The following is a 223,045-nucleotide window of genomic DNA, read 5'->3' as shown; positions in this document are numbered from 1 at the left end:
GCCATCAGCGACAACATCGCCAACATCAACACCGCCGCTCCGAGCGACGGTGCGGCGTTCCGTGCCCGGTACATCCTCGCCCAGACGAGCGATCAGTCGCCCGGCGTCTACGTGGCCGGCACCGCGCAGGGCAGCGCGCAGGGACGCCTCGTGCACCAGCCCGACCACCCCCTCGCGGACGCGGACGGCTACGTGCGCTACCCCGACATCGATCTGGGTGACCAGATGAGCCAGCTCATCCTCGCCCAGCGCGGCTACCAGGCCAGCGCGGCCATCGTGGACCGCGCACGCAACTCCTACGAATCCGCCCTGCAGATCGGACGCAGCTGATGGCCTCACTCGCCGGCATCGAAGCCATCTCCTCCGGGTTCACGCTCTCAGCGCCCGCCCCCGCATCGGCGAAGGCCACCGACGACACCGCCTTCGCGAGCAGCGTCACCGGTGCCATCGACGAGCTGCGGTCGCTGCAGTCCGAGTCGGACACGCTCAAGGTCGCCGCAGTCACCGGCGACCTCGATGACATCCACTCCGCGATGATCGCGTCCTCCCGCGCGGCCGTCACCCTCGAACTGGTCGCCGCCGTGCGCAACAAGGGCGTCGACGCGTTCAACGAGATCATGCGGATGCAAGCCTGATGCCCCAGGCCGTCACCAACGTGTTCCAGCGGATCGGGCGCGTGATCGCGGGCTTCTCGCTCGCGCAGCGCACGATCGCCATCATCGGCGTCGCCGTGCTCGCGCTCGGGATCGTCGCCCTCTCCAGCTGGCTCAGCCGCCCGACGTACACGCCGCTGTTCTCCGGGATGAGCGCCTCGGATGCGAACGCCGTGGTCGAGCAGCTGCGGTCCTCGTCGGTGCCCTACGAGCTGGCCGACGGCGGTGCGACGGTGCTCGTCCCCGAGAAGGACGTCTACGACCAGCGACTCGCCGCCGCGTCGGCAGGGCTCCCCGGCAGCAGCTCCGGCGGCTACTCGCTGCTGGACAAGATGGGCGTCACCACGAGCGAGTTCCAGCAGTCCGTGACCTTCAAGCGCGCGATCGAGGGGGAACTCGCCGCGACGATCTCATCGATCAAGGGCGTGACGGCGGCATCGGTCCAGCTCGCGATCCCCGAGGAGAGCGTCTTCGTCTCGGAGACCGTCGACCCCACCGCCTCCGTGTTCGTGGAGACCTCCGGCAGCTCGACGCTCTCGCCGAAGCAGGTCGAGGCGATCGTGCACCTGACCTCCGCAGCGGTGAGCGGCATGAAGCCGGAGAACGTCGCCGTCGTGGACCAGAGCGGTCAGACCCTCTCGGCCGCGGGAGTCGGGACCACCGGCGGCATCGACCAGCAGGCGAGCGACTACGAGGCGCGCGTGACGGCGAACGTGCAGCAGATGCTCGACACCGTCGTCGGACCGGGCAACGCCAAGGTGACCGTCGTCGCCGAGATCGACCACTCCGTCAACGAGCGCGTCGAAGAGACCTACACCCCGGCCGAGGGCGCTCCCCCGCTCACCGAGCAGACCAGGACCGACACGCAGAACGGCTCCAGTTCGAATGCCGGAGTGCTCGGCCCCGACAACATCGCGGTTCCGTCGGCCGACGGCGACGGCACCTCCGAATCCACGGAGACGTCGAAGACCAACGCGGTCAACAAGAGCACGCAGAGCACCTCCACGCCGGCCGGATCCCTGCTTCGTCAGTCGGTCTCGGTCGCGGTCGATGCGGGGGCGGGCGGCGATCTGAGCACGGCGCAGCTGAGCGACCTCGTCGAGACCGCGGCCGGGATCGACACCGACCGCGGCGACTCGATCGCCGTCGAGCTCGTGTCGTTCAACCAGACCAGCTCCGAAGCGGCGCAGGCCGCCCTCCAGGCGGCGAAGGACGCCGAGGGCGCCGAACGCCAGGCCGTGCTGCTGAACACCCTCATCATCGCCGCCGCGATCGCCATCCCGCTGCTCGCCGCCCTCGCCGCCCTGATCATGCGTGCCCGCCGACGCAGCAGCGCCGACAGCGAGTTCGAGCAGCTCTTCGGCGCCCGCCCGCCCGCGCTCTCCGCCCTCGACGCCGGGGCGACCGCGGCGATCGATCAGTCGCCGACCACGCCGCTGGCGTTCCTCGAGACGGCACCCGACCCCGAACCGGAGCCGGCGCCCGAGCCCGCGCAGGTGAGTCTCGAGCGCCGCCGCGCGGAGATCGACTCCCTCACCCGGCAGGACCCGAAGCGCACCGCCGACCTGCTGCGCACCCTCATCGACGACAGGCAGCAGGTATGACCGGACTGACCGATCGGCAGACGGCGGCCGTCGTGCTCATGAACCTCGATCGCGCACAGGCCATCGAGGTGATGAAGCACCTCTCCGAGTCCGAGGCGGAGGCCGTCGCCGCCGAGATCATCGACCTGCAGAACCTGGATGCGGCGACCACCGCGCAGGCTCTCGGGCAGTTCCACCGGATCGCCTCCGGACACCTGCCACCGGCCCGTGGCGGCCGCGACATCGCCGCGGGACTGCTGGAGGCGACGTTCGGCGCCGAGCGTGCGGCTGCCGTGCTGGGCAGGGTCGGTTCGTCCTCGATGAACTCCTCCTTCGAGTTCCTCGGCTCCGCCGACCCTGCGCAGCTGGCGACGCTGCTGGACGGCGAGCTCCCGCAGACGGTCGCCCTCGTGCTCGCCCACCTGCCGACCGACCGCGCCGCAGCGGTCCTGGCCGCCCTTCCCGACCCCACGCGCACCGACGTCGCCCACGCGATCGCGACGATGGGGACTGCGTCGCAGGAGGCGATCGCGATCGTGGCCGATGCGCTCAAGGCTCGGACCGGGACCTTCGCCGCACGCGACACCCCCGAGGTGCTGGGCGGGGTGGAGCCTCTGGTCGAGATCATCGCCCGTTCGGGAGCCACGGTCGAGAAGGCGCTGCTGGCGAGCATCGAAGACAGGGACAGCGCGCTCGCGGAGGACATCCGCTCGCGCATGTTCACCTTCGCCGACATCGTCAAGCTCGACGACCGCGACACCCAGCGCGTACTGCGGGGCATGGACATCCGCTCGCTCGCGCTGGCACTGAAGGGCGCGCACCAGCCGATCGCCGACCTCATCCGCCGCAACGTCTCCGAGCGCAACAGGGAGAACCTCGACGAGGAGGCCCGCACGCTCGGCCCCGTGCGCGTGTCGCAGGTCGAAGAGGCCAGAGCCGAGATCGTCCGCACGATCCGCGCGCTCGAAGCGGCCGGGGACATCACGGTGCAACGCGCCGACGAGGACGAGTATGTCTACTGACGCGTTCTCGCCGGTGCTGTTCCCGCGTCTCGACGGACGCGAGGGCGGCGAGGAGCATGCCAGGGCGCGGATGCGCGGCTATGCCGACGGACACGCCGAGGGCTTCCGTGCCGGCCGCGCCGAGGCCGAGGTCGCGCAGCGCACGGCGGAAGAGGCCAGGACCGCCCGCGAGGCGGCTGCGGCTCGGGAGCTCGAGAACGCTGTGGCGGCGCTGCACGCGGCCGCACGTTCGCTGGGCGATCGGGAACGCGAGCTGACCACCGCCGCGCACGACCAGGTGGTGCGCTGTGCGATCGAGCTCGCCGAGCTGATCGTCGTCGGCGAACTCTCCGACGCCGGAGCCTCCGCCGCGGTCGCCGCCCGGCGCGCTCTCTCCGGCGCCGACCCCGCCGAGATCCGCGAGGTGCGACTGCACCCGGACGACCTGCGCACACTCCGCGAATCCGCCGACGACCTCGCCGGGATCGCCCTCGTCGCCGATGACGCCCTCGACCGGGGCGACGCCGTCGCGGTCCTGGCCCACGGTCGCATCGATGCCCGCGTGGCGGGCGCGCTCGAGCGCGCCCGCCACGCCGTGGTCGGCGCATGAGCGTCTGGGCGGCGGTGCGCGAAGCGGTGCGGCCGGAGCGCATCGGCGAGGTGTCGCAGGTGCGCGGACTGAGCGTGCAGGTGCGCGGCCTCGAGGGCGCGGTCGGCGACGTCGTGGCACTCGACGGCGTGGATGCCGAAGTCGTGGCGATCGGCGAAGGCGGACTGCGCTGCATGCCGCTCGCCCCCGTCGCAGGTCTCACGGTCGGCGCCCCCGTGCGGTCACGCGGAGGGGCGCTGCGCGTACCGACCGGTGCTGCTCTGCTCGGACGGGTCCTCGACGGCCTCGGCCGGCCGATCGACGGAAAGGGACCGCTGACGGGCGCCGTCCCGGTGAGCCTCGACCACGCGCCGCCCTCGATCATGGGCCGCGACCGGATCGACTCGCCGCTTCCGCTGGGCGTGCGGGCCCTGGACACGCTCGTCAGCGTGGGCCGCGGCCAACGTGTCGGACTCTTCGCCGGGTCAGGGGTCGGAAAGTCCTCCCTGCTGTCGATGATCGCGCGCGGCACCGAGGCGGAGGTCACCGTGATCGCCCTCGTCGGCGAGCGCGGTCGCGAGGTGCGCGAGTTCATCGAAGACGACCTGGGACCGGAAGGGCTCGCCCGCTCCGTCGTCGTGGTCTCGACATCGGACCAGCCGGCCATGGCGCGCATCCGTGCGGCGTACACCGCCACGAGGATCGCCGAGGCCTTCCGCGACGACGGGGCCCACGCCATCCTCATGATGGACTCGCTGACCCGCGTGGCGATGGCACAGCGCGAGATCGGGCTCTCGGCCGGGGAGCCTCCTGCCACCCGCGGCTATCCTCCTTCCACGTTCTCGCTCCTGGCGGGACTGCTCGAACGGGCGGGCACGGACACGCGCGGCTCGATCACCGGCATCTACACCGTGCTCGTCGACGGCGACGACCACAACGAGCCGATCGCCGACACCGTCAGGTCGATCCTCGACGGACACGTCGTGCTCGATCGCGCACTCGCGCTGTCGGGCCACCATCCGGCGATCGACGTGCTCGGCTCCGTGTCGAGGGTGGCCGGCAAGGTCACCGCCCCCGAGCGCAGAGCGCACGCCGCCACGCTCCGAGCCGTGCTCGCGGCCCGTCGTCGTGCGAACGACCTGATCGACATCGGCGCCTATCAGCCCGGAGCGGACTCCCGCATCGACGCGGCGATCGCCCACGAGAGGGCGATCAGCGCCTTCCTCACCCAGCCCCTCGACGAGACGAGCGAGATCGGCGAATCGTGGCGCCGACTCGACGATCTCGTCGCCTCCTTCGAAGGAGTGTCATGACGCGGTCCTTCTCCCTGGCCGGGCTCCTGCGCGTGCGCGAGATCCAGGAGCGCGCGGCCGCCCAGCGACTCTCCCGCGCGGTGATCGACGCCCAGCACACCGAGGCCCGCGACCGGTCGCTGCGCGCCCACCTGTCGGGCGTCGGGAGCGAGGCCGTCGATGTGCGCTCCCTCGCCGCACTCGCCGCAGCCAGAGTGGCCGGCAGAACCCTCCTGGCCGATCTCACGACCATCTCGGAGCTGCAGGAGCAGACGGTCGATCTGGCCCGAACGGAGCACGCGGAGGCGAGGAGGGCGATGCGCGGACTCGACCGCCTCTCCCAGGCGCACGCTCTGCAGGTGCGGACGGCCGAGCTGCGGGCCGAGCAGGCGGAGCTCGACGAGATCGGTTCGCGCATCCGTGCGGAGGGCCAGGCATGACATCTCTCGGCATCGTGGACCTGCTCGATCCGCGTGTCCAGCGCGCAGCGGCTTCCCCCTCGCCCTCCCGGCAGATCACGCCGGGGGCCGCGGCCTTCGCCGACGTGATCCTGGATGCCTCGCGCGTCGACACCGACGCCGCGGAGGGGACGTTCGCCGGAGCATCGACGGAAGGCGACACCGCGGATGCCGCCCCCGCTGCTCCCTCCACCCCGGCCACGAACATCCCGCCGGCGATCGTTCCCCTGCCCGAGCCGACTCTCGTGCTCCCCGTGAGCGCGGTCGTGATCGGCGACGCCACAGGCGAGGTGCCCGCCGCGGCGATACCGGCCCCACAGAGTGCCGATGCGGCGGATGCCCCCGAGGGAGCGGTCACGGTCGTGGCAGCGGAGTCCGCCGCATCCGCCGGTTCGATCGGAGCACCTGCCGCTGTCGCGGGAACGACCGCACCGGCCAGCCCCGTCGAGACTGCCCCCGCCCAGCCCGCGGTCTCCGAGACGACGAGAAGCCTCCCGCTCGCGACGACGACGACTTCCGCCCTCGATGCCCCGACCCCTGCTGCTTCGCACTCCGCCGGGCCCACGGCGACGGGCGTGCTCGGCACGGCGGAGCCGGCCCTGCCCCGCACCGCCTCGACGGCCTCCCGCATCGGCGTCAGCAGTGGTCCGATCAGCGGGATCCCCGTCGTCGCAGGAGCGCCGAGCGGCCCCGTCCCGAGCGCTCACGCAGGAGCACAAGAGACGGACGCGGTGCCTCCCGCACTCTCCCCGGACGCCCCGACGACCCCGGCGCCCGCGATCTCTGCGTCCGCTCCCGCCCCCGCGGCCTCGGCATCCACCGGTGACGCGCCCGTCCCGCCCGCGGCCGTCGGCAGCACTCCTCCGCCGACGCCCGTCGCCGCCGCAGCCCCGGCCGCTGCCGCCGCCCCACGGCCGGCACTGCTCCCGCAGATCACTGCACCCGTGATCTCGCTCGCGCAGGCTCCGGACGGAGACCACAGCCTCACCCTGACGGTGTCGCCGGAGAACCTCGGTCCTGTGACGGTGCGCGCGCACATCTCGGGTGGGGCCATCCACATCGAGCTGCACGCCCCGAACGACCTCGGTCGCGAGGCGCTGCGTGCGATCCTCGTCGACCTGCGCCGCGACCTCGCAGCCGCGGCACCGCAGGCCTCGCTCCTGCTGTCGACCTCGGACGACAGGCCCGCATCCTCGAACCCGCAGCACTCCGCCCACAACAGCACCGGAGGCGGGACCGGCTCCTCGAACGGTGCCACGCCCGGAACGAACAGCGGTGAGCCGGGAGCCGGCGACGCGAGAGGCCGAGACGCAGCACATCCCTCGTCCGGTGACAGAGCGTCCACCGACCTGACATCGCCGACCGATCCGGCATCCCCCGCCCCCCTCATCTCGCCGCACGGCGGCATCGACGTCTTCGCCTGATCCGAGAGGAACCCATGACCACGGTCGACCCCATCTCCGGCACCATCCCGCCCTCCGGAGTGCAGACGGGCAGCACGACGCCCCCGACCGAGCGCAAGAAGACGCTCGACTCGGAGGTCTTCCTGAAACTCCTGGTGACGCAGCTGACCAATCAGGACCCCAGCTCGCCCATGAACACCAACGAGATGATCTCGCAGACCACCCAGCTGGCCTCGATGGAGCAGCTCACCGCGCTCACGGCGACCTCGACCGAGAGCTTCGCGCTCAGCATGCGCCAGACGGCCGCCGCGCTGATCGGCCACGAAGCGCAGTACGTCGATGAGAAGGGCGTCACGCAGAAGGGCATCGTCACCTCGGTCTCCTACGCCGGCGCTGTCCCGCTCGTCACCATCGGCGACGCATCCATCCCTCTCGACGCCGTTTCCGGTGTCTCCCTCGCCCCCCGTTCGCAGTCCTGACCAGTCCCTTCCAGAAAGGCATCACCATGCTCCGCTCTCTGTTCGCAGGTATCTCGGGTCTGCGTTCGCACCAGACCATGCTCGACGTCACCGGCAACAACATCGCCAACGTCAACACCACCGGCTTCAAGGCCTCGGCCGTGCAGTTCCAGGATTCGCTCTCGCAGCTCGTGCGCAACTCGATGATGCCGCAGCAGGCCGTCGGCGGTCAGAACCCCGCCCAGGTCGGTCTCGGCGTGCAGGTCGCCGGCATCAGCACGAACTTCGCCTCCGGGGCGCCGCAGCCCACCGGTGTGCCGACCAACCTCATGATCGCGGGCGACGGCTTCTTCGTCGTCCGCTCGGGCGGCGAGACCCTGTACACCCGCAACGGCGGGTTCTCGTTCGACGCCAGCGGCAAGCTGGTCTCCGCAGACGGCGCGCTCGTGCAGGGCTGGACGGCCCAGAACGGAGTGATCGTCCCCGGTCAGGGCATCGGCGACATCCGGCTGCCTGTCGGCGCGCTGAGCCCCGCCACCGCGACCACCACCGCCCGCGTCACCGGCAACCTGCCCTCCGGGGCAGCGGTCGGCGAGCAGCTGGTGCGCGACATCAAGACCTACGACGCCGAGGGTACGGCCACGTCGCTGCGCCTCACCTTCACCCGCACCGCCACGGGCTGGAGCGTCACCGAGCCGGGCGGCACGAACACCGCTCTCACGTTCACCGACGGCAAGCAGGCGGCGGCCTCCTCCATCGTCTCCGGCGGTGTCACGGTCGACCTCTCCGCCGTCACCGGGTTCGCGGATGTCAGCGACGTCGCGATCAAGGAGCAGAACGGCAAGCCGGCCGGCACGCTGAGCTCGTACGCGCTGATGAACGACGGCAGCCTCGTCGGCACCTTCAGCAACGGCGACACCGAGGTGCTCGCCCGCGTCGCCCTGGCAGGGTTCGTCAACCCGGGAGGACTCGAGAAGGCCGGCTCCTCTCAGTACCGCCCGAGCGGCAACTCCGGCGAGCCGACGCTCGGGCAGGCGGGCACCGACGGCCTGGGCGGCATCATCAGCGGCGCGCTCGAGATGTCCAACGTCGACCTGTCGCAGGAGTTCACCAACCTGATCGTCGCGCAGCGCGGCTTCCAGGCGAACGCCCGCATCATCACCACCAGCGACGAGGTGCTGCAGGAGCTCACGAACCTGAAGCGCTGAGCCGTGGGACGGCGCGGCGGCGCGTGAGATCACGAGCCGCCGCGCCGTCACCTGTGGTCAGAGCAGTTCGCTCACCAGCTGCTCGATGCGCGCCCGGATGTCGTCGCGGATCGGCCGCACGGCGTCGATCCCCTGGCCGGCCGGGTCGTCGAGCTTCCAGTCCTCGTAGCGCTTGCCGGGGAAGAACGGGCACGCGTCGCCGCAGCCCATCGTGATGACGACGTCAGACGCCTGCACGGCCTCGGTCGTGAGCACCTTGGGCTGCTCGGCGGTGATGTCGATACCGAGCTCCGCCATGGCTTCCACAGCGGTGGGGTTGATCTGGTCGGCGGGCATGGAGCCGGCCGAGCGGACCTCGATGCGGTCGCCCGCGATGTCGCGAAGGAATCCGGCGGCCATCTGGGAGCGTCCGGCGTTGTGCACGCAGACGAAGAGGACGGAGGGCGTGGTGGTCGTGTCGGTCATGGAGACTCCTGGTGAGAGATGTGGTCAGGGAAGAAGGTCGTCGACGAGTGCGCGCACGCGTGCGGCGATGTCGTCGCGGATGGCTTCGACGCCCTCCCGCGAAGCGAGGGCGGGATCACCGACGGCCCAGTCGTCGTAGCGGACGCCGGGGATGATCGGGCAGACGTCGCCGCACCCCATGGTGATGACGACGTCTGCCGCACGGACGGCGTCGTCGGTGAGAGGCTTCGGGAAGCGCTCGGCGGCCAGGTCGCCTTCGATCTCCGCGAGGATCGAGCGGACGTGCGGGTGGATGACGTCGGCGGGGGCCGATCCTGCCGAGCGAGCCACGACCTTGCCGGCCGCCAGCTTGTTGACGAGCGCGGCGGCGAGCTGCGAACGCCCCGCGTTGGCGACGCAGACGAAGAGCACCTGCGGGACCGCGGCATCGCGATCGCGGGTGAGGTCGGCGAGGCGCTGACGCGCGAAGCGCTCCGTGAGCGGCACGAGAGCCGAGGTGACGCGGGCGCTGCGCGCGAGCGCCGTGTACGACTCGCGGACGGTCGTGAGCACGACGTCGGAATCCAGCTCCGGAACCTCCGCGGCAAGCTCCTGGGCGAGACGGGTGACGCGCGCGTCGAAGTCGGGGCGCCGCCCCTCGTCGTCGGCGGAGACGCTCCAGGGCGCGACCGTGGCTGGTGCGAACGAGTCCAGCAATGCCGTGACCGCGCGGCGCCGGCCCGGGGTGATCCGGTACCAGACCCAGGTTCCTCGCCGCTCGGAGGTGAGGACATCGACGTCTTTGAGCACCTTGAGGTGGTGGGACACGGTCGGCTGCGACACCTCGGCGAGCTCGGCGAGGTCGCACACGCACGATTCTCCGCGCGGGTCGGACGCGATGGCCGACAGCATCCGCAGCCGCAGCGGATCCGACAGAGCCTTCAACGTCGCAGCAACCGAGGAGGCAGCCTCCTGCCCGATCGCATGCGTGGCGACGGGACTGCAGGTGTCGTCTGCGGTCGTCGGGGTGACATTCATGACGAGATCCTCTCAGCGGTGTACGGGTCGGTGTGGAACCAGCGCCGGGCGGCCCAGAGCGAGACGTAGACGAGTCCGACGAGAACAGGGACTTCGATCAGCGGGCCCACGACCCCGGCGAGGGCCTGGCCGGATGTCGCACCGAACGTGCCGATCGCGACGGCGATCGCGAGCTCGAAGTTGTTGCCGGCAGCGGTGAACGCCAGAGTCGTCGATCGTGCGTATCCGAGGCCGAGCGCCTTGCCGGTGAACAGGCCGACGAACCACATGATCGCGAAGTACGCCAGCAGCGGGAGTGCGATCCGGGCGACATCCCACGGACGGCTCGTGACCTGCTCACCCTGCAGGGCGAACAGCAGCACGATGGTGAACAGCAGGCCGTAGAGCGCCCACGGACCGATCGTCGGGAGGAAGCTGTCCTCGTACCAGTCGCGTCCCTTCGTGCGCTCCCCGATGAAGCGGGAGGCGAATCCCGCGACGAGGGGGATGCCGAGGAAGATCAGGACATTGAGCGCGATCTGTCCGATCGAGATGTCCAACCCTTGTGAGTCGAGACCCAGCCAGCCGGGCAGAACCGTCAGATAGAACCAGCCGAGCAGCGAAAAGGCGACGACCTGGAAGACCGAGTTGATGGCGACGAGCACGGCCGCGGCCTCGCGGTCGCCGCAGGCGAGGTCGTTCCAGATGACGACCATGGCGATGCAGCGCGCGAGCCCCACGATGATGAGGCCCGTGCGGTATTCGGGCAGGTCGGGCAGGAACGCCCACGCGAGGGCGAACATCAGCGCAGGGCCCACGAGCCAGTTGAGCGCCAGCGACGAGAGCAGCAGCTTCTTGTCGCCGGTGACGGCGGCGACCTTGTCGTAGCGGACCTTCGCGAGCACCGGGTACATCATCACCAGCAGGCCGAGGGCGATCGGGATCGAGATCCCACCGACCTCGAGGCGGGCCAGGACGTCGGAGACGCCGGGGATGAAGCGGCCGATGACGATGCCGCCGATCATGGCCAGGCCGATCCAGAGCGGCAGCCACCGGTCGAGGGTCGACAGGCGGCGCGCGGAAGGAGCGGTGGTGGGTACGGTTGCGGTGCTCATGCGAGGAGCGCCTCCCGCTTCTCGGCGATGACGGGCTCTGCCTCGTCGAGAGCCGCGAGGTAGTGCTGGGCGTCCTGCGCTGCAGCACATCCGGTGCCTGCGGCGGTGATCGCCTGGCGGTAGGTGTGGTCGACCAGATCACCGGCGGCGAAGACTCCCGACACGTTCGTGCGAGTGGAGGGGTGCTCGACGAGCACGTAGCCGTCGGCATCCGTGTCGACGAGTCCGGCGACGATCTCGGAGCGCGGATCGTGCCCGATGGCGACGAAGACTCCCGTGGCCGGCAGCTTCCGCTCGGCACCGGTCACGGTATCGCGCAGTGTCACCGCCTCCACCTTCTCCGCACCGATGAGGCCTGCCACCTCGCTGTTCCACGCGATCTCGATCTTGGGGTGGTCGAGCACGCGCTGCGCCATGATCTTCGAGGCCCTGAACTCACCCCGACGGTGCACGACGGTGACCTTCGAGGCGAAGCGGGTGAGGAACAGCGCCTCCTCCATCGCAGAATCCCCGCCGCCGACGACGACGATCTCCTGCTCGCGGAAGAAGAAGCCGTCGCAGGTGGCGCACCACGAGACGCCGCGGCCGGTGAGTCTCTCCTCATCCGCGATGCTGAGTTTGCGGTAGGCGGAGCCCATCGTCAGGATGACGGCGCGAGCGAGGAAGGTCTCGCCGGAGCCCGTCTCCACGGTCTTGAGGGGGCCGTCGAGGTCGACCAGGACCGCGTCATCGAGACGGATGCGGGCCCCGAAGCGCTCCGCCTGCGCGCGCATCGACTCCATCAGCTCGGGCCCCTGCACGCCATCGACGAACCCGGGGAAGTTCTCGACCTCGGTCGTGGTCATCAGCGCGCCGCCCGCGGTCACGGACCCGGCGAGCACCACAGGGGAAAGACCCGCGCGCGCCGCATACACGGCCGCGGTGTACCCCGCAGGGCCGGACCCGATGATGACCAGCTCAACCTGTTGAATCGACATGTGTCTATATTGACACTCATCGATACCCCCTGCAATCTCCGACGGAGGAGTTCACCTGTTCGTCACCTTGCCGCCTGCTAGTGCCCTGTCCCAAGATTGCCCGTGAGCCGTTGACGGAACGCCGCCGCGGTGTCGTTGAGGCCATGGATCGTGACGGACTTGCCGAGGCGCTCGTACTTGGTGACGACGGCATCGAGAGCAGCAACGGTCGAGGCGTCCCAGATGTGCGACCGGGTCATGTCGACGACGACCCGGTCCGGATCTTCCGCGTACGCGAATTGGGTCGTCAGGTCGTTGCTCGACGCGAAGAACAGCTCCCCGACGACTTCGTAGCGAGCGGCAGCGATCCCCTCCTCGTCCACCACAGTGCGCGTAACGGTGACGAAGTGTGCGACCCGTCGGGCGAACATCACCATCGCGGCGAGCACTCCGAGGATGACGCCGATAGCGAGGTTGTGCGTCCACACCGTCGCGATAACAGTGATGAGCATGACGGCCGTCTCGCTCTTCGGCATCCGACGCAACGTCGAGGGGCGGATGCTGTGCCAGTCGAAGGTCGCGACGGAAACGATGATCATCACAGCCACCAGCGCCGCCATCGGGATGATCGCCACCACGTCGCCGAGCGCGAGAACAAGGACGAGGAGGAAGACACCGGCGAGGAACGTCGAGATGCGCGTGCGCGCGCCCGAGGCCTTCACGTTGATCATCGTCTGGCCGATCATCGCGCATCCGCCCATTCCGCCGAAGGCACCGGAGAGCACGTTTGCCACGCCCTGGCCCCACGCCTCGCGCGTCTTGCGGGAGTGGGTGTCCGTGATGTCATCGACCAGCTTGGCCGTCATGAGCGACTCGAGCAGGCCGACGACCGCCATGGCGAGAGCGAACGGGCCGATGATCCCGAGTGTCTCCAGGGTCAATGGCACCTCCGGGATGAAGAGTTCGGGCAGACTCTGCGGAAGCTCACCCTGGTCACCCACGTTCGGCACGCTCCATCCGAACACCACGACGGCCGCTGTCAGCAGCACGATCGTCACCAGCGGAGCCGGGACCACCTTCGTGATGCGCGGCATCAGGAACAGGATCGCCAGCCCCACGGCGACCAGCGGGTACACCAGCCACGGCACGTCGAACAGCTGGGGCAGCTGAGCGGTGAAGATGAGGATCGCGAGCGCGTTCACGAAGCCCACCATCACCGAGCGAGGAATGAAGCGCATGAGCTTGGCGACGCCGAGGAGGGCCAGCACGATCTGGAGCAGCCCACCCAGCAGCACCGTGGCGATGAAGTAGTCCATCCCGTACTCTCGGGCCACCGGGGCGATCACGAGTGCGATGGCCCCCGTCGCCGCGGTGATCATCGCCGGACGGCCACCGAGGAACGCGATGGCCACGGCCATGACGAAGGAGGAGAACAGGCCCACCCGGGGGTCGACGCCGGCGATGATCGAGAAGGCGATCGCCTCGGGGATCAGCGCCAACGCGACGACGAGGCCAGCGAGGACCTCGCGAGTGAGCAGCCTGGGGCTGCGCAGCGCCTGCAGCACGGTGGGTTCGATCCGATAGCGCGATGCGCTGTCCCTGGCGGGAGTGACAGCAGTCAATGTGCTCTCCTGAGTCGGGCTCGCGAACGAGCGGCGATACGCGCGCGGACACGCAGGCGCCGAACAGCTCGACGCGGAAGAATGGGGATGCCGAAGGGGCACACTCGCAGACTCTAACGTAACGTGAGGTTTGCTGACGAATCGACGAAGGCGGATCAGTGGAGAACGTGCAGACTATGCGCATCGGCGAAGTGGCCGAACAGACTTCCCTGTCGTTCCGCACGCTTCGCCACTATGAGGACGTCGGACTGGTGATTCCCTCCGGTCGCACGGAGGGCGGGTTCCGGCTCTACACGCCGAGGGACGTCGCACGACTCATGATCGTGCGACGGATGAAACCCTTGGGCTACTCGCTGGACGAGATGCGGGCGCTCCTCGACGTCGTCGACGCCCTGGTCGACGCACCCGAGGATGAGCAGCTGCGCGCAAGACTCAGCGCGCTCCGCGACGAGGCCGGCGCTCGTCGCGCGAAGCTCGCGAGCCAGGTGGCGATGGCCGACGAGTTCCTCGCACAGCTCGCCCGGATCTGAGGCGCCCGTCTCATCCGTTCGGCACCGTCGCGATCACGTCGACGAGGCGCACGGCGAAGGGGCCCGGCGGATCATTCCGCCGGGCCCCTTCGCGTCGCACTCAGCCCTGTCGCCCCTTGAAGCGCGGGTTGAGCTTGTTGATGACGAACACTCTGCCCCGGCGGCGCACCACTTGGGCGCCCGGCTGATTCTTCAGGGACTTGAGGGATGCACGAACCTTCATGGGGATCTCCTTATTGATAATCTTTCTCATTAACAAGTTAGGGTGAGACGAGAGTCTCGTCAATGTGAGGAAGAGCAGGTCGTCGTGGAGAGCAGGAACCCCCTCGTCGTGGTCGGAGTGTGCACGCCGGAGAGGCGGTCATATGCCGCAGAGCTGGCGCAGGGCATCGGAGGCCATCTGATCCCGCTCGTGCAGCCGATGCCACGACCGGGACCGCAGCCCATCACCCTGTCACCGGAGCACCCCTCCCTCGCCACGAGCGCCTCTCCCCTCGTGGTCGACGTCGACAACGGGATCGACCTGCCACACCTCGCCGTGGCGAGCGCACCGCGGTCCGCAGTGATCTGCGTCGTCGACGCACTCCACTTCTCCCACGACCTCGGCGACGGCCGCCCCGTCTCCGACGTGGCGGACGAAGGCGACGACCGCGGGGACTTCGGGTCGCGCGCACGCCGCGCGGTGTCGCACGTGGAGGGCGCCACCCTGGTCGCTTTCGTGAACTGGGAAACAGTACCCACGGCCGAGTTGTCGTTGCTCATGGCGATCACCTCGCACCTGAACCCCACCGCTCGCGCACGACTGTCGCGTGGCCCGGTCGAGGATCTCCGAGCCTCGTTAGACGGCGGGTGCGAACCGCTCCCTTGCTCGAGCGGGCCGGATGGGTGCATGCCCTCAACGACGAGCACGATCCCCACATGACGGATCCGCGGGTGACGACACTGCGCTACGAACAACCCCGGCCACTCCATCCGGGACGGCTGGCCGCGGCACTGGATGACATCGACTCCGGCCGCTGGGGCATCGTGCTCCGATCAGCCGGCTTCTGCCGTCTCGCCACCCGCCTCGGCATCCTCGCACGGTGGGACCACGTCGGCTCCGCGATCTGGATCGATCCGCAGTCGACAGGACAGGAGGACGCGACGACCGCACAGGATCTGGCCCTCACCGGACTCGACCTCGACCATGAGGGAATCCGTCTGGCCCTCGACGCCGCCGCCGTCGACGACGACGAGCTCATCGCGGGACCACACGCCTGGCGACGATTCACCGACCCTCTTCCGACCTGGCCGGCAATCGTCGAGGAACACCCGTGACCGACGATTCCATCGCCCGCCGCGGATCGCTCCCCCTCACAGCGCCACCCGACACCCCGCAGCGAGCGACACGGTGACCGATCAGACGTCGGAGCAGACCCGCCCCTCCTGAAGCGAGATCCTCCGCTCGGCGTCGCCGATCACGGACGGGTCGTGCGAGACGCACACGACGGCGACCCCGCGCTCCACCTCCTCGCGCAACACAGCGCGGATGCGAAGCGCACTGGCAACGTCGAGCCCCGTCGTCGGTTCATCGAGCAGGAGCAGATCAGCTCCGCGCGCCAGCCCCTGGGCAAGGAGCGTCCGCTGCTGCTGACCGCCGGAGAGCAACGCGAACGGATGCCTCGCCAGCGCGCTGATGTCGAGACGCTCCATCGATCGCGCGACGACCTCTCGGGCCGCGGCATCCATGCGCCGCCACAGACCGAGTCTTCCCCACGCTCCCACGCTGACGACGTCCTTCACCGAGACCGGAAGCCCGGACGGAACGGCGGCCCGTTGCGGCACGAAAGCGACGGTTCCACTGATGATCCGGCGCCCCGAGGTAGCGACTCTCGTCCCGCCCAGCACTTCGAGCAGCGTCGACTTCCCCGCACCGTTCGGACCGGTGATGACCGTGAGGGACGCCCGCGGAATCGAGACGTCGACGCCAACGAGCGCCGGTCGACCGCCGAAGGACACGTGGACGTCGGTCAGACAAGCGACGATGTCGGGGCGGAATCGGGTCTCGAGCATGTCCCCAGTTTATGAGTTTGATAATCATTCTCATAAACCCCTAGTCTCGACACCGTGCCCCGCCACCCATCTGACCTCTTCGCCCCGTTCGCCCTGGACTTCCTGCAGCGGGGCATGCTCGGCGGCGCGCTGGTCGCGATCCTCTGCGCGATCGTCGGCACGTGGGTGGTCGTCCGGGGGATGGCATTCCTGGGCGAAGCGCTGGCGCACGGCATGCTTCCCGGCGTCGCCCTGGCGACCGTGCTCTCGCTTCCGGTCCTGATCGGCGGCGCGCTCAGCGCCATCGCCATGAGCCTCGGCATCGGAGCGTTGCAACGACGCGCACGCCTCTCCTACGACACGAGCATCGGCCTGCTGTTCGTCTCGATGCTGGCGCTGGGCGTCATCATCATCTCCCACTCGGGCAGCTTCGCCACCGACGCGACCGCCATCCTGTTCGGCGACATCCTCGCCATCAGCGCCGTCGATCTCGTCCTGCTCGCCGCCGCGGCCGCTGTCGGGCTGATCGTCGCCATCCTGTTCCACCGCTCCTTCGTCGCCCTCTCGCTCGACGTGCGCATCGCCTCGGTTCTCGGACTGCGCCCGCAGCTCGCGCAGGCCGCGCTGGTAGGACTCGTCACCCTGGCCGTCGTCGCGTCCTACCAGGCGGTCGGCTCGATGCTCGTCGTCGGCCTCCTGCTCGCGCCGGCGGTTGCCGCCGGGCACTGGACCACCCGCATCCCCACACGCATGGCGCTCGCGGCCGTCTTCGGCGTGACCGCGGTCATCCTCGGCCTCCTCGCCTCCTGGTACGCCGCGACGGCGGCAGGAGCCTCGGTCGCGGCATGCGCGATCCTGCTCGCCTGCCTCTCGTGGGCTGTGCGCGCCCTCAGCTCTCGCGGAGCCCGGACGCCGCACGTCTGAGCCCGCCGTCGCGACGACGCGAACTCTCGAACGACCACGACAAAGGAAGGACACCGTGCGCTCTCGCATCGCCCTCTTCGCCCTCAGTGGCGCTCTCACCGTCTCCTTGACGGCCTGCGTCACGACGCCGTCCACCACGGTCCCGTCCGACGACTCCGCCGACAACGGGCACGGCGCCGTCGCGGGCGCCGCGGAACTGGCCGAGCCGCAGCTCGGTCTCACCTGGATCGGCCCGGAAGGCACGGTCTCCCACCTGGACCTCCTCGACGAAAGCACCACCGAGATCGGTGAGATCCCGGCCGTCACCGGTGTGACGACGGATGGACGCTACCTTTTCGCACAGACCGACGACGGTATCGAGATCGTCGACAGTGGCGTGTGGACCTGGGATCACGTCGATCATTTCCACTACTACCGGGCAGCCCCCGCTCTTCTCGGTTCCGTGACGGGGGCGGGGCCGGCGACGATCGCGACGACGAACCTGTCGACGACAGGCGGGACCGGTATCTCGTTCGCCGATTCCGGAGATGCCGTGCTGCTCGATACCGAAGCACTGTCGAAGGGCGAGATCCGCGAGCTGTTCCGACTCGAGCGCGAGCCCCACTCCGGACTCGTGGTCCCCGTCGGATCGTTCGCTCTGGTGTCCGAGGCTTCGGCCGGGGCGGACTCGACCGTCGCCGGGTACACGTCCGACGGAGAGGCGACCGGTCTCGAGGAGCCGTGCACCGATCTGGCCGGGACCATCACGACCCGCGTCGGCGCCGTCATCGGATGCCGAGACGGCGCCCTGCTCGCGCATGTCGACGGCGAGGAGCTGCAGGTGGAGCGCATCCCCTACCCCGCGGGGACGACAGCGCCCGCCGCGCGATCGTTCGACAACCGCGAGGGCCGTCCCACGGTCGCCGGCCTCGCCGGAGCGGAAGGGATCTGGCTCCTCGATACTCGCGAGCGGTCCTGGACCCTGCTCCCCTCCCCTGTTCCGCTCGTACACGTCACCGCGGTGGACGATGAAGCCGGTCATCTGATGGCCCTCGCTCGGGACGGACGCGTGCTGGTGTTGAGCGACGAGAACGGCACCGTGCTCGCCGAGACCGAACCTCTCGTCGCCGAGTCGCTGGCCGCGGGCACGACCCCGTCTCTGATCGCGGATCAGCACCGCGCCTATGTGAGCGCCCCGACGGAGCACCGTCTCTACGAGATCGACTACGCCGACGGTGCCCGCATCGCCCGCACCTTCGAGACCGCCACCGCACCGGCCTTCGTCGCCGAGACAGGACGATGACATGCCCTCCCTGCGTTCCCTCGCGACCCTTGCTACTCTCGCGCTCTGCGGGCTCACCCTGGCGAGCCTCACCGGCTGTTCGACACCGGTCGACTCACGTCCGACGATCGTCGTCTCGACGAACATCCTCGGCGACGTCGTCGAAGAGCTGATCGGTGACCAGGCGCAGGTCGTGACCCTCATGAAGCCGAACGCCGACCCTCACTCGTTCGAGATCTCGGCGCAGGAGGCTGCGACGCTGCGCAACGCCGACCTGTTGGTCTCGAACGGTCTCGGGCTCGAGGAGGGACTGCAGCAGCATCTCGATGCCGCTGCCTCCGATGACGTGCCGATGTTCGTGGCCGGGGATGCCATCGACGTCCTCGACTACAGCGAGGGGGATGCCGCCGGGATGCCGGACTCCCACTTCTGGACGGATCCCGCTCGCATGCTCGACGTCGTCGACGCCGTCGAGCCGGTCCTCGCCGATGTCGACGGGATCGATCAGGATTCCCTGGCCACGACCGTCCAGGCGTATCGCGCCCAGCTGCAGGCGTTGGACGCCGAGATGAGCGAGGCGTTCGCTTCCCTCCCGGTGGCACACCGCGCCCTGGTGACCAACCATCACGTCTTCGGCTACCTCGCCGATCGGTTCGACTTCGACGTCGTCGGCACGGTGATCCCGGGCGGGACGACTCTGGCGGCCCCCTCGGCATCCGACCTGGCCGACCTGGTCGACGCGATCGAAGAGACCGGAGTGCGGGCGATCTTCGCGGAATCCTCCTCACCTGATCGCCTCGTCCAGGCCCTGGCGAGCGAGGCGAACGTGCAGGTCGAGGTCATCGAGCTCTTCACCGAATCGCTCACCGGACCCGATGAGGCCGCCCCCGACTACCTGACCATGATGCGTGTCAACACCGAGCGCATCACCACCGGTCTCACGCCGTGAGACCTCACCACAGAGAAAGAGGCATGCATATGCGATCCCCCTCCCCCCTGCGTCGCGCGCTGATCAGCGCGGCAGCCATCGGCGCGGTCATCACCCTGACGTCGTGCTCGACCGGCGGTGACGCCGCTGCACCGGCTTCCACCCCCGGCAGCAGCGCGTCCGACGCTGCCGGAACCTCCCGCGTCGCCATCTCCTACGAGGGCGGGATCCTGGTCCTCGACGGCAAGACGCTCGACACGCTCGCCGAATTCGACTCCGAGCCGTTCACGCGCCTCAACGCGGCCGGTGACGGACGGCACGTGATGGTCACCATGAGCGAGGGCTTCCAGGTGCTGGACACGGGAGCCGGCTCCAGCGACGAGCCTGAGCTCACCGACACGATCTTTGCCGCTGACGCCCCAGGCCATGTCGTGCGGCACGCCGACAAGACGGTGCTCTACGCCGACGGCACGAGCGACACCACCATCTTCGACTCCGCCGACCTGGCGGGCACCGACGGGTTGCCCGAGGTCAAGACCATCGCGGGTGTCGAGGCGCACCACGGCGTCTCCGTCGTACTGGAGGACGGCACCTTCCTCACCACGGTCGGCAACGCGGACGGCCGCAACGGGATCGTGGCGAAGGACGCGGAAGGCACCGAGATCGCGTCCTCGGACCAGTGCCCCGGTGTCCACGGCGAAGGCACCGCGAAGGACGAGGCGGTCGTCTTCGGCTGCGAGAACGGAGCCCTGGTCTACCACGACGGCGAGATCACCAAGCTCGATGCCCCCGACCAGCCTTACGGCCGCATGGGCAACGCGTACGTCAGTGAGACGAGCCCGATCGTCGTCGGCGACTACAAGGACGACGTCGACGCGGAAGGCTACCTGCTGAGCGCTGTGACGCTCATCGACACCGCGGCCAAGACCCTCGAGGTCGTCGATCTTCCCGAGGGCGTCGAGTACACGTTCCGCGACATCGTCCGCGGGCCGAAGGACCTCGCCTACATCCTCAGCAGCGACGGTGCCATCCATGTGCTCGATCCGGAGTCCGGTGACATCACCGACAGCTTCCCGGTCGTGAAGGCGTGGGAAGGTCCGGCCGAGTGGCAGGACGCCCACCCCGCCATCGTCGTCGCCGGGAACATCGCGTACGTCACCGAGCCTGCCGCCAACAGCGTTCATGCTGTGGACCTCACCACCGGCAAGGTGCTCGCCAGCACCGAGCTCGACGTGACGCCCAACGAGATCGCCCCCGCCGCGGGCTGACCCCACGACGGTCGAGGGGTGGAGGGCGTCTCGGCGCTTTCCACCCCTCGCATGGTGGTTGGATTTCGCTGAACATTCGTTTAGCATTCTGAATATGCGTTCAGCATCCGCAGACCTCACGACCAGAGCGCGCATTCGCGACGCGGCGATCACACGGTTCGGCCAGCAGGGTTTCGCTGGCACCAGCCTGCGTCAGATCGCACAGGACGCTGCCGTGAGCCCGGCTCTGATCCTGCACCACTTCGGAAGCAAGGATGGGCTGCGGGAGGCGTGTGACGCGCACGTCGTGAGCGAGTTCCTCTCCGAGCGCGACGGCATGACCGGTGCGGACGCTTCACGCCTGATGCGAGAGGCGCTGGATTCGCTGGAGAAGCGCAGCGTCGCCCTGGACTACCTCGCCGGGATGCTGGTCGACGATTCCACCGCGTCCGACCGGCTCTTCGACACGTTCCTCGCCGGTACCAGAGAGATGCTCCGAGAACAGGTCGCGGCTGGAACGATGCGCGAGCAGTCCGATCTCGAAGCGACAGCCGTGTACATCACGCTCTACGGCTTGGGGCCGGTCATCCTGCGTCGCCACCTCGCCCGGGCCTTCGGAGAGAGCTCGCTGACGACCTCGTTGCTGGAGCGCTCGACCATCCCTGTGCTGGAGTTGTACACGCACGGTCTCTACTCGGACGATCGTCTGCTCGTCGCTGCGAAGGAAGCGCTGGGCAGGCACAGCGGCCCGAGCTCGGACGAGGGAGAGAACGACCCGACATCGCCACATGAGCGCGTGCGCTCCGCCACCGCGACGTGAACGGCTGAGTCGATGCGCGCACTCATCTTCACGTTCGGCACCCGAGGTGATGTCGACCCCTACGTCGCCCTTGCATCACGGCTTCAGCGGGAGGGGCATGCGGTCACCCTGTCCGCGCCCGGCGTCTACCGAGAAGACCTCGAGCGACGTGGCATCCGGTTCGAACCCATGGGCGACGCGATGCACGATGAAATGCGAGCACTGATGGCGGACTCACGGGGTCCTGTCGAAGCAGCGACGCTCGCCCGGCGCATGTCACAGGCGATGCGACGCTCCCTCTCCGAGCAGTGGACGGTGGCGCAGAAGGTCGATCCGACCGTCATCGTGTCTCACCCGAAGGCGCTGGCCGGAGTCCACATAGCCGAGCGACTCGGCATTCCCTTCGTCGCCTCGCTCCCACTCCCCTTCCTCACTCCGACGCGCGACTTCGCCATCCCGTTCGTGGCTCGCCGATTTCCCGGACCCGTCAACCATCTGAGCTATCAGTTCAACCGCTTCACGGCCCTCGCCTATGGGGGGATGATCAATCGGTTCCGCACTCAGACGTTGGGGATGCGACGAACCAGCCGGATGAGCGACTATCTGCACCGTGATGGCGAACGCGTACCGGTCCTCTACCCCTTCAGCCCCCATGTGGTTCCGCCGCCTGCCGACTACCCGGATTCCGCTCACATCACCGGCTACTGGTTCCCTGAGAACGACAGCGACGAGTGGACGCCACCGCCGGCGCTGAGGGAATTCCTCGAAGCCGGTCCTGCGATCTACATCGGCTTCGGGAGCATGGGGTTCGGAAAACCCTCAGCGGAACGGAGCAAGACGGTCCTCGAGGCTGTCCGGCACGCCGGGGTCAGAGCCGTCGTCGCGAAGGGGTGGGGCGGCCTCGACGACATCTCCGACCCGCGCATCCACGTCATCGACGAAGCCCCGCACCGCTGGCTCTTCCCCCGCGTCGCTGCCGTCGTGCATCACGGCGGGGCAGGGACGACAGCGGCCGGTCTCAGGGCGGGTCGACCCAGCCTGATCTGCCCGGTGCTGGGAGACCAGCCGTTCTGGGGATCCAGGGTGCACGCGCTCGGGGCCGGGCCGCGCCCTATTCCGCTGCGGAGAGCCACAGCGGCGACTCTCGCAGCGCGCATCGACGAGCTCGTCTCGACAGGACGCTACGCCGACAGTGCAGAAACGCTCGCGCAGAGCATCTCCGGCGACGACGGCACAGGTGAAGCAGTGCGAGTGCTGGAACGGCTCGATGCTGGCGGGGCGCCGCTGACGAGGTGAACTCCGGTGCCGGGTATCTGCCTTCTCCTCGAGCGACGAGGCCCGGGAGAGGCCCCCTCGTCGCCGCTCCCTCCGAGCTCGATCAGCCGACGACGACGGGCCGCGCACCGATCTGAAGCGTGGAGGGGGCGGCGCAGCAGCTGCCCGCGCTGTCATCGAAGTCGCCGGACCCTCCGCACACCCCGGTGTCCGGAAGCCTGAGTTCGCGGCGATCAGCTGCCTCGTGATCGCCGGCGAGGTGAGCGGCGACACTGCGCACCTGCTCGAAGCCCGTCAGCGCGAGGAAGGTCGGCGCCCGACCGTAGGACTTCGCGCCGACGATGAAGAATCCTCGCTCCGGCTGCACGAGCTCACGCGCCCCGGTCGCACCCACGGATCCGCAGGAGTGGATGTTCGGATCGATCTCGGATGCGATACCGGCGACGGCTTCGAGCGTGGGATCCAGGTCGGTCCGGAGCTCGCGCAGCATCTGCAGGTCGGGTCGGAAACCCGTGAGCGCGAACATGCGGCCGACGCCCCTGACGACGCGCCCGTCTTCGGCGATGACCGTCAGCCCTTCGGCCTCCTGCCGGAACTCGACGACGCGGAATCCGGTCACCAGGTCGACGACTCCGTCGTCGATCACCTTTCGTGCGCGAGAGCCGAGAGCCGCGCGCTCCGGCAGTTCGACGCCGGCACCGCCACCGAACACGTTCGCGGCGCTCCCCCGGCGCAGCATCCACGTCACCCGTGTTCCCGGGGCTCGCCGTGCCAGCTCGCTCAGGCGCAGCACGGCATGCGTGGCGGAGTGCCCGGCCCCCACGACGACGACGTGCGAACCCGCGAGTTCCGAGACATCGGCCGGGATCCGATAGGAGATCGCACCGGCCGCCGCGGCCTCTCCGAGAGCCGGGAAGCCATCGGCCCCGGCCGGGTTGGGAAGACCCCAGGTGCCGCTCGCGTCGATCACGGCGCGAGCGAGGAGTCGGGATTCCCGACCATCGGCGTCGACCGTATGCACGACGAACGGCTGGCTCCTGCGCCCTCCCTCGACGACCTTGTCGCGTCCCTGACGTGCGACTCCTGTGACTGTCGTCGCGTACCGGATCCGCTCGCCCAGAACCTTCGCGAGCGGCGCGAGGTATCCGCTCACCCACTCCGCCCCCGTGGGATACCCCGCCGTGGGTGCGGTCCAACCGGTCGGCTCGAGAACGCGGCGCGCGGCCGCGGCTGTGAGCTCCGGCCATGACGAGAAGAGGCGCACGTGACCCCACTCGGATACGGCGGCCGCGGGACCACGGCCGCGCTCGACGACGACCACGTCCTCCTCGCGTTCGACGAGATGCGCCGCGGCGGCGAGGCCTTGGGGGCCGGCTCCGATGACGACGACGGGAAGCTCAGACATCACATCTCCTCGGATTGAGAATCTTCAATATGAAGACTGTCTCCCACCTATCGAAGATTGTCAATACGTGACAGGATGGGCGAGTGACCCTGCCGACGACGATCGAAGCCCGCACCTGCTGCGTCCCTCCTGTCACCGCGACCATGACCGTCGAGGATGCGGAGCGCGTCGCCCGGGTGTTCAAGGCGCTGGGAGACCCCACTCGGGTCAGACTGTTGTCCCTCATCGCCGCCGGGTCCGGCGGTGAGGCCTGCATCTGCGACCTGACCGAGCCCGTCGGCCTCTCGCAGGGAACGGTCTCCCATCACATGAAGCTTCTGACCGAAGCCGGTCTGGTCACGCGAGAGCAGCGCGGCAAGTGGGCGTACTTCGCGCTGAACGCCGACGCGATGGAGGCCGCAGCCGACGCGCTCCGCGCGGTCTGAGCACCACCGCACCACCGCACCGCCGCAGGTCGTGCCCCGCGACCTATCCGAGCTCCCGGAGCTCCGACGTCATCTCTCCCCCGGCATCGCCCGTGTTGACGGTGCCCTTCGGCTCGAACAGGATCGCCTGCACCTCCTCGTCGGCTCGCGGGCAGTGCTCGACACCCTTCGGAACGACGAAGACGTCGTTCGGCCCCAGCACCACATCACGATCGCGCAACTGGATCGTCAGACGCCCGTGCACCACCATGAAGAGCTCGTCGGTGTCGGGATGGGTGTGCCAGACGAACTCTCCGAGCAGCTTCACGACCTTGACGTCGTAGTCGTTGACGCTGGCCAGCCGGTGCGGCTGCCAATGCTCGGTCATAGTTGCCAGCGCCGCCTGCACATTCCGCACATCTTCGTTCACATCGTCAGCTTAGGACGCCCGACTTCGCCGGTACTGTCGTCTCTGGGAGAAAGGAGGCGGTCATGAACGCGGTCGATGCTGTCGGAATGATCGCCGAGATCCTCTCATGGGTCGGACTCGGTGTCGGGCTCCCGCTGCTCACGATCGTGCTGCTGGTGAAGGTGCACGACGGTCCCTGGCTGCCCCACGAGGTCGTCATCCTCGAGGAGGAGGACGGCCGGGCGCGCGCCCGCTGGTTCACCGCCGGCGACTTCTGGGAGCGGCCGCTCCGGGCGGAGGAGTCCGTCCATTGGCGTGGCAGGGAGGACGCCGACGCGTTCATCAGCGCCCGACACCCGCGCCTGATGAGGTTCGAACCCCGACGCCCCCTCCTCCATGCGCTCCAGGTGCTCGGGATCACCCTGGCCGGCGTCGGCGCGGCCGCGGTCGCCGTGTCGATCATCCTGCTGTTCGTCGGCTGAGGCACAGCGCCCGCGAAACGCGATCCCGGGGGAGGATGGAGACATGCCCGACTCTCCCCTCGCCTCCCGGCCCTGGCTCGATTCCTACGCGGAGGGCGTCCCCGCCCAGATCGAGGATCCGTCGCAGACCTTGCCGGAGATGCTGTCGGCGAGCGTGAAGGCCTTCGGTCGACGCCCGGCGCTGGACTTCTTCGGAGCGGTAACCACGTACAGGGAACTCGGAGAGCAGGTCGAGCGCGCCGCTGAGGGCCTGCGCCGGCTCGGGGTCGGTGCCGGCGACCGCGTCGCTCTGGTGCTGCCGAACTGCCCGCAGCACGTCGTCGCGTTCTACGCGATCCTCCGACTGGGTGCGATCGTGGTCGAGCACAACCCGCTCTACACCGCGCGCGAACTGCGACACCAGTTCGAGGATCACGGCGCACGCGTCGCCATCGTGTGGGACAAGGCCGTCGACACGATCGCCGGATTCCCCACCGACGTCAGGGTCGAGCACATCGTGAGCGTCGACATCACCGCGGCGATGCCGCTGTCGAAGCGCCTCGCCCTGCGACTGCCCCTGCCGCGGGCACGCGAGGCCCGCGCGAAGCTCACCGGCACCCCGAAGGCGCGGCACCTCGTCACCTGGAAGAGCCTCGCCGATCACCGGCGGATCTCGCGGCGGGTGGCAGGACCGGGCCTCGACGACACTGCGCTCCTGCAGTACACCAGCGGGACGACGGGCGTCCCGAAGGGAGCGATCCTCACGCACGCGAACCTCCGCGCCAACGCGATGCAGGGACGAGCGTGGGTGCCGGGACTCGTCGACGGCGAGGAGACGTTCTACGGTGTGCTGCCGCTGTTCCACGCGTACGGGATGACGCTGTGCCTCACCTTCGCGATGAGCATCGGGGCCCGGCTCGTGCTCTTTCCCGCGTTCGATCTGGGACTGGTCACAGCGGCGGCGCGCTCGACGCCTCCCACCTTCCTTCCCGCTGTGCCGCCGATCTATGATGCTCTCGCCCGCGCAGCCTCTCGGGGGACCATCGACCTCTCGACCGTGCGCTTCGCGATCTCCGGAGCGATGAGTCTTCCGGTGGCCACCGTGAAGCGCTGGGAGGAGGCGACGGGCGGTCTGCTCGTGGAGGGTTACGGCATGACCGAGAGCTCGCCGGTCGCGCTCGGCAATCCGATGGGTCCCACCCGCCGTCCCGGCACCGTCGGCGTGCCCTTTCCGAGCACGGAGATCCGCGTCGTCGACCCCGCTGACCCGACGGTCGACGTGCCCTCCGGGGAACCCGGCGAACTCCTCATCCGCGGCCCGCAGGTCTTCCAGGGGTACTGGGGGCGGCCCGGCGAGACGGCCGACGCTCTGCTGCCGGACGGCTGGCTCCGATCGGGCGACATCGCCCAGGTCTCCTCGGACGGGTTCGTGAGCATCGTCGACCGCCTGAAGGAGCTCATCATCACCGGCGGCTTCAACGTGTCGCCGAGCGAGGTGGAAGACGCCCTCATCGCGCACCCCGATGTCGTGGCCGCCGCGGTCGTGGGTCTTCCGCGACCTCATGGCGGGGAAGAAGTCGCCGCCGCCGTCGTGCTCCGCGACGGCGCTGCTCTCGACGTGGACGCGCTGCGCGACTTCTGCCGCACCCGGCTCACCCCGTACAAGGTGCCGCGCCGCATCACCGCCGTCGACGACCTCCCCCGCTCCCTCATCGGCAAGGTGCTGCGTCGACAGGTGCGAGACCAGCTCCTCGCCGAGCGCTGATCGTCCTCCCTCATGGGATCCTCCGCCACAGGCACGACTAACGGCTGACGCCCTCCAGCCGACAGTCACCTCCGACAGCCCAGGACGGGCCGTCGGGTCCGCGCTCCCCGGAACGCGGACGGATCTTTCCAGGATGGAGCCCATGATCATCCTCACGCGCCTGAACCGTTCGCGGTTCGCGGTGAACCCCGACCTGATCGAACGTGTCCAGGCAACGCCGGACACGACGCTCATCATGGTCGACGGTGCGACATTCGTGGTCACCGAGACGATGGATGACGTGATCGCGCAGATCACCCGGTTCCGCGCCGGAGTGCTCGCCACGGCCGCCGCTCTGATCAGCACCGCCGGAACGGATTCAGACGCCCCCGCTTCCGAGGTCGGTCTCTGATGGATCCGTCTCTCATCCTCGGACTGGTCCTCGCGTTCGGTGCCCTGATCGCCATGATCAACCTCGAAGGCGCGACCATCGGATCGCTGCTGATCCCCGCCCCGATGGTGCTGGTCTTCGGAGCCACGATCGCCGTCGGCATCGCGAGCGGTACTGTGCGCGATGCGCTGCATGCGGTCAAGTCGCTCCCCCGCGCCTTCCGCGGCGAGCGCCGCACCGCGTCGAGCATGATCGACACGGTGGTCGGCTACGCCGAGAAGGCGCGCGCCGAAGGGCTCCTCGCCCTCGAGCAGGGACTCGAGGACGAGAAGGACCCGTTCCTGCGCCAGGCACTGCAGAGCATCGCCGACGGCACCGACGCCGAAGACCTGCGAACGCTGCTGGAGGATGAGCTCACCTCGACCGCCGCCCGCAACCGCACCGCCTCACGCTTCTACATGACACTCGGCGGCTTCGCGCCCACGGTCGGCATCATCGGCACCGTCGTCTCCCTCACGCACGTGCTGGAGAAGCTCGACAAGCCCGACACGCTCGGTCCCATGATCGCCACAGCATTCGTCGCGACGCTGTGGGGTCTGCTCTCGGCCAACTTCATCTGGCTGCCCATCGGCGGACGCCTCCAGCGTCTCGGCGAGCTCGAGCTCGAACGCATGACCGTGCTCATGGAGGGCATGCTCGCGATCCAGGCCGGCGCCCCGCCGCAGTTCGTCGGAGAGCGCCTGAGAGCCCTCGTGTCCGAGCGCTCCTCCGCCCGCTCTGGCCGTCGCGCCCGCACCCGAGCAGCCGAGGAGACGGAGCAGGCGTCATGAGCGTCCGTGCCCGTCGCCGCGTGCCGCAGGAGGAGCACAGCGGTCCGGATGAGCGGTGGATGGCGTCGTACATGGACATGGTGACCGTGCTGATGTGCATGTTCATCGTGCTGTTCGCGATGTCCACGGTCGACCAGGAGAAGTTCGAGGCTCTCAGCGCCTCCCTCGCCACCGGCTTCGGGCAGGAGCCGTCGGATGAGATCGACGCCACTACGGGTGTGGTCGTGCCACCGGAGCTGGTCGATGAGAAGGGCGAGGACTTCGCCGACGTCGACCTCGCCGCGGCGCAGACCGAGTTCGACGAGCTGTCAGCCCTGCGGGAGCGGCTGCGTCAGGTCCTCGCCGAGAACGGGCTCGAAGCCGACGTCACCTTCACCATCGACGAGCGCGGCCTCACGATCGGCCTCGTGAGCGCCGAGACCTTCTTCACCACGAACAGCACGACGCTCAGCTCGACGGCCGTCCTGGTCCTGGACGCGCTCGGCTCGGTGCTGGTCACCACCACCAACGAGATCTCGGTCGAGGGCCACGCCGACGTACGCGGATCGGTCGCGCCGTACCCCACCAACTGGGAGCTGTCGGCCGGACGCTCCACGCAGGTGCTGCGGCATCTCGTCGAGACCTCGGGGCTTCCGCCGGCGCACCTGAAGTCGGTCGGCTTCGGCGACACTCGCCCGATCGCAGCGGGTGACGCTCCCGAGGCGCTGGCCCAGAACAGACGGGTCGACATCGTCGTGCTCTCCGACGCGAACGAGGAGGTGCGCGCGCTCATCCCCCAGGCACAGGCGGGAAAGCCGTCCTCCTGAACCGCCTCTCGCCTAACGCACGCCGATCACCGCCCGATAGTCGGGTTCGTGGTGATCGAGGACAGCGTGCGCTCCGAAGCGCGCGCAGGGACGGTGGAGAGGACCGCCGAAGTCGAGGTGTACGACTTCGGCCGTTCGGCGACCCTCTCGCGTGAGCACACCCGTGCCCTGGAACTGGCTTTCGAGACGTTCTCCCGGCAGTGGTCTGCGCAGCTATCGGCGAAGATCCACGTGCGTGCCACCATCGCGGTCGAGCATGTCGGGATGATGACCTACGGCGAGTACGCCGAGTCCCTGCCGACCACGACCACCATGATCGTGTGCGCGCTTCCGGATTCGGAAGAGCGTCTCATCGTGCAGCTGCCGACATCGGCCGCGACCGCCTGGATCGTGCAGATGGTGGGCGGACGGGTATCCGCCGCGTCCGAGGAGCGCACCTTCACCCCGATCGAGCAGGCGCTGATCCGCTCGCTCATCGTCGATGCGATCGACCATCTCACCGGAGCGCTCGACGGGCTGCTCCCGACCGGGGTCTCCTTCAGCGGCATCCAGTACAGCTCGCAGTTCGCCCAGGTCGCGGCCTCCGGAGAGCCCGTCATCGTCGCGCGCTTCTCGATGCGCCTCGCCGGTCGCACGGTGCCGACCAGTGTGATGCTGCCGGCCTCCGTGCTCGCCGGTTTCACCGTGCGCCCTTCCGAGGACGAGCGCACAGCCGCCCCTGCCCGGATCCGTCGTCAGGTCGATCTCGCCCCCGTCGAGCTCGCGCTGCGCCTCGCACCCCGCGCCGTGCTGCCCCGTGAGGTGCTGGATCTGTCCGTCGGCGACGTGATCGCGTTCCCGCACTCCGCCGACCGACCGATGACCCTCGTCGTCGGTGATCAGACCGTCGCCACGGCGGCCGTCGGCACCGCAGGCGCACGACTGGCCTGCGTCGTGACCACCATCGTCCCCGATCCCGCTTTCGCCGAGGAGCCCGCGTGACCAGCACCACCACCTACGAGTCCGCCGTCGCCGCCGCGTTCGCCGCGTCGCTGCCGACGGCCTCTCCTCTCGTCGCGCGCGCCTCGCAGGTCTCAGGAGACACCGGCGACGCCCTGATCGTGCCGTTCGTGGGCGAGGCGAGCGCGCACCTGGCGGTGCAGCTGTTCGAGCCCGAGATCCTGGTCGACGGACTCGGCGGCACACCCCTGGCCGACCGCCTGCGCGACGCCCTCGAGACCGCGACCAGCGCACTGGGTTCCGGCGCCCTCGGTGAGGCGACGACCGGCGACGCCTCCGCGCTCTTCGCCGATCCGGCTGTGCAGCTCTTCGATCTGCAGGACGATGCCGGTCACACGGTCGGCCGCCTCGCCGTCGTCGTCACGCGCGCGCCGGCGGGCGCCTCCCACTCCTCGCGCCGACTGCACCGCATCGCGGGCGTGGAGATGGAGCTCACGGTCGAGATCGGACGCACCAGGATGGCGGTGCGCGACGTGCTCGATCTGGAACCAGGGCGCATCGTCGAGCTCGACCGCTCCGCCGGCGCCCCCGCCGACATCAAGCTCAACGGACGCATCATCGCGCACGGTGAGGTCGTCGTCGTCGACCAGGACTATGCGGTGCGCATCACCCGCATCCTCGAGAACGTCGAGGCCTGACCCTGGACGACCTCCTGCTCGGCCTGCGGGTCGTGCTCTCGCTCGCCGCAGTGCTCGGGGTGCTGTGGTTCCTCCAGCGCCGCGTCGCACGCACGCAGGCGCGTCGTCGCGACAGCGAGGCGATCACGGTGCTCGGACGCCAGGGGGTCGGTCCGAAGGCGCAGATCGTCGTGATCCAGACGGCGGATGCCCGGTACGTGCTCGGTGTCACCGAGCACGGCGTGAACGTCGTCGACCGTCTGCCGGTCGTGCCCACGGAGGAGCAGGACGACCCCGCGCTTCCGACGTGGTCGGCGGCGAGCGCCGAAGCAGCGTCAGACGCCGAGGAGTTCGACCGGATCCTCGCGGCCACCGCCCTGAACGCGTCGACGACCGTCTCACCCGCGTCGCCGGCGCCGCAGCGTCGGGTGCGGCACCGCAACGATCCGCTTCGCGGCTCCATCCTCTCCCCTGAAACCTGGCGGCAGACCGCCGAGGCCATCCGGCGCACCCGATGAGCGTCGCCCGCGTGGTCGGCGACGCTCGCGCGCTGCGACGGATCGCCCTGCTCCTCGCCGCGGCGCTCGCGCTGGTCGTCGTCGTCACACTCGTCACGGGCACGGCCGCCCAGGCACAGGTGACCCCGGACGACCAGGGCGAGGGCGTCACGATCGACATCAACGGCGTCGACGGCGGCCCCTCGGGCTCCATCCTGACGCTGCTGGGCATCACGCTGCTCTCGGTCGCCCCGGCGCTCCTGCTGATGATGTCGTCGTTCACGAAGATCTTCGTGGTGCTGGCGATGACCAGGAACGCCCTCTCACTGCCGACCATCCCCCCGAACCAGGTGCTGGCCGGTCTCTCCCTCTTCCTGTCGCTGTTCATCATGTGGCCGGTGCTGACCGAGATCAACACCGTCGCGGTGCAGCCCTACATCGACGGCGGCCTCACCTTCACGCAGGCGATCGACGTCGGCCAGCTCCCGCTGCAGGAGTGGATGCTGCGCTTCACGCGCGAGGAGGACCTCGCCCTGATGACCCGGATGGCGGGTCAGCCCAACCCCGAGGATCCCTCGAGCGTCCCGATGTACACCCTCATCCCCGCGTTCATGATCTCCGAGCTGCGGGCCGCGTTCATCATCGGCTTCGTGATCTTCATCCCGTTCCTGGTCATCGATCTCGTCGTGGCCGCGGCGCTGATGTCGATGGGCATGATGATGCTCCCGCCCGTCATGATCTCGCTCCCGTTCAAGATCCTGCTGTTCATCCTCGTCGACGGTTGGGGGCTCATCATCCGGGCACTCCTGGAGAGTTACGGAGGGATCGGATGAGTCCCGAAGCCGTCATCGACATCGGCACGCAGGGGTTGATCATCGCCGCGAAGCTCGCCGCGCCCGTGCTGGTCACCGCCCTCGTGGTGGGCTTCGCCATCTCGCTGCTGCAGTCCATCACCCAGGTGCAGGAGGTGACGCTGTCGTTCGTGCCGAAGATCGTCGCCGTGGGCATCGCGCTGCTGATCGCCGGCAACTGGATGATCGCGGAGATGATCGCCTTCACGAACGAGATGTTCGCCCGTATCCCCTCGCTGCTGAGCGGATGACCCCGTGTACATCCCGATCGACTTCGCCTGGCTGGAGGCCACGATGCTCGCCGCCGTGCGCATCACGGCGTTCATCATGATCGCTCCGCCGTTCTCCTACGGGGCGATTCCGGCGCGGGTGAAGGCGATGCTCGCGATCGGCCTCTCCCTCGCGGTGGGCACGGCCGTCGCTCCCGGCTACGAGAACCTCGACACCGGGCCGTTCCTCGGCGCCCTGGTGCTGCAGCTGGTCACCGGCGCCCTGCTCGGGTTCCTCGTGCTGCTGTGCTTCTCGGCGCTGCAGGCCGCCGGAAGCCTGATCGACGTGTTCGGCGGGTTCCAGCTCGCTCAGGCGTTCGACCCGCATTCGCTCGTGAACGGCGCCCAGTTCACCAGGCTCTTCCATCTGACCGCGCTGACGCTGCTGTTCGCCTCCGGCGGGTACCAGCTGATCCTGGCCGGGCTCGCCCGCAGCTTCGAGGCCGTGCCGGTCGACGGCATGTTCTCGGCGGCAGGACCGGCCGAGCTCCTCGTCGACGGGGTCTCCCAGATGGTGCTCGCGGCCGTGCAGATCGCGGGGCCGCTGGTGCTCGTGCTGTTCCTCGCCGACGTCGGGCTCGGACTCATCACCCGCGTCGCCCCGGCCCTGAACGCGTTCGCGATGGGCTTCCCGGTGAAGATCCTGCTGACGCTGCTGCTCGCCGGCGCCGTGTACGCCGTGCTCCCCGGCATCGTCGATGCCCTCGCCGCGCAGGCGCTGCGCATGATGCAGGGGGTGCACCAGTGAGCGGCACCGACAGCGGCGAACGCAGTGAGAAGGCGACCGACAAGCACCTCGGCGAGGCCCGCAAGAAGGGACGCCTCTCCCGCAGCCAGGACCTCACCGCCTGGCTGGGAATCGGTGCGGCGGCGGTCACCATGCCTGCGGCCATCGCCCTGGGCGCATCGGCCGGCAGCGAGCAGATGCTCACTCTGACCTCTCTGGTCGATGCCCCGACGCCGCAGGCGGCACTCGCAGCCCTCGGTCGCGGCCTCGCCTCCGTGCTCCCCACGATCACCGTGATGCTGGCCGCCGTCGCGATCGTCACCCTGCTCGGAGCCGTCGTCCAGGGCGGCGTGCACCTGAAACCGCTCACCGGCCGCTTCGAGCAGTTCAACCTCGTCAGCGGCATGCGCCGGGTGTTCGGCATGCAGGCCCTCTGGGAGGGCGCCAAGGCGCTCATGAAGACCGCGGCCATCGGCATCGCGCTGTGGTTCGTGATCGCCAGCCTGATGCCCGTGCTGACGGCGAGTGGCGCGCACTCGATCTCCCGCCTGCTCGGCACCGCGAGTGAGGGCACCGCCGCCCTGCTGCAGACCGCGATCGGCGTCGGGCTCGCCCTCGCCGCGATCGACATGTTCGTGGTGATGCGACGCAACCGCAAGCACACGCGCATGACCAAGCGCGAGATCCGCGACGAGAGCAAGAACTCCGAAGGCGACCCGCTGATCCGCCAGCAGCGACGCTCGCGGCAGCTCGCCGTGAGCCGCAACCGGATGATCGCCGCGGTCGCCGGCTCCGATGTCGTCGTGGTCAATCCGACCCACATCGCGGTCGCACTGCGGTACGAGCCGGGTCGTGCCGCCCCCAAAGTGGTCGCCAAGGGCAGCGGTGTGATCGCGGAACGCATCCGTGACGAGGCCGTGCGCGCCGGCGTGCCGCTCGTGCGCGAGATCACCCTGGCCCGGGCCCTGCACGCCGCCTGCGAGCTCGGCCAGGAGATCCCCGAAGACCTGTACAACGCCGTGGCGCGCGTGCTCGTGTTCGTCGACTCGCTGCGACGACGCGGAGCCGCGCGCGGCATCCACTCCCTTCCCTACCGGAGGACCGCATGAGACAGCTGATGACCAAGCTGATGGTGCCGATCGGAGTCGTGGGCATCATCATGCTCCTGGTCGTGCCGGTGCCGCCGTTCCTGCTCGACATCCTCATCATCCTGAACATCATGTTCGCGCTGGTGATCCTGCTCACGTCGATGTTCGTGAAGAAGCCGCTGGACTTCTCGGTGTTCCCGTCGCTCCTGCTCGTGGCGACCCTGTTCCGGCTCGGACTCAACGTCGCCTCGACCCGTCTCGTGCTCGGGGAGGCGTATGCGGGGCAGGTGATCGAGGCGTTCGGTGCGATCGCCGTCGGCGGCTCTCTCATCATCGGCGCGGTCGTCTTCCTCATCCTCGTCGTCATCCAGTTCGTCGTCGTGACCAAGGGAGCCGAGCGCGTGGCCGAGGTCGGCGCGCGGTTCACGCTCGATGCCATGCCCGGCAAGCAGATGGCGATCGACGCCGACCTCAACGCCGGACTCATCACCGACGCCGAGGCGCGAGAGCGCCGCGCCGAGGTGGCGGCCGAAGCCGACTTCTACGGCGCGATGGACGGTGCGTCGAAGTTCGTGAAGGGCGACGCGATCGCCGGTCTCGTCATCATCATCATCAACGTCGTCGGCGGCATCGCGATCGGCATCGTGCAGCACGGGATGACCATCGACGAAGCGGTGAGCACCTACAGCCTGCTCACGATCGGCGACGGGCTCGTGACGCAGATCCCCGCCCTGCTCATGGCCGTCTCCACCGGCATGATCGTCACCCGCTCCACGGCTGAGGTGGAGATGGGCACGGCGGCATCGGCCCAGCTCGGCCAGTCCCGCAACGCGCTGATCATCGCCGGATGCGCCGCGATCATCATGTCGCTCATCCCGCACATGCCGATGCTGCCGTTCGTCGCGATCGGGGCGCTGCTCCTGCTCATCGCGCAGCGCATCAAGGCGACCCAGAAGCGGGAGGAGGCCGCCGCGGCCGCGCAGAGCCCTTCGAGCGTCCCGACCGACCAGCCGGAGGAGCTCATCGAGAAGATGCGTGTGCATCCACTCGAGATCCTGCTCGCCCCCGACATCGTCGATATGGTCACCGGGGGCCCTGACGACCTGCTCGCGCGTGTGAAGGCCCTCCGGCGCCGGATCGCCCTCGATCTCGGCCTCATCACGCCGCCGGTGCGCACCCGCGACAGCATCGAGCTGCCGCAGGCGACCTACGTCATCCGCATCGCCGGGGTCGAGACCGGCCGTGGCACCGCACCGGCGGGGTCCGTGCTCGCTCTCGGCCAGGGCCTGGACACCCTCCCCGGCACCGCGACGCTCGACCCGGTCTTCGGGCTCGAGGGCAAGTGGATCCCCATGGAGATGCGCCACAGCGCCGAGTTCTCCGGCGCCACGGTGATCGACCGCGCGAGCGTGATCATCACGCATCTGTCCAGCGTGATCCACGCCCACGCCGCACGCCTGCTGAGCCGCGAGGACGTGCGCCAGCTCACCGATGCCCTCAAGCAGGTCTCCCCCGCCGCGGTCGAGGAGCTCACACCGGCGCTGCTGTCGTTGGCCGAGGTCCAACGCGTGCTGCAGGGACTCCTCGCGGAACGCGTGCCGATCAACGACCTCGGTCGCATCTACGAGGCTCTCGCACTGCGCGCCAGGGCCTCCACCGACCCCGAGGGCCTGATCGAGGCCGCCCGAGCCGCGCTCGGTCCCGCGATCGCCGCCCGGTTCGCAGATGCCGGCACGCTGCGTGTGGTGATGATCAATCCGCTGCTGGAGCAGGCGATGCTCGAGAGCCTGCGTCCGGGCGACGAGGGCAGTCAGATCGTGTTCGATCCGCAGCGCATGGAAGCCGTGGTCGAATCGGTGAAGCAGGCCGTGTCCTCGGTGCGCGAGGGCGGCGAGCCGGTGCTGGTGTGCGCGCCGTCTCTGCGGCCGGCCGTGCGACGCCTCGTCTCGGCGCAGACGGACGGCCTTCCCGTGCTCTCCTACACCGAGGCGACCGCCGCCGCCCTCACGATCGAGACGGTCGGGGTCGTGCGGGACATCCCCGCTCCTGCGGTCGGCGTCGTCCCCGCAGCACTAGGCTGAACGAATGCTGGTTTTGACGAGGCGGATCGGTGAGAGCGTGCGCATCGACGGCGACATCGAGATCACGCTGCTCGAGATCAAGGGCGACAGCGTGCGGATCGGTGTGAAGGCGCCCCGCGAGACGCGCATCCAGCGCACCGAGATCATCGAGGCCGTCGTCGCCGAGAACGTGTCCGCCGCTGCCGAGACCGATGCCGGTGCGGAAGAGGCCATCGCCGCTGCCCTCGCTCGGGGCCGGGAAGCCCGACCCTCCTAGTCGAAGGTCGACCTCAGGCGGATGCCAGGTCCGCCACCGTGGCCCGCTTCCATTGGTCGCCGCCGGCAGCTCGCGCCCTGTCCGCCGCACTGCCCGCCGCGGTGACGAGGGCGTCATAGTCGTAGCCGAACACCGATGCGGTCGCCCAGCCGATGCTCGCCGACGACCGGATGCCCCTCACCGCGGTCTCGGTGTCGATCACCGAGATGCGCGTCAGGATCTCGCGCAGATGATGGCGAACCGACTCGTCGCTGCCGCGGATGATGACCATCGCACGGCCGTCGGCGACTCGATCGGCATCGGCCGACGCCGGCAGGGTCTCCTCGATGTCCTGGTGGAAGCGATCGACGATGAGGGCGAACGCCGCCCCCGTCGACGCCTCACGGAGGTCGGCGGGATCGTCCAGCCGGATGTCGAGGATCGACCATGGCTGGTCGCTCTGCGCCTCGGCCTTGCGCAGCCGTCGACGCGCGCGTTCGGCGATGTCACCGGCAGCGTCCTTCTTCTGCTCCGATCGCACCAGCAGCACCAGCGTGAACGCCGCACAGATGCTGACCACGACGGTGCCGACGGCGTTGAGACCCCGCAGTGCGCTCAGCTGGGCCTCGGTGCCGGCACCACCGGAGATCAGTGCGATCGCGGCGCTCACGAGCGCGACCACCACGAAGCCGCATGAGGCGAGAGCCAGCGGCAGCACGATGTCCCTGACGGCTGATCCGTCGCGCAGCAGCTCGTAGGCCACCAGGCCTGCGAAGACGGCGCTGCCGAGGAAGACGAGCTGGAACGCGGGCATGTACCAGCCGGTGCCGGCCGTGGCCACCAGGAGAGTGGGAGAGGCCAGGACGAACAGGACGATCGGCCACCGACGGGCCCGCCGCCCGAAGTGCATCCGCAGACCGATCCAGACCAGAGGTTCGAAGCACAGCAGGAGCGCGGACGCCGCCCCTCGCAGCATCGCGACGTCCGTCTGCTGGCCGGCGAGCCAGAGGTAGGCCCCGAGCATCCCCAGGCCGAAGGCGCCGCCCCAGGCGACCGTCGCCCTGCTCGGACGGGCGAGCGTGCCGAGCCCCACGACCATGACTGTGAGCACCGTGACCACGGCCACCATGCTGGTGGTGATGTCGACGTTGACGGGAACGAGAGGGTTCACGCCTGTACCTCCTCGGGGGAACGCGGCGGGAATCGAAGTATCACGCGGGTGCCGATCCCCCGCTCGCTCGAGACGTCGATGCTGCCTTCGTGCGCAGCCACGATCTCCCGCACGATCCCCATGCCCAACCCTGTGCCGCTGATGCCGGCGCGCACCGCCCGCTCCGCGCGGAAGTACGGCTCGAACACCCGTGACAGCTCCTCCGGCGTCATCCCGAACCCGTCGTCGATGATCGAGACCTCCGCCTGACCGGTGGCGGCCGTGTCGATCGCGACGTCGATGCGCCCGCCGGCCGGGGTGTACTTGGCGGCGTTGCTGAGGAGGTTGTCGAGCACCTGTCGCAGCCGGAAGGGATCGCCGGAGATCACGAGGCTCGTCGCTCCTGCGATGACCAGCTCCTGCCGGTTGCCAGAGAAGACCGGTGCGTACGACGCGGCGGCCTCGTCGACGACCTCGCGCAGGTCCACGGGGGCGAACGGCTCCTGCGCGGTGCGACTCGTCTGCTGGAGGATGCTCGCGACCAGGTCCTGCATGCGCTCGCCCGCGTGCGCGATGATGTCCAGCTGCGCCGGCACGCGCCCGGGGAGGTCTTCGCGCTCACGGAGCAGGTCGACGTGCCCGATGATCGCCGTGAGCGGATTGCGCAGCTCATGGGAGACCACGGCGTTGAAGGCGCGCCGCTCCTCGTCGGCCTCGAGCAGGGCCGTCACGTCGTCGATCACGACGAGCGTGATGTCCTCCCCCTCGCCCGCACTGGCCATCGACTGCGTGCTCACCTCGAGTGCACGCCACTGCCCCCTGCCGTCGAACAGCCATACCCTCTCGGCCTGCAGCTGCTCCCCGCTGGCGGCCCTGGCCAGCGAGGTGCGCGAGGGCGGCAGCGCGGTGCCGCGCCGCGCGTCGTACTCGACGGAGGCCGAGGGCAGCGCCGCGCCGAAGCGGTCGCGCCCGTAGAGCGCACGGTAGGCGTCGTTCATCTGGAGGACGCGCCCACTCGTGCTCACGACCACGAGCGCGACCCTCAGCGCATCGACGATCTGTACGACCCGTCGCTGATTGGCTTCGGCCCGCTCGGCCGCACGATTGACCTGCTCTGAACGACGCTGCAGCAGCCGACGCGCGGCACGGGAGCGCTGTGAGCCGATGCGGATCGTCACCCCGAGGAAGCCCAGTGTGATCACGAGAGTGAGCAGCCGCAGCAGGATGTCGGCCGGCGCGCCGCTGTGATCCGCGAACGCCACGAGGGTGGCGCTGATGAAGGCGATGCCGCCGAGCACCCACGGCAACGTGAAGTAGGTGGCCAGCCAGACGACGGGGAAGACCCAGAGGAAGCCGAGCCTGATGTCGGGGGCGTTGGTGGTGAGCCCCACGGCGAGCGCATCCAGAAGCGGCACGGCCGTCGCCGCGGTGCGCGGGAGTCGATGCCACGGCACAGCCAGGGTCGCCACCGTGGTCAGAATGACGAGACCGAATCCGGCGACCACGAGGGGGTTCGCGAAGGTCTGGGGCTTGAAAGCGGTGATCATGACGACGATCGCCACGATGCTGGCGGTGAAGACGAGCTGCCAGCGCCAGATAGACACCGTGCGGACCATCAGTGCCCACCCTCCCCTTCGAACCTCAGCTTTGCCGCAAGATTACTCAAAGATCGTTCGAGCCCGCTCTTCAGGCGACCTCTCGCCTCTAGCATTCTCAGTGGGGGCCGACACTGCGACTGGGGCACAACGCAGACGCTGGGGCCGCGCGAGTGGGGATTCGCAGGCGATCGGGGCCGTGGTTGGGGAACCACGGCCCCGCCCCCTCGGCTCTCACGAGCCCTCGTCCGACGTGAGCCGGTAGCCGACGCCGCGCACGGTCTCGATGTAGCGCGGCTGCGTCGTGCTGTCGCCGAGCTTTCGTCGCAGGTTCGCGATATGCGTCTCGATCGCCCTCTTGTCCGGCTCGCTCACGTAGTCGTTCGACCCCGGTGGCGCAGCGCGCAGCCCTCGGGCGAGATCGGCTTTGCTGCACACCCGCTTCCCGGCCTCCAGCAGCATCGCGAGCAGGTCGAACTCGGTCGGTGTGAGTTCTATCCGTCGCTGCCCGATCAGCACCAGTCGCGTGTCGAGGTCGAGGCTGAGATCGCGGTGCACCCTGCCACGCCACGTCAGGACCGTCGCTCCGTCCAGCGCCTGCTCTGCGCCGGGATCGGACCTGCCGTTGTCCGGGAGTCGAGGGCCGGGCACGCGCGCGTCGGCGACGCCGGGGGCCGGAAGCCGCGGACGCCGCAGAAGGGCCTCGATACGGGCGCGGAGCTCGCGCGGGCGGAAGGGTTTGACCAGGTACTCGTCCGCTCCCGAGGTGAGCCCGAGGACCACGTCGGACTCTTCGGAGAGTGCGGAGAGCATCATGATGAAGGTGTCGCTGACCCGCCGGATCCGTCGGGCGACCTCGAAGCCGTCGATGCCGGGAAGGTTGATGTCGAGGGTCGTGATCACCGGATGGTGCTGTTCGACGGCAGCGAGCCCCTCGACGCCGGAGCCCGTGAGGATCGTCTCGAAGCCTGCCGCGAGGAACACCTCGTCCAGGAGTGATCGCACGTCGGGATCGTCTTCGATGATCACGGCGACGAGTGCGGGCGTCGACGTCGAGGTCATGCGGCGCTCTCGCGCACGATCGTGACGATCCTCGGCGCATCCGAATCGAGCTCCGAAGGGTCGAGGTCGTCCGAGGACCCCACAGGCCGCTCCACCTCGATGTCCCACCAGGAGTCGGCCAGCTCCTCGGCCATGCCTCTGCCCCACTCGACCACCACGACGGAGCGCTCGAGGTCGAGGTCGAGGTCGTCGAGCTCCGCCGCCGAACCGAGGCGGTAGGCATCGACGTGCACCAGTGGCGCTCCGCCGACCAGCGAGGGGTGCGTGCGGGCGATCACGAAGGTGGGGCTCTGCACGGGACCGCGCACCCCCAGCCCTTCGGCGAGCCCGCGGGTGAAGGTGGTCTTCCCCGCTCCGAGCGGACCCGTCAGGACGAGGAGGTCGCCGGCTTCCAGCTGTTCGCCGATGCGCAGGCCCAGCTGCTCCATCTCCTCGGCGGTCGCGATCTCCCGACGACCGAGGAACGCAGGGTCCACGCTCACGAGGCCCGCCGGGGCACGCGGGGACCGATGCGGGTGACGATCTCGTAGTTGATGGTGTCGGCGGCATCGGCCCAGTCCGCCGCTGACGGCACGCCGAGGGTGGGGTCGCCGAACAAGACGACCTCGTCGCCGATCGAGACCGGGGTGTCTCCGACGTCGACGACGAACTGATCCATCGCGATGCGTCCGACGTTCACGAACCGGCGTCCGCCGATGGAGACCGGGAGCTTCCCCGACGCGTTGCGCGGCACGCCGTCGGCGTATCCGAGAGGCACGAGGACCAGCGTCGTGTCGCGGTCCGTGCGATGGTCGTAGCCGTAGGAGACGCCCGTCCCGGCCGGCACTCTGCGCACGGCGGCGATCGCCCCCCGCAGCGTCATCGCCGGACGCAGGCCGAGCTCGGCGGAGCTGCGGTCGTCGAACGGCGACAGTCCGAAGAGCCCCACGCCGATGCGCACCGCATCCAGGCGCATCTCCGGCAGATCGATGGCAGCGGCGGTCGCGGCGATGTGCCGGATCTCGGGGTGGATGCCGAAGGACGCCGCCGCGGCGACCCCCTCTTCGAACTTCGCGAGCGCTGCTCTGTCGTCTTCCGCCGAGGTGTTGGAGAGGTGACTGAACAGTCCGACGATGCGAAGGCGTCCGATGCGTTCGAGGCGCGCGGCCTCGGCGAGCACACGCCCCCAGTCCGCCGGGGCGATGCCGTTGCGCGACAGACCGGTCTCGAACTTCAGGTGCACCCCCACCGGGCGGTCGACCGCAGCAGCGGTCGCGGCCGCCTCGAGCTGATCGAACGACGAGATCCCGACTTCGATGTCGTGGGCCGCCGCCTGCTCGAACCGCTCCCCCGGAGCATGCAACCACGCCATGATCGGTGCATGCACACCCTGCCGGCGCAGCTCGAGCGCCTCGGGGATCTCGGCGACGCCGATGCGGGTGGCACCGGCCGAGAGCGCCGCGACTGCAGCCATCGCCGCGCCGTGGCCGTAGGCATCGGCCTTCACGACGGCGATCACCTCGACGCCGGTCAGGCGTCGGAAGTGCCGCACGTTGTCGGCGATCGCGTCGAGGTCGATGCTCGCTTCACGGAAGGGGGCGGTCACAGCGGTGCTCCTTCGGCGACGACGAACGCCGCGGCGAGACCGGCGTCGTGGGTGAGGGTGAGATGCAGCGTGAGGATGCCCCGTTCTTCGACGACCGCGGCCGTCGACCCGGACAGCACGAAGTGCGGTCGCCCCGAGGGCTCGGAGGCGATCTCGATCTCGGTCCAGTGCACGCCGTCGGAACCGCCGAGCGCCTTGATCAGCGCCTCCTTGGCGGCGTAGCGCGCGGCGAGGGAGGGAAGACGGAGAGTGCGCTCGGAAGGGGCGAAGAGCCGCTCACGCAGCCGCGGAGTCCGCTCCATCGTGCGCTCGAACCGTGGGATGTCCACGAGGTCGATGCCGGTGCCGATGATCACCCGTTCAGCCTACCGAGCGTGCGTTCGGTTGAAATCGCCCAAATGGCTCCGTTCCCGTGGAAACGAAGCCATTCAGGTGATACGAGAAGAGCCTTACTCGACGGTGACCGACTTGGCGAGGTTGCGCGGCTGGTCGACGTCGAGGCCCTTGGCCGTGGCCAGTGCCATCGCGAAGATCTGCAGCGGCACGACGGCGAGCAACGGCTCGAACATCGCCCCGGCGAGCGGGATGTGGATGACCTCGTCGGCGAACGGCAGCACCGCAGCGTCGCCCTCCTCGGCGATCACGATCACCCGGGCACCGCGCGCGCGGATCTCCTGGATGTTCGAGACGACCTTCGAGTGCACGAGTGCCGAGTGACGCGGGGAGGGGACCAGCACGAACACCGGCTGCCCCGGCTCGATGAGCGCGATCGGACCGTGCTTGAGCTCACCGGCGGCGAAGCCCTCGGCGTGGATGTAGGAGATCTCCTTGAGCTTGAGCGCACCCTCGAGCGCGATCGGGTAGCCGACGTGGCGCCCCAGGAACAGCACCGAACGCGTGTCCGCCATCCATCCGGCGAGCTGGGTGACGTGCTCCTGCTCGCTCTCGAGCACCTTGGCGATCTTCTCCGGAAGCGCCGCGAGCTCTGCGACGTCGACCGAGGCGTCGGCGATCGCGCCGCGCACCCGACCCATGTGCAGGCCCAGCAGAAGGAGCGCGGTGATCTGCGCGGAGAACGCCTTGGTCGAGGCCACAGCGACCTCGGGTCCGGCGTGGGTGTAGACGACGGCATCCGACTCGCGCGGGATCGTGGCGCCCTGCGTGTTGCAGACCGACAGCGTGCGTGCGCCGCGTTCGCGGGCGTACTTCACGGCCATCAGGGTGTCCATGGTCTCGCCCGACTGGCTGATCGACACCACGAGCGTGTCGGCGCCGATCACCGGGTCGCGGTAGCGGAACTCGTGGGCGAGTTCGACGTCGACGGCCACGCGTGCCCACTGCTCGATCGCGTACTTGCCGACCAGCGCCGCGTAGGACGCAGTGCCGCAAGCGGTGATGATGACCCGGTTGATGCCCACGAAGAGCTCGTCCAGTCCGTCGAGCTCGGGGATGACGACCTGGCCGTCGTGGATGCGCCCGCGGATCGTGTTGGCGACGGCCTCGGGCTGCTCGGCGACCTCCTTGGCCATAAAGCTCGACCATCCGCCCTTCTCGGCGGCGGCGGCATCCCAGGACACGTCGAACGGCTCGGGCTCGACGGGCGTGCCGGCGAAGTCCATGACGGTGACGGACTCCGGCGTGATCGAGACGATCTGGTCCTGGCCGATCGCGAGCGCCTTGCGCGTGTACTCGATGAACGCGGCGACGTCGGAGCCGAGGAAGTTCTCCCCTTCGCCGAGGCCGATCACGAGCGGGGAGTTGCGACGGGCGCCGACCACGAGGCCAGGGTGGTCCTGGTGCATCGCCAGCAGGGTGAACGCGCCCTCGAGGCGGTTCACGATGCTGCGGAAGGCCAGCTGCAGGTCGCCGCCGTTGCCGGCGTACTCGCGTCCGAGCAGGGCAGCGGCGACCTCGGTGTCGGTCTCGCTGCGGAACACCACGCCGTCGGCGAGGAGCTCGTCACGCAGTGCGGAGAAGTTCTCGATGATGCCGTTGTGGATGACGGCGAGCTTGTCGTCGTCTGCCAGGTGCGGGTGCGCGTTGCCGTCGGTCGGCCCTCCGTGCGTCGCCCAGCGGGTGTGTCCGATCCCGGTCGACCCATCGGGCAGAGGCGCGTCGGCGAGCGAGTCGCGCAGCACGGCGAGCTTGCCCGCCTTCTTGCGCATGCCGAGCACGCCGTCTCCGTCGATGACGGCGACACCCGCGGAGTCGTATCCGCGGTACTCGAGGCGGGCGAGGCCTGCGAGAAGGATGTCCTGGCTGGGGCGCGGGCCCACGTATCCGACGATTCCACACATGGGATCAAGAGTAAGACGGTTTTTTTGCGAGTCGTCCGTACATTCTTCGGACGGCGACGGTCCGGCTCCGGCCTCAGAGTTTGCGCAGCAGCACCGTCTCGACATCGTGGTCCGCGCCCTTGCGCAGCACGAGCCGTGCACGGTGCCGCGTGGGCATCACGTTCTCGACGAGGTTGGGCATGTTGATCTCGTTCCAGTAGCCGAGGGCCGTGGTGATCGCCTCCTCGTCGGTGAGGTGCGCGAACACGTTGAAGTACGAGGACGGGTTGCTGAAAGCGGCCTGACGGAGCGCGAGGAAGCGGTCGACGTACCACTTCTCGATGTGCGAGGTGTCGGCGTCGACGAAGATCGAGAAGTCGAACAGGTCGCTCACGGCGACATCGTTCGGAGCGGGCGGCGGCTGCAGCACGTTCAGTCCCTCGACGATCACGACGTCGGGCCGGCGCACGACGACGTTCGCATCCGGCACGATGTCGTAGCGCATGTGGGAGTAGAACGGGGCCCGCACCTCGGTGGCGCCGCTCTTGACCTCGGTGAGGAACTCGATCAGCGCTCGACGGTCGTACGACTCGGGGAACCCTTTGCGATCCATGATGCCGCGGCGCTCGAGCTCGGCGTTCGGGTACAGGAATCCGTCGGTGGTGACCAGCTCCACCCGAGGCGTTCCCGGCCAGCGGCTCATGAGCTCGCGCAGCAGACGGGCGATGGTGGACTTGCCCACAGCCACGGAACCGGCGACGCCCACGACGAACGGCGTCGTGGTGTCGTCTTCCTGGAGGAACGACGAGGTGGCAGCGCCCAGTCGCTTCGTCGCGGTGGCGTACAGGCTGAGCAGACGGCTCAGCGGCAGGTACACCTCGCGCACCTCGGTGAGGGAGAGACGGTCCCCGATGCCGCGGAGCTCGACGACCTCGGTCTCGGTGAGCGGCTGGTCGAGCCCGGCCGCCAGGCGCGCCCACTCCGCGCGTCCGATCTCCCGATAGGGCGACAGTGGCAGCGTGGGGTCGGCGGTGGTCACGGAGTACATCGTATCGGGGGGCGAGTAGTCTCTTTCCGTGCGCCTGGGAGTCCTCGACATCGGATCCAACACCGTCCACATGCTGGCGGCCGACGTCCGCCCCGGCGGACGGCCGCTCGCGACGACGAGCGACAGGACGGTGCTGCGCCTCATGCGCTACCTCACGCCCGACGGCTCCATCTCGGAAGAAGGCGTCGTCGCCCTCGTCGCCGCGGTCGCGCAGGCGCGGCGCGTGGCGGAGAGCGAGCGCGTCGACGCGCTGCTGGCCACGGCGACGAGCGCCGTCCGCGATGCGCGCAACGGAACCGAGGTCATCGCTCGCATCGAAGCGGCTCTCGGCCAGCCCTTGCAGGTGCTCGATGGGGAGACCGAGGCCGAGCTGACGTTCCTCGCGGTGCGACGCTGGTTCGGCTGGTCGGCCGGACAGATCCTGCTCCTCGACATCGGGGGCGGTTCACTCGAGATCGCCGCAGGAGCGGAGGAGATGCCCGACGCTGCGGCATCCGTTCCCCTCGGCGCCGGACGCATGACGGTGCAGTTCCTGCCGAACGATCCTCCGGGCGAGAGCGATGTGGAGCGGCTGCGCGCCCACGCGGCGACGACCCTGGCCGATGTCCTCCCGCGGTTCGTCGCGCTCCCCCGGCCCGATCACGTCGTGGGGTCGTCGAAGGCCATCCGTTCTCTGGCCCGACTGGTCGGCTACCCGGCGCCGGGGTGGTCCGGAAGCGAGCGGATGCTGCTCCCCCGGGCGTCGCTCGGATCGTGGATCCCACGCCTCGCACGCCTTCCCGCTTCCGCGCGTCAGGAGCTGCCGGGCATCACACCGGATCGCACGTTCCAGATCGTGGCGGCCGCCGTGTCGTTGCACGCCGCGATGACCGCCTTGGACGTCGACGAGCTCGAAGTATCGCCGTGGGCGCTGCGTGAAGGCGTGCTGCTGCGGTACATCGAGCAGCTGGGTTGGAACGACTCCCGACGCTGAGCGACCGGTCGCACGGAGGGACAGGCTCTGTTGCCGCCTCCGTCGCCGCCGGTATCCTCTGACCAAGCGAGCACCGGCCCAGGGTCGGGGCCGCCCCATGGTCATCGGCGTCGGGGAGGCTGTGTGAGTCCGGGAGATGTGAGAGAGATCGGCTCAGGAGAGCTGCTCTCACACGGCGTGCATGTCGTCGACGAACGCACGACGATCACGTCGACGCAGCGAACGACCGGCCCCGTGCTCCTGCTGTCGATGCAGGGCGCAGCCCACGAACTGTCCATCGACACCGTCACCGTACGCCCCGACCACGCCGTGTTCGCCTTCGTCGATGCACCCGGACTCGTGGCGAAAGAGCACAACGGCCCGTGGATGCCGGTCGGGAGCGGGCTCGTGATCGCGCCGTCCGGGATCGCCCAGCACGTGCGCTGCGCAGGCTCCTGGAGCATCACCGCCGCGTGTGTTCCCCGGGCCGCGCTCGGAGCATTCGTCGCGGCGCTGCCCGCCACCGCTCAGGTCCTCGAGGAGCGGCGCCCGCTGGACCGCGCGATGCATGCCTTCGTCGAGCAGGTCTTGGCCGTCGACGACACGGCGACCGCGATCGAACGCTACGCGATCGAGCGCCTGATCGTGGAGATGAGCGGAGCCATCCTGCTCGACCGCATCGACGGGGCATCCGGGCACCGTTCCCCCCACGCCGCTCTGCGCGACAAGGCGGTCGCTGTCATCGCGCAGCAGTGCAGCGACCCTGCGCTGAACCCCGCACGGGTCGCCCGCGAAGTGCGATCATCGCTGCGTCAGCTGCAGCTGGTCTTCGCGGAGGCGGAGAACAGCGTGGCCTGCGAGATCAGGCGTCAGCGGGCGCGTCTGGCCAAGTCGCTCCTGCTCGACAGCCGGTTCGACTCGCTGAGCATCGAGCAGATCTCGCAGCGTGCCGGCTTCCCCTCACCCATCAGCCTGCGTCGCGCACTCGAGGAAGAGTACGGCGCCACCCCCGTGCGCTTCGCGCGCACCGCGAGGCCGCGCAACGCCCCCAGAACGAGACGGCCGACCGCTGAACACAGCGGTCGGCCGTCACTGAATCTGTGCGGACGTCAGAGCGACAGGCGCTCCTGCACCACCGCCGCGAGGCGTCCGGCATAGGCATGCACCGACTCTGCGTCGGCCGCCTCCACCATCACACGCACCAGCGGCTCGGTGCCGGACTTGCGCAGCAGCACGCGTCCGGAATCACCCAGCTCGATCTCGATGTCGCGCACGGCCTGCTGCACGACCTCGTCGTCTGCGACGCGGTCCTTGTCGACATCGCGCACGTTGATGAGAACCTGCGGATAGATGGTCATCACCGATGCGAGCTCGGCGATCGACTTCTTCTGCCGCGCCATCTCGGCCACCAGGTGCAGGCCTGTGAGGATTCCGTCACCCGTGGTGGCGTACTCGCTCATGATGACGTGACCGGACTGCTCGCCGCCGAGCGCGTAGCCGCCCTCGTTCATGTCCTCGAGCACGTAGCGGTCTCCGACAGCGGTCTGTCGGACGGTGATCCCGTGCTCGCGCATCGCGACATGCAGACCGAGGTTGCTCATCACCGTCGCGACGAGGGTGTCGTCGGTGAGGTGACCGCGCTCCTTCATGGACACCGCGAGGATGGCCATGATCTGGTCACCGTCGATGTGGTTTCCCTCGGCATCCACCGCGAGGCACCGGTCGGCGTCGCCGTCGTGGGCGATGCCGATGTCGGCGCCCAGACGCACGACGGCCTCGGCGAGGTTGTCGAGGTGGGTCGAGCCGACACCGTCGTTGATGTTCCAGCCGTCGGGGTCTGCCCCGATGACGGTCACCTCGGCGCCGGCGTCGCGGAACGTCTCCGGTGAGACGCCGGATGCCGCGCCGTGGGCGCAGTCGAGCACCACGTGGATGCCGTCCAGGCGGTTCGGGAGCGATCCGAGCAGGTGCACCACGTAGCGGTCCTCGGCGTCGGAGAACCGATCGATGCGACCGACTCCGGCGCCCGTGGGGCGCAGCTTGTCGCCAGCCATGGCCTCTTCGATGCGCTGCTCGACCACGTCGGGAAGCTTGCGGCCTCCGCGGGCGAAGATCTTGATCCCGTTGTCGGGCGCAGCATTGTGCGACGCCGAGATCATCACGCCGAAGTCGGCGTCACGGTCGGCGACGAGGAATGCGAGCGCGGGCGTCGGAATGACTCCCGCCTCGAGCACGTCGACTCCGGAAGAGGCGAGACCCGCGGCGACGGCCGCGGCGATGAAGTGTCCGGAGACCCGGGGGTCTCGGGCGACCACTGCGGTGAGTCGCTTGCCTTCGGCCTTGCGAGCCTCCGCAGTACGGCCCTGGCCCAGGACGACAGCAGTCGCCTGGGCCAGGGTGAGCGCCAGGTCGGCGGTGAGGATGCCATTGGCGAGTCCTCGCACACCGTCCGTGCCAAAGATCGGCATCGGAGCAGTTGACCTTAACGCTTCGAGTACTGAGGCGCCTTACGGGCCTTCTTGAGTCCAGCCTTCTTGCGCTCCTTGACGCGGGCGTCGCGCGAGAGGAAGCCGGCCTTCTTCAGGGTCGGGCGGTTGTTCTCCTCGTCGATGCCGTTCAGCGAACGGGCGATGCCGAGGCGAAGCGCACCGGCCTGGCCCGAGGGGCCGCCGCCGGAGATGCGCGCGATGACGTCGTATGCACCGGCGAGGTTCAGCACGGTGAACGGGTCGTTGATCAGCTGCTGGTGCAGCTTGTTCGGGAAGTAGTCCTCGATCGTGCGGCCGTTGACCGTGATCGTTCCCGAGCCGGGGACGATGCGCACGCGGGCGATGGCCTGCTTGCGACGGCCGACAGCGGCACCCGGGACGCTGAGGACGGGGCGGGGAGCCGCCTCGACCACGTCGGTCTCGGGAGTCGACGTCGAGAAGTTCTGGGGGGTTTCGGTGGTGTCCTGGATGTCAGCCACGAGTATGTCCTTTAAGTCTTACGGCGCTTACTGGGCGACCTGGTCGAGGGTGTACGGCGTCGGCTGCTGCGCGGCGTGCGGGTGCTCGGCACCGACGTACACCTTGAGCTTGGACAGCTGCTGGCGGCCGATGCTGTTCTTGGGGAGCATGCCACGGATGGCCTTCTCGACAGCGCGGACCGGGTTCTTCTCGAGGAGCTCGGCGTAGGTGACCGACTTCAGGCCGCCCGGGTAACCGGAGTGGCGGTAGGCCATCTTCTTCTGGAGCTTCTGACCGGTGAGCGCAACCTTCTCCGCGTTCACGATGATGACGAAGTCACCCGAGTCGATGTGGTTGGCGAAGGTCGGCTTGTGCTTGCCACGCAGGAGCGTAGCGGCGTGCGAGGCCAGACGGCCGAGAACGACGTCGGTGGCGTCGATGACGACCCAATCGCGCTGGACTTCGCCAGCCTTGGGGGTGTAAGTGCGCGTCACGATAGTGCTGCTTTCTTGTGTCGAACGGAGAAGTTCGTGAATCCCACTCCGGGGTGGTTCTTCCCGACAGGGAGGAACACGCCAGTGGAGGGCTCACGTTCGGACGATGCCCCTTCTCCGCGAGCGGGGAAAGGCACCAAAGAGAAATCATACGCCACGCCGTGCCGTATGCCCAAACCACGGGCTCAGTCGGGCTTGACCGTCACGAGGATCGGCCGGTGATCGCTCGCCCCCTGCGGCAGGGTCGTGATGCGCTCGATCTCGAACCCCGTGGAGGTGGCGAAGTCGTAGTGCCCGCGGAAGACGCGGTAGCGCGTGTAGGTGTGGTCGTCGCTGAGAGAGAGCGCGTATCCGTGGTCGCGCACGGCCTGCCCGAGGTTCTCCTTGAAGATCGGGTAGTTGTAGTCCCCCACCATCAGCTGGGGCAGACCTTCGCCGAGTGCCGCGAGCTCGGTGAGCGCGGCACGGATCTGGTGGCGTCGCAGGGAGTTCAACGCGGTCAGCGGTGCTGCGTGGAACGAGGCGACGATGAAATCCTGGCGGTCGTCGATGTCGCTCAGCCGCGCACCGAGCACGCGCTCGTGCGCCGGTTTCGCGATGCGGTCGTGCAGCGACTTCTTGAGGCCGAGCATGCGGATCGCCTGCAGGCGGAACGTGCTCGCGCGATAGAAGAGCGCGAGTCCGAGGCGGTTGCCCTGGGTGGCGTCCGCGAGCACGAGATCGCCGATCTGCGCCGGCAGCTCGGGCACGTCGCACTCCTGCAGGCAGAGGATGTCGGGATCGTGCTCGCGCACCAGCGCCGCGAGTTCGCCGGCGGCCCGGTGCTTCTGGAGGTTGTACGAGATGACCTTCATGACCGTTCCACGCTACTCGCCCCTGCTGTGCCCCGGCTCCGGATCGTCACCGTATCCTCAGCGGATTCCGATAACGCCCTCACCGAGAGCACGCGCACATCACGATGTCTGCGACGCTGCCGGGCGGCGCCGTCATCTCAGCCGCTCGCTCCATCGCGACGGGCGCGGGTCTGAGTGGCGCGGGACGAGAGCAGCTCGTCTGCGGGGTAGCCGACCTCGGTGAGGATCAAGCCGCGAGCGGCGAGCACCTTGAACTCGCTGGTCCGGGTGAGCGCATCGCGCAGCACCACGAGGTCGTCGACGTCGAGGCGCCCCTCGCCCACGGCCACGCAGGCGCCCACGAGCGCGCGCACCATGCTGTGGCAGAACGCATCGGCCTTGACCTCGGCGACGAGCACGCCGTCGGCATCGCGCTCCCAGCGGTAGTCGAGCAGGGTGCGGATGGTCGTCGCCTCCTCACGCGGCTTGCAGTACGCCGCGAAGTCGTGCAGTCCGATCAGGGTCCTCGCCGCGGCATCCATCGCACGTTCGTCGAGGCGACCGCGGACGACGGTCGTGTCGTGGCGGCGTAGCGGATCGTAGCCCGCCTGACCATCGGCGAGACGGTAACGGTAGCGTCGCCAGACGGCGGAGAACCGGGCGTCGAACCCCTCAGGAGCGATCGACGTGCGGGTCACGGTGACATCGGAGTAGGCGCCGAGCACTCCCCGCATGCGCCCGGCGATGGTCTCGGCTGGTTCCAGCGGTGCACGCCCCTGCCTCGCTTCGATGCGCGACCACTGCTTCTCGTCGAGGTCGACGTGCGCGACCTGCCCGCTCGCATGCACTCCGGCGTCGGTGCGGCCGGCCACCACGAACTGCACGTCGGAGCCGACGATGCGCGCGAGCGCGGCTTCCAGCGTCCCCTGGACCGTGCGGAGAGTCGGCTGCTTCGCCCACCCGCGGAAGTGGGTGCCGTCGTAGGCGATGTCGAGACGGATGCGCACGCAGCAAGCCTAGGACAAGCGCCCCGGTACCACCGGGCGACCCTCAGCGCTCGACCAGGATGCCGTCCTCATCGCTGTAGAGATGCGCCCCGGGTCGGAACACCACTCCAGCGATCACGAGCGTGACGTCGAGCTCGCCCGCACCGAGCTTGGCGCTCTTGCGCGGATTGGTGCCCAGCGCCTTGACGCCGAGGTCGAGTGCATCGATCGCGACGCGGTCGCGGATCGCCCCGTTGATCACGACACCCGCCCAGCCGTTCGCCACCGCTGACGCCGCGATCAGGTCACCCATTAGCGCCGTCTCGAGCGAGCCTGCACCGTCGACGACGAGCACGGCGCCCGCACCGGGTGTCGCCAGCACGGACTTCACGAGCGCGTTGTCCTCGAAACAGCGGACGGTGCGGATCGGACCGTCGAATGCCGACCGGCCGCCGAACGATCGCAGCTGCAGCGAGAGCGACTGGATCCCCTCTTCGAGCTCGTCGTAGAGATCCGCCGTCGCGACCGGCATCCTCAGATGCCTCCGTCGATGGAACGGATCGTCACGGCGGGCTCGTCCGGCACCATCACCTGGGTCTCCCGGTTCAGGCTCTCACCGCGGAAGAACCGCTTCGATCGAGGGAACAGGTACCAGAGGAACATCAGCACCAGGCCGAAGGCCAGCGAGCCGACGCCGATCACGAACGTACCGCCGATGCCGAACAGGACCGTGTAGCCGTAGTCGACGTCCCACATGTCGATCGCCGACTGGATGAACGCCCAGGCCAGCATGAGCCCGCCCAGCAGCGGGAACAGGCCCTTGAAGAAGAACTCGCGGGCGGAGGAGGTCAGATCCTTGCGGAAGTACCAGACGCAGGCGAACCCGGTGATGGCGTAGTAGAACGCGATCGCGAGCCCCAGCGAGAGGATCGAGTCCTGAAGGATGTTGTCGCTGATCAGCGTCATCCCGACGTAGTAGAGCGACGCGACCACGCCCATCACGATGGTCGAGAACGACGGGGTCTTGTAGGTCGGGTGCACCTCCTTGAACCGGGCGGGCAGAGCGCGGTACACACCCATCGCGAGCGTGCCGCGAGCGGTGGGGAGGATCGTGGTCTGGGTCGACGAGATCGCCGAGATGATCACCGAGACCACCAGCACCCAGCCGAACGGTCCGAGCAGCCCGTCCTTGATCGCCAGGAAGAAGTCGTCGGCGTTCGCCTCGTTGCCCAGGCCCGTGCCGTCTTCTCCGAGACCGGCGTACATCATGGCCGCGATGGTCACGGCGACGTAGGTGAACAGCAGGATCACGGTCGTCAGGAGCGCTGCGCGGCCCGGAATGCGCTTCGGGTCCTTCGTCTCCTCGTTCAGGGCGAGGCAGGTGTCCCATCCCCAGTAGATGAAGAGTGCGAGCAGGATGGCCTCGGTGAACCCCGACCAGTCGGTGAACGCGAACGGGTTCATCCACTCCCAGTCGAACGGGGTCGGATTGGGTGCGGTGCCGGCGAAGAACTGCCAGAGCGCGGTGACGACGAAGATCGCGAGGGCGAGGTACTGGATGCCGAGCAGGATGTTCTGGATGCGCTCGCCGATCTCGACCCCGCGCCAGCTGACCCAGGTCATGGCCGCGATGAAGAGCACGGCCACCACGACGACCCGCCAGTCGTTGTTCTCCAGGTCCTGCCCGATCAGCGACCAGAAGTAGACCGAGGCGATCTGGGCCAGGTTGGCGAGCACGACCATGCCGGCCACCGCCACACCCCAGCCGCCCATCCAGCCGACCCACGGACCGAAGGCCTTGGTCCCCCAGGTGAAGGTCGTCCCGCAGTCGGGGACCGCGTTGTTGAGCTCGCGATAGGCGAAGGCGATCAGGAGCATCGGGACGAAGGCGATGATGAAGGCGATCGGCGCCTGGGCGCCCACAGCGAGCACCACGAAGCCGAGCGTCGCGACGAGCGAGTAGACCGGCGCCGTCGAGGCGAGACCGATGACGGTCGAGCCCCAGAGCCCCAGTGTTCCCGCAGCCAGACCCTTGCCGTCGGGTCGTTCCAGATGAATCGGCGTCGTTGCTGCCATGTCAGAACAGTAGAGCCACCGCGGTTATCGCGTCAACGGGTTTCTTCGACCGTCTGAATCCGAAGCGCGGAATGGACCTTCACGACGGAATCCGTGGAATCAGGGCCTTTCGAGCATGCCGTCAGCGTGCTCGGCCACCCACTCCATCAACGGCAGCATCCTCTCCATCAGGTCACGCCCGAGCGGGGTCAGGCTGTACTCCACGTGGGGCGGCACGGTCGGGAGGGATTCCCGGTGCACCAATCCGTCGTCGGCGAGCGTACGCAGGGTGGAGGCGAGCATCTTCTCGCTGATGCCGTCGACTTCCCGTCGCAGCGCGCCCCAGCGGTGGGTGCCGTCGGACAGGCAGGAGAGCACGAGAACGCCCCACTTGCTCATGATGTGATCGAGGATGACGCGCGTGCCGCAGTTCTGATCGAAGACGAACGGAGTGGATTCCTTTATCTGCGCGAAACTAACCGTCATGTGGGTACCTTACTTCAAAGTGGGTACCCGCTGGATGGAATGCGGGATGCCCGCTCTCGGGTTGTCGAGGATGTCACTTACGAAAGGACCCTCATGACCATCCTCGTCACCGGTGCGACCGGCAACCTCGGCCGTCTCATCATCGCCGGCCTCCTCGAGCGCGGCGCCGACCCGCAGTCGATCGTCGCCGGAGCTCGCAACACGGCCAAGGCCGCCGATCTGGGCGTGCGTGTCGTGCACCTCGACTACACCGACGCCGCCTCGGTCGCGACCGCCATCGAGGGTATCGACACCGTCGTGCTGGTCTCCGGCTCCGAGGTCGGTCAGCGCGTCGCCCAGCACCGCGCGGTCATCGATGCGGCGAAGGCCGCCGGCGTCTCGAAGCTCGTCTACACGAGTGTGCCGAAGGCCACCACGAGCGACCTGGTCCTGGCGCCGGAGCACAAGGCGACGGAAGAGCTCATCGCCGCCGCAGGTGTGCCCGCGGTGATCCTCCGCAACAACTGGTACACCGAGAACTACGTCGCCGACCTCACCCGCTCCGCCGAGACGGGCGTGCTCGCCGCCGGTGCCGGGGACGGACGCGTCGCCTCGGCGAGCCGCAGGGACTTCGCCGAGGCTGCGGCCGCAGTGGCGCTCGAAGACGGGCACATCGGCGAGGTGTACGAGCTGGCGGGCGACGTCGCCTGGACGTACTCCGACCTCGCTGCGACCTTCTCCGAGCTGACCGGACGCGAGGTCTCGTATGTGCGTCTCGGCTTCGACGACCAGGTCGCGGCGCTGCGTGAGGCCGGCCTCGACGAGGGCACGGCCGGATTCGTCGCCGCGCTCGACGCCGGCATCAAGGACGGGGCACTCGCCGACACCGACGGCACGCTCGCGCGTCTGATCGGTCGCCCGACGACCCCGCTCCTCGAAGGACTGCGCGCCGCCTCCGCCTGATCGCTTCCGCAAGACCGAGTGCCGCCGTCCCCCCGGACGGCGGCACTCGGTGGTCGTAGGCACGGGGTCAGGATCCCACGTGCGCCTGCCCGTGCGCGCCGGCCTGCACGTGCGCGACCGTGAGCGTGATGCTCTCCCGCTGCATGCCGCGCGCCCCGAGCAATGCGTCGATGGCCGCGTGCACAGTGCGGAGGATCTCCGCGGACTTCGCGCCGGAGTCCACACCGAGCGTCGCCTCCACCGCCACCCCGTCGCCCGCGGCGACCACCGACACGATCGGCTCGTCGTCCTTGCGCACGCCGATCGCCTCGGCTCCCGCGCGCAGCAGGTTGGAGATCAGGGAACCCGATCGGTAGACGCTGCGAACGCCCGGCGTCGACCGCAGCGTCGCCTCGATCGCCGCGGCGAGCTCGTCGCGCTCCTCCGCCCTCATCGGCTCTCTCCCGCCCACGACGACACCTCCCGGACGTCCTTGATCGCGATGTCGATCGCGATCACGTTCAACTCGGTATGCGCGCGAAGGCCTCGATCGACCTCGGCCCGCAGCTCAGCGGCGACCTTCGGGATCGACTGACCATGCAGAGCGCTCGCGTCGATCTCGATCCGGATCGGCGCACCCGCCTGCGTCACGTCCCCGTCGAGTCGACAGCGCCCGACGAGGAGTCCCGGCACGGCATTCTCCGCAGAGCGGATGAGGCCGCGCACCGCTCCCTCGGTGATCGCGAGATCCACGTGCGGATCCGGTGACTCGAAGGGGATGCGGCGTCCGGCGCGCGCATCCATCGCGATGCCGCTGAGGATGCGATCGACCCAGTTCTCGTCGACCGGGGGTTCGGCTGCGGCTTCTGCGGCGATGAGCTCAGCACCGAGCCCCTGCAGCCGTTCCAGTGCGTCCAGCGCCAGCTGACAGCCGGGCGACTCGTCGATCGAGCGATCGGCGGGCTGTCGCCCCGCGTCGAGATAGTCGGTGAGCTCGTCGAGCGTGTGCCCGTCGAGATCGGTCGGTTCCAGGCCGAGCCGGCGGACTTCGCGAGTCTCTCTCTCGTCGGTCATCGCCACTCCTCCATCCGTACGATCATGTATTTCCGGGCCCGCGCGAGCAGGCCGCGCGCGGTCGAGACGGGGATGTCGAGCTCCTCGGAGATCTCCTCGTAGGAGTACCCGCCGATCTCCCGCAGCACCCAGCATTCGCGCTGCGCATCCGGCAGCTCTCGAAGCGCTGCCCCGAGGGCGGCGACGCCCGCACGCGCCTCGACGACCGCGGTCGGTGAGGCATGCAATGGAGCCGGACGGTCGATCGAATCGATGTCGACGGCCGGGCGGATCGCGCGGATGCGATCCACGGCCTTCCGGCTCACGATCCTCATCAGCCAGCTCTTGACCTTGGCCGGATCCTCGAGTTCGCCGAACCGCTGCCAGGCGGTGACGAAGGACTCCTGCACGATGTCGTCCACATCCGCGGATGCATTCAGCATCCGCTGTGTGTACGCGCGCATCATGGGCGTGTACCTGCGCACGAGCACCGCGAAGGCCTCGACGTCGCCGTCCATCGCGCGTCCGGCGACGATGCCGTCGTCCGCGTGTTCGAGCGCTGTGCGAAAGCGTTCGTCTTCCATCTACCCCACCCCTCGATCCGATCCCCTGAGGGATTCGGAACAGATGCCCCAACGGATCGGATCATTGTTCACCCGCCTGTGAGGGATCGGGGAGAGGCCGTACGGGCCTCTCCCCCGCCTCGTCACTTCTTGAACGCATCCTTCACGTTCTCGGCGGCATCGCGGACGTTGCCCTTGGCCTGCTCCGCCTTGCCCTCGGCGACGAGCTTGTCGTCATCGATGACCTTGCCGACGGTCTCCTTCGCCTTGCCCGCGATCTTCTCGGCTGCGGCCTTGATCTTGTCTTCAGCGCTCATGGCTTCTCCTTCTCCTTCTCCACCGACCCCGCATCTCGGGGCCGAGTCCTCGACGAGGCGGCTTATGCCGTCGGTGCCTCGTCCGTGTCTGCGGTGTCGCCTTCGTCATCCGAGGGGACGTGCACGTCGTCGATGGTGACGTTGACCTCGACCACGCCCACCCCGACCAGATCGACCATGTCCCGGTGGATCGCCGCGCGGACGTCATCCGCGACCTTCTGCAGCGAGACGGGGTACTCGGCGACGATCGTCACGTCGACGGTGATCTGTGCTTCGCCGACCGCGACGCTGATCCCCTGCGAGAGGTCGGTCGTGTTGAGCGCGTCCCGAATCGCGCCCACCATGCGTGCGGCGCCCCCGCCGAGCGCATGGACTCCGCTGACGTCACGCGCAGCGATGCCGGCGATCTTCGCGACCACCGCATCCTCGATCGTGGTCGTCCCCACCGCAGCCCCCTGCGGCGGGGTGACGACCTGAATCTCGGGCTGGGTGCCACCTGTCGTGTTCGTCATCGTGAGCTCCTTCTTCCTCATGCCGCTCGCAGTGCGAAGCGCAGGTCGCGGTCGGCGACGCCACCACTAGGACGTATACCGAACGGCAGATGTCACAGATCCGTCGAAAGAAATCTCTGAAGACCCCTGACGAACCGCTCACGGTGCACTCAAAGGTTGAGAGTGCAATATTGCACTCCATGACCGACAGTGCAGATTCCTTGCGAGAACAGCGCAAGCGAGAGACCTCCCGCGCCCTCACCGACGCCGCACGACGTCTGACGACGGAGAAGGGGTTCGCCGGGTTCACGATCGAGGAGGTGTGCGCCGAGGTCGGAGTCTCCCGCCGCACGTTCTTCAACTACTTCGAGAGCAAGGAGAATGCGGTCTTCGGGTTCGCGACGATCGACTCGTCCCAGGAGGCGCTCGAGGAGGAGTTCGCCGCCCGACGCGGAGACCTGCTCGACGACTTCCTCCGGTTGACGATCCGCCGCTTCGAGCTGTTCAACCCGGTCGAGGACGCCCCCGCGATGTTCGCCGTGATCGAGCAGGAGCCGCGTCTGCTCAAGGCAGCCTTCGAGCATCTCGCGAAGAACGAGAGGCGCGATGTGGGGCTGATCCTCCGCCGAACCGCCGAGACCGATCGCACCGCCGACGACGCCGCCGAGCTGCAGGCCGAGGTGGTCGTGCACACCGTCGGCGCGCTCGTGCGCATGAGCATGGACGAGCTGCTGCATCGCCAGTCGACCGAGCCGTTCGCCGATCTCCTCACCCGACGCCTCGACGTCGCCCGCTCGCTCTACGCACCGTCACAGAAAGCGCACTGAATGTCCGCCACCTCCACGAAGGACGCCCCCTTCCTGCTCACGAAGCGCCGCATCTGGATCATCTTCAGCGCCCTCATCGCAGGCATGCTGCTCTCCAGCCTCGACCAGACCATCGTGTCCACCGCCATGCCGACGATCGTCGGACAGCTCGGCGGCGTCGACCACCAGGTGTGGATCACCACCGCCTATCTCCTGGCCACCACGATCGTGATGCCCATCTACGGCAAGTTCGGCGACGTACTGGGTCGACGCACCCTGTTCCTCGTCGCGATCGCCCTGTTCACCCTGGCCTCGATCGGCTGCGCATTCGCCACCGATTTCTGGATGTTCGTCGTCTTCCGCGCCCTGCAGGGCCTCGGCGGTGGCGGCCTGATGATCCTGTCCCAGGCGATCATCGCCGACATCGTCCCTGCCAACGAGCGCGGCAAGTACATGGGGCCGCTCGGTGCGGTCTTCGGGCTGTCCGCCGTCGCCGGCCCGCTCCTCGGCGGCTACTTCGTCGACCACCTGACCTGGCAGTGGGCGTTCTACATCAACATCCCCGTCGGGATCGCGGCATTCATCATCGCGCTGGTCGCACTCAAGCTGCCGAGCAAGAAGGCCGAGAAGCCGATCGACATCTTCGGCGTCATCTTCCTCTCGATCGCGACCACGTGCCTGATCTTCTTCACGGACTTCGGCGGAGACAAGGAGTTCGGTTGGGACTCGCTCGCGACCTGGGCCTGGGGCGCCGGGCTGGTCGTCGCCGCGACCGCCTTCGTGATCACCGAATCGCGGGTTCAGGACCCGATCATCCCGCTGAGCCTGTTCCGCAATCCGATCTTCGTCAACGCCACCGCGATCGGGCTGGTGCTCGGAATCGGGATGTTCGCGGCGATCGGCTTCGTGCCGACGTTCCTGCAGATGTCCTCCGGCACGTCTGCGGCGGAATCCGGACTGCTGATGATCCCGATGATGGTGGGGCTCATGGGCACGTCGATCTTCTCCGGAATCGCGATCTCGAAGACCGGCAAGTACCGGATCTATCCGATCCTCGGCACCATCATCACCGGCATCGCCATGGTCTCGATGACCACCCTGTCGGCGTCGACGCCGATCTGGCTGATCTGCGTGTTCCTGTTCGTGTTCGGCGCCGGGCTCGGCCTCATCATGCAGGTCGTCGTCCTGGTCGTGCAGAACGCGGTCCCGGCCGGCGAGATTGGCACCGCGACGAGCACGAACAATTACTTCCGCGAGGTGGGGGCGTCTCTGGGAACCGCGGTGTTCGGGACGATCTTCACCACACGTCTGACTGAGAACCTGCTCGGCGTCTTCACCGGCGCCGGCGCCTCCCCCGAAGGCGCCTCCGAGGCCGCATCGACGATCGATCCTTCGACCCTCAACTCGCTGCCGGACGAGGTGCGGGAGGGCATCGTCACCGCCTACGCGGACGCTCTCGCGCCGGTCTTCTGGTACCTCATGCCGTTCATCGTGCTCGCGCTGCTGCTCTCTTTGTTCCTCAAGCAGATCCCGCTGTCGGATCAGGCAGGACTCGTCGCACGCGGCGAGGCCGTCAGTGGCGAGGAGGCCGAGAGGTTGGAGGCCGCACAGCGCGGGGTCGGGCGCGCAGACGGCGTCTCGGCGACCGCCGTCGCGGCCGATGCCGACCCGACGGACACCGACACGACACCGCTCACGCGCTGAGACGAGCGGCCCCTGCCCCGACGTGGGCAGGGGCCGCCGTCTGTCAAGGGGCTCCCCTTCCGGGCGTGGATCCCGCATTCTTCACCGTGGGGACAGCGAGGAGAATGATGGAGCACGATCCTGATCGCAGGTTCACGCTGGTCGAGGTCAGCGCGACCGACTGGACCATCCACGATCTGCAGTACCCGGAGAACGACCACCGTCGCGTCGTCTGCACGATCTTCGAAGATGCCCCGACCGAGGTCGAGGTACTGTGGCGACGCGACCTGCCGCTCGCTTTGCGCTATTCCTCGGCTGCCGACGTTCTCGAGGCCGTGCGCAGGTTCCAGGACACCTCACGCGCCACACGTCCGATCCCGATCCCACATATGCCCCCGGCGCGTGGCCCGAGGGGGTTCCGCGGGTGAGCCGTCCGACACTCCCCGGATTCTCCGGATGGACGCTGACCGCCGTCGTGCGACAAACTGACGGATAGTCGGCCGCCCCCACCCGCCGACGGTCTGGAGCATCCCATGTCGACCCCCACGGACGCGTCCCCCTGGAAGAGGTTCTGGGAGAAGGGCGGCTGGTGGCGTGCGCTCGTCCTGGCTGCCGTGTACTTCGTGCTCTACGACCTGCTCTCGCTCGCGTTCACGCCCCTCGCCCTTCAGCTCGACGATCCGACCGGTGCCGCTGCGGTCATCGTGTACTACGTCCTGCCGCTCGTCGTCGGCGGCCTGCTGCTCGTCGGCTTCATCGCCTCGGTCGGGTGGTGGCGCGACGTCTTCGGTCCGCAGCCGGTCCGAGGACGGGGATGGATGTGGATCGCGATCGTCGTCGTGCTCCTGTTCAACATCCTGCGCTTCGCCACGATCGACTACGGCGACGTCGGATTCGACGTCGTGGCCAGCTGGCTGTTGGCCGGACTCTTCATCGGGTTCGCCGAAGAGGTGCTCACCCGGGGGCTGGTCGTCAACCTCGCCCGCAAGGCCGGATACCGCGAGATCGTGGTCGCGGTGCTCTCCGCCGCCGTGTTCGCCGGCCTGCACGCCGGGAACCTCCTGAGCGGACAGTCGGTGTTCGCGACCGCGTTCCAGCTCGTGTACACCTTCGCGTTCGGCATCCTGATGTACCTCGCGCTCCGGGTCACCGGGACGATCCTCGCGCCGATCCTGCTGCACGCCAGCACCGATCCGAGCATCTTCCTCCAGACCGCGCACCCTGCCGAAGGCGCTCTCACCGCGTTCGCCGGTTTCGGCAACATCGTCGTCATCGCCGCTGCGGCCGTGCTGATCTTCTTCATCCGCGGCCGCGTGGGCGACGCCGCCCCCTCCTTCGCCGAGGACCGCGCCGCCTGACGGATGCCGAGCGGCCGCGGTCCCCTCGATCCTCAGGCTGATCGATCCCCCTCCGGCCAGTCGGTGACGACGACCTTGCCGATCGTGCGCGACGCCTCGACGATCTCGTGCGCCTGACGCATGGTCGCCGCATCCAGCGGCGTGAGGTGGGTCGTCACGGTCGTGCGCAGCGTGCCGTCGTCCACAAGCGCGGCGACGGCCTCCAGCAGATCGTGCTGGTAGTGGTCTGCGGGGTCGGTGACGGGCCTGGTGAACATGAGCTCCCAGTGCCAGGTCACGCTCTTCGCCTTGAGCGCGTCGATGCTGCCACCGGTCTCGTCGATGGAGACGACCTGCCCGCGTGGACGGATGACGTCGGCGATCGCCCGGACGTTGCCAGGAGTGAACGACGTGAACACGTAGTCGACGCCGGCGGGAGCGATCGCCGAGACCTCGGAGGCGAAGTCGCGACCCACGACGTGGTCGGCCCCCATCTGCCGCACCCACTCCGCTGTCTCCGGTCGGGAGGCCACCGCGATGACCTCGAGACGCGTGAGCGCCTTCGCGAGCTGGATGATGAGCGAGCCGACGCCGCCTGCGGCCCCGATCACGAGGAGCACGCCCTCGCTCTCCTGGGTGAGCGCGAGCCGGTCGAAGAGACTCTCCCAGGCGGTGATGACGGTGAGGGGCAGAGCGGCCGTCTCGGCGACCGAGAGTGTGCGTGGGGCATGCCCGACGATGTTCTCGTTCACGAGGTGGAACCGGGCGTTGGTGCCGGGGCGGTCGATCTGACCCGCGTAGTACACACGGTCCCCCACCGCGAAGCGCGTGGCCTCGTCGCCGACGGCCACCACGACTCCCGCCGCGTCGTACCCGAGGACCCGAGGCTCCCCGGTGGTGGCGGCTCCCGCACGCACCTTCACGTCGACGGGGTTCACCGAGACGCCCTGCACCTCGACGAGCACATCCCGGCCGGCAGGTCTCGGCACGGGAAGGAAGATGTCGCTGAGAGCGTCGGGGGCCGACACGGGACGCCTGCCGCGGGCGCCGATCGCGGGCATCCGCTCAGGGAGGGACAGCGGGGTGGAAGAGGATTCCGGAAGGTTCGTGGTTGCCATGCGCGCCACGCTATCCGAAGCCCTCTAGTTACCCGCAAGCGCTCCTAGTATCCAAAAGATACCGATGGGTGGCGCAGATCTCAGCCTTCGGAACTCCGCTGCGTCGACAGCGCCCACACCTGCTCGATCGGAGTGAACCCGTCCTCCCCGTCGGGCCCGTGGAACCCCTCGACGAAACGGCCGATGTCGGCCTGCCACGCATCGTTCGCCGGCGAGGCGTTGACCACCCGCATCGCCGCGTCGAAGTCCTCGCACTCGACGATGTGGAACAGGTTGCGACCGGAGCGCCAGATGGTCCAATCCTCGATCCCGGCGACCCCGAACAGGTCCCGCAGCCCATCGGGGACGCGGGCGTGGTGGGTCCGGTAGTCGTCGATCGCACCTTCTGCGATCACCGAGTGCAGTGCGATGCGCATGCCGCTCCTTGTTCGTTCTCAATCGATTCCCCTGCCACGATAGGCCCCGGGCCGGTCTGCCGCGGGCGGGCGCGCGACACCACCGACACGCCCCGGCACTTGCGGGGGGTGTCGGAACACCGACGTAGCCTCGAGGGCATGACTGTCGAGTACCTCGGGACCGTCATGTCGTCCATGTGGCTGACCGTCGCCATCCTCGCCGGAGGATTCGCCCGGACGCGCAACAGGTCCGCGTGGGCGTGGTTCCTTCTGACGCTCCTGTTCGGCCCGATCGCAGCTTTCCTGCTCGTCGTGTGGCCTCCCGTTGCGAGAGCGCCCAGGGTGCAGCCCTCGCACTCGCCCGCGGAATAGGTCGCAGGCCGCCGGGAAAGTACCGCCGGAAAGCAGAAAAACCCCGGCGAACCGGGGTTTTCATCTGTAGCAGGAGCGGGGCTTGAACCCGCGACCTCACGATTATGAGTCGTGCGCTCTAACCAGCTGAGCTACCCTGCCGCGAGGCATCCGTCCGCGTGAGAAGAATGCTTGCGAGCCCCGAGTCAGGATTGAACTGACGACCCCTTCCTTACCATGGAAGTGCTCTGCCACTGAGCTATCGGGGCGTGCTGCCCCTCGCGGGGCAACCGTACGAGAATACCATCACTGTGGCGTCCTCATGAAATCGAGCCGGTCAGTACGACGTTCGACCGGCATTCTCCTTGAGCCACGGCATCGGGTCGATGGTCGATCCGTTGACGATGAGCTCGAAGTGCAGGTGCGCGCCGTAGGAACGGCCCGTGTTGCCGGTCTTGCCGACGATGGTGCCGACCTTCACCGTGTCGCCGGCCTTGACGTTGAGGGAGCCGTACTGCATGTGCGAGTAGTGGCTCGTGATGACCTGGCCGTCGATGACGTGGTCGATGTAGACGGTGACACCGAAGGCGCCGCCCTGCTCGGTCGCGATGCGCACCGTGCCGTCGGCGATGGCCTGGATGGGGGCCCCGTCGCCGGGCACGAAGTCGATGCCTTCGTGGAGACGGCCACTGCGCATGCCGTACCCGTAGCTCATGCCCACACCGACGAGGAACGGCCACTGGATGGCGGCGTCCGGATCGTTCGTGAAGATCTCACCCGAGTAGTTGATGCCCTGTTCCGCCGCGACCTCGGCGAGCGAGACCGTGCTGAAGTCATCGGCGCGAGTGAGCGATTCGCTCTCCACACCGGACGGGGCGACGAAAGCCTGGATCTCGTCGTCGGCGGCGTCCTTCGCGGCGGCCGCGGAGGAGGAGACCAACGACATCGATGCCGCCGAGGCTCCCTGAACGCCGGCAACGGCCTCAGCGGGGAGCGTCATGGACACCGCGAGGAGACCGGCGAGGCTCATCACACCGACGGTCGCGCCGAAGGTGACGGCCTTGCGGATGCTGCGAGGACGACGAGGCACCACGTGCGCGGAAGCGACAGGCTCGTCACTCGACCCCTGCTCCGGCTGTGACGGGTCGGCGGCGGCGGAAACCGTCGGCACCGAACCGGTGACACGGAAGGCGCGGGATGCGCGCTCGAAAGCATCGACCTCGTCGTCATTCCCGGAAACGGGATACGGGGCTTCTTCGGGAGAGGCTGAGGGTTCGATCGGCTCGGGAGCCTCTTCGACTTCGGCGTCGACGAGCTCGATGCCCTCGTCGAGGTTCTCTGCCGCGACGGGCACGGCGGGAACATCGGCGATGATCGGCTCGGGGCTCGCCGCCGTGAAGGGCTCGATCAGCGCTTCGGCTGCGACGTCGTCGGGCGCCTGGCGCTGGCGGGCGGCGCGTCGGGAAAGAGGAGCGACGGCAGCGAGGGCGATAGCGGTGGACTCCGCGGCAGAAATGGGTGCCGTCGGTCCCGCCGCGGGGGCCTCAGAGGCCGCAGTGCGGAGTCGGCTGGACCGGCGCGTGGGCGCAGAGGCAGCCTGGGAATTCTCGAAGGGCAAAGCGTTTCTCTCGGTCGTGCGTCAAGCTCGGGGGGCGCAAACTTTGACTTTCACCTTCGGGTGGCGAAAGTAACGATCCCGTAAACCCTACCCTGACCAGGCTGGGAATGCCATGAATCGTTCACGGTTTCTCGTCGAGGATCGCGAGCAGTCGGGCGTGCACATCGGGTCCACCCGCGATCAACATCGGACGCAGGGAGTCGACGTCGATTCGCGAAACGACGCCACCCGCCTCCTCGACCAGGAGGGCGCCGGCGGCGAAGTCCCAGGGGCGGAGTCCTCGTTCGAAGTACCCGTCGAGTCGTCCGGCCGCGACGAAGGCGAGGTCGAGCGCCGCAGCGCCCATGCGACGGAGGTCACGGGCCATCGGCATGACTCGGGCCACGGTCGCGATGTCCCCCTCGTGGGTGGTGGGGTCATAGCCGAACCCCGTCGCGAGCAGAGCGCCTGCCGAGGTCGCGGCGGTCACCGCGAGCCGGCTCCCGTTCACCCACGCGCCGTGGCCGCGGGCAGCCGTGAACGTCTCGCCCAGTGCCGGCGCGTTGACGGCCCCGGCGAGCGCTTCCCACGTCGCCGGGTCGGGTTCACCCCGGACGGCGGCGATGCTCACGTTGTACGCCGGGATGCCGTAGGCGTAGTTGACGGTGCCGTCGATCGGATCGACGACCCAGGTGATCCCACTGCTGCCGACCTCGGCGCCCGACTCCTCGCCGAGGAAACCATCGTCGGCTCGTGCTGCGCGAAGACGTGCGCGGATCAGCGCCTCGACCTCTCGGTCGGCTTCGGTGACGATGTCGGCCAGGGACGATTTGGTGGCCGCCAGGCGCACACCCTCCTGTCGACGTGTGCGCGCGAGTTCTCCTGCCTCCTCAGCGATCTCGGTGGCGAGTTCGCGGAGTTCGAGTTCGAGCGTCACTGCGCAGGCTGCTGCGGGGCGGGCGGAGGCGGCGGGAAGGCCGGCGACGGCTCCTGAGGAGAAGCCGTCGACTGCGCGGCGGTCGGTGCCGGCGGTACCGGGTGCTCTCCCGAAGCGACGGGTGCGGGCACGACAGGCTGCGCGAACTGCGGGGCGGCCGGGAGCGGCGGGGCAGGCTGCGGGGGCAGGGGCTGGGGCGCGACCGGGAAGGCCGAGCCGGGCACCTGACCGAGAGCCTGCTGCGGCGCGACGGTCGGATACCCGGTGTAGTAGGCGTTCCAATCCGGAGTCGCGTCGGGGAGGGCAGGGAGCGGCGTGATGCCGTCTGCGTAGGTGGGCCACGCCGGCGCCGCCGCCACCGCACGATCGGCAGGCGTCTTCTTCTTCGGCGCGAAGAGCGCGTTCAGCAGCGGGATCAGCGTCGTGCCGACGGCCACGAGGATCGTGAGCGCGACCACGATGCGCCAGTACAGCTCGCCGTACTCGAAGGTGTTCGGGAAGGCGAGGAAGAACACGAGCATGCCGACCAGGCCGACGAGGAACGTGACGGTGACGATGTAGATGATGCGCGTGAACGTCGTGACGTGTCTCTGCGCGGCCGGAGTGAACAGGCGGACATGCAGCAGGGCGAGCTGGAGGATTCCGATGACGAGGAGCAACTGGAAGAACCGCTCCGCGCCGAAGTAGAAGCCATCCTCCGGCAGCCAGATCTTCACGGCGCCGACGAGGAGAGCGACGATCCAGCTCACCATGCTCGCCAGCTGCAGCCAGTCGGGGCGATTCGGCGCCAGCCCTGCTTCGAGGATCGCGATCCCCGCGAAAGCCGCCAGCAGGAGGATCGTGAGGAAGGCCCGACCGATCAGACCGTCCTGATCACCGATGAGCACCCAGACCACGCACACGAGAGCCGCAGCGATCAGAGCCCCGATGGCGATCCACAGAGAGCCCCTGATGAGCAGCGACATGTTCTTCTTCTCACCCTGCGTCTGATGCGTGGTGATGTCCGGATGGGACATGGCGATCCTCTCGTCGAGCGGCGATGCCTTCATCCTGCCACGCGCGTCGACGGTTGCCACGGCTCCCGCCCCATCCGGGGGAAGCTCACTCCTCCCCCGCGCCTGGGCAGGAGAGGTCGTCAGCCCGCCTTCTTCGCCGACGCCGCGGCGAAGGCTGCGACCCTGGCCTGCGCGTCGGGCGTCTCCAGAGCCGCACCGATCGAACGCGCCTCTTCACTCAGCTGCTCGACGAAGGAACGCTCGGGCTGGGAGCGCACCAACCGCTTCGCCTGACCGTAGGCCTCGGCCGCTCCTGCCAGCCAGAACCGCGCGATCTCCTCACCGCGTGCTCGCACGCTCTCCGCCTCGGAGACGGCATCCGCGCCCTCGACGGCTTCGGCGACGAGCCCCCATTCCACGGCCTCCGCCGACGAGAGCAGTCGGTCCTGCAGCACGAGCTGCAGGGCGCGGCGCTGGCCCACGGCGCGGGCGAGTTGAGCGGAGACGGACAGATCCGGAGTCAGACCGATGTTCGCGTAGAGGCTGCCGAGCTTCGACCGTGAGCCGACGACGGCGTAGTCGCTGCACAGCAGGATGCCGAGACCGCCGCCCGCGGTCGTGCCGTGGGCCGCCGCGACGACGGGCACCGCAGACTCCGTGAGCGAACGGATACCGGCGTTGATCACCTCGGCGAGCGCGGTGATCTCCCCACCGGACGCCCCCATCGTCGTCGCCATGTCGATCACGTCGCCGCCGGCGCAGAACGCGGGGCCGACGGCATCGATGAGAATCGCCTTCACGTCGGCCCTAGAGGTCGCCTCGGCCGTCGCATCCTTCCAGGCGTGCGCCAGGTCGGCATTGAAGGCGTTGAGGCGAGCGGGGCGGTTCAGCGTCAGCCGGGCCATTCCCTCTTCGACGGCGAACAGGATGGCATCACTCATGGCTTCTCCTTCGAGCGCAGGACGTGTGGGACCAGCGTAACCGCGATCAGACCCGCTCCCAGACCTGCGAGACGAAGCTCTCCATACGCCGACGGGTGCCGTCGAGGCGGAAGTCGACCTGCCCCGGAGTGCGCACCTCGTTGGGCGCGAGCGGGTGGGCGAGGCGCACATTCGCGTGGCAGGAGAGGTCGGCGCACATGTAGGTGCCGAACGAGTCCCCGCGCGTGCCCGCTTCACCGGCCCGACGTGCGGAGAGGAGCGCGACCTGGTTGCCGGGCTGCATCGTGTGGCAGATGTTGCACATGCCCGAACGGGCGCGGCCGGGCTCCGTCGCGCGCAGCACGATGCCGACCACCTCGTCGTCGTGAGGGATCACCACGTAGCCTCGACGGCTCGCACCCGGATCCTGCCAGGCGAAGAAGTCGAGGTAGTCCCAGTCGACGAGCAGGAAGTCGTGCGGCATCTCCATGAGGCGCAGTTCGTCAGCATCCGCATTGACGAACGATGCGCGGACGTCGGCTTCGGTGAGCGGTCGCATCGCTCCAGTCTATGAATCGTTCGCGGTCCCGGGGCCACGTCACATCTGCCGCGTCGTGACCATCCAGAACACGGTCTCGAACGTCTGGGCGACGAACACGGATGCCCAGACGGATGTCGCACCCTTGTCGTCGACATACCAACCCGCGGGCGCGGTCACGAACGATCTCGGAGGTCGGTGCGAGCACACGTCGTCGTGACCACGCTATTCATGGTGAGGGCCACGGTGACGAGAGAACGCCCCCGCCCAATCTTCTCGGTGGGAGTCACCCATCGCGCGACCACGAAAGTGAGACCTGACACCACGAGCACGTCGCGCGAAGACAGCTGTGAACTTAGCTGGGCTCAGTCATCGAACAGGTGTGTCAGGAATCGCCCTCAGCCGCAAAGAAGGAGCGGATGGGACCGCTATCCCGCGCGGATACTGAAATCGGAGGGCACCCGTACTGAGATCGGAGGCCATTCGCGCCCCTCGGCGGGGTGCTCGGTTGGCCCCCGGTTCCCTCGCATCCTGAGCCTGGGGGCAACATGAAACGCACCATCACCACCATCGCGGCGCTCGTCCTCGCACTGGTTCTCACACCTGCCACAGCCAACGCAGACTCCGACGAACTCCACCCGGATGTCGAGTACGCCTTGGAGGCGTTGCCCGGCGGCTTCGCCGTGAACGACACCACCGCCGTCTGGCCGGCACTCGGGATGATCCTCGAAGCGGGGTCGGAGTCCGCGTCGCTGCGCACTGTCGGCAGTTGCGCCACCGGGACATACTGCGCATACGCCTCGCCCAATCTTCAAGGCTCGAAGTTGACGTTCACCATCTGCACCACCGTCAGCACAGCCGCATTGCAGTCCGTCGGATCCATCGCCAACGGCCGCTCCTTCGGCAGCGTTCGCGCGCGCAACTCCTCAGGCACAACGCTCGCGACGGCCGGGGCGAACGGTTCCGCGAACGTCGGCGCTGGCACCACCAACTTGCTCTGCACGCTCTGAGCACCCGATAACCTGAGGAGACGAGCGAGATGAGCGGGGCGTCTTCGATGGTGAGGCTGGGGCTATTCGATACCGTCCGCGTCGTTCTTGCCGGAGCTGAGAGCTTTCCCCTTCCGGCTGAGGCGCATTCCAGCACCTCGACGAGCGCCCCGGCTCTCAACAAGGCCGTCGTCTTCCGCCGATTGTTCGATGAGTATTGGCCTCTCGTGCACCACCACCTGTCGTGTTTCCTCGACAACCAGGAAGAAGTCGACGAGATCACTGCGGAGGTGTTCGTCGTCGCATGGAGGAAACTGCGTCCGGAGACGCCGATGGGCTTGCGCTGGTTCATCCGCACCGCAGACAACAAGGTCCGCGATGTCGACCGAAGTGCCCGTTCGCGAGGGAGGGCGCTTGACGCGATGAGCCGGGGCTTGGAGAACGCCGCGGAGCGGCTTCATCCGCTGGAGGCGCTCGCGCTGCGTCAGGCTATGAAGAAGTTGAACGCCCGTGAGCGTCAAGTGGTGGTACTCACATACTGGGACGAACTCACCGCCGGTGAGGTCGCGGCTGTGCTGCGTTGCAGTTCTGCGGCGGTATGGACCACACTCACCCGCGCGAGGACGAAGCTGCGTATCCAGCTTGAGGTGAAGGAGGACGGGCGATGAACGTCTCCGACGAGGAGCTGGACCAGCTGTTCCGAGCAGTGAGCCCTGCGCCGGGCGCACGCTTCGCTCCGCTCACCGCGCGCGACATCGCTATCCGCGAGGGCATCATCCGCGGGACGTTCGAACTATCACCGGAGCCTCGCCGTCGCGCAGGGCGGGTCTGGGGCGGCGTGACCGCCGTGGTGGCATCCATCGCTGCGGTCACCATCATCGCGGTCAACGTACTGGGTCCGACGCAATCCGCTGTCGCGCTCACGCCCCCGCCACTGCAATACGCAAACGCGCAGCCGCTGTCTGCCGTCGTCACAGCCGCTGAGCTGAAACTCGATCTGCCAGACGACGTCGTCCAGGAGTCGCGGGTGCAGACGCTGAGCTGGGGGTGGAACATCGACATGGCGAAGGGGCGGGTGGAGGTCGTGCCGCAAAAAACAACCTTCGACTGGTCGCCGGAGACTGGCTCCATCAGCACGGTCGTCGCCGCCGAATCGTATTGGTCTGGCGATGCGCGGCCTGAGGGCATCGCTGAGAGTCCGTATCGACCTGGTGACATCATCAGCGAACTCACGACCAGCGCCGCAGACCTCGACATCCCGCCCGGGGTTGTGAGCCTGAAGGGGTCGAGTCGCGAGGAACTGTTTGCAGCGCTGGGAGAGCTTGGCGCGTCAGCCGACTCTTCATCCGGAGACCTCCTCGTGGCCATCAGCCAACTGCTGAGCTACTGGACCTTGACCGACGAACAGCACGCGACCTTAATCCACATGCTCGTCGATGCAGGCGATGTCACGGTTCTCGGCGAATCGACCGACCGACTGGGACGAGCGGTCGTCGGGCTCCGCACAACCATCGACGACCGCGGTTATCAGAACACACTCCTCATCTCTCGGGATACGGGGCGGATAGTCGGTACCGAGAACGAACTGACCAAGGCGATGGAGTTCATTCCTGCTGGTGTCGTCGGGTACACGCTGTGGGACGTCAAGTGAGACAGAACGAAATCGAATAGACGTTCAGCGACGGAACGCCTCTACCGGTTCGATCCTCGTGGCTCGAATCGCCGGATAGAGCCCCGCGATCGATCCGATGGCCACACCCATGACCGGCCCCATGATGAGCGACCATGGTTCGATGACGGCCGTCCACTGCTGACTCACTGCGATGGCGGTCACGGCTGCCATCGCCAACGCCGTACCCACAAGCCCACCCAGGAGCCCGCGCACGACTGACTCTCCGAGGAACTGCATCGCTATATGTCTGGGCAAGGCGCCGAGCGAACGCCGAAGTGCGATCTCTCGCGTGCGGGCGATGACGCCGAGCAATGACACGTTGGCGATTCCGACACCACTGACGAGAACGCAGATGCCTGCGAGTGCGAAGAAGAGCGCCTGCGTCGACGTGTTGACCCGGTCTTTCACGACCGTCGGCTTCGGAGGTGGGACGATCTGAAACGCGGTGAGTTCCGCGGGGTTCAAGGCGACCGCGAGCTGGTCGGCGACAACCTCCGATGCCCCCACCTCGGTGGCTACGACCATCGTCTCCCGCTGTCCTGGTGCAGTGAAGTGTGTCCGAGCGAACCCGTCGGGGATGATGACGCTTGTCAGCGCAGCGCTCGAGCCGGTCGTGTCATCGATGACGCCGATGACAGTGACCCGAAGGTCGTTGAGCACGATGACGGGTTGATCAGCGATGTCGCTGATACGGAGGTCGCCGGCCAGCTTGTCTCCGATGACCGCAACCGGCTGATCCTCATGGAACTCATCGAATGTGCGGCCGCTGGACACCTCAGCGCCGACGAGATCGAAGTACCCCGGTGTCGCTGCCAGCAACGAAGGTTGGGAGGAGCCGGGGTCGATCGACGGAGGATTTACGCTGATGGTGACGCCGGGGACGTTCCACCATCGTCCGGTCGCGGTGACCCCGTCGATCTGACCGACACGGCGGTCGGCGTCCGTAGCGAAGAGAGGTTCGGTCCCGGTTCCCCCAGTGCGGGGAGTCACCGTGATCTGGGTGGCTTCGACTCTCAGGAACTCGTCACTGATCTGTCCGTTGGCGCTGGCGGTCACGCCGAGCACCGCCACGAAGGACGCGACGCCGATCGCGATTCCGACAATCGTCATCCCCGAGCGAGACGAGCGTTGCACGACACCGGCCATCGCCTCGTTGAGCAACCGCCTGCGCACCGGGTGACGGGTCATGACTCCTCGCTCAACGCGCCATCAAGCATGTGCAGTGTTCGATTGCCGTGGCGGGCGACGTCGGCGTCGTGGGTGATGAGCACGACCGTGCGGCCGACGGCGTTGAGGTCGTCGAAGAGGGTGAGGATGGCCGATGCGGTTACGCTATCCAGGTTTCCGGTCGGTTCATCGCACAACAGCACCGCGGGGTCGGATGCCAACGCTCGGGCGATGGCTACTCGTTGTTGCTGTCCGCCCGAGAGTTCGGTCGGCAGCCGGCGGTCGAAAGCCCCGAGTCCGACTGCCTCCAACGCCTCGTATGCGCGAGCGCGAGACTCTCGCTCCGTCGTTCCGTTGTACAGGTCGCTGAGCATCACGTTCTCTAAGCAGGTGCGTTGTTCGAGCAGGTGGAAGGACTGGAAGACGAACCCGATGTCGGTGCCCCGCACACGCGCCCGCTCGTTTTCCGAAAGCGGCGTGACGTCCTGGCCTCTCAACGCGTAGGTTCCCGCCGTCGGCTTGTCGAGAAGGCCGAGAAGGTTCAGAAGAGTCGATTTCCCAGAGCCGGACGGGCCGACGATGGTGACGAAATCGCCTTCATCGATGGTGACGGAGGACGTTACCAGCGCGTGCACCTCGGGTGGCCCAGGGTAGACACGCGAGACGTCTCGCAGTTCGACGACAGCTGTCATTGCACGCCCAGCACGACCAGGTCACCAACAGCGAGATCTCCGTCGCTGGCGGTCACTCGCGCCTGTCCGCCTCCCGTCTCTTCGACAGTCACCATGACGCGATGAGGGTTCTCCCCGTGCACGTGCAGTACATATGTTCCGCCGGTCGCGTTCGAGCGGATAGCGGAGAGCGGAACGATGAGACCGACCTCAGCGTCCGCGCCGGTCAAGACGGTGATCTCCACCTTTCGGTCAATCGCCGCGGCTGGCAACGCAACATCCGGCTGGACTGTGACGGTGGCCCGGCTGACTCCATCGTCTCCCGTGACCAAGCCGCCCACCGCGGTGATCGTGCCGGCCTGCGCACCGCCGATGGCACTGCCTGTCACGGATACGCGGTCACCGATGTGAACAAGCTGCGACGTCGCATCGGCGACTTCTGCTGTCACTGTCGGATCGGATGTGGTCGCCCGAATCAGCGGACTCTCGACCGCTCCTCCGAGCGGGGACGCGACACTGAGAACCGTAGCCGTGGCCGCGGCGCCGAATACGAGCTCCGCCTGGAGAGCGGCGCTGTCCACAGGAGCCACATACCCTGCAGCTTTGTAGAGGGCCTGCAGAGCACGGGTCGTCGCCGTCCCCCACGTGCCATCGGGCTCGCCGCTCAGCCACGGACGCAGCCCTTCCTGCAGGCGCCGAACATCCTCACCCTTGTCCCCGGGGCGCAGGTCCCGCAGCAGCGGTATAGAGCCTTGCAGGTAGATCACGGGCCTGTCGTTCACCTCGGCGATGACGGTACCGGCGGTGAACTGCGCTCCGAGGGCTACCGGCAGACCTGTGACAACACCTCCCCCGTTTGGCGTGAGGTCGGTCACGCTGCCGAGAGCAACGACTCCGGACAGGAGAAGCGGGTCGGTGATAGTGCCCTCTTCGACGGCAACGGTCAGCTCACTGTGCGCGGGCGGGGCAGCATCCGCCGCAACTTGTGCGGGCGAGCGCACGAAGAAGCCGGCCGCACCCCCGATGGCCGCAGATACGAGAGCTGTGACGAGGATCAGGGTGCCTACTCGACGTGTCGGCGTCATCCGGGGCTTGTCGTCCATCGTCTCTATTTGCCCAGGAGTGTGTTCACGGCCTCGAGTCGCTTCCGCTCTCCGTCCAGCGCTGATTGGAACGTGTCCGGCTGCTTGTCTATCGCTTGCTGCTCGTAGTCGGCGAGGACGTAGTAGAAAGTGTCCGGCCAGCGGCTTTCCTTCGTGCACTCGACATCTGCCAAGGCCACGGCGATAGTGTCCGCGCTGATCGCGCCCGCATTCGCAGTCGGAGCTTCCTCGAAGCGTGCGTAATCGAAGCCGGCATCCTTCATGCATGCCGACCAGGCGCTGGCTTTCTCTTTCACTGCATCGTGACTGAACGTGAGGCCGTAGACGTCGGACGTCAGGTCGCGGAGGTCGACGAACGGAACTCCGATCTCGTCTTCGACGACTCCGTAGCACCCCTTCGCGGATGGCGCATTGCCTTCGACGTCTGTCGGGATGAGCTCTGAGGGAAGTACCTGGTCATCGCCCCCCTCGCCGGGGATCATTCCTTGCTCGGGGCCGTACATCACCGCCGCCAGCTGCGCGGCCTCCGTCGGATCGCTCGGCATAACCGGGTTCAAGTTCTCCGCGCTGGACAGGTAGATGCCGGCCCCATTCGACCACTCGCCTCCGGGAGGTGCTGCGTAGCCGTACTCTTCGGCCTGGTCACGCGGGAGAGTACCGAGCCTGCCTCCCCATTGGTAGATGAGAGGCACGTCCGGATCTTCACTCAGCTGCTGGATGTAGTCGCCGCTGAACGTCGCAGAGAGACCGAAGTCGGCGATGCACCGGTTCAGTAGAGCGGCCGTGCCCTGTTGCAGCTGCTCACGTTCGGAGTTGCTCATCGCGAACGAATCGAACGGCAACGCTGCGAGCGCCTGCGTCGCGGAGAGTTCTGCAGGAAGGTCCGGGGTGGTCCATCCCTCTTCCGACGACGCGTTGGAGCATCCCGAGATGACGAGTGCGGCAATGGCGAGCAGGGGCAGTGTGGGCGCGAGGCGTTTCATGGGTTCGGGGCGTTCCTAATCTCGAGACGGTGGGGACGTGAGACCGGGCACGCAGTAGGCCCGGTCTCACGCGTGGGTCAGACTCCCGAGAAGCCCGACCAGGACCCGCAGCCGAGCTGCGTGCCGTTGTTGATGGAGCACGCCTGGACGCGGAACTCCCAGCCAGGAAGCACCCACAGGGTGCGCGACTCGGTCGTGCCGGCGCCCTTGATGTTGTCAACGTACTGGTTGCTGGTATTGCCACGGAGGTTGTACGCGGTGCGGGAGCCCCACCCGTCGTTGTAACGGTCGGTGCTGGACATCGTGTCCGAGGATGCATTCCAGTACGCGGTGGCGCGCGCCTGGCCGCCTGTCGTGTACGTCGCCGTGGCGTCGGCCATCGCCGCAACCGACGGCGTGACGATCAGGGCGGCGGACACTGCCGTCGCGGCGGCGAACTTCGCCAAGCGCTTCTTCGTGCTCAACTTCATTTTCTCTCCTCATGGATGCGAGGCCTGGATCAGTATTGACCAGTTTCACCTCGGTTCCCCCTGAGTGTGAAAGACAGCGTTTCGGAGTGTCTGTCCCCCTTTCGGAGGACACGGTGGTGGCCTTTTGCAGGCACAAGGAACACCTGACACACATCTTTCCTGCCCTCACTTCGGCGTATTCCTGCGGCCAAATGCGGACGATGAGCGGGCGCCGTGCTGCCGTCGCCGCAGCCGCCGTCACCGCTTCTCTCTGCGCCTGTCGCGTCGATCAGAAAAATGTCTGTCAGGATTTTCCGTCTCGCGCAAACACCACTCCATCGACGTATGTCGCTCAGCGGGGCTCGAGAGTCTGACATCCGAGCAGTGAGTTCTTCTCCACCGACACCACCCAGTCGCGCAGCGGGAGCTTGCCGCGCGTCTGTCCGGCTCGCCGTGCGGCCGACGGATCTCGCAATTGCGCGACTGGATCCGTGAAGCCAGCGACACCCGGCCACACCCACACCGTGGTCGTGCTCGTCCCCTCCGGGACCGATGGGAACTCCGTCGATGGCGCTGCGACCGGAGAGTCCTCACCCCACCGGGAACCGTCCCACCACCGGGTCGCGCCCTTGTCGTCGACATACCAACCCGCGGGCGTGGTCACGAACGATCTCGGAGGTCGGGGCGAGCACAAGTCGTCATTGGCATGTGACCACCCTATTCATAGTGAGGGCCACGGTGACGAGAGAAGGCCCCCGCGGTAATCGCGTGGGCCTTCGAGTTCCGCGGCGTTCCGCGGATGTGGTGGTGGCGAGTGAGGGATTCGAACCCCCGAATGCTGAGCAGTCTGATTTACAGTCAGATCCCTTTGGCCGCTTGGGTAACTCGCCAGAGCGCACCCGTCCGACTTGGACAGCCAACCGGGGGCACGAGAGACAAGCATACCTGCCGGAGGCGGGTGCAAGAAATCGAACGGTCAGCTGCCGTTCACGCCGCGCCTGGAGTCCTCCAAGGACTCGGGTGTTCGCAGCAGACCGCCCTCGGCGCGACAGGTCGCGGCGGCGACGTCCATCGCGCGCAGCAGCAGTGCGCGCCACTCCCCCAGGTCGGACGGAGACGCTGTGACCAGGCCCTCCGAAACCGCCGCGAGAGTCGCGTCCCCCGCGCCGACGGTGTCGATCACGACACCGGGAAGCTGCGCGATGGGAGTGGAGACGATGCCGGCATCCGCATCGATGGTGGCGCCGTCGGCACCCGCGGTCGCGAGGACGGCAGCAGCGCCGAGGGCCCGCAGACGGGCGCGCAGGGCGTCGAGGTCGCCGTCGTAGAGGATCGCCGCGTCATCCGCGCCGACCTTGACGATGGCGGCCGAAGCCGCGAGCCGCTCGAAGCCGCGGACGAACTCCTCACGGTCGCTGAGCATTCCGGTGCGCGGGTTGGGGTCGACGGCAATGCGCGCACCCGCCAGGGCATCGGTCAGGGCGTCGACCTCGACCGGCTCGTCGAAGGGGAAGCAGCTGATCGCGACGAGCCCGGCGTCGGCGATCGCCTTTCGAGCCTCGTCGGAGTACCGGATGCTGCGCTTCTGTGCGGCGTCGTTGAAGACGTACTGCGGCTCACCGTTCGCCGCCCGTTGCACGATCGCCCGCGAGGACCCGAGCGGGGCCTCACTCCCGATCAGCCGCACGCCGTGGTCGGAAAGGTACTCGCGGATGTGCGCGCCGGCCTCGTCATCTCCCACCATCGCGATCAGCGTCGTCACGACTCCCAGGCGCCGCAGTCCGACGGCGACGTTGAGTGCGGCACCGCCGACGAGCTCGCGCACCCCCGAATCGTCGCGGATCTCATCGATCAAGGCATCGCCGATCACGACCACGGAACCGGCGGAAGAAGTCTGGTTGCTCACCCGCCGACACTATCGCGGCACGGGGAGCCGACGGCAACACCGCGATCCTCTGTCATCCCGACACCGATGCGCAGTACGGTGTGGCCATGAAGCCCCGACTCACCGGCGCTGCCGCGGCACTCCTCCTCCTCGTCGCACTGACCGCGTGCACCCCGCAGACGGGCGGCGCGAGCGCTTCGCCGAGCCCGACAGGGAGCGAGACTGCCGCCCCCGAGCAGACCGGCTCCCCGTCGCCCAGCCCCACGCCGACCAGCGCACCCGTCGCGCTCCCGACCGACTGCCGTGCGATCCTGTCGGACGCCGTCCTGGCCGAACTCGGGGAGACACCGCTCAACGACGCCGCCTTCGGCCCTTCCGGCGTGGGCTCCGACGGCACTCTGACCTGCATCTGGGCCGACCCCGGCGCCGACACGACCGGTCTCACGACCACGATCTCCCGGATGAACCGCGGACCCGCGCTCGACATGTTGAACGCTCTTGCGAACGACGAGGGCTTCTCCTGCTTCACCCCGGACGGCGGCACGCGCTGCGAGAAGACCTGGCCCAATGCGCAGTACCCGGTGACCGACGGCCGCACCCTCTTCTGGCGGGAGGATGTGCTCATCGATACGCGCTACTCGAACCTGGCGCCGAGCGGGTACACCTCGAGCATTGTGGAGCACCTCTTCGGCTGACCGCGTCCACCGCGCGGCTACCAGGCGCCACGCGACTGCACCAGGGCACGAAGAAGGCCCCAGGCGAATCGCCTGGGGCCTTCTCAGTCACTCAGCACTCAATCAGTTGTAAGTGCCGGGGGTGATGTCGTCCGTCGAGAACGCGTCGAAGTCGACGTAGCCGAAGTCACCGTCAGCGTACGCGCCGTCGGATGCGAAGATCCGGTTCGGGTAGCGCTCGCTCTTGGCTTCCTCGGTGGCCTCGACCGTGACGTCGCGGTACTTCGAGAGACCGGTTCCGGCGGGGATGAGCTTACCGATGATGACGTTCTCCTTGAGACCGACCAGCGGGTCACGCTTGCCCTGCATCGCAGCCTCGGTGAGCACGCGGGTCGTCTCCTGGAAGGAGGCGGCCGACAGCCACGACTCGGTCGCGAGCGACGCCTTCGTGATACCCATCAGCTCCGGACGGCCCGACGCGGGGCGCTTGCCCTCTGCCACTGTCTCGCGGTTGATCGACTGGTAGCGCTTGAGGTCGACCATCTCACCCGGCAGCAGGTTCGTGTCGGCGTGATCGACGACGGTGACCTTGCGGAGCATCTGACGGACGATGACCTCGATGTGCTTGTCGTGGATCGGCACACCCTGCGAGCGGTACACGCCCTGGACGCCGCCGACGAGGTAACGCTGCACCTCGCGAGCACCCATGACGCGCATGATCTCCTTGGGGTCGAGCGTGCCCACCAGGATCGGCTGACCGACCGTGACGTGCTGCCCGTCCTCGACGAGAAGCGTCGCACGCTTCAGCACCGGGTAGATGACCGGCTCGTCACCGCTGTCGGGCGTGAGGATGACCTTCTTGCCCTTGTCGGTCTCGTCGATCGTGATGCGGCCATCGGCCTCGGCGATCGGCGACGCGCCCTTGGGGGTACGCGCTTCGAAGAGCTCCTGCACACGGGGAAGACCCTGCGTGATGTCATCCGCCGATGCCGAACCACCCGTGTGGAAGGTACGCATCGTCAGCTGGGTACCGGGCTCACCGATCGACTGGGCCGCGATGATGCCGACGGCCTCTCCGATGTCGACCGTCTTGCCGGTCGCGAGCGAACGGCCGTAGCACTGCGCGCAGACACCGACAGCCGAGTCGCAGGTCAGGACCGAGCGCACCTTGATGCTCTCGACACCGAGTCCGACGAGCTTGTCGATCAGCACGTCACCCACGTCGTCACCGGCCGAGGCGAGAACCTCGCCCGACTCGTTCACGACGTCGGAGGCCAGCGTACGAGCGAACACCGAGTTCTCGACGTTCGCGTCGCGCACGAGCTCACCCTGCGAGTTCGGAGCGGCGATCGGGAGCTCGAGGCCCTTCGACGTGCCACAGTCCTCTTCGCGGATGATGACGTCCTGCGAGACGTCCACCAGACGACGGGTCAGGTAACCCGAGTCGGCGGTACGCAGAGCGGTGTCGGCCAGACCCTTACGGGTACCGTGCGTCGCGATGAAGTACTCCGCAACCGACAGACCCTCGCGGTACGAGGAGATGATCGGACGCGGGATGATCTCACCCTTGGGGTTGTTCACCAGACCACGCATACCGGCGATGTTCCGGATCTGCAGCCAGTTACCACGAGCACCCGACGACACCATGCGGTTGATGGTGTTGTCCTCGGGGAAGTTCGCCTTCATGGCGGCCTGAACCTCGTCGGTGGCCTCGGTCCAGATCTTGATGAGCTCCTGGCGACGCTCGGAGTCGGTCGTCAGACCCTTCTCGTACTGCGACTGGACCTTCGCGGCCTGCTTCTCGTAGCCGGCGACGATCTCCGCCTTGTTCGGCGGGGTGAGGATGTCGCTCAGGGCGACGGTCACACCGGAGCGCGTGGCCCAGTAGAAACCGGCGTCCTTGATGCGGTCCAGCGACGCAGCCGTCTCGACCTTGGGGTACTCCTCGGCCAGCTTGTTGACGATCTGCGACAGCTTGTTCTTGTCAGCCTGCTCGCGGACGAACGGGTAGCCCTTGGGCAGCGTGTCGTTGAAGATCGCCTGACCCAGCGAGGCGTCGACGAGACCGTGACGCTCGTAGCCCTCGGGAGCTTCGCCCTCGAGGAAGGTCAGACCGGGGATGCGGATGCGGATCTTCGCCTGCAGGTCGAGGGAACCCTCGTCCTTGGCCAGGATCGCCTCGCCCACAGAACCGAACGCACGTCCCTCGCCGGCTGCACCCTCCTTGACCGTGGTCAGGTGGTGGAGGCCGATGATCATGTCCTGCGAAGGCAGGGTGACCGGACGACCGTCAGACGGCTTCAGGATGTTGTTCGACGCGAGCATCAGCACACGTGCCTCGGCCTGAGCCTCGACCGACAGCGGCAGGTGGACAGCCATCTGGTCACCGTCGAAGTCGGCGTTGAACGCCGCGCAGACGAGCGGGTGCAGCTGGATGGCCTTGCCCTCGACGAGCTGAGGCTCGAACGCCTGGATGCCGAGGCGGTGCAGCGTGGGTGCACGGTTCAGCAGAACCGGACGCTCACGGATGATCTCCTCGAGCACGTCCCAGACCTCGGGACGGGTGCGCTCGACGGCGCGCTTGGCCGCCTTGATGTTCTGCGAGTGACCGAGGTCGATCAGGCGCTTGATGACGAACGGCTTGAAGAGCTCCAGAGCCATCTGCTTGGGCAGACCGCACTGGTGCAGCTTCAGCTGCGGCCCGACGATGATGACCGAACGGCCAGAGTAGTCGACACGCTTTCCGAGCAGGTTCTGGCGGAAACGACCCTGCTTACCCTTCAGCATGTCGCTGAGGGACTTCAGGGCACGGTTGCCGGTACCGGTGACGGGGCGACCACGGCGACCGTTGTCGAACAGTGCGTCGACGGCCTCCTGCAGCATGCGCTTCTCGTTGTTGACGATGATCTCGGGGGCACCGAGGTCGATCAGACGACGAAGACGGTTGTTGCGGTTGATCACGCGACGGTACAGGTCGTTCAGGTCACTGGTCGCGAAGCGGCCACCGTCGAGCTGGACCATCGGGCGCAGCTCCGGCGGGATCACCGGGACGACGTCGAGGACCATCGCGGCCGGGCTCATGCCGGTCTCGAGGAACGAGCTGACGACCTTGAGGCGCTTGATCGCACGGATCTTGCGCTGGCCCTTGCCCTCGGAGATCTGCAGACGCAGGTTCTCCGCCTCGGCGACGAGGTCGAAGGCCGCAAGGCGGCGCTGGATCGACTCGGCACCCATGTAGGCCTCGAAGTACTGTCCGAACCGGTCCTGCAGCTCGTGGAAGACGTCGTCCTCCGGGCGCAGGGCGCCGACCTCGAGGGTGCGGAAGTCCTCCCACACGCGCTCCAGCTTCAGGATCGCCTCGTCGGCACCCTTGCGGATGAGCGACATCTCCTTCTCGGCGGCGTCCTTGACCTTCTTCTTGGCGTCGGCCTTGGCACCCTCCGCCTCGAGAGCGGCGAGCTCCTCCTCCAGCTTGGCCAGGCGCTCCGCGATCTTGGAATCGCGGCGGTCGCCGAGCGTCTTCAGCTCGAGACGGATGTTGTTCTCCTGCGTGCCCAGGTCGCGGTGACGAGCTTCCTCGTCGACCGAGATGACCATGTAGGCGGCGAAGTAGATGACCTTCTCGAGGTCCTTCGGCGCCATGTCGAGCAGGTAGCCCAGACGCGAGGGCACGCCCTTGAAGTACCAGATGTGGGTGACGGGAGCGGCGAGCTCGATGTGACCCATGCGCTCACGACGGACGGAGCTCTTGGTGACCTCCACGCCGCAGCGCTCGCAGACGATGCCCTTGAAGCGGACACGCTTGTACTTGCCGCAGGCGCACTCCCAGTCGCGGGACGGGCCGAAGATCTGCTCTCCGAAGAGACCATCCTTCTCCGGCTTCAGGGTGCGGTAGTTGATGGTTTCGGGCTTCTTGACCTCGCCGTAGGACCACGCGCGGATGTGGTCTGCGGTCGCCAGGCCGATGCGAAGCTCATCGAAAGTTGTGGACTCGAGCACTAGTTCTCCTGTGTCGGAAATTCTTTTTGAGAAGTCTGCTGGGGTGTGCCCGGGAGTTGGATCCCGGGCACACCTGCGGATTAGATCTCGTCGATCGAGGCGGCCTCGAAGCGGCTGGAGATGTTGATACCGAGCTCTTCTGCGGCGCGGAACGCCTCATCGTCGGTGTCGCGGAGGTTCACCAGTGTGCCGTCGGCCGAGAGGACCTCGACGTTCAGGCAGAGCGACTGCATCTCCTTCATGAGCACCTTGAAGGACTCGGGGATGCCGGGCTCCTGGATGTTCTCACCCTTGACGATCGCCTCGTACACCTTGACGCGGCCGAGGATGTCGTCGGACTTGATCGTGAGGAGCTCCTGGAGCGCGTATGCGGCGCCGTAGGCCTCGAGGGCCCACACCTCCATCTCACCGAAGCGCTGTCCACCGAACTGCGCCTTACCACCGAGCGGCTGCTGGGTGATCATCGAGTACGGACCCGTGGAACGCGCGTGGATCTTGTCGTCGACCAGGTGGTGCAGCTTCAGGATGTACATGTAGCCCACCGAGATCGGCGCCGGGAACGGCTCGCCGGAGCGGCCGTCGAACATCTGGGCCTTTCCGGTGGAGTCGATCAGACGCACACCGTCGCGGGTCGGGATGGTCGCGTCGAGAAGACCTGCGATCTCCTCCTCGCTCGCACCGTCGAACACCGGGGTGGCGACCTTCGTGCCGGGAGCTGCCTCGAAGGCCTGCTCCGGCAGACGGGATGCCCACTCCGGGGTGCCCTCGACCTTCCAGCCCTGCTTCGCGATCCACCCGAGGTGGGTCTCGAGGACCTGACCGAAGTTCATTCGACCGGGGATACCGAGCGGGTTGAGCACAATGTCGACCGGGGTGCCGTCCGCCATGAACGGCATGTCCTCGATCGGGAGGATCTTCGCGATGACACCCTTGTTGCCGTGACGGCCGGCGAGCTTGTCACCCTCGGTGATCTTGCGCTTCTGGGCGATGTAGACCACGACGCGGCGGTTGACGCCAGAGCCGAGCTCGTCGTCGCCGTCCTCGGCGTTGAACTCCTTGACCGCGATGATCGTGCCCTGCTCGCCGTGAGGCACCTTCAGGGACGTGTCGCGGACCTCGCGGCTCTTCTCGTTGAAGATCGCGCGGAGCAGACGCTCCTCGGCCGACAGCTCGGTCTCACCCTTCGGCGTGACCTTGCCGACGAGGATGTCGCCGGGGCGGACCTCGGCACCGATGCGGATGATGCCGCGCTCGTCGAGGTCCTTCAGCAGCTCCGGGCTGACGTTGGGGAGGTCACGGGTGATCTCCTCCTTGCCGAGCTTGGTGTCGCGAGCATCGACCTCGTACTCCTCGATGTGGATCGAGGAGAGGGTGTCATCCTTCACCAGGTCCTGGCTCAGGATGATCGCGTCCTCGAAGTTGTAGCCCTCCCACGTCATGAAGGCGACGAGGAGGTTCTTTCCGAGGGCCAGCTCACCGTTCTCGGTGGCGGGGCCATCGGCGATGACCTCTCCGACCTCGACGCGCTCACCGGCGTTGACGACGACCTTCTGGTTGTACGACGTGCCCTGGTTCGAGCGGTCGAACTTGCGGAGGTGGTACTCCTGCGTTCCGCCCTCGTCGAGCATGACGACGACGCGGTCTGCGGAGACCTCGGAGACGACACCGGCCTTCTCGGCGGTGATGACGTCACCGGCGTCGATGGCCGTGTAGCCCTCCATACCGGTTCCGACGAGCGGCGAGTCGCTGCGCAGCAGCGGCACAGCCTGACGCTGCATGTTGGCACCCATGAGGGCGCGCTGTGCGTCGTCGTGCTCGAGGAAGGGCACGAGCGAGGTCGCGACCGACACCATCTGGCGCGGCGAGACGTCGATGTAGCCGATGTCCTCCGGGAGGAACATGTCGACCTCACCGCTACCGCCCTTGGGACGGGCCAGGACGTGGCTCTCGATGAAGCGACCCTTGGCATCGAGCGGGGCGTTGGCCTGCGCGATGTTGAAGTCGACCTCTTCGGAAGCGGTCAGGTAGTCGATCTGGTCGGTGACGACGCCACCCTCGACCTTGCGGTACGGGGTCTCGATGAAACCGAACGAGTTGATGCGCGCGAAGGTCGCGAGAGCACCGATCAGACCGATGTTCGGGCCTTCAGGAGTCTCGATCGGGCACATGCGGCCGTAGTGCGAGGGGTGGACGTCACGGACCTCGACGCCGGCGCGGTCACGCGAGAGACCACCGGGGCCGAGCGCGGACAGACGACGCTTGTTCGTCAGACCCGCGAGCGGGTTGTTCTGGTCCATGAACTGCGACAGCTGCGACGTTCCGAAGAACTCCTTGATCGCGGCGACGACGGGGCGCACGTTGATCAGGGTCTGCGGGGTGATCGCCTCGATGTCCTGCGTGGTCATGCGCTCGCGGACGACGCGCTCCATGCGGGACAGACCGGTGCGGACCTGGTTCTGGATCAGCTCGCCGACCGCGCGGATGCGACGGTTGCCGAAGTTGTCGATGTCGTCGGTCGCGAGACGGATCTCGGCCTTCTTGCCACCGCGGATGCCCGTGAAGGTCTCCTCGGTACCGGCGTGCAGACGCACGAGGTACTTGATCGTGGCCACGATGTCCTCGACGGTCAGCACCGAAGAGTTCAGCGGCTGGTCCAGGCCCAGCTTGTGGTTGATCTTGTAGCGACCGACCTTGGCCAGGTCGTAGCGCTTCGGGTTGAAGTAGAAGTTGTCCAGCAGCGCGCGCGCGGCCTCGGCAGCGACCTGCTCGCCCGGACGGAGCTTGCGGTAGATGTCGCGGAGCGCATCTTCCTTGGTGACGATCGTGTCCTTCGCGAGCGTCTCCTCGATCGAGGTGTAGCCGGCGAACTCGGCGAGGATCTCCTCGCTGGTCATGCCCAGCGCCTTGAGGAAGACCGTGACCGACTGCTTGCGCTTGCGGTCGACGCGCACGCCCACCTGGTCGCGCTTGTCGATCTCGAACTCGAGCCATGCTCCACGGCTCGGGATGACGCGAGCCGACACGATGTCCTTGTCACTCGTCTTGTCGGGGGTCTTGTCGAAGTAGACACCCGGCGAGCGCACGAGCTGCGACACGACGACTCGCTCAGAGCCGTTGATGATGAACGTGCCCTTGTCGGTCTGCAGCGGGAAGTCGCCCATGAAGACCGTCTGGGTCTTGATCTCACCCGTGAGGTGGTTCATGAACTCGGCCTCGACGTACAGCGGAGCGGCGTAGGTCTTGCCACGCTCCTTGCACTCCTCGATCGAGTACTTCTCCGGCTCGAGGTAGGGGTTCGTGAACGACAGCTGCATCGTCTCGCCGAGGTCCTCGATAGGAGAGATCTCCTCGAAGATCTCGCCCAGACCGCTGTTCTCGTTGACGTCGGTGCGACCCTGCTTCTTGGCCTCGGCCACGCGCGCCTTCCAGGCGTCGTTGCCGACCAGCCAACCGAAGGATTCGGTCTGCAGGGCGAGAAGGTCAGGGACCGTCAGCGTGTCGGAGATCTTGGCGAACGAAAGACGGGATGCTCCGCGTCCGTTCTTGGTGGTGGTGGATGTGGATGCGTTGCGAGCAGCAGCCAAGGGAATAACCTCCGTGAGCCCCGCAGGGCTTCTCGATTCCTTTGTCGTCAGGTGGAGTGTGCGCCCGGGAACTCAACAGATGCCGACCACCATATGAGGGCAGGGAGAAGCGAGCGCAACTACCTACTATACGCACGATTATGCGACATGGCAAGCGCAGTCCTTGACCAATCTCGGAAGCTGCGGTATGAGTGCCCCTGCGGGGACGCCGAGACCCACCTTCTGTGTCGAGACCCACCCCCGCAGACGACTGCGGAGATGGGTCTCGACGAGCGGGGTGGGTCTCGGCGGACGACCGTCGTCAGGAGGCGATGCCCAGCTCGTTGCCGGGAATCGACGCCAGCAGACGCCGGGTGTACGGGTCGCGGGGGTTCGTGAAGATCTCCTCCGAGGTGGCGGCCTCGACGAGCTTGCCGTCCTTCATCACGCACACGTAGTCGCTGATCAGTCGCACCACCGCGAGGTCGTGCGAGATGAACAGATAGCTCAACCCGTACTCGCTCTGCAGGTCGCCGAGCAGCTTCAGGATCTGGTCCTGCACGAGCACATCGAGCGCCGACACCGGTTCGTCGCAGACGATCAGATCGGGCGAGAGGGCGAGGGCACGGGCGATCGCGACGCGCTGCCGCTGCCCACCGGACAGCTCGGACGGGTACCGACGCAGCATCGACTGCGGCAGAGCCACGTCATCCAGCAGCTGACGCACGCGCCTGCGTCGGTCGGCGCCGCTTCCCCTCTTGTAGAACTCCAACGGTTCGGCGATCAGGCGCTCGATCGTGAACATCGGGTTCAGGCTCGAGTACGGATCCTGGAAGATCGGCTGCACCTGCTGCCGGAACTCCTTCGTCTCCGCCCGAGTCAGCGACGCGATGTCCTTGCCCTCGTAGCGGATCAGCCCGCTGGTCGGCTCGATCACCTTGAGCAGCATCCGTGCCGTCGTGGTCTTGCCCGAGCCGGACTCGCCCACGATCGCCACGGTCTCGCCGCGCGGGATCACCAGCGACACGTCGTCGACGGCCACGAAGTCCTCCCCGCGTCCGCGCACCGGATACACCTTGGTGAGGTTCTCGATCTCGACGATGTTGTCGGCGGGAGCCGTCTCGGCAACGGTGCTCGCCTCCGCTCCCCTCTCCTGCACGCGGAACGCCTCCGGCTGCAGGCGGGCCGCGGCGACCGAGGGGGCCGCCTTCACGAGCGACTGCGTGTACGGATGCTGCGGGTCCTCCAGGATCTGCCGGGCATCGCCCTGCTCGACCACCTTGCCGCGATGCATAACGATCACCCGCTCCGCACGCTCTGCCGCGAGCCCCAGGTCGTGTGTGATGAGCAGCACGGCCGTTCCCAGCTCGCGAGTCATGTGCCCGATCTGGTCGAGGATCGTCTGCTGCACCGTGACGTCGAGGGCGCTCGTGGGCTCGTCGGCGATCAGCAGTCGGGGCTTGCACGCCAGCCCGATCGCGATGAGCGCGCGCTGACGCATGCCGCCGGAGAACTCGTGCGGATACTGCTTCGCACGTCGTGCCGGGTCGGGAAGGCCCGCAGCGGTCAGAGCCTCGACCACCTTGGTCTGCACGTTCTGCCGTGTGGCGAGGCCGTGCGCGAGCAGCGTCTCCGCCACCTGGGTGCCGATCTTCGCGACCGGGTTCAGGTTGGACATCGGGTCCTGCGGCACGAGACCGATGTCACGACCGCGGATCGCGCGCATCTCATGCTCCGACGCACGCGAGATCTCCTTCCCGTCGAGGCGGATGCTGCCGGAGGCGATCTTGCCGCCCCCGGCGAGCAGCCCGATGATCGCCATCGCGGTGGTGGACTTGCCCGACCCGGACTCCCCCACGATCGCGACGGTCTCGCCGGGGCGGATCTCGAGGTCCACGCCCTCCACGGCGTGCACGACACCGTCCATGGTGGCGAAGTCCACGGCCAGCCCCTGGACCGACAACAGCGGTTCGGTCGACATCTGCTTCTCCTTCGCGGCGCTCACGGCGCCGTCTTCCCGCGCGTTCATCGTGCCCTCGTCCGGGGATCCATCGCCTCGCGCAGCGCCTCACCCAGCAGGGTGAAGCCGAGCGCGGTGACCGCGATGCAGATACCGGGAAGGAAGGCGAGCCACGGCGCGATGGCCAGCTCGGACTGCGCGTAGGTGAGCATGCGGCCCCACTCCGCCGTCTCCGGGCGTCCGCCGCCGAGACCGAGGAACGACAGGGCCGCCGCATCGATGACGGCGGTGGCCAGCGTCAGGGTCCCCTGCACGATCACCGGACCGATGGCGTTGGGCAGCACGTGCGACATGGTGATCTTGCCGCGACCGAGACCGAGGGTCTGCGCGGAGAGCACGTAGTCGCTCGAACGCTGCTGCAGCATCGACGCGCGCAGCAGGCGAGCGAAGATCGGCACCTGCGAGGCCCCGATCGCGATCATGATCGCGAACGGGGTCTGACCGAGGATCGCGGCGATCGACACCGCGAGCAGAAGGTTCGGCACCGACAGGATGATGTCGACGATGCGCATGATGAGGGTGTCCACCCATCCGCCGAACGTGCCGGCGAGCAGGCCGAGGATCATGCCCCCGACCAGACCCATCGCGGTGGAGATGACGCCGATCATGAGCGACGCCTGCGCGCCCCAGATGAGCTTGGACAGCACGTCGCCGCCGAAGCGGTCCAGGCCCAGAGGGAACTGCGGCAGCTCTCCCGGACCCGGGATGTAGGTGGGCGTGATGTACTTCGCACCCGGCAGCGCCGTCTCCGGATAGGGAGCGAGCAGGGGCGCGAGGGCTGCGATGAGCAGGAACGCCACGACGATGGCCGCGCCGATCCACGCTGTCGGATTGCGACGGAGGCGACGGAACACGTCCCTCCAGAATCCGCCGGAACCGTTCTTCAGATCGGCCTGGGCGATCGCGACGGTGTCGATGCTGCCGCCGCTCTCTGCCGAAGGGCCCTGGGCGGGTGGGAGCGCGATGCTCATGCGACCGCATCCTTTCGCACGGTGGGGAGTGACATCACTGCACCCTCACTCTCGGATCGATGAAGCTGTAGGAGACGTCCACCGCCAGGTTGATCAACGCGTATGCGATCGCGATGAAGATGATGAACCCTTGGAGGACGGGGAAGTCCCTGGTGAAGATGGCTCTCGCCAGGAACGAGCCGATGCCAGGGAAGGCGAACACCGTCTCGGTGAGCACCGCCCCCGAGATCAGCAGCCCCGTCTGCAGGCCGATCGTGGTGATCACCGGGAGCATGGCGTTTCGCAGGATGAAGCGGTTGCGCAGCGTCGGCGACCCGACGCCCTTCGCCCGACCCGTGCGCACGTAGTCCGCGTTCTGCACCTCCAGGACACTCGCCCTGGTGATGCGGACGATGATCGCGAGTGGGATGGTGCCCAGCGCGAGCGCCGGCAGGATCAGATGCAGGATCGCATCCCATGCGGCATCGAACTCTCCGGTGATGATGCCGTCCCACACATAGAACCCGGTGGGATGGGTGGCATCTATTCGTGGATTCTGGCGTCCGTCCGAAGGCAGCCATCCCAGCTGCACCGCGAAGACGTACTTCAGGATGAACGCGAGGAAGAACACCGGGATGGTGATGCCGATCAGGCTCAGCACGACCGAGGCATGGTCGGTGAACTTGCCGTGACGGCGAGCCGCCCAGTACCCGAGCGGGATGCCGATGCCGACGGCGAAGATGAGCGCCATGACGCTCAGCTCCAGCGTCGCGGGGAACCGGCGGAGGAACTCCTCCGTCACCGGCCTGTTGGTCTGGATCGAGGTGCCGAAGTCTCCCTGGAGAAGGCGTCCGATCCAGATGAAGTACTGCTCGATGAGGGGCTTGTCGAAGCCGTAGAGCTCGTTGACTCTCGCGACAGCCTCTGGCGTGGCCTTCTCGCCGAGCAGGGCGACCGCGGGGCCGCCGGGGAGGGCCCTGACCCAGGCGAACAGCAGGATGCTGAGCCCGAACAGGGTGGGGATGAGGAACAGCAGTCGCCTGCCGATGGTGCGCAGCACGAAGATCTCCGTCGATCAGAAGGTACGCCGTTCCCCCGGTCCCGCCGAATACGCGGGACCGGGGGTCGACATATCAAGTGGTCAGGCCTACTTGGTGAGGACGATGTCCGTGAAGACCTCGTCGTTCACCGGGCTGGCGGGGTAGCTCTTCACGCGCGGGTCGAACGCCAGGGTCGGCGCCGGGTGCGCGAGCGGGACTCCAGGGATGAACTGGGCGACCATCTCGTTGATCTCCTCGTACAGCGCCGTCTGCTCCTCGAGGTTGGAGACGCCGCGCGCCTCGTTCAGCTTCTGGAACAGCTCGGGGTTGTCGAAGCCCCACTCGGAGCTCTGCTGGCCGAAGAAGACGCCGACGAAGTTGTCGGTGTCGTTGTAGTCGCCGGTCCAGCCGAGCAGGTGGATGCCGTGATCCGCGGTGCCGGTGGTGCGGTCGAGGTATTCGACCCACTCCTCCGAGACCGGGGTGGTCTCGACGCCGACCTCGGACAGCTGGGACGAGAGCACCGTGAAGATCTGCTCGGGGTCCGGCATGTAGGGACGCGAGACGTTGACCGGGTAGTTGAAGGTGAGCTTCAACGGGTTCGCCTCGGTGTACCCGGCCTCGGCCAGCAGCGCCTTGGCCTTCTCCGGGTCGTAGTCGTAGGTCGTGACATCGGGGTTGTAGCCGTTGACGACCTCGGGCACGAACTCGATCGCCTTCTGGGTGCCCTCAGGGAGCACCTGGCTGATCAGCGCGTCCTTATCGACCGCGTAGGACAGAGCCTCACGGACCTTCGGGTCCTGCAGCTCCGGGACCGCCTGGTTGAAGGCGAGGTAGAGGATCGTGAACGGCGGGCGCGAGACCATCGTGAAGCCGTCGTCTTCGAGGGCCTTGGTGTCGGCCGGTCCGACGAGGTCGTACCCGTCGATCGAGCCGGACTCGAGCGCCTGACGGCGAGCGGTCGGGTCGTCGATCGTGCGGAAGATGATCTCGTCGATCTGTCCGGCGTCGCCCCAGTAGCCGTCGTAGGCCTTGAGCGTGACCTGCTCGCCCGGTGCCCACTCGTCGAACGCGTAGGGACCGGTACCGACCGGGTGACCCATCGCGTACTCGGACAGCTGCGGGGACTCCGCCGAGCCGCTGACCTCGTCCGCACCGAACTCCTGCATCGCCGAAGGGCTCTGCATCGAGAAGGACGGGAGCGAGAGGGAGGCGACGAAGCCGGCGAACGGCTTGTTGAGGTCGATCGTGACCGAGTAGTCGCCGTCAGGGGTGCAGGACTTGTACACGGCGTCGGCCGGGTTGGAGGCGTACCCCTTGAAGAGCTTGTTGTAGTAGTAGCCGAACGCCTCGGACGCGGCGAGGCCGGTCCAGTTGAACCAGCGGTCGAAGTTCACGCAGACGGCTTCGGCGTTGAACGGCGTTCCGTCCTGGAACGTGACGTCCTCCTTCAGCGCGAAGGTGTGGGACATGCCGTCCTCCGACGACTCCCACGACTCGGCGAGCAGCGGCGCAGGGTCCGCGGTGCCGGGTTCGGTGCCGACGAGGCCTTCGAAGATCTGACGCGAGACGCGGAAGCTCTCGCCGTCCTGAGCGAAGGCGGGGTCGAGGCTCGCCGGGTCGGAGGAGGCGGCGAAGACGAATGTCCCGTCGACGTCGCCCGAGCCTTCGGACCCTTCATCGCCACGCTCGCTGGCGACGCAGCCCGCGAGGGCGAGCGCCGCGATCGTGGCTCCGGTTACGGCGATGAGTCCTCGCCGACGCTTGACTGATTGGTGCATTGTGTGACCTTCCCTGTCGGGCGCTTCATTGCGCGTCCCGAGGCTTCTTCGCCTCGGGGACGGTGATGACTCGACGGTACCCAGCAGATCCTCAGATGCCAAACGCATCCAGGTTGCAATCCGATATCGGCGCGACAGACATCGATCCGGTAGTGTCCAGATCGTGCCCGACACCACCCCGCTCGCCGTCTGCTTCGGCGAGGGCATGGTCGCCCTCGTCGCCGCCACCGCCGGTCCTCTCGAGGGATGCCGGACCTTCCACCGCTCCCTGGCAGGGGCCGAGTGGAACACCGCGATCGCCCTGGCATCGGCGGGCATCCGCACCTCGGTCCTCTCCCGGGTGGGAGACGACGGCTTCGGACGCTTCCTCACCGCCGAGCTGCGCGACCACGGCGTCGACGACTCCGCGGTCGAGGTCGACGGAGATGCGCCCACCGGCCTGTATGTGAAGGAGCTCTCGGCTCGAGACGACGGCGCGGTCGACGGAACCATGCACTACTACCGCGCCGGCTCGGCCGCTGCGGCGATCTCGCCGCAGACCTTGACCACGCCCGTGGCATCCGCTCTTCTCGCCGAAGCGGCGCTCGTGCACACCTCGGGGATCACCCCCGCGCTGTCTGCCTCGGCGCTCGCTGCGCAGGAGGCCCTGTTCACGCAACGGCACCCCGACCGGCTGCTCAGCTTCGACCTGAACTGGCGACCCGCGCTCTGGCGAGGCCGCGAAGAGGAGGGTCGGACGATCGTCTCCGATTTCGCTGGTCGCGCGGACATCGTGTTCTGCACCCGCACCGATGCGGAGGTCGTGTTCGGAACGAGCGACCCGCGCCGGCTGCGCTCGCTGTTCCCCCGGCCGCGGTACCTGCTCGTGACCGACCCGAATGGTGCGGTCGCCTTCGACGGCACGGAGACCGCCGACAGCGACGCCCTCGACGCCCCCGTGGTGGAGACGATCGGAGCAGGAGACGCCTTCGCGGCCGGCTTCCTCGCCGGCATCCTCACCGGCCTGTCGCTCACGGGAAGCCTCGCGCGCGGGCACCGCATCGCGACGCGCGCGCTGGTCAGCACCCGCGACCACGTCGACTGACGCCCCGGACGGACGGAGAATCCGGAAGGTCAGGTGCGGCGGCGCGCGGGGACCGCGTCGTGGGTCCGTTGCAGCGAGACCGCGACCGGCTCGCCGCGGTGCTGCACGACGCGCACGAACAGCACGTCGACGAGGGCGAGCTGAGCGATGCGGCTCGACATCGCGGCCATCCGGAACGGGGATTCGTGCGCGTGTGTGAGCAGCACGACATCCGCCGCCAGCGCCAACGGCGAATCGGGGGCGCTGGTGACCGCCACTGCGAGGGCGCCGGCATCGCGGGCGACCTCGAGCGCGCGCAGAGTCTCGGCCGTCTCGCCGCCGTGGGAGAACGCGATCGCCACATCGTCCGCAGTGCGCAGCGAGGCCGTGGTGACCGCGAGGTGCGGGTCCGACGAGTGCGAGACCGAGCAGCCGATGCGCGACAGCTTCAGCAGCAGATCCTGAGCCGTCAGTGATGACGCCGCCTGTCCGAAGAGATCGATGTGACGGGCGTCGACCACCGCACGCGCGACCCTGTCGAGGGCGACCGCATCGAGGGCGAGCGCCGTCTTCTCGATCGCGTCGATCTCCTGCGCGGCGAGCTTGGCGGCGATCGCCGTCGGACCGTCGTCGGGGTCGATCGCCGTGGTGTCGAGACCGAACCGGGCCTGCTGCGCCTGTTCCAGCGTGACCGCACGTGCCACAGCCACCCGCAGCTCGCGGTATCCGCTGTACCCGAGTGACTGGGCATAGCGGGCGACCGTCGAGAGCGAGGTGTGGCAGAGCTGGGCGAGATCGTTGATGGCCAGATCGACGACGAGTGTCGGGTCTCCCAGGATCGTCTCCGCGACGCGCGCCTCGGCAGCGCTCACCTTGGGGAGCGAGCGTCGCACCCGAGCGAGAACGTCATCGTCCATGAGGGATCCCTGTCTCAGCCGGCGCTGGTCATCCTCTGCTGCACAGTGAAGCACCCCAGGAGTGCTTCACGCGCCGTCTGCGCACCGAGCCTACTGGCTGCGGCGACCTCCACGGTCGGCAGCGGCAACGGACTCACAGTGGGAAGACCCACGTTGACGACGACGGCGCGGGGATCACGCACAGCAGCGCGTTCGACGAGCGCACGCTGCGCGGCATCCGTGTCGGGCCGATCGATCAGGAGCACGGTGGTCCCTGACGCTGCCGTGACCTCGTCGAGCACACGATCCTGTTCGGACTCCGGTGCGGATGCCACGTCGAGGCGCACGCGCAGCCCCTCCTCCGCGAGCGCGCTCGCGACGTAGGAACCGGCGCTGTCGACGGCGAGCGTCGATCGACGACGCGCATCGATCACGGCGAGCTCGGATGCCGTCTCGAGGGCGCCGCCGGAGATCGTCACCACACGGCGCACGATCTCGGCCGCGTCGAAGTCGTCCGTCGGCTCCTCCTCGTCGGCGGCAGCGGCTGCCGCACGGAGCTTGGTCGCGAGAGCCGCGACCCGGCCGGCGGCCTCCTCGACGCGCGCCCGGGAGAGCGAACCGTCACGCAGCGCGGCGATGATGCCGTCTCTGGCCGCACGGAAGTCCTGCTCATCTTGATCGGGAAGAGCGGCATCACCGGGGTTGGTGGGGTTCCCGATGCAGAGGAGGTCTGCTCCGGCGGCGAGTGCCAGGGCTGCTCCCCCACCGAGTCCCACCGTCTCTCGGATCGCGGCCATGTCGAGCGCGTCGGTGATGATGACGCCGTCGTAGCCCCAGTCGCGCAGCATGCCGAGCACCCGCGGGTTGAGCGTCGCGGGCTGCTCCCCCCACGCCGGGACCACTATGTGCGCGGTCATGACGGCGTCAACTCCGGCGTCGATCGCCGCACGGAAGGGCTCCAGGTGCACCCGCTCGAACTCCTCGAGATCGAGCGTGATCTCGGGGAGCGAGTGATGCGAATCCATGTGGGTGTCGCCGTGGCCGGGGAAGTGCTTGACGCAGGCGGCGACCGCCCCGTCCTGGATGCCGTCGATCGTCGCGACCACGTGCCGGGAGACCAGCGCCTCGTCATCGCCGAACGCCCGCACGCCGATCACCGGGTTGCGGGGGTCGGTGTTGACGTCTGCGACCGGACCGAGCACCACATTGGCGCCGACCGCCCGCACACGTCTGGCCAGCTCCGCACCGGTCTTCTCGGAGGCGACGAGGTCGTCGAGCAGACCGAGCTGGGCGGCTCCGGGGACGGTCGATCCGGTGGCCGACTCGAGCCGGGTGACGCTGCCGCCCTCTTCGTCGATGCCGATCAGGGCGTCGGGGTTCGCGTCGAGGATCGCGGCGCTGAGAGCCGGAAGCCCCTCGCCGACGTTCTGCCCGAAGTACACGACTCCGGCCAGGCCCTCACGCAGTTCGTCACGCAGCCACTGGGGCGCTTCCGTGCCGAAGAAGCCCGGCCACAGCACGCCGTTGGCGAGACGTTCGAGGTCGTCGGTCATCCCTTCACCGCTCCTGCCACCATGCCGGAGGCGAGCTTGCGCTGCACCAGCACGAAGAAGATCATGACGGGGACGGTGATGATGGTCGACGCGGCCATGATGCTGCCCCAGTCGTTGGAGTGCAGTCCGAAGAACGACTTCAGACCGATCGAGACCGTGTACTGGTCGGTCTGAGCGCCGAGGATCGTCATCGCGAAGATGAACTCGTTCCACGCCGTGATGAAGCTGAAGATGCTGGTCGCCACGAGGCCGGGCATGACGAGCGGCAGCAGCACCGAGCGGAACATGCGCCACCAGCTCGCACCGTCGATGTACGCGGCCTCTTCGAGCTCGACCGGGACGGCGGCCACGAAGCCGCGCAGCATCCAGATCCCGAAGGCGAGCGACAGTGCGACATAGACGACCATCAGGCCGAGGATGCTGTTGAGCAGCCCCAGGCTCTTGACCTGCAGGAACAGCGGGATGACGAGCGCCTCGAGCGGCACCATCTGCACGATCAGGATCATCATCAGGATCGTGGTGCGGAACTTGAACTTGAACCGTGCGACGGCGACGGCGGCGAGCAGACACACGAGCGCACTCACGAGCACGGTGACCAGCGCCACGATCGCCGAGTTGCGCAGGTAGGTGCCGAATCCGCCGTCGGTGAGCACGAACGCGAAGTTGTCCCACGTGAACTCCTGCGGGAGCAGCGACTGCCCACCACTGGAGGCCTTGCCGTCGAAGGCACTGGAGACCATCCAGTAGACGGGGAACAGCGTGAAGATCAGGACCGCGGCGACCGCGATTCCGATTCCGATGCGGGAGCGGAGCCTCGGGCGCGGGTTCACAGCTCGTCCTCCTTCATGAGGGAGCGGATGTAGACGATCGTGATGCCGATCAGGACGAGCGTGAGCAGCACGGCGAGCGCCGCACCGAAGCCGTAGCGGTTCTGACCGAAGGACTCCACGTACGACCAGACGCCGAGGTTCAGCACCTGACGGTTGCCACCGCCACCGCCGGGCATCAGGTACACCTGGGCGAAGACCTTGAAGTCCCAGATCGTCGACAGGATGATCACGACCGAGAAGACGGGCTTGAGCGTGGGGAAGATGATCTTCCAGAATCGGCGCCAGGCGCCGGCGCCGTCGAGGGCTGCAGCCTCGAGCATCTCCTTCGAGACGCCGAGCAGTCCGGCGAGCACCGTGATGGCGACGAACGGGAATCCGTGGTGCACCACGTTCAGGAGCACGATGGCGTAGAACGACCACTGGTTCGTGAACCAGTTGACCGGGTCGTCCATGAGACCGAGGTCACGCAGCACGGCGTTGAAGATGCCGCGGTCGGCATCGAAGATGAAGGTCCAGACATAGGTGCCGGTCACGGCGGGCATCGCCCAGGCGACCATGATGCAGCTGGAGACGATGACGCGCCAGGTGGTGCCCAGACGCGCGAGCAGCAGAGCCACGAGCGTGCCCACGGCGACGGTGACGAACACCGCCACAGCGGCGAAGCCGACCGTGTTGGGCAGCACCACCGTCCAGAGAGTCGGGTTGGTGAGCGCCTCGACGTAGTTGTCGAGACCGATCCAGTTGTTCTCCCCGGTGTTGATCTCGCGCAGGCCGTAGTCCTGCAACGAGTAGATGAACACCTGGATGAGCGGCCAGAGCATGAGCACCGCGAGGATGGCCAGCCCGGGCGCGAGAAGGAGCCAGGGGCGGGCCGCGACGATCGAGAGACCGCGTCGCTTCCGGCCGCTGGCCACGGAGGCGGAGGTGGACTCCGCCTTCGTGGCCGGCAGTGGCGCTTGCACCATCGACATGGAAGGAGTGCTTCCTTACTTCTGGTTGAGCAGTTCGGTCATCTCGGCTGCGGCGTCCTTCGTCGCGGTCGCGACGTCCTTCTGCCCGCTGAGGATGGCCTGAATCATGGAGTTGGTCGTCTTCTTCGCCTGCACGGCGCCGAAGTTCGGGGTGACCGGGACGGATGCGCCGCCATCGACCATCTGCTCGGCGAACGGTGCGACCAGCGGGTCGGTCGAGGCCAGTGCCTCTTCCATCGCGGACTGGACGCCCGGGAAGTACCCGGTCTCGTTCGACCACTGCTCGGCGAGGTCGCCCGTGGTCACCAGCTTGACGAACTCCCACGCCAGGTCGGCGTTCTTGGTCGTGTTGAAGATCGAGAGGTGCGATCCGCCGAGCACGGAGGGAGCGATGCCGCCGTCTTCACCCGGGATGGCTGCTGCACCGATCTTGCCCTCGAGGTCGGGGTTGGTCTCGATGAGCTTGTTCGGCGTCCAGGAGCCGGAGAGCATCATGGCGACATTGCCCTGGGTGAACGCGTCGCTGAGGTCGGTCTCCTTCCAGGTGGTGGCACCTGCGGAGGAGAAGCCGTGCTCGGTGGCCAGGCCCGTGTAGAACTCGATGCCCGCCTGCGATTCCTTGCTGTCGAGCTCGCTCGTCCAGGTCTTGCCGTCCTTCGTGGCGATCTCGCCGCCCGCGCCCCAGACCCAGGGGTAGACCTGGAACTCGGCGTCACCGGGGACGGGGAAGGGGAGCATGTCGGGCTTGGCGGCCTTGATGGCCTCACCCGCTGCGACGATGTCGTCCCACGTCTTCGGAGCCTCGAGTCCGAGCTCCTCGAACACGTCGGCGCGGTACACGAGCGAGCGGACGCCGGCGTACCACGGCATGCCGTACAGCTCTCCGTCGTAGGTGCCGGCGACTTCGAGACCCTCGACGAGGTCGCCGCGGAGGCCCTTCTCGGCGTCGACGTACTCGTCGATCGGCAGCAGCGCGCCGGCATCGGCGAACTCGGCGGTCCAGGTGGTTCCGGTCTCGGCGATGTCGGGAGTCGTGCCACCGGCGATGGAGGTCACGAAGCGGTCGTGGGCGTCTGCCCACTGGATCTCCTCGATCTTGACCGTGGCGCCGGTCTCCTCCTCGAAGGCGTCGGACACCTTGTCGTAGAAGGCGGAGGCGTCGGGGTTGGTGCCCTTCATGATCCAGACGGTGAGCTCCTGGCCCTTGCCGTCGGTGGAGGCGGCGTCGGTGCCGCCGGCGCAGCCGGCGAGGGCGAGCGTGGCCACGGCGCCGAGCGCCACGGCCGAGAGAATGCGCTTGTGCATTGCGGGGATCTCCTCTTTGAAAAGTCCTGGCAAGCATCGGGTACTCACCGGGGGTTAGGAAAAAGTATCCACGACTAACTAATTACCTGCAAGTTCCTCTCACAATCGTCATGCGGCCGTAACATCAGGTTCCCCCGGTAGGCTCCCCGGATGGTTCGCCGCACCCCTGACAAGGACCGTTCGACGGTCGCCCGCCACGCGACGCTCCCCTCCCCCGGGCCTGCCAGAGGATTCCTCAAGATCGCCGGGATCACGCTGGGTGTCGTGCTGGTCTCCGCGATCGCTGTCGCCGCGTTCGTCGTGACCGACTACTTCAACCGCTTCAACGAGGGCGCCGTCACGCTGGAAGACGCTCCCGAGGTCGAACCCCCCTCCATCAGCGCCTTCCCCGGCGAGTTCAGCGTGCTGCTGATCGGCACCGACGAGTGCGGCGAAGTGTCGACGGGCCTGCTGGGCGAGCGCTGCTCGGAAGCGGACGGCGGGATCCTCAACGACGTGAACCTGCTCGTGCATGTGTCGGCGGAACCGCGCAAGGTCACCGTGATCTCGTTCCCCCGCGACCTGATGCTCGAGACCCCCGAGTGCACCCTGCCCGACGGCTCCGTCGCCTCGGCGACGCGCAAGACCCAGATCAACTCGGTCTTCCAGCGGGCAGGCATCTCATGCGTGGCGAAGACCATCACCGACCTCACCGGCGTGGAGATCCCCTTCGCCGCCAAGATCGACTTCGACGGGGTGATCGACGTCACCGACGCCATCGGCGGGGTCGAGGTGTGCATCGGTGGCGAGGGCATCCGCGACGACCAGACGGCCATCGACTGGGAGCCGGGACCGCGCACGGTCTCGGGCTACGAAGCCCTGCAGTTCATCCGCACGCGGCACGGCGTCGGCGACGAGAGCGACATGGCACGGGTGTCGAACCAGCAGCAGTACATGTCTCGTCTGGTGAAGAAGATCATGAGCGACGAGGTGCTGTCCGACCCGGGCAAGGTGCTGGGGCTCGCGAACACCGTCGTCGACAACATCGATCCGAGCGACAAGCTGGCCAACCCGGTCCGGCTCGCCCAGCTCGCACTATCGGTCAAGGATGTGCCGTTCTCGGAGTTCGTCTTCCTGCAGTACCCGGTGTTCGCCGATCCCGACGATTCCGACCGCGTGATCCCGAACCGCGACGCCGCGGCCACCATCTGGGACGCCCTGAAGGCGGGCCAGCCCGTGCAGCTCACCGGCGATGTCAGCAACAACGGAGGCGTCGAGCTCGTCGAACCGGCACCGGGCGCCGAGGCGGAGGTTCCGACGACGGATCCCGCGACCGACGCCCCCGCGACGGAGGCTCCGGTGCCGCGCGCGACGCTCGACTCCGCCATCTCCGGGCAGACGGCCGAGCAGGAGACCTGCGCGAACGGCAGGCAGCGCTGACGCTGTGCCCCCAGCGCGTAGGCTCGTGCCCATGGGCCGGACGAGATCGCGAGACACCGAGCACCCCCAGACCCGACTCGATCACGGCGGCATCGCCAGCATCATTCCGTCGGAGTTCACGAGCGGTTTCGAGCTGATCGTCGACGGCACCCCGCAGTCGCACGTCGACCTGGACGACCCGACGCACCTGCACTTCGAGTACATCGTGCGCATGGGAGCGGTGATCGACCAGCTCGCACCGGGTGCGCTGACGGCCGTGCACCTCGGTGCCGGTGCGCTGACGATCCCCCGCTATATCGAGGCCACGCGCCCGGGCTCACGTCAGCAGGTCATCGAACTCGAAGCCCCGCTCGCGCAGCTGGTGCGGGAGCACCTCCCGCTGCCCAAGGGCGCACCGATCCGGGTCAGGATCGGTGATGCCCGCGAGGGAGTCGCGAAGCTGCCGAGCGCGCTGCGGGCGCAGTGCGACCTCGTCGTCTCCGACGTGTATTCGGGGGCGCAGACGCCCGCCCACCTCACCAGCGTCGAGTTCTACCGCGAGCTGGCGGAGCTGCTGTCGACCGACGGTGTGCTCCTCGTCAACGTCGCCGACGGTCCCGGGCTCGCGTTCGCCCGCCGTCAGGCCGCGACGATCGCGCACGTACTCCCCGAGATCGGCATCCTCGCCGACACCCAGGTGCTCAAGGGGCGACGCTTCGGGAACCTCGTCATCGCCGCTTCGGCCACTCCCCTGCCGACGGAGTGGCTGCCGCGCATCCTGGCCGCGGGTCCCCACCCCGCGAAGATCGCGCAGGGCGCAGAGGTCGACGCGTTCATTCAGGGCGCACGGATCGTCACCGACGTCGACGCCGTCGCCTCCCCTCGGCCGGACGCTTCGCTCTTCCTGCGCTGAGCCACGACGCGGTCATCCGGCACCCCGGGAAGAACCGACGCAGCGGGGCGACGGCGTGTCGAGGACAGGATGCCGCGACCAGGGCGCGCCGCCCCCACGAGCCCACGACCGGAAGGCAGACTGGTAGGGGACGCTGCGGAAGGAGAGCAATGAGTTTCATCCGGGGATACGACCAGGAGACCCTCCGCGAAAAGGTCGATCTCGATGAGTGCGAGACACGTCTCGCGGAGATCGATTCGCAGCGCAGCCTGCCCGCTCTGCTGGAGCGCGTGTGGCTGCTGAAGGTGCTCGACCGCCTCGACGAGGCGCTCGATCTGGCAGATGAGACGGTGCGCCAGGCACGCATGGCCGGCACTCGCAAGGACGTTCTGCGCGCCCGCGTGCTGCACGCGACGATCCTGCAGTACCGTGGCGCGCATGCCGCGGCCGAACAGGAGCTCTCGACCTGCGCGACCGAGGCGGAAGGGCAGCGTTGGCTGTCGATCGCCGCCTTCGCCTATCAGCACCACGGCAAGAACGCCTACGACGCGGGCGACTACGAGACCGCCAGGGAGAGCTTCAAGCAGTCGCTGTTCCTTCGCCGTGAGTCCGGCGCGCAGGACAGCGAGCTCGAGACCGCGCTCCTGGCCATCGAGGCCGTCGAGCGGCGTCGCCCGCCGCAGCTCATCGCGGGCTGACCCCGTGCCGCGACGATGTCGGCGGCATGGCTTAGCCTGATCGCATGGCGGAACTTGACCGTGTGCGCGTCTGGGGCGAAGCACTGATCATGCTGCATCTCGACGACAGCTGGTCCTTCGGCTTCGACAATGCCAAGCGTCGGGCCGGCCAATGCGACTACACGAAGAAGCGCATCACCGTGTCGCGCTACCTCGCCGCACGCTTCGAAGACGACGACATCCACCAGGTGCTGCTGCACGAGGTCGCGCACGCCCTCGCCGGCCACGCGGCAGCGCATGGACCGGTATGGAAGCGCGTCGCCCGCGACCTCGGCTACGTCGGCGGCACGACCCATCACGGTGAGACGGCCGTGGAGCTCGCGCCCTGGGTGGGCAGCTGCCCCGCGGGGCACGTGACCTACCGGCACCGTCGCCCCACGAGACCCACATCTTGCGCGCGCTGCTCGCGGACGTTCGATTCCCGGCATCTGTTCGCCTGGACCCGACGCGAGATCTCGACCGACGTGCGCCTCGCTGCGCAGATGCCGCGCTGACGGCGACTCAGTCGTTCGGCTCGTCGAGGCTTTCGGACCGCGTGGCCTCCGCCGCATCGGGGGAATTGCGCCGGCGACGCAGCAGCGCGGTGATCGCGCGCCAGCCGACCAGGAAGGCCCCGAGCACGAGGGTCGCCACGATGATGAACGGCACCTCGGCGGTGTCGCCGCTGAGCACGCGGATGAGCATTCCTCCCGCGACCGTCACGATCCAGACCACGGCACCCCACAGCACGGACCAGGGGCGGCGTGGCCGACCGGGCAGCAGCGCCGCGAGGAGATGCCCGATGAGCAGGGCGATCAGGAAGGGCCACGCCGTGAGCAGGAAACCGGCAGGGTTCTCGTCATGGGAGGCGCGGCCGATCGCGGCGAAGATCAGCACGAGCACGACATCGACGACGACAGCGGGAAGGTACCTCATGCCACGACCCTACGTGCCTCGAACCGAAGCAGCGCCCGCCCCGCGGCATCCGGCGGAATAACCGCACCCGAAGCGGGCGTCACTCGAAACGGGTGAACGATCCGTCGCGCAGCACCGGTACGAGATCGACCGCGTCGAGCACGGCGGCGTCCGCCACCGATGTCGGCACCAGTCCCGACGCTTCGATGCGGGCGGTAGCGATGACTCCGTCGGCGAGCTCGCGGCCGGAACCGCTCGCACCGACCATGTGCCGCACGGCGCCGCGGAGAGCATGGAAGCCCTCCGCGGCCACCGCAGCATCCGGAGCCGTGTGATCGATGCCCCGAGCAGAGAGCGCCGACACGATCGCTCCGGCTCCGAGCTGGTCCTCGACCGCAAACCGCAACGTCCCCGCGGAGTCGAGCTCACCCGCCGCGATGACGGCGACCGAAGTGCGTGCCTGCCGTCGTTCCTGGATGGTCTGCACCGCCCGCGCGACAGCCGCCGCGTTGCGGATGCCTCCCACGAGCACCGTCGAGTCCGTGGAGGCCGCGGCGCACACGGCTGCACCGTTGCGGGACCAGCGCTGCGCCTCTTCCAGTGCGACGGTGACGCCCGAGGCCGTGGCATCGATGACCGTAGAGGAGAACCGCAGCACATCGACGACCACGACGACATCGGCGGTGGCGAGACGGGCGAGACCCGCAGTGCCCCAGTCGAGGCGGACCTGGTACGTGGACTGATCGAACGGCGACGGCATCCGACCAGCCTAGAGGCGTCAATCCGCTGCGAGCGCCTCGACCGGAGCCACCCTGGTGGCCAACCTCGTGGGCGTCGCCGCCGCCACCAGCGTGAGCACCGCCGTCGCGACGACGATGATGGCGACCGGGATCCACGGGATCTGCGGAGCCACGAGCCCCGCCGGGGTGAACTCCGGCAGCGTCGGCACCGAGCCCAGCAGCGACTGCGCGGCGATCCAGCCGTACGCGACGCCCAGCACGAGCCCCGTCAGAGTCGCCGCGACCGTGATGTGCGTGGCTTCGAGCAGCACCATCCGTCGCACCTGGCGGTTGGACAGACCGATCGAGCGCAGCAGTCCCAGCTCCCGGCGCCGCTGCACCACCCCGATCGTGAGCAGGTTCACCAGACCGACCGCGGCGATCACGGCCGAGACGGCGACCAGCACCATCATCACCGCAGCGAACGCATCCATCGGGGCGAAGAACTCCTCCGGGACCTCGCCCGTGACCTGGCTCATCATCAGACGCTTGGCCGATTCGAGGGCCACGGCGAACATCGTCACCAGGGTCACCCCCATCACCACGCCGATCGCCATCCGCGACGAGCGCTCCGGGTAGCGCAGTGCGTTCTCGGCGGCGAGGCGCGCGGTCGCACTCGACCCGAACATGCGTCCCACCAGGCGCAGGACCGGCGGCATGAACAGGACGGATCCGAGAGCGAGGCCCGTGAACGAGAGCACGCCTCCGAAGAAGGCGACCACGACACCGAGCGGCGTGAGGAGTCCGACCAGCACGCCGCCCACCAGGAGCGCGGCGCCGGCGATCAGCAGCACCCAGGCGCCGATGTGCCGCCCCGCCTTGCCGGAGACCTCGTCGTGCGTGCGCTCGACCGAACCGCCGAGTGCCTGCAGCGGGGTCACCGACAGCACGCGCCGGGAGCCTGCCCACGCCGCCGCCCAGGTGGTGAGGGCGACACCGATCGCCGGCAGCGCCACGAACGGCTGGGCGAGCGAGAAGTCGGAGGGGGCGTTGTCGATCAGCTGCCCGCCGATCTGCACCCCGATCACCGCGAGCAGGAGGCCGGCGAGCAGACCGATCGCCGCGCCGAGAAGCCCGACGACGAGTCCCTGCTTTCCGACCTCTGACCGCTGCGAACGCGCAGTCGCCCCGATCAGACGCATGAGCGCGATCTGACGGGTGCGTCCGGCGATGATCGTCGAGAAGGTGTTCGCGGTGACGATGGCGGCGACATACATCGCGACCACGGTCAGCAGCACCGACAGCAGGGCCACCACGAAGGCGAGCGTCCCGCTGTCACCGATGAAGGGGTCGGCCTGCAGCACGGCGCCGATGTAGGCGGTGATCTCGACGAGGAGCACACCGAACGCGGCAGACAACGCAGCGACCAGGATGCTCGCGCCCATCCCCCGATCGCGCAGCCACGCCAGCCGGGGGCCGGTCGCCCGCGATTCGGGGACGACCGTGGCGACGGCGGTCATGCCGCCACCTCGGCGGCGAGCATGTAGGCCGAGATCTCCTCGGCGCTCTGGCGCGGGTGGTCGGCGACGATGCGGCCGTCGCCGAGGTAGAGCACGCGGTCGGCGTGGCTCGCGGCGATCGCGTCGTGCGTGACCATCGCGATGGACTGGCCGTGCTCGCGGCTCGCGGTGGCGAGCAGTCGCAGCACCTCGCGCCCGGTCTTCGAGTCGAGGTTTCCGGTGGGCTCGTCGGCGAAGACCAGATCCGGTGCGGTGGCGAGGGCACGGGCGATGGCCACGCGCTGCTGCTGACCGCCGGACAGCTGGTGCGGACGATGAGCGAGACGCGAACCGAGCCCGAGCGTCTCGACAAGTCCGTCGATGCGCGCCCGCTCGATCGCACTCGGCCGACGACCGTCGAGCTCGAACGGAAGCATGATGTTGCCGAGCGCATCGAGCGTCGGGACCAAGTTGAACGCCTGGAAGATGAAGCCGACGCGTCGACGCCGCAGGATCGTGAGGTCGATGTCACCGAGGCCGGTGATCTCGGTGTCTCCGATCCAGGCACGCCCTTCGGTGGGATTGTCGAGTCCCGCCATGATGTGCATCAGGGTGGACTTGCCGGAACCGGACGGCCCCATGATCGCGGTGAACTGCCCACGGCGGATGCCGACGCTCACATCGTCCAGCGCACGGACGGTGCCCTCGCCGGAGCCGTAGGTCTTCTTCAGGTGCTGGACGCGGGCGGCGAGCCCGAGGTCGGTGGTCGTGATCTCCATGACTCCGACGTTATTTCCGCGGCCCCGCGCGGGTCATCGCTCCCGGGGACCCTTCCGCATACATCGCAAGGATGATCTGCGGGGTCGGCCGGAGCGCGCGGGGGATCAGGCGAGGCCGTGCTCGAAGGCGAAGACCACCAGCTGCACGCGGTCGCGCAGCGCGAGTTTGCTGAGGATGCGACTGATGTGCGTCTTCACGGTCGCCTCGCTCAGATACTCGCGAGCGGCGATCTCGGAGTTCGAGAGCCCGCGGGCGGCGAGCGCGAAGATCTCCCGCTCACGGTCCGTGAGGTCGGTGTACTGCGCGGGCACGGGCTTGGGTGCCTCGGCGAAGTGCTCGAACAGGTCGCGCGTCGCCGAGGCGGCGATCACACTCGACCCCGAGTGCACCGTGCGGATCGCGGCGAGCAGGAACTCGGGGTCGGCGTCCTTGAGGAGGAAGCCGCTCGCCCCCTGACGGATGGCCCGCGCCGCCGCCTCGTCGAGGTCGAACGTGGTGAGCATGACGATGCGCGGCGGCTCCGGGCGTGCCAGGATCTCGGCGGTCGCGGTGAGCCCGTCCATGACGGGCATCCGGATGTCCATCAGCACCACGTCCGGGCGGGTCATGCGGACGACGTCGAGCGCCTCCTTCCCGTCGCCGGCTTCCCCCACCACTTCGAGGTCGGGCTGGGAGGCGACGAGCATCCGGATGCCGGCACGGAAGAGCGCCTGGTCGTCGACGAGCACGACTCTGATCATTCGGAGACTCCGATCGGGAGCGTGGCGTGGACGACGAACTGTGTCCCTCGGCGCTCGGCTTGCAGACTACCGCCGACGAGCTGTGCGCGTTCACGCATGCCGATGACTCCGTGTCCGCCCGGCGCGACGGTCGCCTCGCCCGTGACCGTGTTGCGCACGTCGACGTCGACACGATCCGGCAGCCAGGCGAGGTTCACGTCGACCGCGCCGTCGCCGTGTCGGATCGCGTTCGTGAGTGCTTCCTGCAGGATGCGGTAGACCGCGAGCTGGATGGCGGCGGGCGGCTCCCCCGGCGGCGTCGGATCGACCGTGACCCGCGGTTCGATGCCCGCCTGTCTCACCTGCGCGAACAGCGCTTCGAGATCGGCGAGCGTGGGCTGCGGACCGTCGCCCTGCCGGTGCCGCAGCTGCGTGAGGAGCATCCGCACGTCGCTCAGAGCGCCGCGTGCCGTCTGGGCGATGGTCCCGAGTGCCTCGGTCGCGACTTCGGGTTTCACGGCGGCGGCGTATCGGGCGCCATCGGCCTGCGCGATCACGACCGCGAGCGAGTGCGCGACCACGTCGTGCATGTCGCGCGCGATGCGCACGCGCTCCTGCTCCTCCGCGGCGAGCGCCTCCGCCTGCAGCTGAGCCGACCTGGTGCCGCGAGCGCGCAGCACCACACGCCACAGCAGTCCGCACACCCAGGCGAACCCGAGCGCCATGACCGAGACGACGAGGAGGAGCGTGCCCGCGGTGACCTTCTCCCAGCCGGACCCGGTTCCGAAGGCGACGCCGTTCACGATGATCATGAAGACGGCCGCGACGAACCCTCCGAACAACGCGGATCCGAAGCCCCACCAGAGCACACGGCGCGTGCCCCACGCCGAGGTGGCGTAGAGCACGAGCAGGATCGCGAAGTTCACCGGGAGCGGCCCGAAGCCGGACAGCATCTGCAGCACGGCACCGGCCCACGCAGCGGCGAGGGCCCACCCCGGGGCGAGCCGGCCGATCGCGACGCCACCGCACATCAGCACGCTCGCGATGAAGACACCCACGACCGCGAACCCCCCGATCGCGTCGTTGCCCGTCCCCGGCCCGTAGAACACGAGCGAGGTCGGTACGAGTACGAGGAACAGCAGCGCCGCCCCGACGATGTCGAGGATCAGCGCGGTGCGGGAGAGCGGGCGGATCACTCCCCCACGCTACGCGAGGGCCTGGCCGCGGGCATCCGTCGCGGGATGTATCTGGGCCGCGTCAGGCCCGGGCGATGATCTCGCCGTGCGGCACCAGGTACCACCCGTCGCCGTCGTCGGCCCAGCGCTTCCAGGCGTCGCTGATCTCCTGCAGATCGGCCCGCGTCGCCATGTCGCTGTCGACGAGCTGCCGCGCGAGCGCCGACTCGAGGATGCGGTCGGCCCACATGCCGCCCCACCAGGCCCGCTCGGCGGGAGACGCGTAGCACCAGGTGGATGCCGTCGCGGTGATGTCCGTGAATCCCGCGGCGCGCGCCCAGGACAGCAGCCGGCGTCCCGCATCCGGCTCCCCGCCGTTGGCCCGTGCCGCCGTGCGGTACAGGGTGAGCCAGCGATCGAGCTCCGGCAGTTCCGGGAAGCAGAGGAAGCCCGCGTAGTCCGCGTCTCGCGCGGCGACGATCCCCCCGGGAACGGCGACGCGGCGCATCTCGCGCAGGGCCGTCACCGGGTCGCCGACGTGCTGGAGCACCTGGTGCGCGTGCACGACATCGAACGAGTCGTCGGGAAAGCTCAGCGCGTGCACGTCCTCGATCGAGAACGAGAGGTTGGTGAGCCCGCGCTCGGCCACGAGTCCCTGCGAGAGCGACAGGGCGCTCTCATCGATCTCGGTGGCCGTGACGTGGGCGACGATGCCGGCGAAATCGGCCGTGATGCTGCCCGGCCCCGCACCCACGTCGAGAAGACGGGTCGTGGCGGTGAGGTGCGGGCGAAGGTACTCGGCGGAGTTCGCGATGTCGCGCACGTTGTGCGAGCGGAGGACGGATTCGTGATGTCCATGCGTGTACGAGGCCATGCGGCCCAGTCTGGCAGAGCGTGCGCTCAGTGCAGGTCGGCGACCATGCGACGGATGGCCTCGCGGTCGGGCTTACCCGAGGAGAGCACCTCGATCTCGTCCACCATGATCAGCCGGACGGGACGGGCGTGCTTGCCGAGTTCGTCCTCGACGGCGTCGCGAGCGTGCGCGAGCTGCTCCGACTCGCTGCGGCGGAGCACCTCGCCCCGAGCCGCGACGATCACGGACGCCTCGCCCCAGCGCTCATCCTCCACGCCGACGACCACGGCCTCATGAAGGCCCGCGATCCGGCGGACGATCCGCTCCACACGGTCGAGGGAGATGTTGATCCCCCCGGACACGATCACGTTGTCGGCGCGGCCGTGCACACGGACGACACCGTCTTCGACGAGGCCGAGATCGCCCGTGCGGTACCAGCGGATGCCGTGCTCATCGCGCACGAACGTGCGGGCGGTCAGCGACCCGTCGCCGAGATACCCCTCGGCGAGCATGGGACCGGCGATGCGCAGCTCACCGTCGACCGTCCGCACGCCGACCGTGTCGAGGGGCACACCGTCGTAGACGCATCCCCCACTGGTCTCGGTCGAACCGTAGGTGCGCACCAGTCGCACACCGAGGTCGGCCGCCCGTTCCCGCAGCGGCTCCGGGAGGGCCTGGCCGCCCACCAGGATCGCCCGATAGGCCTGCAGTGCCGCCCGCACGGCGGTGTCATCCGCCGCGTCGAGCAGGGTCGCGACCTGAGCGGGGACGAGGGAGGTGTACGGGTCGGGGATCCCCGCCTTCGACGCCGGCCGCAGCATCTCGAGAGTCGCCTCGGCGAACGACACCGGCGAGAACCGGCCCTCTATCCGTGCCGGTCGCGTGTCGGCGAGGATCGACCGCACCAGCACCTGAAGCCCCGCGACATAGCCGGCCGGCAGCGCGAGCAGCCAGCGTCCGCTGCCGATGCGCGCCGCCGTGGCCTCGGCACTCGCCCGCAGGGCCTCCCCGCTCAGGGCGACCCGCTTCGGGATGCCGCTCGATCCCGACGTCGCGATCACGGCGGCGAGGCCGTCCGCCACGTTCTCCGGGGCGCCGTCCACCATCCCGAGTCCCAGAGCAGGGCCCCCGTCGAGCGCACGCCGCAGGGCTTCCCGCAGCAGAACCGGATCTTCGGCATCCGTGGGGATCAGGGCGGTCATGCGGGTCTCCGACTCAGTAGTGCCAGGGGAAGGAGGACCAGTCGGGGTCGCGCTTCTCGAGGAACGAGTCGCGACCCTCGACGGCCTCGTCGGTGCCGTAGGCGAGGCGGGTGGCCTCTCCCGCGAAGACCTGCTGACCGACCAGCCCGTCGTCGACGGCGTTGAAGGCGAACTTCAGCATGCGGATCGCCGTCGGCGACTTGGTCAGCACCGTGCGCGCCATCTTCAGCGCCTCGCGCTCGAGCTCGGCATGCGGCACCACGCGGTTCACCGCACCCATCTCGTACGCACGCTGGGCGGAGTACTCCTCGGCGAGGAAGAACACCTCGCGGGCGAACTTCTGCCCCGTCTGGCGGGCCATGTAGGCGGAGCCGTAGCCGGCGTCGAAGCTGCCCACGTCGGCGTCCGTCTGCTTGAAACGCGCCTCTTCCGCGGAGGCGATCGTGAGGTCGCAGACCACGTGCAGGGAGTGTCCGCCGCCGGCCGCCCATCCGGGCACGACCGCGATGACGACCTTCGGCATGAAGCGGATGAGCCGCTGCACCTCGAGGATGTGCAGACGGCCGACGGCGGCACGGCCCGCGCCGTCGACGATCGCGGTCTCCGTGTCGGAGTACTTGTAGCCGTCGCGACCGCGGATGCGCTGGTCACCGCCCGAGCAGAACGCCCAGCCGCCATCCTTCGGGCTCGGGCCGTTGCCCGTGAGCAGCACCGCACCGATGTGCGCATCCTGCCGGGCGATGTCGAGCGCGCGGTAGAGCTCATCCACGGTGTGCGGACGGAACGCGTTGCGCACCTCCGGCCGGTTGAACGCGATGCGTGCGACTCCGCCGTCACGTGAGACGTGCGCGGTGATGTCGGTGTAGTCCTCAGCACCGGGCGCGAGCACCCATTCGGCCGGGTCGAAGAGGTCGGAGACGAATGCGGTGGTCACGGCATCCAGCCTATTCCTCGCGCCCGCGGCGAGCGCGCCAGGCCTTCATCCAGCCGTCGATGATGGTCCAGGTCTGGACGGCGATGATGCCGACTCCGGTGATCACCGCGAGGATGCGCAACGTGTCGGCGTCCACCCCGTTGTCGGCGAACACGAACTCCACGAACTCCGGGTTCAGCAGCTCGTCCCGCACGAGAAGTGTCACCGCCCAGGTGGCGAACGCGATCGAGAGCGCCGTGTTGACGACGGCGAGACCGACCGTCCACCGGCGTCGGCGGTACACGGCGACAGCCAGGACGGCGTCGGCGAGCATGATGGCGAGGAGCACGGTCATCCCCCACGGCCAGAGCCCGGAGTTCAGGATCGGGATCGGATCGCCGCCGGTCGGGAAGAACCCGCGGGTCGCATCCCACACCACGGCGGCGACGCCGATGCCGAGGAAGACGAGAGTGGCGATCATGTCGCTGCGCGCGGCGCCGTTCTCGGTCGGCACGGGCAGCTGGTCGACGTCCCACTTCTCCCCCGTGTCGGCACCGGTGCGCTCGAGCACGACGAACACCAGCGTCACCCAGAAGCACACGTGAACGACGACCGAGAGGGTGACGGCGACGATCGCGCCGATCACGTCTCCGACCGTCGCCCCCTCGATCAACTTCGCGATCGCGACACCCACGGCGGCGCAGGCCGGAACGATGATCAGCAGCAGCTTGAGCAGCCGCCACCAGGTCAGGTAGTAACGGGGGCCGATGAGGTGCAGAGGGCGATCCGCATACCCGGCGGCCAAGACCCCGGGGTCGCCGAGATCGGTGAGGACCGCGCGTTCGGCGGCCTCTGGCGCCTCACCCTGCTCGACTCGCGCCTCGACCGCATCGGTGATGGAGGCTTCGAGCTCGGCGCGGACATCGTCCTGCGCATCCGGCCGAAGACTACGGATCGTGGCACTGATGTACCGCTCGGTGAGCGTGGCTGTGGTGGTCATGTCAGTTCTCCTCTGCAGTGAGGGACGCGATCGCCATGGTGAGCGATCGCCATTCGTCGGTGAGGGTGTCGGCGAGGCGGATGCCGGCGTCCGAGGTGCGGTAGAACTTGCGCGGCCTCGCCTCCTCGGTGTTCCACTCGCTCGTGAGGTACTCCTGCTTCTCCAGGCGGCGCAGCAGCGGATACAGGGTGTTCGCATCCGTCGCGAAGCCGCGCTTCTCGAGCTGGTCGAGCAGCGAATAGCCGTAGCCCGGCGTGCGCAGCAGCTGCAGGCAGGCCAGCACCACGGTGCCGCGCCGCAGCTCCTGCAGGTGCGTGTCGAGCGTCTCGTTCATGCAGCCCACATTACTGTGCGTCACACACTATTGTCCAGCGTACGTTTCGGACAGTCCCGGGGCGGACGGGAAGGGGGAAGTAGCGTGGAGTCATGACGCTCGAGATCACGCGCATCGACCCGTTCGACACCGCGGAGGTGGACGCCTGGTGGGATGCCTATGCAGCCGCCGAACGTGCCGACCGCGGATCCGACATCCCGGTCTGGTCCCGCGAGGAGACGCGCAACGCGATGCAGCAGCAGTCCCAGACTCTCGAGCGACGCCCCCTCCTGCTGCGCGACGACGGCACTGTCGTCGGCGCAGCGGGCCTCGCACTCCCCCTCAAGGACAACACGCACGTCGCGCACCTCGCCGTCCACGTGCCGCCGGCGCATCGACGGCGCGGAGTCGGCAGCACCGCCCTGGCCTTCCTCGAGGCAGAAGCCGCCGAGGCCGGACGCACCACCGCGCAGGGCGACACCTCGTGGCCGTACGAGCTCGGATCCGACGGCAAGGGCGCACCCGGTCGCGAGTTCGCCCGCCGCCACGGCTACGCGCTCGCGCTCGGCGACGTGCAGAACCGGCTCGCACTCCCGCTCGACCTCGAGGTGCTCGACCGGATCGACGCCGACATGGCTGCGGCGACCCGGGGCTACTCGGTCCGGAGCTGGATCGGACCGGTGCCGGACGACGTCGTCGAAGGCTGGGCGATCCTCGACGCCTCGATCGATACCGAAGCCCCCAGCGGCGATCTCGACATCGCACCCGCGAAGCCCGACGTGGAGAGCATCCGCGAGCAGGAGGAGCTCCTCGTCAGGCAGAACCGTCTTCCGATCGGCACCGTCGCGCTGACGCCGGAGGGTCAGGTCGCCGCCTACACCCAGCTCGTCGTGTCGGGCGACGACGGCAATGCGTACCAATGGGGCACGCTCGTGCGCCGGGCCGACCGCGGCCACCGCCTCGGCACGGCGGTGAAGATCGCGAACCTCCGCCTGTTGCAGCACCGAGCTCCTCATGCACCTGCCGTCTACACGTACAACGCGGAATCGAACGCACACATGCTCGCCGTGAACACGCTTCTCGGGTTCATTCCCACCGAGCGGATGGGCGAGCTGCAGAAACACCTGGCCTGACGTGCAGCGGTCGCAGGCCTCCCGGGGACAGAATGGGCACATGATCCCGCCGCTCTCAGACCTGCTCGACTCGGCCAGGGTCGTCGCCCTCCCGATGCACAGTCGCTTCCGCGGCGTCGACGTGCGGGAGGCACTGCTCTTCGAGGGGCCGGAGGGGTGGGCGGAGTTCTCACCGTTCGTGGAGTACGAAGACGCGGAGGCGGCCACATGGCTCGCGGCCGCGATCGACTTCGCATGGCGCGAGCAGCCGGAGCCGCTACGGGATCGGATCGGCGTGAACGCCACGGTGCCCGCGATCGAGGCGTCGCGCGTGCCCGAGCTGCTGGCGCGATTCCCCGGATGCCGCACAGCGAAGGTCAAGGTCGCCGAGCCGGGGCAGACCCTCTCCGACGACGTGGCGCGCGTTCGCGCCGTGCGCGAGACGATGGGCCCCGAGGGCCGCATCAGGGTCGACGCGAACGGAGCCTGGAACGTCGACGAGGCCGAGCACGCCGTGCATGCGCTGGGCGAGTATGACCTGGAGTACGTGGAGCAGCCCTGCGCGACGGTGCCGGAGCTGGCGGATCTCCGCAGGCGCGTGAAGTACATGGGCATCCCGGTCGCCGCCGACGAGAGCGTGCGCAAGTCGTCCGATCCGCTCGCGGTCGCCCGTGCCGGCGCGGCCGACCTGCTCGTGATCAAGGCGCAGCCCCTCGGCGGCATCACTCACGCGCTGCAGATCGTCACCGCCGCGGGGCTCCCCGTCGTGGTCTCGAGCGCCCTGGACACCGCGATCGGCCTGTCTCAGGGAGCCGCCCTCGCTGCGGCCCTCCCGACACTCGACTACGACTGCGGGCTCGGCACGGCGTCGCTGTTCCTCGACGACGTGGCCGACCTGCGCCCGGTCGACGGCTCGATCCCGGTCGGCCGAGTGACACCCGATGCGGAGGCACTCAGTCGTCTCGCCGCATCGGACGAACGACGCGAATGGTGGCTCGCGCGCCTCGCCCGCTGCCACTATGAGCTCTCGACCGCCGCACACTGAGGCCGACTGCCGCGGCGAGGACCCCGTCGCACGTCACCGCGGAGGCCCGCCGAGCACCTCGGCGAGGTGGCGCGTCGCGAGGTCGGCAGTGTGCGGACCGTGGCCGCCTTCCGCGCCGAAGATCGTGAGGATCTCGGCGTCGTGCTCCCCATCGGCGCCGAACCAGTGCGGCGTGCGTGTATCGAACTCCGCGACCTCTCCGGCCTCGAGCATGATGTCGCGGTCACCCACGATGAGCCGGATGCGTCCGGTGAGCACATACATCCATGACGACCCCTCATGCGAGGTGAGCTTCGGCTCCGAGGCCTCGGAAGGCACGATGATCTTCCACGCATGCCTCTCGCCCGGCTGGCGTGTGAGCGCCACCACAGTGCGCCCGTTGACCCGCCGCGGGCGCAGCCGCACCCGCGGGTCGCCGGTCTCGGGAGCGCCCACGAGGTCGTCCAGCGACACCCGGTACATGCGCGCGAGCGGCAGGAGCAGCTCCAGGCTCGCGCGCCGCTGACCCGTCTCCAGGCGCGAGAGAGTGCTCTTCGAGATACCCGTGGCCGACGCGACCTCGGCGAGTGTCGTTCCTCGTCGAAGGCGCAGCGCCTGGAGCCTCGGACCGATCTGCTCCAGCGTCGCGTCGATGACCGCCTCGTGTTCGTCCATGGCCTCATCCCATCACCGCCATCCCGCTTTCGGCAACTCGTGTTGCTGTTCAGTGAAGACGCGATCGATGCTGAGGACATGACCGTGACCACGACTTCCCCCCTTCGCTCAGGCACGGCCGGGCTCGCTCTCAGCGTGCTGGTCGCGTCCCTCGGCACCAGCGCCGCCAACGTGGCGCTCCCCACGATCGCCCGAGACCTGGATGGCACCTTCTCCCAGACACAGTGGGTGGCGCTCGCGTACCTGCTGGCGATGACAGCGACCAGCCTCACGGTGGGATACCTGGGCGACCTCCTCGGGCGAAGACGCATCCTGGGGATCGGCATCGTCATCTTCACCCTCGCTGCCGTGCTCTGCGCGCTCGCTCCGACGCTGGGGGTGCTGATCGGCGCCCGCGCTCTGCAGGGTGTCGGCGCTGCCGTGATGATGGCGCTCCCTCTCGCCCGTGCCCGCGACATGGTCGCGCCGGAGCGCCTCGGACGTGTCATGGGTCTGCTGGGGACGACGGCCGCAGTGGGCACCGCCTCAGGCCCCGCGCTCGGCGGCCTCCTGATCACGGTGGCGGGGTGGCCGGCGATCTTCGCAGCAATGGCGCCGCTCGGCGTGCTGGTCGCGGTTCTGACCGGCATGACCGATCGCGGTACTTCCGCGGCGAGCGGGCCCCGACGCGGATTCGACATCGGCGGCGTGCTGCTGCTGACGGCGGCCGTCACCTTCTACACGCTCGGCGTGACCTCGCCCGGTGCCGACGGATCCTGGCCGACGATGCCGCTCCTCGGCGGCGCGATCGTCACTGCCGCTCTGTTCGCCCTCCGGGAGGCCCGCGCTTCCCATGCGCTCCTGCCGCCGGCTCTGCTCCGCAATCGCGACGTCTCGATCGGGGCCGTGCTCAACCTGATCGTGGGCACGGTCATGATGAGCACTCTCGTGGTCGGCCCATTCTTCCTCGCGGGAGGGCTGCACCTCGCTCCGGCCGCGATCGGGGCGACCATGGCCGCGGGACCGCTCGCCTCCATCTGCACCGGCGTGATCGCCGGCCGCGCGGTCGACCGGTTCGGCACGCGGCTCATGACCACGGCGGGGCTCTCGGCCATGGTCGTCGGAGCCCTCGCGCTCGCGTTGCTGCCCTCCTGGTGGGGGCTCATCGGATACATCACGGGCACTGTGCTGCTCGCCCCCGGGTACCAGCTGTTCCTGGCGGCGAACAACACCGGAGTCCTGAGTGCGACGCCGACAGAGCACCGCGGTGTGACGTCAGGATTGCTCGGCCTGTCCCGCAATCTCGGGCTCGTCACTGGCGCCTCCGTGCTCGCGGCACTCTTCGCCGCAGCCTCCGGCGCAGCAGAGATCGCGACCGCAACGCCGGAGGCGCTCACCGCAGCGCTGAAGGTGACGTTCCTCGTGACGGCTGCGCTCCTGGCCGGTGCCGCACTGCTCTCCCTCGCAGCGAGCCGTCAGACCTCGAGGGCCCGGGGAACGGCGACGCCGACTACGGCTCGATGAGCAGCTGCACCAGGCGGCCGAGCTCCTCGCCACCGGAGTGCCGAAGCTGCGCGTCGTCCTGGCCGGCCATCGCTCCTCGCACGGTCATGCCCTCCCAGATGATCATGAGCATGCGCGCGGCGATCTCGGCCGGGAGCCGCAGCCGCAGCAGGCCTGCCGAGATGATGTCGTCGACGATCTGCGCGATGCTCGAGACCATCTCGCGCTCTTGGGCGAGATACGCCTCGCCGAACCTCGCGTCGCGCAGGGCGCGGATGCGGATCTCGCTGAGCAGCATGACGCCGAGGCGGTCGTCTCCGCCGAGCTCCATGATCTGCTGCACGAGATCGATCGGATCGCACCCCTCGACGAGGGCACCGGCGGCGGTCAGCTCCTCGACACGGGTGCGCACCGCGTTCACGCGCACTTCGGAGACGCTGGCGGCGAGCATGAGGAACAGCTCGTCCTTGGACTCGAAGTTCGAGTAGAACGCGCCGCGGGTGAAGCCGGCTCGCTCGCAGACCGCTTCGACCGATGCTCCGTCGAGCCCGACCTCGGCGAAGACCTGCGCCGCCGCTTCGAGCAGACGGGCACGCGTGTTCTCACGGCTGCGGGTTGCGGGTGTCGACATCGAAACCTCCTGACCCTTCACTCTCGCATGATTCACACCCCGCACACAGGCTTGGCCGGGCGGGTCACCTTACGATACATCTATGTATCGGATACACCTGTGTATCCACCCCGCACCCCTCGGAGGATCGCGTGTCCACACTCCTGTCCTCGCTCGGACGCTGGTCCTTCCGGCACCCGTGGCGAGTCCTCGTGTCCTGGCTGCTCGCGCTCGGCATCGCCGGCGCCGGGGCTCTCGTGCTGGGAGCGGGAACAGACAACACGTTCTCCATCCCCGGAACCGAATCGCAGGCCGGTCTCGAGCAGCTCTCCCGTTCGTTCCCGCAGGTGAGCGGCACGAATGCGCAGTTCATCGTGGTCGCCGCCGACGGCGACAAGATCACGGATGACGACTACCGCGAACACATCGAGGACGCCGTCGACGAGCTGGGCGACCTCGACGGCGTGCTCGCCGCCACCTCGCCCTACGACGAGATGGTCAAGGGCATGATCAACGAGGACGACACGGCGGCCATCGTGCGCGTGCAGTTCGACGGCGAGGCCACCGACGTCTCGGACACGACGAAGGATGCGCTGCGCTCGGCCGTGAGCGACCTCGACGGCGTGCTTCCTTCCGGCTCGCAGACCTCGCTCGGCGGCGACCTCTTCGCGATCTCGATCCCCGGCGTCACCCTCACCGAGGCGGTCGGGCTCCTCATCGCGCTCCTCGTGCTCATCGTCACGTTCCGTTCATTCGTGGTGGCCGGGCTCCCCCTGCTCACCGCGATCCTCGGCGTGGGCATCTCGATGGCCGGCATCTTCACCGCGACCGCCTTCGCCACCGTCTCCTCGACCACCCCGCTGCTGGCGCTCATGCTGGGACTCGCGGTCGGCATCGACTACGCGCTGTTCATCATGGCGCGACATCAGGATCAGGTGCGAGAGGGCGTGGATCCGGAGGAATCGGCATCCCGTGCCGTCGGTACCGCCGGATCGGCCGTCGTCTTCGCCGGCGTCACCGTGCTCATCGCGCTGATCGGCCTCGGCTTCGCCGGCATCCCGTTCCTCACCACCATGGGTATCGCGGCCTCCGCCGCCGTCGCCGTCGCCGTCGCGATCGCCGTCACCCTGACCCCCGCTCTGCTCGGATTCATGAAGGGCAAGGTCGTCGGTCGCCCGAAGAAGGTCAAGGCGCCGAAGACGAAGAAGAGCGCGGCATCCGATGCGTCGGAGGAGCCGAAGCCCGTCACGGCCCCGGCGAAGGGCAGCGCCCGCTGGGTCGGCGGCGTCATGAAGCATCCGGTGCTGGTGTCGCTCGCCGTCGTCCTCGGACTCGGGATCGTGGCCGTGCCCGCGCTGAGCCTCGACCTCGCCCTCCCCAACGCCGGCGTGCTGCCGAAGGACTCCGAGGCCCGGCAGAACTACGACCTCGTCGGCGAGCAGTTCGGACCCGGGTTCAACGGTCCGCTGATCCTCACCGGCACGATCGTCACCTCCACCGACCCGCTCACCCTGATGGAAGACCTCGGCGACGCGGTCGCGAAGGTCCCCGGCGTGAAGGAGGTCGCCCTCGCGACGCCGAACGAGACCGCCGACACCGGCATCGTGCAGATCATCCCCGAGACCGCACCCGACGATCCGGCGACGGCCGACCTCGTGCGTGAGCTGCGCAGCCACCACGACGAGTGGCTTGACGAGTTCGGCATCGACCTCAAGGTCACCGGCTTCACCGCCGTCGGGATCGACATCTCCGACCAGCTCGGCAACGCGCTGCTGCCGTTCGGCATCTTCGTGATCGGCCTCTCGCTGATCCTGCTGACCATCGTGTTCCGCTCGCTGTGGGTGCCGATCACGGCTGCGGCCGGATACCTGCTCTCGATCGTCGCCGCCTTCGGCGTGGTCGGGGCGGTGTTCGAATGGGGATGGTTCGCCGACCTGCTGCACGTCGCCAAGGTCGGGCCCATCATCAGCTTCATGCCGATCATCCTGATGGGCGTGCTGTTCGGTCTGGCGATGGACTACCAGGTCTTCCTCGTCTCCCGCATGCGCGAGGACTTCGTGCACGACAAGGATGCGACGAGCCCGAACCGTGCCACCCGGCGGGCCGCCGCGCTCCGGGCCGTGCGCAGCGGTTTCACCGGCTCGGCGAAGGTCGTGACCGCAGCCGGGCTCATCATGTTCGCGGTGTTCGTCGCGTTCGTCCCCGAGGGCGACTCGTCGCTCAAGCCGATCGCGCTCGGCCTCGCCGCCGGCATCGCCTTCGACGCCTTCCTGGTGCGGATGACGCTGATCCCCGCGCTCATGGCGATCCTGGGCGAACGCGCCTGGGAGCTCCCGCGCTGGCTGGAGAAGGTCCTCCCCCGCGTCGATGTCGAGGGCGAGGCCGTCGAACGCGAACGACACCTGGCCGCATGGCCGGGCGACGGGTCGATCGTCGCCGCCGACGACCTCGAAATCAGCGCCGATGCGCCGCTCATCGAGGGTCTCTCGATGCGGATCCCCGAGGGCGGTGCCGTGATCGCGACCGGTGGCGACCTGCGCACCCGCCGGGCTCTGGCCCTGACGATCGCGGGACGCCTGACCCCCGCGGACGGCAAGCTCAGAGTCGCGGGGCACCTGCTCCCCGGACGCGCCGCCTGGGTACGCTCTCACGTCGGCTGCGTGCTGGTCGACGATGCGGATGCCGCGCTCGGCGACCTCACCGAAGCCCTGCGCGGAAAGTCGCAGATCGTCGTGATCGACGGGATCGACCGCCTGAGCGGCGGACAGCGCGACCAGGCGACGGCGATGCTGCGCGATGCCGCAGCCTCCCGCACGCTCGCGGTGTTCGCCACCGCCTCCGACGCCGATTCGGCACGGACCACCCTCGCCGAGGCCGGATGGCCCGACGCACAGACTCTCGACACGCGTGCTCCTCGCCGGAGCGCCGCAGAATCCACCGAGGTGACCGCATGACCCTCCCCATCGAGCGCGCCCGCTCCCGCAAGCCCATCACGTGGCTGACCATCCTCGGCGTGCTACTGCTGCCGGCGGCGGTCGGCGGCATCCTGGTCGCGGCCCTGCAGAACCCGACGGAGCGCCTCGACTCCATGACCGCGGCCATCGTCAATCTCGACGAGCCCGTCACCATCGACGGGCAGATGACTCCGCTCGGGCGCCAGCTCGCCGCGGGTCTCGTGGAGGGCTCGGACGATCTGGATTCGAACCTCACCTGGGTGATCTCGAACAAGGACGACGCAGCCGACGGACTCGCCGACGGCTCCTACCAGGCCGTCATCACGGTCCCCGAGGACTTCTCGACCGCGGCCACCTCGGCCGGCACCGCGATCTCCGACGGCGGAGGCAAGGCCGAGCAGGCCACCATCACGGTGACCACGCCGAAGGACGGACTCGTCGCCGACGACCTCATCACGGGTCAGCTCGCCGATGTCGCCGCGTCGACCATGGGCACGATGCTCTCCGAGGCGACGACCGAGAACATCCTGGTCGGTTTCACCACCATCGGCGACCAGATCGGCGACGCGGCAGACGGCGCGCTGAAGCTCGCGAGCGGGGCGCGGGATGCCGCCACCGGAGCCGCCGCGATCCCTGACGGCGCCACGAAGCTGGCCTCCGGGGCGGGCGAGCTCGGGACGGGTGCGTCGTCGCTCGCCTCGGGCCTCGACACGATCGCGGGCAAGACGCGTGAGGCCGCGGCAGGTGCGGCGCAGATCGGATCCGGGCTGACGGCCGGCGGTGCCGCGCTGCAGCAGAACATCGGCGGCACGCAAGAGCTGGTCGGTGCGATCCAAGGCGCCTCGGCATCGGCGAAGTCGGCGGCCGACGGCTCGCTGGCCCTGGCGGGACGGCTGGGGACGCTGCAGCAGACGGCATGCGCAACCCCGGTGAGGGACCAGGCGCAGTGCGATCTGTTCACCTCCCTCGCATCCGATGCGGGTGCGGTGGCCCAGAGTGCAGGAACCGCGTCCGGCACCCTCAACAACGAGAAGGTCGCCGGTGGCGTCGCTGCCCTCCCCGGCACCTTCAGCACTCTTGCGTCCAGCATGACGCAGGCCGGTGCGGGCGCCACTCAGCTGTCCTCCGGCCTCACTCAGCTCGCAGACCAGGGCATCGGCGCATCCGCCGCCGGAGCCCGTGGCCTCGCGTCCGGTGCGACCCAGCTCTCCAGCGGAGCGACCGCTCTCGCCGATGGCGCCACCGAGCTCACGACCGGGCTCGACACCCTGGCGACCGGTACGGGTGACCTCGCCGGCGGGCTGCGCACGGCATCCGATTCGCTCCCCTCGTTCAGCGACACCGAGTCGAAGTCTCTCGCCTCGGTGATCGCAGACCCGGTGTCGTCGAACTCGTCGATGAACACGATCTTCGGTCCGACCGCGATCCCGTTGCTCGCTGCGGTGGTGCTCTGGTTCGGCGGACTCGCGACCTTCGTGGTGATGCGCGCCCACACCGCTCGCACGCTCACCTCTCGCCGGTCGTCGGCGACGCTCACGCTGCGGGCGTTCGCTCCCGCGGCACTGATCGGCGCGGGTCAGGGACTGCTGGTGTCGCTGATCGTGCAGGTCGTGGCGAGCTACGACGCCGGCACCTGGTGGGCCTTCGCAGGTACCGCCGTGCTCGCCGGTGTCGTGTTCGCCGCCGTGAACCAGGCGCTCGTCGCCCTGTTCGGCGGGATCGGACGCTGGATCTCGGCCCTGGTCGGAGTGCTCGCGGTCGCGACGGGTCTGGTCTCGACGGTGCCCGGCTGGCTCGCCGGTATCGGGGCCGCCCTCCCGACGGCTCCGGCCTTCGCGGGGTTGATCACCGCCAGCGGCTCGGCGGTCGCCGCTCTGGTCGTCTGGGGCGTGCTGTCTCTCGTGGCCACGACCCTCGCCGTGACGCTGCGGCGCACGACCTCGGCCAAGGCGGTCCTCGCCACGGCCTGACTCCTCGCCCCGCAGCGAAGACCATCCACGCCGGCCCGGCGCGTCGAAGTATGACGCACCGGGCCGTTCGTGTGTCAGCCTCCGGTTTCGCGCCCTCACGACGCGTCCTAGGCTCCTGACATGCGCCGGCCGTTCATGGACACCCCCGACCAACTCGCGAGCCTGGAGGGACAGCAGTACCTCGTGCTCCGGCCCACCGCGGCGGTCGGCACGGTCTATCGCGATGTCCAGGATGCCGCCGTCTCCCGCCTCGGCGTCCCGGCACGGCGCCCGCACACCGGGCACGTCACACTGCGAGGGTTCTACGAGCCCGAGCGACGCGAGGCACTCACCGGGCTGATCCGCTCGTGGGCAGCGCGGCAGGCCCCGATCGAGGTCATCGCCGAAGCCGTCGACGAGTTCCCCGTGCCCTGGCAGATCCTGATCGTGCGCCTCGCCCGCAGCCCCTCGCTCGTGTCGGCGTATTCGTCACTGACCACCGCACTGGATGCCACGGACCTCCGTCGTATCGGCGAGCTGCCTCTGGAGGACTGGACGTTCCACCTGTCGGTGCTCTACGGCAAGACCCTCGACGGAGCCGAGTGGTCGCGCTTCGCACGAGCCGAGTCACGACCCTTCGAGTCCGCGCCTGTCGAGAGCATCACCGAAGCCGAACTGGTCTGGTACCAGGGCGGCATCGAGCACGCCGAGGTCATCCCGCTGCGCGGCTGACCCCGGTAAGCCGTCTCCGCGACGCTGGTGGCACCGCGGGTCAGCTCAGCTCAGCTCAGCTCAGGCCGGAGTAGGCGTGCAGGCCCTTGAAGAAGACGTTCACGATCGTGAAGTTGAAGATCACGGCCGAGAAGCCGACGATCGCCAGCCACGCCGAGGGGTTGCCGCGCCAGCCGCGGGTCGCGCGGGCGTGGATGTATCCGGCGTAGATCACCCAGATCACGAAGGTCCAGGTCTCCTTCACGTCGAAGCCCCAGAAGCGGCTCCAGGCGTAGTAGGCCCAGATGGACCCGGCGATGAGCGTGAAGGTCCAGAGGATGAAGCCGATGATCGTGAACATGTACGCCAGGCTCTCCAGGCGCACCGCGTTCGGGAAGGTGCGGAGGAAGCCGGGACCGGTCTTCGTGGCGTTCTCGCCGAGGAGTCGCTCGCGGCGCGACTGCATGAGCTGGATCACCGAGAGCGCGAACGCGAGAGCGAAGAACGCGGTCGCGAGCGAGGCCACGAACACGTGGATGACGAGCCACACGCTCTTCAGCGGGTCCATCAGCGGTGAGACGTCGACGTAGAAGTTGGTCGCCCCGAGGCCGAGCAGCACCACGACGAGGCCCGTGATGAACGTGCCGAGGAACCGCAGGTCGATGCGGGTGAGCACGACGAGGTACACCGCGATGATGAGCAGCGTGCCCATCATGGCGAACTCGTACAGGTTGGCCCACGGGACTCGTCCGGCCGCGATGCCACGGGTGACCGCAGCGGCGAGGTGGAAGAGGAACCCGAGAACCGTGAGCGAGGTGCCGATCCGGGCCATCACGAATCGCTGCGGGGCGGTACCGGAACCGGACGTGCCTGCGGATGCGGTGGTGCTCCCGCCACCCGCTCCGACGAGCACCGACTCGCGGACGTTCTGCGCGTCGGCTGTCGCCTGCGAGCGCCGTGCGAGATCGAAGGCGTAGGCAACGAAGGCCGCCGCGTAGATCGCGATCGCCGTCCAGAGCAGGACAGGCGAGATCACGTTGAGCTCGAGCATGGTGTCAGTCTACTTTCCGGGTGTCGGTTGCCGGGGCTTCCGGCTCGGCGGACTCGTCCGCGGTGTCATCGATCGTGGGGCGCGCCGTGGTGCCTCCGGCCGCGTCGAGCAGTCGGGCGTGCCCTGCGACGAGGTCTTCCACGGCTGCGGCGAGGGTCGGGTCCTCGCCTCGGGCGAGCGCGGCGTACTCGAGGGCGATCTCGCCGTCGTGCGCTGTGGCCTTGACCCACACACGGCGACGCGGCACGAACAGCGCGATCATGAGACCGCCGAGTGCGAGCAGCGCGAAACCGAGCACCCACACGCCGGACTCGTCGCGGTGGATCTGCAGCGAGGCGAAGCGCTTCACCGACTGGGAGGCGTCCGCTGCGCCGGCCGGAGACTCGTCCTCGAAGGTCACCGAGCCGAGGCCGTTCGGCAGCTGTGCGGTCTGCCCCGGTGCCAGCTCGATCGACTCGACGTCGGTGGTGCGGCCCGTGAGCTTGGTCATCCCCGTGGTGTCGAGCACGTAGACGGAACGCGGCACCCCCTCGTTGATCCCGAGGTCTCCGGTGTACACGTCGAGAGTGAGCGTCGGGTTCGTGAGGTCGCCGTAGGCGGAGAAGAACGCACCGCTCTCGAGCACGCCCGTGGTCGGGTAGAAGAACCCGACGAGTCCGACCTGCTCCGCAAGCCCGTCCGGCACCTTGAGCACACCGAGCGAGGTCATGTTGTTGTCCTGAGGAAGGAACGGCGTGCTGTTGGTGAACACCACGTTGCCCTCGGGGTCACGCACGGTCACGGTCGGCGCGTAGCCGTTGCCGAGGAGGAACACGTCATCGTCGGCGACACCGAGGGGCTCGTTGACCTTGACGGAGCCGGTGCGCTCCTCGCCGTTCTCCTGCACCGTGACGTTGGCAGAGAAGTCTCCGGCCTGCCCGGAGCCGGGCTCACCGAACGGCTGGTACGTCACGTCGAAGGAGTCGAGGCGCATCGAGTACGGAGAGAACGCGTCGTCGCTTACGAAGCGTCCGCGGTTCATCGAGTCGTAGTCCAGGAGCGTGTTGGCGAAGGTCTCCCCCTCCACCAGCACGCGCTGACCGGTGTACGAGAACCCGCCGCCGATACCGACCGTGACCAGCACCCCCACGAGCGCGAGGTGGAAGAGCAGATTGCCGGTCTCGCGCCAGTAGCCGCGCTCCGCGGAGACCGAGAACGTGCGGCCGCGGTCGTAGCGCTCCACACGGTAGCCGAGAGCCTTGAGCTGTTTCGTGGCGACGTCGATCGATGCGGCGGCCTCGGCTTCGGCATCGCCGGTCTTCGTGCCGGAGTCTGCCGCAGGGTCCCGAGTGAGCGCGCGGTAGTCCTCGAGCCGCTGCAGTCGCGCGGGGGTGCGCGGCGGGCGCGCACGCAGCGCCTTGGCGTGGTGCTTGATGCGCGGGATCACGCAACCGACGAGCGAGGCGAACAGCAGCAGGTAGATCGCCGAGAACCACGGCGACAGGTACACGTCGAACAGCTTCAGCGCGTCGAGCACCGGGAAGAGGTCGGGATTGTCGCGCTCCCACTGCGTGACGCCGTTCGGGTCGGCCATCCGCTGCGGGAAGATCGAGCCGGGGATCGCGGCGATCGCGAGCACGAGCAGCAGGATGAGCGCGGTGCGCATCGAGGTCAGCTGACGCCACCCCCAGCGCAGCCAGCCGACGAACCCGAGCCGCGGCTGGGTGATCGAGTCGTCGCCGTCGACGTGGTCCGACGGACGGAGCGGATCGCTGGAGTCGCTGTTCGCGGCACCCTTGTTCTTGGTCATGGCCTTCTCAGTGCGGGGGTTCTTCTCGGGACGGGTGTTCTGGTCAGGGCGATCGGTGGTCTCTGGATCGTCAGAGCGGGAGGAGGACACTGCCCATCACCGCCGTCAACCGCGACATGATGTCGGTCCAGAGCCCTGTGACCATCAGGATGCCGAGCATGATGAGCAGGATTCCGCCGATGACGTTGACGACGCGGATATGCCGACGAAGGAATCCGATCGTCTTCGTCGCCCAACCGAAACCGAGGGCGACGAGAAGGAACGGGATGCCGAGGCCGAGCGAGTACGCGAGCCCGAGGAAGCCTGCGCGCACAGGATCACCGGCGTTGAACGACAGCGCGAAGATCGCCGTGAGTGTGGGCCCCAGGCACGGAGCCCAGCCGATGCCGAGCGCGATGCCCAGCAGCGGCGCCCCGATGATGCCGGCCTTCGAATCCACGTGGAAGCGGAGCTCCCGCTGCGCGAACCCGAACAGGCCGAGGAAGACCAGACCCATCACGATGATGACGACGCCCAGAATGCGCGTGATGAGCTCGCCCCACTGCAGGAGGAAGACGCTCGCCATCCCCCCCAGAGCCGTGATGGAGACGAAGACGAGGCTGAAACCGAGGATGAACAGCAGCACACCCAGGACGAGCCGGCCACGTGTCGTCGTCTGGGTCGTGGCCTGGCCCTCTGCACCGGCAGCAGCGGTCGACCGAGGTGCGACGGCGCCGCCGAGGAAACCGAGGTAGCCGGGAACGAGGGGGAGCACGCACGGGGAGAGGAAAGAGACGAGTCCCGCGAGCATCGCGACCGGGATCGCGATCCAGAGGGCCCCGGAGCCGATGATCGCTTCGGGGTTCACAAGGCTCCCCTGATGGTCACGAGTCCTCCGCCAACGCGTCCTTGACGAGCGTGGAGAGGATCGACTTGCCGTCGATGGGTCCGATGATGCGGGCAGCGACCCGGCCCTGCTTGTCGAGCACGAGTGTGGTCGGTGTCGCAGCGATCGGGGTCTCCTTCGCGAAGGCGAGCTTGGCCTGCGCGGTGTCGACATCGATCAGGCTGGGGTAGGTGACGCCGTACTCGTTCGCGAAGGCCACAGCGGTGTCTGCCTGGTCGCGGGTGTTGATGCCGACGAACGCGACGTCCTCATCGCTGAAGTCCTGCCACACCGCTTCCAGATCGGCGGCCTCGAGGCGGCACGGCGCACAGCCGGCGTACCAGAAGTTCACGACCGCGACCTGTCCGGCGATGTCGGCGCTGTCGAACTTCTCGCCCTCCTCGGTCACCCCGCTGAACACGACGGGTTCGCCGCGCTCGGAGACCGGGATCTCGACGATCGCCCCGTCGGCGGCGACATAACCGGTGTTCTCGCCGTTCAGGAACGATTCACTCACCGGATCGGGAGCACAGGCGCTCAGACCGATGGCGAGCACCGCAGCGAGCGCGGCACCGACCGCACGACGCGAACGCCGGGTGCGGGAGGAGCGGCCGCTGCGGATCTGACGGACCGTCGAATCGCTTGGCACGACTCCGAGTTTACGCAGAGGATCCTATGCGCGAGCCGGAAACGGGCGCCTCGCCGAGGGCCTCAGAAGCGCGCCAGAACGTCGTCCACGCCCGCCCGGAACCGCGGGCAGGTGGCGATGTCGTGCGCCCGGCAGCCCATCGCGTGCTCGGTCATCTCGCGGGATCGGCGCATCTCCTCCATGCGCCGATCGATGTCGTCCAGATGCTGCTGCAGCACCTGGTGCCGCCCGGCGCTGCCGTCGTCGAGCAGTACCCCGATCTGTTCGAGCGTCATCCCCGCGGCCTTGCTGCGCTGGATCACGGCGATGCGCACGACCTCGTCTTCGCCGTAGCGCCGTCGCCCCGCGGAGTCTCGAGGCGGCCGGAGCAGACCCACCGATTCCCAGTGCCGCAGCACGTTCGTGGGCAGTTCGACGCGGGCGGCCACATCGCCGACGGACCAGGGGTGCGCATCGCTTGACTTCATGTTGACATGAAGTCACAGACTGACGAGGAACGCAACAACGTCATCGGAAGGACCACCATGTACGACGCCATCGTGATCGGCGCAGGACCGGCAGGACTGCAGGCCGCTCTGACCCTCGGGCGGATGCACCGCTCCACGTTGCTCCTCGACTCGGGCGAGTACCGCAACGGCACCGTCCTGCACATGCACAACATGATCGGCGCGGACGGCACTGCCCCCGCCCAGCTCCGCGCGACCGCACGGGCAGAGCTCTCCGCCTACGACGACGTGGAGATCCGCGACGCCGCAGCGATGAGCGTCTCGGGCGCCGAGGATGCCTTCGTCGTTGGCATCTCCGACGGCTCCGTGGTCGAGGGGCGCCAGGTCATCCTCGCCACGGGCGTCGCCGACGACCTTCCCGACGTCCCCGGCCTGCAGGACCTGTGGGGCACACTCGCGTTCAGCTGCCCGTTCTGCGACGGACACGAGCACGCGGGAAGACCGATCGCCATCCTCGGCGCCGCACCTCGGGCCGCGCACCTCATCGGGCTGCTGGGCCGGATCGTCGGGGACATCACCGTGTTCCCCGTCGGGGAGATGTTCGCCGACGAAGACATCCAGATGCTCGAGGCGAAGGGCGTGCGGGTGAGCCCTGCCCCTGTCTCCTCCCTCGAGAAGGTCGACGGAGGCGTGCGCATCCGCACCCACCACGATGAGCGCGTGGTCGACGGCATCTTCGTCGCGGCGGGATCGATGCGCCAGCGGTCACCGTTGGTCGCGCAGCTCGACCTGCAGATGCTCGAGTCCGGCTGCATCGAGATCGATGAGTTCGGACGCACCTCGCTCCCCGGGGTCTTCGCCGCGGGCGATCTCGCCCACCGTGCGACCCTTCCCGGCCCGATGGCATCCGTGCTGCTGGCGGCCGCCGCCGGTCAGCTGGCCGCGGTCGGCATCATCCAGTCACTCCTGGCCGCCGAGCACTGAGCGGGGCGCGTCGCGAGGACCGGCTCAGACCGCGCCGACGTCCACGGCGCCGCCGGTCGCGGCGGGCTCGGCGTAGGCGACCTCTCGCCAGACGTCGCCGACGCGCTCGAACGAGGTGACACTCGACAGGGCGCAGCGACGCGTGCGCGGGTCGTGCTGCAGGGGCAGGCCCGCCACTCGGAGGTGGGTGATCCAGATCGGCGCCTGGTGCGAGACCATCACGACGTCGCCGTCCGGTGCCGCATCCCACGCTTCGTCCATAATGCCGAGCATCCGCTCCGCGATGGAGGAATACGGCTCACCCCAGCTGGGAACGGACGGCTGGCGCAGGTGCCACCAGTTCAGCGGGTTCATCAGGGAACGGCGCATCTGCGTCCCCTCGAACACGTTGGTCGGCTCGATCAGGCGGATGTCGACCTCGGGCACGAGGTCAAAGCGCTCCGCGAACGGCTCGGCCGACTCCTGCGCACGCTCCAGCGGCGAGGAGTACAGCGCGCGCACGGGACGCTCGAGCGAGGCCACGTGGTCGGCCGCCGCTGCGGCCATCCCCCGGCCCGCCGTGCTCAGGTGGTAGTCGGGAAGACGACCGTAGAGCACGCGGGCCGGATTGTGCACCTCGCCGTGTCGGACGAGGTGCAACCGGGACGCCGTCATGTCACGCCTTGCTGTAGCGCGAATCCCCGAAGCCGAGGATCAGGTACCCGATGTACGGGAAGAGGAAAAGCAGGAAGAACGAGAAGAGCCCGCCCTTGTTGAAGCGCTCACCGAGCTTGAACGCGACGATGATCGCGAGGATCAGGTTCGCGACCGGGATGAGGTACAGCAGTGCGAACCAGCCGGACATTCCGGCGATCTTCACCAGGAAGACGAGGTTCACGATCGGGATGATCGCGAGGATGCCGGGGTATCCGGCCTTCGTGAACACCTTCCACAGCCCGATGGCGACGAGGATGTAGAAGACGAGCGCGATCAGGCCCGTAGTACCGGAGAAGATCGATGCGTAGAGATCGGCGATGCCGTTGTTGTCCACGGTGCATCCTTTCTGTGTAAGAGCTGTGTCGTGGCGATCCTACTGATATGCCGCCCCGGACGCCGCCGACGGGGCCGATGACCTCCCGACCGCCCCCGTAGAATGGGCGGGTTCCCCATTTCCCAGATCAGAAGGAATACTCCGTGCTTCGCACCCACTCGGCAGGCTCTCTGCGAGCCGAGCACATCGGTCAGACCGTCACCCTCTCGGGTTGGGTCGATCGCCGTCGTGACCACGGAGGAGTCGCTTTCATCGATCTGCGGGACGCCTCCGGCATCGCTCAGGTCGTCATCCGCGACGAGGAGATCGCGCACCCGCTGCGCAACGAATTCGTGCTGAAGGTGACCGGCGAGGTGTCGCTGCGCCCCGATGGCAACGCGAACCCGAACCTCCCCACCGGCGAGATCGAGCTCATCGCGACCGACGTCGAGGTGCTGAACGAGTCCGCTCCCCTCCCCTTCCAGGTCTCCACGGCGCTCGCCGACACCGAGACCGTGGGCGAGGAAGCCCGTCTCAAGTACCGCTACCTCGACCTGCGTCGTCCGGCCCCCGCATCCGCTCTGCGCCTGCGCTCGAACGTCTACAAGGCGATCCGCGACGTGCTGCACGCCGACGACTTCACCGAAGTCGAGACGCCCACCCTCACGCGCTCCACGCCCGAAGGCGCGCGCGACTTCCTGGTGCCGGCTCGCCTGAGCCCCGGCAGCTGGTACGCCCTGCCGCAGTCGCCGCAGCTGTTCAAGCAGCTGCTGATGGTCGGTGGCGTCGAGAAGTACTTCCAGATCGCCCGCTGCTACCGCGACGAGGACTTCCGCGCCGACCGTCAGCCGGAGTTCACGCAGCTCGACATCGAGATGAGCTTCGTCGACCAGGAAGACGTGATCACGCTCATGGAGTCGCTCATCGTGGCGATGTGGGCGACGATCGGTGTCGAGGTGGCCACGCCCCTGCCGCGCATGACCTACGCCGACGCCATGGCCAAGTACGGCTCCGACAAGCCCGACCTGCGCTTCGGACTCGAGCTCGTCGAGGCGACCGAGTACTTCAAGGACACCCCGTTCCGCGTCTTCCAGGCGGAGTACGTCGGCGCGGTGCGCATGCCCGGTGGCGCCTCGCAGCCCCGCAAGCAGCTCGACGCCTGGCAGGACTGGGCCAAGCAGCGCGGCGCCCGCGGCCTCGCCTACGTGCTGTTCAACGAGGACGGCACGCTCGGCGGCCCTGCCGCGAAGAACCTGTCCGAGGCCGAGCAGGCCGGACTCGCCGCGCTCGTCGGTGCCGAGACCGGCGACTGCGTCTTCTTCGCCGCCGGTTCCACCAAGGAGAGCCGTGCGCTGCTCGGTGCCGCGCGCGTCGAGATCGGCCGCCGCCTCGGCTACCTGAACCCCGATGAATTCGCCTTCACCTGGGTCGTCGACGCTCCGATGTTCGAGCCGGCAGCCGACGCCGTGGCCTCCGGTGACGTCGCCGTCGGCGCGGGCGCCTGGACGGCCGTGCACCACGCCTTCACCGGCCCCAAGCCCGAGTTCCAGGACACGTTCGACACCGACCCCGGATCGGCCCTCGCCTACGCGTACGACATCGTGTGCAACGGCTCGGAGCTCGGTGGCGGCTCGATCCGCATCCACCGCGAAGACGTGCAGAAGCGCGTGTTCGAGGTCATGGGCATCAGCGACGAGCAGGCCGACGAGCAGTTCGGCTTCCTGCTCGACGCGTTCAAGTTCGGTGCCCCGCCCCACGGCGGGATCGCGCTCGGCATGGACCGCGTGCTGCAGCACCTGACCAAGACCGAGTCGATCCGCGAGGTCATCGCCTTCCCGAAGTCGGGCAACGGCTTCGACCCGCTCACCTCCGCTCCGGCGCCCATCACCGACGCGCAGCGCGCCGAGGCCGGCGTCGACTACGAGCCCGAGGACGACGAGGCCTGACGCCCACCGCCACGCGGACTCACGCCCGGGTCGCACGCAGTCCTCGGATTCGTGCGACCCGGGCGTTTTCGGTCGGTCAGCCGAGTGATGCGAAGGCGGGGAGGATGTTCTCGTTCCAGACGTCGACGCCGAGCTTGCCGATCAGGACGATCACGACCACGAGGAAGACGACCCGGATGAACGTGGTCCCGCGGGAGATGGCCATCCGCGACCCCAGATAGCTGCCCGCGACGTTCGCGACGGCGAGGATGCCGCCGAGCAGCCACAGCACGGCACCGTGCGGGATGAACAGCATCAGTGCGCCCGCGTTCGTGGCGAGGTTGACGATCTTTGCCTTGGCGCTGGCCTGCAGGAAGTCGTAGCCGAGCAGTGCGACGAGCGTGATGACGAGGAAGGTGCCCGTGCCCGGACCGATCATCCCGTCGTAGAAGCCGATGCCGAGTCCTGCCGCGCCCGCCATGATGTGGTGTTTGTGCCCGTGGAACCGCAGCTGGGTCGCCGCCCCCATCTGCGGCCGGAACGCGGTGAACAACGCCACCACGAGCAGGGCGATCACGATGATCGGCTTGAAGGCGGCCGGCGGCAGCACCGTCGCGACGGCCGCTCCCCCGAACGAGCCGATCAGTGCGACGATCGCCATCGGCACGGCGGTGCGGATGTCGGGTTTCGCGCGCCGATAGTAGGTGGCGCTGCTGGTCGCGGTGCCGAAGACCGAAGCGAGCTTGTTCGTCGCAAGGGCCTGCACCGGCGAGATACCGGGGATCAGCAGCAGCGCGGGCAGCTGTAGCAGTCCTCCCCCGCCGACGACGGCGTCGATCCAGCCGGCGCAGAACGCAGCGACGACGACGAGCAGGAGCATCCCCCACGTGAGCTGCTCCAGACCGAGCACGGCGCCGATATCCACCTCGCCATGATTCCAGAGAGTGGACGCCGCTCCGGCATCCGCTCCGTGCGCTGGCAGACTGGAGCCATGCTCGACGCCCTCCCGCTGCCCCACTCTTTCGAATCGCGCATCGGGACGGCGCTCCTGCGGCGTGCCACGGTCGATGACACGGATGCCGTGATCGCCCTGCTCGCCGACGACCCGATCAGCGCGGCCCGCGGCGATGTGGCCTCCGAGGAGGACCGGCCGGCCTATCGACAGGGTCTCATCGAGATCCTGGCCGAACCGTCGAACGACCTGCTCGTCGTCGAGCTCGACGGTGCGATCGTCGGCACGCTGCAGCTCACCTCGATCCCCGGGATGGCACGTCGCGGCGCTCGACGGCTGCTGGTCGAGGCGGTCCGCGTACAGAGCAGCCTGCGCTCGTCGGGCATCGGCTCCGCCGTGATGCGCTGGGTGTCGGAGGCAGCGGCCCCTGCGGTCGGCGCGAGCGTGGTGCAGCTCACCTCGGACGCCTCCCGCACCGACGCGCACCGTTTCTACGAGCGGCTGGGGTATGTCGGCTCGCACCGCGGCTTCAAGTACAGCGTCCCGCAGGGCTGAGACGCCGTGGCCCTGTTCGGCCACCGCCTCGCCACCATCCGTTCACCAGACCCGCGACGGGCGGCAACCTCCGCCTCATAGTGTCCTCTCGCAACCCGAAACCGGCTCACAGCGCCGGACACCGAGAGGACACTTATGGCTCGCTTCACCCGCCGCGCGCGCATCGGCGCCGGCATCGCCCTTGCCACCACGGCCGTACTGGCGCTGACCTCCTGCGCAGGCGCGACAGACGCGCCCGCCGCCGGCGGCTCCGATGTGGACGCCTCCGCCGCGACCTCGGTCGCCGACTTCGGCACGTTCGCCGACCTCGAAGCCGCGGCCAAGGCCGAGGGCTCGCTCAACGTCATCGCGCTGCCCCGCGACTGGGCGAACTACGGCGAGATCCTCGATCTGTTCGCCGAGAAGTACCCCGAGATCACCATCAACGAAGCCTCCCCCGACGTCTCGAGCGCCGAGGAGATCCAGGCCGCGAAGACGAACGAGGGCCTGGACACCGCGCCCGACGTGTTCGACATCGGCCTCACCGTCGCCCTGCAGAACACGGATGTCTTCGCTCCCTACAAGGTGCAGACCTGGGACGACATCCCCGAGGAGCTGAAGGAGCCCACCGGTCTCTTCGTCGGCGACTACGGCGGGTACATGTCGATCGGCTACGACTCGTCGAAGTTCGACGCTCCCGCCGAGCTCTCCGACCTGCTCTCGGCCGACTACAAGGGCGCGGTCGCGATCAACGGCGACCCGACCCAGGCCGGAGCCGCGTTCGCAGCTGTGGGACTCGCCACCGTGCAGTCCGACGGCACCCTCGACGACTTCCAGCCGGGCATCGACTTCTTCTCCGAGCTGCAGAAGGCCGGCAACCTGCTCAAGGTCGACGTGACGACCGCGACCATCGCGAGCGGCGAGACCCCCGTCGTGTTCGACTGGGACTACCTGAACGCCTCGCACACGGCGGACAACAAGGACTGGAAGGTCGTCGTGTTCGACGGCACCGGTTACGCCGGGTACTACAACCAGGCCATCAACGCCGACGCCCCGCACCCTGCTGCCGCACGTCTGTGGCAGGAGTTCCTCTACAGCGACGAGGTGCAGAACCTCTGGCTGAAGGGCGGCGCCCGTCCGGTGCGCATGGAGGCCATGACCGACGCCGGCACGATCGACGCCGACCTCGCCGCCGCACTCCCCGAGGCTCCTGAGGAGACCGTGGTCCCGACCGAGGAGCAGTCGACGAACGCCGGCACGCTGCTCGGCGAGAAGTGGGCTTCGGCGGTCCAGTGACCACCCTTTCCGCAACGGTGGCGGATGCTGCGGCATCCGCCCCCGCCACCTCCGCCGGGTCCTCGCCGCACGCGAGGACCCGGCGGTCCGCTCCGTCCTTCGCGTGGCTCGGGCTCGTCCCCTTCGCCGCCTACGTCGTGCTCTTCCTGGCGGTGCCGACGATCCTGTCGATCGGTTCCGGCTTCTTCACGAAGGACGGCTCCTTCACCTGGACGAACCTGTCGGCCCTCGCCGACCCCGTCGTGTTGAACACGTTCGCGAACTCGGCGGGACTCTCGCTGCTCACCGCCGTCGTCGGCGCGATCGTCGGCGCCCTCGTCTGCTACGCCCTGCTCGGCATGGACCCCGAGAGCCGAACGCGCTCGGCAGTGGACGCCGCAGCGGGTGTGCTCGCGCAGTTCGGCGGCGTCATGCTCGCATTCGCCTTCATCGCGACCATCGGCATCCAAGGCGTCGTCACCGTGTTCCTGAAGGAGTCCTTCGGCGTCAACATCTTCGAGAACGGCACGTGGCTCTACGAGCTGCCCGGCCTCGTCCTCCCCTACTTCTACTTCCAGATACCACTGATGGTCATCACCTTCATGCCCGCCCTCGCCGCGCTCAAGCCGCAGTGGGCCGAGGCGAACCTCACCCTCGGCGGCACCCGTGCGAGCTTCTGGCTGCGCATCGGCATCCCTGTGCTCGCGCCCTCGTTCCTCGCCAGCCTGCTGCTCCTGTTCGCGAACGCGTTCTCCTCGTACGCCACTGCCGCCGCCCTCGCCAGCCAGGGTGCGCAGATCGTGCCGCTGCAGATCCGCACGGCCCTCACGAGTGAGACCGTGCTCGGACGGGAGAACCTCGCCGGTGCTCTCGCGCTCGGCATGATCGTGATCGTCGGGATCGTGATGGCGCTTTACTCCTTCGTGCAGCGACGAGCAGCGAGGTGGCAGTCGTGAACCGACTCGGCCCCTCTCTCGCGACCCGCTGGGCCATCGGCATCCTGGTCGGTGCGTTCTTCGCCGTTCCCCTCGTGTCGACTTTCCTCTTCACCCTCCGCGACCCCGAAGGCGGGCTGTCGTTCGCACGCTGGACCGCGTTGTTCGACCCCGCGGCCGCGGCGACGCTCAAGCCGATCTGGACGGGGTTGGGCAACTCCCTGGTGCTCGCCGTCGTCACCGTCGCGATCGTGCTGTTGCTGCTCGCGCCGACGATGATCCTGGTGAACCTGCGCTTCCCGAACCTCAAGCCCGCTTTCGAATTCGCGGTGCTGCTGCCCATCTCGATCCCGGCGATCGTGCTCGTGGTCGGGCTGGCCCCGATCTACGTGCAGATCGGCCGTGCGTTCGGCACCGGCACCTGGACGCTCGCGTTCGCCTACGGGATCACCGTGTTGCCGTTCGCGTTCCGGTCGATCCAGGCATCGATCGACGCCGCCGACCTGCGCACCCTCTCCGAGGCCGCACGTTCGCTCGGCGCGAGCTGGCCGACGGTCGTGCTGAAAGTGCTCGCCCCGAACCTCCGCCAGGGGCTGCTCGCCGCATCTCTCATCTCCATCGCCGTGGTGCTCGGAGAGTTCACGATCGCCTCCCTCCTGAACCGCCAGGTGTTCCAGACCGCCATGGTCGTGGTGAACAAACAGGATCCGTACGCGCCGGCCATCTTCACCCTGCTCGCGATGGTGTTCGTGTTCCTCCTGCTCCTCCTGATCGGCCGCGTCGCGCGCGGCACCGGAAAGGCCCGCTCATGACCGTCGACCACGCGCTGCCGCGCACCAAGGACAACCTGCTGCTCGCCCAGGCGGGTGAAGGCACTCGCGTCGAGCTGCAGGGCATCGTCAAGAGCTACGCCGGCAACCGGGTGCTGCACGGGGTCGATCTCGACATCGCTCCCGGTGAGTTCGTCTCCCTTCTCGGTCCCTCCGGCTGCGGCAAGACGACTCTGCTGCGGGTGCTCGCAGGCCTCGAGGGCGCCGACGAGGGTGCGGTGCTCCTGGGCGGTGGCGACGTCTCGCGGGTGCCCACGAACAAGCGCGACATCGGGATGGTCTTCCAGTCCTACTCGCTGTTCCCGCACCTGCGGGTTGCTGAGAACACTGCTTTCGGCCTGCGCCGGCGCGGGATCGGCAAAGCCGAGGCAGCGCGCCGCGCCGTCGATGCTCTCGCTCTGGTCGGCCTCGCCGACTTCGCCGACCGGTTCCCGCACCAGCTCTCGGGCGGACAGCAACAGCGGGTCGCGCTGGCACGCGCGCTGGTGACCGAGCCCAAGGTGCTGCTGCTCGACGAGCCGCTCTCCGCGCTCGACGCGAAGGTGCGGGTCCAGCTGCGCGACGAGATCCGCCGCATCCAGCTGCGACTCGGCATCACGACCGTCTTCGTCACCCACGACCAGGAGGAGGCGCTGGCCGTCTCCGACCGGATCGCCGTGATGAACGCCGGCCGCATCGAGCAGATCGGATCGCCGGAGGAGCTCTACACGATGCCCTCCACAGCCGGCGTCGCCGCCTTCGTCGGGCTGTCCAGCGTCGTGTCGGGGGTCGCCGAGGGCGATCACGTCATGGTGTGGGGGCAGCGACTTCCCCTGCAGTCGCCGGCCGACGGCCCGGTCGATGTGTACCTGCGACCCGAGAACGTCTACTTCGCTTCCGAGAAGGATGCCGCAGCCGACGCCCTGGTTGAGGAGAGCACCTTCCTCGGGAGCATGCGTCGCACGCTCGTGCGCACCGAGTCCGGTGAGCTGGTGCGCGTGCAGCATGCCCCGGGAACCCACCCGGCGTTCGGTGATCGGGTGCGCATCGCGATCGCTCCCGAGCCGGTCGCGGTTCATCCCCGCGGCTGACCCCCGCTCTTCCCCGGACCCTCGCCGAGCGCTAGCGTGAGGCCCGAGGGGCGGGGTTCCCTCCATCCGAGAGAGAAAGGACGCCTCATGGCAGGCAAGTTCGAGCTGTACACCGACAAGTCCGGCGAGTACCGGTTCCGTCTGAAGGCCGGCAACGGCGAGGTCATCGCGATCAGCGAGGGCTACTCGTCGAAGTCCGCCGCGCTGAACGGGATCGACTCCGTCCGCCGGAACGCCGCAGACGCCGAGGTCGTCGAAGCCGACTGACCTCCTTCCACGCTTCACGACGAGACCCCCTGTCGCAGATATCTGCGGCAGGGGGTCTCGTCGATCTCGGATCAGAGCACGCGCGAAAGGAAGTCCTTCGTGCGCGGGTGCTGCGGGTTGCCGAGAACCTCGCGCGGGTCGCCTTCCTCGACGATGTGTCCACCGTCCATGAAGATCAGGCGAGACCCGACCTCGCGCGCGAAGCCCATCTCGTGCGTGACGACGAGCATCGTCATCCCCTCATCGGCGAGCGAGCGCATGACCTGCAGCACCTCGCCGACCAGTTCGGGGTCGAGCGCCGATGTCGGCTCGTCGAACAGCATCATGTCGGGGTTCATGCACAGCGCACGCGCGATCGCCACACGCTGCTGCTGTCCTCCCGACAGATGCCCGGGGTAGGCATCGGCCTTCTCCGCCAGCCCGACGCGGGCGAGCATCTCCTTCGCGACCCTCGCCGCCTCAGCCTTCGAGCGCTTCTTCACGCGCTGCTGCGCGATCGTGAGGTTCCCCATCACATCGAGGTGCGGGAAGAGGTTGAAGCTCTGGAACACCATGCCGATGCGGGTGCGCACCCGGTCGATGTCGACGTCGGGGTCGGTGATGTCGATCCCCTCGATCAGCACCTTGCCGCCGGTCGGCTCCTCGAGCAGGTTCACCGACCGCAGCAGCGTCGACTTTCCCGAGCCCGAGGGTCCGATCACGCACACGACCTCGCCCTTGGTGACGGTGAGGTCGATGCCCTTGAGCACCTCGTTGTCGCCGAACGACTTCACGAGCCCCTGCACATCGATCGCGGGGGCGTGGACATCAATCAGATCGGTGATCATCGCTGCTTCGCCATCCGTCGTTCGAGCCACGCGCTGAAGCGCGTGAGCGGGATCGTCACGATCAGGTACAGGATCGCCGCCATGATCAGCGGCGTCGCGTTGGTGTTCTGCGTCGATGCATCACGGGCGAAGTTCGTCAGCTCCTTCGACCAGATGAAGGAACCCGCCACGAACAGCAGCGATGTGTCCTTCAGCAGCAGCACGAACTCGTTGGTCAGGGGCGGGATGATGATCCGGAACCCCTGCGGCACGATGATCCAGAACGTCGTCTTCATGGGCGACATGCCGAGCGAGCGCGCGGCCTCGGTCTGCCCCTTGGGAACGGCCTGGATACCGGCACGGATCGTCTCGGCCATGTACGCCGAAGCGACGAGGATGAGACCGATGAGTCCGAGCACCACCGGCCCACCGAGCTTCGTGCCGGGGACGCCCAGTGCGATCGGCAGGATGAAGGCGATGCCGAAGATCGTGAGGATCGCGGGAAGCCCGCGGAACAACTCGATCCACACCGTCGCGATCCACCGGAACGGCGCGATGGTCGACAGCTTCATCAGCGCCAGCACGACGCCGAGCAGCAGGCCGCCGGCGAAGGCCACGGCCGTGAACCACAGCGTGTTGACCAGGGCGGTCGTGATGATCCCGGGGAACATCTTCGCCGCGACCTCAGGATTGAAGAACAGCGGCCCGATCTTCGCCCAGTCGGTGCTCACGATCGCCCAGACGGCGATCGCGAGCAGCACGACGTAGACCGAGTACCGATACAGCTTGCTCTTGGTGGTACGCCTCAACGCCATCGTCGAGGTCCTCCCGTTCTACCGACGCCGCCGGTCACTTGGCCGCGAGGTACTTGTCGTAGATCTTCTGGTAGCCGCCGTCGTCCTGGAGCTCCTTGAGCGCCTTGTTGACGGCATCGCGCAGCTCGTCCTTCTCTCCCTTGGCGAAGGCGAAGCCGTACGACTCGTCGGTCGGGTACGTCTCGACGATCTTGTAGTCGGGGTCATCCTGCTCGTGCACGTAGTTGACGGGCTGGTCCTGCAGGATCGCGTCGATCTGACCCGCCTGCATGGCCGGCCACAGCTCACCGTCCGAGGGATACTGCACGAGCTGCGCGCCCGGAGCGTTCTCGCCCGCGTAGGTCTCGCCGGTCGTGCCCTGCTGCACACCGACGTTCTTGCCGTCGAGGTCGTCGATCGACTTGATGTCCGAGTCGGTACGCACGAGAAGCGACTGCAGCGAGTCGACGTACGGGTCGGAGAAGTCGAGGTTGGCCTTGCGCTCGTCGGTGATCGTCATCGCGGAGGCACCGATGTCGCACGTGCCGGCAGCAAGCGTGGTGCCCGACTGCAGGGCGTCGAAACCCACGTCCTGCACGGAGAGCTTCAGGTCGATCTTCTCGGCGATCGCGCTGAGCAGATCGATGTCGAATCCGGAATAGCCGGTCTCGCTGGACGGGTCCTCGACCTCGAACGGCGGGTAGGGGACATCTGAGCACACGGTGAGCGTTCCGGCCTCGACGAGACCGTACTTGTCGTCGGCGGCGGGAGCGTCACTGCTGCCCGCGTCGGATGATCCGGTGGCGCAGCCGGCGAGCGCGAGGGTGGCCGTCGCCACGAGGGCGAGACCGGCGATGAGGTTGCGACGAGGCATGTCGGCTCCTGTGAGTCGAGGGCACGAAGGCCCGCTGACGGATAGGAGTTCATCTAAACATGCGGCTCGTCGCGTGACCAATGACATCGGCATAGACGCGCATTACGTTTGTGTTGCAAGTACGCCCCGGTCACGCGAAGAAACCGAATTCCGGGGCCGGCGCGACGCGGTCTCAGACCTCGAAGTCGACGGCGACGCGAGACGCGACCACGGTGCGGATGTACGCGGCCACCTCGGCGTGGGCGGGGTGCACCTGGTACTCCTCGATCGCCGCGATCGACGCGAAGTCCGCGACGAGCGTGACGTCCCAGTTCGCTTCCGGGTAGGCGACGTTCGCTCCCGCGGAGATGGAGAGGAGCTGCGGAACGACGCCGTCGAGGGCGTTCAGACGGCGAGCGACCTCAGCCGCCTGCGCACCGCGCTCTGCGACGTCTTCGGCGGCGAGCTTCCAGGTCACGACATGGCGGATGGTCACAGAGATTCCTTCGTTCCGGTCAGCGCGTCTGCGCGAAGAGAGTCCTCGAGCGCTTCGCGCAGCCGATCGGGCGCCACCCGCCAATGCGCGTGCAGCTCGCCGTCGATGAGCACGACCGGGATCTTCTCCCACCACAGCTCGTACAGCGCGGGGTCGTCCTGGATGGAGGCCTCGACGATCTCGATCTGCTCGGCCGCGGCATCGGGCAGCTCGGCGACGACGGCATCGATGACGTCGGAGGCGACGTCGCAGAGGTGACAGTCGGGCTTGCCGATCAGGGTCAGCGTGGTCACGCCGACGGCACCTCGACCTGGCGCCCCTGGGCGATCCACTCGCCGGTCCCGCCTTCGACGTTCGTGGCGTCGTAGCCGCGCGACTCCAGCGCCTCGACCACACGCGCCGACCGCCCACCCGCCTGGCAGATGACGTCGAACGCCTCCGCGGGGAGCTCTTCCAGCCGGTTGCCGATCTCGGACATCGGGATGTTGACGGCCCCGGGCACGTGGCCTGCGGCGAACTCGTCCACCTCCCGCACATCGATGAGCGGGATACCGGTGCGCTCGGCGAGCTCGGTGACGGTGATCGACTTCATGACATCCTCTCGGCGGGACGGAGATGCGGCCGGAGACACAAAGCGCCCGTCCGAAGACAGGCGCTCGTGTCTGGTCGCTTACTTCTTGTTGCGACGCTGGTGGCGAGTCTTACGAAGCAGCTTGCGGTGCTTCTTCTTCGCCATGCGCTTGCGGCGCTTCTTGATGACAGAACCCACGGAAACCTCACTAAGTCAGTGGCTGGGTGTCGCCGAAATCGGACACCCGGGTACGGGCACGGAAAATGCCTCGGGTCAGTCTAGCAAACCCGAAGGCATGGGCTGTCACGCATCCTTCGCCCGGGGCGACGGAGTTCGAGACAGCCGGCGACGTCAGCCGACGTCGGCGATCGGGCGCTGCAGCGCGTCGGCTACGGCAGACTCGGGCACGCGATAGCTGCGCCCGAAACGGACGGCCGGCAGCTCGCCCGCGTGAACGAGCCGATACACGGTCATCTTGGACACGCGCATCAGCTCCGCGACCTCAGCAACCGTGAGGAATCGGACGTCAGGAACTTCGGGCATCCCACGTACCCCTTTCTCGATGAGCACACTCTATGGGGTAGCTGGGACGCGTGTAAACCTCTGTGGCTCGTGTGATCAGTGGGACGACACCGCCGACGAGCGCGCTCCGCCGGGCAGCCGTCCCAGCACAGACATAGACGTTCTGCGGCATTCGCTCATCCCGCACTGCGATCGTGATCTCAGGGCTCGCGCCGGCACCGCCGAGTCCGCCCCGGGTGTGGGGACCCGCACCTCGCCCCTGACGACAAGCCCCCCTGTCGTCAGGGGCGAGTCGTTGCGGGTCTGCGCCAGCTGACGGGGAGGTCGCGCATCACGAGGGCACTGTCGATCTGCGCAGCCCCTCGCGGAAGCCCGTCGAAGAACGACGACCCGACCTCGTTCACGCGCCCCGCCTCCGCGACCCACCGCGTCGTCGACAGCTCCACCGCCTCCGCTCCTCTGCCGTCCCGCCGCGGCGACCAGCCGATCGAGCCCGCACGGTAGAACTGCGAGGCGTCGTCGACCGTCGGGAAGAGCGTGCTCTCCCATCCGTCGGTCACCTCGACGTCAGCGAACACGCTCGCGTCGGACGCCTCCATCCCGACCCGGAATCTGGCACCGGTCTCCTCGATCACGAACCGTGCGCGCCGCTGGATTCCCGGGAAGAACCTGCCGCCCCCGACGACCGGCACGATGTCGGAGGAGTGCCGTTCGATGACGTACACGCCCGTGTGCGTCGCCCCGCCCTCGTCCCACTCGACCGCGAATCGGTGCGCGGCGTTCTCCGTGGAGATGCCCCAGCGCGGACGCACCCAGCCGGGACGCAACTCCGTCAGCGCGATCAGGCACACTCCCCCGACGGCGCTCCCGTCGACGAGTTGGGGTCGAAAGGGGGCAGGGATGATCCCGCCCGCGACCGCGGGATCGACCCGATAGGTCAGCAGCAGACGGCGCCGCATCCGGCCACGGAGAGTGCGCAGGAGAAGGTTCATGCCTTCAATTTAACAGCTTCGCTAAATAGCTACAAGCCTTCGGCGAGAGAGGGGCCGGCCACTCGGCCGTCAGGCTCCGAGCCGCTTGAGGGCGTTGGCGACGACGTGCTTCGCGGATGCCGCCGCACGTCCGACGACCTCGGCCGCATGGGTGGCGCTTTCGTTGAGCGGGATGCCCGGGTAGACGATGTCGGGAGCACCGTCGCCGAAAGCGTCGACCAGGAACGGCACCAGCCAGTCGTCCACGGCCTCGAGCGGCTCGACCGCGAGACTGTAGAAGCGGCGCTGGCCGTCTTCGCGCACGGTGACGAGCTCGGCGTCGCGCAGCACCTTCAGGTGCTTGGACACGGTGGGCTGGCTGATACCCAGATCGGCGACGATCTGGCTGACGCTCGTGCCCGCCTCTCCTTCGGTCGTGCGCCGCAGCAGGAGCTGGAGGATGTCTCGCCTCGTACCGTCTGCGATCACGTCGAAGATGTCCGTCATGAGTTCAGGGTAGTCGTCCCCGGCACGGAGTACCATGACGAAGGCTCGGCGACAGGCGCCGTGCGGCCGCTGTGCGCGGCCGAAGGAGAAACCACAGGGGGCAGCGATGTCGGGCATCGTTTCGGCGTCGTCCCCGCGGCAGAGCCTCAAGAGCGCGGCCGGTTGGGTCAAGCACCTCGTCACCTCTTCGCCGTCACGCTTCGCGATCGTCATCTTCGCGCTGCTGATCCTGGTCTTCACCGTGCTGCTCTCCCTGCCGATCGCCTCCGCGAGCGGAACCGTGACGCCGCTGAGCGATGCCCTCTTCACCGCCGTCTCCACCATCTGCGTCACCGGACTCGCAACCGTCGACATGGCCAACTACTGGTCGCCGTTCGGTCATGTCGTGGTGTTCCTCGGCGTGAACATCGGCGCACTGGGTGTCCTCACCCTCGCCTCGCTCATGGGCATGCTGATCTCGAAGCGCCTCGGCCTGCGCGCCAAGCTGATGGCCGCCGGCGACACCAATCCGATGCGGGCGCACGGCGGCGTGGTCAACGAGAGCCAGACCGTGCGGCTCGGCGAGGTCGGCCAGCTGCTGACCACGGTCGCCGTGTCAGCGCTGATCATCGAGGCCTCGCTCGCGATACTCCTCTACCCCGCGCTCGTGATGGCCGAGGTCGACCCGATCGCGGCACTCTGGGAGGCCCCCTACTTCGCGGCGATGGCGTTCACGAACACCGGGTTCGCGCCGAACGACGGCGGCGTCGCCGTGTTCGCCGACGACTACCTCGTGCTCTCGCTCCTCATGGTGGGCGTCTTCCTCGGCAGCATCGGCTTCCCCGTCATCTACACCCTCGCCAAGCACGTCTGGCATGTGAAGCGCTGGTCGCTGCACACCAAGCTCACGCTCGTCACCACCATCCTGCTGTTCATCCTGGGTGCCGCCGTGTTCGTGGTCCTCGAGTTCAACAACCCCAAGACGTTCGGGTCGATGGATGCCACCGACACCACGTTTCAGGCCTTCTTCCTCTCGGCGATGACCCGCTCCGGCGGCTTCAACGTGATCGAGATGGACGATCTGAACGGCTCATCCCTGCTCGCCGCGAGCATGCTGATGTTCGTCGGCGGCGGCTCCGCCTCGACCGCCGGCGGCATCAAGGTGACCACTCTCGCGGTGCTGGCGATCGCCGTGTGGTCCGAGGCCAAGGGGCGCCAGTCGGTCGAGGCCTTCGGTCGTCGCATCCCGAGCGATGTGCAGCGCGTCGCCCTCAGCGTCGTCGCATGGGGCGCGACCATCGTCGCCCTGTCGACGATCGTGATCGCCCAGATCACCAAGGCGGACATCAGCCATGTCCTGTTCGATGTCATCTCGGCGTTCGGCACTGTGGGGCTGTCGACAGGGCTCACCGCTGAGCTCCCCGATTCGGCGTCGTACGTCATGGCCGCGACCATCTTCATGGGCCGCGTTGGTACAGTGACTCTCGCCGCGGCAGTCGCCGCGACATCACGAACGCAGTACTACTCACTGCCCGTGGAAAGGCCGATCGTTGGTTGAAGTCCTCCGGGGCGACGCTCCCGTCCTCGTCATCGGCCTCGGCCGGTTCGGCGCCGCCTGCGCCGGAGAGCTCGACCGCCTCGACCGCGAGGTGCTCGCGATCGACGACAACCTCGAGCTCGTGCAGAAGTGGTCCGAGCGCGTCACGCACACCGTGCAGGCCGATGCGAAGAACATCGATGCCCTCCGGCAGATCGGCGCACAGGACTTCCAGGTCGCCGTCGTCGCGGTGGGTTCCTCGATCGAGGCATCGGTGCTGATCACGGCCAACCTCGTCGATCTGAAGGTGCCGCAGATCTGGGCCAAGGCCGTCTCGCAGTCGCACGGCAAGATTCTCGCCCGCGTCGGCGCCAACCACGTCATCTATCCCGAGCGCGAGGCCGGCGAGCGCGTGGCGCACCTCGTGAGCGGACGGATGCTCGACTTCATCCGCTTCGACGACGACTTCGTCCTCGCCAAGATGTACCCGCCGAAGTTCATCCGCGGTGTCGGTCTGAACGAGTCGGGCGTGCGCTCGAAGTACAAGGTCACCGTCGTGGGCGTGAAGAGCCCCGGCAAGCCGTTCCGCTATGCCGAGGCGAACACGATCGTCACGAACCACGACCTCATCATCGTCTCGGGCACCAACAGCGACATCGAGCGCTTCGCCGGCCTCGATCGCTGACGCCGTCCCGGCTTCGTTTCCCGGCTCCCCCTCGCGGCGGATGTGCGGGGCCTCACAGCCGTGGTGGGATGGGAGTCATGACCGACCCCACAGCGGCCCCTCCCGTCCTCGCCCTTCGCGGGCTTCGCAAGCAGTTCGGGCAGAAGGTCGCCGTCGACGGTCTCTCCCTCGATGTGCCCGCCGGATCCATGCTCGGCCTGCTCGGCCCGAACGGCGCCGGCAAGACCACGACGCTCGCGATGGCCACGGGCCTGCTGCGTCCGGATGCGGGAACCGCCTGGGTGCTCGGTGCGGACGTGTGGCAGAACCCCGCAGAGGCGAAAGCGCGCATGGGTGTGCTCCCCGACGGCATCCGCATGCTCGACCGGCTGACCGGCGCGGAGCTGCTGCGTTACACCGGGCTGCTGCGCGGAATGGCCGAGACGGAGGTCGTCTCGCGGACCGGTGATCTCCTCGATGCGCTGGGGCTCGCCGATGCGCGGGACACGCTCGTCGTCGACTACTCCGCCGGCATGCGCAAGAAGATCGGGCTCGCCTGCGCGCTGATCCACGCACCTCGACTGCTCATCCTCGACGAGCCGCTGGAGGCGGTCGACCCGGTATCGGGCGAGACGATCCGTCAGATCCTGCGCTCCTTCGTCGACGGCGGCGGCACGGTCGTGCTGTCCAGCCACGTGATGGAGCTCGTCGAGTCGATGTGCGACAGGGTCGCCATCGTCGCCGAAGGACGCCTGCTCGCGCACGGCCCGCTCGACGAGGTGCGCGCCGGCCTCTCGCTGCAGCAGCGATTCCTCACGCTCGTGGGGGCGCACGACCTCGGGACGGAGACGCTCGCATGGTTGCGCTCCTCGTAAGCCTGCGCTGGCGGCAGCTGCGTCATCAGCTGTCCCGCAACCCCTGGATGATCGTCACCCTCATCATCACCGGGATGATCGCCCTCGGCCTCCTGGCCGTTCTCACCGCCGGGCTCGTCGCTCTGCGATTCGCGGCGCCGGAGGGTGCCGTCACCGCCCTCGTGCTCACCGGGTCCGCGATCGTCATCGGATGGTGGATCGGCTCGATCCTGGTCAGCGCCGACGACTCACTCGCTCCCGAGCGCTTCGCGTTGCTGCCCGTGACCGCGCCCGCACTGCTGCCGGGATTCGTGATCGCAGGGGCCACGACCATCGGTGGCATCGGCACCACGGTCGCACTGCTGCTGATGCTGGTGGGCTGGTCGGTGAGCCTGCCGGCACTGTTCATCGCCCTCCTCATGATCCCCGTGGCCGTCGTCACCTGTGTGCTCGGTGCGCGCGTGGTGAGCGGCCTGCTCGCCGGCTGGCTCGCGCGTCGCAGCACGCGTGATCTGGTGCTGACTCTCGGTGTACTGCTCGCCGCCTCGTCCGGGCTGATCCTCAACCTCGGGATCGGTGCGCTCACCACGGTGACCGACGTCGGCGGAGCCTTCTCCATGGTCGCGGACATCGTCGGATGGACACCGGTCGGTGCCGTGTTCGGGGTTTCCGCATCGGCCGCGCAGGGCGACGTCGTCACCGCGGCGCTTCGCCTGGCGATCGCCCTCGCGACTGTGTTCGTCCTGTGGTTCGCGTCGCAGCGACTTCTGGCCGCGCGTCTCGTCTCGCCGATCCAGAGCAGCGGTGGCGGACGGGTGCGCTCCGGTGGCCTGCTCGATCGGATGCTGCCGGCGAACTCGACGGGTGCGGTCGCTGCACGATCTCTGCGCTACTTCCGCCGCGATCCGCGACAGCTCGTCAACATCGTGATGCTCCTGCTGCTGCCGGCGATCTTCATCGGTATCGCCCTCATGAACGGTCTGCAGGAGGAGGCGATCGGCTTCGCGCCCGCGATCACCCTGATCCCCGCGATCAACGCCCTGCTCACCGGAACGATCGTGCAGATGGCGATCGCCTACGACAACGACGCCGTCGCCATGCACATCCTCACCGGAGTCACCGGGGCCGCCGACCGCGCGGGGCGCCTGCTCGGCTTCGGACTGATCGCGGTACCGGTCACGGTCGCGCTGTGCGTGGCGACCTGCCTGCTCGCAGGACGGCCGGACCTGCTGCCCGGCAGCCTCGGTGCGTCGCTCGGCCTCACGGCGATCGCCGCCGGCGCCGGAGCGTGGGTGGGCAGTTTCCTCCCCGGGCGGGCACCGGCCCCGGAGGCGAACCCCTTCGGCCGCGGATCCTCCGGCGGGGTGCAGTCGCTGCTCGCGATGATCATCATCGGCCCGATCACGCTCGTGCTCGGTGCACCGGCGCTCGGATTCGCCATCGCAGCGATCTGGAATCCCGGGCTGGGGTGGATCAGCCTCGCCTGCGGCATCGTCTTCGGCGGTCTGGCGCTCTGGGGCGGAACCGTGCTCGGCGGGAAGATCCTGGATCGTCGCTGGCCCGAGGTGCTCGCCGACGTGTCCAGCGAGAGCTGACCGCGGCGGACCGGGTCAGGCGTCGATGTCGAGCACGATCTCGATCACGTCGTCCACTCCGAGACCCTCGCGGTCCTGGAGCGCCTTCTTGATCGGCACGATGTACCCGCCGTCCTTCGGCCAGAGCGCCGTGGTCACCGTGCTGGCCCCGACCGTCACAGATGCCGGGATCATGCCCCATCCGTAGGTCACGACGGAGGCGACCTCGTGGATCATCTCGCTCTCGACGGGCGGCACGGTGACGAAGTGGAACGGCGCGGGACCGCGCCAGTACCAGATCGCACCCTCGATCCGCAGTCGCATGGCTCAGGCTCCGGCGGCGAGCTCCCTGGCCCGTGCGAGTGCGGCGTCCGCAGCCTGGGCGAAAGTGCGATCGAGGTGCGCGTCCTGCAGCACGGCGATCGCCCGTTCGGTCGTTCCCTTCGGGCTCGTGACGCGACGGCGCAACTCTGCCGGTTCCTCCCCCGAGGCATCGAGCAGGGCTGTCGCCCCGATGAACGTCTGCTCGACCATGAGCCGCGCATCCGCATCGGCGAATCCCATGCCGACGGCGGCCTTCGTGAACTCCTCGATCAGCAGGTAGACGTAGGCGGGCCCTGAGCCCGAGATCGTCGACAACGCATCGATCTGAGACTCCGGCACCTCGACGACAGCCCCGACGGTCTCGAAGAGGCGGCGGACGAGAGCGAGATCCTCGGCCGGGACCGCAGCGCCGGCGGCGAGACCGGTGACGCCCTTGCGCACGGTCGACGGAGTGTTGGGCATCGAGCGGATGACTCGGGCTTCAGGACCGAGCACATCGGCGAAGGTCTGCAACGTGACGCCGGCGGCGACACTGACCACGATCGCGTCGGCGGCGAGGTGCGGGGCGATCTCGCGCAACAGATCGGGCACCATCGCCGGCTTCACGCCGACCAGCACGATCCGCGCTCCTGCGGCTGCCTCGACGTTGCCCTCGGGACGCTCGGCGAGGGCGACGCTCGTGACGCCGTCGAGGTCGGCGAACGCCTCCGCCTTCTCCGCAGTGCGGTTCGTCGCGGTGATCCCGCCGTCGATCCGGATGCCCGAGGCGACCACTCCGCGCAGGATCGCACCGCCCATCGAGCCGGCACCGAGGAAAGCGAGGGAAGGAAGCGAGTCAGCCATGTCGTCATCCTACGGCGGGCACTCCGACATCCTCAGGCGGGCGGTTCTAGACTCATCCCATGAGTGCATCCGGAGGCAACAAGGCCATCGTCGCGGCGTTCCTGGCGAACATGGGCATCGCCCTCGCGAAGTTCATCGCCTGGGCTCTCTCCGGATCCGCCTCGATGCTCGCCGAGGCCATCCACTCCGTCGCCGACTCGGGCAACCAGCTGCTGCTGATGCTGGGCGGACGCAAGGCCCGGCGCGAGGCCGACCGTGCGCACCCGTTCGGCTACGGCCGGGAGCGCTACGTGTACGCCTTCGTCGTCTCGATCATCCTCTTCTCGGTGGGTGGCCTCTTCGCGATCTACGAGGGCGTCGAGAAGCTCACGAACCCGCACGAGCTCGACAAGACATGGTGGTGGCTGCCGCTCGTGGTGCTCGTCGTCGCCATCGGACTCGAGTCGTTCTCGCTGCGCACCGCCATGCGCGAGAGCAACCTCGTGCGCGAGAAGGGCCAGTCGTGGGTGTCGTTCGTGCGCCGCTCCAAGGCACCGGAGCTTCCCGTCGTGCTGCTGGAAGACGTGGGCGCACTCACCGGCCTCACGTTCGCGCTGCTCGGCGTCGGCCTCACCCTCATCACCGGCAACCCGATGTTCGACGCGCTCGGCACCGTCATGATCGGTGTGCTGCTGGTGCTGATCGCGATCGTGCTGGGCGTGGAGACGAAGAGCCTCCTGGTCGGAGAAGGCGCCACCCAGGCCGACCACGACCGCATCGTGGACGCGATCAACGCGGGCGATGAGATCGAGAAGATCATCCACATGAAGACCCTCTACCTCGGCCCCGACGAGCTGATGGTCGCGGCGAAGATCGCCCTCAACGCCGACAAGCCGCTGCGCGAGGCCGCCGACGACATCGATGCGATCGAGGCGCGGATCCGCGAGGCCGTGCCGGTGGCACGGATCGTCTACATCGAGCCGGACGTCTACCGCCCCGCGATCGACCCCGAGCCCTCGACCGACGTCTTCGTGCTCAAGTCCTCGGACTGAGCGCGGGAGCGCTCAGCGCCGCTGCTCGAAGAACGAGCGCAGGAGCGCGGTCGCCGCATCGGCCGCGACACCGCCGATGACCTCGGCACGGTAGGGCAGCCGCCGGTCGCGCAACACGTCGTACATCGAGCCCGCCGCGCCCGCCTTGTCGTCCCAGGCACCGAAAACCACGCGACCGATACGGGCCTGCAGGACCGCCCCGGCACACATGACGCACGGTTCGAGAGTCACCACGAGCGTGTGCCCCTCGAGATTCCAGGAGCCGACCACTGCCGCGGCACGTCGGAGCGCTTCGATCTCGGCGTGACCCGTCGGATCGTGGGTCTCCTCGCGGGTGTTGCGACCCTCGGCGATGATCCGCCCGTCGGGGTCGAGGACCACCGCGCCGACGGGGATCTCCGAGGCCGCCGCAGCCTCGGCCGCGAGCACGAGGGCGCGCGCCATCGCGAGGTCGTCGGCAGCGGTCATGCGTCGAGCCTACGACAGCCGCCGAGCGCGGCCGGAGCACCCGATGTCGTGCCTGGCCCCGCAGCGCATTACCCTGTATCCATGCGTGTTCACGTGGCCGACCACCCTCTCATCACCCACAAGCTCTCGGTGCTGCGCGACGCGCGCACGCCGTCGCCGGTCTTCCGGCAGCTCACAGAGGAGCTCGTCACGCTGCTCGCGTACGAGGCGACTCGCAACGTGAAGGTCAGCCCGATCGAGATCACCACACCGGTGACGACCACGATGGGTGTGAAGATCTCGGAGCCCCGCCCGATCGTGGTGCCGATCCTGCGCGCCGGTCTCGGCATGCTCGAAGGCCTCGTGAAGCTGCTCCCGACGGCCGAAGTCGGCTTCCTCGGCATGGTGCGCGACGAGACGACGTTCGAGCCGACGACCTATGCCGAGCGCCTGCCCGACGATCTGAGCGATCGCCAGTGCTTCGCGATCGACCCGATGCTGGCTACCGGTGGCTCGCTCGCCGCGGCGATCCAGTTCCTGTTCGACCGCGGCGCGAAGGACGTGACCGCGATCTGCCTGCTCGGAACCCCCGAGGGCGTCGCCGCGATCGAGGCCATGGCGGGCGACCGCGACGTGACTCTCGTGCTCGGCGCACTCGACGAGCGCCTCGACGAGAAGGGCTACATCGTTCCCGGGCTCGGCGACGCCGGCGACAGGCTCTACGGCACCGTCTGATTCGGCTCTACGCCGCCGGATTCAGGCGGTACGCCCGTTCGTCGCCGTAGTGAGTGAATCCGGCGCGCGCCAGGATGGGCGCCGATGTCGAGATGCGACCCTTCACGAGGGCCGTCTTCGCTCCCCAGGTGGCACTCCGGCGCAGTCGCTCCGCGAGCACCGCACGGTACGCCCCCCGACCGCGGTCCGTCGCAAGCGTGGATGCACCCCAGAGTCGGACGAATCCGTCGTCGATGGTGCACCCTCCGGTGCTGACAGCGCGGTCGCCGATCCGCGCGAGGACCCGGAACCCCTCGCGCGCCTCGAGTGCTGCGGTCACTTCGGCGAACTCGGCCTGCAGACCTTCCGCATCGAGCGGTCGCTGCTGCCACACCGGCACGTTGACGGTGTCCACAGCGCGCACCTGCTCCAGCGTGCGCACGACCTCGACGGTCACATCCGCCGGCACGTCAACGGTTGCACCGTCGAGAGGGCGAGCGAACACCGCCACCGTGTCGATGTGTTCTGCGCCGCGCCGACGCAGTTCCTCCTCGAGGTCAGGGCGGTCGGCGGAGCTCGTCCAGAATGTGAATCGCTGCGCGCCCCACGCTCTCGTCCGCTCCAGCGCATGATCGACCACCTCCGCGGGGCTGAGACTCGATTCCACCTGGGAACCGCGCACCCCGCCGCCGAACCTCTCCGGATCACGCACGAGCAGCAGGTGCTCGCGCACATGCTCGCTGTCGCGGGGGAACCAGACCCATGCGGCCGAGGCGGCCAGGATCTCGTCGACCGTGTGGGCGCTCATCCCGCTGCCCCGACGAGACGGGCGAAGGCGCTGAGGCGAGCCACACCCTCCGGCGTGTACGGCAGATCGTCCAGCAACGCGGGCGAGTGGATCAGGTAGGCGACAACCTGGGCGCGGGAGATCGCCACGTTGAGTCGATTCTGCAACAGCAGGAATTCGGGCCCGCGTGGCGCATCCCGACCGCTCGATGCTGCCAGGGAGGTGATGGAGACGACGGCCTCCTTGCCCTGGAAGTTGTCGACGGTGCCCACCGGGACGTCGGGGAACCCGGCATCGGCGAGCGCATCGAGGACCAGCTGACGCTGCGCGTTGTAAGGGGTGACGACGATGATGTCGGACTGCGTGAGAGGCCGCTTCGAGGCGCCGGGGTCGTTGTCCGTGAAGGTGCGCCCGACCAGGTCGGCGACGAGCCGCACGACCTCCGCGGCCTCTTCGGGAGACTGGGTCGCATTGCCGCGATGACGAAGAGGCATGACGTGAAGGCCCGGGTCGATGCCGTCGAGCGATCGGCGCTCCGTGCCAGGGGCCGAGGCGAGCTGTCCGGCATAGGCGAGCTTCGATACGGGCGCGGCGACGAAGGGATGCATCCGCCACGATCGCGCGAGGAAGTAGCCGTACTCGGGACGCACGACCGGATCGCCGTCCATCACCCAGCCGAGGGCGGATGTGTCCACCGGCTCGGGGTGGGCTCCCTGACTCACCTGCGGCAGCTGCTGCGGATCGCCGAGGAGGAGCAGCCGCTTCGCCCCGGCCGCGACCGCGATCGTCGAGGCGAGCGAGAACTGCCCCGCTTCATCGATCACGAGGAGGTCGAGTCCTGCCCGACCGACGCGCTGGGTGTTGCTGAAATCCCACGCCGTACCGCCGACGACGGCCCCCTCGCCGGCGTGCTCCCCGAGGAACGACGCCATACCGCTCTTGGGGATCACGGTGTAGGGCGGATCCGCATCCGGGTCCTTCGGCGCCTTCGCCACCTGTGCCGGCGAGACGCCGTCGGCGACGACCCTTGCCAGGAGAGTCTCGATGATGGCATGCGACTGCGCGACGACACCCACCTTGAAGCCGTGCTCATTCACCAGGCGTGCGATCACCCGCGATCCTGTATAGGTCTTGCCTGTGCCGGGAGGACCCTGCACGGCGAGATAGCTGCGGTCGAGATCGAGCACACCGCGCACGATGGCATCGACGGTGTCATCACCGGCCTCCGGCAGTGCGCGTCCCGACACCGTGCGTGGCGGGATACGGCGCAGGATGTCGGTCGCGGCGTCTTCTGGGAAACCGGGAGCGGCCAGGTGCACGGCGTCGGCCCACTCGTCGATGGCTCCCTGGAGTGAGACCACACGTGGGGGCGCCGCCGGCGTGAGCGCGAGCGGCAGCTCGTCCCAGGTCTGGCCCTGCACGGCCGTCTCGGTGACGAGGTAGCCGTCGTCGAGCACCTCGGAGACCGTGACCGTGTGCGGTACATGGACCGCACGAGACGGCACCTCGGTGTCGAACGGAGCCGGGACCTCGTAGAGCGCGAACGGCTGAGCCCCCGGGCCGAGCGTCGTGCCGGGTGACACCTCGCCGCGGATCTCGATGTCGCGCGACATCACCCGTCGCCCCTCGCCGATGCTCCACTCCCGACGCACGACCGATGACGGACGGTCGATCCGCACCACGTCTCGCGTGCCGTCCCACATCGTCACCGGTTCGCGCAGCCGCTGGAAGTGCGACACCCAGAAGCTCTTCGCCTCGCGGGGGAAGTAGTCGATGGCCGCAGCGGCGATCCGGTGCACCAACCCGTCGTCGCCGGCCTCGACAGCACGTTCCGCGTCGGCGAGGAGCGCGACCGAGCGGGGCGACGGCTCGTAGATGACCTCGTCGGCGTCGTCGGGCGGTGCGGGCGTCACGCCCTGCTGTCTGGCGATGTCGATGAGCCAGTTGCGCAACCGCCGCGTCGACACGCAGTCGTAGCGGTTGTAGTCGGCGAGGTCGGCCAGAACGGCGTCTGCCTCGGACCTCTCCCCCGCCGCCGCGAGCTCGCGGGCCGCGACGTACTGCACGATGGAGTCGTCGCCCTTCTGCACGTCGCTGGTGCGCACGTCTTCGCCCATGTAGAGCGGTTCGAGCTTCTTGATCGAGTACGAGCGGGACCCGACCCGCACCGTCCGCAGCACCAGCGGGTAGAGGTCGACGAACACCCCCTCGCGCAGCAGCCGGTCGACCTCGCCCTCGCGCACGCCGTGCCGCGCGGCCATGGCTACCAGGTGCGAGGTCTCGTAAGGGGCGTAGTGATAGATGTGCATGCCGGGGTGTGCGAGCCTGCGTGCGTTCACGAAGTCGAGGAAGTCCTCGAGCGCGCGCTTCTCGTCGGCGAACGTGTGCGCCCACAGGGCCGAGTACTGGTCGGCGTTGTCCACCCAGCCGAACAGGTAGTCGATCCCCCAGTGGGCCTCGCCGTCGGGAGCAGGCTCGGTGTACAACGGATCGCCCTCGAAGTCGAAGAAGATGTCGCCGTGACTGGGCAGCGGAAGAGTGTGGATCGCCTGCGCGTAGTGAACGTCGAACGTCGGCACCCCCTCGGCGTCCGCCTGCAACTGCAGACGGGCCTGTGCGCGAAGGGTCTCGAAGGTGTCGGCGTTCATGCCCGCCGGCGCCTCGACGGCCGCAGCCAGTGCGTCGATCGTCTCGATGCCGGAGGTCCGCAACCGGGCCCGCTGCACCGGTCGCATCCGCGCGACCATGAGAAGGTCGCGGTGCGCGAGCACCTGCTCCTCGCAGGTGGCGCAGCGCCCGCAGGCCACGACCTGGAGGTCGCCGCGATCGTCGCCCCACGCCAGCGGAGCGCCCGTCGCACCGTCGGCGATACGCCGATCGGCGATGAGTGCGCGCAGCCGCGCGCGTCGCACCTGGAACAGCGGGAGGAGATCGTCGACGGCGTGCGTGCTGAGCGTGCCGTCGCCGAGGATGAGGTCGACCTCATCGGCACGCGCGATGCCGAGGCGATCGAGCTGGTCGACATATGCCGCGAGCTGCATGAGGGCGGTGACACGCGCCTTGCGCGCCAACTTCGAGTCCTGCACCCGCCAGCGCCCGTCGTCGTCTTTACGGAGGAAATCGGCGAAGCCGACGAACTCCTCGGTTGCGAAAGCGGCCTGGAAGACGACCTGTACGTCTGAGCGCAGCGCGGTCACCGTCTCATCGATCGCCGCGGCCAGTGCTTCGGCGTCGACCGACGAGACCTTCTCGACACGGTGGACGTTCTCGTCACCGAGATCGTCGATGTAGCGGGCGAGCACGTTCTGCTCGTGCACATCGCCGAGCTGCGCCGCGCGCTTCAGCGTGGCGTCTTCCGGTTCTTCGACGGCCGGCACCCGCCCCAGCTTCGCGTCGATCGCCCGACACCATGCGAACTCGCATTCGGCGGCCGCCTTGAGGTCGCTCGCGCTCCAGATGACGCGCTGCGCCTGAGTGTCGATCCGCACGATGCTCCCGTTCTGTCGGATCCTTCGACACTATCCGCGGCATCCGACACGGGCGAACGCGTGCGCCTGTCGAGACGACCGGCGTCAGCGCCACCAGGTGTCGTCGGGAGTCACCGGAAGATGCCGCTTGTGCTGCGTCGCGAGGTACCTCGCCTCGATGCGGCCGGCGACCTCGGGGTCGACGTCGCGCCCTTCGAGGAAGTCGTCGATCTGCTCGTAGGTGAGTCCGAGCTCATCCTCATCGGCGCGCCCCGGTTGACCGTCGAGCAGGTCGGCGGTCGGCACCTTGAACGCCAGCCGATCCGGAGCGTCGAGGAACTGCAGCATCGAGCGCCCCTGCCGCTTGCTGAGCCCGGAGAGCGGGAGGATGTCGGCCGCGCCGTCGCCGAACTTCGTGTAGAAGCCGGTCACAGCCTCGGCGGCGTGGTCCGTGCCGATCACCAGCATCCCGTCATGGCCGGCGAGCGCGTACTGCGTGACCATGCGGACACGCGCCTTGATGTTGCCCCGGTTGAAGTCGCTGATGTCGCTCGTGACCGCGAACTCGATGTCTTCCTCGACACCGTCGACGCCGTTCTGGATGTTGACCTCGACCGAGGAGTCGGGCGCGATGAAGTCGAGGGCGGCCTCGGCGTCTGCGGCATCGTGCTGCACACGGTAAGGCAGGCGCACGGCGAGGAACTTCGCCTCCCCTCCCTCCGCCCGCACCCGCTCGACGGCGAGCTGCGCGAGGCGTCCGGCCAGCGTGGAGTCCTGCCCACCGGAGATCCCGAGCACGTAGCCCTTCGCCCCGGTCGTTCGGAGGTAGTCGACGAGGAATCCGACCCGACGCTCGACCTCGGACTCGGGGTCGATCTCGGGCCTGACGCCGAGGTCTTCAGAGATCTGCTTCTGCAACGACATGTCATCCTCCGTCTTGTCCTCGAATCAGTATCGCCCTTCCGTGTTACACCCGGGTGACGCCGCGGCGTGCGCATGCTCCTGCCAGCGAAGACCTGAGAGAATAGGCCAGTGAAACTGCTGCTCGCTGCCCTCGAATCCGAACTGTCCGCATTCCCTGAGGAGCTCGACGGCTTCGACCGTCTCGTGAGCGGCCCCGGCAAGCTCCAGGCGACCTACGCCCTGACTCGCGCGCTCGACGCCAAGGTCTACGACGAGATCGTGGTCGTGGGCACGGCCGGCGCGATCGATCCCGACCTCGCGGCGACCGTCCACGAAGTCGGCACCGCGTTTCAGCATGACGTGACCGATCTCGACGGCATCTCGGGCCAGCACGTGTCGCTGCCGGCACGTGTCTCGACCGGGCGCGACGGCGTGCTGATCGCCACCGGTGACCACTTCGTCGAGGACGCCGAGGTCACCGCCGTGATCCGTCCCTCGGGCGCGGCCCTGGTCGACATGGAGACCTACGCCTACATCTGGGTCGCCGGACAGTTCGATGTCCCGATCCGCGTGTTCCGCGCGGTGTCCGATCAGGCCGAAGACGGGGCGTTGACGGATTGGCGTGAGGCCGTCGCGCGCTGCAGCGTGCAGTTGCGCGAATTCATCCGCAGCGAGTACGGCGTCTGAGAGCGCGGGGACGCCTGTCCCCGCGTTTCGACTCAGCCGGCCTGCGCTCAGCCGTACACGACTCAGCGGGCCACGATTGACTCAGCGCGCCTGCCTCAGCGGGCCTCGATGATGCTGGGCCCGTTCGGCAGCGCTCGCACCGTGAGCTGAGCGGGAATCTGCTCCTGCATGGCCTCGACGTGGCTGATGATCCCGACCGTCCGGCCTCCCTGTCGCAGCTCGTCGAGCGTGCGCATCGCGACGTCGAGCGTATCTCCATCGAGGGAGCCGAATCCCTCGTCGATGAAGAGGGTGTCCAGGCGGATCCCGCCCGCGCGTGCGGTGACGACCTCGGCCAGTCCCAGAGCGAGGGCGAGGGATGTGAGGAACGTCTCGCCCCCCGACAGCGACTGCGGCGGTCTGGTCTGACCGGTGAAGGCATCGGAGACCACGATGCCGAGACCGGACGCAGCACCTCGAGCCGCCAGGGCATCGGAGTGCTGCAGTTGGTAGCGGCCCGTCGACATGTCGTGCAACCGGCGGTTGGCCGCCTCGACGATCTCTTCGAGCTCGGCGGCGAGGACGAAGGTCTCGAGCGTCATCTTGCGGGTGTTCGCGCCTCTGCCCGCGATCGTGTCGGCCAGGTTCTGCAGCACCTCGAACTCCGCGGCGTCGTCGGCGGTGCGGGCATGCTCGGTCGAGGCCGACTCGATCAGGCCTCCGAGCCGTTCCGCCGTGCCAGCCGCCCTCGCCGCTTCGTCGACGGCCGCCGTCCAGGCGCCGCGGGCGGCGGCCGATGCCTGCTCAGCCGGCGCCAGGTCGATCGGCTCCTCGGGCAGCGTACGCAGTTCGAGATCGAACAGGACGGCCCGTTCCTTCTCCCGCTGCACGGCATGCTGGGCGATCCTCGCGTCGAGGGCCTCCTGCTCCGCCATCGAACGCAGCGCCCCCTCGGCGGCGGCCACGTCGTCGAACACGGATTCTGCGAGCGCCGCGTCCCGCTCCGTCTCCGCCTCGACGAGCGCCTCGGCCCTGCGCGTGCGCTCCGTGATGGCCTGGATGAGCGCGTGCGCTGCGGCAATCCTCGACTCCGTGTCGGCGAGCCGGGCGGCGACGGTGTCGAATCCACCCCGCGCCTCGACGATCAGTTCGTGCGCCTCGGCGCTCCGCTGCCGCAGTAGAGCGTGCTGTTCTCGTGCTTCCGCAAGGGCTCGCGCATCCTCTTCCCGTTCGGCATCGAGCCGCTCGGCACGGGCGACGAGCTCGCCCAGCTGGATGTCGAGCGCCGTGAGGTCTTCCAGGGCCGCACGGGAGATCGAGAGCGCCGCAGCGGCGTCGGCGTACTCACTCTCGGCCTGTTCGATGTCCCGCCCGTCGGCGCGGGCGGTGGCGGCGGCCGACTCGGCGCGCAGCGTCGAGGAGGTCGACGCCAGCTGCCGCTCCTTCTGCGCCGCGGCATCTCGTGCTTCTTCCGCGAGGGCGATGTCCTCGAGCGAGACGGGGTCGGAATGCGTGGCCGGTGCCGGGTGATCGAGCGAGCCGCAGACAGGGCAGGGATGTTCCTGTCGGAGTGTCGATGCGAGCTCTCCGGCCATGCCGTCGGTTCGCCGTTGACGCAGCTGAGACAGGGCCGACTGCGCAGCCGCATGCAGCGCTGTGGCCTGCGTGAGCTCGAGGTCGAGTGCGCTCTCGGCGGCACGCAGCCGTTCCGCCTCCCGCGCGGCCTCTCGACGCACGTCTGCCGCCGCCAAGGCCGCCTGTCGGTCGTCCACACGGTCGGCGAGGCGCCGGGTCTCGTCTCGTCTCGTTGTCAGCGCGGCGATCTCGTCGGGAAGTGCGGTGCGCTTCGCGTCCGCGGCTTCGATGCGTAGAGTCGCTGCTTCGACCGCGGCCTCTGCCGATCGCACCTCGGCGTCGAGTGCCGGCGCCGCCTCTTCGAGTTCTCGCGCCCGCTGCCAGGCTCCGCTCTCCCGGGTGCGCTCCGCCGTCCACGCGTCCAGGTCGCCATCCACAGCGAGCCCGAGGGCCTCTCCTGCCGCACGGGCGCTCTGTTCGTCTCGGGATGCGCTCGCGAACGCCGTACGTGCACGTGCCGCGGCGGCGATCGTCGAGCGGAGCGCTTCGGCGGCGCGCGCCGCGGTGAGCTCCGCACGGGCCTCCTCGATGACGGGCACCTCGGAGTCGAGGCGTTCGAGCGCAGCCCTGGCGCGGTCGCGCTCACGCTGCGCGCGCTGCTCCTCGCGCGTCGCAGCGAGCGCCTCATCGGCTGCCGCCGACTGCTTCTCCGCGTCGATGCGCTCCGATGCTCGGCGCTCTGCACGATAGTCGGCGCGGGCCCTCGCCCGTCGAAGGGCGCCGAGACGCTCATCGATCGACGACGGCACGTGTGGAGCCTCGGGCTCTGTGTCATCGCCGTCTCCCGACAACCCGTCGGCGGCCACCAAGCGCTCGGCCTCGTCGACACGGGCCTCGACGGTCGCGAGCCGAGCGCCGAGCGCCTGCTCCGCCTCCCGACGACGCTCATCGAACCGCGCCTGCACGTCTTCGAAACGCTGCGTGCCGAACAGCCTGCGCAGCAGCGCCTGGCGGTCGCGGCTCCCCGCGAGCAGGAACTCCGAGAACCTGTTCTGCGCGAGCAGGATCACCTGCAGGAACTGCTCGCGGCTGAGCTGGAGGATCTCGTCGAGCTCGCCTGCGACATCGACCGCGCGTGCGGCGCGTCCGACCCACCCTGCATCCGTCCACTCGTCGAGGGCCACGGCCGACGCCTGCTTGGTCATGCCGCCGCCGCGCTTGGCCGGGCGCAGATACTCGGGCGAACGGGTCACCCGGAACCGGCCGGTGGGAGTGCTGAACTCGACGACCACCTCTGAGGGATCGTCGGGCTCGCAGTGGTCGCTCCGAAGGCGCTTCTCGCCGCCGTCGTATCGTGGCACTCCGCCGTAGAGACCGAAGCAGACGGCGTCGAGGATGCTGGACTTGCCCGCCCCGGTCCGTCCGGCGATCAGGAAGATGCCATCGTCGGCGAACGCGTCGAAGTCGACCGTCTGACGCGAGCGAAAGGGGCCGAAGCCCTCGACCTCCAGGCGATGAAGACGCATCTAGACGAGCGCCTCAGCGCGCACACGCTCGTCGAGGATCGCCCGGATCAGGTCGCGCTCGGCCACCGTCGGCCCCTGACCCGCCCGCACATGTTCGAGGAAGGCATCGATGCGGTCGGCATCGGTCACCGCGTTGCGCAGACGCTGCACGTAGGAGCGCTCGTCTGCTTCGGCCCTGACCTCGGGCTGATGTTGCACCATGGCGCAGTAGGGGTAGCTCTCGCGGAGGCGGCGCATCGGCTCGGTCTGCGGCACGGCGTCGGTGTACACGGCGCAGACCCAGTCGTCTGCGTGCGTGGCGACGCTCTCGGCGGAAAGGAGCTCGTCGAGCGGGCCGGTGAGCGTGACCAGGCGGCGCGGCACCGGCAGCTCGAGCCACTCGACCTCGGCGAGTCCATCGGCATCGACGTCGACGAGCCACGACCCGCGAGGCTTGTCCTGCTCTCCGAAGCTGTAGTGCAGAGGCGCCCCCGCGTAGCGGACCCGATCACTGAGCTTCTGACGCCCGTGGATGTGGCCGAGCGCCACGTAGTCAGGACCGTCGAACACACTCAGCGGTACGACATCGAGGCCGCCCTGACGCACCTCGCGCTCGAGCCCGACCGTCGCGTCGACACCGGCGGCGAAGCAATGGGCGATCGCCACCGAGCGCCCCTCGTGTCGCGCCATGCCGGCGCGCACGAGGTCCATCGCATGCGCCATGGTCTGCGCCTGCGTGCGCAGCTGACGCCCTGAGCCATCGCCCTCGGGCCAGTGCTGGCGCACGATCGCCGGCTCGAGATAGGGAATTCCGAAGAAGTGCACCGGCCCATGCGCATCGGCGACGGTGACGGGGACGCCGACCGCCAGCGGGTCAGTCAACACGTGGATGCCTTCGCGGAGCAGACGGGCCTGGAAGCCGAGCCGTGCGGCCGAGTCGTGGTTGCCGCTGGTGACGATGACACGGGCACCCGTCTCGTGCAGGGCCACCAGCGCATCGCCCAGCAGGGTGTAGGCGGCGCCGGACGGAGTGGCGGAATCGAACACGTCTCCCGCGATGACGACGACATCGACCGCGTTGTCGCGAACCTGTGCGGTGAGCGCTCCGAGAACCTCGGCGAGAGCGTCCATGGTCGAGTTGCCATGGAACGTCCGGCCGATGTGCCAGTCAGAGGTGTGCAGGATGCGCATACTCACACGGTACGAAGCCCCTCCGACATTCCGTCCGAGGCGTGCCGTGGCATCCGTTCCCGATGCGGGATCCTCGCCCCGGAACGGATGCCGCGCCACCACGTCAGTGCGCCGTGAGAACGGGCGTGTCCTGCGCCGGAAGCAGCTGCTCCTTCGTGCCGCGCACCATGGTCGCGGCGATGACGGACGCCACGACCATGAGGATCGACGCGGTGATGAAGGTCCACCCGTAGGCGTCGGTCAACTGCTGCGGTGCGAGATCGGCTTGAGAGCGACCGCCGACGGAGGCGGCGTACACCGCGGTGAACACCGACAGGCCGATCGAGCCGCCGATCTGCATCGATGAATTCGCCACCGCCGACGCCACTCCCGCGTCATGCGGGGCGACTCCCGAGAGCGCTAGGTTCTGCAGCGGGATGAAGACGAACCCCATGCCGATGCCCAGGAGCACCAGTCCCGGAGCGATCTGCACGAAGTAGGCGCCGTCCGGGGTGATCCCGGAGAGCAGGAACAGCCCGACCGCGGCGAACAGCGGTCCGACGACCAGCTGCGGACGTGGGCCGATCACCGACAGCAGCTTGGTCGCGATCGGGGCCAGAACCATGGTCGCGATCGGCAGCGGCAGGCTCGCGAGGCCCGCCTGCAGCGCGCCCATGCCCAGCACGAACTGCAGGTGGAAGGTCAGGTAGATCGTTGCCCCGATCATGATCGCACCGGCGATTCCCTGGATCAGGAACGCCCCGCCTCGCACTCGGTCCGCGACGACGCGCAGGGGTAGCAGCGGCTGCGCCACCCGGCTCTCCACCCAGACGAACACGGCCAGGAGCACGACCCCGATGGCGAGGAATGCGATCGTCAGCGGATCGGCCCACCCGTTCTCGGCACGGCTGAATCCGTAGACGAGCGCACCGAGGCCGAGGGTCACGCAGATCGCACCCCAGACGTCGTAGCGGTTCTCGCCCTCTGCCTTGCTCTCGGTCAGGAAGAGTGCGCCGCCGATCACGCCGATCGCGACGAAGAAGAGGTTGACCAGGAGACACCAGCGCCAGTCGGCGAACTCGGTGAGCACGCCGCCGAGGAGCAACCCGACGGCTGCGCCGGTGCCGGCCACGGTTCCGAAGACGGCGAATGCGGTGTTCCGCTCCCGCCCCGAGGGGAACGTGACGGTGAGAAGGGCGAGCGCGGCGGGCGCGAGGAGGGCGGCGAAGGCCCCCTGCAGCCCGCGAGCGAGGATCAGTTCCCACCCCTGCTGTGCGAACCCGCCGTACAGAGATGCCGCTCCGAATCCGACCATGCCGATCATGAAGACGCGCTTGCGCCCGACGTAGTCGGCGATCCGGCCGCCGAGCAGCAGCAGGGCCCCGAAAGCCAGGGCGTAGGCCGTGACGACCCACTGTCGCTGCCCGTCCGAGAGCCCGAGGGCAGCTTGGGCGCGGGGCAGGGCGATGTTCACGATCGTGCCGTCGAGGACGACGACCAGTTGCGTGAGCGAGATGACGATGAGTGCCCACCACCGGGAACGAGGATGGGCGCGCAGGGAAGAAGACATGGAAAAACCTCCGGTGTCTGTTGAGGATGCCGGAGGTTTCGAGCCTCGGATCAGCGTGCCTCTCGGCACCTGACCGCCTCAGCCAACGGGGCTGAGCAGAACTCGATCCTATCGCAGGCACTCTCGCCCCAGGGGTACGAAGAAGAAGCGGAAGGTCCCCTGACCCACCCTCGTCACGATGATCGGCACGCGGTGATGCGAGATGCGCTGTGCACCTTCACCTGTGCGGCGTGCGGGGCTGCGCGATGCGATATCGGGGCTGCCCTCCGCCCGACAGGTGCCGGCTTGCCCCGCCGGCTGGGGGTTGTGCCCGCTTCTTCGTGACTACCGACTTCCGCTCTCCTCCTCCAGATCGTTCGACCAGTTCGCCTGCTGGATCCGGTTGTCGAGCTCGCGCAGCTCCTGGGCCACGGTGTCGGCCTGCGAGCGCAGCTGCGCCACCGGGAGCGCCGCGACCTGACGCAGCTCCGATCGCATCTGGCGCAGGAACTGGTCGTTGGACCCGGATGCCGCGGCCGCGGCATCGGTCAGCACGGAGTGCCGCAGACGCAGCACGTCGCGCGCGGCGAGCGCGTCGGTCATGGTGCCGTCGGCCCCCAGATCGAGACGCGCGTTGGTGGCGTTGATGCGCCGGATGAGGTCGCGAAGCTGCGTGAGCGCGGCATCCGCCTCCACGATCAGGGCGGCGGCATCCTCCGCCGGCTCCTCACCTTCCTGGTAGCGGGCGTTCGCGACGATGCGCGCCCTCAGCTGCTCGATGCGGCGCTGCAGGTCGGCGCGTGCGGTGAGGGCTTCGGCGAGTTTCATGACGTCATCCTCGCAGGGAGCGACCGTAACAGTTCGTCATACGACCGGAGAGTCAGCGGGTGCGCAGGAGACCGGCACGCTCCGGGTGGGCGGAGAACCAGTCGGCGACGTACCAGCAGACGGCGTCGACCTTGCGATCACCTCGCTCCTCGATGTCGGCCACAGCTCCCTCGACGACCTTCCCCGCATAGCCGTTGCCGCGGAAAGTCGGGACGGTGAACGCCCTGGTGAGCGCGATCGTCCGGCCATCGTCACGGTAGTCGAGCACGCTCACGAGCTTGCCGTCGCGCATGAGCGTGTACCGCGAGGCGTCCTTCTCGTCGGTCAGGATGAAGCCGTCGACAGTGTGCGAGATCGTCATTCGAACCACGTTACGCCCGCTCCGAGCGCCCGGGCGTTTTGACATGGGGCGTCACGATCAGACATAATCCCCCCATGACCACCAACGCAAGCCCTTTGTCCGCCCAGGAGGCGAACAGGACTGCCGGGATGATGATGCCCGGTCGCGTCGGTATGTGTTGCCGAATGTGTCGCTGAACGAACAGCCACCCCGCCTGACCTGAACTCCTCGCCATCTGCGAGGTCAGTGTCTCCGAGCATCCACCCTCGCTCGCTTCCCGGCTCCGCCGGTCATTCATGCAACGCATCAGAGCCCCGTTCGATCCGGGCTCACGTCCTGAGGACTTCATCATCATGTCGAACACCGCACTTCTCGAGCGTCCCGCCACCACCGCCGCGACCCGCACCCAGCCGGAGCCCGCCGCACCGCTCCCCGCAGCGGGAGCCGACCTTCCCGCCGTGCGCTCGCCCCGTGGCTTCGCCCTCTACGTCGGGCTGGACGAGATCAAGGCTGCAGAGGCCGGTGTCAGTCTCCCCCTCCTCGTCGACGCACTGCGCCGCACCCTCGCCGAGCTCGCGCCCGGAGCGGAGACCCACGCCACCGTCGCGCTCGCACCGCACGGCTCGGGCGGCCGTGACCTCGATGTGGTCCGGCTCGCGCTGCAGGAGCCGGGCGCCATCGCCCGCACCAAGGCCGCCGCCGAGGAGCACACCACCGACGAGGAGAGCGGCGTGACCGTCGACATCTCCCGCAAGCGCGTGCTGATCGACGGCGAGTCCGCCGCGTTCACGTACAAGGAGTTCGAGCTGCTGCAGTACCTCGTGCTCCGCGAGGGCCGCACCATCGAGCGCAGCGAGCTGGTCTCCGCCCTCTGGCAGGCACAGGACGACGAGACTCCCGGCGAGCGCACCATCGACGTGCACGTGCGTCGCCTCCGCGCGAAGCTCGGTCGCTACGAGGACATCGTCCGCACCGTGCGCGGAATCGGCTACCGCTTCGACCGGCACGCCGACGTCGTCATCCGCTACGGCCACGGCACCCCCTCGCCCGACCGCTTCTGAGCCGCCGGGAGTCGGTGTCAGAACCGGCGCGTAGGGTGGGCGCATGACCCTCATCGCGCATCCCGCCGCGGCCGACGCCGCCTCCGCGGATGCTCCCCGAGAGACCGTCTACCGACCACCGCACCCCCTGGACCTGCGTCGCACGGTCGGCATGCTCCGCCGCGGCGGCAACGATCCGACGACCATCATCGACGGAACGGTGATCTGGCGTGCCATGCGCACCCCGCACGGCCCCACGACACTCGCCGTCCGCATGTCAGGCGACGAGGTTCGAGCCTCGGCCTGGGGTCCCGGTGCCGAGCACGCTCTCGATAGCGTGCCCGCGCTCTGCGGTGCCCACGACGATTCCGGAGACTTCGATGCCACACTGCACCCGCTCATCGCGGAGTCCGCACGACGACACCCGGGCCTGCGTCTGACCCGCAACGACGAGGTGTTCGACGCGCTCGCGTGCGCGATCCTCGAGCAGAAGGTGACCGGCATGCAGGCCTTCGGCGCGTGGCGCTGGCTGGTGTCCCGCTTCGGCGCACGGGCGCCGGGCCCGACGCCGCGCCCGATGTTCGCCGCTCCCTCCCCCGAGCAGTGGTTCCGCATCCCCTCCTGGGCATGGCACCGCGCCGGGGTCGAACCGCCCCAGTCGCGCACCATCGTGCGCGCGGCCGAGCGCGGCGACCGCATCGCCCGCGCTGTGGGAGCCGCCGTCACAGGAGCCGACCGCGACCGCGTGCTCACGAGCCTTCCCGGTGTGGGGGTGTGGACCTCGGCGGAGACCCGCATCCGCGCACTCGGAGACCCGGATGCGGTCAGTATCGGCGACTATCACCTCGCTCACCAGGTCGGCTACGCGCTGACGGGAAAGCGCACCGACGACGACGGCATGGTCGAGCTCCTCGCCCCCTGGGCCGGACAGCGGCAACGGGTCGTGCGCCTCATCCACGCCAGCGGTGTGCAGGAGCCACGAAGGGGTCCCCGCCTCGCACCCGAAGATCATCGTGGGCGCTGAGCACGCCGCCTAAGCTGAGGCCATGTCACGTTCTCTGCTGCGCATCCTCGTCACCGTCGGCCTGCTGATCGTCGGCGTCGTGATCGGGCTGATCTTCCAGAACGTCTGGCTCGGTGTGCTGCTCGCGGCGATCGTGTGGCTCGGTTGGTTCCTCGGCTACGAGTCGCGCCGGGGCAACAACGCCGGCGTCAACGACGAAGACCACGGCATCGAGCTCTGAGGGGCCCGCTCAGTAGTAGACGGCAAGCGGCCCGGACGGACCGTCGACGACGCGCACAGGAGTGTCGAACACGCGGGTGAGCACCTCATCCGTCATGATCGCGGCGGGGGACCCGAACTCCACCACCGCACCGTCCTTCATGGCGCAGATGTGGTCGGCGTAGTGCCCGGCGAAGTTGATGTCGTGCAGGACGATGACGATCGTGCGCCCCAGCTCCTCCGCCGCCCGCCGAAGATGCTTCATCATCTGCACGGCGTGCCGCATGTCGAGGTTGTTCAGCGGCTCGTCCAGAAGGACGAACTCGGTGTCCTGCGCCAGGACCATCGCGACGTACGCGCGCTGGCGCTGCCCGCCGGAGAGCTCATCCAGATAGCGGCCCTCCAAGGCGCCGAGATCGAGGAAGTCGATTGCCCGACTGATGATCTCCTCGTCGCCGCGATTCAGCCTCCCCTTCGAGTGCGGGAAGCGCCCGAAGCCGACGAGCTGGCGCACGGTGAGCCGGGTCACGAAGTGGTTCTCCTGACGCAGGATCGACACGACCTTCGCCAGGTCCTTCGACTTGGTGGAGGCAACGTCGAGTCCCGCGATCTCGATCGCACCGGCGTCCATTCCACTGAGACGACCGATCATCGTGAGCAGGGTCGACTTGCCCGCCCCGTTCGGACCGATGAGGGCGGTGATGCCGCCGGCGGGTATCTCGAGGTCGACGGGGCCGATCGCGACCTCGCTGCTGTAGTCCCGGCGAACGCCGTCGAGAGCGATCACAGTCTGCCCTTTCTGAGGATGACGATGAGGAAGACGGTGCCGCCGACGAGCTCGATGAGGATCGACACCATCCCCTGCGCGTAGAAGACGTTCTTCATCACGAAGTACGCCCCGGCCAGGATCGTGAAGGCCGTGAGCACCGCGACGGGGAAGATCAGCCGGTGGTCATGCGTGTCGGCGAACTGGTAGGCGAGCGTGGCCACCAGGAAGCCGAGGAACGTCATCGGTCCCACCAGAGCCGTCGATGTCGCCATCAGCACGGCGACGAGGAACAGCACGATGAACAGCTCACGGCGATGATCGACACCGAGGGAGCGCGCGGCATCGGGCCCGAGCGCCATCAGGTTGAGCCGACGCGAGCGGAGCCAGAGCAGCGCAGACGCCGCGACGACCAGCGGGATCGCCAACGGCAGGTACGAGGAGTCGGCGTTGGAGACATTGCCGAACAGGCGCGCGGCCAGCACGTCGAACTCGCTGGGTGTGAGCAGGCGCTGCATGAAGGTGGAGATCGCCCCGAGGCCTCCCCCGATCACGATGCCCACCAGGAGCATGATCTGCAGATTGCCGTAGCGGCCGGACAGCAGCCAACCGTAGAGGGCGACGGCGAGAGCGACCATGATCGCGACCTGGATCGCGAACTGCCCGATGCCCTGGATCGCCACGATCCCTGCCACGCCGAACAGGTACACGGTCGAGGTCTGCACCACGCGGTACAGCGACTCGAAACCCATGATCGACGGGGTGATGATGCGGTTGTTGGTGACGGTCTGGAAGCTCACCGTGGCGATGGCCTGCGCGACCGCGACGAGCGCCATGACCGTGACGTCGGTCGCCCGGTGCTGGGCGATCCGCCAGAACCCGGTGGAGCCGACCGGCATCGGATTCGCCCACGCCAGCAGGCCGAAGCCCGAGACGGCGGCGAGGACGAGAAGGGTCCCGAGCACGACGAAGTAGCGACGGCGCGCACGCGGGGTCGTGAACGAGCCCGCCGACCGCAGCGGGCCGGTGGTCGCCACCTCGCTCATCACGCCGCTAGCCACGTCGACGCTGCCTCAGCAGGAGGAGCACGAACACCACGGCACCGACCACCCCGAGGATCAGCGACACCGGCACCTCGAACGGCATGATGATGGTGCGTCCGATGATGTCGCACACCGTGACGATCGCGATGCCGAGCAGGCACACCCACGGCAGGTTGCTGCGCAGGTCGTCGCCGCGCACCATCGAGACGATGTTCGGCACGATGAGACCGAGGAAGGGAAGGTTGCCGACGACCACGGTGACCACACCGGTGGTGACCGCGATCAGCACCGTTCCGAGCAGGATGATCCTGTTGTAGTTCACGCCGACGTTGGTGGCGACCTCTTCGCCGAGGCCGGCGATGGTGAGTCGATCGGCGACGATGAACACGATCACGCCGACGATCGCCACGATCCAGAGCATCTCGTACTGGCCGCGCATCACCGAGGTGAAGCTGCCTGCGAACCAGACGCCGATGATCTGCAGCGAGTTCGTCGCCAGCGCGAGGTACGTCGACAGCGCGCCGACGACCGCACCGAGCATGATCCCGACGATCGGCACGATGAGGGAGGACTTGAGGGCGACCCGCCGCAGGAACGCGAAGAACACCATCGTGCCGACGAAGGCCGCGAGCACCGCACCGGCCATCCGCAGCGAGAGCGACGGCTGCGGCACGAGGATCATGACCAACAGGAGTCCGAGCCCCGCCCACTCGGTCGTTCCGGTCGTCGTCGGCTCGACGAAGCGGTTCTGAGTGAGCAGCTGCATCACCAGACCCGCCATGGCCATCGAGGCTCCGGCCAGGACCAGGGCGATCGTGCGGGGAACGCGCGTGATCTGGAACATCTGCGCGCCGTCTTCCGCGCCGGTGACGTCGTACACCCCGGTGAAGAGCGAGATCACGAGGAGCACGGCGACGACGAGCACGCCGATGAGCAGTTTCACGTCGAAGAGCCGCCCGGCGTTGCGGGGCGGCGAAGCGATGTCGGTGGAGACCATGATGACGATGCGGCGGCATCCGGGTCACCCGGATGCCGCCGCAGTACCTCAGTTCTTCGCGCTCTTCTCGAGGGCGTCTGCGAGGTCGTTGAGGAATGCCGTGTACGTCTGGATGCCCTCGTTCAGGTAGGTGTCGGTGGGCATGTAGACGAGCTGCTTCTCCTTGACGGCGGTGACGCCGGCAAGCGCCTCCGAGCTCTCGAGGATCTCGGCCGCCTGCACGTAGTCGGGGGTCTCGGCGGCGAACACGGCGTCGCGGTCGAGCACGAGGATCCAATCGGGGTTCGAGGTGGCGATCGCCTCGACCGAGATCTCGTCGCCCTGGTGGTCGTCGGTCGCGTCGTCGACCTCGAGTGCGGGGGTCAGCCCGAGGATGTCGTAGATCGGTCCGAGCGAGCGTCCGACGGTCGGGGCGAGGTAGCCGATCTCGCCGCCGGAGGTGTTCACGGCCATGACGGTGTCGGCGTCGTCGTAGGCGGCCTTGGCGCGCTCGACGGCAGCATCGAAGTCGTCGACGAGCTTGTCGGCCTCGTCCTGCTTGCCGAAGATCTCACCGAGCACGGTGACCTGACGCTTGAGCTCCTCGTCGAAGGGCTCACCCTCGCGCGGCTCGAGGTCGATGATCGTGGCGTCGGGCACGAGGTCCGCGATCGCCGTGTTGTGCTGCGTGAACCGCTGGCCGCTGATGATCAGGTCGGGCTCGACGGCGACGACCGCTTCGAGGTCGGGCTCGCTGTGGAGTCCGATGTCGACGATCGCGTCGTCCTTCACGTACGACACGGTCTCCGGCATGAGCGCGACGGCGGCGGCGGAGAGTTCGACGCCCCAGTCGGAGAGCGTCTGGAATGTGCGGTTGTCGAGGGCCACGACAGACGCGGGAGGCGTCGGGATCTCGTGCGTGCCGGTGTTGTCCTCGATCGTGACGGATGCTGCCGCGGGTTCGGTCTTCTCCGGTTCCGCCGAGCCGCCGGAAGCGCACCCGGCGAGGGCGAGGAGGCCGACGAGAGCGACGCTCGTGGCGGTGAGGGTTCTGGGCACGGACATGGAGAGACTCCTGTTCTGCGGGATCGGTGCGCACACGATGGGCGCCGGGGTGACGAGCAGGGATCACCTTCGCCCGTCACATTTAGGTTAGCCTTACTTTATGAGCGATACGAAATCCGGTTTCTCGATCGAGCGTCGCGGCCTGGAGCTGCGCTTCCGCAACGTCACGCTGAGTGCCCGCGAATGGCTGGCACCGGACTTCGTGCGCGTGCGGCTGACCGGTGCAGACCTCGCGGGCTTCGACTCCCCCGGCTCCGACGACCACATGCGCCTGTTCTTCCCCGCAGGCCCGACCGGGTCCGTCGAAGAGCTGCGAGCATCCCCGAGTCGCGAGTACACCCCTCTCGCATGGGGCGAGGACTGGCTCGACGTCGAGTTCGCCGTGCACGGCGACCAGGGCGTCGCGGCCCCCTGGGCTGCGACGGCACCGATCGGATCCACGATCGGCGTCGGCGGTCCGCGCGGATCGGCCGTCCTGGCCGGCGACCCCGGCTCCTGGCTGCTGGTCGGCGACGAGACCGCCATCCCCGCCATCCGCCGCTTCGCCGCGCTCATTCCGTCAGGCACCCCGGCACGCATCGTGGTGGAGACCGTGAACCAGGGGCGCGAGATCGACATCGAGGCACCGGTCGACGTCGAGTGGCTGCACCGCGGGGAAGCTCCCTCCGGTTCCACACTCATCGCCCTCATCGAGACGCTGACCGCCGAAGACGTGGTCGGACCCGACCCCTTCGTCTTCATCGCCGCCGAGCAGTCGATCGTCAAACCCGGCAGGGCGCTCCTCGAGCGCTGGGGTGTCGACACCGCGAACGCCGTCGTGAAGGGCTACTGGAAGCGCGACGAAGCCGAGTACCACGCGCCGCACTAGTGCGACGTCGGCGGCACCTGGAAGACTCGGCGCATGGCTCTTCTGGATCACCTGGGCATCACCGTCGGCGACCTCGAGCGTGGCCGGGCGCAGTTCCACCCCGTCCTCGCCGCTCTCGGATATCAGAGCGGGGGTGCGGACGACCACTCCATCTCGTGGCACAACGGCGACGAGACCGAGATCATCCTCTACACCTGGGATGACGACTCCACCCCGCACCGTCATGGTCGTATCGGCTGGCAGCACATCGCCTTCGCGGTGCCGACGCGCGAGCAGGTCGAGCACCTTCATGCCGTCGCGCTCGAGGCCGGGTGGACAGCGATCCGCGAGCCGAAGGAGTACCCGCGCTATTCGGAGCGCTACTACGCCTCGTTCGTCGAAGACGTCGACGGCATCCGGGTCGAGTTCATGTACAACCCTCCCCGCGAGAAGGCTTGACGCCCGGGCGACCTATCCTCCACAAGAGAACACAAAAGCACGTTGTGCGCGTCTTTCAGACGACCGATATCTTCGCCTCCCGCGCTCTGGCAGGCGTGCCGAATCGATGCGACGATGAGGGAGTGGGATTCATGAATGACGCGCAGATCTGGACCATGATCGGGTCGTTCACCGTGCTGATGTTCAGCACGCTCACCGTGGTGTCGACCTTGTTCGTCCGGATCCTCCGCAGCGAGATCGGCGGCCTGCGCACCGAGATGAACGGCCAGATCGACGGGCTGCGCACCGAGATGAACGCCCGCTTCGATTCCGTGAACACCCGCTTCGATTCCGTGAACACCCGCATCGACGGTCTCGACCGCGACGTGCAGGCGCTGGTCAAACGCACGTTCGGCCTCGACCGCGAGTGATGACGACGCCTCGCCGTCACGCCTCGGTACCGCATGCCGACCGGCACGATGCCTTTCCGGAAGCTCCCTGCGGCACAGCCGTGCTGCTCCTCGCCGGGTCCAGCGGTCGGGTCGAGTCCCAGCGGGCCGACCTGCTGGCACGGCACGGTGCACGTGTCCGTGCCATCCGCTGGTTCGGCGGCGTGGGCCAGCGCCCCGCACCGCACGAGGTGCCGATCGAGCTGTTCATCGATCAGCTCGATCTCCTGCGCCGCGACGCCGATCGCATCGCGATCTTCGGAACGTCGTTCGGAGCGGAGGCGGCCCTGGTGACCGCCTCCCTTCACCCGGTCGACGCGACGGTGGCCGTCGCTCCGTCATCCGTCGTCTGGGCCGGGCTCACCGACGGGGACTGGTCGTCGCACTGGACCAGCCGGGGCACACCGCTGCCCGCCGTGTCGTTCGATCCGTCCTGGGTGCCGTCGACGGTGCCGCCCGAGTACCGATCCCTGTACGAGGCGAGCATCGATCGCGCTCCTGACGCGGCCGCGGCCGCAGCGATCCGCACGGAGTACATCACCGGTGTCGTCGTGCTGATCGCGGGAGGGGACGACCGCGTCTGGCCGAGTGACCGATTCGCCGCCGAGATCTCCGCGCGCCGGAGTGCGCACGGACGGGAGACGACGGTGGTCGCTCACCCTGCTGCGGGGCACCGGATGGTCTTGCCCGGCGAGACGGTCGCGGTCGGCGGAGTGACGATGGAGCGCGGCGGGTCTCCTTCCGCTGACGCGGAACTCGGTGCGCTCGCGTGGCCGCAGATCGTGCACGCCCTCGACCTGCGGGCCTGAGGATCAGAACGCCGGAGCGACCTCTGCCTCCGCCGTCCGATCGGTGAACGCGGTCTTCGGGACGAAGACGAGGATCACGGCGGCGACGAGCGCAGTCACTCCGCAGACGATCCACACCGTGAAGTAGCCGGCGAGCGAACCGGCGGTCCCCTCGTTCGCCCCCGCGGTGCTCGCGACTCCGTGCAACAGCGCGATGCCGAACACGCACGAGGCGATCGCACCACCCACGGTCTTGACCGAGTTGGTCAGCCCCGTCGCCACCCCCGTCTGCGTGGCCGGAGCCGCGGATGCCGCAGCGGCAGGGAGCGCCGCGACCAGCGCGCCGGAGCCCAGTCCCACGACGACCATGTTCGTGATCACCTGTGCGTAGGTGTCGTGGAACGGCAGGAACAACAGGAACCCGATGCCCACCAGCACCGAGGCCCCCATCAGGGTCAGACGAGGCGTCGCCCACCGTGCGACCGTCGAGAACAGGAGAGCGCCCGTGATCATGGCGATCAGGTAGACGCCGATGATCAGCGAGGTCGCGAACCCGCTCGTGCCCAGACCGTATCCGTAGACCGTCGGATCGGTGCGGGCGAACGTCGACAGCGGAGCCTGCGCGCCCAGCACACTGACCCCGAAGAGGCCGGCTGTGAGGAAGACGGGGCCGAGCGCAGGCGAGCGGAACATGCGCACGTCGATGAGCGGGTCGGCGCAGCGCAGCTCCCACAGCACGAACGGGATCACGAGCAGGACACCGAGGATCACGACTGCCCAGGACCAGGGGTTGGTCAGGCCGCCCTCGAGGCGGAGCAGGCTGAGACCGCCGGTGAAGCACAGGAGGGCGAGCGAGATGAGCACGAGACCGATCGTGTCGAAGATGCCGCCCGTGGGCTCGGGGGACTCCTTGACCCCGAACAGGATCACGAAGAAGCACACCACGATCAGCACGGCCGGGATCAACAGCACGATGGTGAGGGGCAGCACGTCGATGAGCGCGCCACCGACGAGCGCACCGATGATCGCACCGCCTTCGAGCGCGGCGACGAGAAGGCCCGCCGCCTTGGCAGTGATCGAGGAGCGCCCCTCCATCCGGCGCGACCTCGACCAGATCAGGGCGATCTCGAGAGGAAGCCAGACGACGTAGAAGCCCATCAACGCCCACGCCGCGAGGAAGACCGGGAACGAATCGGTGAAGGGCAGGACCAGGGCCGCCGCCGCGGTGACCGCGGTCGAGATCAGCAGCATCCGTTTGTGCCCGACCATGTCGCCGAGCTTCGCGAAAGCCGGCACGACGAGCGCCGACAGCATGAGCTGCGCACCCTCGAGCCAGTTCACGTCGGCATCGTGGATGCCCAGATGACGGGCGATGTCGGTGAGCATCGGGGTGTAGTAGCCCTGCAGCACGCCACTGGTGAACTCGACGAAGGCGAGGAAGCCGACCACGACGGCGAGAGTGCCCAAGGTGCGGGTGCGCGTCATCGCGTCTCCTGCTTCTGCATCGGGTCCCCCGGCACGATCCGAGAGAAGGGTGAGATCACCTTAGCCGTTCGAGCAGCGCCCGATGGAATCGCTCTCCGCGCTCGAGAGAGGCGATCTCCACGCTCTCGTCGACGCCATGGATCGACGCACGTTGCGCGTTAGACATGTCCAGCGGCGCGAAGCGGTAGACGGCAGGTGAGAAGCGATGGAAATGCCGCGAATCGGTGGCCGCCATCATCACGTACGGCACGGCGGGGACGCCGGGGAACGCCGTGTCGAGGGCCTCGGCCAGCAGAGCGAACGGGGCGTTGTCGGTCGGCGACTCCGGCGAGGGCTCGCTCGCCTCGATCACCTCGACCTCGACCAGCGGATCGCGGATGCGCCTGCGCACCCGGAACACGGTCTGCTGCGTCGTCTCTCCAAGCGCGATGCGCAGATTGACGGTGGCAGAGGCTTGCGACGGCAGCACGTTCGCCGCCGTGCCACCGGACTGCATGGTCGGGGCGACGGTGGTGCGCACGAGGGCCGCCGGCTCGCCACCGAGCGCGGCGAAGACCTGCGCCGTCAGCAGTGGCACCGAGCCGAGCAGTCGCAGCAGGTGACGGGCCGGGCCCGGAGTCTGCGCGGCCAGCTGCGACAGCATCCGCAGGATGGCCTTCGAGGCACGAGGGCGGAAGGTGGTGGGTCCGAGCCGGTCCACGGCCCTGGCGACGCGCCGGACCGCGGTGAGCGGCGGCGGCGCGGAGGCGTGTCCGCCGTCGCCCCGCGCGGTCAGCCGGAGCGTCATCACGCCCTTCTCGCCGACACCGATCATCGCTGCGCGACCGGGGACGAAGGGCAGGGGCGCGTCGACGACGGCACCCCCCTCGTCGAGCACGAGCCAGGGGACGATGCCACGCCCGCGCAGCACGCGGGCGATCTCCTCGGCCGCGCGCCCATAGGTCTCCTCGTTGCCGCCGAAGGAGAGGTACACGTCCTGAGGAGGCACGAACCCGTCGGCGAGCAGATTCTCGACCGCCTCGAGCACCACGATCAGCGGGCCCTTGTCATCGAGGGCACCGCGTCCGTACACCGAGCCGTCGGCGATCACCCCCGCGAAGGGCGGGTGCGTCCACGCGTCGCTCTCATCCACCGGGACGACGTCGTAGTGCGCCATCAGCACGACCGGTCGATCCGGGGCCGCGCCGGTCCCCTGCCAGTGGAACAGCAGCCCGAAGTCGGTGTGCCGTTCGAGCGTCAGTTTCTCGTGCGTCAGCGGGTAGAGCTCCGCGATAAGCGTGACGAACTCCTCGAACGGAGCCGAGCCGCGCTCGTCGAGCTCGGCCGAGACCGTCGGGATCCGGATCATCTGCGAAAGCCGCTCGGCGATGCCCGGGCGCACGGTCGGTGTGGTCACACCCGCCATCGTACTCAGCGGTTCTCAGGACCACTGCGTGAGCTTGTCGGGATTGCGCACGGCGAGCACCTCGGTGATCCGCTCGCCCTCGACGACGAAGGAGAACACCGCATCGGGGCAGCCGTCGAGCGTGGCAAGCGCGGCCAGCCCGTCCGCGGTGGGGACGAGGACGACCTCCGCGCCGGGGTGGAGCCGAGCGATGCCCTGCAGGAAACGTGCCACGCGATCGGCCCCGACGACCGGTCGCAGCGCCGCCGACTTCCTCCCGCCCGCGTCGGAGATGAGCACGACATCGGGATCGAGCACAGTGATGAGGCGATCGAGCCGTCCGGTCGCTGCGGCTTCGAGGAATGCGCGGGCGACGGCATCGTGCTGCTCCCGTGTCGCCAGGCGCGCACGCCGCTCTCGCACCCGTCGACGTCCCTGCGACGCGAGCTGTCTCACGGCGTCCGTGCTCCTTCCGACTGTCTCGGCGATCTCCGCGAACGGGACGCCGAACACGTCGTGCAGCACGAAGGCCACACGCTCGGGGGGAGTGAGCGATTCCAGGAGCACGAGCAGCGCCATCCCGACCGACTCGTCGAGGGACACTCTGTCGAGCGGGTCCGGAAATGGGGTGACGAACAGCGAGTCCTGCGGCACGGGCTCCGGAAGCCACTGACCGACATAGCTCTCCCTCCGCGCTCGCGCCGAACCCAGGGCATCCAGGCAGATGCGTCCGGCGACGCGCGTCAGCCACGCACCCGGATTGACGATCCCTGCGCGCTCCGCGTCGGTCAGCCGAACCCAGCGCACGTAGGTCTCCTGCACCGCGTCCTCGGCATCAGCGACCGTGCCGAGCAGGCGATACGCGAGAGCGAGCAGGGTACGGCGTTCGGCTTCGACCACAACGAGATCATCCATCGCCTCCATCTTGGTCTGTCTCGGCCTCCTGCCGACGCCATGTCGATGCCGCTCTCGACAGGCGCCTCACGTTTCGTTCGCCTGCGTCGTCGAACAAGGAGAAGGATGTACCGAGACGAAGGAGAACACATATGAGGATCGTCGTCGCAGGAGGAACCGGAACCGTCGGGCGGCACACCGTCGAGGCGGTGCGGGCCGCGGGGCACGACGCCGTCGTCCTGAGCCGGTCACGGGGAGTCGACCTGGTGACCGGAGAGGGCCTGGGCCACGCCCTGGCCGGCGCGGACGCGGTGATCGACGTCACGAGCATCGAGACGCGCAAAGCCAGCGAAGCGATCGAGTTCTTCACCGCGGCGACAGGGAACCTGGCCGCGGCAGCCGCCGACGCGGGGGTCGGACATTTCGTGCTGTTGTCGATCGTCGGGATCGACCGCATGCCCTACGACTATTACGCCGGCAAGATCGCCCAGGAGAAGGTCGTCGAGGCGTCGCGCGTTCCGTGGACGACCCTGCGAGCGACGCAGTTCCACGAGTTCGCGGCGCAGATGTTCAGACGGGCGAAGTTGGGCCCGCTCCACATCGCTCTCAAGGCCCGGACACAGCCCGTGGCCGCCCGCGAGGTGGGTTCACGCCTCGCCGCCCTCGCAGCAGCGCCACCCCAAGGCCGTGCACGGGACCTCGCCGGGCCTCGCGAGGAGCAGCTGGCGGACATGGTCCGCGCGTACGCCCGGCGCGAGGGATACCGTGGTTGGGTGCCGACGCTGAACGTGCCGGGGCCGCAGATGGCCGGCATGAGGGCAGGGCTCGGCCTCCCCGGTCCCGACGCCGAGCTCGGACGTCAGAGCTTCGCGGAGTGGCTCGCTGCAGACTAGCGATCCCCCGCTCGGCTCTGCCCCTGGGGAACAGGGCGAGCAGGATGATGGTTGCATCTCTGCGTGGTGCGAGCCGCGTCCGAGGAGGTGTGCATGGAACTGACCCTGGTGTCGTCGTCGTTCTGCGGCGCCTGCGCACGCACGCGGACCGTGCTCGCCGAGGCCGCGCGGTTCCTCCCCGAAGCGACCGTCATCGAGATCGACGTGGCACAGAGCCCGGATGCGGCAGAGGAGCTCGACATCGCGTTCACGCCCACCGTGATCATCCGCGACGCTGCCGGTGCGGAGGTGTTCCGCGCGACCGGTGTGCCGACGGTCCCGCAGGTGCTCACCGCCGCGGTCAAAGCCCTCCCGGCCTGACGTCCCGCCACCTCGGGCGAGGTCCGCCCGGCTCAGCGAGGCTGCACCGCGCGACACGCAAGATGCAAGGCGAGGCGCGCCTCCGGATCGGTCATGTCGATCCCGAGAAGCTCCTGAACGCGCCGGATCCGCACCATCACGGTGTTGCGGTGCAGGCCCAACGCGGTCGCGGTCGCGGCGATGCCCGACTCATGGTCGAGATACGCGGAGAGCGTGGTGAGCAGCTCGCCCCCTCCTTCCCGCAGCGGCGCGAGCAAGGACTCCGCAGCGGGGACGAACGTGTCGTTCCCCGTCCACGCAAGCAGGAGCTGTTCCAGCCCGAGGCTGTCGACGCGCACGAACCATCCTGTCGCGGAGCGTGAGGCCGCGATGCGCGCGGCATCCCCCGCTTCGTCCAAGGTCGTGGCGAGGCCTTCCGATCCGCCGTGGAGAGAACCGACGCCGGTCGCGACCGCGAAGTCGCGCAGCGCCCCCAGGTGGAGTTCGCGCAGAGCAGCGACAGCCCTCTCCACACGGTCCGGGTCCGGTGACTCGGGAAAGGTCAGCCACCCGCTCAGTCCTCGACCGGCCGTCGTCGCGTGCGCCTCACCGTCGATGGCGCTGAGTCCCGCGCTGACCGTGCGCAGCAGCGAGAAGGAATCGAGCCGTCCCCTCGCGACCATCCGGAAGCCGAGGTGATGACCCGCGGTGCGCCAGCCGCGCTCGATCATGCGCCGTTCGACATCGGCGTCGGCCGTGCCATGCAGATCGACGAAGTCGCGCAGGAGTCCGGAAGACACCGCGACGTCGTTCACCGCCGCCACCTCGTCGATCAGGATGCGCGCCGCGACTGCAGGCATCGCGACTTCGGCGGCGACCGAGAGCGACTGCACCTGCGCCTCGCTGAGGCCCCGGCCGAAGAGCACGAGCCGCAGACCGCTGCGACCCGGGCTGTCCACGCGCACCGATGCGGCCGCGGCGTCGCCGATGCTCGTCCGGTCGAGCCACGAGTCGAACCCGATCGCGGCATGAAGCCGTTCATCGAGAGGGGCGCCCGCTTCCTGCAGCACCCCCGACGAGTCGATCAGTGCGGCGCCGACGCCGAGGTTCGCCGCGATGTGGCCGAGCAGGTCGGCCAGGTCATCGGCGGCGTACTCGAACGACTGGGCGACCTTGCGTACCTGGCTCAGCGTGAGCGCGTCACGAGCCTCGATCAGCATCCAGCAGGCCTTCGCGAGTTGAATCGGCCGCTCGACGTCGAGCAGGCAGAGGCCGATCCGGTCCGCCAGGCGGAACGCCCCCGCATCGAAGGAGCCGGCACCGGCGAGGGCCAGTCCGGTGTATCCACGGTCACGCAACCGGCGCAGCAACGCGTCCTGCTGCCAGGTCGAGGTCGGACGCCCCGCCGTGAGGATCGCGAGCCGGTCGGCGCCGCTCTCGGTGAGCTCGGCCTCACCCGATCCCACCGCCACCGCTTCCCACGCCGCATCCGCCGGCCCGGCCACCCGTCGAAGGCCGCCGTTCTCGGCGTGGGCGAGCAGCGCCCCCAGCTGCAGCCACTCGTTCACGCGGCGTCCAGATCGTCGAGCCCGTAGGCGGACGGCAGGACTTTCGCACGCCGCTCAGGCCGGTCGTTCCACCATTGCGGCGCGGGGACGGCGAGGACCGCGACGTTACGAGCGAGGCGGAGTTCGGTGACCTCGAGGATCTCCCGTGAGACCGCATCGATGACCACGATGATCGTCGGGGCGGACGCCACCAGCTGCCCGTCGGTGAGCACGGCGAGCGTCTCCGAGCGTGTCACGATCCGGTGCACGGCACCCGCGAGCCCGCTGATCTCGACCGCGTTCACATGCGGGTCCTGCGTCGACGACGAGATCGAGACGATGCGCCCCTCGGCGAGCAGCTGCGCCCCCAGCGCATCGGCGAGCAGGGGAAGCGGGGCGATCATGGCGCCGAGATACGCCCTGCCGAGCTCGAGGGCATGGGCGAGATGGCCGCCGATCGCGTGCTCCCTCAGATCGCCGACCGTGAACCCGCCGAGCACGGCGCAGCCGACCCCACCTGCCTGGATGATCGCCGAGCGCACGACGCGCTCGGCGTCGATGGCACGATGCGCCTCGACGAGCGCGACACCATCGGCACCCGTGTCGCACGCGAACACGAGCCCGGGCACCCGGTCGACGAAGAGCGACATCTGGTCGAGTCCAGGCACCGCTCGTCCGGTGCAGTCCGCGTCGACGACCACGTGCGATCCAGCCAGGGTCAGCGGTGCGAGGCCGTTCATCCCTCCGCCCTCGAGCGAGCACACGGCGGAGACCGGATGTCCGATCCATCGTTGCACCGCGCTGAGGAGCCTGGCGAAGGGGTCCACCCCCGGAAGCCGCTCGCCCAGCAGCATCGTGGAACCGACGAACGCGACACCGAGACAGGGTGTGGCCGGATCCAGGGCCGAGATCGGCGAGACCTCGATCGGCCATTCCCCGTCCCCGGCGAGCATCAGCTCGAGCATGGTGGTCGAGCCGCCGCCACCGGACCCGAGCAGCGCGTAGCCGCGGGCGAGCGCGGTGAGGTCGTCGCGCTGCAGCTTCATGCGTCCAGCCTAGGGAGATTCGTCCTCGCCCACGGTCAGCGTCTCGATCGGGACGAACTCCGCCGCGAGACCGAAGGCAGAGGGGCCGAACGCGGCGAGCGCGGCCGGCGTGCGCATCATCGCGGGGGTGGAGATGCCGAGCACCCGCACGCGCTGTCCGTAGCGGAGCCCCTCTGTCGTGATCGGCTCGGCCGTCTCGTGGTCGACGACGCAGATCAGGTCCGGAACGATCGCCACGAGGGTGTCCCCCCGGCGAGCAGTGAGGTTCTCGTTCTGGAAGGAGATCTCGAACGTATCTCCGTCGTCGGCCCCGAGCGGCGCGATCACAGCGCGCCCCTTCGCGAACCCCTCGGTCGTACGCCGCTCGACATCGATGACCTTGCCGACGCAGAGCTCGCGCAGGTGCGGGTAGAGGGTGATGGACAGCGTCGAGGCGATCGCCTCGAACGGCGAGCGGTGCTCCTCGCGGGCGACACGGATGGCGCGGCCGAGCGCGAGTGCCATCGAGATCGTGCGGGGCACGGCCGTGCGCCGCACGTCTACTCCGGTCATCGCGTACTCGGCGATGTGTCCGACGCCGCCGAGGCGGATGGTGACAGCCCGGGCGAGCCACTCCATCTGGCGGTCGTCGTCGCCGGTGTCGATGACGACCTTCTCGCCCCGTTCTCCGGCGAGCGCGAGAGGCGAGCCATGAACGCCGTAGACGGCGAAGGTCTCCATCGACAGTTCGGGGAAGGCGCGCCCCATGCCGTCGGCATCCACCACCGGCAGCCCGGTCTCGGCCGCGACGATGAGCGGGATCATCGAGTTGATCCCGCCGCACTCGATCGGCATCGTCGCATCCGCCGTCCGCCCGAGGTGCTCCTCGAGTGTGCGCAGAGCCAGGGTGGGCTCCGTTCCGGCGGGGATCTTCTCGACCATCACGGTGGGGGCGCCCATCTGAGCCGTCGGGATCACGAACAGGTCGTCGGGGAGCTCGTCCGGGTCGAGGATCGTGATGCTCCCCTCCCCCAGCACACGCTCGACCAGCATCTTGCCGATATAGGGATCGCCTCCGCCGCCCGTGCCGAGCAGCGTCGCACCGCGAGCGAGGTCGGGGAGGTCGGCGGCCCTGAGCTGCCAGCTCATACCGCGACTCCCGTCCGGACGGTCCCCGCGGAGACGCTGCCGTCGAAGCGATGGGCCGCCATGTCGTATCCGAAGTAGCCGGGGCCGACCATCGCCAGCGCCGCCTCCGAGTGCCAGCGCTCGTCGGCGGGGGCTGCGATCACCCGCACCCGCTGCCCGTAGCGCAGGGCCTCGGTCGTGATCGGCTCGCCGGATTCGCCGTCGAGCACCATGATCAGGTCGGGAGTGGTCGCGAGGACCTCCCCGTCGGCTTCCGCCACCAGGTGCTCGTTCTGGAACTGCAGAGTCAGCCTCGCACCGTCGTCGCCGTCGATACGCGCACGTCCGCGAGCGAAGCCGGTCGTGGTGGCACGGTGCACGTCGACGACCTTTCCGTCGAACAGCTCGCGCCCGCCGAGGAGGTCGACCACCCCCGCGACCGGGTCCGTCTTCGCATCCCGGGCCGCAGCGATGCGCTGACCGATCTCGATACAGCGCGAGAGCGACCCCGAGACCATCGACTCGCGCGCCGCGGCGCCCGACATCGAGAATCCGGAGATCATGACCGAGCAGCCCATCTCGACGCAGGCGACACGGGCGATGCGCTCGGTCCATGAGTTGTCGACCGTCTGCAGCACTCCGGTGTTCCCCTTCTCGTCGCTGAACGCGAGGGGCGATGCGGTCACGCCGTACAGGGTCGGGAGCACCATCTGCAGCTCGGGGAACGCGCGCCCCATGCCGTCGGCATCGATCAGGGGCAGCCCCAGCGCTGCGGCAGCGGCGATCGGTATGGTCGAATTCACACCGCCCACCTCTGCGCACGCGATGTGGGTGACGGGGCGCCCGAGGTGGATGCCGAGGGCCTTGACCGGTTCGACCACCTCCGCGAGGCTCGGCAGCTTCTCGACCATGACGGTCGGTGCGCCCATCATCGCGACGAACAGCACGAGTGCGTCATCGGGCACCTCATCGAGGCCGACGACCGTGACGTCGCCGGAGACGAGTGCCTGACGGGCCAGGAGCGCACCGATGTACGGGTCTCCTCCCCCACCGGTGCCGAGGACGGCCGCGCCGCGCGCGAGTCCGTCGATGTGGGCGGGAGTGATGGTCCAGCTCATGTCACGCTCCCATGTCGAGGTCGCCGACGGCCTTCACGCGGATGCGCGTCGCGTTGCCGGGAAGGTAGGGGATCGGCACCTCGTCGAAGTCGATGATCGACACGGTCGAGGGCTTGGCGCCGGCCGCGATCGCCTTGTCGACGGCTTCTGCCCGCACCTCGGCGATCGTCTCCTCGCGACGGCCGGGTTCGATCGCGTAGACCTTGTCGATCTCTCCGCCGACCTGCGCGATCGATGCGCCGATGGCATTCGCGACCGCATAGTTCTCAGGGCGGTGTACGGTCCCGAACAACGGCAGCTCATCCGGGAGCAGGATGGAGCCGCCGCCGACCGCGACCACCGCGATGGGCTCGGGCGAGGTCCGCATGCGGTCGACGGCTTCGGACACGCGCTCAGCGATGCGGGCGAGCACGCGCTCGACGAACACCGGGTCGAGGTGTGCGACCCTGCTCGCATCTCCCACCTGTGCGCGTCCGGCCGCGACCGCGATGTCGGTGGCGGTCAGGGTCGATCCGCCGAAGACCAGAGCCTCCGTGTTCAGCTTGTAGCCGACGGATGCCGGCCCGACCTCGGCCGTCTCCTCATCGACGATGCTGCCGCCGCCGATGCCGAGCGAGAGCACATCAGGCATCCGGAAGTTCGTGCGGATGCCCGCGACCTTCACCTCGTTCGCCGTCTCACGCGGGAAGCCGTTGATCAGCAGGCCGATGTCGGCCGTGGTGCCACCCACGTCGATCACGGCGCAATCGTCGAGGCCGCTCGTGGCGGCGGCACCGCGCATCGAGTTCGTCGGCCCCGAGGCGAAGGTCGCAACCGGGTAACGGCGTACGTACTCCTCGTCCATGAGCGTGCCGTCGTTCTGGCTGAGGAAGATCGGCGCCTCGATGCCCTGGGCGCGCACGGCCGAGGTGAGCCCGTCGACGATCTCGGACGCGAGTTCACGCAGCGCGGCGTTGATGATCGTCGCGTTCTCGCGCTCGAGGAGCCCGATGCGTCCGATCTCGTGGGACAGCGAGATGGCGGCATCCGCCCCCAGCACCTCGGCGACGATCTCCGCCGCCCGCACCTCGAGGTCGTGGTTGACCGGGCTGAAGACCGAGGAGATGGCGACCGAGCGGATGCCATGCACCTTCATGTCCTCGGCGTGCGCCCGGATCTCCTCGGGGTCGAGGGGCGAGATCGGCCGGCCGTCGAACTCATAGCCGCCGTGCGCGAGGTAGCTGCGAGCCTGTGTGGCCTCGACGAGCACCTCGGGCCAGTCGATCAGAGGAGGCAGAGCCCGCGTTGCGGGCAAGCCGAGCCGCAGTGCGGCGACGGGTGCGAGCCGGCGCGCCTGCACGAGCGCGTTGATGAAGTGCGTCGTGCCGATCATGACGGCATCGATGTCTGCGCCCTCGAAGGAGTGTCCGGTGCGCAGATCCTCGATCGCCTGGATGATGCCGCTGGTGACGTCGGGGGTGGTCGAGTGCTTCACCCCCGCCAGAGTGCGGGTGCCGTCCATGAGGACTGCGTCGGTGTTGGTGCCGCCGACGTCGATACCGATGTGCATGATTCTCGCTTTCCTGGGAGGGATGTCTGTCTCGGGCGGCTCAGGCCGTCGCTGCTTGTTCGACCGGGGTCGCCTGCCGCGTCGTCGCCACTCCGACGCCGCGGACCCAGCCGAGCTTTCCTGCCACGATGTACAGCACCATCGACAGGAAGAGGCTGAGCAGCGATGGGATGCCCCAGGTGACGAAGTAGCCGACCAGCGCGGAGACCAGCCAGACGACGATCGTCGCGGGGACGATGCGCGGCGCGGTCGCCGGGAGAGTGCCGGCCTCGCGGGTGGCGTCCAGATCAGGACGCCAGCGGCGTACCACGTAGTACTCGGCGACCATGATGCCGGCGATCGGCGGGAACGCGACACTCAGCACGATCAGGAACTCGGTGAACTGTCCGAGGATGCCGACCGCGGCGAGGATGGATCCGACGACGCCCAGCACGATCGTCGTGGTGACGCGGTGCAGGTTCTTGCCGAATGCGGTGGAGATGAAGTTCACCAGGCCCAAGGTCGAGGAGTACAGGTTCCAGTCGTTGATCTTCAGCGTGCCGGTGAGCACGATGAACAAGCCGATGAAGCCGACCGACGACGTGACGATCGCGACGATGTCTCCGGTGGCGGCAGCGTGGGCCAACAGTACGCCGGCGAGTCCGATCACGAATTCGCCGAGCGAGACACCGAGCACGGTCTGCTTGACGACGTCGGCGCGCGAGCGGTTGAAGCGGGTCATGTCACCCGTGATGATCGCACCGACGATGAGGCCGCCGGCGACGATGCCGGTTCCAGCCCACACGCTCATGGTCGGACCGGGCGCGGGCCCCGTGAGCAGCTCACCGATGTCGTGCCGGCTCAGCTCGGTGATGACCGACCAACCGACCAGGATCAGGAACAGCGGCACGGTGATGTTCGCGAGCCACTGCATCCCGACGAATCCGAAGGCCACGATCGCCGTGACCGCGAGGCCGAAGATGAGGCTCCAGGCCCACACGGGCAGCGCACCGGGCATGAGGGCGTCCAGCGACTGCGCGGAGATCGCCGACTGGATTCCGAACCAGCCGATCAGGCTGATGCCGATCGCGAGCCCGACCAGCGAGGCTCCGATCTCACCGAAGCCGGTCCAGCGCGCCAAGAGCGCGGTGTTGAGCCCCTCCCGCTGCCCGATGAACCCGACCACGCACATGATCACCTCGAGGATGAGCGAACCGAAGAGGAAGGCGAGGACGGCCTCGCCGAAAGTCATGCTGTAGCCGAGGGTCGCGCCGAGGAGGAACTGCGAGAGGGCCGAGACCTGTCCGAATCGCTGCACGGCGATTCCGAACCAGGGCTTTCGGGCCTCGGGAGTCACTCGGGAGAGCGCGAAGTCGTCTGCGTGCGCCGTGCGTGCCATGAGGATCCTTCGGGAGGAGGGAACGGGTTGTGCGCCACAGTAGCGACGCTTCCCACACAGCCGACATGTGCATATCGCACGAGGATCGCCATCGGATGTGCTGATCGCACATCCGCATCGCTTCCGCGACCGGGCGAGACCTCGCGTCAACGACGAGACCCACTCGCGCCGACGCCGGCGGGAGTGGGTCTCGATTCGAAGCGTGGGTCTGGCGACCGCGGAATCAGTGCAGCGCGTTCGCCTGGATGAAGGCGCGGAGCGCGTGTTCGTCGTCGGCCATCTCGGTCACATGCTGCGGGGCATCGAGCATCTCCTGCAGCTCCGGCGCATAGCCGAGCTCGACGCCGATGGCCTCGTGGATGGTCTCGGCGAACTTCTCCGGCTTGGCGGTCTCGAGCACCAGCATCGGCACGCCGGGCTCGACGTACTCGCGCGCGACCTTGACGCCGTCGGCCGTGTGCGGGTCGATGACCTCACCGGTCGTCTCATACACCGAGCGGATGGTCGCCAGTCTGTCCTCGTGCGTCGACGTGCCGCTGACGATGCCGAACTCCTCGAGGAAGCGCTCCTGCTCGGAGGAGAAGTCGAAGTGGCCCTGTGCCTCGAGGTCGTCCCAGGCGCCGACCACGCGGGCAGGATCGCGGTCGACCAGCTCGAAGATGAAGCGCTCGAGGTTCGATGCCTTGGAGATGTCCATCGACGGGCTGGAGGTCGCGAGCGTCTGGGCGGCGCTGCGCGGGCGGTAGACGCCGGTGCGGAAGAACTCGTCCAGCACGTTGTTCTCGTTCGCGGCGAGCACGAGGCGACGGATCGGCAGCCCCATCTGCTTGGCGAAGAACCCGGAGAGGATGTTGCCGAAGTTCCCGGAGGGCACGGTGAACGACAGTTCGGTCCAGCCGCCGGCATCCGTGGCGCGCAGCCAGGCCCAGAAGTAGTAGACGGTCTGCGCCGTGATGCGCGCCAGGTTGATGGAGTTCACCGCGCCGAGGTGCTGCGCCCGCTTGAAGTCGAGATCTCCCGCGAGCTTCTTGACCAGGTTCTGGCAGTCGTCGAAGACCCCCTCGACCGCGATGTTGTGCACGTTCGCGTCGTCGAGCGAGAACATCTGCGCACGCTGGAATGCGCTCATGCGCCCCTGCGGCGACAGCATGAACACGGCGACGCGCTCCTTGCCGCGCAGGGCGTGCTCGGCCGCCGAGCCGGTGTCTCCCGAGGTGGCACCGAGGATGTTGAGCACGGAGTCGTTGCGCTCCAGCGTGTATTCGAGCACCTGGCCGAGGAACTGCATGGCCATGTCCTTGAACGCCAGGGTGGGGCCTTCGGAGAGCCCGACCAGAGTCAGGTCGTCATCGATCGCCCGCAGCGGCACCACGCCGTCGGGGAAGTCGGCGTAGGCCGCATCCGTCATCCGCGCCAGGTCCGCGCGCGGGATGTCGGTCGCGAACAGACCGAGCACCTCGGTCGCGAGCTGCGGGTAGGTCAGCGCACGCCAGCGCTCGAGCGTCTCGCCGTCGACGGTCGGCATGACCTCGGGCACAGCCAGGCCGCCGTCGGGCGCAAGGCCCTCCAGCAGCGTCTCGCTGAACGACTGCGGCTGCATGCCGCCGCGGGTGGAGATGAACTGCACGTTGGCTCCTCGGCTCGGGACTCGGCCTGTCCATTCTCGCAGGGTGTTCGCTTCCGAGATGACGCGATGACGGATGCCCGGCATCGGCTCAGAACAGAGAAGTCGGCAGAGCCCCCTCATGCTCCAGCAGCCAGCGCTTGGTCTCGAGGCCCCGCCCCTCGTCACCGCCGGAGTAGCCGCCGAGTCCATCGCCCGCGACGACCCGATGGCAGGGCACGATCAGCGGAACGGGATTAGCGCCCATGATCGATCCGATGCCCCTGGCCGGCACCGCCGTGCCGCTGCGCGCCGCGAGTCCGCCGTACGTGATGGTCTCCCCCTGCCCGACCGTCTCGTGGAGGGCCGTGAGCACCGCCCTCGTCGCCGCGGTCTGCTCGCCGAGGTCGATGGGAACGTCGAAGCGTCGCAGTGTGCCGTCGAAGTAGGCGGCGAGCTGAGCCAGCGCTTCGACGAGCAGGGGATCGGCGGCGGGGTCCGGCGGGACGACTCCACCCTCGGGCGGGGTCGACCGCCACATGACGCGGGTGATCGCCGCACCGTCGCTGACCACGCCGATGACACCGACGGGAGTCGAGAGCGTTCCGAAGGCCGACATGCGTCGAGGCTACCTCCGACTCCCGACTCCCGCCCCCGGCCAGCTGTGTCACCCTCGAGCGACCTGATGCCAGAGCGCTGCCCAGTCCTGCGGACGCAGATCGCGAGGAAGGCGACGCTCCCCCGCGCCGGAGGCCGCCACCGCACGTCGCGCCCGCGGCATCGAGATGCGAGCGGCTGTCGCCACGATCGCGGGGAGACCGCCTCCGCGCCCCGTGAACATGGCCCGGACGAACGCGTCGTACGCCCGTCGGTCGGCGTCCGGCACGAGGGGTGAACCACGACGGGTGATCGCGAGCAGACCGCCGTCCACGCTCGGCTGCGGCGAGAACCCCCACGCCGGCACCCGGCCCTCGAGGGAGAACTCGAACCACGGCGCCGATTGCGCGGTCATCATCGTGCCTCCGCCGACGCCTGCCCGCTTGCGCGCCACCTCCCATTGCGTCAGGAGTACCGCGTCATTCCAACGCCCGCTCGACAGCAGCCGCCGGAGGATCGGCGTCGTCAGGTGGAAGGGGATGTTGCCGACGACGACCTCGGCATCGAACGGGTGTCGCGTGGCATCGGCGACCTCGACGCGCACTCCGGGCAGCGCCCTGCGCAGTCGGTGCACGCGGTGCTCGTCGATGTCGATCGCGGTGAGCGGCCTGCCCAGTTGCGCGAGTGCGCGGGTCAGCGCGCCGTCACCGCAGCCCAGTTCCAGGATCGAGCCGGAGGTGCGACCGACGAGGGTGGAGAGGCGGGCGAGGGTCGGACGGTGGGTGAGGAAGTTCTGGCCGAGTTCGTGACGGCCGCCATGTATTGAACGAGGCATGAGTGCGCTCCAGAAGAAGAATCGGAGCACCCCGAAGGAGGGAGGACGCGGAGAGCGTCAGTGAGGACTGCCCGTCCCGAGGTGCGATGACATCTCGGTGGACGGCGCGCAGATGCGTGCGAAGAGCGAGCGCGCCGTCAGGCGCGGCGGTCGCGTGCGACGAAGGTGCGCCCCATCATGGGCGCAGCGCATATTGTTCCCATGCCCGTCAGCCTATCGGCAGTCAGATCCAGCCGCGTTCCTCGGCGATGAGCACGGCCTGCTGACGTGTGCCGACCGAGAGCTTCCCGAGGATGACGGAGATGTGGTTGCGCACGGTCCCGGGAGCGAGCGAGAGTGCCCGCGCGATCTGCCCGGTCGTCTCTCCACGACGGCCCGCCCGCAGCACGTCGAGCTCGCGATCCGTCAGCGGCGAGCGCTCATCGCTCAGAGCGTCCGCAGCGATCTCCGGATCGACGTAGCGGGCTCCGGCCGCGACGCGGCGGATGACCGCTGCGACCTCGTCCGCTCCGCGAGACTTCGGCAGGAAGCCTGCCACCCCGGAGGCCAGGGCACGGCGCAGCACCCCCGGACGCGCATGACGGGTGACGACCACGCAACGCGTCGCGATCGCCCTGTTCACCTTCTCGGCCACCTGCACGCCGTCGAGGCCCGGCATCTCCAGGTCGAGCAGACACACGTCGGGCCGCAGCCGCAGCGCCTCGGCGACCGCCTGCTCGCCGTCGGCGCACTCTGCGACGACGTCGATGTCGGGCTCCAGCCGCAGCAGGGCCGCGAGGGCCGAGCGGATCATCCCTTCGTCATCGGCGAGCAGCACCCGGATCATCGCGCCTCCTCCGAGGTCGAGGGCACGGTCACGGCCACGACGAACTCATCGGCATCGCGCCGCACGTCGAGGGAGCCGTGCGCCTCCTCGATCCGCCGCCGCACGCCCTCGAGACCCGAGCCGTCATGTTCGATCTCGGCGCCGACCGCCACGTCGTTCGCGATCTCGTAGCGCCACGCATCGGCGGTCCGGGTCAGCACGAGGCGCGCATGCACCCCGCCGCCGTGCCGCAGGACGTTCGTGGTCGTCTCTCGGATGACGGGTCCGAGAGCCGACGCCGGCGCCGCATCGGCATCCGCATCGATCGCGGCATCCACCTGCAGTCCGGCCGCGGTCAGCAGATCACGGGCGTTGGCCAGTTCGTCTCCGAGCGGGACAGAGCGGAACCGCATCGCGAGGTCTCTGGTGCCCTGGCGCGCCTCGTCGACGCTGATCCGCGCCGCGTGCAGCTGCTGCATCCCCGCCTCCGGGTCGTCCGGCAGCAGACGCTCGGCGAGTTCCAGCTGCAACGCGACGACCTGGAGATGGTGCCCTTGCAGGTCGTGCACATCGGTCGCCACGCGCAGGCGCTCCTGGGTCGCGGCGAGCCGGGCCTCGGACGTCCTGGCGCGGTCGAGGGTCACCAGCACATCCCACCACCACAGCGAGCTCACGCTCATTCCGGGGAGCATCGCCCCGTAGATGACCGGCATCCACCAGGGAAGCCCGATGCCCACCCCGCTCGTCGCCGAATCGACCAGGGCGAGCGCGATCAGGAGGAAGGTCGCCGCGGCGACGACCCGCACCCGCACGCCGCGAGGCCAGCTCAGCAAGACGAAGAACTGCACCACCGGCATGGCGGCGAGTTGCCAGCTGCCGACGAGGAGACCAGCCGTCACTCCGTAGCCCACCGCGACGACGAACGGCACGGCCAGCCGCCCCCAGGCGACGCCGGGTTCCGCATCGAGGCGGTGGCGATAGTCCAGGAGCAGCATCAGCGTCGACGCGCACCAGAGCAGACCACCGAGACCGATGAACAGCAGGATGCCTCCGCTCAGATCGACCGCGGCGGCGATGCCCGTCCAGGCTCCGACGAGCATCAGCTCGATGAACAGCACGGCCGTCACCGTGTACCACCAGGTCGCGGTGATGCCTCGCGCGAGCTGACGGGAGCCTGGCGCGGGTGCGGCGGCGAGGGCGGAGGGAACGCGGGTCACGCTCCCACGATAGGACCGTGACAGTTGTCACGGTCTCGTCGTGCGATCCGCCCGGGAAGCGGTGACGGGCCGACACTGCCGCGGAAGGGCGTGCTCGGCTGGACTGGAGTCATCGCGGCGGAGACTCCGTTCGCACCGACAACCGGGAGCATCCCATGAACCTCATCGAGAACTTCCAGAACCTGGTGGCGCAGGTCCCTGAGCTCGTGCAGCCGCTCATCGTCGCCCTCGCCGGCGCGGTCCCCTTCATCGAGGGCGAGGGCGCGGTGAGCATCGGCATCCTCGGCGGCATCTCCCCGGTGATCGCCGCGATCGCCGCGATCGTGGGCAACTTCCTCTGCGTCCTGGTGGTGGTGCTGGTGAGCTCGGGAGCGCGCCAGGCCGTCGTGAACCGTTCGCGCGCCAAGACCGCAGCGCTCGCGGGTGCCGGCGGGGGCACGGTCGAGGAGCCGGCCGCGGAGGTCTCGGACACGGGCCGTGGAAGCGCCCGACGCGAGAAGTTCCAGCGGGCTTTCGAACGCTACGGCGTGCCGGGGGTCAGCCTGCTCGGCCCCCTCCTGCTGCCGACGCAGTTCACCGCGACGATGCTCGCCGCGTCCGGCATCGGCAGGGCGCGCATCCTGTTCTGGCAGGCGGTGGCGATCACCGGATGGACCACCGTCGTCGCCGTCATCGTCGGAAGCGCGGTGTACGCCATCCGCTGATCCGTCACGGAAGAGCTGAATTCAAGATCTCTTGAATTCAGCCTTTTCTGTACAGTGGGGTGCGTGACCACCGCTCTCGCCTCGCTCACCCACACTGCCGCCGTCGCCCGACTCGGGCACGCGCTCTCGGATCCCACCCGCGCCGGAGTTCTGCTCGCACTGCGCGAAGCGCCCCGCTATCCCGCCGACCTCGCCGACGCCCTCGGCGTCTCACGCCAGGCGATGTCGAACCACCTCGCGTGCCTGCGCGGATGTGGACTCGTCGAGAGCGTCCCCGACGGTCGACGCAGCAGCTATCGGCTCGCGGACCGCCACCTCGCACCGGCCCTCGACATGCTCATGCGCGTCATGCTCATCGTCGAGCCGGACTGCTGCGCGGGCGACGGCTGCACCTGCTGATGACCACGTCCACCGCATCGCGACGCGACATCCTGCACCGCCGCATCCGTCTGATCATCGGCGTCACCATCGGCTACAACCTGATCGAGGCGGTCATCGCGATCGGTGCGGGATCCGTCGCGTCATCGGCAGCCCTCATCGGCTTCGGCCTCGACTCGACGATCGAGGTCCTCTCCGCGGCCGCCGTCGCCTGGCAGTTCACCCGCCGCGACCCCGAGCGCTGGGAGAAGCCGACGCTGCGTGTGATCGCCGTGGCATTCTTCGCCCTCGCGATCTACGTGACGACGACGTCCGTGACGGCTCTCGTCACCACCGAACGCCCGGAGCACAGCACGATCGGCATCCTCCTGACTGCCGCGAGCGTCGTCGTCATGCCCTTCCTGTCGTTCGCCGAGCGCCGCGCGGGTCGCGAGCTCGGCTCGGCCACGGCGGTCGCCGACTCGAAGCAGACGCTCCTCTGCGCGTATCTCTCCGCCGCGGTGCTGGTCGGCCTGGTCGCCAACTCCCTGCTCGGATGGTGGTGGGCCGATGCGGTCGCCGGGCTCGTGATCGCCGCGTTCGCGGTGCGCGAGGGCATCGAGGCGTGGAAGGGTGACGCCTGCGCGACCTCGGTCGGCATGCTCCTCGAAGACGACGACCAGCACGAGAGCGACCGCTGAGGCGAGCAGCACGACCTGCGCCTAGGTTGGGGAGATGGATGCCACTCCCCCACCACCCGGAGACCTGCTCGGACGCACGGTGCTGGTCACCGGCGCGAACGCGGGCATCGGCTACTGGTGCGCGGAGCAGCTCGCCACCCGAGGGGCGCGCGTGCTGCTGGGGTGCCGCTCCCCCGAGCGCGCCCGGACCGCGGTCACCGCGATCCGGGGTCAGGTGCCCGGCGCCGACCTGCGCGTGCTGTCACTCGACCTCGGCTCCCTCGACAGCGTGGCCAGGGCGGCCGCAGAGGTGGACGAGAAGCTCGACGCGGTCATCGGCAACGCCGGGGTGAAGGCTGCCGATCGGTCGGCGCGCACGAGCGACGGATTCGACCTCATGGTGGGCACCAACTTCCTCGGCCACTTCGCCCTCGTCGCACAGCTCGAGCCGCTCCTCTCACCGGATGCGCGCGTGGTCGCCGTCGGCTCGATCGCCCATCGCTTCGCGCACCTCGATCCCGACACCCTCGACGACCCGTGGAGCGGCCCCTCACTCCGCCAGTACGGACGATCGAAGGCGTCCTTGATGGCCTTCGCGTTCGAGCTGGCGCGACGCTGGTCCGGTTCCTCGCGCTCTGCGGTGTGCGCGCACCCCGGTTACGCGGTCGATCCGCTCACCCCGCCGCGTGCGGGTCTCGCCCCGGTGTCCGGCGTCGTCCGCGCCCTGGCCGCACCGACGCGCGTGCTCGTGCAGGGCAAGGACGGCGGCGCGCTGCCGATCGTGCACGCGGCCACGGCGGCCGATGTGGCCGGCGGGGACTACTGGGGTCCTGGCGGACTGCTCGAGTTCCGCGGGGCGCCGGCACGGGTGGCAGCCTCCGACGAGGTGCGCTCCGCGGACATCGGGTCGGCTCTGTGGTCGGCGGCGGAGAGCATCACCGGGGTGCGCTTCCCGACCTGATCCCGGTCGGGACCGAGAGCGTCGCCGCCGCCGACTTTCGGGCTCAGGCCTCCGGTTCGACGACCGGTTCGGTCACGACTCGTACCCGGGCGATGCGTCGTCGATCGAGCTCCGCGACCTGGATCGTGGCGCCCGGCACCTCCACGACGTCGCCGACGACGGCGAGACGCCCCAGCTGCTCCGTCACGAATCCGGCGATCGTGTCGGACGAACCGCGCGGCATCGACAACCCGGTGAGCTCCTCGAAGTCCTGCAGGTTGAGTCGTCCGTCGATGCCGTCGTCAGCCGAGATGAAGACCTCGGCGTCGTACTCGTCGAAGATCTCACCGACGACCTCCTCCACGAGGTCTTCCAGAGTGACCAGTCCGTCGGTCCCGCCGTACTCGTCGACGACCACCGCGATGTGGTGCCCCTCTGCGCGCATGCGGGTCAGAGTCGGCAGCACACGTGCGGTCGAGGGGATGTAGGGGATGTCGCGCATGAGCGCGCTCAGCGGACGCGTCGGATCGTCGGACGCGGCCTCGAAGAGATCGCGCACGTGCACGAACCCGGTGATGTCGTCGATCGAGGTCTCCGAGACGGGGTAGCGCGAGAACGGAAGGTCGCGCACCTGCGCCATCACCTCGCCGACGCTCGCAGCCTCGTCGAGGGCGACGACCTCGGGCCGCGGTCGCATGACCTCGCTGACCTGGCGACCGCGGAGGGACAGCACGTCGTCGAGGATGCGCCGTTCGTCATCGGGCAGCCCCTGATGGCTGGCCACGATGTCGCGCACCTCCTCATCCGTCATCTCGTCGCTGGTCTTGTGCGGATCGCCGCCGAGCAGCCGGACGAGGGCGTTCGTGGACACCGACAGCAACCAGATCACCGGGCGCATGACCGTCGCGAACCCGTTGAGTGCGGGAGCGACCGCGTAGGCGAACTGCGCATTGCGCTGGATCGCGAGGCGCTTGGGCACGAGCTCGCCGAGCACCAGCGACAGATAGGCGATCACGAGGGTGAGCACGAGCGTGGCGACCGTGAGCGCGAGAGCAGGGGCGAGGCCCCAAGACTCCAGCACCGGTGCCAGCGACGGCGCGATCGATGTCGCACCGTACGCCGCCGAGGCGAACCCGGCGACGGTCACACCGATCTGCACCGCCGACAGGAAGGTGTTGGGATTGCGGGCGAGGGCGGCGACCTTCGCCCCGCGGCGCCCGCGCTGACCGATGGCGTTGATCTGACTCTCGCGCAGCGTGACCAGCGCCATCTCCGTCGCAGCGAAGACACCGCCGATCAGCACGAACGCGAAGACGAGGGCGATGTTCCAGAGCAGGTCGCCCATCAGAGGGCCGCCTCGTCTGTGGTGGGGTGAGCGCCCGGGATGAACCGGGCGCTCGTACTGTCAGAGTCCGAAGAGTCAGAACAGCGCTGCGCGCTCAAGAGTGCTCCTTGTCAGTGGTGGTGGTGTCGGCGCCGGCCGGAACGGAATCCGGTGCCCGACGCGTCTTGAGAAGGCTGGCCACGGTCGCGACCGTGATGGTGGCGGCGATGAACAGCAGCGAGAACCAGATCGGGATCTCGGGAGCCCACAGCATCGGCTCGCCGCCGTTGATGAACGGAAGCTCGTTGACGTGCATCGCGTGCAGCACGAGCTTGACGCCGATGAAGGCGAGGATGACAGCGAGCCCCTGAGCCAGGTAGACGAGGCGCTCGAGCAGTCCGCCGATGAGGAAGTACAGCTGGCGCAGACCCATCAGCGCGAAGGCGTTCGCCGTGAAGACGATGTAGGCCTGGTCGGTGAGACCGTAGATCGCAGGGATCGAGTCGACGGCGAACACCAGGTCGATGAACCCGATCGCGATGATCGTGAGGAGCATCGGCGTGACGAAGCGCTTGCCGTTCTTCACCACGGTGAGGCGGTCGCCGTTGTACTCGTCGCTGACGGGGAGGTGACGGCGCACGAACGTCATGAATCGTCCGTTGGCCGGGTTGCTCTCGTGGTTGCTGAATGCCTGACGGTAGGCGAGCACGAGCAGCAGTGCACCGAACAGGTAGAAGATCCACGAGAAGTTCTCGATGAGCGTCGCGCCGACGGCGATGAAGATTCCGCGGAGGATCAGCGCGATGACGATGCCGATCATCAGCACCTTCTGCTGGTACTTCTTCGGCACGGCGAAGCCGGTCATGACGATGAGGAACACGAAGAGGTTGTCGATCGACAGCGCCTTCTCGGTCAGATACCCGGCGAAGTACTCCCCACCGAACGTCCATCCGGAGAAGACGCCGATGCCGACGCCGAACAACAGCGCGAGGCTGATGTAGAAGATCGACCAGCGCGCCGACTCCGCGATCGTCGGCTCGTGCGGGGTGCGCACGTGGGCGAAGAACTCGTAGACGAAGAAGGCGATCGTGATCGCGATCGTGATGACCCAGATCAGCGGCGTGATATCCAAATGAGGGCTCCAGACTCGGGGTACGACAGTACCGCCAAAGTCTTCTCCATTCCATGAGACATGGAACCGGTGGCCCGGGATGCGACATGCATCCGTAATGACGACCCCACCGTGTCGGAGTACTCCCCTTGGGATCTCCCAGATTAGGAGAAGTCCCTCTGCGATTCCTGTGGATCTGCCGAAAGTGCCATGCAGGCGGTCCGCTACTCCGGGGCGTCGGAGGGGGTGAGGTCCTGCTCCTCGGCGCGATCGATGATGGCGGGGAGCGCGTCATCGAAGAAGGCGACCAGGACGGCGCGGGTCTTGCTCGCATCGCGCTCGAGGATCGCCTCTCGGAGGGAGACGACGAAGGCACCGACGACATCCCAGTCGAACGCGTCCTTCGCATGCTGGCTGAACCGACGGATCTGCGGCCCGAGGCGGTCGATGACGACGGCGCGCGAGGCGTTGCCCTCGATGCGCGCGAAACCCGTCGCGGTCGCACGAAGTGCGATCCCGAAGCCGACGACGTCGCGGTCCTTCACCGCTGTCGACATCTCCCCGGCGAGCTCGGCGAGGTACGCGGTGTCGTCGTCCTGGATCCGAGGCATCACATGACGCACCGCGCCGATCCAGATGTCGCCGAAGAGGTCGACGGCATTGCGGACCTGATCCAGATCGATCGGCGCGACCCGGGTGTAGCGGTTGCGCTGCATCTCGACGAGGCCGTGGTCGGCCAGGCGGTCGAGGGCATGGCGGATCGGGGTCTTCGAGGTGCCGAGGCGTTCCGCGAGCTCGTAGTCGCGCAGCCGCTCTCCCGGACGCAGCTCGCCGCTGATGATCGCTTCCTGCAACCGGTTGTACGCTTCATCGCTCATCGACCTGCGTTCGAGGGGTCCACCTGAGAGTGCCACCGCTTAGTCCTCCACTCGAGCACGTCGACGCAGTAAAGCCTGAAATCTTACCTGCACTGCAATGTATCGCATCCGGCATGACGCCCGAGGGGTGCGGACTTCGTGAGCGAACGGGGCGGAGGCGCATGCGTTCCGTCAGGCTCCTTCATCGGCACGATCACGGAAGCGTAGGACGGAGACATGACCCTCACCGAGATCCTTCCCACGCTGCGACGGAGCATCCCCACTCCCCTCGACCGCTGGAGGTGGCCGACCCATTCGGAGCCCACGACCACCGATGTCGTGGTGGGCGGCATCTCGCTGATGCGTCTGTTCGAGATCAGCGGCTCACCCGCCGTGCTCACCGGAGACCTGCCGATACCCGGCACGGGCACCGACGTGACCGTGCTGCTGTTCCGTATCACCCTGCGTGTCGACACTCAGGAGGACAAGCGCATCGCCCTCACGGACTGCTCGTTCGACGGCGTCGATGCGGCGTGGGAGGAATGCCGCCTCATCGGCAGGGCTTCTTCGGCGAAGACGACGAGTATCGAGCTGATCCCCGGAGAGGAGGGCGGCGTGGCATGGCCGCACCCGGTCGCCGTCCTTCCGTCCGACCTTCGAGAGGGCGATCTCCTGGTCGTCCCCTGCATCGGTGCCGTCACGCTGCGAAACGTGCGGCCGCGCGCTGTGGGCGCGGCGGCGCTCCGGGTGGAGGCGTCGCGATGACCGTGCTGCACACCGTCCTGCACTCGACGGCCTTCGTGTGGAACGACCCGCGACGCGACGTGCGGAAGCTGTGGCCGACCGATACGGAAGTCCGTGCACACGACATCGTGGTCGCCGGACGTTCACTGACCGATCTCGCACGAGAGCGGCGCACCCCCTGCGTGCTGATCGCACCGACGGGCCCGTCCGCCGTTCACCCCGAGGCCGATGCGCACGTGACGCTGGTGGTGGCACGGATCATCGCTCGCGAAGAGCCCCACGGCTGGCACCGCGAGGTCGTGGTGACGGTCGACTGCGCCCTGCATGCGCTCGCGCCTCTGGTCACCCACATCGACCTTCTGCACTCCCCACGTGCCCGAGATCTCGCGCCGACGACTCTGCAGACGGCGAGTGACGGCACCCGGCTGAAGGCACGACTTCCGCAGGCCTGTGCGCCCGGCGACCTCGTCGTCTTCACCTGCACGGGCACTCTCTCGCTCAGCCAGGTCGTCCCCCGCGAGAACCCTGGCGCAGAGAGAGACGACGCCGAGGAGACCGAGGCGACGGGCAGGGCGTGCCGCAAGTATCAGAGCGACGCGGGCGTCGACTGATCGGCCGCCGGCGGGCTCGTCCTCTGCCCGGTGAGCGTCACCGCGCGGAGGTGGCGGCGATGGCCTCGGCCTGCGCATATGCCGCCGCCCAGATGCGGTCGAAGCGGTCGCGGTCGATCACGCCCTGGCGGCACGCGAGTGCGGCATCGCCCAGCGCCTCGGCAAGGCTGTCGAGGCGAAGCTGCTGGGCGCGCTCTCCCTCGGTGTCTTCGCCGAGGCCCGCCCTGCACGCAGAGACGGTGACCGTGCGGAGGCGGATGTCGCGCGATCGCCGGGAGAGCACGATGCCGATCGGAAGCAGCGCGGCCAGCAGGAGCGCGGCCGCGAACAACGGAGAGATCCCCACCGGGCACAGCACCACCCACGCCACGACCCCGCCGCCGAGCGACAACGGCGTGTACCAGCGGTGGGCCTCCGCGAGGCGGAGCTCTTCGTCCGTGGAATCCGGCGGATAGACCGCCAGCACGCACGCGACGGTGCCGTAATGGCTCACAGATCTCGACAGGTATCCCCACCGCGGAGGGCGCGCTGCCCTCGATGCCGTTGAGCCTGAGGGGAAGGGAGGACGGGAGATGACGGACATGCCTCCCACGTTGCTCCGGCCGCGCGCGGGAAGCACCGGTGCAGACGGAACCCATACGGCCGCCGTCGCCATCCATGCGGGATGACGACGGGTGCGGGACCATGCCGGTCGGCATGCCGGATCGACGCAGCCTGCGTGACGGGACGTGTGCTCGGGTAGTGGTGGGCCACTACCCGAGCACACGACTCACGCCTGGGTGGTTGTCTCCGCGTACTCACGTCGCCGACGGGCGACGAGCCAGAGGCCGAGGGTGAGCAGCACAGCGGCTCCGACGGTACCACCGACCCAAAGGGCGCCGCCGGTGATGGCGAGGGGCGGCACTACAGTGGTGAGCGTCTGACAGGCGGGGTCTTCCGACGCCGTCGGGCAGTTCGCACCGGAACCATCCGGGGTGACCACGACGTTCCGGATCTGTCCGACCTCCCGCACGGTGACCGAATACGTCACCGTGACGCTCGCGCCGACATCCACCGCTCCCTGCCAAGAGAGGACGGGAGCGTCATAGACCGCCCCGCTGCTCGCATCACCGTTGTAGGTGGCGATGCGCAAAGCCGACGTGAGGTCGTCGGTGAAGGACGCAGGCGCATCTTCGGTGTACGGCACCTGGCCCGTGTTCGTCACAGTGATCGTGTAGGTCAGTCGATCGCCGACCGTCGCGGTGGAGCTCGAGACGGTCTTCGCAACCTTGTACGTCGCGACCGGTGTCACCGTTTCGCAGCCGTTCTCGGTCTCACAACCGCCGCCGGGTCCGTCTGCGACGACCGCGTTGCGCAGCAACTTGTCACCGGTTGCCGGCTGGTTCACGGTCACGGAGTAGGTGACTGTCGATGTGGCGCCGATCTCGAGAGGGCCCGCCCACGTCAACTCGGTTCCGGAGAGCGTCGCGCCCGCCGTCGCATCGTCGTTGTAAGTGGCGTCGTCGAGTACGCCGGACATGTCGTCCGCGAAGGTCGCGGGGAGCGCGTCGGTGTATGCGACATTGCCCACGTTCGTGACGGTCACCGAGTACGTGACGACCCCACCGAGGACAATGCTCTCGGCATCGGAGGTCTTCCGGACCGTGTACCCAGCCACCGGGGTGACCGTGACGCACCCGTCTTCGACGCACTCCCCGCCGGGAGAGGTCGGGGTGACGACGTTCCGAAGCGAGAAGTCGCCCGTCACAGGGTCATCGACGGTGACCGAGTAGGTGACCTCCACGACCTCGCCGACCGCCAGCGAACCCGACCATGTCAGAGTCGTCCCCGCGACAGCACCGCCAGGAGACACGTCATCGTTGTACGACGAGTCGTCGAGCACGCGCGACAGGTCATCCGAGAACGAAGCAGGCTCGTCATCTGTGAACGCGATCTGCCCCGTGTTGGTCACCGTCACCGTGTAGGTGACGACATCACCCGGAAGCGCCGTTGCCGGGCTCACCGACTTCTCGAGGCTGAAGGTCCCCGCAGGAACGTTCTCGACGCAGGCCGGGTCCGTGGACCCGGGTGCGCAGTTGCCGCCAGTGCCAGGTGGGGTGACGACGGCGTTGTCGAGCTGCCTGTCTCCCGTGGCGGGGTCGTTCACCGTCACCGAGTAGGTGACCGTGACCGTCTCACCGACGCCCAGTGCACCCGACCAAGCGAGGGTCGGGGCCGTGTACGTGACACCGCTTCCCGTGCTGCTCGCACCGTCCCCGTTGTATGTCGCGTCGTCGAGCACGGCCGAAAGGTCGTCCGTGAAGGAAGCCGGCGACACGTCGGTGTACGCGACCTGCCCTGTGTTGGTCACCGTGATCGAGTATTCGATCACGTCACCGGGGACGACGTCGGTCGTATCCGTCGACTTCACGACCCGGAACGACCCGATCGGCGTCTCCACCACGCAGGCCTCGATGCAGGTCCCGCCCGGGCCCGTCGGGGTGACGGCGTTCCGGAGAACGAAGTCTCCAGTCACGGGGTCATCCACGGTGACGGAGTAAGTGACCTCGATGCTCTGCCCTGCCGTGAGGGCTCCGGACCAGGTCAAGACGTTGCCTGTGACCGTTGCCCCGGACGAGGCGTCGTCGTTGTAGACGGCGTCATCGAGCACCCCCGCCAGGTTGTCCGTGAACGTTGCCGGTGCGGTGGCGGTGTAATCCACGTCGCTGTTGTTCGTGACCGTCACCGTGTAGGTGACGACGCCGCCGGGCAGTGCCCTCGCCTGGTCGGAGGTCTTGTTCACCGTGTACGACGCCACCGGGGTCGTCGTGGTGCACTCCTCGTCGGGGTCGCACTCGCCGCCAGGAGCGGTGGGCGTGACCACGTTCAGGAGGCTCCGATCACCGGTGATCGGGTCGTTGACCGTCACCGAGTACGTCACCTCGACGCTGGCACCCACTGCAAGTGCTCCAGCCCAGGTCAGAGTGGAGCCGGTGATCGCACCGCCAGCGGAGACGTCGCCGTTGTACGTGGCGTCATCCAACACCCCCGACAGGTCGTCCGAGAACGATGCCGGCGTGGCGTCCGTGTAGTCGACTTCGCCGGTGTTCGTGACGGTGACGGTGTAGGAGACGACATCTCCAGGGATCGCCGTCGCGACGTCCGCGGTCTTGGAGACCATGAACGACGAGATCGGCGTCTCTGTGACGCAGGCGCCCGCGGGGTCGCAGTCCCCGCCGGGAGCGGTGGGCACGACGGCGTTCGTCATCGTGCCGTCACCGGTTCGCGGATCATTCACAGTGACCGAGTACGTCACGGTCACCGTCGCCCCTACCGCGAGCGGACCAGCCCAGGAGAGATCGGATCCTGCGACGGTCCCGCCAGGAGACACATCGCTGTTGTAGGTGGCGTCATCGAGGACTTCGGAGAGGTCATCCGTGAACGTCGCCGGAGATCCGTCGGTGAACGCCACGGCACCTGTGTTCACCAGCGTGACCGTGTACGTCACGACAGCTCCCGGAATGGCGGAGGTGACGTCGGCCGTCTTGGTGACCGTGTAGCCCTGGATCGGCGTGCTGGTGCACTGCTCGGTCGCGGGGTCGCAGGCCTCCGGCGGAGTGGTCCCCGGGGGAACGAGGAAGTTGTTCGCCAGGCTGTTGCCTCGAGCATCCGACGCATTGACCGTCACCGTATAGGTCACGACAGCCGTGGCACCGGCCGCAAGAGTCCCCCGCAGCTCCAGCACGTCACCGATCGGACCCGCAACCGTCACCGACCCGGTGTCCGATTCCGGGGCGCCGGTGAGCGTGGCGTCGTCGAGAACGTCGCTGAGGTTGTCGTCACGGAGAATATCGACCGAAGTCGCACCGGTGTTCGTGATCGTGACGGAGTAGGTGAGCTCGGTGCCCTCACGAACCGGGGTCTCCGAGGCCACGACGGACTTCGCGTACGTGACGCCGGTGATCGGCGTCGACGTGCAGTCGGGGGCGTTCGGATCGGTCGGAACACATTCCCCATCCGTCGGCGGAATGTCGCCCGGAGCGAGGAGGAAGTTGGTGGCGACGCTGTCCCCGCGCTCGTCGTCAGGAAGGACGGTCACCGTGTAGGTCACTGTGTACACCTGGCCGACGGGCACCGAACCGGTGATCGAGATCTGCGCACCGTTGCGTGCGACGGTGAGGCCGTTCGCAGAGGTCGGCTCGGTCGTCACCGTGGCGTCGTCGAGCACGAAGGTCAGGTCGTCGACGGCGTCGACCGTCGCAGCGGTCTGTCCGTCGTTGTCGAAGTACAGCGTGTAGGTGATCGTCGATCCGGCGACGACCGGGTTAGACGACGGCGTCGCGGCCTTCCACTGCTGCAGCGCAGCACCGGGAATGGTGACCGAATCGCACGCGAGAGCCCCGGGAGCAACCTGGTCCGAGGGGACGCAGGCGTTGTTCGTGAGTCGGTTGTCGCCCCCACCCGTGTAGGTGACTGTGTAGGTGATGGTCGCCGTCTGCCCCGCGGCCAGCGCGCCAGACCACGACAGCGTGTTCCCGTTGCGGGTCGCCGTTCCCACGTCGGCGCTCAGCGACGCGTCATCGAAGGTCGCCGCATCCAGAACCCCGGAGAGGTCATCGGTGGCGGTTGCAGGAGCTGCGGCAGTGTAGTCGCCGGGACCGGGGTTGGTCACGGTGACCGTGTAGGTCACGTCCCCTCCGACCGCAGGGAGATCCGTCTGATCCGCAGACTTGGAGATCGTCAGACGCGGAAGCTCGTACTCGACCACTGCGCACGGCTCACCCGTCACTGGATCCTGCCCGTTCACAGGAGGATCGCATGCGGGCGTCACGGGGTTGCCCGGGTCATTCGGCTGCCACGCGACGTTGCGCACGACCCCGTTACCGGAGTTGTTCAGTGTCACCGTGTAGGTGATCTCGACCGTTGCTCCCACGGCGAGGGGCCCGGTCCAACTCAGCAACGGCGAGGAGTACGAGGGGACGGACCCGAGAGAGGATGCGGCATCGTCGTTGTAGGTGGCGTCGTCGAGGATGCCGGACAGGTCGTCGAACACGACGGCAGGGAGTTCGTTCGTGTAGTCACTCTGGCCCGTGTTGGTCGCCGACACCGTGTAGGTGACCGTGTCTCCCGCACGCGTATCCGCGGTCGCGTCCGAGGTCTTCGTCACTTCCAGCGCGGGCGGTGCTGCCTCGTTGCTGAATGTGCACAGGACATCGGATCCCGCGAACCCGTTGTCCGGCATCGTGAACGATCCCGACGACGTCATCCCAGACGCCAGGGTGGTCTGGCTCACGGAATCGAAACATGTCCAGACGGTGTCATAGGTGCTCAGCACCGTTCCGTTCGCCCCGACCTCGGAGATGTTGTAGGTCACGCCCGCCGTTCCGATGACCGGACCGGCGATCTCTGCAGGAGTGTCTTGCAGGCCGGTGTCGGTCCCCGCCGTCGTGCCCACGTTTCCCTGAGAGATCTCGCCTCCGGTCACCGACACGGTGAACTGGTCTCCCGGCTGAACCCGCCCTGAAGGAAGGTCCTTGATCACGCGGATCACGTTCGGGGAGGCGCACGAAGCGAAGTCACCGACGGTGTTCGTGGTCGGTGTCATGGTGACGGTCGAGACCACCTGGCCCGATGACGGGTTCACCGCGTAGCGAACCCGTTCGGTGCCGCCGGCGGGGACCCCTGCCAGGTAGAGCAGGCCGTCGCTGCCGAAGGCCACCGAACCGAGCGATCCGCCGGGAGGACTTGCGATCGACGTCGTGGGGAGAAGCGGACCCGTCGCCGTCCCGGTAGTGGGAATCGGAGTGTCCACCGACAGCAGAAGACCGGCGCTCACGATGTAGAGGCGCCCGCTGGTGTCGAAGGCGAAGTCGCCGTTGTTACCTGCGCCGAGCGAGACTCGCGCGATGATCCCCGGGATCGCCGCGTTGGTGATGGTGTTCCACCCGTAGATGTAGAGCACGGACGACGAGACGACGCCGTAGTAGTAGATGTCTGCGGTGGGGCTGTAGGCACCCATCACGATGCCGCCGTTGGTTGCGGGAAGCCCGGTCAGAGTGAAGACGGAAGATGTGGTCGTCGCTCCCGTGCTCGCGTTCACCCGAGTGATCGAGGTCGTCGTCTGGTTGGTGGCCTGCTGGGCCATCCAGAAGAACCCCTTCTCCCCGTCGGCAGCCAAAGCGTTGAGGAGATTCGTGGTCGTGACCACGTTGTTCACCGTCAGGGCACCGCTGGCCGTGTTCAGCGAGTAGATGTTGTGCTGGTTGGCACCAGCACCGGCGGGACTCTGGTCCAGCCCGTACACCGCTCCGCAGGTAAGCGGGTCGAGCAGTGCGGCCTGGGCCGGCGCCGGATTGAGGGCTCCCGCGCCGATAGAGAGCACCCCTCCGACCAGAGCAGCAGTGAGAGCCACCGCGATCGATCGCGCCGGTGCGAGCAAACGCCGCTCCTGGCGCGCGTCAGCATCGCGTGTTCGTCGATCCCGACGCTTCGAAATCCCTCGAAACAACCCTGCACCAAACATCGGTGATCCCTCTCCCCTTGTTTCCCACGCACTCCCCGTGGTCGACCCAGTAAAGACTGCGTCTCAACGCATCGTGTCGTGAAACCTGGGAAATCTCAATGAACTGTTTTGTCACGACGCTGGATCGTGACCTGACGGGGACAAGCCCGGTGCTCTCCCTCAGACTGACTCTTGCCGAGGACATCAAGCGCTGCGCCGCCCAGGTGGAGCAAGAACCTCTTGGTTCAGATCTGATGACTAAAATGCGCGGATGACCCGCACACATGGCTCAGATGACGCCGATCCGACGGTCATCGGCAACGCCCGCGATGCCGCCGTTGCGCCGTCGGATCCCAGGGCATCAGCCCGTGCCCTTCTGATCGTGGCAGTCAGCGGGGGGCTATACGGGTGGTCTCTGGGATGGGATCACCTTGTCCACACGGTCGGGATGCAGCAGCGCCAGCCCCCAGACGACGCTTGCGCCCCAGTCGTGACCGACGAAGACCGCCCTGTCGTATCCGAAGTGATCGAGAAGTGCGACGAGGTCGCCCGAGAGGTGTCCGATGTCGTAGGCCGTCACGTCAGCCGGCCGCGAGGAGTTGCCGTAGCCGCGCTGGTTCGGGACGATGACGTGGTACCCCGCAGCGACGAGCGCTGGCACCTGATGCCGCCAGACGGAGGCATGCCCGGGCCATCCGTGGCACAGCACGACAGGGTTCCCGGCATTCTCTCGCCCGGCCTCGAAGACTTCGAGCTCAACGCCGTTGACCGGGATAAGGGTGGGGTCGGGGAAGTCGGACAGCTTCATGGATGCTCCTCTGAGTTCGGCACCGATCACGGGTCTGGATCGGCGGCTACTCGGACCGTACGGAGCATTCTGGACACCTGATGTCCTACATCCTCTGCAGGCTGAGATCATGAGAACCAATCCCACGGGCAGAGCCCTGCAGTTGTTGTCGCTTCTGCAGACCAACCGCTTCTGGCCCTGTGCGGAACTGGCGGCTCGGCTCGGGGTGACCGAACGAACGGTGCGGCGAGACCTCGACCGCCTTCGCGAGCTCGGCTACCCGGTCGATTCCACCTCGGGGAGGTACGGCGGCTACCGGCTCGCGACGGGAGCGCATGTGCCGCCGCTGATCCTCGACGACGAGGAGGCCGTCGCGGTGGCGATCGGCTTGCGCTATGCCGCGGAAGCCGCCATCAATGGGATCGAGGAGACATCACTGCGCGCTCTGGCGAAGATCGAAGCGCTTCTGCCTCACCGGCTTCGTCGACGGGTGTCGGCGCTGCACTCGAGCGTCGCCTCCCTGAGGCGGGCGGCAGACGACGACGTCATCCATCCGGAGTCGCTGAGCGTATTCGCCGCAGCATGTCGCGACCACGAGCATGTGCGGTTCGACTATCGGCGAACCCGGGAAGAGCGCAGCAGACGGCACGTCGAGCCGCATCAGCTCGTCACAGCCGGGCGTCGCTGGTATCTCGTCGCGTGGGACCGAGATCGTGGCGACTGGAGAACGTTCCGACTCGACCGCATCCAGGCGCCGCGACCCGTCGGCACTCGTTTCCCGCTCCGAACGGTTCCCGGAGGAGACGCCGCCGAGTTCGTCGCGAGATCGATCGGCCGCACCGCCCGCGATCACGCTGCGACCCTCGTCATCCACATGCCGTACGCCGAGATCGAGGGCGTCCTCCGGTGGGCCGACCACACTCTGCGGGAGGATCACGCAGAGCACTGCGTCATCGGAATCCGCAGCGAAGATCTCGGAAGGCTCGCGATGACGATCGCCGAGATAGCGCTCACCGCTCCGGTATCTGTCATCGAGCCGGCCGAGCTCGCGAGCGCCATCGAGCGGCTCGCCACCCACCTCGTCGACCGCGAGCGACTCACGTGACGGCTTCGTAAGCCGCCGCGTCGTCTCGGAGCGCCTGCGAAGCGGAACTCCGGGATGGTGCCGTGCTGTCCGATCTCACGAAGGTTGTCGGTTAGTGAGACAGATCACCCCGGAAAGACGGGTAGGTAGTGCGCTGCCGGAACTGCCGGTTGTCTCACGAAACTTGTCGGTAATCGCGTTTCGCTCCCACCCTGCCTAAAACGTCGGGCGGACCTTTTTCGGCGCAACTGGTTCCGGCAGGGGGTTTTGGCAGGTGTGCGACCGTCGTGTCGTGTAGTCGGCCGACGACTCGGTGCACCCGCCATAAACGATCGTTTGCGGCGAGTTCATCGGACATGCTGCAGTTCGCGCACGCCCCACGTTGAGTGCCACCGAGGATGTCTGCCTGATGTGAGCTAGTTGAGAACTCTCGTCTTAGCGTCGGCAAAGGCTCCCCCGGTGACGGCGTCGGCGATGCGTCGGCAATCCGCTTCGTTTCTATAGCCTCGCCCCCCGTCGGTGGCGATGACGTGGCCCTGGGATATGAGCTTCCATGCCCACTTACCGTCGGGCCGCTTGTAGATCAGGCGCACAGCCGCCATGTCTCCTCCTCACGTCGTGCCCATAAGCGTAGATGTCACGGAATGCGCGTTTCACCTCGAGCAATAGCGCCGATGTAGAGGGCAAGTTGATGGGTTGTCCCCCGCTTCTCAAGGGGTTTACTTTGTGGTCTCATCGCCGGCGCGGATCATGAGGAGCGCTCCGGTGATCGCTGCGGCGAAGATCACGATGTCGGCGACGTTCCCGATGAACCAGTTTCCGTAGGCGAGAAAGTCCACGACGTGTCCGCGGGCGAATCCCGGATCGCGGAAAAGGCGGTCGCCTGCGTGTGAGGCGGCAGCTCCTCCGAGCGCGCCGATGACAATTGCCCACCCCAGGCGTTGTACTCGGAACGCGAACACGATTGCTGTGACGGTGGCGGCGACGGCTAGCAGTGCGAACACCCAGGTGAAGCTTTCCCCGAAGGAGAATGCCGCTCCGGGGTTGTAGGCGAGCTGCAAACCCAACAGGTCACCGATCAGCGGGATGCGCTCACGCTCAGTGAGGGTCGCTTCAGCCCACACCTTCGTTCCCTGATCAATCAACACGACAATCACGGCGATCAGGAGCGCTCCACCAGTGAGCTGCCACCGCCGCGCCGACGACCGCTCGCGCACAGCGGGCGGGTGAGCTTCTGTTTCGGAAGGGATCATGCGAGGACCTCGATCAGACGGACGATGACCCCGGATTCGATCAGGATGAACAGGCCCAGACCGATGAAAACTGCCGGTACAAGCCAGTGCTCGACGCGCTCCAACCCCTCGGTGACTGCCTTGTTAGTGCCGATGAGCCGGCCGGCCGCGCACCAGACGGCAACGAGGATGAGGAACACGACGATCATGATCGCGACGTCGCCGGGCGTGCTGGTGCGGAAGATCGGCGTGTAGAGGGAGATGTTGTCCGCCCCGTTGGCGATCGTGATACCAGCGACGCCCCACAGTCCGACCGCGGTGATCTTGGAGTCGTCGTCATCGTCATCGCCGTTGCGGCGCAGGCCGCGAATGAGCGTCCAGATGCCGATGCCGAGCGGGATCAGGCCAAGGAAGCCGACCCATTCGTCCGGGACGATGGTGAGGCCGAGCGCGGCGATCACGCTGATGACGACGAGGGTGATGAACCCGAGGTACTGGCCTGCGACGATCTGCCACGGCCGGGGTTTCCCTCGGCTGGAGGCGAGGAAAAGCACGGTGAGCACGACGATGTCGTCGATGTTGGTTGCCGCGAACAGGCCGATCGCTGATCCAATGGTGGCGAGCATCAGCGTCCCAGTCGTGGCGTGCGGGTGCGGGCGGCCCGCAGGCCGTTGAGGATCACGATGACCTCGGCGACCTCGTGGACCAGGACGACAGCCGCGAGCCCCAGGACGCCGAAGAGCGCGAGCGGGAGCAGGGCGGTGATGATCAGCAGCGACAGGATGATGTTCTGGTTGATGATCCGTCGACCGCGCCGGGCGTGATCGAACGCCCGCGGGATGAGGCGTAGATCATGGCCGGTGAAGGCCACGTCCGCGGATTCGATCGCTGCGTCGGAGCCGGTCGCGCCCATCGCGATGCCGACGTCTGCGCCCGCGAGGGCGGGGGCATCGTTGATGCCATCGCCGATCATCGCGACCGGTCCCGCCTTCGACAGTTCCCCGATCGCGGTCGCCTTGTCCTCCGGGCGCAGCTCCGCGCGCACATCGCTGATCCCGGCCTGCGCAGCCAGGGCACGAGCGGTCCGGGCGTTGTCGCCGGTGAGCATCGTCACCCCGACGCCCTGGCCGGTGAGTGTCCGGACTACCTGGGGGACTTCAGGGCGCAGCTCGTCGCGGACGCCGATCGCGGCGACCGGTGACCCGTCTCGGTGCACGATGACGACGGTCATGCCCTGCTCTTCCAGCGTTGCGACCCGCTCAACGAGGTCGCCGGCGTCCAGCCAGCGGGGACTGCCGACGGTGATTCTCGATCCGTCGACGGTGCCGTCAATACCATGGCCGGCCTGCTCGGTCACATCTGCAGCTGCCGGTGTCCCCGGAGCTGCGGCGGTGATCGCTGAGGCAAGAGGATGTGTGCTGTGCTGCTCCAGCGCAGCCGCCCACGCCAACGCCTGGACCTCGGTTACACCGTTCGCGGTGAGTACGGCGGTGACCACGGGTTCGTTGCGGGTAAGGGTTCCGGTCTTGTCGACGGCGACGTGCCGGACCGTACCGAAGCGCTCGAAAACGGCGCCGGACTTGATGATCACACCGAACTTGCTCGCGGCGCCGATCGCAGCGACGACCGTCAGCGGGACCGAGATCGCCAGCGCACACGGAGACGCCGCGACCAGCACGACGAGCGCGCGGGTGATCCACACCTCCGGGTCACCCAGCAGCGAACCGATGATCGCGACGAGCGCCGCGAGGATCAGAACGCCGGGCACCAGTGGGCGGGCGATCCTGTCCGCCAGACGGGCACGCTCGCCCTTGTCGGTCTGCGCTTTCTCGACCAGCTCCACGATCGTCGTGAGCGAGTTATCGGTGCCCGCAGCCGTCGCCTCAACCTCCAGCGCGCCGGCACTGTTGATCGCACCGGCCGACACAACATCGCCAGGCTCGACCTCGACCGGGATCGACTCCCCGGTGATCGCCGATGTGTCCAGGCTGGAGCGCCCGGATCGGACGATCCCATCGGTCGCGATCCGCTCACCCGGGCGGACCACCATGACCTGGCCAACCGTCAACTCTCTCGCCGGTACCTGCGCGGAGACACCGCCCTGCAGCACCGTCGCTGTCTCCGGCACGAGCTTCAGCAGTGCCCTTAGCCCGCCGCGGGCGCGGTCCATCGCCTTGTCCTCGAGCGCCTCAGCGATCGAGTACAAGAACGCCAGAGCTGCAGCCTCCTCCACGTACCCGAGGATGACTGCGCCGATCGCGCTGATCGTCATCAGCAACCCGATGCCGAGCTTGCCCTTGAATAGTTTCCGGATCGCGCCCGGCGTGAACGTCGACGCGCCCAGCAGTAGTCCGACCCAGAACAGCACCAACGCCGGGATCTCTAAGCCGGACCACTCGAGGATCAGACCCCCCAGGAACGCGACACCCGAGAAGATCGGCACCATGATCCCGCGGTCTTTCCACCAGGGCCGCTCAGCCTCTTCGTGTTCCTCTCCCGCCGTGGCGGCAGGCTCATGCTCGCAACCACACGCCTCGCTCACGCGCCAGCCCCCGCTCCGCAGCAGCCCGCCACCGTGCACGCCGAGTCCACGCACGGGGCGTGCACGTCGACAGCCAGCGTCACGTCCACCAGTGCGACGAGGGCAGCAGCTAGGTGCGGGTCGGCGATTTCGTATCGGGTCTGACGGCCCTCCGGCTCGGCAACGACGATGCCGCAATCGCGCAGGCAGGTGAGGTGGTTCGACACGTTCGAGCGCGTCAGCTCCAGTTCGCGCGAGAGCACAGCGGGATAGCTCGGTCCGTCGAGCAACGTCATTAAGATCCGGGAACGGGTCGGATCAGCCATGGCCCGGCCGAGTCGGTTCATCACATCAAGACGGGAAGCAATGGTCAGCATGCACTGAACTATACAGTGACCGCTGACTGGTTATCAATTCGATCGAATGTTATGGCGTTCTGTTCGTCGCCGCGTCAACCAGTCGTGAGGTGCGCGATCCTGCTGTGGTGGACGACGCCGCATGCCGCCGGGCGCTCGATAGCGATCGTCCCGCGAAACTGCAGCCGGAGGCTGTCGTTCGGGAATAGGCCGGTGCCTGTTGAGTTACATACCCCCAGGGGGTATGTTGTGGGTATGAACGGTTACACCGACAACAAGGCGGATCTGCGCAAGCGATTGAGTCGGGTTGAGGGTCAGGTGCGAGGTATCTCGCGGATGGTCGATGAGGACAAGTACTGCATCGACATCCTGACGCAGGTCGCTGCGGCCACGAAGGCGCTCGAAACGGTGGCCTTGTCGCTCCTGGGTGACCATCTGAGCCATTGCGTCGCTCAGGCAAGCGCTGAGGGTGGCGAGGTTGCGGCGGAGAAGGTCCGCGAAGCTAACGACGCCATCGCTCGCCTGGTCCGTTCATAACCACACGTCTAACGATCTGGAGAAACTCACTATGACTGACCGCATCGAACTCGGACTGAAGGACGCAAACGCTGGTTGCGCATGCTGCGCAGCCCCATCGAACATCGAGGCATCCGCTCCTGTGGCGGCCCCGGTCTCGGAAGAGGTACTGGTCACGGGAATGACGTGCTCGCACTGTGTGTCGAGCGTCAGTGAGGAACTGAGCGCGCTTGACGGTGTCGCGTTCGTCGCTGTCGACCTGAACGCCGGCGGCTCGTCCCGCGTGACGATCCACAGCGCAGCCCCTGTCGATCCCGCTGCCGTGAGGGCTGCGGTCGAAGAGGCCGGTTACAGCCTCGCGACCAGCCAGGCCTGATTCACTTATCCGTCCGCACCCGGCTCGACCCCGGGCGCATCGAACAAGGAGTTCTGATGAGCCAGCACGACGAGCACACCCATCACATCGCACACGAGAATCCCGGCACCGCGCCGACGGCGCAGCATGACCACGCGGCGATGAGCCACGACCACGGCGCTCCTCAAGGTCACGCGGGCCACGGCGGTCACGCGGGCCACGGCGATCACGTGGGCCAGTTCCGGCGGTTGTTCTGGATCATGCTGGTCCTTGCGGTCCCGGTTGTCGGGTTCTCGGGGATGTTCTCGATGCTGCTCGGGTACCCGTTGCCGGAAGCCGCCTGGGTTGGGTGGGTGTCCCCGGTTCTCGGGACGGTCATGTACATCTGGGGTGGGGCCCCGTTCCTCACCGGCGCGGTGAGTGAACTTCGTGCCCGCAAGCCCGGAATGATGCTCCTGATCGCCCTCGCGATCACGGTCGCGTTCCTCGCATCCTGGGGCGCGAGCCTCGGCCTCCTCCATCATGAGCTGGACTTCTGGTGGGAGCTGGCGCTGCTGATCGTGATCATGCTGCTCGGCCACTGGATCGAGATGCGCTCCCTCGCACAGACCACCTCAGCACTGGATTCCCTCGCTGCACTGCTGCCCGACGAGGCGGAAAAGATCGAAGGCGACACGACCGTGACGGTCGCCCCGTCCGATCTGCTGGTGGGTGACGTGGTGGTGGTGCGCCCAGGCGGGCGGGTGCCCGCTGACGGGCGGATCGTGCAGGGCTCGGCCAGCATGGACGAGTCGATGATCACCGGCGAGTCCCGGCCCGTGCGCCGCAGCGACGGCGACCAGGTCATCGCCGGCACCGTCGCCACCGATTCCGGGGTGCGGGTCGAGATCACCGCGATCGGCGACGACACCGCTCTCGCGGGGATCCAAAAGCTGGTGACCGAAGCGCAGAATTCATCCTCGCGCGCGCAGCGGCTCGCAGACAAGGCCGCCGGGTGGCTGTTCTGGTTCGCGCTCGGCGCCGCCGCGATCACCGCCATCGTCTGGACGATCGTCGGCATGCCCGACGCCGCCGTGATCCGCACGATCACCGTGCTGGTGATCGCCTGCCCGCACGCGCTCGGTCTGGCGATCCCGCTCGTCGTGTCGATCGCCACCGAGCGTGCCGCTCGCGGAGGCGTGCTGATCAAGGACCGTCTCGCGCTGGAGAGCATGCGCACCGTCGACACCGTCCTGTTCGACAAGACCGGCACGCTCACCAAGGGCACCCCCGCCGTGACCGCGATCGACCCCGTCTCCGGGACCGACCCTGACCAGCTGCTGGCCTGGGCCGCGGCCGCGGAAGCAGACTCCGAACACCCCCTCGCCCGCGCGATCGTCAACGCGGCGAAAGAGAAGACCCTCACGGTCCCCTCGTCAGCCGATTTCGAATCGTCCCCGGCGGTCGGGGTCCGTGCACGTGTCGATGGGCGCGGGGTGCAGGTCGGTGGCCCGTACATGCTCGAGCAGGAACACGCCTCCGAGCTACCGGTCGCCGACGAGTGGCGCCGTGAGGGTGCGATCATCCTCCACGTGCTCGTCGACGGACAGGTCGCGGGTGCCCTGCGCTTGGCGGATGAGATCCGCTCGGAGTCGCGTCACGCCGTCGAGGCCCTCCACGAGCGTGGCGTGCAGGTGGTCATGATCACCGGTGACGCCGACGCGGTCGCAGCCTCCGTCGCGGGCGAGCTCGGCATCGACCGGTACTTCGCCGGGGTCCGACCCGAAGACAAGGCCTCGAAGGTGAAAGAGCTGCAAGGCGAAGGGCGCAAGGTCGCGATGGTCGGAGACGGTGTCAACGACGCCCCCGCGCTCGCGCAGGCCGACGTCGGCATCGCCATCGGCGCCGGGACGGATGTTGCGATCGCGTCCGCGGGCGTCATCCTCGCCAGCGACGACCCCCGGTCGGTGCTCTCGGTGATCGAACTGTCGCGGGCCAGCTACCGGAAGATGAAGCAGAACCTCTGGTGGGCCGCCGGCTACAACCTGCTCTCCGTCCCCCTCGCCGCCGGAGTGCTCGCCCCGATCGGGTTCGTGCTCCCGATGTCCGTGGGCGCGCTGCTGATGTCCCTGTCAACCATCGTCGTCGCGCTCAACGCGCAGCTGCTGCGCCGACTGGATCTGCGCCCGGACGCCGTGGCCGGTAAGTAGCGAGAAACAGTTAGGTCGACGGACGTAGGCTGGGGCGAACGGGAGGTGAGTATGTCGCTGATCAAGGTCTCACAACAGGTGCGCGGACCGCGCACGCTCACCCACACCGCCCTGGCCGTCCTCGCGATCGCCGTGGGCATTATCGCCGGCCTACTGGCGATGCACTCCTTCAACTCGCATGCGACGGCCGCCGGTCACCATGACACCGTCACCGTCAGCACTCAGGCCGAAGTATCCGCCCATCACCCCGACGCCTCCGCGACCGCCCTCGTGCCAGCCGCGCCGACACAGGAGGCGGGATGCGCGACGTGTGGGGCCGGAGATTCGATGACGTGGATGGCGTGCGTCCTCGCGCTCCTGGTGGCCACCATCCTTCTCAGGCGGATCGGGCTCGGCTGGCGGCACACCCTCTTGGTTGCGACCCGCGCGCCCGCGACAACACGCGGGCCCGCCCGCGCTCACGCCCTTCCCCCGCCTCCATCTCTCACGGTTCTCTGCATCAGTCGCACGTGATCACGCGCTAGCCCGCTCTGGCGGGCAACGCACCCTCGGGCACCGGCAGCCGCCGGGCCCCATCACTGACCCTTGGAGAACCCTCATGAAGATTCGACCCGCGGCGATCGCCGCACTCACCCTCACCGCACTGCTCGCCCTCGCCGGCTGCGCGGGAACCACCGGATCCGACAACGGCATGGAAGGCATGGACCACGGCGGCAGCTCGTCCGCGCCCGCAGAGACAGCAGATGCGAATGACGCCGACATCATGTTCGCCAGCATGATGAAGGAACACCACGCACAGGCCATCGAGATGTCCGACGTCCTCCTCAGCAAGGACGGCGTTGACGAGCGCGTCGTCTCTCTCGCCGAAGAAATCAAAGCCGCTCAGGAGCCCGAGATCCAGCAGATGGACCAGTGGCTCGAAGACTGGGGCGCGGAGATGGACAGCATGGAGGGCATGGATCACGGCAGCGGCATGATGTCCGAAGAGGACATGCAGGCCCTCGAAGATGCCGCCGGTCCCGATGCGGGGCGTCTGTTCCTCGAGCAGATGATCCAGCACCACGAGGGTGCCGTCGACATGGCGCAAGACGAAGTCGACAACGGTCAGAACAGCGACGCCGTCGCACTGGCCGAGACCATCATCGACACGCAAACGGAAGAGATCGCCACCATGAAGGAGATCCTCGCAACTCCGTGATCCACGGGTGGGGTGCGGGACTCCCGCACCCCACCCATAGATCTGTTTGCGGACACCATCATGCGAACCCTCAAGAACTTCACCCTGCCTACTTCCCGCCTGCGACGTCGCGGAGCACTCACGATCGCTACGACAATCGCGGCCAGCATCGTGCTCGCCGGGTGCACAGCACCTGCCGAGCCGACCACCGGACACGACCACGCCACCACCATCGAACACGTCCACGCGATCGTGCCTGACCCCTCAGGAGACGGCTACCTACTGGGCGCCCACGACGGGATCTACACGGCCACGCTTGACGGCGAAATTGGCGACCGCGTCCAGAACACCGACTTTGACGCGATGGGCCTCACCGCCATCGGGGATACCCTCATCGCGTCTGGACACCCCGGGCGAACGACTGCCCCCGAACTCGGTTCCCCCAACCTCGGAATCATCCGAAGCGACGACAGCGCCCGATCCTGGTCACCGGTCTCGCTCACCGGAGAGAAGGACTTCCACGCTCTCGCCGCCGGCCCGGACGAGAGCCTGTACGGGCTTGCGTCAGACTCCATCGAACTGCTCCGCAGCGACGACACCGGACAGACATGGTCGCCCGCCGGGGAAGTCGTCGCGGTCAACCTCGCCATCGACGCCGCAGGGCAACTGTTCGCCGCCACACCCGACGGGCTGCAAGTCAGCGCGGATGAGGGCGCCACGTTCACCACCGTGAACGATGCACCGCTGCTCTACCTCCTCGCCGCTTCACCCGATAGCAAGCGCCTCGTCGGTGTCGGCAACGGCGGACAGATCTGGGTCAGACCCGCATCAGGCGCGGAGTGGGTTCCCGCCGGCACAACCCACGGCTCCGCACAAGCGATCACCATCACGAACGGCGGCGACATCTTGGTCTTCGATCAGAGCGGACTCACTGCGCTGCCCCGCTAGGCCGCCCCGAACGGTCACAATCTTTCCCGGGTTCGGATCGCAGCAACGACTTGGGCTGAGGTAGCCGATCCCAGGGGTTACTTACACCAAAGTGCTCGTCCGAGTTTGGCGCTCCCATGCCTGCGTTGCGAGCTGCACGGCGTCCCATGGGGAGCCGAGCGGGGGCGTGCAGGAGAGGTCGAGGTCACTCATCGTTGCGACGGTCATGCCGTGGTGCAGAGCCGTGGCGTAGGTGTCGACGCGCTTGGAGATCTCCGCACCGCGGGTGCCGACGAGCTGCGCGCCGAGCAGCAGACCCCTTTTGTTCCCCTGTGCGCGTGCGGTCGGGTGGCGTTGTCCCTGTACTTGCTGCATGGCGGCCTCATCGCGCTCTGGAGTAACGCGTATGGCCGCTCTGCAGAGAACTTCTACTTGGGCTGGCTGGTGATCGTTCCGGGCATGATCGTGGTGGGTTGGCTGTGGTGGCGCTTCGCCGGAACTGGCCCAGTTGAATGGGCGATGGGCTGGCTCAGCGGACGTCCCAAGACATCCTCGTTTCGCCGGTAGAACCAGCGCGTGGCTCACGAGTTCGCAAGGAATCTTGATTGGTGGGGCTGGTAGCATCCTGAGGTCATGGTCGTCTACGGTCGCACTCGCAACTGCGCCAGCCGCGCCGACGATTTCCTGATAACGAAGATCATTACAGCCCTCGGGCTGGCGCTTCTTCTCGTTGTCGGAGCATGGCCGGGCGGCCACCGTGACGCGACGGACGCGACTCCGTATCTGAGCACGACATCCTCGTCGTCACTAGGAACGCCTTCCGCCGGCCATGTCTCGGCGGGTTCGGGTGAAAGCGTTGCCGGCGCGACCGCCGAACAATTCGTGACCGGGGACACAGCAAACGACATCATGATCGGTGTTGCCGGGTGCCTCTTGGGTATCATCTGCTGCTTCTTGGTGCTCATCGTCACGCGGACCTTCCTCCGTCACGTCCCCTCTTCTCGCATTCGCGAACGTTTGCCGCGCGCACCATCACTGGCGGCCATGACGGGGCGCCTGTTCGCATTGCCTCCTTCTCTCACACAGCTTTCTCTGTCGCGGACCTGACCCTGGCGGCGCCATCTTTTCGATGGCGCTCCACTGGTCGTCCTCGTTCGTTGTGTGTGTTTGGAGTGTCTATGAAATCTTCCGTGAAAGCGGTACTTGTCACCGTGGCTTTTGCCGTGGTGTTGCTGGTCGTCGCGCTGGTCTTCGTCCTCATCAATCAGAATCAAGCTGCCGCACCCGAGACGGGGCCCGCTGATGGTCCACAGGTCGTCCGTGAGAACTCGCATGTCCTCGATGACGGAGGGGAAGGGGCGGTGACGGTTGTCGAGTTCCTCGATTTCGAGTGCGAGGCCTGCGGTGCTTTCTATCCCCTCGTCGAGGATCTCCGCGGCAAGTTCGATGGCGAGATCACTTACGTGATCCGCTACTTCCCGCTGCCGGGTCACCTCAACTCGAAGAACGCCGCGATCGCTGCCGAAGCCGCAGCGCAGCAGGGCCGCCTCGAAGACATGTATCACCGCCTGTTCGAGACGCAGCCTCAATGGGGTGAGGCTCAAGAGTCGCGGGCGGACCTGTTCCGGGGGTTTGCGGAGGAACTCGGATTGGACATGGCCGCGTTCGATGAGGCTGTCGCTGATCCTGCGACAGCAGAACGGGTTCAATTCGATCTAGACGAGGGTGAGCAGCTCGGTGTCAGCAGTACCCCCTCGTTCTTCATCGATGGGGAGCCTGTCGTACTGGAGACGTGGACCGATCTGGAGGACAGCATTGAAGCCGCGGTGAACGGTGCTGAATGATGGCGCATTCGCTATCGCACCGTCGCGTCATCATCGTTGGCGCCGGGCACTCCGGATTGGCGACAGCCGCCGCGCTCAGGTCCTCCGGGCTTGAGCCACAGAAAGACTTCGTGATCATCGATTCTGCACCCCCCGGTCAACGAAGCTGGGTCACACGGCGGCAGTCGATGAAACTACGCAGTGCGGCACGCCACAGTGTCGTCCGCGGGTTCCCTTTCCCGGGCGATGAAGACCGTCATCCGAGTGCGGATGAGATGTCCGACTACCTGTCTTCGGTGGAGAAAGCCATCGGTGTGAAAACCGTGTGGAGCACACGAGCTCTTGGAGTCAACCGGTTGGGCGACGGATCCACGCTGCATCTGTCGACCTCCGCCGGGGAAGTGCAAACCCGAAATGTGGTCTGCGCAACGGGAGCTGCCGCCGTGCCGCGCATACCGGGGTGGCGCCAGGAACTAGCAGTACCCGGTTTTGTGCTGCATTCCAGCCAGTACCTCTACCCCGCGCAGGTACCCCCCGGCCCCGTGTTGGTTGTTGGCGGCGGATACAGCGGAGTGGAGATTGCTGAGGAACTCGCGTCCTCCCACGACGTCACCCTCTCCACTCGAGCGGAACCCTCACGAGTATCAGAGCGGTCCGTCTGGTCAAGGCTGCGGCGTAAGGGTCCGATGTCCGAGGCACACCACCGCGTAGCTTCGACAGACGTCACTCATGCCGCCGCCGTGACGGAGATTCACGGAGACACCGTGATGTTCGCCGATGGGGCGTCCATGAAGCCGCATTCCGTGATCCTCGCGACCGGATACAGGGCGGCAGACGGGTGGCTGCCCGATTCGGAGCCGCCCGGGCAGCCATTGCACGTCAGTGCACGCATCCCCGGACTGTTCACTGTTGGCATGCCGCGATACTCCCGCGCGGACGCTGACACCCTCGCTGGGACGAGTCGCGATGCGGCGACCGTCGCCCGGCTCATCGTTGGACGGCCGTAAAGGAGCACCATGACAGAAACAGGGCACAGTCACGGTATTGGTGACCCCACTCCCCGCAATCGCCTGGTCATCGCGTTCGCGATCACCTCCTCGGTCTTCATCGTCGAAGTGATCGGCGCGATCATCACAGGCAGCCTCGCACTGCTCGTTGATGCGGCGCACATGCTCACCGATGTCATCGGGTTGGCGATGGCCGTCACCGCTGCGCATCTGATGAACCGTCCCCCGACTCCCAAATACACCTTCGGTCTTCAACGCACGGAGGTGCTCGGTGCGCTCGCTCAAGCAGCTCTGCTGCTCGGAGTGGGCATCTTCGCGCTCGTGGAAGGCGTACGGCGGCTGTTCGAGCCCCCTGAGATCGCTTCGGGGAGTCTGCTGTTCTTCGGCATCGTCGGTCTCGTCGCCAACATCGCCTCCATGCTCGTATTGTTCAGCGGCCGCGGACGCAATCTCAACATGCGCGCCGCGTTCCTCGAGGTCGTCAACGATGCCCTCGGTTCCGTCGGCGTCATCGCCAGCGCCATCCTCATCGCCGTTTTCGGTTGGTATCAGGCGGACGCCGTCGCGGGGGTCTTGATCGCGCTGCTCATCATTCCCCGCACCCTCATCCTGTTGCGAGCATCCGGCCGGGTGTTGATGGAGTCCACACCTGCCGGCCTCGACCTCGAGGACGTCCGCCGCCACATCCTTGCCCTTCCGCACGTGGTCGCTGTGCACGACCTCCACGCGACCCAGGTCTCGACCGACCTCCCCACGCTCACCGCCCACGTCGTGGTCGATGACACCGTCACGATGGAAGCTTCCGCCGCACTGCTGACATCACTTCAGCAATGCGTCAGCGAACATTTCGCCGTGAGCATCGAACACTCCACCTTTCAGATCGAACCCGAATCCCACCCCGGAGAGCACGACACCCATGCATAAACGCCTCTCGGCACGCACCACTGCCGTCCTCACCACCCTGTTGTTGTCGGCATCCGTCGTACTTGGGACTGCATCTCCGGCCGCCGCTCATGATGACTTCGTTTCGTCGTACCCCACCGCCGACTCGACCATCAACGGCTCCCCCGATGAGATCTCTCTGATGTTCACCGGGACCCTCACCGGTGATGACGACGCAACGGTCGTCGAGGTTATCGATGAAAGCGGAGCAAACGTCGCCGTCGACCCGCCAACGGTGAGCGGTGACTCGATCACCCAACACCTCTCCCCCGACGCCGCAACCGGCATCTTCACCGTCCGCTGGAAGACCGTCTCCGCCGACGGACACCCGATCAACGGGGAGTATGTGTACACGGTCACGTCCGCGATGGACACGGAACCCAGCACTGCGACCACAAGCCCCACCCCTGAAACCTCCCCAACCGAGGAGCCGGAACCGGCCCGACCCGCGCAAACATACGGTGGCACGGCATCCGGCGGCGGTGCTTTCGAACTGCTGCCCCTGTTCTTCCTCTCGGGTCTGGCACTGATTCTGGGGATCGGCGTCGTGGGAGTGGTTATGGCCGGGCGCCAGCGTCACCAGCGCGACCGCGCACAGGCCGCCAAGGATGCCGCAGCTACGGAGAAAGACGCCGATGCGTGATCGAGTCCGCCGGTCGGCCGTGATGCTCATCGTCACCGCCATCGTCATCCTGATCGATCAAGGCACCAAGACTCTTGCTCTGAACACGTTGCGGCAAGATGCGCGTATACCGCTGATCGGTGACTGGCTCGGTCTTCAACTGGCCTTCAACCCCGGGGCGATCTTCTCGCTCGGGGAAGGCTCCACATGGGTCATCACCGTCATCGGGGTCGCTGTCACTGCGCTCCTCATCGGTGCCGCCACCCGAGCCCGGAACGTGTGGTCGGCGGTTGGTTTCGGTTTCATCGTGGGCGGTGCGATCGGAAACCTCATCGACCGCTTGTTCTCGCCGCCCGCGTTCGGGATCGGGCACGTCACCGACTTCCTCGCCTACGGAAACCTGTTCATCGGCAACCTCGCCGACGTCGCTCTCGGCATCGGTGCCGTATTCCTCATCGTCGCGGGTCTGCGCACAAGCCGTCGACGGCCAGACCCCGATCCCGTCGGCCCTGCACCCACCGAAGAAACGGTTCACCCATGAGTCCAAAAGAACGCGTCCCCTCCACTTACCAGCGGAACGCCCTGGCCCCCAGCCTCGTCGCCGCCGCGATCCTGTTCCTGGCTCCGGTGCTCTTCCAGGCGAACTGGGCACCCCTCGTCCTCTTCATCGCCTCAATTTTCGGGCTGATCGTCGCGTGGTTTGCGCTGCAGGCACGCCACTGGTGGTGGATCCCGGTCTTCCTCGCGATCGCCGTGCTCTGGAATCCGGTAATGCCATTCCCCTTCTCCGGTGTCGTGTGGACTACAGCACAGCCCATCGCGGCCGTGGTGTTCCTGGCAGCGGGTGCGACGATCAAGGTGATCCGGAAGTGAGCGGCATGAGCTTCGTGTCACGACCATGCGTGTGAGCGGCGAGATCCCCAGCAGTCCCCCGTCTCTGCAGACGTTCCTCGCACCAGCCGACATCCCGCTTCCGGTGCTACCCATCGTCGCGGGGATTCTCGCTGCGCTGTATCTCGTCGGAGCGATCCGATTGTGGACGCACGGGCGTCGTTGGCCTGTGTGGCGGACGGTCAGCTTTCTGCTCGGGTGCATTCTCCTCGCGGCGGTCACCGGTCTGGGCGTTGAAACGTATGGCCAGGCGCTGGTGTCCGTTTTCATGTTCCAGCAGCTCACTCTGATGATGATGGTGCCGCCGCTGCTGGTCCTCGGCTCACCCGGAACCCTTCTTCTGCGAGCAACACCGCATCACGGAGCGGGACGGGTAGTCCTGAAAACAGCGCACGGCGCTCTTCGAAACCCCGCCGCGAAGTGGGTGCTCAGTCCGTGGGCCACTGTCCCGCTCTACCTGTTCGCGTTCTACGGCATCTACCTTGCGGGTGCTGCCGATGTCATCCTCACCGCGCCCGGAGGTCACGTCGCGCTCGAGGTCGGATTCCTTCTCGCCGGCATGCTGTTCACCATCCCCATCCTGTCCTCCGATCCTCTGCCGGTCAGGTTGGGTCATGGTGCGCGTGCACTGGACGTGTTTGCTGAAGCCGCGCTGCACGCGTTCTTCGGGGTGTTCCTCATGATGGCCAGTACGATCCTGGTCGGCTCATTCGTCGCCCCCACAGAGGCGCTGGGCATCGATCCCCTCGCCGACCAGCAGCTAGCCGGCGCTCTGGCATGGTCCTACGGTGAAGCCCCGACCGTGCTGATGCTGATCTACGTGATGCATCGTTGGTTCCGCAGCGACACCGCTCGTGCTGCCGCGGACGACCGGTACGCCGACGTGCACGGGAACACCGACCTCGACACGTACAACGCCTACCTCAAAAAACTGAGCTCTCATGACCGTGACCGCTGACCCGTTAGTGAGAAACGCCCTCTCCGGCCGAACAAGGCGCGGTAACCCCAGAGAGCACGATGCGCGCCTGTCAGCTGCGGTGCCCTTCCCCGTAGCGATTGTCGCGTCCGCCATCGCAGGAGGAATGCTGGATCTCGGCTACCCCGCATACGGGTGGTGGCCTGCAACGTTCGTGAGCGTAACCATCGGGCTGTGGACGCTCCGCGGACGTTCTCTCCCCAGGGCGTTCCTGATCTCCCTCGTCTACGGCGCGGCCTTCTACTTCACCCACTTGGTATGGGTGTCACGGTTTCTGGGCCCCATCCCGTGGGTCGCGCTGGCTGGCTTGGAATCCCTGCTGTTCGGTGCCGGCGGCGCGCTGATCGCACTCGCCTATCGTGTCGCCACCACCCGGGCGCGACACGGGTATCGCGCGATCACTCCCGTGCTCGTCGCCGGGGTGTGGGTGCTGCGAGAAACGCTGATGGGGAGTACGCCGTACACCGGTTTCCCGTGGGCGCGCGTCGGTTTCAGCCTCGCCGAGAGCCCGCTCGCGGAGGCCGCTTCATGGGTGGGGACCACCGGGCTGTCCTTCCTGACGGTTCTCGTCTGCGCGAGCGTCGTGGAGGCCCTCATCCTCCGCCGATGGGAGCCAGCAGCAGCAGCGGCGGTCATCGTCGTTGCCGCGACAGTCGTCCCTCTGTTCCCCACCGAGCAAGCGGGAATGATGCGCGTCGGATGGGTGCAGGGCAACGGCCCTAGCGGCTACTTCGACACCAGGACAACAGGTGACATCATGCGCGCGCAGGAAGAAGCGACCGCTCCTCTTCTGGACCGTGAGATGGACCTTCTCGTCTGGCCAGAAGGGGCCGTTGACGCAGATCCCCTGCGCGATGTCGCCGTCGCAGGCCGCCTTGATCGACTCGTGCAGGGTGCTGGTGCTCCGGCACTGGTGAATGCGGCGACCACTCGTGGAGCCGATACGTTCAACACCTCGATGCTGTGGACCAGCGCCGGGCCGCAGCAGCTCCACGACAAGGCCAACCCCGTCCCTTTCGGCGAATACGTTCCGGACCGTTGGTTTTACGAAGCGATCGCCCCCGACCTCATCGGATTGATACAACGCGAGTACACGCCCGGCTCCAACACACCCCTCGTGAACGTTGGCGATGTGCCCATCGGTCTGGCGATCTGTTTCGACGTCATCTACGACGACGTCATCCACCAAAGCGCGGCCTCTGGCGCGCAGATGTTCGTGTTTCAAACCAACAACGCGGACTTCAGAGGCACCGACGAGAACCTCCAACAGCTGGCCATCGCCCGCATGCGCGCGATCGAAACAGGGAGAACTGCCGTGAACGTCTCCACCACCGGGACCAGTCAAGTCATCGGCCGCGATGGACAGGTGTTGGCTCAGGTTGCGGTGGACACGACCGCGGCGAAGATCACCGAGGTCCCTCTCCGCACCGGCACGACCCTCGCCGTCGTGCTGATGCCGTGGCTCGACTGGACACTCAGTATCGGAACCGTACTAGCGCTGCTCATCATGTCGATCCGACAGCGGCGGTCGCATGCTGACGCCCAAGAAGACGGATGGATGAAGTTGTGAAGCTCAAGATTCTGACCTCTGTCGCGGCACTGTGCGCACTGCTTCTACTCAGCAGCTGCGCACCCACCGTCCACCTCGAGCCCGCAGCAAACGCGAATGACCCGCTGTGCGCAGAGGTCACCGTGCGACTACCGGACTCGATTGGCGACCAGGCTCGCGTGTGGACGGACGCTCAGGCCACCGCAGCATGGGGCACCCCCAGTAGCGTGCTCCTCACCTGCGGGTTGGAACCCCCGGCCCCCACCACGCTGCAATGTGTCAGCTTGGGGGGCGTCGACTGGATCGTCGACGAGGAGGAGACCCCGAATCTGCGGCTCACAACCTACGGCCGGGAGCCGGCTGCCCAGGTGTACGTAGACACGACCACCCTGTCGGCGGACGCGGTTCTTGAATCTCTCGCCGGGGCGATCCAGCAGCTCCCCAAGACCGGTGAATGCACGGCACCTGTGACGGAAGACCCGGACGCTCCTGGCACTGGGACGGGAGATACCACTCCATGAATCCCGTCGTTCTCCGGATCGTTGGACCAACGATTCTCGTTGTCGCCGCACTCATCGCTGTGGTGGTCGGGCTCGCAATCGGTGGAGGAGCTGCACCGAGACTCACCAGTGACCCTGGAGCGCTCGTGCGATGGGGACTCCCAGCCGCGAAGCTGTTCGTCAATCTTTCCGGTGCGGCGATGCTCGGGCCCCTGGTGCTGGCGGTGTTCGCTCTCCCCTCAGGGGGGAAACCCTTCATCGTCGCGCTAAATATTGCCTCTGCCGGCGCCGCGACCCTCACCATCACCAGCGGGGTGGTGGCTTTTCTCACCTTCCTGTCGTCATTCAATCCGCAAGTGAGCTTGGGCGCCGAGTTCGGTGCGCAGCTCGGCCGCTTTCTCCTCGACACGGAGCTGGGACGATCATGGCTTATCACCGCGATCCTCGCCTCAGTCGTGACAGTCCTCGCATTCGCTGTGCGCAGCTATGGGGCGGTGCTGTTCACGACCGTGCTTGCGGTCATCAGCCTGATACCCATGGCCACCCAGGGCCATTCGGGTGAGCTCGCCAACCACGATCCCGCGGTCATGTCCCTCGTCCTGCATGTCATTTCAGCGGCAATATGGCTCGGGGGTCTCATCCTGCTCGTCGTCGTGCGACCGATTAGCTCTCCGCACGAACTCGAAAGTGTGCTCCGCCGGTACTCTACGGTGGCGCTCATCGCGTTCCTCGGCGTCGCCATCTCGGGATACGCGCGGACGCTCACTGCCCTCGGACGGTGGGAGGACCTGGCCTCACCGTACGGCCTCATCCTCTGCACAAAGATCGGCGCGCTTCTGATCATGGGCATCCTGGGTGCCGCCTACCGCCGTCGACTCATCGCGAAAGCCAGCGAGGGCCGTGGCGCCTTCTGGATGATCGTGTGTGTCGAACTTGGTTTCATGGGTATCGCGAGCGGGGCCGCCGCAGCTCTCGCCCGCACCGCCGCCCCCGCCGATACGGTCACACTCCCGCAGACCACCGCCGCGGAGATCCTCACCGACGCACCCGTCCCGATCGAACTCACCCTGCAGAGATGGTTCACGGCGTGGAGCCCCGACCTCCTCTGGGTGCTCGTCGCGGGTTTCGGAATCGTCTTCTACCTCCTCGGCGTCCGACGCGCTCAGCGCCGCGGGTATCCGTGGCCAGCCAGGCGGACGATCAGCTGGATTGCGGGGA

Annotated in this window: 231 protein-coding genes and 3 tRNA genes (2 of these 234 running past the window's edge); 105 read left to right on the top strand and 129 right to left on the bottom strand. The window is 68.0% G+C overall.

Going from position 1 to position 223,045, the window contains the following annotated elements; genetic code table 11:
• The 10 genes in view from ACP699_RS15955 to ACP699_RS15910 are tightly spaced (at most 26 nt apart) and all read left to right on the top strand, a layout consistent with a single transcriptional unit that may run on beyond the window.
• Positions 1 to 330, top strand: partial view of a flagellar basal body rod protein FlgC gene (locus ACP699_RS15955; RefSeq protein ID WP_017828250.1) — the 3' portion only. Its footprint begins 63 nt before the window's first position; only the last 330 of its 393 coding nucleotides appear in the window; its start codon lies beyond the left edge, outside the window; its stop codon occupies positions 328 to 330.
• Entirely contained in the window at positions 330 to 635 is a 306-nt protein-coding gene (fliE, locus tag ACP699_RS15950) for a flagellar hook-basal body complex protein FliE (RefSeq protein WP_151487061.1), read from the top strand. The genes ACP699_RS15955 and fliE overlap by 1 nt, the downstream gene beginning before the upstream one ends.
• Entirely contained in the window at positions 635 to 2,257 is a 1,623-nt protein-coding gene (fliF, locus tag ACP699_RS15945) for a flagellar basal-body MS-ring/collar protein FliF (RefSeq protein ID WP_055877340.1), read from the top strand. The genes fliE and fliF overlap by 1 nt, the downstream gene beginning before the upstream one ends.
• Positions 2,254 to 3,258: a flagellar motor switch protein FliG gene (gene fliG / locus ACP699_RS15940; protein ID WP_017828247.1), complete on the top strand. Its 1,005-nt coding sequence runs from the start codon at positions 2,254 to 2,256 to the stop codon at positions 3,256 to 3,258. Before fliF ends, fliG begins: the two co-directional genes overlap by 4 nt.
• The gene (locus tag ACP699_RS15935; protein ID WP_082531516.1) at positions 3,248 to 3,847 is read left to right on the top strand and encodes a FliH/SctL family protein; all 600 of its coding nucleotides are present in this window, start codon (positions 3,248 to 3,250) and stop codon (positions 3,845 to 3,847) included. The genes fliG and ACP699_RS15935 overlap by 11 nt, the downstream gene beginning before the upstream one ends.
• Positions 3,844 to 5,139 (top strand): FliI/YscN family ATPase, encoded by a 1,296-nt coding sequence (locus ACP699_RS15930; protein ID WP_302791192.1) that lies wholly within the window; start codon positions 3,844 to 3,846, stop codon positions 5,137 to 5,139. Before ACP699_RS15935 ends, ACP699_RS15930 begins: the two co-directional genes overlap by 4 nt.
• Entirely contained in the window at positions 5,136 to 5,558 is a 423-nt protein-coding gene (locus ACP699_RS15925) for a flagellar FliJ family protein (protein WP_055877333.1), read from the top strand. Before ACP699_RS15930 ends, ACP699_RS15925 begins: the two co-directional genes overlap by 4 nt.
• On the top strand, positions 5,555 to 7,000 hold the full coding sequence (locus ACP699_RS15920) for a flagellar hook-length control protein FliK (RefSeq protein ID WP_426172239.1): 1,446 nt from the start codon (positions 5,555 to 5,557) through the stop codon (positions 6,998 to 7,000). Before ACP699_RS15925 ends, ACP699_RS15920 begins: the two co-directional genes overlap by 4 nt.
• 14 nt (positions 7,001 to 7,014) lie before the next feature.
• Positions 7,015 to 7,458 (top strand): flagellar hook assembly protein FlgD, encoded by a 444-nt coding sequence (locus tag ACP699_RS15915; RefSeq protein ID WP_055870313.1) that lies wholly within the window; start codon positions 7,015 to 7,017, stop codon positions 7,456 to 7,458.
• A 26-nt stretch (positions 7,459 to 7,484) separates the two neighbouring features.
• On the top strand, positions 7,485 to 8,645 hold the full coding sequence (locus tag ACP699_RS15910; protein ID WP_055870310.1) for a flagellar hook protein FlgE: 1,161 nt from the start codon (positions 7,485 to 7,487) through the stop codon (positions 8,643 to 8,645).
• 57 nt (positions 8,646 to 8,702) lie between these two features.
• Here ACP699_RS15910 and ACP699_RS15905 read toward each other — a convergent pair whose 3' ends face one another.
• The 5 genes from ACP699_RS15905 to ACP699_RS15885 form a co-directional block, all read right to left on the bottom strand.
• Positions 8,703 to 9,110 carry an arsenate reductase ArsC gene (locus tag ACP699_RS15905; RefSeq protein ID WP_017828242.1) on the bottom strand — a complete coding sequence of 136 codons (408 nt, stop codon included), beginning with the start codon at positions 9,108 to 9,110 and terminating at the stop codon, positions 8,703 to 8,705.
• Positions 9,111 to 9,134: 24 nt separating this feature from the next.
• Positions 9,135 to 10,127 (bottom strand): metalloregulator ArsR/SmtB family transcription factor, encoded by a 993-nt coding sequence (locus ACP699_RS15900; RefSeq protein WP_055877324.1) that lies wholly within the window; start codon positions 10,125 to 10,127, stop codon positions 9,135 to 9,137.
• On the bottom strand, positions 10,124 to 11,221 hold the full coding sequence (gene arsB / locus ACP699_RS15895) for an ACR3 family arsenite efflux transporter (RefSeq protein ID WP_426172236.1): 1,098 nt from the start codon (positions 11,219 to 11,221) through the stop codon (positions 10,124 to 10,126). Before arsB ends, ACP699_RS15900 begins: the two co-directional genes overlap by 4 nt.
• Positions 11,218 to 12,198 carry a thioredoxin-disulfide reductase gene (gene trxB, locus ACP699_RS15890; RefSeq protein WP_426172234.1) on the bottom strand — a complete coding sequence of 327 codons (981 nt, stop codon included), beginning with the start codon at positions 12,196 to 12,198 and terminating at the stop codon, positions 11,218 to 11,220. Before trxB ends, arsB begins: the two co-directional genes overlap by 4 nt.
• A gap of 77 nt (positions 12,199 to 12,275) precedes the next feature.
• Positions 12,276 to 13,799, bottom strand: coding sequence for a SulP family inorganic anion transporter (locus tag ACP699_RS15885; RefSeq protein ID WP_426172232.1), 1,524 nt, complete (start codon positions 13,797 to 13,799; stop codon positions 12,276 to 12,278).
• Positions 13,800 to 13,975: 176 nt separating this feature from the next.
• Between ACP699_RS15885 and ACP699_RS15880 the strand changes: the two genes are divergently transcribed.
• A complete protein-coding gene (locus ACP699_RS15880) occupies positions 13,976 to 14,329 on the top strand; it encodes a MerR family transcriptional regulator (RefSeq protein ID WP_127483356.1) in 354 nt (117 codons plus the stop codon).
• 100 nt (positions 14,330 to 14,429) lie between these two features.
• On the opposite strand, the gene ykgO is transcribed toward ACP699_RS15880, so the two are convergent.
• Positions 14,430 to 14,552 (bottom strand): type B 50S ribosomal protein L36, encoded by a 123-nt coding sequence (ykgO, locus tag ACP699_RS15875; protein ID WP_036311902.1) that lies wholly within the window; start codon positions 14,550 to 14,552, stop codon positions 14,430 to 14,432.
• An 84-nt stretch (positions 14,553 to 14,636) separates the two neighbouring features.
• Here ykgO and ACP699_RS15870 point away from each other — a divergent pair, with 84 nt between their 5' ends.
• Both ACP699_RS15870 and ACP699_RS15865 read left to right on the top strand, forming a co-directional pair.
• Positions 14,637 to 15,251: a hypothetical protein gene (locus tag ACP699_RS15870; protein WP_426172229.1), complete on the top strand. Its 615-nt coding sequence runs from the start codon at positions 14,637 to 14,639 to the stop codon at positions 15,249 to 15,251.
• Positions 15,248 to 15,646 (top strand): GTP-binding protein, encoded by a 399-nt coding sequence (locus ACP699_RS15865; protein WP_426172227.1) that lies wholly within the window; start codon positions 15,248 to 15,250, stop codon positions 15,644 to 15,646. Before ACP699_RS15870 ends, ACP699_RS15865 begins: the two co-directional genes overlap by 4 nt.
• A gap of 81 nt (positions 15,647 to 15,727) precedes the next feature.
• On the opposite strand, the gene aztA is transcribed toward ACP699_RS15865, so the two are convergent.
• A complete protein-coding gene (aztA, locus tag ACP699_RS15860) occupies positions 15,728 to 16,381 on the bottom strand; it encodes a zinc ABC transporter ATP-binding protein AztA (protein WP_055870292.1) in 654 nt (217 codons plus the stop codon).
• Positions 16,382 to 16,435: 54 nt separating this feature from the next.
• Here aztA and aztB point away from each other — a divergent pair, with 54 nt between their 5' ends.
• From aztB to ACP699_RS15830, 6 genes are all read left to right on the top strand, one after another.
• Complete coding sequence (aztB, locus tag ACP699_RS15855) at positions 16,436 to 17,284, top strand: zinc ABC transporter permease AztB (RefSeq protein WP_426172225.1); 849 nt, start codon at positions 16,436 to 16,438, stop codon at positions 17,282 to 17,284.
• 55 nt (positions 17,285 to 17,339) lie between these two features.
• Positions 17,340 to 18,566: an ABC transporter gene (locus ACP699_RS15850; protein ID WP_426172223.1), complete on the top strand. Its 1,227-nt coding sequence runs from the start codon at positions 17,340 to 17,342 to the stop codon at positions 18,564 to 18,566.
• Position 18,567: 1 nt separating this feature from the next.
• Complete coding sequence (aztC, locus tag ACP699_RS15845) at positions 18,568 to 19,494, top strand: zinc ABC transporter substrate-binding protein AztC (RefSeq protein WP_426172221.1); 927 nt, start codon at positions 18,568 to 18,570, stop codon at positions 19,492 to 19,494.
• 29 nt (positions 19,495 to 19,523) lie between these two features.
• A complete protein-coding gene (gene aztD / locus ACP699_RS15840) occupies positions 19,524 to 20,741 on the top strand; it encodes a zinc metallochaperone AztD (RefSeq protein ID WP_200935189.1) in 1,218 nt (405 codons plus the stop codon).
• 94 nt (positions 20,742 to 20,835) lie between these two features.
• Positions 20,836 to 21,540: a TetR family transcriptional regulator gene (locus ACP699_RS15835; RefSeq protein WP_426172218.1), complete on the top strand. Its 705-nt coding sequence runs from the start codon at positions 20,836 to 20,838 to the stop codon at positions 21,538 to 21,540.
• A gap of 12 nt (positions 21,541 to 21,552) precedes the next feature.
• A complete protein-coding gene (locus tag ACP699_RS15830) occupies positions 21,553 to 22,815 on the top strand; it encodes a glycosyltransferase (protein WP_426172216.1) in 1,263 nt (420 codons plus the stop codon).
• Positions 22,816 to 22,897: 82 nt separating this feature from the next.
• On the opposite strand, the gene ACP699_RS15825 is transcribed toward ACP699_RS15830, so the two are convergent.
• A complete protein-coding gene (locus ACP699_RS15825; protein WP_426172214.1) occupies positions 22,898 to 24,199 on the bottom strand; it encodes an NAD(P)-binding domain-containing protein in 1,302 nt (433 codons plus the stop codon).
• Between the two features lie 143 nt (positions 24,200 to 24,342).
• On the opposite strand from ACP699_RS15825, the gene ACP699_RS15820 reads away from it, so the two are divergent.
• On the top strand, positions 24,343 to 24,624 hold the full coding sequence (locus ACP699_RS15820; RefSeq protein ID WP_055871175.1) for an ArsR/SmtB family transcription factor: 282 nt from the start codon (positions 24,343 to 24,345) through the stop codon (positions 24,622 to 24,624).
• 43 nt (positions 24,625 to 24,667) lie between these two features.
• On the opposite strand, the gene ACP699_RS15815 is transcribed toward ACP699_RS15820, so the two are convergent.
• Positions 24,668 to 25,033, bottom strand: coding sequence for a cupin domain-containing protein (locus ACP699_RS15815; RefSeq protein ID WP_200935188.1), 366 nt, complete (start codon positions 25,031 to 25,033; stop codon positions 24,668 to 24,670).
• 62 nt (positions 25,034 to 25,095) lie between these two features.
• Here ACP699_RS15815 and ACP699_RS15810 point away from each other — a divergent pair, with 62 nt between their 5' ends.
• From ACP699_RS15810 to csrA, 14 genes are all read left to right on the top strand, one after another.
• On the top strand, positions 25,096 to 25,494 hold the full coding sequence (locus ACP699_RS15810; RefSeq protein ID WP_055870274.1) for a hypothetical protein: 399 nt from the start codon (positions 25,096 to 25,098) through the stop codon (positions 25,492 to 25,494).
• A gap of 43 nt (positions 25,495 to 25,537) precedes the next feature.
• Positions 25,538 to 27,238 carry a long-chain-fatty-acid--CoA ligase gene (locus ACP699_RS15805; RefSeq protein WP_127481942.1) on the top strand — a complete coding sequence of 567 codons (1,701 nt, stop codon included), beginning with the start codon at positions 25,538 to 25,540 and terminating at the stop codon, positions 27,236 to 27,238.
• 142 nt (positions 27,239 to 27,380) lie between these two features.
• The gene (locus ACP699_RS15800; RefSeq protein ID WP_055870268.1) at positions 27,381 to 27,629 is read left to right on the top strand and encodes a flagellar FlbD family protein; all 249 of its coding nucleotides are present in this window, start codon (positions 27,381 to 27,383) and stop codon (positions 27,627 to 27,629) included.
• Positions 27,629 to 28,438, top strand: a complete 810-nt coding sequence (locus ACP699_RS15795) for a motility protein A (protein ID WP_017828232.1) — start codon at positions 27,629 to 27,631, stop codon at positions 28,436 to 28,438. Before ACP699_RS15800 ends, ACP699_RS15795 begins: the two co-directional genes overlap by 1 nt.
• Positions 28,435 to 29,244, top strand: a complete 810-nt coding sequence (locus ACP699_RS15790) for an OmpA/MotB family protein (protein WP_151487049.1) — start codon at positions 28,435 to 28,437, stop codon at positions 29,242 to 29,244. The genes ACP699_RS15795 and ACP699_RS15790 overlap by 4 nt, the downstream gene beginning before the upstream one ends.
• 48 nt (positions 29,245 to 29,292) lie before the next feature.
• Positions 29,293 to 30,225, top strand: a complete 933-nt coding sequence (locus ACP699_RS15785; RefSeq protein ID WP_055870264.1) for a flagellar motor switch protein FliM — start codon at positions 29,293 to 29,295, stop codon at positions 30,223 to 30,225.
• Positions 30,222 to 30,881, top strand: coding sequence for a flagellar motor switch protein FliN (gene fliN / locus ACP699_RS15780; RefSeq protein WP_426172210.1), 660 nt, complete (start codon positions 30,222 to 30,224; stop codon positions 30,879 to 30,881). The genes ACP699_RS15785 and fliN overlap by 4 nt, the downstream gene beginning before the upstream one ends.
• Positions 30,882 to 30,913: 32 nt before the next feature.
• The gene (locus ACP699_RS15775; protein ID WP_426172208.1) at positions 30,914 to 31,378 is read left to right on the top strand and encodes a FliO/MopB family protein; all 465 of its coding nucleotides are present in this window, start codon (positions 30,914 to 30,916) and stop codon (positions 31,376 to 31,378) included.
• On the top strand, positions 31,375 to 32,190 hold the full coding sequence (fliP, locus tag ACP699_RS15770; RefSeq protein ID WP_426172206.1) for a flagellar type III secretion system pore protein FliP: 816 nt from the start codon (positions 31,375 to 31,377) through the stop codon (positions 32,188 to 32,190). The genes ACP699_RS15775 and fliP overlap by 4 nt, the downstream gene beginning before the upstream one ends.
• Positions 32,187 to 32,459 carry a flagellar biosynthesis protein FliQ gene (gene fliQ, locus ACP699_RS15765; protein WP_017828226.1) on the top strand — a complete coding sequence of 91 codons (273 nt, stop codon included), beginning with the start codon at positions 32,187 to 32,189 and terminating at the stop codon, positions 32,457 to 32,459. Before fliP ends, fliQ begins: the two co-directional genes overlap by 4 nt.
• Before the next feature lie 4 nt (positions 32,460 to 32,463).
• Positions 32,464 to 33,225, top strand: a complete 762-nt coding sequence (locus ACP699_RS15760) for a flagellar biosynthetic protein FliR (protein WP_055877265.1) — start codon at positions 32,464 to 32,466, stop codon at positions 33,223 to 33,225.
• A complete protein-coding gene (locus ACP699_RS15755; protein WP_055877264.1) occupies positions 33,222 to 34,313 on the top strand; it encodes an EscU/YscU/HrcU family type III secretion system export apparatus switch protein in 1,092 nt (363 codons plus the stop codon). Before ACP699_RS15760 ends, ACP699_RS15755 begins: the two co-directional genes overlap by 4 nt.
• Positions 34,310 to 36,373 carry a flagellar biosynthesis protein FlhA gene (locus ACP699_RS15750; RefSeq protein WP_031205350.1) on the top strand — a complete coding sequence of 688 codons (2,064 nt, stop codon included), beginning with the start codon at positions 34,310 to 34,312 and terminating at the stop codon, positions 36,371 to 36,373. The genes ACP699_RS15755 and ACP699_RS15750 overlap by 4 nt, the downstream gene beginning before the upstream one ends.
• Before the next feature lie 4 nt (positions 36,374 to 36,377).
• A complete protein-coding gene (csrA, locus tag ACP699_RS15745) occupies positions 36,378 to 36,629 on the top strand; it encodes a carbon storage regulator CsrA (RefSeq protein WP_055870247.1) in 252 nt (83 codons plus the stop codon).
• A gap of 13 nt (positions 36,630 to 36,642) precedes the next feature.
• Here the strand turns inward: csrA and ACP699_RS15740 are convergent, their stop codons facing one another.
• The 8 genes from ACP699_RS15740 to coaA form a co-directional block, all read right to left on the bottom strand.
• Positions 36,643 to 37,779, bottom strand: a complete 1,137-nt coding sequence (locus ACP699_RS15740) for a hypothetical protein (RefSeq protein ID WP_426172202.1) — start codon at positions 37,777 to 37,779, stop codon at positions 36,643 to 36,645.
• Positions 37,776 to 39,374, bottom strand: a complete 1,599-nt coding sequence (locus ACP699_RS15735; RefSeq protein WP_426172200.1) for a sensor histidine kinase — start codon at positions 39,372 to 39,374, stop codon at positions 37,776 to 37,778. The genes ACP699_RS15740 and ACP699_RS15735 overlap by 4 nt, the downstream gene beginning before the upstream one ends.
• Before the next feature lie 213 nt (positions 39,375 to 39,587).
• Positions 39,588 to 40,415 (bottom strand): response regulator transcription factor, encoded by an 828-nt coding sequence (locus ACP699_RS15730; RefSeq protein WP_426172198.1) that lies wholly within the window; start codon positions 40,413 to 40,415, stop codon positions 39,588 to 39,590.
• Positions 40,412 to 40,897, bottom strand: a complete 486-nt coding sequence (gene tsaE, locus ACP699_RS15725) for a tRNA (adenosine(37)-N6)-threonylcarbamoyltransferase complex ATPase subunit type 1 TsaE (protein WP_371861308.1) — start codon at positions 40,895 to 40,897, stop codon at positions 40,412 to 40,414. Before tsaE ends, ACP699_RS15730 begins: the two co-directional genes overlap by 4 nt.
• Positions 40,894 to 42,000, bottom strand: a complete 1,107-nt coding sequence (gene alr / locus ACP699_RS15720) for an alanine racemase (protein ID WP_426172195.1) — start codon at positions 41,998 to 42,000, stop codon at positions 40,894 to 40,896. The genes tsaE and alr overlap by 4 nt, the downstream gene beginning before the upstream one ends.
• Positions 41,997 to 42,356 (bottom strand): holo-ACP synthase, encoded by a 360-nt coding sequence (locus tag ACP699_RS15715; protein WP_017828216.1) that lies wholly within the window; start codon positions 42,354 to 42,356, stop codon positions 41,997 to 41,999. Before ACP699_RS15715 ends, alr begins: the two co-directional genes overlap by 4 nt.
• Before the next feature lie 93 nt (positions 42,357 to 42,449).
• Entirely contained in the window at positions 42,450 to 44,297 is a 1,848-nt protein-coding gene (gene glmS / locus ACP699_RS15710; RefSeq protein ID WP_127481935.1) for a glutamine--fructose-6-phosphate transaminase (isomerizing), read from the bottom strand.
• Positions 44,298 to 44,370: 73 nt separating this feature from the next.
• Positions 44,371 to 45,324 (bottom strand): type I pantothenate kinase, encoded by a 954-nt coding sequence (gene coaA / locus ACP699_RS15705; protein WP_017828214.1) that lies wholly within the window; start codon positions 45,322 to 45,324, stop codon positions 44,371 to 44,373.
• A 28-nt stretch (positions 45,325 to 45,352) separates the two neighbouring features.
• Here coaA and ACP699_RS15700 point away from each other — a divergent pair, with 28 nt between their 5' ends.
• Positions 45,353 to 46,297 (top strand): Ppx/GppA phosphatase family protein, encoded by a 945-nt coding sequence (locus tag ACP699_RS15700; protein ID WP_055870230.1) that lies wholly within the window; start codon positions 45,353 to 45,355, stop codon positions 46,295 to 46,297.
• A 123-nt stretch (positions 46,298 to 46,420) separates the two neighbouring features.
• Positions 46,421 to 47,434: a helix-turn-helix domain-containing protein gene (locus tag ACP699_RS15695; protein WP_426172192.1), complete on the top strand. Its 1,014-nt coding sequence runs from the start codon at positions 46,421 to 46,423 to the stop codon at positions 47,432 to 47,434.
• Here the strand turns inward: ACP699_RS15695 and glmM are convergent.
• The 8 genes from glmM to ACP699_RS15655 form a co-directional block, all read right to left on the bottom strand.
• The gene (glmM, locus tag ACP699_RS15690; RefSeq protein WP_055877246.1) at positions 47,386 to 48,744 is read right to left on the bottom strand and encodes a phosphoglucosamine mutase; all 1,359 of its coding nucleotides are present in this window, start codon (positions 48,742 to 48,744) and stop codon (positions 47,386 to 47,388) included. The two genes, ACP699_RS15695 and glmM, sit on opposite strands and share 49 nt — an antisense overlap.
• Positions 48,745 to 48,758: 14 nt before the next feature.
• Positions 48,759 to 49,244 (bottom strand): 30S ribosomal protein S9, encoded by a 486-nt coding sequence (gene rpsI, locus ACP699_RS15685; protein ID WP_017828210.1) that lies wholly within the window; start codon positions 49,242 to 49,244, stop codon positions 48,759 to 48,761.
• Between the two features lie 27 nt (positions 49,245 to 49,271).
• On the bottom strand, positions 49,272 to 49,718 hold the full coding sequence (rplM, locus tag ACP699_RS15680; protein ID WP_017828209.1) for a 50S ribosomal protein L13: 447 nt from the start codon (positions 49,716 to 49,718) through the stop codon (positions 49,272 to 49,274).
• Positions 49,719 to 49,903: 185 nt separating this feature from the next.
• Positions 49,904 to 50,572: an endonuclease/exonuclease/phosphatase family protein gene (locus ACP699_RS15675; RefSeq protein ID WP_055870221.1), complete on the bottom strand. Its 669-nt coding sequence runs from the start codon at positions 50,570 to 50,572 to the stop codon at positions 49,904 to 49,906.
• Between the two features lie 137 nt (positions 50,573 to 50,709).
• A complete protein-coding gene (truA, locus tag ACP699_RS15670; RefSeq protein ID WP_141387854.1) occupies positions 50,710 to 51,558 on the bottom strand; it encodes a tRNA pseudouridine(38-40) synthase TruA in 849 nt (282 codons plus the stop codon).
• Positions 51,559 to 51,601: 43 nt separating this feature from the next.
• The gene (gene rraA, locus ACP699_RS15665; RefSeq protein ID WP_127481930.1) at positions 51,602 to 52,069 is read right to left on the bottom strand and encodes a ribonuclease E activity regulator RraA; all 468 of its coding nucleotides are present in this window, start codon (positions 52,067 to 52,069) and stop codon (positions 51,602 to 51,604) included.
• Between the two features lie 2 nt (positions 52,070 to 52,071).
• Positions 52,072 to 53,613, bottom strand: coding sequence for an APC family permease (locus ACP699_RS15660; protein ID WP_055870207.1), 1,542 nt, complete (start codon positions 53,611 to 53,613; stop codon positions 52,072 to 52,074).
• Positions 53,614 to 53,712: 99 nt separating this feature from the next.
• Positions 53,713 to 54,078: a winged helix-turn-helix transcriptional regulator gene (locus ACP699_RS15655; RefSeq protein WP_055870204.1), complete on the bottom strand. Its 366-nt coding sequence runs from the start codon at positions 54,076 to 54,078 to the stop codon at positions 53,713 to 53,715.
• Positions 54,079 to 54,171: 93 nt separating this feature from the next.
• Between ACP699_RS15655 and ACP699_RS15650 the strand changes: the two genes are divergently transcribed.
• Complete coding sequence (locus tag ACP699_RS15650; protein ID WP_426172188.1) at positions 54,172 to 55,020, top strand: SDR family oxidoreductase; 849 nt, start codon at positions 54,172 to 54,174, stop codon at positions 55,018 to 55,020.
• 67 nt (positions 55,021 to 55,087) lie between these two features.
• Here ACP699_RS15650 and ACP699_RS15645 read toward each other — a convergent pair whose 3' ends face one another.
• The 5 genes from ACP699_RS15645 to ACP699_RS15625 form a co-directional block, all read right to left on the bottom strand.
• Complete coding sequence (locus ACP699_RS15645) at positions 55,088 to 55,453, bottom strand: hypothetical protein (protein ID WP_426172186.1); 366 nt, start codon at positions 55,451 to 55,453, stop codon at positions 55,088 to 55,090.
• Entirely contained in the window at positions 55,450 to 56,073 is a 624-nt protein-coding gene (locus ACP699_RS15640) for an Asp23/Gls24 family envelope stress response protein (RefSeq protein ID WP_055870195.1), read from the bottom strand. The genes ACP699_RS15645 and ACP699_RS15640 overlap by 4 nt, the downstream gene beginning before the upstream one ends.
• Positions 56,070 to 56,636 carry an RNA polymerase sigma factor gene (locus ACP699_RS15635; RefSeq protein ID WP_055877225.1) on the bottom strand — a complete coding sequence of 189 codons (567 nt, stop codon included), beginning with the start codon at positions 56,634 to 56,636 and terminating at the stop codon, positions 56,070 to 56,072. The genes ACP699_RS15640 and ACP699_RS15635 overlap by 4 nt, the downstream gene beginning before the upstream one ends.
• A 122-nt stretch (positions 56,637 to 56,758) precedes the next feature.
• The gene (locus ACP699_RS15630; protein WP_017828199.1) at positions 56,759 to 56,932 is read right to left on the bottom strand and encodes a CsbD family protein; all 174 of its coding nucleotides are present in this window, start codon (positions 56,930 to 56,932) and stop codon (positions 56,759 to 56,761) included.
• A 62-nt stretch (positions 56,933 to 56,994) separates the two neighbouring features.
• Entirely contained in the window at positions 56,995 to 57,444 is a 450-nt protein-coding gene (locus tag ACP699_RS15625; protein ID WP_235562598.1) for an Asp23/Gls24 family envelope stress response protein, read from the bottom strand.
• A gap of 179 nt (positions 57,445 to 57,623) precedes the next feature.
• Between ACP699_RS15625 and ACP699_RS15620 the strand changes: the two genes are divergently transcribed.
• From ACP699_RS15620 to ACP699_RS15605, 4 genes are all read left to right on the top strand, one after another.
• Positions 57,624 to 58,250, top strand: a complete 627-nt coding sequence (locus tag ACP699_RS15620; protein ID WP_055877222.1) for a TetR/AcrR family transcriptional regulator — start codon at positions 57,624 to 57,626, stop codon at positions 58,248 to 58,250.
• Positions 58,251 to 59,933, top strand: coding sequence for an MDR family MFS transporter (locus ACP699_RS15615; protein WP_426172182.1), 1,683 nt, complete (start codon positions 58,251 to 58,253; stop codon positions 59,931 to 59,933).
• A 104-nt stretch (positions 59,934 to 60,037) separates the two neighbouring features.
• Positions 60,038 to 60,340: a hypothetical protein gene (locus ACP699_RS15610; RefSeq protein ID WP_235563396.1), complete on the top strand. Its 303-nt coding sequence runs from the start codon at positions 60,038 to 60,040 to the stop codon at positions 60,338 to 60,340.
• A 105-nt stretch (positions 60,341 to 60,445) separates the two neighbouring features.
• The gene (locus ACP699_RS15605; protein WP_426172180.1) at positions 60,446 to 61,270 is read left to right on the top strand and encodes a CPBP family intramembrane glutamic endopeptidase; all 825 of its coding nucleotides are present in this window, start codon (positions 60,446 to 60,448) and stop codon (positions 61,268 to 61,270) included.
• A gap of 32 nt (positions 61,271 to 61,302) precedes the next feature.
• On the opposite strand, the gene ACP699_RS15600 is transcribed toward ACP699_RS15605, so the two are convergent.
• Positions 61,303 to 62,367 carry a zinc-binding alcohol dehydrogenase family protein gene (locus tag ACP699_RS15600; RefSeq protein ID WP_426172178.1) on the bottom strand — a complete coding sequence of 355 codons (1,065 nt, stop codon included), beginning with the start codon at positions 62,365 to 62,367 and terminating at the stop codon, positions 61,303 to 61,305.
• 80 nt (positions 62,368 to 62,447) lie between these two features.
• Positions 62,448 to 62,783: an L-rhamnose mutarotase gene (locus ACP699_RS15595; protein WP_210697625.1), complete on the bottom strand. Its 336-nt coding sequence runs from the start codon at positions 62,781 to 62,783 to the stop codon at positions 62,448 to 62,450.
• A gap of 138 nt (positions 62,784 to 62,921) precedes the next feature.
• Here ACP699_RS15595 and ACP699_RS15590 point away from each other — a divergent pair, with 138 nt between their 5' ends.
• Positions 62,922 to 63,134 carry a hypothetical protein gene (locus ACP699_RS15590; RefSeq protein WP_426172176.1) on the top strand — a complete coding sequence of 71 codons (213 nt, stop codon included), beginning with the start codon at positions 62,922 to 62,924 and terminating at the stop codon, positions 63,132 to 63,134.
• A gap of 67 nt (positions 63,135 to 63,201) precedes the next feature.
• On the opposite strand, the gene ACP699_RS15585 is transcribed toward ACP699_RS15590, so the two are convergent.
• The 7 genes from ACP699_RS15585 to ACP699_RS15555 form a co-directional block, all read right to left on the bottom strand.
• Positions 63,202 to 63,275, bottom strand: a tRNA-Met gene (locus ACP699_RS15585).
• A gap of 35 nt (positions 63,276 to 63,310) precedes the next feature.
• Positions 63,311 to 63,382: transfer RNA gene (locus ACP699_RS15580), tRNA-Thr, on the bottom strand.
• 68 nt (positions 63,383 to 63,450) lie between these two features.
• On the bottom strand, positions 63,451 to 64,731 hold the full coding sequence (locus ACP699_RS15575) for a peptidoglycan DD-metalloendopeptidase family protein (protein ID WP_426172174.1): 1,281 nt from the start codon (positions 64,729 to 64,731) through the stop codon (positions 63,451 to 63,453).
• A 121-nt stretch (positions 64,732 to 64,852) separates the two neighbouring features.
• On the bottom strand, positions 64,853 to 65,647 hold the full coding sequence (locus tag ACP699_RS15570) for an inositol monophosphatase family protein (protein ID WP_127481921.1): 795 nt from the start codon (positions 65,645 to 65,647) through the stop codon (positions 64,853 to 64,855).
• The gene (locus ACP699_RS15565) at positions 65,644 to 66,663 is read right to left on the bottom strand and encodes a hypothetical protein (RefSeq protein WP_157559473.1); all 1,020 of its coding nucleotides are present in this window, start codon (positions 66,661 to 66,663) and stop codon (positions 65,644 to 65,646) included. The genes ACP699_RS15570 and ACP699_RS15565 overlap by 4 nt, the downstream gene beginning before the upstream one ends.
• A 119-nt stretch (positions 66,664 to 66,782) precedes the next feature.
• The gene (locus tag ACP699_RS15560) at positions 66,783 to 67,583 is read right to left on the bottom strand and encodes an enoyl-CoA hydratase/isomerase family protein (protein ID WP_055870157.1); all 801 of its coding nucleotides are present in this window, start codon (positions 67,581 to 67,583) and stop codon (positions 66,783 to 66,785) included.
• Positions 67,584 to 67,629: 46 nt separating this feature from the next.
• A complete protein-coding gene (locus tag ACP699_RS15555) occupies positions 67,630 to 68,121 on the bottom strand; it encodes an FBP domain-containing protein (protein WP_302791131.1) in 492 nt (163 codons plus the stop codon).
• 527 nt (positions 68,122 to 68,648) lie between these two features.
• Here ACP699_RS15555 and ACP699_RS15550 point away from each other — a divergent pair.
• From ACP699_RS15550 to ACP699_RS15540, 3 genes are read left to right on the top strand one after another with little or no spacing between them, the layout of a single operon-like run.
• On the top strand, positions 68,649 to 69,110 hold the full coding sequence (locus ACP699_RS15550; protein ID WP_426172171.1) for a hypothetical protein: 462 nt from the start codon (positions 68,649 to 68,651) through the stop codon (positions 69,108 to 69,110).
• A 29-nt stretch (positions 69,111 to 69,139) separates the two neighbouring features.
• Positions 69,140 to 69,757, top strand: a complete 618-nt coding sequence (locus tag ACP699_RS15545) for an RNA polymerase sigma factor (RefSeq protein WP_055877195.1) — start codon at positions 69,140 to 69,142, stop codon at positions 69,755 to 69,757.
• Positions 69,754 to 70,740, top strand: a complete 987-nt coding sequence (locus ACP699_RS15540) for a hypothetical protein (RefSeq protein WP_055870145.1) — start codon at positions 69,754 to 69,756, stop codon at positions 70,738 to 70,740. Before ACP699_RS15545 ends, ACP699_RS15540 begins: the two co-directional genes overlap by 4 nt.
• Before the next feature lie 24 nt (positions 70,741 to 70,764).
• Here the strand turns inward: ACP699_RS15540 and ACP699_RS15535 are convergent, their stop codons facing one another.
• The 8 genes from ACP699_RS15535 to ACP699_RS15500 form a co-directional block, all read right to left on the bottom strand.
• Positions 70,765 to 71,949, bottom strand: a complete 1,185-nt coding sequence (locus ACP699_RS15535; RefSeq protein ID WP_055870142.1) for an ABC transporter permease — start codon at positions 71,947 to 71,949, stop codon at positions 70,765 to 70,767.
• The gene (locus ACP699_RS15530) at positions 71,946 to 72,620 is read right to left on the bottom strand and encodes an ABC transporter ATP-binding protein (protein WP_055870139.1); all 675 of its coding nucleotides are present in this window, start codon (positions 72,618 to 72,620) and stop codon (positions 71,946 to 71,948) included. Before ACP699_RS15530 ends, ACP699_RS15535 begins: the two co-directional genes overlap by 4 nt.
• Positions 72,617 to 73,702 carry a hypothetical protein gene (locus ACP699_RS15525; RefSeq protein WP_426172168.1) on the bottom strand — a complete coding sequence of 362 codons (1,086 nt, stop codon included), beginning with the start codon at positions 73,700 to 73,702 and terminating at the stop codon, positions 72,617 to 72,619. Before ACP699_RS15525 ends, ACP699_RS15530 begins: the two co-directional genes overlap by 4 nt.
• 5 nt (positions 73,703 to 73,707) lie before the next feature.
• Positions 73,708 to 74,685, bottom strand: a complete 978-nt coding sequence (locus tag ACP699_RS15520) for a hypothetical protein (protein ID WP_426172166.1) — start codon at positions 74,683 to 74,685, stop codon at positions 73,708 to 73,710.
• A 77-nt stretch (positions 74,686 to 74,762) separates the two neighbouring features.
• Positions 74,763 to 75,155, bottom strand: a complete 393-nt coding sequence (locus ACP699_RS15515) for a hypothetical protein (RefSeq protein ID WP_055870130.1) — start codon at positions 75,153 to 75,155, stop codon at positions 74,763 to 74,765.
• 331 nt (positions 75,156 to 75,486) lie between these two features.
• Positions 75,487 to 75,798 carry a DUF2510 domain-containing protein gene (locus tag ACP699_RS15510; protein ID WP_055870127.1) on the bottom strand — a complete coding sequence of 104 codons (312 nt, stop codon included), beginning with the start codon at positions 75,796 to 75,798 and terminating at the stop codon, positions 75,487 to 75,489.
• Between the two features lie 141 nt (positions 75,799 to 75,939).
• Positions 75,940 to 76,024 (bottom strand) — tRNA-Tyr (locus ACP699_RS15505).
• An 86-nt stretch (positions 76,025 to 76,110) separates the two neighbouring features.
• Positions 76,111 to 77,040: a PfkB family carbohydrate kinase gene (locus ACP699_RS15500; RefSeq protein ID WP_426172163.1), complete on the bottom strand. Its 930-nt coding sequence runs from the start codon at positions 77,038 to 77,040 to the stop codon at positions 76,111 to 76,113.
• Positions 77,041 to 77,126: 86 nt separating this feature from the next.
• Between ACP699_RS15500 and ACP699_RS15495 the strand changes: the two genes are divergently transcribed.
• A complete protein-coding gene (locus ACP699_RS15495) occupies positions 77,127 to 77,714 on the top strand; it encodes a hypothetical protein (RefSeq protein WP_426172161.1) in 588 nt (195 codons plus the stop codon).
• A 102-nt stretch (positions 77,715 to 77,816) separates the two neighbouring features.
• On the opposite strand, the gene rpoC is transcribed toward ACP699_RS15495, so the two are convergent.
• The 6 genes from rpoC to ACP699_RS15465 all read right to left on the bottom strand — a co-directional run bounded on the left by rpoC (position 77,817) and on the right by ACP699_RS15465 (position 91,046).
• A complete protein-coding gene (rpoC, locus tag ACP699_RS15490) occupies positions 77,817 to 81,692 on the bottom strand; it encodes a DNA-directed RNA polymerase subunit beta' (RefSeq protein WP_055870118.1) in 3,876 nt (1,291 codons plus the stop codon).
• 80 nt (positions 81,693 to 81,772) lie between these two features.
• The gene (locus ACP699_RS15485) at positions 81,773 to 85,276 is read right to left on the bottom strand and encodes a DNA-directed RNA polymerase subunit beta (protein WP_055870115.1); all 3,504 of its coding nucleotides are present in this window, start codon (positions 85,274 to 85,276) and stop codon (positions 81,773 to 81,775) included.
• A 301-nt stretch (positions 85,277 to 85,577) separates the two neighbouring features.
• Positions 85,578 to 87,284, bottom strand: a complete 1,707-nt coding sequence (locus ACP699_RS15480) for an ABC transporter ATP-binding protein (RefSeq protein WP_426172159.1) — start codon at positions 87,282 to 87,284, stop codon at positions 85,578 to 85,580.
• Positions 87,281 to 88,246, bottom strand: a complete 966-nt coding sequence (locus ACP699_RS15475) for an ABC transporter permease (protein WP_055870106.1) — start codon at positions 88,244 to 88,246, stop codon at positions 87,281 to 87,283. Before ACP699_RS15475 ends, ACP699_RS15480 begins: the two co-directional genes overlap by 4 nt.
• Before the next feature lie 34 nt (positions 88,247 to 88,280).
• Complete coding sequence (locus tag ACP699_RS15470; protein ID WP_017828176.1) at positions 88,281 to 89,285, bottom strand: ABC transporter permease; 1,005 nt, start codon at positions 89,283 to 89,285, stop codon at positions 88,281 to 88,283.
• Positions 89,286 to 89,372: 87 nt separating this feature from the next.
• Positions 89,373 to 91,046: an ABC transporter substrate-binding protein gene (locus tag ACP699_RS15465; protein WP_055870104.1), complete on the bottom strand. Its 1,674-nt coding sequence runs from the start codon at positions 91,044 to 91,046 to the stop codon at positions 89,373 to 89,375.
• 163 nt (positions 91,047 to 91,209) lie between these two features.
• Between ACP699_RS15465 and ACP699_RS15460 the strand changes: the two genes are divergently transcribed.
• Positions 91,210 to 92,130: a sugar kinase gene (locus ACP699_RS15460; RefSeq protein ID WP_426172155.1), complete on the top strand. Its 921-nt coding sequence runs from the start codon at positions 91,210 to 91,212 to the stop codon at positions 92,128 to 92,130.
• Between the two features lie 29 nt (positions 92,131 to 92,159).
• Here the strand turns inward: ACP699_RS15460 and ACP699_RS15455 are convergent, their stop codons facing one another.
• The 5 genes from ACP699_RS15455 to ACP699_RS15435 are packed head-to-tail and all read right to left on the bottom strand — an operon-like array spanning position 92,160 to position 97,664.
• Positions 92,160 to 93,026, bottom strand: coding sequence for a MurR/RpiR family transcriptional regulator (locus ACP699_RS15455; RefSeq protein ID WP_055870098.1), 867 nt, complete (start codon positions 93,024 to 93,026; stop codon positions 92,160 to 92,162).
• 14 nt (positions 93,027 to 93,040) lie between these two features.
• Positions 93,041 to 94,558, bottom strand: a complete 1,518-nt coding sequence (locus ACP699_RS15450) for a glycoside hydrolase family 3 protein (RefSeq protein ID WP_426172153.1) — start codon at positions 94,556 to 94,558, stop codon at positions 93,041 to 93,043.
• On the bottom strand, positions 94,555 to 95,388 hold the full coding sequence (locus tag ACP699_RS15445) for a carbohydrate ABC transporter permease (protein WP_017828171.1): 834 nt from the start codon (positions 95,386 to 95,388) through the stop codon (positions 94,555 to 94,557). The genes ACP699_RS15450 and ACP699_RS15445 overlap by 4 nt, the downstream gene beginning before the upstream one ends.
• Positions 95,385 to 96,359, bottom strand: coding sequence for a carbohydrate ABC transporter permease (locus ACP699_RS15440; protein WP_426172151.1), 975 nt, complete (start codon positions 96,357 to 96,359; stop codon positions 95,385 to 95,387). Before ACP699_RS15440 ends, ACP699_RS15445 begins: the two co-directional genes overlap by 4 nt.
• 15 nt (positions 96,360 to 96,374) lie before the next feature.
• A complete protein-coding gene (locus ACP699_RS15435; RefSeq protein WP_426172148.1) occupies positions 96,375 to 97,664 on the bottom strand; it encodes a sugar ABC transporter substrate-binding protein in 1,290 nt (429 codons plus the stop codon).
• A gap of 150 nt (positions 97,665 to 97,814) precedes the next feature.
• Between ACP699_RS15435 and ACP699_RS15430 the strand changes: the two genes are divergently transcribed.
• The 4 genes from ACP699_RS15430 (at position 97,815) to ACP699_RS15415 (ending at position 101,185) form a co-directional block, all read left to right on the top strand.
• The gene (locus tag ACP699_RS15430; protein ID WP_426172146.1) at positions 97,815 to 99,083 is read left to right on the top strand and encodes an LCP family protein; all 1,269 of its coding nucleotides are present in this window, start codon (positions 97,815 to 97,817) and stop codon (positions 99,081 to 99,083) included.
• Between the two features lie 31 nt (positions 99,084 to 99,114).
• Positions 99,115 to 99,975, top strand: coding sequence for a spermidine synthase (locus ACP699_RS15425; RefSeq protein ID WP_426172144.1), 861 nt, complete (start codon positions 99,115 to 99,117; stop codon positions 99,973 to 99,975).
• Positions 99,976 to 100,124: 149 nt separating this feature from the next.
• Positions 100,125 to 100,652: a hypothetical protein gene (locus ACP699_RS15420; RefSeq protein ID WP_017828166.1), complete on the top strand. Its 528-nt coding sequence runs from the start codon at positions 100,125 to 100,127 to the stop codon at positions 100,650 to 100,652.
• Between the two features lie 44 nt (positions 100,653 to 100,696).
• A complete protein-coding gene (locus ACP699_RS15415) occupies positions 100,697 to 101,185 on the top strand; it encodes a SprT-like domain-containing protein (protein ID WP_426172142.1) in 489 nt (162 codons plus the stop codon).
• A 7-nt stretch (positions 101,186 to 101,192) separates the two neighbouring features.
• On the opposite strand, the gene ACP699_RS15410 is transcribed toward ACP699_RS15415, so the two are convergent.
• The 11 genes from ACP699_RS15410 to ACP699_RS15360 form a co-directional block, all read right to left on the bottom strand.
• Positions 101,193 to 101,606, bottom strand: coding sequence for a DUF3054 domain-containing protein (locus ACP699_RS15410; RefSeq protein ID WP_055870080.1), 414 nt, complete (start codon positions 101,604 to 101,606; stop codon positions 101,193 to 101,195).
• Between the two features lie 79 nt (positions 101,607 to 101,685).
• Positions 101,686 to 102,345, bottom strand: coding sequence for a 2-phosphosulfolactate phosphatase (locus tag ACP699_RS15405; protein WP_426172140.1), 660 nt, complete (start codon positions 102,343 to 102,345; stop codon positions 101,686 to 101,688).
• Between the two features lie 18 nt (positions 102,346 to 102,363).
• On the bottom strand, positions 102,364 to 103,824 hold the full coding sequence (locus ACP699_RS15400; protein ID WP_055870073.1) for an ABC transporter permease: 1,461 nt from the start codon (positions 103,822 to 103,824) through the stop codon (positions 102,364 to 102,366).
• A complete protein-coding gene (locus ACP699_RS15395; protein WP_055877157.1) occupies positions 103,821 to 104,582 on the bottom strand; it encodes an ABC transporter ATP-binding protein in 762 nt (253 codons plus the stop codon). The genes ACP699_RS15400 and ACP699_RS15395 overlap by 4 nt, the downstream gene beginning before the upstream one ends.
• 105 nt (positions 104,583 to 104,687) lie before the next feature.
• Positions 104,688 to 105,323: a response regulator gene (locus ACP699_RS15390; protein WP_055870070.1), complete on the bottom strand. Its 636-nt coding sequence runs from the start codon at positions 105,321 to 105,323 to the stop codon at positions 104,688 to 104,690.
• Positions 105,320 to 106,498 carry a sensor histidine kinase gene (locus ACP699_RS15385; protein WP_055870067.1) on the bottom strand — a complete coding sequence of 393 codons (1,179 nt, stop codon included), beginning with the start codon at positions 106,496 to 106,498 and terminating at the stop codon, positions 105,320 to 105,322. Before ACP699_RS15385 ends, ACP699_RS15390 begins: the two co-directional genes overlap by 4 nt.
• Before the next feature lie 61 nt (positions 106,499 to 106,559).
• Positions 106,560 to 107,351 (bottom strand): class I SAM-dependent methyltransferase, encoded by a 792-nt coding sequence (locus ACP699_RS15380; RefSeq protein ID WP_055870064.1) that lies wholly within the window; start codon positions 107,349 to 107,351, stop codon positions 106,560 to 106,562.
• A 26-nt stretch (positions 107,352 to 107,377) separates the two neighbouring features.
• The gene (locus ACP699_RS15375; protein WP_426172136.1) at positions 107,378 to 108,532 is read right to left on the bottom strand and encodes an AMP-binding protein; all 1,155 of its coding nucleotides are present in this window, start codon (positions 108,530 to 108,532) and stop codon (positions 107,378 to 107,380) included.
• Between the two features lie 13 nt (positions 108,533 to 108,545).
• Positions 108,546 to 109,466 (bottom strand): 1,4-dihydroxy-2-naphthoyl-CoA synthase, encoded by a 921-nt coding sequence (locus ACP699_RS15370; RefSeq protein WP_017828156.1) that lies wholly within the window; start codon positions 109,464 to 109,466, stop codon positions 108,546 to 108,548.
• Positions 109,467 to 109,476: 10 nt separating this feature from the next.
• Positions 109,477 to 110,445, bottom strand: a complete 969-nt coding sequence (locus tag ACP699_RS15365) for a permease prefix domain 1-containing protein (protein WP_426172134.1) — start codon at positions 110,443 to 110,445, stop codon at positions 109,477 to 109,479.
• Between the two features lies 1 nt (position 110,446).
• Positions 110,447 to 110,779 (bottom strand): PadR family transcriptional regulator, encoded by a 333-nt coding sequence (locus tag ACP699_RS15360; protein WP_426172132.1) that lies wholly within the window; start codon positions 110,777 to 110,779, stop codon positions 110,447 to 110,449.
• Positions 110,780 to 110,871: 92 nt separating this feature from the next.
• Between ACP699_RS15360 and ACP699_RS15355 the strand changes: the two genes are divergently transcribed.
• The gene (locus ACP699_RS15355) at positions 110,872 to 111,891 is read left to right on the top strand and encodes a GNAT family N-acetyltransferase (protein WP_426172130.1); all 1,020 of its coding nucleotides are present in this window, start codon (positions 110,872 to 110,874) and stop codon (positions 111,889 to 111,891) included.
• 40 nt (positions 111,892 to 111,931) lie between these two features.
• Complete coding sequence (locus ACP699_RS15350) at positions 111,932 to 112,915, top strand: o-succinylbenzoate synthase (protein WP_141386848.1); 984 nt, start codon at positions 111,932 to 111,934, stop codon at positions 112,913 to 112,915.
• 33 nt (positions 112,916 to 112,948) lie between these two features.
• Here the strand turns inward: ACP699_RS15350 and ACP699_RS15345 are convergent, their stop codons facing one another.
• Positions 112,949 to 113,569, bottom strand: a complete 621-nt coding sequence (locus tag ACP699_RS15345) for a helix-turn-helix domain-containing protein (protein ID WP_426172127.1) — start codon at positions 113,567 to 113,569, stop codon at positions 112,949 to 112,951.
• A gap of 84 nt (positions 113,570 to 113,653) precedes the next feature.
• Between ACP699_RS15345 and ACP699_RS15340 the strand changes: the two genes are divergently transcribed.
• Positions 113,654 to 115,072, top strand: a complete 1,419-nt coding sequence (locus ACP699_RS15340; RefSeq protein ID WP_426172125.1) for an MFS transporter — start codon at positions 113,654 to 113,656, stop codon at positions 115,070 to 115,072.
• Here ACP699_RS15340 and ACP699_RS15335 read toward each other — a convergent pair.
• The gene (locus tag ACP699_RS15335) at positions 115,059 to 115,682 is read right to left on the bottom strand and encodes a TetR/AcrR family transcriptional regulator (RefSeq protein ID WP_055870043.1); all 624 of its coding nucleotides are present in this window, start codon (positions 115,680 to 115,682) and stop codon (positions 115,059 to 115,061) included. The two genes, ACP699_RS15340 and ACP699_RS15335, sit on opposite strands and share 14 nt — an antisense overlap.
• A gap of 131 nt (positions 115,683 to 115,813) precedes the next feature.
• Between ACP699_RS15335 and ACP699_RS15330 the strand changes: the two genes are divergently transcribed.
• The 3 genes from ACP699_RS15330 to ACP699_RS15320 all read left to right on the top strand — a co-directional run bounded on the left by ACP699_RS15330 (position 115,814) and on the right by ACP699_RS15320 (position 121,296).
• On the top strand, positions 115,814 to 118,615 hold the full coding sequence (locus ACP699_RS15330) for an MMPL family transporter (RefSeq protein ID WP_426172123.1): 2,802 nt from the start codon (positions 115,814 to 115,816) through the stop codon (positions 118,613 to 118,615).
• Positions 118,612 to 120,585, top strand: a complete 1,974-nt coding sequence (locus tag ACP699_RS15325) for a YhgE/Pip domain-containing protein (protein WP_426172121.1) — start codon at positions 118,612 to 118,614, stop codon at positions 120,583 to 120,585. Before ACP699_RS15330 ends, ACP699_RS15325 begins: the two co-directional genes overlap by 4 nt.
• Before the next feature lie 120 nt (positions 120,586 to 120,705).
• A complete protein-coding gene (locus tag ACP699_RS15320; RefSeq protein ID WP_426172119.1) occupies positions 120,706 to 121,296 on the top strand; it encodes a 2'-5' RNA ligase family protein in 591 nt (196 codons plus the stop codon).
• Positions 121,297 to 121,351: 55 nt separating this feature from the next.
• On the opposite strand, the gene ccsB is transcribed toward ACP699_RS15320, so the two are convergent.
• The 5 genes from ccsB to ACP699_RS15295 all read right to left on the bottom strand — a co-directional run bounded on the left by ccsB (position 121,352) and on the right by ACP699_RS15295 (position 126,096).
• Complete coding sequence (ccsB, locus tag ACP699_RS15315) at positions 121,352 to 122,326, bottom strand: c-type cytochrome biogenesis protein CcsB (protein WP_055877131.1); 975 nt, start codon at positions 122,324 to 122,326, stop codon at positions 121,352 to 121,354.
• 4 nt (positions 122,327 to 122,330) lie between these two features.
• Positions 122,331 to 124,115, bottom strand: a complete 1,785-nt coding sequence (resB, locus tag ACP699_RS15310) for a cytochrome c biogenesis protein ResB (RefSeq protein WP_314476008.1) — start codon at positions 124,113 to 124,115, stop codon at positions 122,331 to 122,333.
• A gap of 70 nt (positions 124,116 to 124,185) precedes the next feature.
• A complete protein-coding gene (locus tag ACP699_RS15305) occupies positions 124,186 to 124,962 on the bottom strand; it encodes a cytochrome c biogenesis CcdA family protein (RefSeq protein WP_255163699.1) in 777 nt (258 codons plus the stop codon).
• A 16-nt stretch (positions 124,963 to 124,978) separates the two neighbouring features.
• Positions 124,979 to 125,629: a TlpA family protein disulfide reductase gene (locus ACP699_RS15300; RefSeq protein ID WP_082524380.1), complete on the bottom strand. Its 651-nt coding sequence runs from the start codon at positions 125,627 to 125,629 to the stop codon at positions 124,979 to 124,981.
• A gap of 62 nt (positions 125,630 to 125,691) precedes the next feature.
• Complete coding sequence (locus ACP699_RS15295; RefSeq protein ID WP_055870033.1) at positions 125,692 to 126,096, bottom strand: MerR family transcriptional regulator; 405 nt, start codon at positions 126,094 to 126,096, stop codon at positions 125,692 to 125,694.
• Positions 126,097 to 126,102: 6 nt separating this feature from the next.
• Between ACP699_RS15295 and ACP699_RS15290 the strand changes: the two genes are divergently transcribed.
• A complete protein-coding gene (locus ACP699_RS15290) occupies positions 126,103 to 127,059 on the top strand; it encodes an NAD(P)/FAD-dependent oxidoreductase (RefSeq protein WP_426172114.1) in 957 nt (318 codons plus the stop codon).
• 24 nt (positions 127,060 to 127,083) lie between these two features.
• Here the strand turns inward: ACP699_RS15290 and ACP699_RS15285 are convergent, their stop codons facing one another.
• Positions 127,084 to 127,713: a histidine phosphatase family protein gene (locus tag ACP699_RS15285; protein ID WP_127481895.1), complete on the bottom strand. Its 630-nt coding sequence runs from the start codon at positions 127,711 to 127,713 to the stop codon at positions 127,084 to 127,086.
• A 1-nt stretch (position 127,714) separates the two neighbouring features.
• Positions 127,715 to 128,089: a DUF5684 domain-containing protein gene (locus tag ACP699_RS15280; protein ID WP_017828137.1), complete on the bottom strand. Its 375-nt coding sequence runs from the start codon at positions 128,087 to 128,089 to the stop codon at positions 127,715 to 127,717.
• A 143-nt stretch (positions 128,090 to 128,232) separates the two neighbouring features.
• Between ACP699_RS15280 and aspS the strand changes: the two genes are divergently transcribed.
• Positions 128,233 to 130,014, top strand: a complete 1,782-nt coding sequence (gene aspS / locus ACP699_RS15275; RefSeq protein ID WP_426172112.1) for an aspartate--tRNA ligase — start codon at positions 128,233 to 128,235, stop codon at positions 130,012 to 130,014.
• A 76-nt stretch (positions 130,015 to 130,090) separates the two neighbouring features.
• Here the strand turns inward: aspS and ACP699_RS15270 are convergent, their stop codons facing one another.
• The gene (locus ACP699_RS15270; RefSeq protein WP_055871151.1) at positions 130,091 to 130,873 is read right to left on the bottom strand and encodes a sulfite exporter TauE/SafE family protein; all 783 of its coding nucleotides are present in this window, start codon (positions 130,871 to 130,873) and stop codon (positions 130,091 to 130,093) included.
• 111 nt (positions 130,874 to 130,984) lie between these two features.
• Here ACP699_RS15270 and ACP699_RS15265 point away from each other — a divergent pair, with 111 nt between their 5' ends.
• The 6 genes from ACP699_RS15265 to ACP699_RS15240 all read left to right on the top strand — a co-directional run bounded on the left by ACP699_RS15265 (position 130,985) and on the right by ACP699_RS15240 (position 135,856).
• The gene (locus ACP699_RS15265) at positions 130,985 to 131,500 is read left to right on the top strand and encodes a GNAT family N-acetyltransferase (protein WP_055877116.1); all 516 of its coding nucleotides are present in this window, start codon (positions 130,985 to 130,987) and stop codon (positions 131,498 to 131,500) included.
• Between the two features lie 135 nt (positions 131,501 to 131,635).
• Positions 131,636 to 132,775: an ABC transporter substrate-binding protein gene (locus ACP699_RS15260; protein WP_055877113.1), complete on the top strand. Its 1,140-nt coding sequence runs from the start codon at positions 131,636 to 131,638 to the stop codon at positions 132,773 to 132,775.
• A complete protein-coding gene (locus ACP699_RS15255; RefSeq protein ID WP_373695315.1) occupies positions 132,772 to 133,710 on the top strand; it encodes an ABC transporter permease in 939 nt (312 codons plus the stop codon). The genes ACP699_RS15260 and ACP699_RS15255 overlap by 4 nt, the downstream gene beginning before the upstream one ends.
• Positions 133,707 to 134,501: an ABC transporter permease gene (locus ACP699_RS15250; RefSeq protein ID WP_055877902.1), complete on the top strand. Its 795-nt coding sequence runs from the start codon at positions 133,707 to 133,709 to the stop codon at positions 134,499 to 134,501. The genes ACP699_RS15255 and ACP699_RS15250 overlap by 4 nt, the downstream gene beginning before the upstream one ends.
• Positions 134,498 to 135,589, top strand: coding sequence for an ABC transporter ATP-binding protein (locus ACP699_RS15245; protein WP_055877102.1), 1,092 nt, complete (start codon positions 134,498 to 134,500; stop codon positions 135,587 to 135,589). Before ACP699_RS15250 ends, ACP699_RS15245 begins: the two co-directional genes overlap by 4 nt.
• 87 nt (positions 135,590 to 135,676) lie before the next feature.
• The gene (locus ACP699_RS15240; RefSeq protein WP_021198051.1) at positions 135,677 to 135,856 is read left to right on the top strand and encodes a YegP family protein; all 180 of its coding nucleotides are present in this window, start codon (positions 135,677 to 135,679) and stop codon (positions 135,854 to 135,856) included.
• 71 nt (positions 135,857 to 135,927) lie between these two features.
• Here the strand turns inward: ACP699_RS15240 and ACP699_RS15235 are convergent, their stop codons facing one another.
• The 10 genes from ACP699_RS15235 to ACP699_RS15190 all read right to left on the bottom strand — a co-directional run bounded on the left by ACP699_RS15235 (position 135,928) and on the right by ACP699_RS15190 (position 141,376).
• Positions 135,928 to 136,683 carry an amino acid ABC transporter ATP-binding protein gene (locus ACP699_RS15235; protein WP_017828128.1) on the bottom strand — a complete coding sequence of 252 codons (756 nt, stop codon included), beginning with the start codon at positions 136,681 to 136,683 and terminating at the stop codon, positions 135,928 to 135,930.
• Positions 136,680 to 137,477: an amino acid ABC transporter permease gene (locus tag ACP699_RS15230; protein ID WP_055870022.1), complete on the bottom strand. Its 798-nt coding sequence runs from the start codon at positions 137,475 to 137,477 to the stop codon at positions 136,680 to 136,682. The genes ACP699_RS15235 and ACP699_RS15230 overlap by 4 nt, the downstream gene beginning before the upstream one ends.
• Before the next feature lie 34 nt (positions 137,478 to 137,511).
• A complete protein-coding gene (locus ACP699_RS15225; RefSeq protein WP_017828126.1) occupies positions 137,512 to 138,330 on the bottom strand; it encodes a basic amino acid ABC transporter substrate-binding protein in 819 nt (272 codons plus the stop codon).
• Positions 138,331 to 138,502: 172 nt separating this feature from the next.
• Positions 138,503 to 138,805, bottom strand: a complete 303-nt coding sequence (locus tag ACP699_RS15220) for a Dabb family protein (protein ID WP_055870019.1) — start codon at positions 138,803 to 138,805, stop codon at positions 138,503 to 138,505.
• Positions 138,802 to 139,098 carry a glutaredoxin family protein gene (locus ACP699_RS15215; protein WP_055870017.1) on the bottom strand — a complete coding sequence of 99 codons (297 nt, stop codon included), beginning with the start codon at positions 139,096 to 139,098 and terminating at the stop codon, positions 138,802 to 138,804. Before ACP699_RS15215 ends, ACP699_RS15220 begins: the two co-directional genes overlap by 4 nt.
• Positions 139,095 to 139,397 (bottom strand): rhodanese-like domain-containing protein, encoded by a 303-nt coding sequence (locus ACP699_RS15210; RefSeq protein ID WP_017828123.1) that lies wholly within the window; start codon positions 139,395 to 139,397, stop codon positions 139,095 to 139,097. Before ACP699_RS15210 ends, ACP699_RS15215 begins: the two co-directional genes overlap by 4 nt.
• Before the next feature lie 78 nt (positions 139,398 to 139,475).
• Positions 139,476 to 139,574, bottom strand: coding sequence for a 30S ribosomal protein bS22 (locus tag ACP699_RS15205; protein ID WP_003792170.1), 99 nt, complete (start codon positions 139,572 to 139,574; stop codon positions 139,476 to 139,478).
• 153 nt (positions 139,575 to 139,727) lie between these two features.
• Positions 139,728 to 139,919 carry a helix-turn-helix domain-containing protein gene (locus tag ACP699_RS15200; RefSeq protein ID WP_017204627.1) on the bottom strand — a complete coding sequence of 64 codons (192 nt, stop codon included), beginning with the start codon at positions 139,917 to 139,919 and terminating at the stop codon, positions 139,728 to 139,730.
• A 260-nt stretch (positions 139,920 to 140,179) separates the two neighbouring features.
• Complete coding sequence (locus ACP699_RS15195; protein WP_055870015.1) at positions 140,180 to 140,890, bottom strand: DUF2071 domain-containing protein; 711 nt, start codon at positions 140,888 to 140,890, stop codon at positions 140,180 to 140,182.
• A 69-nt stretch (positions 140,891 to 140,959) separates the two neighbouring features.
• Entirely contained in the window at positions 140,960 to 141,376 is a 417-nt protein-coding gene (locus ACP699_RS15190; RefSeq protein ID WP_055871149.1) for an ArsR/SmtB family transcription factor, read from the bottom strand.
• 106 nt (positions 141,377 to 141,482) lie between these two features.
• Between ACP699_RS15190 and ACP699_RS15185 the strand changes: the two genes are divergently transcribed.
• The 4 genes from ACP699_RS15185 (at position 141,483) to ACP699_RS15170 (ending at position 146,005) form a co-directional block, all read left to right on the top strand.
• Complete coding sequence (locus ACP699_RS15185; RefSeq protein WP_017828120.1) at positions 141,483 to 142,913, top strand: TrkH family potassium uptake protein; 1,431 nt, start codon at positions 141,483 to 141,485, stop codon at positions 142,911 to 142,913.
• Positions 142,906 to 143,577, top strand: a complete 672-nt coding sequence (locus ACP699_RS15180) for a potassium channel family protein (protein WP_017828119.1) — start codon at positions 142,906 to 142,908, stop codon at positions 143,575 to 143,577. Before ACP699_RS15185 ends, ACP699_RS15180 begins: the two co-directional genes overlap by 8 nt.
• A gap of 77 nt (positions 143,578 to 143,654) precedes the next feature.
• The gene (locus ACP699_RS15175) at positions 143,655 to 144,431 is read left to right on the top strand and encodes an ABC transporter ATP-binding protein (RefSeq protein WP_055871145.1); all 777 of its coding nucleotides are present in this window, start codon (positions 143,655 to 143,657) and stop codon (positions 144,429 to 144,431) included.
• Positions 144,413 to 146,005: a hypothetical protein gene (locus ACP699_RS15170; RefSeq protein WP_055877099.1), complete on the top strand. Its 1,593-nt coding sequence runs from the start codon at positions 144,413 to 144,415 to the stop codon at positions 146,003 to 146,005. Before ACP699_RS15175 ends, ACP699_RS15170 begins: the two co-directional genes overlap by 19 nt.
• Positions 146,006 to 146,020: 15 nt before the next feature.
• Here ACP699_RS15170 and ACP699_RS15165 read toward each other — a convergent pair whose 3' ends face one another.
• The gene (locus ACP699_RS15165; RefSeq protein ID WP_288970019.1) at positions 146,021 to 146,308 is read right to left on the bottom strand and encodes a DUF1905 domain-containing protein; all 288 of its coding nucleotides are present in this window, start codon (positions 146,306 to 146,308) and stop codon (positions 146,021 to 146,023) included.
• A gap of 3 nt (positions 146,309 to 146,311) precedes the next feature.
• Positions 146,312 to 147,151, bottom strand: a complete 840-nt coding sequence (proC, locus tag ACP699_RS15160; RefSeq protein WP_400644304.1) for a pyrroline-5-carboxylate reductase — start codon at positions 147,149 to 147,151, stop codon at positions 146,312 to 146,314.
• 59 nt (positions 147,152 to 147,210) lie between these two features.
• Here proC and ACP699_RS15155 point away from each other — a divergent pair, with 59 nt between their 5' ends.
• Entirely contained in the window at positions 147,211 to 148,182 is a 972-nt protein-coding gene (locus ACP699_RS15155; RefSeq protein ID WP_055870002.1) for a cation diffusion facilitator family transporter, read from the top strand.
• 12 nt (positions 148,183 to 148,194) lie between these two features.
• Here the strand turns inward: ACP699_RS15155 and tadA are convergent, their stop codons facing one another.
• Positions 148,195 to 148,650, bottom strand: a complete 456-nt coding sequence (gene tadA, locus ACP699_RS15150) for a tRNA adenosine(34) deaminase TadA (RefSeq protein ID WP_055870000.1) — start codon at positions 148,648 to 148,650, stop codon at positions 148,195 to 148,197.
• A gap of 81 nt (positions 148,651 to 148,731) precedes the next feature.
• Between tadA and upp the strand changes: the two genes are divergently transcribed.
• A complete protein-coding gene (gene upp / locus ACP699_RS15145; RefSeq protein ID WP_017828113.1) occupies positions 148,732 to 149,364 on the top strand; it encodes a uracil phosphoribosyltransferase in 633 nt (210 codons plus the stop codon).
• 7 nt (positions 149,365 to 149,371) lie between these two features.
• On the opposite strand, the gene ACP699_RS15140 is transcribed toward upp, so the two are convergent.
• The 3 genes from ACP699_RS15140 to nadE all read right to left on the bottom strand — a co-directional run bounded on the left by ACP699_RS15140 (position 149,372) and on the right by nadE (position 154,521).
• The gene (locus tag ACP699_RS15140) at positions 149,372 to 150,151 is read right to left on the bottom strand and encodes a hypothetical protein (RefSeq protein WP_055877096.1); all 780 of its coding nucleotides are present in this window, start codon (positions 150,149 to 150,151) and stop codon (positions 149,372 to 149,374) included.
• Positions 150,148 to 153,618, bottom strand: a complete 3,471-nt coding sequence (locus tag ACP699_RS15135; RefSeq protein ID WP_426172099.1) for a TM0106 family RecB-like putative nuclease — start codon at positions 153,616 to 153,618, stop codon at positions 150,148 to 150,150. Before ACP699_RS15135 ends, ACP699_RS15140 begins: the two co-directional genes overlap by 4 nt.
• Before the next feature lie 84 nt (positions 153,619 to 153,702).
• Positions 153,703 to 154,521: an ammonia-dependent NAD(+) synthetase gene (gene nadE / locus ACP699_RS15130; protein WP_017828110.1), complete on the bottom strand. Its 819-nt coding sequence runs from the start codon at positions 154,519 to 154,521 to the stop codon at positions 153,703 to 153,705.
• 108 nt (positions 154,522 to 154,629) lie between these two features.
• On the opposite strand from nadE, the gene ACP699_RS15125 reads away from it, so the two are divergent.
• A complete protein-coding gene (locus ACP699_RS15125; RefSeq protein ID WP_055869983.1) occupies positions 154,630 to 155,187 on the top strand; it encodes a nucleoside phosphorylase in 558 nt (185 codons plus the stop codon).
• A gap of 95 nt (positions 155,188 to 155,282) precedes the next feature.
• On the opposite strand, the gene ACP699_RS15120 is transcribed toward ACP699_RS15125, so the two are convergent.
• The 5 genes from ACP699_RS15120 to ACP699_RS15100 all read right to left on the bottom strand — a co-directional run bounded on the left by ACP699_RS15120 (position 155,283) and on the right by ACP699_RS15100 (position 162,154).
• Complete coding sequence (locus ACP699_RS15120) at positions 155,283 to 158,267, bottom strand: AAA family ATPase (RefSeq protein WP_426172096.1); 2,985 nt, start codon at positions 158,265 to 158,267, stop codon at positions 155,283 to 155,285.
• Positions 158,268 to 159,437 carry an exonuclease SbcCD subunit D gene (locus ACP699_RS15115; protein WP_055869977.1) on the bottom strand — a complete coding sequence of 390 codons (1,170 nt, stop codon included), beginning with the start codon at positions 159,435 to 159,437 and terminating at the stop codon, positions 158,268 to 158,270.
• A 103-nt stretch (positions 159,438 to 159,540) separates the two neighbouring features.
• Entirely contained in the window at positions 159,541 to 160,986 is a 1,446-nt protein-coding gene (locus ACP699_RS15110; RefSeq protein WP_055877087.1) for an MFS transporter, read from the bottom strand.
• Positions 160,987 to 161,310: 324 nt separating this feature from the next.
• Positions 161,311 to 161,793, bottom strand: coding sequence for a DIP1984 family protein (locus ACP699_RS15105; RefSeq protein ID WP_127481882.1), 483 nt, complete (start codon positions 161,791 to 161,793; stop codon positions 161,311 to 161,313).
• A gap of 52 nt (positions 161,794 to 161,845) precedes the next feature.
• Complete coding sequence (locus tag ACP699_RS15100; protein WP_017828105.1) at positions 161,846 to 162,154, bottom strand: GNAT family N-acetyltransferase; 309 nt, start codon at positions 162,152 to 162,154, stop codon at positions 161,846 to 161,848.
• 332 nt (positions 162,155 to 162,486) lie between these two features.
• Here ACP699_RS15100 and ACP699_RS15095 point away from each other — a divergent pair, with 332 nt between their 5' ends.
• From ACP699_RS15095 to ACP699_RS15085, 3 genes are read left to right on the top strand one after another with little or no spacing between them, the layout of a single operon-like run.
• Complete coding sequence (locus ACP699_RS15095; protein WP_426172093.1) at positions 162,487 to 163,194, top strand: winged helix-turn-helix domain-containing protein; 708 nt, start codon at positions 162,487 to 162,489, stop codon at positions 163,192 to 163,194.
• A gap of 43 nt (positions 163,195 to 163,237) precedes the next feature.
• Positions 163,238 to 164,197 (top strand): DNA-3-methyladenine glycosylase family protein, encoded by a 960-nt coding sequence (locus ACP699_RS15090; protein ID WP_426172091.1) that lies wholly within the window; start codon positions 163,238 to 163,240, stop codon positions 164,195 to 164,197.
• 22 nt (positions 164,198 to 164,219) lie between these two features.
• Positions 164,220 to 164,417 (top strand): hypothetical protein, encoded by a 198-nt coding sequence (locus tag ACP699_RS15085; RefSeq protein WP_017828101.1) that lies wholly within the window; start codon positions 164,220 to 164,222, stop codon positions 164,415 to 164,417.
• Positions 164,418 to 164,426: 9 nt separating this feature from the next.
• On the opposite strand, the gene ACP699_RS15080 is transcribed toward ACP699_RS15085, so the two are convergent.
• The 4 genes from ACP699_RS15080 to ACP699_RS15065 are packed head-to-tail and all read right to left on the bottom strand — an operon-like array spanning position 164,427 to position 168,245.
• Entirely contained in the window at positions 164,427 to 165,182 is a 756-nt protein-coding gene (locus ACP699_RS15080) for an ABC transporter ATP-binding protein (RefSeq protein WP_017828100.1), read from the bottom strand.
• Entirely contained in the window at positions 165,179 to 166,207 is a 1,029-nt protein-coding gene (locus ACP699_RS15075) for an iron chelate uptake ABC transporter family permease subunit (RefSeq protein WP_055869969.1), read from the bottom strand. Before ACP699_RS15075 ends, ACP699_RS15080 begins: the two co-directional genes overlap by 4 nt.
• Positions 166,208 to 166,214: 7 nt before the next feature.
• A complete protein-coding gene (locus ACP699_RS15070) occupies positions 166,215 to 167,201 on the bottom strand; it encodes an ABC transporter permease (protein WP_055869965.1) in 987 nt (328 codons plus the stop codon).
• Positions 167,202 to 167,249: 48 nt separating this feature from the next.
• Positions 167,250 to 168,245, bottom strand: coding sequence for a siderophore ABC transporter substrate-binding protein (locus ACP699_RS15065; RefSeq protein ID WP_055869962.1), 996 nt, complete (start codon positions 168,243 to 168,245; stop codon positions 167,250 to 167,252).
• A gap of 100 nt (positions 168,246 to 168,345) precedes the next feature.
• Here ACP699_RS15065 and ACP699_RS15060 point away from each other — a divergent pair, with 100 nt between their 5' ends.
• From ACP699_RS15060 to ACP699_RS15045, 4 genes are all read left to right on the top strand, one after another.
• Positions 168,346 to 169,113 (top strand): siderophore-interacting protein, encoded by a 768-nt coding sequence (locus tag ACP699_RS15060; protein ID WP_426172087.1) that lies wholly within the window; start codon positions 168,346 to 168,348, stop codon positions 169,111 to 169,113.
• 33 nt (positions 169,114 to 169,146) lie between these two features.
• Positions 169,147 to 169,551 carry a VOC family protein gene (locus ACP699_RS15055; protein WP_055869954.1) on the top strand — a complete coding sequence of 135 codons (405 nt, stop codon included), beginning with the start codon at positions 169,147 to 169,149 and terminating at the stop codon, positions 169,549 to 169,551.
• Between the two features lie 131 nt (positions 169,552 to 169,682).
• Positions 169,683 to 169,961: a hypothetical protein gene (locus tag ACP699_RS15050; protein ID WP_218867779.1), complete on the top strand. Its 279-nt coding sequence runs from the start codon at positions 169,683 to 169,685 to the stop codon at positions 169,959 to 169,961.
• On the top strand, positions 169,961 to 170,788 hold the full coding sequence (locus ACP699_RS15045) for an acyl-CoA thioester hydrolase/BAAT C-terminal domain-containing protein (RefSeq protein ID WP_426172084.1): 828 nt from the start codon (positions 169,961 to 169,963) through the stop codon (positions 170,786 to 170,788). Before ACP699_RS15050 ends, ACP699_RS15045 begins: the two co-directional genes overlap by 1 nt.
• Before the next feature lie 3 nt (positions 170,789 to 170,791).
• Here ACP699_RS15045 and ACP699_RS15040 read toward each other — a convergent pair whose 3' ends face one another.
• The 3 genes from ACP699_RS15040 to sigJ are packed head-to-tail and all read right to left on the bottom strand — an operon-like array spanning position 170,792 to position 174,551.
• Positions 170,792 to 172,252: an MFS transporter gene (locus tag ACP699_RS15040; protein WP_426172082.1), complete on the bottom strand. Its 1,461-nt coding sequence runs from the start codon at positions 172,250 to 172,252 to the stop codon at positions 170,792 to 170,794.
• A 55-nt stretch (positions 172,253 to 172,307) separates the two neighbouring features.
• Positions 172,308 to 173,657 carry a M20/M25/M40 family metallo-hydrolase gene (locus ACP699_RS15035; protein ID WP_426172081.1) on the bottom strand — a complete coding sequence of 450 codons (1,350 nt, stop codon included), beginning with the start codon at positions 173,655 to 173,657 and terminating at the stop codon, positions 172,308 to 172,310.
• Positions 173,658 to 173,672: 15 nt separating this feature from the next.
• A complete protein-coding gene (gene sigJ / locus ACP699_RS15030) occupies positions 173,673 to 174,551 on the bottom strand; it encodes an RNA polymerase sigma factor SigJ (protein ID WP_218683030.1) in 879 nt (292 codons plus the stop codon).
• Between the two features lie 131 nt (positions 174,552 to 174,682).
• On the opposite strand from sigJ, the gene ACP699_RS15025 reads away from it, so the two are divergent.
• Both ACP699_RS15025 and ACP699_RS15020 read left to right on the top strand, forming a co-directional pair.
• Positions 174,683 to 175,423: an SDR family oxidoreductase gene (locus ACP699_RS15025; RefSeq protein ID WP_314476080.1), complete on the top strand. Its 741-nt coding sequence runs from the start codon at positions 174,683 to 174,685 to the stop codon at positions 175,421 to 175,423.
• 93 nt (positions 175,424 to 175,516) lie between these two features.
• A complete protein-coding gene (locus tag ACP699_RS15020) occupies positions 175,517 to 175,783 on the top strand; it encodes a thioredoxin family protein (protein WP_426172078.1) in 267 nt (88 codons plus the stop codon).
• A gap of 32 nt (positions 175,784 to 175,815) precedes the next feature.
• Here ACP699_RS15020 and ACP699_RS15015 read toward each other — a convergent pair whose 3' ends face one another.
• The 11 genes from ACP699_RS15015 to ACP699_RS14965 form a co-directional block, all read right to left on the bottom strand.
• Positions 175,816 to 177,330, bottom strand: coding sequence for a PucR family transcriptional regulator (locus tag ACP699_RS15015; protein WP_302791077.1), 1,515 nt, complete (start codon positions 177,328 to 177,330; stop codon positions 175,816 to 175,818).
• Positions 177,327 to 178,355 (bottom strand): DUF917 family protein, encoded by a 1,029-nt coding sequence (locus ACP699_RS15010; protein WP_127481873.1) that lies wholly within the window; start codon positions 178,353 to 178,355, stop codon positions 177,327 to 177,329. Before ACP699_RS15010 ends, ACP699_RS15015 begins: the two co-directional genes overlap by 4 nt.
• A 9-nt stretch (positions 178,356 to 178,364) precedes the next feature.
• Complete coding sequence (locus ACP699_RS15005; protein WP_426172075.1) at positions 178,365 to 179,483, bottom strand: DUF917 domain-containing protein; 1,119 nt, start codon at positions 179,481 to 179,483, stop codon at positions 178,365 to 178,367.
• The gene (locus ACP699_RS15000) at positions 179,480 to 180,580 is read right to left on the bottom strand and encodes a DUF917 domain-containing protein (protein ID WP_426172073.1); all 1,101 of its coding nucleotides are present in this window, start codon (positions 180,578 to 180,580) and stop codon (positions 179,480 to 179,482) included. Before ACP699_RS15000 ends, ACP699_RS15005 begins: the two co-directional genes overlap by 4 nt.
• Before the next feature lies 1 nt (position 180,581).
• Positions 180,582 to 182,129 carry a hydantoinase/oxoprolinase N-terminal domain-containing protein gene (locus ACP699_RS14995; protein ID WP_055877028.1) on the bottom strand — a complete coding sequence of 516 codons (1,548 nt, stop codon included), beginning with the start codon at positions 182,127 to 182,129 and terminating at the stop codon, positions 180,582 to 180,584.
• A gap of 40 nt (positions 182,130 to 182,169) precedes the next feature.
• Positions 182,170 to 183,507, bottom strand: a complete 1,338-nt coding sequence (locus ACP699_RS14990; RefSeq protein ID WP_055877025.1) for a purine-cytosine permease family protein — start codon at positions 183,505 to 183,507, stop codon at positions 182,170 to 182,172.
• Between the two features lie 223 nt (positions 183,508 to 183,730).
• A complete protein-coding gene (gene thrC / locus ACP699_RS14985; RefSeq protein WP_302791072.1) occupies positions 183,731 to 185,134 on the bottom strand; it encodes a threonine synthase in 1,404 nt (467 codons plus the stop codon).
• Positions 185,135 to 185,222: 88 nt separating this feature from the next.
• Positions 185,223 to 185,729, bottom strand: a complete 507-nt coding sequence (locus ACP699_RS14980; RefSeq protein WP_314476095.1) for a methylated-DNA--[protein]-cysteine S-methyltransferase — start codon at positions 185,727 to 185,729, stop codon at positions 185,223 to 185,225.
• 48 nt (positions 185,730 to 185,777) lie between these two features.
• Positions 185,778 to 186,542 carry a 23S ribosomal RNA methyltransferase Erm gene (erm, locus tag ACP699_RS14975; RefSeq protein WP_302791070.1) on the bottom strand — a complete coding sequence of 255 codons (765 nt, stop codon included), beginning with the start codon at positions 186,540 to 186,542 and terminating at the stop codon, positions 185,778 to 185,780.
• Positions 186,543 to 186,765: 223 nt separating this feature from the next.
• On the bottom strand, positions 186,766 to 187,368 hold the full coding sequence (locus tag ACP699_RS14970) for a response regulator transcription factor (RefSeq protein WP_017828078.1): 603 nt from the start codon (positions 187,366 to 187,368) through the stop codon (positions 186,766 to 186,768).
• The gene (locus tag ACP699_RS14965) at positions 187,365 to 188,564 is read right to left on the bottom strand and encodes a sensor histidine kinase (RefSeq protein ID WP_426172069.1); all 1,200 of its coding nucleotides are present in this window, start codon (positions 188,562 to 188,564) and stop codon (positions 187,365 to 187,367) included. The genes ACP699_RS14970 and ACP699_RS14965 overlap by 4 nt, the downstream gene beginning before the upstream one ends.
• 155 nt (positions 188,565 to 188,719) lie before the next feature.
• Between ACP699_RS14965 and ACP699_RS14960 the strand changes: the two genes are divergently transcribed.
• The 4 genes from ACP699_RS14960 to ACP699_RS14945 all read left to right on the top strand — a co-directional run bounded on the left by ACP699_RS14960 (position 188,720) and on the right by ACP699_RS14945 (position 191,266).
• Complete coding sequence (locus tag ACP699_RS14960) at positions 188,720 to 189,268, top strand: small multidrug efflux protein (RefSeq protein WP_426172067.1); 549 nt, start codon at positions 188,720 to 188,722, stop codon at positions 189,266 to 189,268.
• Between the two features lie 63 nt (positions 189,269 to 189,331).
• The gene (locus ACP699_RS14955; RefSeq protein WP_017828075.1) at positions 189,332 to 189,667 is read left to right on the top strand and encodes an ArsR/SmtB family transcription factor; all 336 of its coding nucleotides are present in this window, start codon (positions 189,332 to 189,334) and stop codon (positions 189,665 to 189,667) included.
• Positions 189,667 to 190,326 carry a cation diffusion facilitator family transporter gene (locus ACP699_RS14950; protein WP_426172064.1) on the top strand — a complete coding sequence of 220 codons (660 nt, stop codon included), beginning with the start codon at positions 189,667 to 189,669 and terminating at the stop codon, positions 190,324 to 190,326. Before ACP699_RS14955 ends, ACP699_RS14950 begins: the two co-directional genes overlap by 1 nt.
• A 34-nt stretch (positions 190,327 to 190,360) precedes the next feature.
• Positions 190,361 to 191,266, top strand: coding sequence for an SDR family NAD(P)-dependent oxidoreductase (locus ACP699_RS14945; protein WP_426172062.1), 906 nt, complete (start codon positions 190,361 to 190,363; stop codon positions 191,264 to 191,266).
• A gap of 43 nt (positions 191,267 to 191,309) precedes the next feature.
• On the opposite strand, the gene ACP699_RS14940 is transcribed toward ACP699_RS14945, so the two are convergent.
• The 3 genes from ACP699_RS14940 to ACP699_RS14930 all read right to left on the bottom strand — a co-directional run bounded on the left by ACP699_RS14940 (position 191,310) and on the right by ACP699_RS14930 (position 194,558).
• Entirely contained in the window at positions 191,310 to 192,590 is a 1,281-nt protein-coding gene (locus ACP699_RS14940) for a hemolysin family protein (protein WP_055877003.1), read from the bottom strand.
• 94 nt (positions 192,591 to 192,684) lie between these two features.
• The gene (locus ACP699_RS14935; protein WP_426172060.1) at positions 192,685 to 193,701 is read right to left on the bottom strand and encodes a TerC family protein; all 1,017 of its coding nucleotides are present in this window, start codon (positions 193,699 to 193,701) and stop codon (positions 192,685 to 192,687) included.
• 203 nt (positions 193,702 to 193,904) lie between these two features.
• Positions 193,905 to 194,558: a GntR family transcriptional regulator gene (locus tag ACP699_RS14930; protein ID WP_055876997.1), complete on the bottom strand. Its 654-nt coding sequence runs from the start codon at positions 194,556 to 194,558 to the stop codon at positions 193,905 to 193,907.
• A 216-nt stretch (positions 194,559 to 194,774) separates the two neighbouring features.
• Between ACP699_RS14930 and ACP699_RS14925 the strand changes: the two genes are divergently transcribed.
• A complete protein-coding gene (locus ACP699_RS14925) occupies positions 194,775 to 195,302 on the top strand; it encodes a hypothetical protein (protein ID WP_055869895.1) in 528 nt (175 codons plus the stop codon).
• Positions 195,299 to 195,892 (top strand): hypothetical protein, encoded by a 594-nt coding sequence (locus ACP699_RS14920; protein WP_314476121.1) that lies wholly within the window; start codon positions 195,299 to 195,301, stop codon positions 195,890 to 195,892. The genes ACP699_RS14925 and ACP699_RS14920 overlap by 4 nt, the downstream gene beginning before the upstream one ends.
• Positions 195,893 to 195,929: 37 nt before the next feature.
• Here ACP699_RS14920 and ACP699_RS14915 read toward each other — a convergent pair whose 3' ends face one another.
• The 3 genes from ACP699_RS14915 to ACP699_RS14905 form a co-directional block, all read right to left on the bottom strand.
• A complete protein-coding gene (locus tag ACP699_RS14915) occupies positions 195,930 to 196,475 on the bottom strand; it encodes a DUF6611 family protein (protein ID WP_426172058.1) in 546 nt (181 codons plus the stop codon).
• A 186-nt stretch (positions 196,476 to 196,661) separates the two neighbouring features.
• Positions 196,662 to 202,310, bottom strand: a complete 5,649-nt coding sequence (locus tag ACP699_RS14910) for a beta strand repeat-containing protein (protein WP_426172056.1) — start codon at positions 202,308 to 202,310, stop codon at positions 196,662 to 196,664.
• Between the two features lie 463 nt (positions 202,311 to 202,773).
• Positions 202,774 to 203,181, bottom strand: a complete 408-nt coding sequence (locus ACP699_RS14905) for an alpha/beta fold hydrolase (protein WP_426172054.1) — start codon at positions 203,179 to 203,181, stop codon at positions 202,774 to 202,776.
• Between the two features lie 109 nt (positions 203,182 to 203,290).
• Between ACP699_RS14905 and ACP699_RS14900 the strand changes: the two genes are divergently transcribed.
• On the top strand, positions 203,291 to 204,265 hold the full coding sequence (locus ACP699_RS14900) for a helix-turn-helix transcriptional regulator (RefSeq protein ID WP_426172052.1): 975 nt from the start codon (positions 203,291 to 203,293) through the stop codon (positions 204,263 to 204,265).
• A gap of 698 nt (positions 204,266 to 204,963) precedes the next feature.
• Here ACP699_RS14900 and ACP699_RS14895 read toward each other — a convergent pair.
• Genes ACP699_RS14895 through cmtR form a run of 4 tightly spaced genes read right to left on the bottom strand, consistent with a single transcriptional unit; the run spans position 204,964 to position 208,374 of the window.
• A complete protein-coding gene (locus tag ACP699_RS14895) occupies positions 204,964 to 205,497 on the bottom strand; it encodes a signal peptidase II (protein WP_244093594.1) in 534 nt (177 codons plus the stop codon).
• Positions 205,494 to 206,102: a cadmium resistance transporter gene (locus tag ACP699_RS14890; protein ID WP_029259147.1), complete on the bottom strand. Its 609-nt coding sequence runs from the start codon at positions 206,100 to 206,102 to the stop codon at positions 205,494 to 205,496. The genes ACP699_RS14895 and ACP699_RS14890 overlap by 4 nt, the downstream gene beginning before the upstream one ends.
• The gene (locus ACP699_RS14885; RefSeq protein ID WP_036271584.1) at positions 206,102 to 208,018 is read right to left on the bottom strand and encodes a heavy metal translocating P-type ATPase; all 1,917 of its coding nucleotides are present in this window, start codon (positions 208,016 to 208,018) and stop codon (positions 206,102 to 206,104) included. The genes ACP699_RS14890 and ACP699_RS14885 overlap by 1 nt, the downstream gene beginning before the upstream one ends.
• Positions 208,015 to 208,374, bottom strand: coding sequence for a Cd(II)/Pb(II)-sensing metalloregulatory transcriptional regulator CmtR (cmtR, locus tag ACP699_RS14880; RefSeq protein WP_029259145.1), 360 nt, complete (start codon positions 208,372 to 208,374; stop codon positions 208,015 to 208,017). The genes ACP699_RS14885 and cmtR overlap by 4 nt, the downstream gene beginning before the upstream one ends.
• Positions 208,375 to 208,608: 234 nt before the next feature.
• Between cmtR and ACP699_RS14875 the strand changes: the two genes are divergently transcribed.
• The 6 genes from ACP699_RS14875 to ACP699_RS14850 all read left to right on the top strand — a co-directional run bounded on the left by ACP699_RS14875 (position 208,609) and on the right by ACP699_RS14850 (position 213,538).
• Positions 208,609 to 208,890: a metal-sensitive transcriptional regulator gene (locus ACP699_RS14875; RefSeq protein WP_029259144.1), complete on the top strand. Its 282-nt coding sequence runs from the start codon at positions 208,609 to 208,611 to the stop codon at positions 208,888 to 208,890.
• A gap of 31 nt (positions 208,891 to 208,921) precedes the next feature.
• Complete coding sequence (locus tag ACP699_RS14870; RefSeq protein WP_029259143.1) at positions 208,922 to 209,245, top strand: heavy-metal-associated domain-containing protein; 324 nt, start codon at positions 208,922 to 208,924, stop codon at positions 209,243 to 209,245.
• Between the two features lie 56 nt (positions 209,246 to 209,301).
• Positions 209,302 to 211,413, top strand: coding sequence for a heavy metal translocating P-type ATPase (locus tag ACP699_RS14865; protein WP_314476158.1), 2,112 nt, complete (start codon positions 209,302 to 209,304; stop codon positions 211,411 to 211,413).
• A 51-nt stretch (positions 211,414 to 211,464) separates the two neighbouring features.
• Positions 211,465 to 211,926 carry a DUF6153 family protein gene (locus ACP699_RS14860; RefSeq protein ID WP_052678987.1) on the top strand — a complete coding sequence of 154 codons (462 nt, stop codon included), beginning with the start codon at positions 211,465 to 211,467 and terminating at the stop codon, positions 211,924 to 211,926.
• A gap of 85 nt (positions 211,927 to 212,011) precedes the next feature.
• Entirely contained in the window at positions 212,012 to 212,611 is a 600-nt protein-coding gene (locus ACP699_RS14855) for a DUF305 domain-containing protein (protein WP_029259139.1), read from the top strand.
• A gap of 60 nt (positions 212,612 to 212,671) precedes the next feature.
• Positions 212,672 to 213,538, top strand: coding sequence for a F510_1955 family glycosylhydrolase (locus ACP699_RS14850; RefSeq protein ID WP_045278977.1), 867 nt, complete (start codon positions 212,672 to 212,674; stop codon positions 213,536 to 213,538).
• Between the two features lie 81 nt (positions 213,539 to 213,619).
• Here the strand turns inward: ACP699_RS14850 and ACP699_RS14845 are convergent, their stop codons facing one another.
• On the bottom strand, positions 213,620 to 213,892 hold the full coding sequence (locus ACP699_RS14845) for a hypothetical protein (RefSeq protein WP_029259137.1): 273 nt from the start codon (positions 213,890 to 213,892) through the stop codon (positions 213,620 to 213,622).
• 258 nt (positions 213,893 to 214,150) lie between these two features.
• On the opposite strand from ACP699_RS14845, the gene ACP699_RS14840 reads away from it, so the two are divergent.
• From ACP699_RS14840 to ACP699_RS14790, 11 genes are all read left to right on the top strand, one after another.
• A complete protein-coding gene (locus tag ACP699_RS14840; protein WP_029259136.1) occupies positions 214,151 to 214,624 on the top strand; it encodes a hypothetical protein in 474 nt (157 codons plus the stop codon).
• 71 nt (positions 214,625 to 214,695) lie between these two features.
• On the top strand, positions 214,696 to 215,361 hold the full coding sequence (locus ACP699_RS14835) for a DsbA family protein (RefSeq protein WP_134352971.1): 666 nt from the start codon (positions 214,696 to 214,698) through the stop codon (positions 215,359 to 215,361).
• Positions 215,358 to 216,347 (top strand): NAD(P)-binding domain-containing protein, encoded by a 990-nt coding sequence (locus ACP699_RS14830; RefSeq protein ID WP_426172045.1) that lies wholly within the window; start codon positions 215,358 to 215,360, stop codon positions 216,345 to 216,347. Before ACP699_RS14835 ends, ACP699_RS14830 begins: the two co-directional genes overlap by 4 nt.
• Before the next feature lie 9 nt (positions 216,348 to 216,356).
• Positions 216,357 to 217,271: a cation diffusion facilitator family transporter gene (locus ACP699_RS14825; RefSeq protein WP_255163673.1), complete on the top strand. Its 915-nt coding sequence runs from the start codon at positions 216,357 to 216,359 to the stop codon at positions 217,269 to 217,271.
• Positions 217,264 to 217,932, top strand: coding sequence for a copper resistance CopC family protein (locus ACP699_RS14820; RefSeq protein WP_055876971.1), 669 nt, complete (start codon positions 217,264 to 217,266; stop codon positions 217,930 to 217,932). The genes ACP699_RS14825 and ACP699_RS14820 overlap by 8 nt, the downstream gene beginning before the upstream one ends.
• Positions 217,925 to 218,452 (top strand): signal peptidase II, encoded by a 528-nt coding sequence (gene lspA / locus ACP699_RS14815; RefSeq protein ID WP_055876967.1) that lies wholly within the window; start codon positions 217,925 to 217,927, stop codon positions 218,450 to 218,452. Before ACP699_RS14820 ends, lspA begins: the two co-directional genes overlap by 8 nt.
• Entirely contained in the window at positions 218,449 to 218,784 is a 336-nt protein-coding gene (locus ACP699_RS14810; RefSeq protein ID WP_055876964.1) for a DUF6804 family protein, read from the top strand. The genes lspA and ACP699_RS14810 overlap by 4 nt, the downstream gene beginning before the upstream one ends.
• Before the next feature lie 25 nt (positions 218,785 to 218,809).
• On the top strand, positions 218,810 to 219,760 hold the full coding sequence (locus ACP699_RS14805; RefSeq protein ID WP_055876961.1) for a cytochrome c oxidase assembly protein: 951 nt from the start codon (positions 218,810 to 218,812) through the stop codon (positions 219,758 to 219,760).
• Between the two features lie 124 nt (positions 219,761 to 219,884).
• The gene (gene lnt, locus ACP699_RS14800; protein WP_241244628.1) at positions 219,885 to 221,348 is read left to right on the top strand and encodes an apolipoprotein N-acyltransferase; all 1,464 of its coding nucleotides are present in this window, start codon (positions 219,885 to 219,887) and stop codon (positions 221,346 to 221,348) included.
• A complete protein-coding gene (locus ACP699_RS14795) occupies positions 221,333 to 221,848 on the top strand; it encodes a DUF3515 family protein (RefSeq protein ID WP_055876958.1) in 516 nt (171 codons plus the stop codon). Before lnt ends, ACP699_RS14795 begins: the two co-directional genes overlap by 16 nt.
• Before the next feature lie 179 nt (positions 221,849 to 222,027).
• On the top strand, positions 222,028 to 223,045 hold the 5' portion of the coding sequence (locus tag ACP699_RS14790) for a cytochrome c oxidase assembly protein (protein WP_055876955.1). Its footprint extends 698 nt past the window's final position; 1,018 of the gene's 1,716 nt are visible here — the first part of the coding sequence; the start codon lies at positions 222,028 to 222,030; its stop codon lies off the right edge, out of view.

Origin of the sequence: Microbacterium sp. DWRC1-3, assembly GCF_049896645.1 — a bacterium.
In the GTDB taxonomy this organism is placed as follows: domain Bacteria; phylum Actinomycetota; class Actinomycetes; order Actinomycetales; family Microbacteriaceae; genus Microbacterium; species Microbacterium maritypicum.
Note: the sequence above shows the minus strand (reverse complement) of the source record. Positions and strands in the feature narration are given on the sequence as shown.

Bases quoted from the DNA above. Each gene is read 5' to 3' on its own strand.
- ACP699_RS15730 (WP_426172198.1), bottom strand. From the start codon at position 40,415: ATGACCTCGACGTCGACGCCCGCACTCGTCGCCGTGATCATCGAAGAC.
- ACP699_RS15865 (WP_426172227.1), top strand. From the start codon at position 15,248: ATGACGGATCCGCGGGTGACGACACTGCGCTACGAACAACCCCGGCCA.
- ACP699_RS15210 (WP_017828123.1), bottom strand. From the start codon at position 139,397: ATGAAGTCGATCACCGTCACCGAGCTCGCCGAGCGCACCGGTATCCCG.
- ACP699_RS15095 (WP_426172093.1), top strand. From the start codon at position 162,487: ATGTCGAACACCGCACTTCTCGAGCGTCCCGCCACCACCGCCGCGACC.
- ACP699_RS15525 (WP_426172168.1), bottom strand. From the start codon at position 73,702: ATGGACGACAAGCCCCGGATGACGCCGACACGTCGAGTAGGCACCCTG.
- ACP699_RS15260 (WP_055877113.1), top strand. From the start codon at position 131,636: ATGGCTCGCTTCACCCGCCGCGCGCGCATCGGCGCCGGCATCGCCCTT.
- ACP699_RS15915 (WP_055870313.1), top strand. From the start codon at position 7,015: ATGACCACGGTCGACCCCATCTCCGGCACCATCCCGCCCTCCGGAGTG.
- ACP699_RS15630 (WP_017828199.1), bottom strand. From the start codon at position 56,932: ATGAGCGCTGAAGACAAGATCAAGGCCGCAGCCGAGAAGATCGCGGGC.
- ACP699_RS15925 (WP_055877333.1), top strand. From the start codon at position 5,136: ATGACGCGGTCCTTCTCCCTGGCCGGGCTCCTGCGCGTGCGCGAGATC.
- ACP699_RS15240 (WP_021198051.1), top strand. From the start codon at position 135,677: ATGGCAGGCAAGTTCGAGCTGTACACCGACAAGTCCGGCGAGTACCGG.
- ACP699_RS15540 (WP_055870145.1), top strand. From the start codon at position 69,754: ATGAACGTCTCCGACGAGGAGCTGGACCAGCTGTTCCGAGCAGTGAGC.
- ACP699_RS14795 (WP_055876958.1), top strand. From the start codon at position 221,333: ATGGATGAAGTTGTGAAGCTCAAGATTCTGACCTCTGTCGCGGCACTG.
- ACP699_RS15595 (WP_210697625.1), bottom strand. From the start codon at position 62,783: ATGCGCATCGCACTGCACTCGGTGATCGCAGAAGGTGCGATCGACGAC.
- ACP699_RS15750 (WP_031205350.1), top strand. From the start codon at position 34,310: ATGAGACAGCTGATGACCAAGCTGATGGTGCCGATCGGAGTCGTGGGC.
- ACP699_RS15495 (WP_426172161.1), top strand. From the start codon at position 77,127: ATGAAGCCCCGACTCACCGGCGCTGCCGCGGCACTCCTCCTCCTCGTC.
- ACP699_RS15930 (WP_302791192.1), top strand. From the start codon at position 3,844: ATGAGCGTCTGGGCGGCGGTGCGCGAAGCGGTGCGGCCGGAGCGCATC.
- ACP699_RS15920 (WP_426172239.1), top strand. From the start codon at position 5,555: ATGACATCTCTCGGCATCGTGGACCTGCTCGATCCGCGTGTCCAGCGC.
- ACP699_RS15020 (WP_426172078.1), top strand. From the start codon at position 175,517: ATGGAACTGACCCTGGTGTCGTCGTCGTTCTGCGGCGCCTGCGCACGC.
- ACP699_RS14970 (WP_017828078.1), bottom strand. From the start codon at position 187,368: ATGATCCGGGTGCTGCTCGCCGATGACGAAGGGATGATCCGCTCGGCC.
- ACP699_RS15515 (WP_055870130.1), bottom strand. From the start codon at position 75,155: ATGAAGTTGAGCACGAAGAAGCGCTTGGCGAAGTTCGCCGCCGCGACG.
- ACP699_RS15935 (WP_082531516.1), top strand. From the start codon at position 3,248: ATGTCTACTGACGCGTTCTCGCCGGTGCTGTTCCCGCGTCTCGACGGA.
- ACP699_RS15060 (WP_426172087.1), top strand. From the start codon at position 168,346: ATGAGCGATACGAAATCCGGTTTCTCGATCGAGCGTCGCGGCCTGGAG.
- ACP699_RS15040 (WP_426172082.1), bottom strand. From the start codon at position 172,252: ATGACGCGCACCCGCACCTTGGGCACTCTCGCCGTCGTGGTCGGCTTC.
- ACP699_RS15245 (WP_055877102.1), top strand. From the start codon at position 134,498: ATGACCGTCGACCACGCGCTGCCGCGCACCAAGGACAACCTGCTGCTC.
- ACP699_RS15675 (WP_055870221.1), bottom strand. From the start codon at position 50,572: ATGAAGGTCATCTCGTACAACCTCCAGAAGCACCGGGCCGCCGGCGAA.
- ACP699_RS15650 (WP_426172188.1), top strand. From the start codon at position 54,172: ATGACCATCCTCGTCACCGGTGCGACCGGCAACCTCGGCCGTCTCATC.
- ACP699_RS15430 (WP_426172146.1), top strand. From the start codon at position 97,815: ATGGTTCGCCGCACCCCTGACAAGGACCGTTCGACGGTCGCCCGCCAC.
- ACP699_RS15620 (WP_055877222.1), top strand. From the start codon at position 57,624: ATGACCGACAGTGCAGATTCCTTGCGAGAACAGCGCAAGCGAGAGACC.
- ACP699_RS14840 (WP_029259136.1), top strand. From the start codon at position 214,151: ATGGTCGTCTACGGTCGCACTCGCAACTGCGCCAGCCGCGCCGACGAT.
- ACP699_RS14845 (WP_029259137.1), bottom strand. From the start codon at position 213,892: ATGCAGCAAGTACAGGGACAACGCCACCCGACCGCACGCGCACAGGGG.
- ACP699_RS15805 (WP_127481942.1), top strand. From the start codon at position 25,538: ATGCCCGACTCTCCCCTCGCCTCCCGGCCCTGGCTCGATTCCTACGCG.
- ACP699_RS14960 (WP_426172067.1), top strand. From the start codon at position 188,720: ATGAACCTCATCGAGAACTTCCAGAACCTGGTGGCGCAGGTCCCTGAG.
- ACP699_RS15600 (WP_426172178.1), bottom strand. From the start codon at position 62,367: ATGGCAACCACGAACCTTCCGGAATCCTCTTCCACCCCGCTGTCCCTC.
- erm (WP_302791070.1), bottom strand. From the start codon at position 186,542: ATGCCTCGTTCAATACATGGCGGCCGTCACGAACTCGGCCAGAACTTC.
- ACP699_RS15325 (WP_426172121.1), top strand. From the start codon at position 118,612: ATGACCCTCCCCATCGAGCGCGCCCGCTCCCGCAAGCCCATCACGTGG.
- ACP699_RS15530 (WP_055870139.1), bottom strand. From the start codon at position 72,620: ATGACAGCTGTCGTCGAACTGCGAGACGTCTCGCGTGTCTACCCTGGG.
- ACP699_RS15450 (WP_426172153.1), bottom strand. From the start codon at position 94,558: ATGACCGACGACCTCGAACGTCTCGCCAACGGCGTGCTGTGGCCGGGC.
- lnt (WP_241244628.1), top strand. From the start codon at position 219,885: ATGCTGGATCTCGGCTACCCCGCATACGGGTGGTGGCCTGCAACGTTC.
- ACP699_RS15110 (WP_055877087.1), bottom strand. From the start codon at position 160,986: ATGTCTTCTTCCCTGCGCGCCCATCCTCGTTCCCGGTGGTGGGCACTC.
- ACP699_RS15265 (WP_055877116.1), top strand. From the start codon at position 130,985: ATGCTCGACGCCCTCCCGCTGCCCCACTCTTTCGAATCGCGCATCGGG.
- trxB (WP_426172234.1), bottom strand. From the start codon at position 12,198: ATGTCGATTCAACAGGTTGAGCTGGTCATCATCGGGTCCGGCCCTGCG.
- ACP699_RS15795 (WP_017828232.1), top strand. From the start codon at position 27,629: ATGGATCCGTCTCTCATCCTCGGACTGGTCCTCGCGTTCGGTGCCCTG.
- arsB (WP_426172236.1), bottom strand. From the start codon at position 11,221: ATGAGCACCGCAACCGTACCCACCACCGCTCCTTCCGCGCGCCGCCTG.
- coaA (WP_017828214.1), bottom strand. From the start codon at position 45,324: ATGTACTCCGTGACCACCGCCGACCCCACGCTGCCACTGTCGCCCTAT.
- sigJ (WP_218683030.1), bottom strand. From the start codon at position 174,551: ATGGATGATCTCGTTGTGGTCGAAGCCGAACGCCGTACCCTGCTCGCT.
- ACP699_RS15455 (WP_055870098.1), bottom strand. From the start codon at position 93,026: ATGGACGATGACGTTCTCGCTCGGGTGCGACGCTCGCTCCCCAAGGTG.
- aztD (WP_200935189.1), top strand. From the start codon at position 19,524: ATGCGATCCCCCTCCCCCCTGCGTCGCGCGCTGATCAGCGCGGCAGCC.
- ACP699_RS15155 (WP_055870002.1), top strand. From the start codon at position 147,211: ATGAGTGCATCCGGAGGCAACAAGGCCATCGTCGCGGCGTTCCTGGCG.
- ACP699_RS15565 (WP_157559473.1), bottom strand. From the start codon at position 66,663: ATGTCCCATCCGGACATCACCACGCATCAGACGCAGGGTGAGAAGAAG.
- ACP699_RS15635 (WP_055877225.1), bottom strand. From the start codon at position 56,636: ATGGAAGACGAACGCTTTCGCACAGCGCTCGAACACGCGGACGACGGC.
- rraA (WP_127481930.1), bottom strand. From the start codon at position 52,069: ATGCCGGTCGCGACGGCGGATCTCTACGACGAGCTCGAAGAGGGGATC.
- ACP699_RS14990 (WP_055877025.1), bottom strand. From the start codon at position 183,507: ATGGCACGCACGGCGCACGCAGACGACTTCGCGCTCTCCCGAGTGACT.
- ACP699_RS15605 (WP_426172180.1), top strand. From the start codon at position 60,446: ATGTCGACCCCCACGGACGCGTCCCCCTGGAAGAGGTTCTGGGAGAAG.
- ACP699_RS15350 (WP_141386848.1), top strand. From the start codon at position 111,932: ATGATCCCGCCGCTCTCAGACCTGCTCGACTCGGCCAGGGTCGTCGCC.
- ACP699_RS14810 (WP_055876964.1), top strand. From the start codon at position 218,449: ATGAGTCCAAAAGAACGCGTCCCCTCCACTTACCAGCGGAACGCCCTG.
- ACP699_RS15230 (WP_055870022.1), bottom strand. From the start codon at position 137,477: ATGGCGTTGAGGCGTACCACCAAGAGCAAGCTGTATCGGTACTCGGTC.
- lspA (WP_055876967.1), top strand. From the start codon at position 217,925: ATGCGTGATCGAGTCCGCCGGTCGGCCGTGATGCTCATCGTCACCGCC.
- upp (WP_017828113.1), top strand. From the start codon at position 148,732: ATGCGTGTTCACGTGGCCGACCACCCTCTCATCACCCACAAGCTCTCG.
- ACP699_RS15590 (WP_426172176.1), top strand. From the start codon at position 62,922: ATGACTGTCGAGTACCTCGGGACCGTCATGTCGTCCATGTGGCTGACC.
- proC (WP_400644304.1), bottom strand. From the start codon at position 147,151: ATGGCTGACTCGCTTCCTTCCCTCGCTTTCCTCGGTGCCGGCTCGATG.
- ACP699_RS15625 (WP_235562598.1), bottom strand. From the start codon at position 57,444: ATGACGAACACGACAGGTGGCACCCAGCCCGAGATTCAGGTCGTCACC.
- ACP699_RS15365 (WP_426172134.1), bottom strand. From the start codon at position 110,445: ATGACCACCACAGCCACGCTCACCGAGCGGTACATCAGTGCCACGATC.
- ACP699_RS15615 (WP_426172182.1), top strand. From the start codon at position 58,251: ATGTCCGCCACCTCCACGAAGGACGCCCCCTTCCTGCTCACGAAGCGC.
- cmtR (WP_029259145.1), bottom strand. From the start codon at position 208,374: ATGCTGACCATTGCTTCCCGTCTTGATGTGATGAACCGACTCGGCCGG.
- ACP699_RS14995 (WP_055877028.1), bottom strand. From the start codon at position 182,129: ATGCACATCGGTATCGACGTCGGCGGCACCAACACCGACGCAGTCCTC.
- glmS (WP_127481935.1), bottom strand. From the start codon at position 44,297: ATGTGTGGAATCGTCGGATACGTGGGCCCGCGCCCCAGCCAGGACATC.
- ACP699_RS15175 (WP_055871145.1), top strand. From the start codon at position 143,655: ATGACCGACCCCACAGCGGCCCCTCCCGTCCTCGCCCTTCGCGGGCTT.
- ACP699_RS14980 (WP_314476095.1), bottom strand. From the start codon at position 185,729: ATGTCGGCCTTCGGAACGCTCTCGACTCCCGTCGGTGTCATCGGCGTG.
- ACP699_RS15550 (WP_426172171.1), top strand. From the start codon at position 68,649: ATGAAACGCACCATCACCACCATCGCGGCGCTCGTCCTCGCACTGGTT.
- ACP699_RS15090 (WP_426172091.1), top strand. From the start codon at position 163,238: ATGACCCTCATCGCGCATCCCGCCGCGGCCGACGCCGCCTCCGCGGAT.
- fliE (WP_151487061.1), top strand. From the start codon at position 330: ATGGCCTCACTCGCCGGCATCGAAGCCATCTCCTCCGGGTTCACGCTC.
- ACP699_RS15070 (WP_055869965.1), bottom strand. From the start codon at position 167,201: ATGGTCTCCACCGACATCGCTTCGCCGCCCCGCAACGCCGGGCGGCTC.
- aztC (WP_426172221.1), top strand. From the start codon at position 18,568: ATGCCCTCCCTGCGTTCCCTCGCGACCCTTGCTACTCTCGCGCTCTGC.
- ACP699_RS15560 (WP_055870157.1), bottom strand. From the start codon at position 67,583: ATGAGTGATGCCATCCTGTTCGCCGTCGAAGAGGGAATGGCCCGGCTG.
- ACP699_RS15355 (WP_426172130.1), top strand. From the start codon at position 110,872: ATGACGCTCGAGATCACGCGCATCGACCCGTTCGACACCGCGGAGGTG.
- ACP699_RS15440 (WP_426172151.1), bottom strand. From the start codon at position 96,359: ATGTCGATGGTGCAAGCGCCACTGCCGGCCACGAAGGCGGAGTCCACC.
- ACP699_RS15055 (WP_055869954.1), top strand. From the start codon at position 169,147: ATGGCTCTTCTGGATCACCTGGGCATCACCGTCGGCGACCTCGAGCGT.
- fliF (WP_055877340.1), top strand. From the start codon at position 635: ATGCCCCAGGCCGTCACCAACGTGTTCCAGCGGATCGGGCGCGTGATC.
- ACP699_RS15800 (WP_055870268.1), top strand. From the start codon at position 27,381: ATGATCATCCTCACGCGCCTGAACCGTTCGCGGTTCGCGGTGAACCCC.
- ACP699_RS15390 (WP_055870070.1), bottom strand. From the start codon at position 105,323: ATGATCAGAGTCGTGCTCGTCGACGACCAGGCGCTCTTCCGTGCCGGC.
- ACP699_RS15200 (WP_017204627.1), bottom strand. From the start codon at position 139,919: ATGCCCGAAGTTCCTGACGTCCGATTCCTCACGGTTGCTGAGGTCGCG.
- ACP699_RS14950 (WP_426172064.1), top strand. From the start codon at position 189,667: ATGACCACGTCCACCGCATCGCGACGCGACATCCTGCACCGCCGCATC.
- ACP699_RS14870 (WP_029259143.1), top strand. From the start codon at position 208,922: ATGACTGACCGCATCGAACTCGGACTGAAGGACGCAAACGCTGGTTGC.
- ACP699_RS15170 (WP_055877099.1), top strand. From the start codon at position 144,413: ATGGTTGCGCTCCTCGTAAGCCTGCGCTGGCGGCAGCTGCGTCATCAG.
- ACP699_RS15320 (WP_426172119.1), top strand. From the start codon at position 120,706: ATGCGCCGGCCGTTCATGGACACCCCCGACCAACTCGCGAGCCTGGAG.
- ACP699_RS15195 (WP_055870015.1), bottom strand. From the start codon at position 140,890: ATGAACCTTCTCCTGCGCACTCTCCGTGGCCGGATGCGGCGCCGTCTG.
- ACP699_RS15270 (WP_055871151.1), bottom strand. From the start codon at position 130,873: ATGCTCCTGCTCGTCGTCGTCGCTGCGTTCTGCGCCGGCTGGATCGAC.
- ACP699_RS14875 (WP_029259144.1), top strand. From the start codon at position 208,609: ATGAACGGTTACACCGACAACAAGGCGGATCTGCGCAAGCGATTGAGT.
- ACP699_RS15005 (WP_426172075.1), bottom strand. From the start codon at position 179,483: ATGAGCTGGCAGCTCAGGGCCGCCGACCTCCCCGACCTCGCTCGCGGT.
- ACP699_RS15050 (WP_218867779.1), top strand. From the start codon at position 169,683: ATGAATGACGCGCAGATCTGGACCATGATCGGGTCGTTCACCGTGCTG.
- ACP699_RS15410 (WP_055870080.1), bottom strand. From the start codon at position 101,606: ATGAGGTACCTTCCCGCTGTCGTCGTCGATGTCGTGCTCGTGCTGATC.
- ccsB (WP_055877131.1), bottom strand. From the start codon at position 122,326: ATGCTCGAGCTCAACGTGATCTCGCCTGTCCTGCTCTGGACGGCGATC.
- ACP699_RS15435 (WP_426172148.1), bottom strand. From the start codon at position 97,664: ATGCACAAGCGCATTCTCTCGGCCGTGGCGCTCGGCGCCGTGGCCACG.
- ACP699_RS15555 (WP_302791131.1), bottom strand. From the start codon at position 68,121: ATGCGACCGCTCACCGAAGCCGACGTCCGCGCATCGTTCGTCAATGCG.
- ACP699_RS15335 (WP_055870043.1), bottom strand. From the start codon at position 115,682: ATGTCGACACCCGCAACCCGCAGCCGTGAGAACACGCGTGCCCGTCTG.
- ACP699_RS15425 (WP_426172144.1), top strand. From the start codon at position 99,115: ATGGGCCGGACGAGATCGCGAGACACCGAGCACCCCCAGACCCGACTC.
- fliQ (WP_017828226.1), top strand. From the start codon at position 32,187: ATGAGTCCCGAAGCCGTCATCGACATCGGCACGCAGGGGTTGATCATC.
- ACP699_RS15105 (WP_127481882.1), bottom strand. From the start codon at position 161,793: ATGAAACTCGCCGAAGCCCTCACCGCACGCGCCGACCTGCAGCGCCGC.
- ACP699_RS15655 (WP_055870204.1), bottom strand. From the start codon at position 54,078: ATGACGGTTAGTTTCGCGCAGATAAAGGAATCCACTCCGTTCGTCTTC.
- ACP699_RS15115 (WP_055869977.1), bottom strand. From the start codon at position 159,437: ATGCGCATCCTGCACACCTCTGACTGGCACATCGGCCGGACGTTCCAT.
- ACP699_RS15900 (WP_055877324.1), bottom strand. From the start codon at position 10,127: ATGAATGTCACCCCGACGACCGCAGACGACACCTGCAGTCCCGTCGCC.
- ACP699_RS15380 (WP_055870064.1), bottom strand. From the start codon at position 107,351: ATGGCCTCGTACACGCATGGACATCACGAATCCGTCCTCCGCTCGCAC.
- ACP699_RS14905 (WP_426172054.1), bottom strand. From the start codon at position 203,181: ATGAAGCTGTCCGACTTCCCCGACCCCACCCTTATCCCGGTCAACGGC.
- ykgO (WP_036311902.1), bottom strand. From the start codon at position 14,552: ATGAAGGTTCGTGCATCCCTCAAGTCCCTGAAGAATCAGCCGGGCGCC.
- ACP699_RS15520 (WP_426172166.1), bottom strand. From the start codon at position 74,685: ATGAAACGCCTCGCGCCCACACTGCCCCTGCTCGCCATTGCCGCACTC.
- ACP699_RS14900 (WP_426172052.1), top strand. From the start codon at position 203,291: ATGAGAACCAATCCCACGGGCAGAGCCCTGCAGTTGTTGTCGCTTCTG.
- ACP699_RS15545 (WP_055877195.1), top strand. From the start codon at position 69,140: ATGAGCGGGGCGTCTTCGATGGTGAGGCTGGGGCTATTCGATACCGTC.
- ACP699_RS14890 (WP_029259147.1), bottom strand. From the start codon at position 206,102: ATGCTCGCCACCATTGGATCAGCGATCGGCCTGTTCGCGGCAACCAAC.
- ACP699_RS14920 (WP_314476121.1), top strand. From the start codon at position 195,299: ATGACCGTGCTGCACACCGTCCTGCACTCGACGGCCTTCGTGTGGAAC.
- ACP699_RS15810 (WP_055870274.1), top strand. From the start codon at position 25,096: ATGAACGCGGTCGATGCTGTCGGAATGATCGCCGAGATCCTCTCATGG.
- ACP699_RS15235 (WP_017828128.1), bottom strand. From the start codon at position 136,683: ATGATCACCGATCTGATTGATGTCCACGCCCCCGCGATCGATGTGCAG.
- ACP699_RS15640 (WP_055870195.1), bottom strand. From the start codon at position 56,073: ATGACCGACGAGAGAGAGACTCGCGAAGTCCGCCGGCTCGGCCTGGAA.
- ACP699_RS15025 (WP_314476080.1), top strand. From the start codon at position 174,683: ATGAGGATCGTCGTCGCAGGAGGAACCGGAACCGTCGGGCGGCACACC.
- ACP699_RS15735 (WP_426172200.1), bottom strand. From the start codon at position 39,374: ATGGTCCGCACGGTGTCTATCTGGCGCTGGCAGCTCGTCTTCACCGCC.
- ACP699_RS15420 (WP_017828166.1), top strand. From the start codon at position 100,125: ATGAGTTTCATCCGGGGATACGACCAGGAGACCCTCCGCGAAAAGGTC.
- ACP699_RS14830 (WP_426172045.1), top strand. From the start codon at position 215,358: ATGATGGCGCATTCGCTATCGCACCGTCGCGTCATCATCGTTGGCGCC.
- aztA (WP_055870292.1), bottom strand. From the start codon at position 16,381: ATGCTCGAGACCCGATTCCGCCCCGACATCGTCGCTTGTCTGACCGAC.
- tadA (WP_055870000.1), bottom strand. From the start codon at position 148,650: ATGACCGCTGCCGACGACCTCGCGATGGCGCGCGCCCTCGTGCTCGCG.
- fliP (WP_426172206.1), top strand. From the start codon at position 31,375: ATGAGCGTCGCCCGCGTGGTCGGCGACGCTCGCGCGCTGCGACGGATC.
- ACP699_RS15360 (WP_426172132.1), bottom strand. From the start codon at position 110,779: ATGAACGAGACGCTCGACACGCACCTGCAGGAGCTGCGGCGCGGCACC.
- ACP699_RS15345 (WP_426172127.1), bottom strand. From the start codon at position 113,569: ATGGACGAACACGAGGCGGTCATCGACGCGACGCTGGAGCAGATCGGT.
- ACP699_RS14805 (WP_055876961.1), top strand. From the start codon at position 218,810: ATGCGTGTGAGCGGCGAGATCCCCAGCAGTCCCCCGTCTCTGCAGACG.
- ACP699_RS15165 (WP_288970019.1), bottom strand. From the start codon at position 146,308: ATGCGACTGCGGATCGAGGGTGCGATCTGGTACTGGCGCGGTCCCGCG.
- ACP699_RS15010 (WP_127481873.1), bottom strand. From the start codon at position 178,355: ATGAAGCTGCAGCGCGACGACCTCACCGCGCTCGCCCGCGGCTACGCG.
- glmM (WP_055877246.1), bottom strand. From the start codon at position 48,744: ATGCCGATCTTTGGCACGGACGGTGTGCGAGGACTCGCCAATGGCATC.
- ACP699_RS15910 (WP_055870310.1), top strand. From the start codon at position 7,485: ATGCTCCGCTCTCTGTTCGCAGGTATCTCGGGTCTGCGTTCGCACCAG.
- ACP699_RS14895 (WP_244093594.1), bottom strand. From the start codon at position 205,497: ATGATCCCTTCCGAAACAGAAGCTCACCCGCCCGCTGTGCGCGAGCGG.
- ACP699_RS14835 (WP_134352971.1), top strand. From the start codon at position 214,696: ATGAAATCTTCCGTGAAAGCGGTACTTGTCACCGTGGCTTTTGCCGTG.
- ACP699_RS15085 (WP_017828101.1), top strand. From the start codon at position 164,220: ATGTCACGTTCTCTGCTGCGCATCCTCGTCACCGTCGGCCTGCTGATC.
- ACP699_RS14860 (WP_052678987.1), top strand. From the start codon at position 211,465: ATGTCGCTGATCAAGGTCTCACAACAGGTGCGCGGACCGCGCACGCTC.
- fliG (WP_017828247.1), top strand. From the start codon at position 2,254: ATGACCGGACTGACCGATCGGCAGACGGCGGCCGTCGTGCTCATGAAC.
- ACP699_RS15480 (WP_426172159.1), bottom strand. From the start codon at position 87,284: ATGAACGCGCGGGAAGACGGCGCCGTGAGCGCCGCGAAGGAGAAGCAG.
- ACP699_RS15820 (WP_055871175.1), top strand. From the start codon at position 24,343: ATGACCGTCGAGGATGCGGAGCGCGTCGCCCGGGTGTTCAAGGCGCTG.
- ACP699_RS15140 (WP_055877096.1), bottom strand. From the start codon at position 150,151: ATGAGCGCCCACACGGTCGACGAGATCCTGGCCGCCTCGGCCGCATGG.
- ACP699_RS15535 (WP_055870142.1), bottom strand. From the start codon at position 71,949: ATGACCCGTCACCCGGTGCGCAGGCGGTTGCTCAACGAGGCGATGGCC.
- ACP699_RS15610 (WP_235563396.1), top strand. From the start codon at position 60,038: ATGATGGAGCACGATCCTGATCGCAGGTTCACGCTGGTCGAGGTCAGC.
- ACP699_RS15905 (WP_017828242.1), bottom strand. From the start codon at position 9,110: ATGACCGACACGACCACCACGCCCTCCGTCCTCTTCGTCTGCGTGCAC.
- ACP699_RS15830 (WP_426172216.1), top strand. From the start codon at position 21,553: ATGCGCGCACTCATCTTCACGTTCGGCACCCGAGGTGATGTCGACCCC.
- ACP699_RS15190 (WP_055871149.1), bottom strand. From the start codon at position 141,376: ATGACGGACATCTTCGACGTGATCGCAGACGGTACGAGGCGAGACATC.
- ACP699_RS15835 (WP_426172218.1), top strand. From the start codon at position 20,836: ATGCGTTCAGCATCCGCAGACCTCACGACCAGAGCGCGCATTCGCGAC.
- ACP699_RS14850 (WP_045278977.1), top strand. From the start codon at position 212,672: ATGCGAACCCTCAAGAACTTCACCCTGCCTACTTCCCGCCTGCGACGT.
- ACP699_RS15295 (WP_055870033.1), bottom strand. From the start codon at position 126,096: ATGAAGTCAAGCGATGCGCACCCCTGGTCCGTCGGCGATGTGGCCGCC.
- ACP699_RS15100 (WP_017828105.1), bottom strand. From the start codon at position 162,154: ATGACGATCTCGCACACTGTCGACGGCTTCATCCTGACCGACGAGAAG.
- ACP699_RS15000 (WP_426172073.1), bottom strand. From the start codon at position 180,580: ATGAGCTGGACCATCACTCCCGCCCACATCGACGGACTCGCGCGCGGC.
- csrA (WP_055870247.1), top strand. From the start codon at position 36,378: ATGCTGGTTTTGACGAGGCGGATCGGTGAGAGCGTGCGCATCGACGGC.
- ACP699_RS14915 (WP_426172058.1), bottom strand. From the start codon at position 196,475: ATGTCCGTCATCTCCCGTCCTCCCTTCCCCTCAGGCTCAACGGCATCG.
- ACP699_RS15225 (WP_017828126.1), bottom strand. From the start codon at position 138,330: ATGCCTCGTCGCAACCTCATCGCCGGTCTCGCCCTCGTGGCGACGGCC.
- ACP699_RS15285 (WP_127481895.1), bottom strand. From the start codon at position 127,713: ATGACGGCGTCCCGGTTGCACCTCGTCCGACACGGCGAGGTGCACAAT.
- nadE (WP_017828110.1), bottom strand. From the start codon at position 154,521: ATGTCGTTGCAGAAGCAGATCTCTGAAGACCTCGGCGTCAGGCCCGAG.
- ACP699_RS15075 (WP_055869969.1), bottom strand. From the start codon at position 166,207: ATGAGCGAGGTGGCGACCACCGGCCCGCTGCGGTCGGCGGGCTCGTTC.
- ACP699_RS14820 (WP_055876971.1), top strand. From the start codon at position 217,264: ATGCATAAACGCCTCTCGGCACGCACCACTGCCGTCCTCACCACCCTG.
- ACP699_RS14825 (WP_255163673.1), top strand. From the start codon at position 216,357: ATGACAGAAACAGGGCACAGTCACGGTATTGGTGACCCCACTCCCCGC.
- ACP699_RS15415 (WP_426172142.1), top strand. From the start codon at position 100,697: ATGGCGGAACTTGACCGTGTGCGCGTCTGGGGCGAAGCACTGATCATG.
- resB (WP_314476008.1), bottom strand. From the start codon at position 124,115: ATGACCAAGAACAAGGGTGCCGCGAACAGCGACTCCAGCGATCCGCTC.
- ACP699_RS15045 (WP_426172084.1), top strand. From the start codon at position 169,961: ATGACGACGCCTCGCCGTCACGCCTCGGTACCGCATGCCGACCGGCAC.
- ACP699_RS15475 (WP_055870106.1), bottom strand. From the start codon at position 88,246: ATGAGCATCGCGCTCCCACCCGCCCAGGGCCCTTCGGCAGAGAGCGGC.
- ACP699_RS15290 (WP_426172114.1), top strand. From the start codon at position 126,103: ATGAAGTCACAGACTGACGAGGAACGCAACAACGTCATCGGAAGGACC.
- ACP699_RS14930 (WP_055876997.1), bottom strand. From the start codon at position 194,558: ATGAGCGATGAAGCGTACAACCGGTTGCAGGAAGCGATCATCAGCGGC.
- ACP699_RS15035 (WP_426172081.1), bottom strand. From the start codon at position 173,657: ATGGCGGGTGTGACCACACCGACCGTGCGCCCGGGCATCGCCGAGCGG.
- ACP699_RS15400 (WP_055870073.1), bottom strand. From the start codon at position 103,824: ATGACCGCCGTCGCCACGGTCGTCCCCGAATCGCGGGCGACCGGCCCC.
- ACP699_RS15395 (WP_055877157.1), bottom strand. From the start codon at position 104,582: ATGGAGATCACGACCACCGACCTCGGGCTCGCCGCCCGCGTCCAGCAC.
- ACP699_RS15065 (WP_055869962.1), bottom strand. From the start codon at position 168,245: ATGTCCGTGCCCAGAACCCTCACCGCCACGAGCGTCGCTCTCGTCGGC.
- ACP699_RS15825 (WP_426172214.1), bottom strand. From the start codon at position 24,199: ATGTCTGAGCTTCCCGTCGTCGTCATCGGAGCCGGCCCCCAAGGCCTC.
- ACP699_RS14945 (WP_426172062.1), top strand. From the start codon at position 190,361: ATGGATGCCACTCCCCCACCACCCGGAGACCTGCTCGGACGCACGGTG.
- ACP699_RS15120 (WP_426172096.1), bottom strand. From the start codon at position 158,267: ATGCGTCTTCATCGCCTGGAGGTCGAGGGCTTCGGCCCCTTTCGCTCG.
- ACP699_RS14940 (WP_055877003.1), bottom strand. From the start codon at position 192,590: ATGGGCGACCTGCTCTGGAACATCGCCCTCGTCTTCGCGTTCGTGCTG.
- ACP699_RS15645 (WP_426172186.1), bottom strand. From the start codon at position 55,453: ATGAGGGCGGAGGAGCGCGACGAGCTCGCCGCGGCGATCGAGGCGACG.
- ACP699_RS15375 (WP_426172136.1), bottom strand. From the start codon at position 108,532: ATGACCGCCCTGATCCCCACGGATGCCGAAGATCCGGTTCTGCTGCGG.
- ACP699_RS15660 (WP_055870207.1), bottom strand. From the start codon at position 53,613: ATGGCAGCAACGACGCCGATTCATCTGGAACGACCCGACGGCAAGGGT.
- ACP699_RS14925 (WP_055869895.1), top strand. From the start codon at position 194,775: ATGACCCTCACCGAGATCCTTCCCACGCTGCGACGGAGCATCCCCACT.
- ACP699_RS14865 (WP_314476158.1), top strand. From the start codon at position 209,302: ATGAGCCAGCACGACGAGCACACCCATCACATCGCACACGAGAATCCC.
- ACP699_RS15465 (WP_055870104.1), bottom strand. From the start codon at position 91,046: ATGCACCAATCAGTCAAGCGTCGGCGAGGACTCATCGCCGTAACCGGA.
- ACP699_RS15405 (WP_426172140.1), bottom strand. From the start codon at position 102,345: ATGCCGTCGCCGTTCGATCAGTCCACGTACCAGGTCCGCCTCGACTGG.
- ACP699_RS15790 (WP_151487049.1), top strand. From the start codon at position 28,435: ATGAGCGTCCGTGCCCGTCGCCGCGTGCCGCAGGAGGAGCACAGCGGT.
- ACP699_RS14855 (WP_029259139.1), top strand. From the start codon at position 212,012: ATGAAGATTCGACCCGCGGCGATCGCCGCACTCACCCTCACCGCACTG.
- ACP699_RS15185 (WP_017828120.1), top strand. From the start codon at position 141,483: ATGTCGGGCATCGTTTCGGCGTCGTCCCCGCGGCAGAGCCTCAAGAGC.
- ACP699_RS15880 (WP_127483356.1), top strand. From the start codon at position 13,976: ATGCGCATCGGCGAAGTGGCCGAACAGACTTCCCTGTCGTTCCGCACG.